Source organism: Brevundimonas vesicularis, assembly GCF_027886425.1.
In the GTDB taxonomy this organism is placed as follows: domain Bacteria; phylum Pseudomonadota; class Alphaproteobacteria; order Caulobacterales; family Caulobacteraceae; genus Brevundimonas; species Brevundimonas vesicularis_C.
The window spans coordinates 57672-282597 of sequence record NZ_CP115671.1; the positions used below are offsets into that span (position 1 = coordinate 57672).

215 protein-coding genes, 3 tRNA genes, 1 other RNA gene and 1 pseudogene (2 of these 220 only partly in view) are annotated in these 224926 nt (G+C 66.8%); 110 read left to right on the forward strand and 110 right to left on the reverse strand.

The window, feature by feature from the left end:
• On the forward strand, positions 1–2900 hold the 3' portion of the coding sequence (locus PFY01_RS00260) for a PAS-domain containing protein (RefSeq protein WP_271041971.1). 466 nt of this gene lie to the left of the window's left edge; 2900 of the gene's 3366 nt are visible here — the last part of the coding sequence; its start codon lies beyond the left edge, outside the window; its stop codon occupies positions 2898–2900.
• On the opposite strand, the gene PFY01_RS00265 is transcribed toward PFY01_RS00260, so the two are convergent.
• Entirely contained in the window at positions 2897–3505 is a 609-nt protein-coding gene (locus PFY01_RS00265; RefSeq protein ID WP_161640064.1) for a response regulator transcription factor, read from the reverse strand. The genes PFY01_RS00260 and PFY01_RS00265 overlap by 4 nt on opposite strands.
• 161 nt (positions 3506–3666) lie before the next feature.
• Between PFY01_RS00265 and PFY01_RS00270 the strand changes: the two genes are divergently transcribed.
• The 4 genes from PFY01_RS00270 to PFY01_RS00285 all read left to right on the forward strand — a co-directional run bounded on the left by PFY01_RS00270 (position 3667) and on the right by PFY01_RS00285 (position 8139).
• The gene (locus PFY01_RS00270; RefSeq protein ID WP_271041972.1) at positions 3667–5019 is read left to right on the forward strand and encodes a DcaP family trimeric outer membrane transporter; all 1353 of its coding nucleotides are present in this window, start codon (positions 3667–3669) and stop codon (positions 5017–5019) included.
• 4 nt (positions 5020–5023) lie between these two features.
• Positions 5024–6979: an acetate--CoA ligase gene (acs, locus tag PFY01_RS00275; RefSeq protein ID WP_271041973.1), complete on the forward strand. Its 1956-nt coding sequence runs from the start codon at positions 5024–5026 to the stop codon at positions 6977–6979.
• A gap of 68 nt (positions 6980–7047) precedes the next feature.
• Positions 7048–8043 (forward strand): bile acid:sodium symporter family protein, encoded by a 996-nt coding sequence (locus PFY01_RS00280; RefSeq protein WP_271041974.1) that lies wholly within the window; start codon positions 7048–7050, stop codon positions 8041–8043.
• A 22-nt stretch (positions 8044–8065) separates the two neighbouring features.
• Positions 8066–8139 (forward strand) — tRNA-Gly (locus PFY01_RS00285).
• Between the two features lie 47 nt (positions 8140–8186).
• Here the strand turns inward: PFY01_RS00285 and PFY01_RS00290 are convergent.
• From PFY01_RS00290 to PFY01_RS00305, 4 genes are all read right to left on the reverse strand, one after another.
• Positions 8187–9149 (reverse strand): TraB/GumN family protein, encoded by a 963-nt coding sequence (locus tag PFY01_RS00290; RefSeq protein ID WP_271041975.1) that lies wholly within the window; start codon positions 9147–9149, stop codon positions 8187–8189.
• A 4-nt stretch (positions 9150–9153) separates the two neighbouring features.
• Complete coding sequence (locus PFY01_RS00295) at positions 9154–9351, reverse strand: helix-turn-helix transcriptional regulator (protein ID WP_017505630.1); 198 nt, start codon at positions 9349–9351, stop codon at positions 9154–9156.
• 3 nt (positions 9352–9354) lie between these two features.
• Complete coding sequence (locus PFY01_RS00300; RefSeq protein WP_271041976.1) at positions 9355–9813, reverse strand: hypothetical protein; 459 nt, start codon at positions 9811–9813, stop codon at positions 9355–9357.
• A gap of 85 nt (positions 9814–9898) precedes the next feature.
• Positions 9899–11116, reverse strand: a complete 1218-nt coding sequence (locus PFY01_RS00305) for a DNA recombination protein RmuC (RefSeq protein WP_271041977.1) — start codon at positions 11114–11116, stop codon at positions 9899–9901.
• A gap of 120 nt (positions 11117–11236) precedes the next feature.
• Between PFY01_RS00305 and PFY01_RS00310 the strand changes: the two genes are divergently transcribed.
• On the forward strand, positions 11237–11599 hold the full coding sequence (locus tag PFY01_RS00310; protein WP_271041978.1) for a hypothetical protein: 363 nt from the start codon (positions 11237–11239) through the stop codon (positions 11597–11599).
• Positions 11600–11604: 5 nt separating this feature from the next.
• Here the strand turns inward: PFY01_RS00310 and recR are convergent, their stop codons facing one another.
• Together recR and PFY01_RS00320 are read right to left on the reverse strand one after the other, a co-directional pair.
• Positions 11605–12207 carry a recombination mediator RecR gene (recR, locus tag PFY01_RS00315; RefSeq protein ID WP_271041979.1) on the reverse strand — a complete coding sequence of 201 codons (603 nt, stop codon included), beginning with the start codon at positions 12205–12207 and terminating at the stop codon, positions 11605–11607.
• A complete protein-coding gene (locus tag PFY01_RS00320; RefSeq protein ID WP_271041980.1) occupies positions 12207–12536 on the reverse strand; it encodes a YbaB/EbfC family nucleoid-associated protein in 330 nt (109 codons plus the stop codon). The genes recR and PFY01_RS00320 overlap by 1 nt, the downstream gene beginning before the upstream one ends.
• Before the next feature lie 157 nt (positions 12537–12693).
• Here PFY01_RS00320 and PFY01_RS00325 point away from each other — a divergent pair, with 157 nt between their 5' ends.
• Positions 12694–13308, forward strand: coding sequence for a malonic semialdehyde reductase (locus PFY01_RS00325; protein WP_271041981.1), 615 nt, complete (start codon positions 12694–12696; stop codon positions 13306–13308).
• Positions 13309–13379: 71 nt separating this feature from the next.
• On the opposite strand, the gene PFY01_RS00330 is transcribed toward PFY01_RS00325, so the two are convergent.
• Positions 13380–14114: a c-type cytochrome gene (locus tag PFY01_RS00330; RefSeq protein WP_039244051.1), complete on the reverse strand. Its 735-nt coding sequence runs from the start codon at positions 14112–14114 to the stop codon at positions 13380–13382.
• Positions 14115–14257: 143 nt separating this feature from the next.
• On the opposite strand from PFY01_RS00330, the gene PFY01_RS00335 reads away from it, so the two are divergent.
• Complete coding sequence (locus PFY01_RS00335; RefSeq protein ID WP_082854194.1) at positions 14258–14980, forward strand: 3-deoxy-manno-octulosonate cytidylyltransferase; 723 nt, start codon at positions 14258–14260, stop codon at positions 14978–14980.
• On the opposite strand, the gene nudC is transcribed toward PFY01_RS00335, so the two are convergent.
• On the reverse strand, positions 14977–15897 hold the full coding sequence (gene nudC, locus PFY01_RS00340; RefSeq protein ID WP_271041982.1) for an NAD(+) diphosphatase: 921 nt from the start codon (positions 15895–15897) through the stop codon (positions 14977–14979). The two genes, PFY01_RS00335 and nudC, sit on opposite strands and share 4 nt — an antisense overlap.
• 47 nt (positions 15898–15944) lie before the next feature.
• On the opposite strand from nudC, the gene ffs reads away from it, so the two are divergent.
• The 3 genes from ffs to PFY01_RS00355 all read left to right on the forward strand — a co-directional run bounded on the left by ffs (position 15945) and on the right by PFY01_RS00355 (position 18482).
• Positions 15945–16040, forward strand: an RNA gene (gene ffs / locus PFY01_RS00345) — signal recognition particle sRNA small type.
• Between the two features lie 131 nt (positions 16041–16171).
• Positions 16172–16537 carry a hypothetical protein gene (locus tag PFY01_RS00350; protein ID WP_271041983.1) on the forward strand — a complete coding sequence of 122 codons (366 nt, stop codon included), beginning with the start codon at positions 16172–16174 and terminating at the stop codon, positions 16535–16537.
• A gap of 97 nt (positions 16538–16634) precedes the next feature.
• Positions 16635–18482: a DNA polymerase III subunit gamma/tau gene (locus PFY01_RS00355; RefSeq protein WP_271041984.1), complete on the forward strand. Its 1848-nt coding sequence runs from the start codon at positions 16635–16637 to the stop codon at positions 18480–18482.
• 9 nt (positions 18483–18491) lie between these two features.
• Here the strand turns inward: PFY01_RS00355 and PFY01_RS00360 are convergent, their stop codons facing one another.
• Together PFY01_RS00360 and PFY01_RS00365 are read right to left on the reverse strand one after the other, a co-directional pair.
• On the reverse strand, positions 18492–19046 hold the full coding sequence (locus PFY01_RS00360) for an ActR/PrrA/RegA family redox response regulator transcription factor (protein ID WP_055754444.1): 555 nt from the start codon (positions 19044–19046) through the stop codon (positions 18492–18494).
• 87 nt (positions 19047–19133) lie between these two features.
• Positions 19134–20588 (reverse strand): ActS/PrrB/RegB family redox-sensitive histidine kinase, encoded by a 1455-nt coding sequence (locus PFY01_RS00365; RefSeq protein WP_271041985.1) that lies wholly within the window; start codon positions 20586–20588, stop codon positions 19134–19136.
• A 44-nt stretch (positions 20589–20632) separates the two neighbouring features.
• Between PFY01_RS00365 and PFY01_RS00370 the strand changes: the two genes are divergently transcribed.
• From PFY01_RS00370 to PFY01_RS00385, 4 genes are all read left to right on the forward strand, one after another.
• Positions 20633–21256 carry an SCO family protein gene (locus tag PFY01_RS00370; protein WP_271041986.1) on the forward strand — a complete coding sequence of 208 codons (624 nt, stop codon included), beginning with the start codon at positions 20633–20635 and terminating at the stop codon, positions 21254–21256.
• A gap of 80 nt (positions 21257–21336) precedes the next feature.
• The gene (locus PFY01_RS00375) at positions 21337–22617 is read left to right on the forward strand and encodes a polyhydroxyalkanoate depolymerase (RefSeq protein ID WP_039244043.1); all 1281 of its coding nucleotides are present in this window, start codon (positions 21337–21339) and stop codon (positions 22615–22617) included.
• A complete protein-coding gene (locus PFY01_RS00380; RefSeq protein WP_271041987.1) occupies positions 22583–23305 on the forward strand; it encodes a M48 family metallopeptidase in 723 nt (240 codons plus the stop codon). The genes PFY01_RS00375 and PFY01_RS00380 overlap by 35 nt, the downstream gene beginning before the upstream one ends.
• Positions 23306–23362: 57 nt before the next feature.
• Positions 23363–23740, forward strand: a complete 378-nt coding sequence (locus tag PFY01_RS00385) for a lysozyme inhibitor LprI family protein (RefSeq protein WP_055808962.1) — start codon at positions 23363–23365, stop codon at positions 23738–23740.
• A gap of 66 nt (positions 23741–23806) precedes the next feature.
• Here PFY01_RS00385 and PFY01_RS00390 read toward each other — a convergent pair whose 3' ends face one another.
• From PFY01_RS00390 to PFY01_RS00400, 3 genes are all read right to left on the reverse strand, one after another.
• Positions 23807–25900 (reverse strand): transglycosylase domain-containing protein, encoded by a 2094-nt coding sequence (locus PFY01_RS00390; RefSeq protein ID WP_271041988.1) that lies wholly within the window; start codon positions 25898–25900, stop codon positions 23807–23809.
• A gap of 106 nt (positions 25901–26006) precedes the next feature.
• Positions 26007–26630: a class I SAM-dependent methyltransferase gene (locus tag PFY01_RS00395; RefSeq protein ID WP_271041989.1), complete on the reverse strand. Its 624-nt coding sequence runs from the start codon at positions 26628–26630 to the stop codon at positions 26007–26009.
• Positions 26631–26635: 5 nt separating this feature from the next.
• On the reverse strand, positions 26636–27619 hold the full coding sequence (locus PFY01_RS00400; protein ID WP_271041990.1) for an alpha/beta fold hydrolase: 984 nt from the start codon (positions 27617–27619) through the stop codon (positions 26636–26638).
• A gap of 108 nt (positions 27620–27727) precedes the next feature.
• Between PFY01_RS00400 and PFY01_RS00405 the strand changes: the two genes are divergently transcribed.
• Positions 27728–28858: an aromatic ring-hydroxylating oxygenase subunit alpha gene (locus PFY01_RS00405; RefSeq protein WP_271041991.1), complete on the forward strand. Its 1131-nt coding sequence runs from the start codon at positions 27728–27730 to the stop codon at positions 28856–28858.
• Positions 28859–28902: 44 nt separating this feature from the next.
• Here PFY01_RS00405 and PFY01_RS00410 read toward each other — a convergent pair whose 3' ends face one another.
• Positions 28903–29919: an adenosine kinase gene (locus tag PFY01_RS00410; RefSeq protein WP_271041992.1), complete on the reverse strand. Its 1017-nt coding sequence runs from the start codon at positions 29917–29919 to the stop codon at positions 28903–28905.
• A gap of 92 nt (positions 29920–30011) precedes the next feature.
• On the opposite strand from PFY01_RS00410, the gene PFY01_RS00415 reads away from it, so the two are divergent.
• Entirely contained in the window at positions 30012–30884 is an 873-nt protein-coding gene (locus PFY01_RS00415) for an ATP-grasp domain-containing protein (RefSeq protein ID WP_271041993.1), read from the forward strand.
• 39 nt (positions 30885–30923) lie between these two features.
• Here the strand turns inward: PFY01_RS00415 and PFY01_RS00420 are convergent, their stop codons facing one another.
• Complete coding sequence (locus PFY01_RS00420; protein WP_271041994.1) at positions 30924–32387, reverse strand: methyl-accepting chemotaxis protein; 1464 nt, start codon at positions 32385–32387, stop codon at positions 30924–30926.
• Between the two features lie 225 nt (positions 32388–32612).
• Here PFY01_RS00420 and PFY01_RS00425 point away from each other — a divergent pair, with 225 nt between their 5' ends.
• Positions 32613–33101, forward strand: coding sequence for a MarR family winged helix-turn-helix transcriptional regulator (locus PFY01_RS00425; RefSeq protein ID WP_271041995.1), 489 nt, complete (start codon positions 32613–32615; stop codon positions 33099–33101).
• Here the strand turns inward: PFY01_RS00425 and nth are convergent.
• Positions 33098–33844, reverse strand: a complete 747-nt coding sequence (gene nth, locus PFY01_RS00430) for an endonuclease III (protein ID WP_271041996.1) — start codon at positions 33842–33844, stop codon at positions 33098–33100. The genes PFY01_RS00425 and nth overlap by 4 nt on opposite strands.
• Positions 33841–35157: a flavin monoamine oxidase family protein gene (locus PFY01_RS00435; RefSeq protein WP_271041997.1), complete on the reverse strand. Its 1317-nt coding sequence runs from the start codon at positions 35155–35157 to the stop codon at positions 33841–33843. The genes nth and PFY01_RS00435 overlap by 4 nt, the downstream gene beginning before the upstream one ends.
• Positions 35158–35278: 121 nt before the next feature.
• Here PFY01_RS00435 and PFY01_RS00440 point away from each other — a divergent pair, with 121 nt between their 5' ends.
• The 5 genes from PFY01_RS00440 (at position 35279) to PFY01_RS00460 (ending at position 39876) form a co-directional block, all read left to right on the forward strand.
• The gene (locus PFY01_RS00440) at positions 35279–36364 is read left to right on the forward strand and encodes an HlyD family secretion protein (RefSeq protein WP_271041998.1); all 1086 of its coding nucleotides are present in this window, start codon (positions 35279–35281) and stop codon (positions 36362–36364) included.
• Positions 36361–37971, forward strand: a complete 1611-nt coding sequence (locus PFY01_RS00445; RefSeq protein WP_420197029.1) for a DHA2 family efflux MFS transporter permease subunit — start codon at positions 36361–36363, stop codon at positions 37969–37971. The genes PFY01_RS00440 and PFY01_RS00445 overlap by 4 nt, the downstream gene beginning before the upstream one ends.
• A complete protein-coding gene (locus PFY01_RS00450; RefSeq protein ID WP_271041999.1) occupies positions 37971–38588 on the forward strand; it encodes a TetR/AcrR family transcriptional regulator in 618 nt (205 codons plus the stop codon). Before PFY01_RS00445 ends, PFY01_RS00450 begins: the two co-directional genes overlap by 1 nt.
• Positions 38589–38635: 47 nt before the next feature.
• The gene (locus PFY01_RS00455) at positions 38636–39409 is read left to right on the forward strand and encodes a creatininase family protein (protein WP_055754529.1); all 774 of its coding nucleotides are present in this window, start codon (positions 38636–38638) and stop codon (positions 39407–39409) included.
• A 92-nt stretch (positions 39410–39501) separates the two neighbouring features.
• Entirely contained in the window at positions 39502–39876 is a 375-nt protein-coding gene (locus tag PFY01_RS00460) for a phasin family protein (protein ID WP_235559362.1), read from the forward strand.
• Here the strand turns inward: PFY01_RS00460 and PFY01_RS00465 are convergent.
• The 4 genes from PFY01_RS00465 to PFY01_RS00480 all read right to left on the reverse strand — a co-directional run bounded on the left by PFY01_RS00465 (position 39873) and on the right by PFY01_RS00480 (position 42400).
• Positions 39873–40487: a MarR family winged helix-turn-helix transcriptional regulator gene (locus tag PFY01_RS00465; RefSeq protein ID WP_271042000.1), complete on the reverse strand. Its 615-nt coding sequence runs from the start codon at positions 40485–40487 to the stop codon at positions 39873–39875. The two genes, PFY01_RS00460 and PFY01_RS00465, sit on opposite strands and share 4 nt — an antisense overlap.
• Before the next feature lie 98 nt (positions 40488–40585).
• Positions 40586–41206 (reverse strand): inner membrane-spanning protein YciB, encoded by a 621-nt coding sequence (locus PFY01_RS00470; RefSeq protein WP_161640626.1) that lies wholly within the window; start codon positions 41204–41206, stop codon positions 40586–40588.
• 1 nt (position 41207) lies between these two features.
• Positions 41208–42143, reverse strand: a complete 936-nt coding sequence (gene ftsY, locus PFY01_RS00475; protein ID WP_055808927.1) for a signal recognition particle-docking protein FtsY — start codon at positions 42141–42143, stop codon at positions 41208–41210.
• Positions 42140–42400 (reverse strand): hypothetical protein, encoded by a 261-nt coding sequence (locus PFY01_RS00480; protein ID WP_271042001.1) that lies wholly within the window; start codon positions 42398–42400, stop codon positions 42140–42142. Before PFY01_RS00480 ends, ftsY begins: the two co-directional genes overlap by 4 nt.
• 136 nt (positions 42401–42536) lie before the next feature.
• Here PFY01_RS00480 and PFY01_RS00485 point away from each other — a divergent pair, with 136 nt between their 5' ends.
• From PFY01_RS00485 to PFY01_RS00505, 5 genes are all read left to right on the forward strand, one after another.
• Positions 42537–42749: a ParD-like family protein gene (locus tag PFY01_RS00485; RefSeq protein WP_091751087.1), complete on the forward strand. Its 213-nt coding sequence runs from the start codon at positions 42537–42539 to the stop codon at positions 42747–42749.
• Entirely contained in the window at positions 42746–43513 is a 768-nt protein-coding gene (map, locus tag PFY01_RS00490) for a type I methionyl aminopeptidase (protein WP_271042002.1), read from the forward strand. The genes PFY01_RS00485 and map overlap by 4 nt, the downstream gene beginning before the upstream one ends.
• A gap of 88 nt (positions 43514–43601) precedes the next feature.
• Positions 43602–45641, forward strand: a complete 2040-nt coding sequence (locus PFY01_RS00495) for an NAD(+) synthase (protein ID WP_271042003.1) — start codon at positions 43602–43604, stop codon at positions 45639–45641.
• Between the two features lie 149 nt (positions 45642–45790).
• A complete protein-coding gene (locus tag PFY01_RS00500) occupies positions 45791–46015 on the forward strand; it encodes an alkylphosphonate utilization protein (protein ID WP_055754537.1) in 225 nt (74 codons plus the stop codon).
• A gap of 57 nt (positions 46016–46072) precedes the next feature.
• Entirely contained in the window at positions 46073–47188 is a 1116-nt protein-coding gene (locus PFY01_RS00505; RefSeq protein WP_271042004.1) for a CobW family GTP-binding protein, read from the forward strand.
• 58 nt (positions 47189–47246) lie between these two features.
• Here PFY01_RS00505 and PFY01_RS00510 read toward each other — a convergent pair whose 3' ends face one another.
• Both PFY01_RS00510 and PFY01_RS00515 read right to left on the reverse strand, forming a co-directional pair.
• Positions 47247–48302, reverse strand: a complete 1056-nt coding sequence (locus PFY01_RS00510) for a 1,9-bis(guanidino)-5-aza-nonane synthase (RefSeq protein ID WP_271042005.1) — start codon at positions 48300–48302, stop codon at positions 47247–47249.
• 214 nt (positions 48303–48516) lie between these two features.
• On the reverse strand, positions 48517–49782 hold the full coding sequence (locus PFY01_RS00515; protein WP_271042006.1) for a type III PLP-dependent enzyme: 1266 nt from the start codon (positions 49780–49782) through the stop codon (positions 48517–48519).
• A 229-nt stretch (positions 49783–50011) separates the two neighbouring features.
• On the opposite strand from PFY01_RS00515, the gene PFY01_RS00520 reads away from it, so the two are divergent.
• From PFY01_RS00520 to PFY01_RS00555, 8 genes are all read left to right on the forward strand, one after another.
• Positions 50012–51241: a DUF2254 domain-containing protein gene (locus PFY01_RS00520; RefSeq protein ID WP_271042007.1), complete on the forward strand. Its 1230-nt coding sequence runs from the start codon at positions 50012–50014 to the stop codon at positions 51239–51241.
• 106 nt (positions 51242–51347) lie between these two features.
• Positions 51348–52157, forward strand: a complete 810-nt coding sequence (phnC, locus tag PFY01_RS00525; protein ID WP_055808912.1) for a phosphonate ABC transporter ATP-binding protein — start codon at positions 51348–51350, stop codon at positions 52155–52157.
• Positions 52154–53170 carry a phosphate/phosphite/phosphonate ABC transporter substrate-binding protein gene (phnD, locus tag PFY01_RS00530; protein ID WP_055754543.1) on the forward strand — a complete coding sequence of 339 codons (1017 nt, stop codon included), beginning with the start codon at positions 52154–52156 and terminating at the stop codon, positions 53168–53170. The genes phnC and phnD overlap by 4 nt, the downstream gene beginning before the upstream one ends.
• Positions 53167–53979, forward strand: coding sequence for a phosphonate ABC transporter, permease protein PhnE (gene phnE / locus PFY01_RS00535; protein WP_045809538.1), 813 nt, complete (start codon positions 53167–53169; stop codon positions 53977–53979). The genes phnD and phnE overlap by 4 nt, the downstream gene beginning before the upstream one ends.
• Before the next feature lie 91 nt (positions 53980–54070).
• Positions 54071–55138: a substrate-binding domain-containing protein gene (locus PFY01_RS00540; protein WP_017506635.1), complete on the forward strand. Its 1068-nt coding sequence runs from the start codon at positions 54071–54073 to the stop codon at positions 55136–55138.
• Positions 55139–55258: 120 nt separating this feature from the next.
• On the forward strand, positions 55259–56137 hold the full coding sequence (galU, locus tag PFY01_RS00545) for a UTP--glucose-1-phosphate uridylyltransferase GalU (RefSeq protein ID WP_271042008.1): 879 nt from the start codon (positions 55259–55261) through the stop codon (positions 56135–56137).
• A 101-nt stretch (positions 56138–56238) separates the two neighbouring features.
• Positions 56239–57036 (forward strand): enoyl-ACP reductase FabI, encoded by a 798-nt coding sequence (locus PFY01_RS00550; protein ID WP_169802112.1) that lies wholly within the window; start codon positions 56239–56241, stop codon positions 57034–57036.
• A gap of 58 nt (positions 57037–57094) precedes the next feature.
• On the forward strand, positions 57095–58279 hold the full coding sequence (locus PFY01_RS00555) for a benzoate/H(+) symporter BenE family transporter (protein ID WP_271042009.1): 1185 nt from the start codon (positions 57095–57097) through the stop codon (positions 58277–58279).
• Between the two features lie 14 nt (positions 58280–58293).
• Here PFY01_RS00555 and PFY01_RS00560 read toward each other — a convergent pair whose 3' ends face one another.
• Together PFY01_RS00560 and PFY01_RS00565 are read right to left on the reverse strand one after the other, a co-directional pair.
• Positions 58294–58680 carry a DUF3597 family protein gene (locus PFY01_RS00560; RefSeq protein ID WP_066554053.1) on the reverse strand — a complete coding sequence of 129 codons (387 nt, stop codon included), beginning with the start codon at positions 58678–58680 and terminating at the stop codon, positions 58294–58296.
• A 51-nt stretch (positions 58681–58731) separates the two neighbouring features.
• Positions 58732–59448, reverse strand: a complete 717-nt coding sequence (locus PFY01_RS00565; RefSeq protein WP_271042010.1) for a glutathione S-transferase N-terminal domain-containing protein — start codon at positions 59446–59448, stop codon at positions 58732–58734.
• A gap of 162 nt (positions 59449–59610) precedes the next feature.
• On the opposite strand from PFY01_RS00565, the gene PFY01_RS00570 reads away from it, so the two are divergent.
• Positions 59611–59787: a YegP family protein gene (locus tag PFY01_RS00570; RefSeq protein ID WP_271042011.1), complete on the forward strand. Its 177-nt coding sequence runs from the start codon at positions 59611–59613 to the stop codon at positions 59785–59787.
• On the opposite strand, the gene rimM is transcribed toward PFY01_RS00570, so the two are convergent.
• The 3 genes from rimM to ffh all read right to left on the reverse strand — a co-directional run bounded on the left by rimM (position 59784) and on the right by ffh (position 62495).
• Positions 59784–60311, reverse strand: coding sequence for a ribosome maturation factor RimM (gene rimM / locus PFY01_RS00575; RefSeq protein ID WP_271042012.1), 528 nt, complete (start codon positions 60309–60311; stop codon positions 59784–59786). The genes PFY01_RS00570 and rimM overlap by 4 nt on opposite strands.
• Positions 60312–60380: 69 nt before the next feature.
• The gene (gene rpsP / locus PFY01_RS00580; protein WP_165114081.1) at positions 60381–60932 is read right to left on the reverse strand and encodes a 30S ribosomal protein S16; all 552 of its coding nucleotides are present in this window, start codon (positions 60930–60932) and stop codon (positions 60381–60383) included.
• A 24-nt stretch (positions 60933–60956) separates the two neighbouring features.
• Positions 60957–62495 carry a signal recognition particle protein gene (gene ffh / locus PFY01_RS00585; protein ID WP_153924579.1) on the reverse strand — a complete coding sequence of 513 codons (1539 nt, stop codon included), beginning with the start codon at positions 62493–62495 and terminating at the stop codon, positions 60957–60959.
• 315 nt (positions 62496–62810) lie between these two features.
• Here ffh and PFY01_RS00590 point away from each other — a divergent pair, with 315 nt between their 5' ends.
• Together PFY01_RS00590 and PFY01_RS00595 are read left to right on the forward strand one after the other, a co-directional pair.
• Positions 62811–64016: a saccharopine dehydrogenase family protein gene (locus PFY01_RS00590; protein ID WP_271042013.1), complete on the forward strand. Its 1206-nt coding sequence runs from the start codon at positions 62811–62813 to the stop codon at positions 64014–64016.
• Positions 64017–64029: 13 nt separating this feature from the next.
• Positions 64030–65202 carry a carboxynorspermidine decarboxylase gene (locus tag PFY01_RS00595; protein WP_271042014.1) on the forward strand — a complete coding sequence of 391 codons (1173 nt, stop codon included), beginning with the start codon at positions 64030–64032 and terminating at the stop codon, positions 65200–65202.
• Between the two features lie 39 nt (positions 65203–65241).
• Here the strand turns inward: PFY01_RS00595 and PFY01_RS00600 are convergent, their stop codons facing one another.
• The 7 genes from PFY01_RS00600 to PFY01_RS00630 form a co-directional block, all read right to left on the reverse strand.
• Positions 65242–66618, reverse strand: coding sequence for a S41 family peptidase (locus tag PFY01_RS00600; RefSeq protein ID WP_271042015.1), 1377 nt, complete (start codon positions 66616–66618; stop codon positions 65242–65244).
• 139 nt (positions 66619–66757) lie between these two features.
• Positions 66758–67837 carry a murein hydrolase activator EnvC family protein gene (locus PFY01_RS00605; protein ID WP_112862822.1) on the reverse strand — a complete coding sequence of 360 codons (1080 nt, stop codon included), beginning with the start codon at positions 67835–67837 and terminating at the stop codon, positions 66758–66760.
• A gap of 1 nt (position 67838) precedes the next feature.
• Positions 67839–68303, reverse strand: coding sequence for a 23S rRNA (pseudouridine(1915)-N(3))-methyltransferase RlmH (rlmH, locus tag PFY01_RS00610; protein ID WP_271042016.1), 465 nt, complete (start codon positions 68301–68303; stop codon positions 67839–67841).
• A 4-nt stretch (positions 68304–68307) separates the two neighbouring features.
• Positions 68308–68742: a ribosome silencing factor gene (gene rsfS / locus PFY01_RS00615; protein ID WP_082064315.1), complete on the reverse strand. Its 435-nt coding sequence runs from the start codon at positions 68740–68742 to the stop codon at positions 68308–68310.
• A gap of 144 nt (positions 68743–68886) precedes the next feature.
• Positions 68887–69552 carry a nicotinate-nucleotide adenylyltransferase gene (locus tag PFY01_RS00620; RefSeq protein WP_271042017.1) on the reverse strand — a complete coding sequence of 222 codons (666 nt, stop codon included), beginning with the start codon at positions 69550–69552 and terminating at the stop codon, positions 68887–68889.
• A 79-nt stretch (positions 69553–69631) separates the two neighbouring features.
• The gene (locus tag PFY01_RS00625) at positions 69632–70522 is read right to left on the reverse strand and encodes an alpha/beta fold hydrolase (RefSeq protein WP_409514878.1); all 891 of its coding nucleotides are present in this window, start codon (positions 70520–70522) and stop codon (positions 69632–69634) included.
• Between the two features lie 2 nt (positions 70523–70524).
• A complete protein-coding gene (locus tag PFY01_RS00630) occupies positions 70525–71013 on the reverse strand; it encodes a Fur family transcriptional regulator (RefSeq protein ID WP_066625374.1) in 489 nt (162 codons plus the stop codon).
• A gap of 117 nt (positions 71014–71130) precedes the next feature.
• On the opposite strand from PFY01_RS00630, the gene PFY01_RS00635 reads away from it, so the two are divergent.
• Positions 71131–71913 (forward strand): SapC family protein, encoded by a 783-nt coding sequence (locus tag PFY01_RS00635; RefSeq protein WP_271042019.1) that lies wholly within the window; start codon positions 71131–71133, stop codon positions 71911–71913.
• Between the two features lie 61 nt (positions 71914–71974).
• Here PFY01_RS00635 and PFY01_RS00640 read toward each other — a convergent pair whose 3' ends face one another.
• From PFY01_RS00640 to PFY01_RS00650, 3 genes are all read right to left on the reverse strand, one after another.
• A complete protein-coding gene (locus tag PFY01_RS00640; RefSeq protein WP_055808883.1) occupies positions 71975–72382 on the reverse strand; it encodes a hypothetical protein in 408 nt (135 codons plus the stop codon).
• A 15-nt stretch (positions 72383–72397) separates the two neighbouring features.
• Positions 72398–73429 carry an NADP-dependent oxidoreductase gene (locus PFY01_RS00645; RefSeq protein WP_271042020.1) on the reverse strand — a complete coding sequence of 344 codons (1032 nt, stop codon included), beginning with the start codon at positions 73427–73429 and terminating at the stop codon, positions 72398–72400.
• Between the two features lie 337 nt (positions 73430–73766).
• Positions 73767–74561 (reverse strand): response regulator, encoded by a 795-nt coding sequence (locus tag PFY01_RS00650; protein ID WP_026108480.1) that lies wholly within the window; start codon positions 74559–74561, stop codon positions 73767–73769.
• Between the two features lie 201 nt (positions 74562–74762).
• Here PFY01_RS00650 and PFY01_RS00655 point away from each other — a divergent pair, with 201 nt between their 5' ends.
• The 6 genes from PFY01_RS00655 (at position 74763) to obgE (ending at position 80203) form a co-directional block, all read left to right on the forward strand.
• Entirely contained in the window at positions 74763–74963 is a 201-nt protein-coding gene (locus PFY01_RS00655; protein ID WP_045809524.1) for a NepR family anti-sigma factor, read from the forward strand.
• Positions 74960–75571, forward strand: coding sequence for a sigma-70 family RNA polymerase sigma factor (locus PFY01_RS00660; protein ID WP_055754558.1), 612 nt, complete (start codon positions 74960–74962; stop codon positions 75569–75571). Before PFY01_RS00655 ends, PFY01_RS00660 begins: the two co-directional genes overlap by 4 nt.
• A gap of 102 nt (positions 75572–75673) precedes the next feature.
• Positions 75674–77368: a sensor histidine kinase gene (locus PFY01_RS00665; protein WP_271042021.1), complete on the forward strand. Its 1695-nt coding sequence runs from the start codon at positions 75674–75676 to the stop codon at positions 77366–77368.
• Positions 77369–77418: 50 nt separating this feature from the next.
• A complete protein-coding gene (locus PFY01_RS00670) occupies positions 77419–77556 on the forward strand; it encodes an entericidin A/B family lipoprotein (RefSeq protein WP_017505506.1) in 138 nt (45 codons plus the stop codon).
• 93 nt (positions 77557–77649) lie between these two features.
• Entirely contained in the window at positions 77650–79104 is a 1455-nt protein-coding gene (locus PFY01_RS00675; RefSeq protein ID WP_271042022.1) for an NAD-dependent succinate-semialdehyde dehydrogenase, read from the forward strand.
• Between the two features lie 52 nt (positions 79105–79156).
• The gene (gene obgE / locus PFY01_RS00680; protein ID WP_271042023.1) at positions 79157–80203 is read left to right on the forward strand and encodes a GTPase ObgE; all 1047 of its coding nucleotides are present in this window, start codon (positions 79157–79159) and stop codon (positions 80201–80203) included.
• Here the strand turns inward: obgE and PFY01_RS00685 are convergent, their stop codons facing one another.
• On the reverse strand, positions 80204–81337 hold the full coding sequence (locus PFY01_RS00685; protein ID WP_271042024.1) for an AI-2E family transporter: 1134 nt from the start codon (positions 81335–81337) through the stop codon (positions 80204–80206).
• A gap of 98 nt (positions 81338–81435) precedes the next feature.
• Here PFY01_RS00685 and PFY01_RS00690 point away from each other — a divergent pair, with 98 nt between their 5' ends.
• The 10 genes from PFY01_RS00690 to PFY01_RS00735 all read left to right on the forward strand — a co-directional run bounded on the left by PFY01_RS00690 (position 81436) and on the right by PFY01_RS00735 (position 90275).
• Positions 81436–83010, forward strand: coding sequence for a helicase HerA-like domain-containing protein (locus PFY01_RS00690; protein WP_271042025.1), 1575 nt, complete (start codon positions 81436–81438; stop codon positions 83008–83010).
• 49 nt (positions 83011–83059) lie between these two features.
• Positions 83060–83620, forward strand: coding sequence for a NifU family protein (locus PFY01_RS00695; protein WP_112862836.1), 561 nt, complete (start codon positions 83060–83062; stop codon positions 83618–83620).
• 46 nt (positions 83621–83666) lie between these two features.
• Positions 83667–84347: a tRNA (adenosine(37)-N6)-threonylcarbamoyltransferase complex dimerization subunit type 1 TsaB gene (gene tsaB / locus PFY01_RS00700; RefSeq protein WP_271042026.1), complete on the forward strand. Its 681-nt coding sequence runs from the start codon at positions 83667–83669 to the stop codon at positions 84345–84347.
• Complete coding sequence (locus PFY01_RS00705) at positions 84344–84787, forward strand: GNAT family N-acetyltransferase (RefSeq protein ID WP_271042027.1); 444 nt, start codon at positions 84344–84346, stop codon at positions 84785–84787. Before tsaB ends, PFY01_RS00705 begins: the two co-directional genes overlap by 4 nt.
• A 27-nt stretch (positions 84788–84814) precedes the next feature.
• Positions 84815–85300: a Fur family transcriptional regulator gene (locus PFY01_RS00710; RefSeq protein WP_017505496.1), complete on the forward strand. Its 486-nt coding sequence runs from the start codon at positions 84815–84817 to the stop codon at positions 85298–85300.
• Positions 85301–85343: 43 nt separating this feature from the next.
• Positions 85344–86780, forward strand: coding sequence for a tRNA (N6-isopentenyl adenosine(37)-C2)-methylthiotransferase MiaB (gene miaB, locus PFY01_RS00715; RefSeq protein ID WP_271042028.1), 1437 nt, complete (start codon positions 85344–85346; stop codon positions 86778–86780).
• Positions 86780–87766 (forward strand): PhoH family protein, encoded by a 987-nt coding sequence (locus tag PFY01_RS00720; protein ID WP_161640658.1) that lies wholly within the window; start codon positions 86780–86782, stop codon positions 87764–87766. Before miaB ends, PFY01_RS00720 begins: the two co-directional genes overlap by 1 nt.
• On the forward strand, positions 87763–88209 hold the full coding sequence (gene ybeY / locus PFY01_RS00725; protein WP_271042029.1) for an rRNA maturation RNase YbeY: 447 nt from the start codon (positions 87763–87765) through the stop codon (positions 88207–88209). Before PFY01_RS00720 ends, ybeY begins: the two co-directional genes overlap by 4 nt.
• 76 nt (positions 88210–88285) lie before the next feature.
• Complete coding sequence (lnt, locus tag PFY01_RS00730; protein ID WP_420197057.1) at positions 88286–89851, forward strand: apolipoprotein N-acyltransferase; 1566 nt, start codon at positions 88286–88288, stop codon at positions 89849–89851.
• Between the two features lie 16 nt (positions 89852–89867).
• Positions 89868–90275: a helix-turn-helix domain-containing protein gene (locus PFY01_RS00735; RefSeq protein ID WP_091751191.1), complete on the forward strand. Its 408-nt coding sequence runs from the start codon at positions 89868–89870 to the stop codon at positions 90273–90275.
• Between the two features lie 2 nt (positions 90276–90277).
• On the opposite strand, the gene greA is transcribed toward PFY01_RS00735, so the two are convergent.
• Positions 90278–90757: a transcription elongation factor GreA gene (greA, locus tag PFY01_RS00740; protein ID WP_271042031.1), complete on the reverse strand. Its 480-nt coding sequence runs from the start codon at positions 90755–90757 to the stop codon at positions 90278–90280.
• Positions 90758–90821: 64 nt separating this feature from the next.
• On the opposite strand from greA, the gene PFY01_RS00745 reads away from it, so the two are divergent.
• Genes PFY01_RS00745 through PFY01_RS00755 form a run of 3 tightly spaced genes read left to right on the forward strand, consistent with a single transcriptional unit; the run spans position 90822 to position 93735 of the window.
• Positions 90822–92051 (forward strand): NAD(P)/FAD-dependent oxidoreductase, encoded by a 1230-nt coding sequence (locus tag PFY01_RS00745; protein WP_271042032.1) that lies wholly within the window; start codon positions 90822–90824, stop codon positions 92049–92051.
• 37 nt (positions 92052–92088) lie between these two features.
• Positions 92089–92529 carry a hypothetical protein gene (locus PFY01_RS00750; protein ID WP_271042033.1) on the forward strand — a complete coding sequence of 147 codons (441 nt, stop codon included), beginning with the start codon at positions 92089–92091 and terminating at the stop codon, positions 92527–92529.
• 21 nt (positions 92530–92550) lie between these two features.
• Positions 92551–93735, forward strand: a complete 1185-nt coding sequence (locus tag PFY01_RS00755; RefSeq protein WP_271042034.1) for a M28 family peptidase — start codon at positions 92551–92553, stop codon at positions 93733–93735.
• On the opposite strand, the gene PFY01_RS00760 is transcribed toward PFY01_RS00755, so the two are convergent.
• On the reverse strand, positions 93732–96053 hold the full coding sequence (locus PFY01_RS00760; RefSeq protein WP_271042035.1) for a sensor histidine kinase: 2322 nt from the start codon (positions 96051–96053) through the stop codon (positions 93732–93734). The two genes, PFY01_RS00755 and PFY01_RS00760, sit on opposite strands and share 4 nt — an antisense overlap.
• A gap of 130 nt (positions 96054–96183) precedes the next feature.
• On the opposite strand from PFY01_RS00760, the gene PFY01_RS00765 reads away from it, so the two are divergent.
• Complete coding sequence (locus PFY01_RS00765) at positions 96184–96582, forward strand: metallopeptidase family protein (protein ID WP_055808848.1); 399 nt, start codon at positions 96184–96186, stop codon at positions 96580–96582.
• A gap of 7 nt (positions 96583–96589) precedes the next feature.
• On the opposite strand, the gene PFY01_RS00770 is transcribed toward PFY01_RS00765, so the two are convergent.
• Positions 96590–97285 (reverse strand): MarC family protein, encoded by a 696-nt coding sequence (locus tag PFY01_RS00770; RefSeq protein ID WP_017505485.1) that lies wholly within the window; start codon positions 97283–97285, stop codon positions 96590–96592.
• A gap of 83 nt (positions 97286–97368) precedes the next feature.
• Here PFY01_RS00770 and pyrF point away from each other — a divergent pair, with 83 nt between their 5' ends.
• A complete protein-coding gene (gene pyrF / locus PFY01_RS00775) occupies positions 97369–98097 on the forward strand; it encodes an orotidine-5'-phosphate decarboxylase (RefSeq protein WP_271042036.1) in 729 nt (242 codons plus the stop codon).
• 48 nt (positions 98098–98145) lie between these two features.
• On the opposite strand, the gene PFY01_RS00780 is transcribed toward pyrF, so the two are convergent.
• Together PFY01_RS00780 and PFY01_RS00785 are read right to left on the reverse strand one after the other, a co-directional pair.
• Entirely contained in the window at positions 98146–99300 is a 1155-nt protein-coding gene (locus PFY01_RS00780; RefSeq protein ID WP_271042037.1) for a hypothetical protein, read from the reverse strand.
• Between the two features lie 98 nt (positions 99301–99398).
• Positions 99399–99656 (reverse strand): DUF1674 domain-containing protein, encoded by a 258-nt coding sequence (locus PFY01_RS00785; protein ID WP_271042038.1) that lies wholly within the window; start codon positions 99654–99656, stop codon positions 99399–99401.
• An 86-nt stretch (positions 99657–99742) separates the two neighbouring features.
• Here PFY01_RS00785 and htpX point away from each other — a divergent pair, with 86 nt between their 5' ends.
• Together htpX and PFY01_RS00795 are read left to right on the forward strand one after the other, a co-directional pair.
• On the forward strand, positions 99743–100708 hold the full coding sequence (gene htpX / locus PFY01_RS00790; RefSeq protein ID WP_271042039.1) for a zinc metalloprotease HtpX: 966 nt from the start codon (positions 99743–99745) through the stop codon (positions 100706–100708).
• A gap of 120 nt (positions 100709–100828) precedes the next feature.
• Positions 100829–102433 (forward strand): M20/M25/M40 family metallo-hydrolase, encoded by a 1605-nt coding sequence (locus tag PFY01_RS00795; protein WP_271042040.1) that lies wholly within the window; start codon positions 100829–100831, stop codon positions 102431–102433.
• A gap of 168 nt (positions 102434–102601) precedes the next feature.
• Here the strand turns inward: PFY01_RS00795 and PFY01_RS00800 are convergent, their stop codons facing one another.
• On the reverse strand, positions 102602–103777 hold the full coding sequence (locus PFY01_RS00800) for an acetyl-CoA C-acetyltransferase (RefSeq protein WP_271042041.1): 1176 nt from the start codon (positions 103775–103777) through the stop codon (positions 102602–102604).
• 160 nt (positions 103778–103937) lie between these two features.
• On the opposite strand from PFY01_RS00800, the gene trhA reads away from it, so the two are divergent.
• The 3 genes from trhA (at position 103938) to PFY01_RS00815 (ending at position 105721) form a co-directional block, all read left to right on the forward strand.
• Positions 103938–104651: a PAQR family membrane homeostasis protein TrhA gene (gene trhA / locus PFY01_RS00805; protein WP_271042042.1), complete on the forward strand. Its 714-nt coding sequence runs from the start codon at positions 103938–103940 to the stop codon at positions 104649–104651.
• Positions 104652–104741: 90 nt separating this feature from the next.
• The gene (phaR, locus tag PFY01_RS00810) at positions 104742–105371 is read left to right on the forward strand and encodes a polyhydroxyalkanoate synthesis repressor PhaR (protein WP_271042043.1); all 630 of its coding nucleotides are present in this window, start codon (positions 104742–104744) and stop codon (positions 105369–105371) included.
• Entirely contained in the window at positions 105368–105721 is a 354-nt protein-coding gene (locus tag PFY01_RS00815; RefSeq protein WP_055808834.1) for a hypothetical protein, read from the forward strand. Before phaR ends, PFY01_RS00815 begins: the two co-directional genes overlap by 4 nt.
• A 234-nt stretch (positions 105722–105955) precedes the next feature.
• On the opposite strand, the gene PFY01_RS00820 is transcribed toward PFY01_RS00815, so the two are convergent.
• The 3 genes from PFY01_RS00820 to PFY01_RS00830 all read right to left on the reverse strand — a co-directional run bounded on the left by PFY01_RS00820 (position 105956) and on the right by PFY01_RS00830 (position 109073).
• Positions 105956–106381: a hypothetical protein gene (locus PFY01_RS00820; protein WP_271042044.1), complete on the reverse strand. Its 426-nt coding sequence runs from the start codon at positions 106379–106381 to the stop codon at positions 105956–105958.
• Positions 106382–106464: 83 nt separating this feature from the next.
• Positions 106465–107379, reverse strand: coding sequence for a hydroxymethylglutaryl-CoA lyase (locus PFY01_RS00825; protein WP_271042045.1), 915 nt, complete (start codon positions 107377–107379; stop codon positions 106465–106467).
• On the reverse strand, positions 107379–109073 hold the full coding sequence (locus PFY01_RS00830; protein WP_271042046.1) for an ArnT family glycosyltransferase: 1695 nt from the start codon (positions 109071–109073) through the stop codon (positions 107379–107381). Before PFY01_RS00830 ends, PFY01_RS00825 begins: the two co-directional genes overlap by 1 nt.
• A 76-nt stretch (positions 109074–109149) precedes the next feature.
• Between PFY01_RS00830 and PFY01_RS00835 the strand changes: the two genes are divergently transcribed.
• Positions 109150–109878 carry a glycosyltransferase family 2 protein gene (locus tag PFY01_RS00835; protein ID WP_271042047.1) on the forward strand — a complete coding sequence of 243 codons (729 nt, stop codon included), beginning with the start codon at positions 109150–109152 and terminating at the stop codon, positions 109876–109878.
• A gap of 216 nt (positions 109879–110094) precedes the next feature.
• Here PFY01_RS00835 and groL read toward each other — a convergent pair whose 3' ends face one another.
• Positions 110095–111741 carry a chaperonin GroEL gene (gene groL, locus PFY01_RS00840; protein WP_055754584.1) on the reverse strand — a complete coding sequence of 549 codons (1647 nt, stop codon included), beginning with the start codon at positions 111739–111741 and terminating at the stop codon, positions 110095–110097.
• 53 nt (positions 111742–111794) lie between these two features.
• Complete coding sequence (gene groES / locus PFY01_RS00845) at positions 111795–112082, reverse strand: co-chaperone GroES (protein WP_271042048.1); 288 nt, start codon at positions 112080–112082, stop codon at positions 111795–111797.
• 298 nt (positions 112083–112380) lie between these two features.
• Between groES and PFY01_RS00850 the strand changes: the two genes are divergently transcribed.
• Positions 112381–112803, forward strand: a complete 423-nt coding sequence (locus tag PFY01_RS00850) for a hypothetical protein (RefSeq protein WP_055809009.1) — start codon at positions 112381–112383, stop codon at positions 112801–112803.
• A 59-nt stretch (positions 112804–112862) separates the two neighbouring features.
• On the opposite strand, the gene pgi is transcribed toward PFY01_RS00850, so the two are convergent.
• Entirely contained in the window at positions 112863–114482 is a 1620-nt protein-coding gene (gene pgi / locus PFY01_RS00855) for a glucose-6-phosphate isomerase (RefSeq protein ID WP_271042049.1), read from the reverse strand.
• Positions 114483–114581: 99 nt separating this feature from the next.
• Between pgi and PFY01_RS00860 the strand changes: the two genes are divergently transcribed.
• Positions 114582–115058 (forward strand): hypothetical protein, encoded by a 477-nt coding sequence (locus PFY01_RS00860; RefSeq protein ID WP_271042050.1) that lies wholly within the window; start codon positions 114582–114584, stop codon positions 115056–115058.
• A gap of 6 nt (positions 115059–115064) precedes the next feature.
• Here the strand turns inward: PFY01_RS00860 and recQ are convergent, their stop codons facing one another.
• Together recQ and PFY01_RS00870 are read right to left on the reverse strand one after the other, a co-directional pair.
• Positions 115065–116906: a DNA helicase RecQ gene (gene recQ, locus PFY01_RS00865; protein ID WP_271042051.1), complete on the reverse strand. Its 1842-nt coding sequence runs from the start codon at positions 116904–116906 to the stop codon at positions 115065–115067.
• Between the two features lie 120 nt (positions 116907–117026).
• A complete protein-coding gene (locus PFY01_RS00870) occupies positions 117027–118004 on the reverse strand; it encodes a complex I NDUFA9 subunit family protein (RefSeq protein WP_271042052.1) in 978 nt (325 codons plus the stop codon).
• Positions 118005–118119: 115 nt separating this feature from the next.
• Between PFY01_RS00870 and PFY01_RS00875 the strand changes: the two genes are divergently transcribed.
• Positions 118120–118551, forward strand: coding sequence for a DUF488 family protein (locus PFY01_RS00875; protein WP_055808816.1), 432 nt, complete (start codon positions 118120–118122; stop codon positions 118549–118551).
• 2 nt (positions 118552–118553) lie between these two features.
• Here PFY01_RS00875 and PFY01_RS00880 read toward each other — a convergent pair whose 3' ends face one another.
• Together PFY01_RS00880 and PFY01_RS00885 are read right to left on the reverse strand one after the other, a co-directional pair.
• Positions 118554–120506 carry a M1 family metallopeptidase gene (locus PFY01_RS00880; RefSeq protein ID WP_271042053.1) on the reverse strand — a complete coding sequence of 651 codons (1953 nt, stop codon included), beginning with the start codon at positions 120504–120506 and terminating at the stop codon, positions 118554–118556.
• A 62-nt stretch (positions 120507–120568) separates the two neighbouring features.
• Positions 120569–121819 carry a multidrug effflux MFS transporter gene (locus PFY01_RS00885; protein WP_271043005.1) on the reverse strand — a complete coding sequence of 417 codons (1251 nt, stop codon included), beginning with the start codon at positions 121817–121819 and terminating at the stop codon, positions 120569–120571.
• A gap of 128 nt (positions 121820–121947) precedes the next feature.
• On the opposite strand from PFY01_RS00885, the gene PFY01_RS00890 reads away from it, so the two are divergent.
• Positions 121948–123393: an AMP nucleosidase gene (locus PFY01_RS00890; protein ID WP_271042054.1), complete on the forward strand. Its 1446-nt coding sequence runs from the start codon at positions 121948–121950 to the stop codon at positions 123391–123393.
• Positions 123394–123551: 158 nt separating this feature from the next.
• On the opposite strand, the gene PFY01_RS00895 is transcribed toward PFY01_RS00890, so the two are convergent.
• Entirely contained in the window at positions 123552–124403 is an 852-nt protein-coding gene (locus tag PFY01_RS00895; RefSeq protein WP_271042055.1) for a metallophosphoesterase family protein, read from the reverse strand.
• Positions 124403–125338 carry a diacylglycerol/lipid kinase family protein gene (locus PFY01_RS00900; protein ID WP_271042056.1) on the reverse strand — a complete coding sequence of 312 codons (936 nt, stop codon included), beginning with the start codon at positions 125336–125338 and terminating at the stop codon, positions 124403–124405. Before PFY01_RS00900 ends, PFY01_RS00895 begins: the two co-directional genes overlap by 1 nt.
• A 142-nt stretch (positions 125339–125480) precedes the next feature.
• On the opposite strand from PFY01_RS00900, the gene PFY01_RS00905 reads away from it, so the two are divergent.
• From PFY01_RS00905 to PFY01_RS00915, 3 genes are all read left to right on the forward strand, one after another.
• The gene (locus tag PFY01_RS00905) at positions 125481–125831 is read left to right on the forward strand and encodes a glycine zipper domain-containing protein (protein WP_055754593.1); all 351 of its coding nucleotides are present in this window, start codon (positions 125481–125483) and stop codon (positions 125829–125831) included.
• Between the two features lie 119 nt (positions 125832–125950).
• Positions 125951–126391 carry an OmpA family protein gene (locus tag PFY01_RS00910; RefSeq protein WP_271042057.1) on the forward strand — a complete coding sequence of 147 codons (441 nt, stop codon included), beginning with the start codon at positions 125951–125953 and terminating at the stop codon, positions 126389–126391.
• An 85-nt stretch (positions 126392–126476) separates the two neighbouring features.
• A complete protein-coding gene (locus PFY01_RS00915) occupies positions 126477–128651 on the forward strand; it encodes a protein-disulfide reductase DsbD family protein (RefSeq protein ID WP_271042058.1) in 2175 nt (724 codons plus the stop codon).
• A 3-nt stretch (positions 128652–128654) separates the two neighbouring features.
• Here PFY01_RS00915 and PFY01_RS00920 read toward each other — a convergent pair whose 3' ends face one another.
• From PFY01_RS00920 to mutM, 5 genes are read right to left on the reverse strand one after another with little or no spacing between them, the layout of a single operon-like run.
• Positions 128655–129551 carry an alpha/beta fold hydrolase gene (locus PFY01_RS00920; RefSeq protein WP_271042059.1) on the reverse strand — a complete coding sequence of 299 codons (897 nt, stop codon included), beginning with the start codon at positions 129549–129551 and terminating at the stop codon, positions 128655–128657.
• A gap of 51 nt (positions 129552–129602) precedes the next feature.
• Entirely contained in the window at positions 129603–130391 is a 789-nt protein-coding gene (locus PFY01_RS00925; RefSeq protein WP_271042060.1) for an enoyl-CoA hydratase-related protein, read from the reverse strand.
• Between the two features lie 59 nt (positions 130392–130450).
• Positions 130451–130894, reverse strand: a complete 444-nt coding sequence (locus PFY01_RS00930) for a hypothetical protein (RefSeq protein WP_271042061.1) — start codon at positions 130892–130894, stop codon at positions 130451–130453.
• Positions 130895–130898: 4 nt separating this feature from the next.
• Positions 130899–131438 (reverse strand): DUF1697 domain-containing protein, encoded by a 540-nt coding sequence (locus tag PFY01_RS00935; RefSeq protein WP_271042062.1) that lies wholly within the window; start codon positions 131436–131438, stop codon positions 130899–130901.
• A gap of 4 nt (positions 131439–131442) precedes the next feature.
• Positions 131443–132306 (reverse strand): bifunctional DNA-formamidopyrimidine glycosylase/DNA-(apurinic or apyrimidinic site) lyase, encoded by an 864-nt coding sequence (mutM, locus tag PFY01_RS00940; protein WP_271042063.1) that lies wholly within the window; start codon positions 132304–132306, stop codon positions 131443–131445.
• Between the two features lie 122 nt (positions 132307–132428).
• On the opposite strand from mutM, the gene PFY01_RS00945 reads away from it, so the two are divergent.
• The gene (locus PFY01_RS00945) at positions 132429–134480 is read left to right on the forward strand and encodes an OPT family oligopeptide transporter (protein WP_271042064.1); all 2052 of its coding nucleotides are present in this window, start codon (positions 132429–132431) and stop codon (positions 134478–134480) included.
• A 53-nt stretch (positions 134481–134533) separates the two neighbouring features.
• Here the strand turns inward: PFY01_RS00945 and ubiG are convergent, their stop codons facing one another.
• Positions 134534–135355: a bifunctional 2-polyprenyl-6-hydroxyphenol methylase/3-demethylubiquinol 3-O-methyltransferase UbiG gene (gene ubiG, locus PFY01_RS00950; protein ID WP_271042065.1), complete on the reverse strand. Its 822-nt coding sequence runs from the start codon at positions 135353–135355 to the stop codon at positions 134534–134536.
• Between the two features lie 56 nt (positions 135356–135411).
• Between ubiG and PFY01_RS00955 the strand changes: the two genes are divergently transcribed.
• The 4 genes from PFY01_RS00955 (at position 135412) to ispG (ending at position 141408) form a co-directional block, all read left to right on the forward strand.
• Complete coding sequence (locus tag PFY01_RS00955) at positions 135412–136686, forward strand: aspartate kinase (protein ID WP_271042066.1); 1275 nt, start codon at positions 135412–135414, stop codon at positions 136684–136686.
• 62 nt (positions 136687–136748) lie between these two features.
• Entirely contained in the window at positions 136749–139007 is a 2259-nt protein-coding gene (gene ptsP / locus PFY01_RS00960; RefSeq protein WP_420197030.1) for a phosphoenolpyruvate--protein phosphotransferase, read from the forward strand.
• 112 nt (positions 139008–139119) lie between these two features.
• Positions 139120–140223 (forward strand): helix-turn-helix domain-containing protein, encoded by a 1104-nt coding sequence (locus PFY01_RS00965; protein ID WP_271042067.1) that lies wholly within the window; start codon positions 139120–139122, stop codon positions 140221–140223.
• A gap of 48 nt (positions 140224–140271) precedes the next feature.
• Positions 140272–141408 (forward strand): flavodoxin-dependent (E)-4-hydroxy-3-methylbut-2-enyl-diphosphate synthase, encoded by a 1137-nt coding sequence (gene ispG / locus PFY01_RS00970; protein WP_066553905.1) that lies wholly within the window; start codon positions 140272–140274, stop codon positions 141406–141408.
• A 102-nt stretch (positions 141409–141510) separates the two neighbouring features.
• Here ispG and PFY01_RS00975 read toward each other — a convergent pair whose 3' ends face one another.
• From PFY01_RS00975 to PFY01_RS00985, 3 genes are read right to left on the reverse strand one after another with little or no spacing between them, the layout of a single operon-like run.
• The gene (locus PFY01_RS00975; RefSeq protein WP_271042068.1) at positions 141511–142287 is read right to left on the reverse strand and encodes a sulfite exporter TauE/SafE family protein; all 777 of its coding nucleotides are present in this window, start codon (positions 142285–142287) and stop codon (positions 141511–141513) included.
• 33 nt (positions 142288–142320) lie between these two features.
• The gene (locus PFY01_RS00980; RefSeq protein WP_055754605.1) at positions 142321–142761 is read right to left on the reverse strand and encodes an RrF2 family transcriptional regulator; all 441 of its coding nucleotides are present in this window, start codon (positions 142759–142761) and stop codon (positions 142321–142323) included.
• Positions 142762–142819: 58 nt separating this feature from the next.
• Positions 142820–143425: a response regulator gene (locus PFY01_RS00985; protein ID WP_271042069.1), complete on the reverse strand. Its 606-nt coding sequence runs from the start codon at positions 143423–143425 to the stop codon at positions 142820–142822.
• A 204-nt stretch (positions 143426–143629) separates the two neighbouring features.
• Between PFY01_RS00985 and prfA the strand changes: the two genes are divergently transcribed.
• Positions 143630–144697: a peptide chain release factor 1 gene (prfA, locus tag PFY01_RS00990; protein WP_271042070.1), complete on the forward strand. Its 1068-nt coding sequence runs from the start codon at positions 143630–143632 to the stop codon at positions 144695–144697.
• Here prfA and PFY01_RS00995 read toward each other — a convergent pair whose 3' ends face one another.
• The 8 genes from PFY01_RS00995 to PFY01_RS01030 form a co-directional block, all read right to left on the reverse strand.
• Positions 144698–145036 carry a hypothetical protein gene (locus PFY01_RS00995; RefSeq protein WP_218015912.1) on the reverse strand — a complete coding sequence of 113 codons (339 nt, stop codon included), beginning with the start codon at positions 145034–145036 and terminating at the stop codon, positions 144698–144700. It abuts the gene before it with no gap.
• A gap of 165 nt (positions 145037–145201) precedes the next feature.
• A complete protein-coding gene (locus tag PFY01_RS01000) occupies positions 145202–145813 on the reverse strand; it encodes a glutathione S-transferase family protein (protein ID WP_271042071.1) in 612 nt (203 codons plus the stop codon).
• Between the two features lie 56 nt (positions 145814–145869).
• On the reverse strand, positions 145870–147411 hold the full coding sequence (odhB, locus tag PFY01_RS01005; protein ID WP_271042072.1) for a 2-oxoglutarate dehydrogenase complex dihydrolipoyllysine-residue succinyltransferase: 1542 nt from the start codon (positions 147409–147411) through the stop codon (positions 145870–145872).
• 41 nt (positions 147412–147452) lie between these two features.
• Complete coding sequence (locus PFY01_RS01010; RefSeq protein ID WP_271042073.1) at positions 147453–150464, reverse strand: 2-oxoglutarate dehydrogenase E1 component; 3012 nt, start codon at positions 150462–150464, stop codon at positions 147453–147455.
• A 262-nt stretch (positions 150465–150726) separates the two neighbouring features.
• On the reverse strand, positions 150727–151629 hold the full coding sequence (sucD, locus tag PFY01_RS01015) for a succinate--CoA ligase subunit alpha (RefSeq protein WP_271042074.1): 903 nt from the start codon (positions 151627–151629) through the stop codon (positions 150727–150729).
• Positions 151630–151686: 57 nt separating this feature from the next.
• Complete coding sequence (gene sucC / locus PFY01_RS01020; protein WP_271042075.1) at positions 151687–152877, reverse strand: ADP-forming succinate--CoA ligase subunit beta; 1191 nt, start codon at positions 152875–152877, stop codon at positions 151687–151689.
• Between the two features lie 85 nt (positions 152878–152962).
• Positions 152963–154489 carry a spinster family MFS transporter gene (locus PFY01_RS01025; protein ID WP_271042076.1) on the reverse strand — a complete coding sequence of 509 codons (1527 nt, stop codon included), beginning with the start codon at positions 154487–154489 and terminating at the stop codon, positions 152963–152965.
• A gap of 142 nt (positions 154490–154631) precedes the next feature.
• A complete protein-coding gene (locus PFY01_RS01030; protein ID WP_271042077.1) occupies positions 154632–156872 on the reverse strand; it encodes a TonB-dependent receptor in 2241 nt (746 codons plus the stop codon).
• Between the two features lie 177 nt (positions 156873–157049).
• Here PFY01_RS01030 and PFY01_RS01035 point away from each other — a divergent pair, with 177 nt between their 5' ends.
• Positions 157050–157805, forward strand: a complete 756-nt coding sequence (locus tag PFY01_RS01035; RefSeq protein ID WP_271042078.1) for a TetR/AcrR family transcriptional regulator — start codon at positions 157050–157052, stop codon at positions 157803–157805.
• Here PFY01_RS01035 and PFY01_RS01040 read toward each other — a convergent pair whose 3' ends face one another.
• Positions 157806–158336: a DUF2306 domain-containing protein gene (locus tag PFY01_RS01040; RefSeq protein WP_271042079.1), complete on the reverse strand. Its 531-nt coding sequence runs from the start codon at positions 158334–158336 to the stop codon at positions 157806–157808.
• 156 nt (positions 158337–158492) lie between these two features.
• Between PFY01_RS01040 and PFY01_RS01045 the strand changes: the two genes are divergently transcribed.
• Positions 158493–159257, forward strand: coding sequence for a LytTR family DNA-binding domain-containing protein (locus PFY01_RS01045; RefSeq protein ID WP_271042080.1), 765 nt, complete (start codon positions 158493–158495; stop codon positions 159255–159257).
• 71 nt (positions 159258–159328) lie between these two features.
• Here PFY01_RS01045 and PFY01_RS01050 read toward each other — a convergent pair whose 3' ends face one another.
• Positions 159329–159790 carry a COG3650 family protein gene (locus PFY01_RS01050; protein WP_271042081.1) on the reverse strand — a complete coding sequence of 154 codons (462 nt, stop codon included), beginning with the start codon at positions 159788–159790 and terminating at the stop codon, positions 159329–159331.
• 79 nt (positions 159791–159869) lie between these two features.
• On the opposite strand from PFY01_RS01050, the gene PFY01_RS01055 reads away from it, so the two are divergent.
• Positions 159870–160988 (forward strand): DNA cytosine methyltransferase, encoded by a 1119-nt coding sequence (locus PFY01_RS01055; protein WP_271042082.1) that lies wholly within the window; start codon positions 159870–159872, stop codon positions 160986–160988.
• Positions 160989–161057: 69 nt separating this feature from the next.
• Here PFY01_RS01055 and PFY01_RS01060 read toward each other — a convergent pair whose 3' ends face one another.
• The 3 genes from PFY01_RS01060 to PFY01_RS01070 form a co-directional block, all read right to left on the reverse strand.
• Entirely contained in the window at positions 161058–161417 is a 360-nt protein-coding gene (locus tag PFY01_RS01060) for a DUF1318 domain-containing protein (RefSeq protein WP_055754619.1), read from the reverse strand.
• 33 nt (positions 161418–161450) lie between these two features.
• Positions 161451–161639, reverse strand: a complete 189-nt coding sequence (locus PFY01_RS01065; RefSeq protein ID WP_055754620.1) for a YnbE family lipoprotein — start codon at positions 161637–161639, stop codon at positions 161451–161453.
• A 77-nt stretch (positions 161640–161716) separates the two neighbouring features.
• Positions 161717–164923, reverse strand: coding sequence for an intermembrane phospholipid transport protein YdbH family protein (locus tag PFY01_RS01070; RefSeq protein WP_271042083.1), 3207 nt, complete (start codon positions 164921–164923; stop codon positions 161717–161719).
• A 318-nt stretch (positions 164924–165241) separates the two neighbouring features.
• Here PFY01_RS01070 and PFY01_RS01075 point away from each other — a divergent pair, with 318 nt between their 5' ends.
• Positions 165242–166597, forward strand: coding sequence for a M23 family metallopeptidase (locus PFY01_RS01075; protein WP_271042084.1), 1356 nt, complete (start codon positions 165242–165244; stop codon positions 166595–166597).
• Positions 166598–166600: 3 nt separating this feature from the next.
• Here PFY01_RS01075 and PFY01_RS01080 read toward each other — a convergent pair whose 3' ends face one another.
• From PFY01_RS01080 to PFY01_RS01095, 4 genes are all read right to left on the reverse strand, one after another.
• On the reverse strand, positions 166601–168277 hold the full coding sequence (locus PFY01_RS01080) for a TadG family pilus assembly protein (protein ID WP_271042085.1): 1677 nt from the start codon (positions 168275–168277) through the stop codon (positions 166601–166603).
• A complete protein-coding gene (locus tag PFY01_RS01085) occupies positions 168277–168702 on the reverse strand; it encodes a TadE/TadG family type IV pilus assembly protein (RefSeq protein WP_271042086.1) in 426 nt (141 codons plus the stop codon). The genes PFY01_RS01080 and PFY01_RS01085 overlap by 1 nt, the downstream gene beginning before the upstream one ends.
• 114 nt (positions 168703–168816) lie before the next feature.
• Entirely contained in the window at positions 168817–171192 is a 2376-nt protein-coding gene (locus tag PFY01_RS01090; protein ID WP_271042087.1) for an EAL domain-containing protein, read from the reverse strand.
• Between the two features lie 2 nt (positions 171193–171194).
• A complete protein-coding gene (locus PFY01_RS01095; RefSeq protein ID WP_420197058.1) occupies positions 171195–175316 on the reverse strand; it encodes a FecR domain-containing protein in 4122 nt (1373 codons plus the stop codon).
• Between the two features lie 403 nt (positions 175317–175719).
• Here PFY01_RS01095 and PFY01_RS01100 point away from each other — a divergent pair, with 403 nt between their 5' ends.
• Positions 175720–177246, forward strand: coding sequence for a ShlB/FhaC/HecB family hemolysin secretion/activation protein (locus PFY01_RS01100; protein ID WP_271042088.1), 1527 nt, complete (start codon positions 175720–175722; stop codon positions 177244–177246).
• A gap of 101 nt (positions 177247–177347) precedes the next feature.
• Here PFY01_RS01100 and PFY01_RS01105 read toward each other — a convergent pair.
• Positions 177348–177468, reverse strand: a tRNA-OTHER gene (locus tag PFY01_RS01105).
• Between the two features lie 530 nt (positions 177469–177998).
• On the opposite strand from PFY01_RS01105, the gene PFY01_RS01110 reads away from it, so the two are divergent.
• On the forward strand, positions 177999–178421 hold the full coding sequence (locus PFY01_RS01110; protein ID WP_271042089.1) for a hypothetical protein: 423 nt from the start codon (positions 177999–178001) through the stop codon (positions 178419–178421).
• Positions 178422–178439: 18 nt separating this feature from the next.
• Here the strand turns inward: PFY01_RS01110 and PFY01_RS01115 are convergent, their stop codons facing one another.
• The 8 genes from PFY01_RS01115 to PFY01_RS01150 form a co-directional block, all read right to left on the reverse strand.
• Positions 178440–179351, reverse strand: a complete 912-nt coding sequence (locus PFY01_RS01115) for a hypothetical protein (RefSeq protein WP_271042090.1) — start codon at positions 179349–179351, stop codon at positions 178440–178442.
• A gap of 20 nt (positions 179352–179371) precedes the next feature.
• Entirely contained in the window at positions 179372–181900 is a 2529-nt protein-coding gene (locus tag PFY01_RS01120; protein WP_271042091.1) for a fimbria/pilus outer membrane usher protein, read from the reverse strand.
• A complete protein-coding gene (locus tag PFY01_RS01125) occupies positions 181897–182760 on the reverse strand; it encodes a hypothetical protein (RefSeq protein WP_271042092.1) in 864 nt (287 codons plus the stop codon). Before PFY01_RS01125 ends, PFY01_RS01120 begins: the two co-directional genes overlap by 4 nt.
• Before the next feature lie 108 nt (positions 182761–182868).
• Positions 182869–183564, reverse strand: a complete 696-nt coding sequence (locus tag PFY01_RS01130) for a hypothetical protein (protein WP_271042093.1) — start codon at positions 183562–183564, stop codon at positions 182869–182871.
• 224 nt (positions 183565–183788) lie between these two features.
• The gene (locus tag PFY01_RS01135) at positions 183789–184379 is read right to left on the reverse strand and encodes a hypothetical protein (protein WP_271042094.1); all 591 of its coding nucleotides are present in this window, start codon (positions 184377–184379) and stop codon (positions 183789–183791) included.
• Between the two features lie 166 nt (positions 184380–184545).
• Positions 184546–184767, reverse strand: a complete 222-nt coding sequence (locus PFY01_RS01140) for a hypothetical protein (protein WP_271042095.1) — start codon at positions 184765–184767, stop codon at positions 184546–184548.
• A 135-nt stretch (positions 184768–184902) separates the two neighbouring features.
• Complete coding sequence (locus PFY01_RS01145) at positions 184903–185043, reverse strand: hypothetical protein (protein WP_271042096.1); 141 nt, start codon at positions 185041–185043, stop codon at positions 184903–184905.
• A gap of 669 nt (positions 185044–185712) precedes the next feature.
• Positions 185713–185789: transfer RNA gene (locus PFY01_RS01150), tRNA-Arg, on the reverse strand.
• A 144-nt stretch (positions 185790–185933) separates the two neighbouring features.
• Between PFY01_RS01150 and PFY01_RS01155 the strand changes: the two genes are divergently transcribed.
• Positions 185934–187688 carry a gamma-glutamyltransferase family protein gene (locus PFY01_RS01155; protein ID WP_271042097.1) on the forward strand — a complete coding sequence of 585 codons (1755 nt, stop codon included), beginning with the start codon at positions 185934–185936 and terminating at the stop codon, positions 187686–187688.
• 4 nt (positions 187689–187692) lie between these two features.
• Here the strand turns inward: PFY01_RS01155 and PFY01_RS01160 are convergent, their stop codons facing one another.
• Both PFY01_RS01160 and PFY01_RS01165 read right to left on the reverse strand, forming a co-directional pair.
• Positions 187693–188499, reverse strand: coding sequence for a lipid A-modifier LpxR family protein (locus PFY01_RS01160; protein WP_197458399.1), 807 nt, complete (start codon positions 188497–188499; stop codon positions 187693–187695).
• A gap of 216 nt (positions 188500–188715) precedes the next feature.
• Positions 188716–190599, reverse strand: coding sequence for a ribonucleoside-diphosphate reductase subunit alpha (locus PFY01_RS01165; RefSeq protein ID WP_420197059.1), 1884 nt, complete (start codon positions 190597–190599; stop codon positions 188716–188718).
• Positions 190600–190856: 257 nt separating this feature from the next.
• Here PFY01_RS01165 and PFY01_RS01170 point away from each other — a divergent pair, with 257 nt between their 5' ends.
• The 3 genes from PFY01_RS01170 to PFY01_RS01180 are packed head-to-tail and all read left to right on the forward strand — an operon-like array spanning position 190857 to position 194353.
• Positions 190857–191633, forward strand: a complete 777-nt coding sequence (locus PFY01_RS01170; protein ID WP_271042098.1) for a phosphatase PAP2 family protein — start codon at positions 190857–190859, stop codon at positions 191631–191633.
• A 55-nt stretch (positions 191634–191688) separates the two neighbouring features.
• Complete coding sequence (locus PFY01_RS01175) at positions 191689–193008, forward strand: acetyl-CoA hydrolase/transferase family protein (RefSeq protein WP_271042099.1); 1320 nt, start codon at positions 191689–191691, stop codon at positions 193006–193008.
• A 43-nt stretch (positions 193009–193051) separates the two neighbouring features.
• On the forward strand, positions 193052–194353 hold the full coding sequence (locus PFY01_RS01180; RefSeq protein WP_271042100.1) for a PQQ-dependent sugar dehydrogenase: 1302 nt from the start codon (positions 193052–193054) through the stop codon (positions 194351–194353).
• Here PFY01_RS01180 and PFY01_RS01185 read toward each other — a convergent pair.
• Entirely contained in the window at positions 194350–195588 is a 1239-nt protein-coding gene (locus PFY01_RS01185; protein ID WP_066625161.1) for an argininosuccinate synthase, read from the reverse strand. The two genes, PFY01_RS01180 and PFY01_RS01185, sit on opposite strands and share 4 nt — an antisense overlap.
• Positions 195589–195777: 189 nt before the next feature.
• Here PFY01_RS01185 and PFY01_RS01190 point away from each other — a divergent pair, with 189 nt between their 5' ends.
• Positions 195778–198642 carry a M16 family metallopeptidase gene (locus PFY01_RS01190; RefSeq protein ID WP_271042101.1) on the forward strand — a complete coding sequence of 955 codons (2865 nt, stop codon included), beginning with the start codon at positions 195778–195780 and terminating at the stop codon, positions 198640–198642.
• Between the two features lie 96 nt (positions 198643–198738).
• On the opposite strand, the gene yihA is transcribed toward PFY01_RS01190, so the two are convergent.
• The 4 genes from yihA to rpmH are packed head-to-tail and all read right to left on the reverse strand — an operon-like array spanning position 198739 to position 201751.
• A complete protein-coding gene (gene yihA, locus PFY01_RS01195; protein WP_055754638.1) occupies positions 198739–199392 on the reverse strand; it encodes a ribosome biogenesis GTP-binding protein YihA/YsxC in 654 nt (217 codons plus the stop codon).
• Complete coding sequence (yidC, locus tag PFY01_RS01200) at positions 199389–201185, reverse strand: membrane protein insertase YidC (protein WP_271042102.1); 1797 nt, start codon at positions 201183–201185, stop codon at positions 199389–199391. Before yidC ends, yihA begins: the two co-directional genes overlap by 4 nt.
• Positions 201182–201586 (reverse strand): ribonuclease P protein component, encoded by a 405-nt coding sequence (gene rnpA / locus PFY01_RS01205; protein ID WP_137720379.1) that lies wholly within the window; start codon positions 201584–201586, stop codon positions 201182–201184. The genes yidC and rnpA overlap by 4 nt, the downstream gene beginning before the upstream one ends.
• Before the next feature lie 30 nt (positions 201587–201616).
• Positions 201617–201751 carry a 50S ribosomal protein L34 gene (rpmH, locus tag PFY01_RS01210; protein WP_003164000.1) on the reverse strand — a complete coding sequence of 45 codons (135 nt, stop codon included), beginning with the start codon at positions 201749–201751 and terminating at the stop codon, positions 201617–201619.
• Between the two features lie 126 nt (positions 201752–201877).
• Here rpmH and PFY01_RS01215 point away from each other — a divergent pair, with 126 nt between their 5' ends.
• Positions 201878–202627 carry a TVP38/TMEM64 family protein gene (locus PFY01_RS01215; protein WP_271042103.1) on the forward strand — a complete coding sequence of 250 codons (750 nt, stop codon included), beginning with the start codon at positions 201878–201880 and terminating at the stop codon, positions 202625–202627.
• A complete protein-coding gene (locus PFY01_RS01220) occupies positions 202624–204096 on the forward strand; it encodes a sensor histidine kinase (RefSeq protein WP_271042104.1) in 1473 nt (490 codons plus the stop codon). The genes PFY01_RS01215 and PFY01_RS01220 overlap by 4 nt, the downstream gene beginning before the upstream one ends.
• A 6-nt stretch (positions 204097–204102) precedes the next feature.
• Here the strand turns inward: PFY01_RS01220 and PFY01_RS01225 are convergent, their stop codons facing one another.
• The gene (locus PFY01_RS01225; protein WP_271042105.1) at positions 204103–204366 is read right to left on the reverse strand and encodes a hypothetical protein; all 264 of its coding nucleotides are present in this window, start codon (positions 204364–204366) and stop codon (positions 204103–204105) included.
• Positions 204367–204511: 145 nt separating this feature from the next.
• Between PFY01_RS01225 and PFY01_RS01230 the strand changes: the two genes are divergently transcribed.
• A complete protein-coding gene (locus tag PFY01_RS01230; protein ID WP_271042106.1) occupies positions 204512–205006 on the forward strand; it encodes a hypothetical protein in 495 nt (164 codons plus the stop codon).
• Positions 205007–205061: 55 nt separating this feature from the next.
• Here PFY01_RS01230 and PFY01_RS01235 read toward each other — a convergent pair whose 3' ends face one another.
• Entirely contained in the window at positions 205062–206111 is a 1050-nt protein-coding gene (locus tag PFY01_RS01235) for a ribonucleotide-diphosphate reductase subunit beta (RefSeq protein ID WP_153923976.1), read from the reverse strand.
• Between the two features lie 173 nt (positions 206112–206284).
• Positions 206285–208423 (reverse strand): response regulator, encoded by a 2139-nt coding sequence (locus PFY01_RS01240; RefSeq protein ID WP_271042107.1) that lies wholly within the window; start codon positions 208421–208423, stop codon positions 206285–206287.
• A gap of 117 nt (positions 208424–208540) precedes the next feature.
• On the opposite strand from PFY01_RS01240, the gene PFY01_RS01245 reads away from it, so the two are divergent.
• From PFY01_RS01245 to PFY01_RS01270, 6 genes are all read left to right on the forward strand, one after another.
• Positions 208541–209329, forward strand: a complete 789-nt coding sequence (locus tag PFY01_RS01245) for a nucleotidyltransferase family protein (protein ID WP_135194406.1) — start codon at positions 208541–208543, stop codon at positions 209327–209329.
• A gap of 13 nt (positions 209330–209342) precedes the next feature.
• Positions 209343–210116: a metallophosphoesterase family protein gene (locus PFY01_RS01250; RefSeq protein ID WP_271042108.1), complete on the forward strand. Its 774-nt coding sequence runs from the start codon at positions 209343–209345 to the stop codon at positions 210114–210116.
• A gap of 79 nt (positions 210117–210195) precedes the next feature.
• A complete protein-coding gene (locus PFY01_RS01255) occupies positions 210196–210654 on the forward strand; it encodes a translation initiation factor IF-2 (RefSeq protein WP_271042109.1) in 459 nt (152 codons plus the stop codon).
• A gap of 80 nt (positions 210655–210734) precedes the next feature.
• Positions 210735–211334: a hypothetical protein gene (locus PFY01_RS01260; RefSeq protein ID WP_271042110.1), complete on the forward strand. Its 600-nt coding sequence runs from the start codon at positions 210735–210737 to the stop codon at positions 211332–211334.
• Positions 211335–211529: 195 nt separating this feature from the next.
• The gene (locus PFY01_RS01265) at positions 211530–212162 is read left to right on the forward strand and encodes a LysE family translocator (protein WP_271042111.1); all 633 of its coding nucleotides are present in this window, start codon (positions 211530–211532) and stop codon (positions 212160–212162) included.
• Between the two features lie 99 nt (positions 212163–212261).
• Entirely contained in the window at positions 212262–212834 is a 573-nt protein-coding gene (locus PFY01_RS01270; RefSeq protein ID WP_026108394.1) for a CC0125/CC1285 family lipoprotein, read from the forward strand.
• A gap of 43 nt (positions 212835–212877) precedes the next feature.
• On the opposite strand, the gene PFY01_RS01275 is transcribed toward PFY01_RS01270, so the two are convergent.
• Positions 212878–213645 (reverse strand): DUF6065 family protein, encoded by a 768-nt coding sequence (locus tag PFY01_RS01275; RefSeq protein WP_156146787.1) that lies wholly within the window; start codon positions 213643–213645, stop codon positions 212878–212880.
• A gap of 37 nt (positions 213646–213682) precedes the next feature.
• On the opposite strand from PFY01_RS01275, the gene PFY01_RS01280 reads away from it, so the two are divergent.
• Positions 213683–214195, forward strand: a complete 513-nt coding sequence (locus PFY01_RS01280) for a prolyl-tRNA synthetase associated domain-containing protein (protein WP_271042112.1) — start codon at positions 213683–213685, stop codon at positions 214193–214195.
• A gap of 129 nt (positions 214196–214324) precedes the next feature.
• Here PFY01_RS01280 and PFY01_RS01285 read toward each other — a convergent pair whose 3' ends face one another.
• Positions 214325–214843, reverse strand: a complete 519-nt coding sequence (locus PFY01_RS01285) for a hypothetical protein (RefSeq protein ID WP_271042113.1) — start codon at positions 214841–214843, stop codon at positions 214325–214327.
• Between the two features lie 318 nt (positions 214844–215161).
• On the opposite strand from PFY01_RS01285, the gene trxA reads away from it, so the two are divergent.
• From trxA to PFY01_RS01310, 5 genes and pseudogenes are all read left to right on the forward strand, one after another.
• The gene (gene trxA / locus PFY01_RS01290) at positions 215162–216079 is read left to right on the forward strand and encodes a thioredoxin (protein ID WP_271042114.1); all 918 of its coding nucleotides are present in this window, start codon (positions 215162–215164) and stop codon (positions 216077–216079) included.
• Positions 216080–216134: 55 nt separating this feature from the next.
• Positions 216135–216791: an LON peptidase substrate-binding domain-containing protein gene (locus PFY01_RS01295; RefSeq protein WP_026108391.1), complete on the forward strand. Its 657-nt coding sequence runs from the start codon at positions 216135–216137 to the stop codon at positions 216789–216791.
• Between the two features lie 25 nt (positions 216792–216816).
• Complete coding sequence (locus PFY01_RS01300; protein WP_039246583.1) at positions 216817–217011, forward strand: Trm112 family protein; 195 nt, start codon at positions 216817–216819, stop codon at positions 217009–217011.
• 203 nt (positions 217012–217214) lie between these two features.
• On the forward strand, positions 217215–218168 hold the full coding sequence (gshB, locus tag PFY01_RS01305) for a glutathione synthase (RefSeq protein WP_137720393.1): 954 nt from the start codon (positions 217215–217217) through the stop codon (positions 218166–218168).
• 60 nt (positions 218169–218228) lie between these two features.
• Positions 218229–218873: pseudogene (locus PFY01_RS01310) on the forward strand (magnesium chelatase domain-containing protein); the annotation flags it as partial.
• On the opposite strand, the gene PFY01_RS15585 reads toward PFY01_RS01310, so the two are convergent.
• Together PFY01_RS15585 and PFY01_RS01315 are read right to left on the reverse strand one after the other, a co-directional pair.
• A complete protein-coding gene (locus PFY01_RS15585; protein ID WP_420197031.1) occupies positions 218872–219150 on the reverse strand; it encodes a helix-turn-helix domain-containing protein in 279 nt (92 codons plus the stop codon). The pseudogene PFY01_RS01310 and the gene PFY01_RS15585 sit on opposite strands and share 2 nt — an antisense overlap.
• A gap of 24 nt (positions 219151–219174) precedes the next feature.
• On the reverse strand, positions 219175–219360 hold the full coding sequence (locus PFY01_RS01315; RefSeq protein ID WP_420197032.1) for a helix-turn-helix domain-containing protein: 186 nt from the start codon (positions 219358–219360) through the stop codon (positions 219175–219177).
• Positions 219361–219529: 169 nt separating this feature from the next.
• On the opposite strand from PFY01_RS01315, the gene PFY01_RS01320 reads away from it, so the two are divergent.
• From PFY01_RS01320 to PFY01_RS01330, 3 genes are all read left to right on the forward strand, one after another.
• On the forward strand, positions 219530–220420 hold the full coding sequence (locus tag PFY01_RS01320; RefSeq protein WP_271042115.1) for a hypothetical protein: 891 nt from the start codon (positions 219530–219532) through the stop codon (positions 220418–220420).
• Positions 220421–221061: 641 nt separating this feature from the next.
• Positions 221062–221562, forward strand: a complete 501-nt coding sequence (locus PFY01_RS01325; RefSeq protein ID WP_271042116.1) for a hypothetical protein — start codon at positions 221062–221064, stop codon at positions 221560–221562.
• A gap of 274 nt (positions 221563–221836) precedes the next feature.
• Positions 221837–222373 carry a hypothetical protein gene (locus PFY01_RS01330; RefSeq protein ID WP_271042117.1) on the forward strand — a complete coding sequence of 179 codons (537 nt, stop codon included), beginning with the start codon at positions 221837–221839 and terminating at the stop codon, positions 222371–222373.
• Positions 222374–222992: 619 nt separating this feature from the next.
• Here PFY01_RS01330 and PFY01_RS01335 read toward each other — a convergent pair.
• From PFY01_RS01335 to PFY01_RS01345, 3 genes are all read right to left on the reverse strand, one after another.
• The gene (locus PFY01_RS01335) at positions 222993–223457 is read right to left on the reverse strand and encodes a hypothetical protein (RefSeq protein WP_271042118.1); all 465 of its coding nucleotides are present in this window, start codon (positions 223455–223457) and stop codon (positions 222993–222995) included.
• Positions 223458–223694: 237 nt separating this feature from the next.
• Complete coding sequence (locus PFY01_RS01340) at positions 223695–224267, reverse strand: SOS response-associated peptidase family protein (RefSeq protein WP_271042119.1); 573 nt, start codon at positions 224265–224267, stop codon at positions 223695–223697.
• Positions 224268–224277: 10 nt separating this feature from the next.
• The gene (locus PFY01_RS01345; protein WP_271042120.1) at positions 224278–224601 is read right to left on the reverse strand and encodes a helix-turn-helix domain-containing protein; all 324 of its coding nucleotides are present in this window, start codon (positions 224599–224601) and stop codon (positions 224278–224280) included.
• A 127-nt stretch (positions 224602–224728) separates the two neighbouring features.
• Here PFY01_RS01345 and PFY01_RS01350 point away from each other — a divergent pair, with 127 nt between their 5' ends.
• Positions 224729–224926, forward strand: partial view of a LexA family protein gene (locus tag PFY01_RS01350; RefSeq protein ID WP_055806729.1) — the 5' portion only. Its footprint extends 177 nt past the window's final position; the window shows 198 of its 375 coding nt (coding positions 1–198); its start codon is at positions 224729–224731; the stop codon falls past the right edge of the window.

A 224926-nucleotide genomic window follows, 5' to 3' on the forward strand; every position in this document is an offset into this window, starting at 1 on the left:
GTCTGACGGTCCTGGTGCTGGCCGGGGTTCTGGCCTTTTTCGCCATTCTGTTCGGCGCTCGTCGTCCCGACCTGACCGAGCACAATCGCGGCCTGATCCAGGCCATAGGCCTGGAGTCGATGGTCAAGCTGGGCGCCCTGCTGTTCGTCGCCGTCTTCGCCCTGGTCCTGCTGCTGAACGAAGGCTCGCCCCCGCGCATCATCGAGGGCCTGGGCGCCCTGGCCGCGCCGCCCGAGGTCACGCCGCGCTTCACCGCCATCACCCTGCTGTCGACCCTGGCGATCTTCTGCCTGCCGCGCCAGTTCCACGTCGCCTTCGTCGAAGGCGGTCAGCCGTCGGACGTAAAGCGGGCGCGGTGGATCTTTCCGCTCTATCTGCTGCTGACCAGTCTGGCGGTGCTGCCGCTCGTGGCGGCGGGCGCCCTGTTCGCGCCGTCTGTCAACCCGGACCTGCTGGTGCTGGCGCTTCCGTTCCAGCGGGGCGAGACCCTGCTGACGGCCGTGGTCTTCGTCGGCGGCTTCTCGGCCGCCACCGCCATGGTCATCGTCGAGGCCGTCGCCCTGTCGGCCATGGTGTCCAACAGCCTGATCCTACCCTTCCTGGCCCGCGAGCGTTGGCGGGTGCGCGGCGACGCCTCAGACATGGCGGGGACCATTCTTCAGGTCCGGCGGGGGGCCATCGTCGCGGTCCTCTTGCTGGCTTGGCTCTATTATCAGGCGACGGACCAGTCGCGCGGCCTGGCGGCCATGGGGCTGGTGTCCTTCGCGGCGATGGCCCAGCTGGCGCCGGCCCTGTTCGGCGCGGTCCTGTGGCGGGGCGGCCATGCGCAGGGGGCGCTGGCGGGCATGACGGTCGGGATGGGCGTCTGGATCGTCATGCTGGCGCTTCCCCAGCTGTCGCCCGGCGCGCCTTGGCACCTGCACGTCATGCTGGGGATAGGCGACCCGCTGGCGCTCGGCGTCTTCGTCAGCCTGGCGTTGAACCTGGCGGCCTATGTCGGCGTGTCGCGCTTTGCTCACCCCCGCCTGATCGACAGGGTCCAGGCCCGCGCCTTCGTGGATCGGCTGGGACCGGACTGGATGGAGGCCCGGCCTGCGCCGTCGGGCGCCTCGGTCGGCGATCTGCGCGCCCTGGTCGCCCGCTTCATCGGCGACGAACGGGCCGAGCGCGCCTTCACCGCCTGGGGCGATGAGACCGACACCAGGCTGCGCGACGCCGACCCAGCCGACGCGGCCCTGGCGCGCGCCGCCGAGCGGATGCTGGCCGGCGCCATCGGGGCGGCCTCGGCCCGGCGGGTCATCGCAGCGGCGCTGGCCGGCGTAGGGCGCGCGCCCGAGGACGTGGTGCGGATGCTGGACGAGGCGTCCCAGGCCGTTCAGTTCAACCGCGACCTGCTGCAGACCACGCTCGACAACATCGACCAGGGCGTGATCGTGGTGGACGAGGATCTGCGGGTCACCGCCTGGAATCGGCGCTATGTCGCCATGTTCGACCTGCCGGCCGGATTCGTCCACGTCGGCCTGCCCATCGCCGTCATCTATCGCCTCAACGCCGAGCGCGGCGAGAGCCCCGACGACATCGAGGCTTGGGTCGAGCGGCGGCTGGAGGCGCTGAGCCGCCGCATCCCCCACGACCACGAACGCCAGCAGCCCGACGGCCGGGTGCTGCGCTCCTCCGGCGCGCCGATTCCGGGCGGCGGCTACGCCACCAGCTACACCGACATCACCGCCCTGCGCCAAGCCGCGCGTGAGCTGGAAGAGGCCAACGAACGGCTGGAGGCGCGTGTTGCGGACCGCACCGCCCGACTGGACGAGGCCCGGCGTGTGGCCGAAGACGCCACGGCGTCCAAGACCCGGTTCCTGGCCGCCGCGAGCCACGACCTGCTGCAACCCCTGCACGCCGCCCGGCTGTTCATCGCCGCGCTAAAAGAAGAGCCGGCGCTGGAAGATGCGACCAGCCGCACCCTGGCCGTCAACGCGGACCGCGCCATCGACAGCGCCCACCGTCTGCTGACCGCCCTGCTGAACCTGTCCAAGCTGGAGGCCGGCGGCGTGCGGACCAATGTCGCGCGGCTGTCGCTGGGCGGCCTGTTCGACGAACTGCGCCGCGAGTTCGCGCCCGTGGCCGAGGCCAAAGGCCTGGCTCTGACCGTGATGTCCAGCGGCCTGTGGGTCGCGTCCGACCGTGATCTGCTGCGCTCCATGCTGCAAAATCTGGTGGCCAACGCGATCCGCTATACCGATGCCGGCCGGGTGTTGGTCGGGGCGCGTCGGCGGGGCGAGACGGTGCAACTGTTCGTTTGCGACACCGGACGCGGGATCCCCGACACCGAACACGAAACCGTCTTCGGCGAGTTCGTGCGTCTGCCGGGCGCTGTCGACGAACCGGGCGCTGGCCTGGGGCTGGCCATCGTGCGCCGCCTGTCCAGCCTGCTCGATCACCCGCTGGAGCTGAGTTCACGTTTGGGACGCGGCACGACCTTCCGGATCACCGTGCCGCGCAGCGCGGCCGACCTGCCCGCCGAGGCGCCGCCGGTGCGCGAGGCGCGCCTGCCGCTGGCGGGTCTGCGAGTGCTGTGCGTGGACAATGAGCCGGTGATCCTGGACGCGCTGAACGCCCTGCTCACCCGCTGGGGCGCGCGGCCGACACTGGTCACCAGCGTCGAGGCGGCCAAGGCGGCGCAAGGGCCGTTCGACGCCGCCGTGGTCGATCTGCATCTGGGCGATGGGCCCGAAGGGTTCGCCGTCATCGACTGGCTGAGGCCCCAGGGCGTGCGCCGCATCGCCCTGGTCACCGCCGACACCCGCGACGGGCTGAACGAACAGGCCACGGCGGCCGGCGCCGTCCTTCTGCCCAAGCCGATCAAGCCGGCGGCGCTGAAGGCCTTCCTGTCTAGTTAAGCCGGGTCCAGCGATTTGGCCAGGATCACCGCCTGGGTCCGGTTGTGAACACCCAGCTTTCGAAACACGCTGGTCAGATGCGCCTTGATGGTGGCTTCGGAGACGCCGAGGTCGAAGGCGATCTGCTTGTTCAGCCGGCCGGCCTTCAGCCCTTCCAGGATGCGCAGTTGCGACGGCGTCAGGCTGGCCACGCGGCCCGCCAGATCGTCGTCGGCCTCGGGCACATCCGGCGCCCAGCTGTCGCCGGCGAGAATGGCGGCGATCGCCTCGACCATCTGCGGCAGGGACGAAGACTTGGGAATAAAGCCGGCGGCGCCCAGACCCAGGGCGTGGCGCACCACCGGCGCGTCCTCACTGGCCGAGACCACCGCCACCGGCACGGTCGGCTGTTCGGCCCGCACGGCGGCGAGACCCGCCATGCCCTCGCTGTCCGACAGTTTCAGATCCAGCAGCAACAGATCGACGGGCCCCGCGACCATCGCGGCCCGGGCCTCGGCCAGGCTGGCGCATTCCACCACCTCCGCGCCCGGCGCCGCCTTGTCGACGGCCGAGCGCAGGGCGGCGCGAAACAGGGGATGGTCGTCGGCGACGACGATGCGATCCATGGGCTTCCTTCCGTGCGCGGCGTCTGACCGGCCGCGTCGTCGCCATCATGGCGCGGTTCGACTTTGGTCGAAATTAGACCAATGGCCAATGGCTCCCCGAGGCCGGAGGCGGAAAGGTCGTCAAAGGGACGCCCGCGCGAGACGGGCGCGGGAGGTTCATCATGATCAAGACAAGCCTGATGGCAGGAGCCGCCGCCGTCGCGCTGATGGCGACGCCCAGCCTGGCCTCGGCCCAGGACCAGGCCGCGCTCGAGGCGCGCATCGCTCAGCTCGAAGCCCAGTTGAACGCCCTGAAGTCCGAGGTCGTCGCCGCGCGAACCCAGCAGGCGGCGCAACAGCAGGACATCATCCGCCTGGAGACCCGCCCGGCCGCGCCCGCCCCGGTCCAACAGGCCGCGGCGCCAGCCGCGCCCGGCGAAGGGTTCCGCATTGGCGACCACACGGTCAAGTTCGGCGGCTTCGTCAAGGTCGACGCCTACGCCAGCCGCTACTCGGGCGGCGACCCGGCAAACGGCGACGCGCTGCGTGAATTCCACATTCCCGGCTCCATCCCCATCGGTGGGACCAATGAGGATACGGCGACCGACTTCAACGCCCGTCAGACCCGGTTCTGGCTGACCACCGACGGCATGGTCGGCGGCCATAAGATCGGCACGCGGATGGAAATGGACTTCCAGACCCTGCCCGGCGCCGGCGACCAGCGCACCACCAGCCCGGCCAACCCGGCCCTGCGTCGCGCCTTCATCACCATCGATAACTGGCTGATCGGCCAGGAATGGACCAACTTCCAGAACACCGCCGTTCTGCCCGAATCCTCCGACTTCATCGGCGCGGCGGAGGGCACGGTCTTCGCCCGTCAGGTCCAGGTCCGCTACACGCGCGGTCCCTTCTCGGTCTCGGTCGAGAACCCCGAGACGACCGTGACCCCATTCGGCGGCGGCGCGCGCATCATCGCCGACGACAGCACCCTGCCGGACTTCACCGCCCGCTATGCGGTGTCCAAGCCCTGGGGCGATTTCCAGTTCGCCGGCCTGCTGCGTCAGCTGAAATACCAGAGCCCGGCCAGCAACATCGATTCCACTGCGACCGGCTGGGGGCTGTCGGCCTCGACCAAGATAAAGGTCGGCGCCAAGGACGATCTGCGCCTGATGGTGACGGGCGGCGAGGGCATCGGCCGCTATGTTGGTCTCAACTTCTCCAACGACGCGGTGCTGAACGGCTCGGGCGATCTGGATGCGATCAGCGTGGTCGCCGGCTTCGCCGCCTATCGTCACGTCTGGGCGCCCGGCTGGCGCTCAAGCCTGATCTGGTCGGCGCAGAAGGTGGACAACGACCTGGCCTTCACAGGTCTGACCGCCAACCGTTCGGCCCAGAGCCTCCACGCCAACTTGATCTGGTCGCCGGTTACGGCGTTTGATGTCGGCGCCGAACTGATGTTCGCAGACCGCGAGATCGAAACCGGCGCCAGCGGCGACATGACCCGACTGATCCTGTTCGCCAAATACGGATTCTGATTTGATGCCGGAGACGTCTCGCGTGCCTGATCCCGCCCTCTATCCCGTCCCCGCCGACTGGGCCGCCAAGGCCCATATGGACCGGGAGGCGTATGAGGCGGCGCGGATCGCCGCACGCGAGACGCCGGACGCCTTCTGGGCCGAACAGGCAAAGCGTCTGGACTGGATCACCCCGCCGACCCGGATCAAGGACGTCTCCTTCAACAAGGAAGACTTCCGTATTCGCTGGTTCGAGGACGGCGTCCTGAACGTCTCGGCCAACTGCATCGACCGTCACCTGCCCCACCGCAAGGACGAGACGGCGATCATCTGGGAAGGCGACGATCCCGCCGACAGCCGCCATATCACCTTCGGCGAACTGCACGCCGAGGTGTGCCGCATGGCCAATGTGCTGAAGGCGCATGGGGCCAAAAAGGGCGACCGGATCACCCTGTATCTGCCCATGATCCCCGAGGCCGCCTACGCCATGCTGGCCTGTGCGCGGATCGGCGCGGTGCATTCGGTCGTCTTCGGCGGCTTCTCGCCCGACAGCCTGTGCGGCCGGATCGAGGACTGCGGCTCCAATCTGGTCATCACCGCCGATGAGGGTCTGCGCGGCGGCAAGCACATTCCGCTGAAGGCCAATGTCGACGAGGCCCTGACGAAGGTGAAGGTCGACACCGTCCTGGTCATCCGCCGCACCGGCGCCAACGTGCCGATGATCGAGGGTCGCGACTTCGACTATGGGCAGGAGGCCGCAAAGGTCGACGCCGACTGCCCGCCCGAGCCGATGAACGCCGAGGATCCGCTGTTCATCCTCTACACCTCCGGCTCGACGGGTAAGCCCAAGGGCGTGCTGCACACCACGGGCGGCTATCTGTTTTGGGCCGCCTGGACGCACGAGATCGTCTTCGACTATCGCCCCGGCGAGGTCTTCTGGTGCACCGCCGATGTGGGCTGGGTCACGGGCCACTCCTACATGGTCTATGGTCCGCTCGCGAATGCGGCGACGACCCTGATGTTCGAGGGCGTGCCCAACTATCCCGACGCCGGTCGGTTCTGGCAGGTGGTCGACAAGCACAAGGTCGAGATCTTCTACACCGCGCCGACGGCCCTGCGCGCCCTGATGCGCGAGGGCGATGCGCCGGTGAAGGCCTCTTCGCGCGCCTCGCTGCGGCTGCTCGGCACGGTGGGAGAGCCAATCAACCCCGAGGCCTGGCGCTGGTATCACGAGGTGGTCGGCGACGGCCGTTGCCCCATCGTGGACACCTGGTGGCAGACCGAGACGGGCGGTCATCTGATCACCCCCCTGCCCGGCGCCACCGACCTGAAGCCCGGATCGGCGACCCTGCCCCTGCCCGGCGTCGAGCTTCAGATCGTGGATGCCGAGGGCCAGCCCCTGGAGGGCGCCGTTTCCGGTAATCTGTGCATCACCGACAGCTGGCCGGGCCAGATGCGTACCGTCTATGGCGACGATCAGCGCTTCTTCGACACCTATTTCTCGACCTATCCCGGCCGCTACTTCACCGGCGACGGCTGCCGCCGGGACGAGGACGGCTATTACTGGATCACCGGCCGGGTGGACGACGTCATCAATGTCTCGGGCCACCGAATGGGCACGGCCGAGGTCGAGAGCGCGCTGGTCCTGCACGACGATGTCGCCGAGGCGGCGGTGGTCGGCTATCCGCACGACATCAAGGGCCAGGGCATCTACGCCTATGTCACCCTGAACAAGGGCGCCGAGGCGACCGAGGATCTGAGAAAGGCCCTGGTCGCTCACGTCCGTCACGAGATCGGCCCTATCGCCGCCCCCGACGTGATCCAGTGGGCGCCGGGCCTGCCCAAGACCCGGTCGGGCAAGATCATGCGCCGCATCCTGCGCAAGATCGCCGAGAACGAGATCGGCGCTCTGGGCGACACCTCGACCCTGGCCGACCCGTCGGTCGTAGACGATCTGGTCAAGAACCGCGCCGGGGCCTGAAGACGCGGGTTCAATGCGGGGGCTGATGCGCCTATCTGTGCGTCACCCCGCCGCAGCCTGAGCCGTCCATGCCTCGTTTCCTGTCCCGCCTGCCGATCGACGGCTATCTGCTGGCCCTGATCGGCATGGTGATCCTGGCGGCGCTGTTTCCCGCCAGCGGACAGGCGGCCGTCGTCATGGACTGGGTGGTCAAGGCCGCCATCGCCCTGCTGTTCTTCCTGTACGGCGCGCGGATGTCGCCGGCGGCCATCGGCGCGGGCCTGCTGCACTGGCGGCTTCAGGGCACGGTCTTCCTGTCGACCTTCCTGCTGTTTCCGCTGCTGGGGCTTGGCCTGGTCTTTCTGATGCGAGGGTCGCTTCAGCCCGATCTGCTGACGGGGATGCTCTATCTGTGCCTGCTGCCGTCCACGGTGCAGTCGTCCATCGCCTTCACCTCCATCGCCGGCGGCAATGTCGCGGGTGCCCTGACCAGCGCCAGCCTGTCGAACCTGCTGGGCGTGATCGTGACGCCGCTGCTGGTCGCCCTGCTGATCGGCGGCGCCAATGGCGGCATCCATCTGCAGTCCATCTTCGACATCGGACTGCAGATCCTGGCCCCCTTCGCCGTAGGCCAGCTGTGCCGCCCGCTGCTGAAGGACTGGCTGACCCGCCACGCCAAACTGACCGGCCTGGTCGACCGCGGCTCCATCCTGCTGATCGTCTACGCCGCCTTCAGCGAGGGCGTCGTCGCCGGCGTCTGGTCCCAGGTCGCGCCGCTGGATCTGGCCAAGGTCATTGGCCTCAACATCGCCCTGCTGGCCATCGTCCTGACCCTGACTCTGTTCGCCGGCCGCGCGCTGAAGTTCGACCGGCCCGATCGGATCGTCATCCTGTTCTGCGGCTCCAAGAAGAGCATGGCCACCGGCATCCCCCTGGCCGGCATCCTGTTCGCCGGTCACGCCGTGCCGCTGATCGTCCTGCCGATCATGCTGTTCCACCAGATCCAGCTGTTCGCCTGCACCATCATCGCCCAGCGCTATGCGCGCGAGAATGAAGCGCGCGCCTTGAGCGCCACTGTCGCTTGAGATAGACCGGCCTCAGGCCATCGCGGGCATGATGTAGTGGTAGCCTGAAAGCTTCCCAAGCTTTTCGTGCGGGTTCGATTCCCGCTGCCCGCTCCAGCCTCTCGGCGAAGGCGCGACGTCGCCGCCGCGCCTTCCTTCCGACCTCAGTTCGCCGCTTCGACCGTCACGCCGCGCTTTTGCAGGATGGCCTGGACGCTGTCGTCGCCGGTCAGGTGAGCGGCGCCGACGGCGATGAAGGCGGTGCCGGAGCCTTCAAGCAGGGTCTGGATCTGGTTGGCCCAGTCGGTGTTCCGATCCACCAGAACGGACTGATAGAGGGCCGGCGAGGCCTCCTTCATTTCCGTGATCGTGACGCGATCCAGCGTTGCGACGTCGCCCCGGGCCCAGGCCTCGACCATTTCATCCAGTTTTGTGGCGGCGTTCTCGTAGTCCTTCAGCGTCTCGCGCAGGAAGACCAGTTGCACGTCGTCGGGCAGGCCGGCCAGGATGCCGATCTGTTTGTCGATGGTCTCGAAGCCGTGGATCGGCTTGCCCGCCGCCTCGGCGCGCGCCTTCAACACCAGTTCGACGCCCGACTTGGGGTCGTAGCCGGCCTTGATCAGCGGCGCGACCGACAGGCTGAGCGCCGCCAACCAGGGCTTCATCGGCTGAAGCTGGGCGGCCGAGGCGCCCATGGCTTGGGCTGCCGCATCCAGTTCGGCGTTTTCTTCCGGCGTCAGGCGGCTGGACAAGGGGGTCTCGGGCGACAGGCCGTGCTGCTGAATCAGCGGCATGATGGCGGCCTGGTCGTCGGGATTGCTGATCTCGAACCAGATGTCCGAGGCGCTGTCGAAGGCGGCCTCGACGCGGGGGCTGGCCCAGCCGGTCGTCGGGCGAAGCACATGGACCGAGCCGAACAGATACAGGGTCGAATCCGCATCCTTGACCACCCACAGGGCGGGGCCTTCGCCCTGGATGGGCGCGGGCGCAGCAGGCGCGGCGGTCTGGGCCAGGACGTCAGCCGGGACGCCGGCGATGGCGGCGAACAGCGCCACGCCTCCGGCGACGCCGATCGCGCCCCGCACCAGGGTGGAAACGGAGGATTTGAGATGGGCTGTAAAGGTCATGAGTTCACGCTTTATCGTCTGAAAAGATGGATTCGATGGGTTGGCCGAAGACGCGGGCGATCTTGAAGGCCAGCGGCAGGGAGGGGTCGTAACGGCCGGTCTCCAGGGCGTTCACGGTCTGGCGCGATACGCCGAGTTGTTCGGCCAACTGCGCCTGGCTCCAGTCGCGCTCGGCGCGCAGGACCTTGAGACGATTGTTCATGGCTCAGCCCCGCATCCGCGCCAGCCACCACCAGGCCCAGACGAGGGTGTAGCCGATCAGCATGGGGGCGATCATCAAGGCGGCGCCGGCGGACACATAGTCGATGGGCGAGCCGCCCGATCCGATCTCGCGCGCGATCACCTCGCGCCACGGCCCCGCCGAGGACAGGATCAGGCCGACGCCGCTGACGCACATGCCGGCCGTTCCGCCCCAGTACCAGGCGGCCTTGTGCGCCTCACGTGCGGCTTCGTCGATGACCCGCATCCATTCGGCGCCGACCCACAGCGAGCCGGCCATGATGGTGGCGGCGAAGACGGCGGTGAAGATCATCTCCCCCATCTCCGAACCGATCCAGCCGGCGCGGGCGGCGTATCCCATCGCGATCCCGCCGACCAAGGCTAACAACAGTCCGCCGCCGAAGGTGATTGCAATCGCCTTGATTACCGGCCGCCACTTGCGCATCAGTCAACACCCCTTGTCCTATTGACAAGCTACATTGACATAACGGCGTCGGCGCTGTCAAGCGCCCTTTCCATAGAAAGAGGCCCTACTCCGCCTTGGCGGCGGCGATCAGTTCGGGACGGGCGATGGCGCGGGGTGCGGTTTCGACCGGCGTCAGATCCGGCAAGGCCTTGCCCTCATGGTCGACCTGCAGATCCTCGAACCGGCGTGCGGAGACCATGACCTGGCTCTCGAGCGAGCCGACGAACTGATTGTACTTGCCGACGGCCGTATCCAGCGCGCGTCCGACGGCGGAGGCATGGCCGCCCATGACCGACAGCCGCTTGTAGAGTTCGCGGCCCAAGGCGGCGACCTTGTCGGCGTTGGCCGCCTGCTCTTCCGCGCGCCAGCCATAGGCGACGGCCTTGCACAGGGCGAACAGGGTCGAGGGCGTGACGATGACGACGCGCGAGGCCATGGCCTGGGTCATCAAATCTGGCTCATGGTCCAGAGCCGTTACCAGGAAGGCGTCGCCGGGCACGAACAGGACGACGAAATCGGGGCTGGGCTTGAACTGGTCCTGATAGGCCTTGGACGACAGTTGGCGCACATGGGTTTTCAGGCTGGCGGCGGTGCGCAGACCGACGGAGCGGGCGCGCGCCTCCTCGTCGCCCTCCCCGTCGTCGAAGGCCAGCGGAACCTTGGCGTCGATCACGAACATGCCGCCGCCGGGCAGGCGGACGATGAAGTCGGGCCGGTTCTGGCGGCCCTCGTCGTCGGCGCTGGACGTCTGCTCGGTGAAGTCGAACCGCCCCGCCATGCCGGCGGCCTCCAGCACATTGCGACAGGTCTGCTCGCCCCAGCGCCCGCGACGGCCCGTATTGCCGCGCAGGGCCTCGGTCAGCTTGCGCGCCTCGTCGCGCGTGGCGGAGGAGGCCGTCATCAGCTGGGCCAGCTGTTCACGCAGCCCCCCGGTCTCTTCGGAGCGCGTCTTCTCCAGCGCGGCGACATGCTCCTGGAACTTGGTCAGGGTGTCGGCGACAGGTTTCAGCTGGGCGGCCATCCGCTCGCGCGCCAGCTGGTCCTGAGCGCGGAAGGTCTCGGTCGCGCGACTGACCATCTGATCCGCCACGACCTGGGCCGACTGCGCGGCCTGGGCCTTGAGCAGTTCGCCCATGGTCAAACGGCTTTCCTCGACCAGATCGATGCGGGCCTCCGCCGCCGCCAGCGCGCCGCTCGTCCTCTGCCAGCCCATATAGGCCCACAGAAAACCGCCCGCGAACGCGGCGGCCAGGACAGCGAGGATCAGCACAAGCATGTTCATGCTCCGTTCCTAACGAGAGTCGCCTTCAATGAGAAGCGGGGCCCTTCCGGCGCCGCTTGTCCGGAACGTCGCCGTTGCGATGACGTTGGTGTCTCAGCCATTTGCACGAAGGACCCGCCCATGACCCCGGAAAAGCCCCACCGACACGACACCGCCGCCGATGCGGTGCACGACGGCCGGCCGGTCGAAGCAGAACTGGTGCGCAGCGGACGCAAGAACCCGCGCATCGCCGTCATCCTAGCGGTTTCGACCCTCGCCGCCGCGGTGCTGCTGTTGGGACTGTGGTTCGTGACCAACGGCGCTTTCAACGCCAAGAACGCTGAGACGGGGCCGCAAGCCGCCGCCGCCGAGACCCAGGCGTTCGCGGGCGACAGCCAGACGCCGCCCGCCGCCGACGCGCCAACGGATTCGACGGGCCGCGCCGTCGCCACACCGACGGGCGAAGCGCCGAACGTCAACGCCCCGACGGCGCCTTCGAACTAACTCGGTCAGGCCGGGCGGCGGGCGCGAAGGGCCTGGACGATGGTGCCGTCGTCCAGCCAATCCAGTTCGCCGCCGACCGGCACCCCGCGCGCCAGCGAGGTGATCTCCACATCCGGCCCGGCGATCCGCTCAGCGACATAGTGGGCGGTCGTCTGGCCATCGACCGTGGCCGGCAGGGCCAGCACGACCTCGCGCACGCCCCCGCCCCTTACGCGCCCGACCAGTTCGGTGACCCGCAGATGCTCGGGTCCGACGCCGTCCAGAGCGGACAGCAGTCCGCCCAGCACATGATATTTTCCGCGAAAGGCGCCGGATCGCTCCATCGCCCACAGGGCGCCGGCCTCCTCGACCACGCAGATCAGGCCATTGTCACGCGATCCGTCCGAACAGATGGCGCAGGGGTCGCGCGTATCCGGCGCGCCGCAAACCGAGCACGACACGACCTTTTCCGCCGTCTCGGCCAGCGACGCCGCCAGCGGCACCAGCAACTGCTCGCGCCGCTTCAACAGCGCCAGCGCCGCGCGCCGCGCCGAGCGCGGACCCAGGCCCGGCAGTTTGGCGAGAAGGGAGATCAGCCGTTCGATCTCCGGCCCGGCGGAGACGGCCATCAGAACAGTTTCGGCATTCCGGGAATGTTCATCCCGGCCATGGGGCCTGCGGCCTCGCGCATCAGGGCGTTGTTTTGCTCATCCAGCTTGCGCTTGGCGTCCGCATGGGCGGCGACGATAAGATCGGCCAGGATCTCGCCCTCGCCCGGGCTCAACAGACTGTCGTCGATCTTGATGGCCGTAATCTCGCCAGGCCCCTTGAGGGACACCGAGACGAGGCCGCCGCCGGACGAACCCTCGGCTGTGGTTTCAGCCATCCTGGCTTGGGCGTCCTGCAGCTTTTGCTGCATCGCCTGGGCCTGCTGCATCAGTTGGGTCAGATCTTTCATGCCCTCTAGATAGGGCGAACAAAGCTCGGGCGACAGAGGGGTTGTGCTCGGTGCGTGATATCGAAACCCAGTCTTTCGGGATTGGCGCTTGCGGCTGTTGCGAAACACCCTAATTAGCACCTGTACTCGTTGCTATTTAAGTCAGGAACGCATTCCCATGGCCTATGACGCTACTCATCAACGCGACGTCCCGCTGTCGGACGCCGCCCTGTCGCAACTGTTCACCGAGGCGCGCACGCGCAACGGCTGGACTGACCGCCCCGTCGCGCCGGAACTGCTGCGCAAGCTGTATGACCTGACCAAGTTCGGGCCGACGGCGGTCAACGGATCGCCCGCCCGCTTCGTCTTCGTCACGTCTCCGGAGGCCAAGGCCCGCCTGATCCCGCTGATGAGCGAGGGCAATCGCGACAAGACGCAGCAGGCCCCGGTGACGGTGATCGTCGGTCAGGACATGGATTTCCACGACCATCTCGACGCCCTGTTCCCCCACGCTCCGGGCGCCAAGGCCTGGTTCGCCGACGAGGCCGCTCGGCGTGAGACCGCCTTCCGCAATGCCTCGCTGCAAGGCGGCTATCTGACCATCGCCGCCCGCGCCCTGGGCCTGGATGTCGGGCCGATGTCCGGCTTCGACGCCGCCGGCGTGAAGGCCCAGTTCTTCCCCGACAGCCATGTCGAGCCGAACTATATCCTCAACCTCGGCTATGGCTCGGACGAGAACCTGTTTCCACGCTCGCCGCGCCTGTCGTTCGACGAGGCCGCAAAGATCCTCTGAGCCGAGCGCTCAGCCCGAAACGAAGAAAGGCGGCCGTCGGGCCGCCCTTTTGTCGTTCATCGCCGGAACGATCAGGTGTTGGGCGGCGCAGACGCCGTCGCGGCGGGCGGGGCCGCCGGGGTCGCCTGAGACGCGGCGGGGGCGCCGGCGGCCGGGGTGGTCCCGGTCGCTTCGGTCGCCGCGGCGCCCTCGGTCACCGGGGCCTCGCCCGTCGCAGGCGCGCCGGCGGCCGGCGCGGCCGCGCCAGGCTGACGGGTGGGATCCGGCGCCGGGATGGCGAAGCCGCCCGAGCCCTGAGTGCGCAGCCAGGCGATCAGATTGATGCGCGTCTGAGTGTCGCGGATGCCGGCGAAGGACATCTTGGTGCCGGGCACGTATTTGGCCGGGGCCGTGATGAAGCTGTTGATCTGGTCATAGCCCCAGGTCGGCGCCTCGGCCTTGTGCTTGGCCATGGCGTCGGAATAGGCGAAGCCCGGACGGTGCATGACCGGCCCGCCGACCACGCCCCACAGGTTCGGACCGATCTTGTCGGCGCCGCCCTGGTGCGCGTCATGGCAGGCCTGGCAACGTGCGAAGGCGGCCTCGCCGGCGGCCAGATCGGCGGTCGGCAGGACCGTGCCCCAGTCGGGCGCCAGTTCGGCGGCTTCACCGCCGGCGGCTTCTTCCGGCGCATCGACGAAATAGCCCATCTTTTCGGGCGCTTCCGAATGATAGACGAGGCCCGAGGCCTGCTGGACGACCAGGATGACGAACGCCGTCCCCAGAGCCGCGCCGAAAATCTTGTTCCACTTAAGATCGCCGCTCATACGCCTGGTCGTTTCCCTCTGCCGGCCGGGCCCCTTAGAAAACATGCCCCGGACATAATCTTGCTTTGGCGTCTCTGGCACGGTAGCGCCGCCTTCGCAACCGGCCCAACGCGCGACGGGCCAGACAGGCGTCAGGGAAGTCGATGAATCCGTTGATAATGATACCGGCTCGCATGGCCGCCACTCGCCTGCCGAACAAGCCGCTGGCCCTGATCGGCGACACGCCGATGATCGTGCGCGCCTATCGCCAGGCCGAGGCCTCGGGCCTGCCGGTCGTGGTCGCCGCCGGCGATCCAGAAATCGTAGAGGCGGTGGAAGCCGCAGGCGGCCGCGCCGTCCTGACCGACCCGGCCCTGCCGTCGGGCTCGGACCGCATTCGCGCCGCCGTGGACGCCATCGACCCCGAGGGCGATTTCGACGCCGTCATCAACGTCCAGGGCGACATGCCCTTCGCCAGCCCCGGTCTGGCCGTCGCCTGCGCCGCCATCCTACACGGCGAGCCGACCTGCGACATCGCCACCCTGGTCGCCGCCGAGGCCGACGGGTCGGACCGGACCAATCCCGATGTGGTCAAGGCGGTGCTGGCTCTGGGCGAAGGCGAACGCCAGGCGCGCGCCCTCTATTTCACGCGCTCGACCCTGTACGGCGACGCCCCCGTCTGGCGCCACATCGGCGTCTATGGCTATCGCCGTGAGGCGCTGAACCGCTTCTGCGCCGCGCCGCCGTCGCCGCTGGAAAAACGCGAGAAGCTGGAACAGCTGCGCGCCTTGGAAATGGGCATGCAGATCTGGGCCGCCGTCATCGACGAAGCCCCCCTGTCCGTCGACAATCCCGCCGACCTGGAGGCGGCGCGGGCGCTGGCCTAGACCTCCTCGACCCAGGCCTTGATCAGGCTGTGGGCGATGGCGAAGGGCGGCGGGGCCTGAATGCTCGGATGCTCGCCCGCCAGCACGGCGCGCGCCTCGGCCCGCGTCAGCCAGGCGACGGCTTCCAATTCGGTCTGGTCCGGTTGCGCCTGATCGTCCGACACCTCCGCGATCAGGCCGATCATCAGTTGCGAGGGAAAGGGCCAGGGTTGGCTGGAGTGATAGGCCGTGGCGATCACGGTCAGGCCGGCCTCTTCCTTCACCTCGCGGGCGCAGGCCTCCTCGATGGATTCGCCCGGTTCCAGGAACCCGGCCAGAGCCGACATCCGTCCGGCAGGCCAGGCCGCCTGACGGCCAACCAGGCAGATGGGTTCGGCCCCGCCTTTATAGACCGGCAGCATGATGGTGACCGGATCGACGCGCGGGAAATGCTCGGTCCCGCAGGCCGGGCAAATCCGCTTCCAGCCGCCCGACGCCGTCTCGCTCAGGGTGCCGCAGTTGGCGCAGAAGCCGTGTTTGCGTCGCCAGTCGAACAGGCTCTTGGCCCCGCCCGCGATCGCCGCATCCGCTGCCGGCAGGATCGCCGCCGCCGCGCGCATCTCTTGAAAGGCGCCCAGCCCGGCCAGCGGCCCATCGGTCGGATCGATCGAGCCTTCAAACTCGATGGCGAAGACGGGTTCGTCGTTCCACAGGCCCAGAAACGCCTCGCGATCGCGCACCAGGGTGCGCGCATGGCGCATCTGCAGCCACGCCAGCCTCGGCCCCTCGCCCGTCTCCTCAATCAGCGGCCGCCCCTCCCAGAGCACCAGGGCCTGGGCGTAGGGCTTGGCGGCCTGCTCCGCCAGCCAGTCGGGATCATTCCTCAGGTCCCCGGCCCGATCGAGCGGATTGCCGGCGAAGGTGTTCTGATGGGCCATGAGGGTTTGTAGCTCTTGATTCCAACCGCCGCACCCGTCATATCTCCGCTTGGAGATCGCGGGCGAAGGTTTCGCCAATCTGGTCAGGGCCGGAAGGCAGCAGCCACAACGAATTCCCCTTCGGGTCGCGGTCTCTACTTCCTCTTTTTCTGCGCTACCGCTCGCCGCACGGCGGCTCGCTGATCGAGCGCGTTTGGTGCGCCATTTTTTGAACGCGAGGGCAGACGGTTGTGATACGCCACAACTTCTGCGAACGTCGTCCTATGAGACCCGTATGGCTCCTTGGATTGTTGGGGTTGTGCGCCTGTGGATCGGCGCCCGCAGAGCCGCGACCGCAGTTGACGGGTTCAGCGTCTACCGGACGATGGGCTGTTACGAGACGGCGCTTCAGACAAACGGCGCTCAGATCGATCTCAACCCTGACGGAACCGTCCAGATTTCGACGTATAACGGCGACAAATCTCAACGTACTTCCGCAAGTGAAATCGGTCGTCGCCTGTACGAAATGGGCCTCGATGTCAGGAACCCGATCTACGTCGAGCCGAAAGCATCCAATCGTTACACCGACGTCGTTGGAATTCTTAAGGACTTGCGGATGCGAGGGTACCAGCACGTACGGCTGATGAACTTGCCTGCATGACCGAGTCGTAGCGCCGCGTTTCCAATCCGAGATAATCCAGCCTTTTGGGTGAACGGCCGCTTCGCTGCGGACCTCACCCGCTGTAAGACTTCCTCCCATGACGGACAGCGACACGAATCTCGACGGCCCGCCCTGGGAAGAGGACGACGTCGCCCCGCGCGACGAAAACACCGACGACATGTTCGGCGCGCCTGCCGCAGCGCCAGAGCCGGTCGTGGCGCCCGCTGCCGCCCCCGTCGCCAAGCCCGCCCCCGCCGACGTCGAGGCCCACGTCGATGACGGCGCCGCCTATCAGGTGCTGGCGCGCAAATACCGGCCGCGCACCTTCGAGGATCTGATCGGTCAGGAGGCGATGGTGCGCACCCTGACCAATGCCTTCGCCACGGGCCGGATCGCCCACGCCTTCATGCTGACGGGCGTGCGCGGCGTCGGCAAGACGACCACCGCTCGCCTTTTGGCTCGCGCCCTGAACAACGAGACCGACGTCATCGACAAGCCGTCGCTGGCCCTGACCGCCCACGGCCGGCACGACGCCGCCATCATGGCCGGCCAGCACATGGACGTGATGGAGATGGACGCGGCGTCGCACACCGGCGTCAACGACATCCGCGACATTCTCGAAAGCGTCCGCTATGCGCCCGTCGAGGCGCGTTACAAGGTCTATGTGCTGGACGAGGTCCACATGCTGTCGACGCAGGCGTTCAACGCCCTGCTGAAGACGCTGGAAGAGCCGCCGCCCCACGCCAAATTCATCTTCGCCACCACCGAGATCCGCAAGGTGCCGGTGACGATCCTGAGCCGCTGTCAGCGCTTCGACCTGCGTCGTGTCGAGCCGGAAATCCTGGTCGAGCATCTGGGCCGGATCGCAGACCGCGAAGGCATGAAGATCGAGAACGACGCCTTGGCCCTGATCTCGCGCGCGGCCGAGGGGTCGGTGCGTGACGGCCTGTCGCTGCTGGACCAGGCCCTGGTTCAGGCCGAGCGCGGCGAGATGGTCAAGACCGAGACGGTGCGCGACATGCTGGGCCTGGCCGACCGGACCCAGACCATCGCCCTGTTCGAAAGCGTCATGGCTGGACGCACGCCCGAGGCGCTGGAGAGTTTCCGCACCCTCTACGGCTTCGGCGCCGATCCGGTGCAGGTGACCAACGACCTGTTGGAACATTGCCACGCCGCCTCTGTCGCCAAGATGCTGGGTCCGAATGCGACGCGCCTGCCCAATGATCAGGCGCAGAAGTTGGCGGCCCTGGGTGCAGCCATTCCAGCGGCGACGTTGTCGCGCACCTGGCAGATGCTGCTGAAGGCGCTGGACGAGGTGCGGCGCGCGCCCAATCCGGCCGATGCGGTGGAAATGGCGATCGTGCGCCTGGCCTATGCCGCCGATCTGCCGGGACCGGAGGAGGCGCTGAAGCGGCTGCAGTCCGGTGAACCGATGGGCGGCGGCTCGGCCCCGCGTGGTGGCGGTGGTGGAGGCGGCGGCGGAACTTCGGCGCAGATGGCCGCGCGGCCGGTGATGGCCCCCGCCCTGCCCGATCCGCAGACCTTCGAACAGGTCGTCGCCCTGATCGGCGAGAAGCGCGAGGTCGGACTTCAGATGGATGTGGAGCGGTATGTGAAGCCGGTCTCGTTCAAGCCCGGCGCCATCGTCTATGAAAGCGTCCAGGGCGCGCCCATCGAACTGGCCCGCAAGCTGTCGGCCCGCCTGCGCGAATGGACCGGTCGCACCTGGCTGATCGCCGCCAACGGCCAGGGCGGGGCCGAGACGGTCATCGAAGTCCAGAAAAAGGCCCGCGCCGCCGAACGCGCCGAGGTCGAGGCCAATCCCTTCGTCCAGGCGGTGCTTCAGGCCTTCCCCGGCGCCAAGCTGGGCGAGATCAAGACCATCGCCCCGACCGTGGTCACCCCGGAAATCCCCGACGTGGTCGAGGACGACGACGAGGATTGAGGGTTCGGCCTATCGCGGCGCGCGCTTGGCCAGGATGCGTTGCAGGGTGCGGCGGTGCATGCCCAGGCGGCGCGCCGTCTCCGAGACATTGTGGTCGCACAGCTCATAGACGCGCTGGATATGTTCCCAGCGCACGCGGTCTGCGCTCATCGGGTTTTCGGGCGGCTCGGGGGAATCGCCGGTGGCGAGCAGGGCCTTGACCACGTCGTCGGCATCGGCGGGCTTGGACAGATAGTCGACAGCGCCGGCCTTGACCGCCGCGACCGCCGTGGCGATGGCGCCGTAGCCGGTCACCATGACGATGCGGGCGTCCTCGCGCTTTTCGCGCACCGCCTCGACGATCTTCAGGCCGTTGCCGTCCTCAAGCCGCATGTCCAGCACGGCGAAGGCCGGGGCCTTGTCGCGCAGCAGCTGCATCGCCTCGGCGACCGATTCAGCGGTCGTCACCTGAAAGCCGCGCGCCTCCAGCGCCCGCCCCATCCGGGTGCGCAGGGCCTGATCGTCATCCAGCAGCAGCAGGGACTTGTCGGGCAGGGCGGCGATGCGGGCTTCGAGTTCTGACATGCGTTTCTCTCCTGCCGCTTCAAGTCGGGACGGGTAGCGCGCGGGTCAAGGCCAAGGTTCCGCCTGCGACGCTTCGACCCAATCGCTTCACGCCGCGACCTCCAGCGCCGGCCGCGCCCACCGCACCGCCACGCGCGCGCCGCGTGCCGAACCCTTGGCGTCCGATTGCGGCAGGCCCTGGCCCACGCTGACCGAGCCGCCGGTCCGTTCCAGCAGCGTGCGGGCGATGAAGAAGCCCAGCCCCATGCCGCCCTGGCTGGGGGCGATAGGCGGCTCGACAGTTGCGCGAGGCTTGGAGGGTCTGGCGGCGGCGGCGATCTGGGCGGCCAGGGCCTGGCGCGCCTTGCCCTGCGGCCGACTGGTCACATAGGGCTCGCCCAGCCGGGGCAGGATGTCCCCCGCAAAGCCCGGGCCATCGTCCAGAATCTCGATCTCGATCCAGCCGGCGTCCACCACCGCCTGGACCCGCACCGTCGTCTTGGCGAAATCGGCGGCGTTCTCGACCAGGGTGGACAGGCCGTGGATCACCTCGGGCATCCGGCGCACGCGCGGCGCGGGCTGACCCGGCGGCGTCTTGACCAGCACATCAAAGGCCAGGTCGAAGCCCCGGTGCGGTTCCACCACCTCTTCCAGCAGGGCCTTCAGCGAGACGTCGGCATATAGGGCGTCGTCGCCCTCGGGCTGTTGCGACAGCTGGGTCAGTATGCCCCGGCACCGTTCGGCCTGTTGCAGGATCAGAGCCGCATCCTCGGCCGCGTCGCTGTCGGGGGCTGAAGCGCGTTGAAGCTCTTTCGCCACCACCTGAATGGTCGCCAGCGGCGTGCCTAGTTCGTGCGCCGCCGCCGCCGCCAGGCCGCCCAGCGCCGCCAGCCTCTGTTCGCGTTGCAGCACGTCCTGGGTGGTCGCCAGGGCCAACTCCAGCTTCTCCGCATCGGCCGCCACCCGCCAGGCGTAGCCGGCGGTGAAGACCACGCCGGTCACCAAAGCCATGGCCATGCCGAGACGATACAGCGTCGGCAGGTGGAAGTTCTCGTGCGGTCGCCACGGCAGAGGCTCGGACCAGAAGAACAGCACCCCGACCGCGATCAGGGCCAGCACGCCCAGCATCAGGGCCTGACGCGCCGGCAGGGCCGCCGCCGCGATCGTCACGGGCGCGACCAGCAGCAGACAGAACGGGTTCTCCAAGCCGCCTGTCAGACCCAGCAGCACCCCCAGTTGAAAGATGTCGAAGCCCAGGTGGATCGCCGTCGTGCGCCCGTCCGGCAGGCTGGCCTCCAGCCGGCGCACCCGCGCCATGGCCCCCACGTTCACCGCCGCGCTGATGGCGATCACGATCAAGCAGGGCCAGAGCGGCAGGGGAAAATGCAGCCCCTGATGCGCCGTCAGGATCGCGGCGCTCTGGCCGATGATCGTCAGCCAGCGCAGAACGATCAGGGTCCGCAGCGAAAACCCGCGGCCGCGACGCGGCGCATCGCTCCAGCCGTTCAACGGCTCCGAAGACGATGCGCCGTGCGGCGCCATGCGGGCTTCTGTCGAGGTCACACGCCTTCTATAGACCGATCACATCCGTTTCGTGAGAGGCCGTCATGCCGCGTCGTTCCATCCTGCTGTTCGCGGGCGCCTGCATCGCCATCGCCGTGGCGCTGGCCATCATCACGGTAGTGGTGGTCAGCGGTCGTGCGCCCACGTCGGACGGCGCCAAGGTGACGTCGACCGGCCAGCCCCTGGTCGGCGGCGACTTCAAACTGGTCAATCAGGATGGACAATCCGTCGATCAGACGATGCTGAACGGCAAATGGAGCCTGGTCTTCTTCGGCTTCACCTACTGCCCCGAGTTCTGCCCGACCACCCTGGCCGAGCTGGGCGCGGTGCAGCAGCGGCTGGGCGACAAGGCGGAGGATCTGCAAATCGTCTTCGTCAGTGTCGACCCCGAACGCGACACGCCCCAGGCGCTGAAGGACTATCTGTCATCCGACGGCTTTCCCAAGGGGACTATCGGCCTGACGGGCACGCCCGAACAGGTGGCGACCGCCGCCAAAGCCTACCGCGCCTTCTATCAGAAGGTCGGCGAGGGCGAGGGCTATACGATGAACCACTCCCTGACCGTCTATCTGATGGGCCCTGACGGCAAGTTCCGCACCGCCGTCGCCTATGGAATGGGGCCGGACAAGACGACCAGGATCATCGAACAGGCGATGGCGCGGGGTTAGCGGCGACCCCATAATCCTTTTGCAGGGTGATGCATTATATGTTGCCCTGCACAAACGGCGCTCGGCCGTATCGGATCGTCATGCTCTACGCCTTTCATGAACTCGCCTACCAGTCGGCGCTGCCGTTCCGGGTCGGCGCGCAACTGGCCCGCAGCTTCTGGACCTCGCCGTTCAACCCGGCGGCCGACACCGCCATCGGCCGCACCGCCTACGCCTCGGCCGAACTGTTCGAGAGCGTGACGCGGCGCTACGGCAAGCCGGCCTGGAAGCTGGAAACCATCGACATCGGCGGCAAGCCAGTGCGCACCACCGAACAGGTGATCTGGCAGAGCCCGTGGTGCCGCCTTGTCCGCTTCGCCCGCAACATCGGCGACTTGAAGCGCGCCAAGAAGCCCGCCTCCGGCCCGGCCGTCCTGATCGTGGCGCCGCTGTCGGGCCATTACGCCACCCTGCTGCGCGGCACGGTCGAGGCCTTCCTTCAGGACCACGACGTCTATGTCACCGACTGGGTCAACGCCCGCCAGGTGCCGATGCTGGAGGGGCGGTTCGATTTCTTCGACTACATCGACCACGTCCGGCTGATGCTGGCCGAGATCGGCGGCCGCGCCCACGTCGTCGGCGTGTGCCAGCCCGGCCCGCCCGTTCTGGCCGCCGGCGCGGTGATGGCCGAGGACGAGGACGAAAACCGTCCCCTGTCGATGACCTTCATGGGGTCGCCCATCGACGCGCGCCTGTCGCCGACCGTGACGAACCAGTTGGCCGAGGAAAAGCCCTTCACCTGGTTCAAGTCGAACATGATCCACACGGTGCCCCTGCCCTATGCGGGCTTCGGGCGGCGCGTCTATCCGGGCTTCGTCCAGCTCTACAGCTTCATGTCGATGAACGAGGATCGCCACCGCGACGCCCACTGGAACTATTTCACCAGCCTGATCGCCGGCGACGGCGACGAGGTCGAAAAGCACGAGGAATTCTACGACGAATATCTGTCGGTGCTGGACCTGACCGAAGAGTTCTATCTCCAGACCATCGACATCGTCTTCCAGCAGCATCTGCTGGCGCGGGGCCTGTTGGAGCATCGCGGGCGCAAGGTCGATCTGTCCAGGATCACCGACATCGGCCTGATGACCGTCGAGGGCGAGAAGGACGACATCTCCGGTGTCGGCCAGACCCAGGCCGCGCACGGCCTGTGCCCCAACATTCCCGAAGATCGCCGCGTCCTCTACGTCCAGCCGGGCGTGGGCCATTACGGCGTGTTCAACGGCCGTCGCTTCCGTGACGAGATCTATCCCCGCGTGCGCGATTTCATCGCCCAGAACGAGGCCGCCGGTGGCGTACCGCAACGGTCAGCGGCTGCCGCTTGACGAAAGCGGGGCCGGCGCCGGTCCCGTCCTCAGACTGTCGGTCAATCCACGTGCGCGACGTCTGTCGGTGCGGATCGACGCGCGAGCCGGCGAGGCCGTGGTCATCGCCCCGACCGAGCGCGGCCTGAGCCAGGCCGTCGCCTTCGCCCGATCCAAGGCCGTCTGGATCAGCGAACGCCTGGCCGTCCGCCCCAAGAGCCGCCCCCTGGAACCGGGCCAGGTCATCTCCCTGCGCGGCAGGCCCGTGCGGCTTGAGGCCGTGTCCGGCGCGGGCGCCGCGCGTCTGGTCGAGGACGGGACGATCATCCGCTCGGGCGGCGAGGGCGAGGCCTACGCCCGCCGCGTCGAAAACCTGCTGAAGCGCGAGGCGCGAGACACCCTGCTGGAACGCACCGACCACCATCTGCGCGCGTTGGGCCAGGGCCCGGTCAAGATGGGCATCGCCGACACCCGGTCGCGCTGGGGCTCGTGCAGCCCGCACAACCGCACCATCCGCTACTCCTGGCGCGTCATCATGGCCCCGCCCCCGGTCATCGACTACCTCGCCGCCCACGAGGTCGCCCACCTGGTCCACGCCGACCACAGCCCGGCTTATTGGTCCGTGGTCGAACGGCTGGTCGGGGATCACAAGCCTTGGCGGAAATGGCTGAAAGACTACGGCGCCGCCCTTCACGCCGTGGGGCGTTAGGCGGAAACCCCAGCGGCCGGGCGCGTTTAGCATGGCCCGCCCACTCAGGAACGCCCCATGAAAACGATGATCACCCTGTCAATCGCGCTCGGTCTAGCCGCTGCCGCCGCCTCGTCCGCCAGCGCCCAGTCGCAGGCTACGATGAACGCCAACGCCGCTCAGGAACTTCAGCGCGCCGATCGGGCGCTCAATAGCCAGTACACGACGACGATGGGACGGCTGTCGCCCGCCAGCCGCACCTTGCTGCGCACCGCCCAACGCACCTGGATCAGCTTCCGCGATCAGCAATGCCGCTTCGAGGCCTCCGGCGTTCAGGGCGGTTCCGCCTATCCGATGGTGCATTCGACCTGCCTTGCGCGTCTGACGACAGAGCGGACACGCCAGTTGCGGACCCTCAGCCAATGTCAGGAAGGCGACCTGTCCTGCCCCCGCTGACCCAGGGCTGAAAAAGGAGGCGACCGCCGGGTCGCCTCCCTTTTTTACGCGCTGTTGGCGTCGCGATCAGAAGAACAGGGCGTCACCCTTTCGCTCCGGCGCCGGGCGGCCCTCGGGCTGCTGCGGGTTCGGCGCATCGCGATAGCCGCCCTTGGGCGACGCCGGACTGGACGGCTGCGGCGACGGCGGCTGTATCGGCGCCTGGTCGTCCGGGACATAGGGCTCGCCGGCCAGGGGATCGACGGGTTCGATGGGCAGGCCGTTCTGATCCAGGCCGCTCATCAGATCGCCGACCGGGTCGGGCGCGACCCAGCCCTCGGGCATGGGCGGACCGTTGGGGATGGCGGGGGCGTCCAGGCGCGGCAGGGCCGCCTCCATGAAGCCCTTCCAGATGGCGGCGGGCGACGAGCCGCCGGTCACGCCGCGCATGGCGGTGTTGTCGTCCTTGCCCACCCAGACGGCGGTGACGAAGCCGCCGGTATAGCCGACGAACCAGGCGTCCTTGTAATCCGAGGTCGTGCCGGTCTTGCCCGCCAGGTCGCGGCCCGAGATCGCCGCCGACCGGCCCGAGCCGCTGGTCACCACGCCGCGCAGCATCTGGTTCATATAGTAAAGCGACGGATTATTGATCGCCTGACCGCTCTGGCCCGACTGGCGCTGGTAGATGACGCGGCCCTGGGGCGTGCGGATGCGGCTGATGCCATAGGCGTCGACGCGGCGCCCGCCATTGGCGAAGGCGTCATAGGCGGTGGCCATCTCGATCGGCGAGACCTCGACCGCGCCCAGCGCCATCGCCGGCTCCAGGCCGATGCGGCTTTCGATGCCCAGACGCCGCGCGGCGCGGGCCACGCTGTCGCGCCCGACCTGATCGGCGACATAGGCCGCCACCGTATTGGTCGACTGGGCCACGGCCTGCGCCAGGGTCATGTTTCCGCTGAACGTCCCGGAATAGTTGCGGGGCGACCAGTTGCCGATGGTGATCGGTTGATCGACCACCGGGGTCTGGGGCGTATAGCCGGCCTCGACCGCCGCCAGATAGACGAAGGGTTTGAAGGCCGAACCCGCCTGGCGCTTGGCGTCGACGGCGCGGTTGAACTGACTGTTGGCATAGGAGGAGCCGCCGATCATGGCGCGCACCCGACCGTCGCCGTCCAGCGCGACCAGAGCCGCCTGCTGCACGCCCTTGCCCGCGTCGCGGTCGAGGATGCGGCGCACCGACCGCTCGGCCGCCGTCTGCAGCGTCAGGTCCAGCGTGGTCTCGACCACCATGTCCTCGGTCGGTTCGCCAACCAGGCTGCGGATCGACTTGTCCAGCCAGTCGATGAAATACTGGGCGTGCTGGGTCGCGAGCGTCCGCGAGACGATGACCGGCTGGGTCACGGCCTGTTCGCGCTGGGCGGCGGTGATGACGCCGGCCTCCTCCATCTCGTTCAGCACGACGGTGGCGCGGGCGGCGGCGCGTTCGCTCTCGGACACCGGCGAATAGCGCGAGGGCGCCTTCAGCAGGCCAGCCAGCAACGCAGCCTCGCCGACCGTCAGGTTCTTGGCCGACTTGTCGAAATAGCGCTGCGACGCCGCCTCGATTCCGTAGGCGCCGGCGCCGAAATAGACCCGGTTGAGATAGAGGGCCAGGATCTCCTTCTTGGAGAATTTCATCTCCAGCCAGACCGCCAGCATCAGCTCCTGCACCTTGCGGCGCATGTTCTGGTCGGGCGTCAGGAACAGGTTCTTGGCCAGCTGCTGCGTCAGGGTCGAACCGCCCTGCACCACCCGGCCAGCGCGGACGTTGGTCGCCATCGCCCGCATCATGCCGATGGGGTCGAAGCCGGGGTGGTGATAGAAGCGCCGGTCCTCGATCGCGATGAAGGCGGCCGGCACATAGTCCGGCAGGGCGTCCAGATCGGCGGGCGGCGCCATCTGGGTGCCTCGCGTCGCGATGAGCGCCCCATTGCGATCCAGATAGGTGATCGAGGGCTGGCGATCGACCTGATACAGGCTGGAGGTGTCTGGCAGGCCGCGCGCGAAGACGGCGAAGAAGACGACCAGGAAGATCAGCCCCCAGACCGCCAGCACGGCGCTCCAGTAGAACAACCGTCCCAGAGCCGACCGGCGGGGCTTGCCCTGCGCCTGTGGTCCGCCCGCATTCACCGGTCCCGCCATGTCCGTCCTTCAGATGCCGCCTTGGGCGAGTTCTCGTTCATCGGCTGTGTATCGCGTATGAACGCCCGCCGAAACGGTCCCGCCGACTTCACGGGATCGTGAGCGGCTATTTCGCCGAAAGAAAGGCGCGCCCGGCCAGCCAGACGCCCGTCTCCGCTCCATCGTATTCCACGCGCAATCCGGCGTCGGCCAGCAGGGCGCGATAGGCTTCTGGATCAAGACTGGCGTGATAGAGCGGCTCGCCCCGCCACTGTCCGATGGTCTCGCCGTGTGCCTGGCCAGAGGTGAACATCAGCCGCCGGCCCTCGGCGACGCACGCGGCCAGCTTCGGCAGCACCTTATTCTGATCGTCGGGGCTGAGATGAAACAGGCTGTGCCAGGCCAGAACGCCGTCGAACGGACCTGGCGGAAACGCATCGCGCATATCCGCCACCGACCACACGCCTGTCGGCAGCGTCGCCTGAGCATGGGCGATCAGGCCAGGCGACGCATCCATGCCCGTCACCTGATGGCCCCGCTCCAGCAGGGCGGCCCCAATCGGCCAGCCCGAACCGCAGCCCACGTCCAGAATTTTCGCCGCTGCGGGCAGGCCCGCGGCGAACCGATCCAGCCAGACCGCTTCGTCCACCCCGCCGTCGCCGGAATACAGGGTCGCGCCCCGATCCCGGACCCAGTCGTCGGCCTTGTCCCGATAGAGGTCGACGATCCGTTTTGCGGACGGGTGGGTCACGGCGTTTATTTCGCCAGGAAGGCGTCCAGGTCGGCGTAGAAGGCCTGGGGCTGGTCGAACATGATGAAGTGGGCGCTGTCGTCGATCCGCTTCAGTTGGGCGTCCTTCAGATTGGCGAACGACATCCGATAGATGCTGTCGGTGATCTGGGGCGTCATGCGCGGATCGTTGAACTTGGCGTACACCACCTCGGTCGGGGCCGTGATCTTGGACAGTTCGGGACGCAGGTCCGTCGTGATCAGTTCGCGGAAGGCGGCGGCCGAGACCTTCTGATCGCTTTCGCGCATGTCTTCCAACGCCTCGGCGCGGCGGCTTTCGGTGTTGATCATGCCGTTGATGCTGGTGGTCGCCTGGGCGACATAGGCCTCGCGCGGGCTGTTGGCCTGGGCGGCCCAGATCTGGTCGGCGACCGGCGTCACGCTTTCGGCCGAGGCGCCCGGCGCGGCGAACATCGCGCCCATGAAGGGGATCATGTCCACGACCATCAGCTTGCCGACCGCATCAGGATGGCGCGCGGCCAGCATCATGCCGATGGTGCCGCCCATCGAATGGCCGACCACGACCGGCTTGGTCAGGCCCTTTTCACGGATGTAGCGGGCGATCTCTTCGGCGACCGGCGCGGCGACGGGCGACGGGGTCGCGCCCTGCGCATTGCCCTCGGCCGGCGCGCCGGCGAAGCCCTGGACGTGGATGCGGTGTATGCGCCAGCCCACGCCGTCCTGCGCCGTCAGATGATCCACGGTTCCCTGCCAGATCTCCGGCGACGAACTGAGGCCGGGAATCAGGATGATGTCGCGTCCATCCATGTCTCCGTCGACGCGAACATGGATGCGGTCGGACTGGAAATCGGCGTGCTGGTGGCTGTGGGCGTGACCCGCCTCAGCATGGGCGCCATGCCCGTCCTGCGCCAGGGCGGCCGGTGCGGCGCACAGCAGGGCGGCGGCCGCGGCGGCGCCGACGGTGTGGTTCAGAATGGATACGATGGTCATGATCAAACTCCCCTTTGACGCCCGCTTATGCCGCGCCGACTTTGATATGTAAAGTTCTCTGTCAGGTGACATGAGACAGGCGCCGCGCGGCTCTGTTAGACAGTCGGCATGAAGCCCGCCGACGCCGCTCCCGTCCAGTCCCCCCAGGTCGAAGCCGCCCCTTCAAAAGCCGGCGCGCAGCCGTTCGGCAAGGGGTTCGTCACCGACGCCTGGTATTTCGTCGCCCTGGGCCGCGACGTCGCCCCGGCCAGCCTGAAACGCTACGAGATCATGGGCGAGCCGGTGCTGATCGGCCGCACCCGCGCAGGCCAGGTCTATGCGATGCGCGACATCTGTCCCCACCGCGCCGCGCCTCTGTCGGCCGGCAAGCTGGTCGAAAAGCCCGGCGAGGGCGAGACGGTCGAATGCCCCTATCACGGCTGGCGTTTCCGGCCCGACGGCGTCTGCGCCGCCATTCCTTCGCTGGTCGAGGATCAGGCGTTCGAGGCGAACCGCATCCGCGTGCGGTCCTATCCGGTGCGCGAGAGCCAAGGGATCGTCTTCGTCTGGATGGCGTCGGACGCCCGCAATCCGATGGAGCCGGACCACGAGCCGCCTGTCTTCCCCGGCGTGGTCGGCGGCGAGGCCAAGCTGGTCGAGGCGATGGATTTCGACAGCCATATCGACCACGCCGTCGTCGGCCTGATGGACCCCGCCCACGGCCCGTACGTCCACCAGCAGTGGTGGTGGCGGTCCGAACATTCGATGCACGAAAAGTCCAAGGCCTTCGCCCCGACCGCGTTCGGCTGGGCCATGGTGCGCCATGCGCCCTCGTCGAACAGCCGCCTGTATAAGATCCTGGGCGGGGCGCCCGCGACCGAGATCACCTTCCGCCTGCCCGGCTTCCGCTGGGAGCACATTCAGGTGGGCGAAAAACAGGTCCTGGCCCTAACCTGCCTGACCCCGATCACCGACACGAAGACGCGGATCACCCAGATCTTCTGGTCCGACCACTGGGTCTTCGGCCTGGCCAAGCCCTTCCTGCGGATGGGGGTGGTCGCCTTCCTGAAACAGGACGGCGGCATGGTGAATCTGCAAAACGAGGGCCTGCGCTACGACCCTGCCCTGATCTGGATCGACGACGCCGACAAACAGGCCAAGTGGTATCAGCAGCTGAAGCGCGAATGGGCCAAGAGCCGGGCGGAAGACCGAGCCTTCGTGAACCCGATCCAGCCGACGACGCTGAGGTGGAAGAGCTGAAGACGAACGTCTCCTCCCCACTGTGTGGGGGGAGACACTGGGTCTTACAGCTTCAGCCCGTTCTCTTTGGCCAGGTCGACCAGCTTCACCATCGGGCGCGGGCCCCAGTGGGCGATGACTTCGGACGCCGCCAGCGAGCCCAGCTTGCCGGCCTCTTCAAGCGTCAGGCCGCGCGCGAGGCCCAGCAGGAAGCCGGCGGCGTACTGGTCGCCGGCGCCGGTGGTGTCGATCACCTTGTCGACCGGATAGGCGGCGACGACGACGCGCTCGTCGCTCTTGATCACGACCGAGCCGTGCTCGCCGCGCGTGACGGCGGCGATCTCGACGATGGCGGCCAGTTGCGCGGCGGCGGCGTCGAAGTCTTCGGTCTCGAACAGGGCGCCCAGTTCGGCCTCGTTAGCCAGGACGATGTCGGCGGACTGGGTGATGAAATCCAGTAGCTCGGCGCGCCAGCGGGCGACGACGAAGGTGTCCGACAGGGTGATGGCCACCTTGCGGCCGGCCTTGTGCGCGGCGGCGGCGGCGCGTTCGAAGGCGGCGCGGGCGGGCGCCGGATCGAACAGATAGCCTTCCAGATAGACGATCTCGCTGGCGCCGATCAGGGCCTCGTCGATGTCGTCGGCATACAGCTGGTTTGCGGCGCCCAGGAAGGTCGCCATGGTGCGTGCGCCGTCCGACAGCACATTGATCAGGCAGCGGCCGGTGCCGAAGCCCTGATCCGCCCCGGCCGTCAGGACAGGCGTGTCGAAGTGAACGCCGGCGGCGCGGATGTCGTGGGTGAAGACCTGGCCCAGCGTATCGTCGGCGACCTTGCCGATATAGGCCGCGCGGCCGCCGAACGAGCCGACGCCCGCCACGGTGTTGCCTGCCGAACCGCCCGAGGCCTCTACGCCCGGCGCCATGGCGTCATACAGGGCGGCGCTGCGCTCGGCGTCGACCAACTGCATTGAGTTGGGCGCCAGGTCCTGGGCCGTCAGGAAGGCGGCGTCGCAGGGGCTGAGGACATCGACGATGGCGTTGCCGACGGCGCAGACGTCATATTGGGCGGTGTTCTGGGTCATGGTCGCGCCTTAGCCGGTCAATGCCCGCACGTCACCCGAAATCACATAAGGAAGCCCTTATATGCTCCACGTCGCTTCGGTATGAGGACTGCATGACCCAGATCGCCGTCCTGACCCCCGATCCCGCCGACAAGACCTATGTCGGGCGCTGGCCAGAGGTGCTGGAACGGTTGAAGGCGACGTTGGAGAGCACGGGCGCGACGGTCACGGCCACGCCCTGGAGCGATCATGTCGAGGACGCGTCGGGCCTCAAGGCCTATGACCTGATCCTGCCGGTCATCGCCTGGGGCTATCACCGCGATCATGGGCGCTGGCTGAAGGCTTGCGCGACGTGGAGCGAGGCCGGCCTGGCGATCGCCAATCCGGCGCAGGTTCTGCGCTGGAACTCGGACAAGGCCTATCTGGCGCGGCTGGCGGACAAGGGCGTGCCGATCCCGCCCACCCGCTGGACCGACGGCGTGACCCAGGAACAGGTGCACGCAGCCTTCGCCGAGACAGGCGCGCCGGTGCTGATCGTCAAACCGACGGTGTCGGCCGGGGCGTTTCGCACCCTGCGCCTGACGCCAGGCGAGGTGTTGAGCGATGCGCCCGAGGGCGCGGCGATGATCCAGCCCTATCTGAAATCGATCGAAACCGAGGGCGAGACCTCGCTGCTGTTCTTCGGCGGCCCGTTCAGCCATGCGGTCAACAAGCGCCCGGCGGCCGGCGACTTCCGCATCCAGATGCAGTTCGGCGGCCTGTATAAGGCCGTGACGCCGGACGCGGCGGCGATGGCCTTGGCTGAGCAGGTGCTGGCCGCCATCGACGAACCGCTGCTCTATGCCCGCATCGACATGGCCCGCGACGACGCCGGCCGATGGGTGCTGATGGAGGCCGAATTGATCGAACCGGACTTCTACCTGGACCACGACCCCGCGAACGGCGCCGGCTTCGCCGAGGCCGTCAAGGCGCGGCTGGAGGCCTAGGCCGCCTGGCGCTGAATCGCGCCCAACCGAGCCTGGAGCTCAGAACTCTTCCCAGTCCGACTGAACGGTGGCCACAGCGGCCCGCCCGCCGCCGCCGGCCGCCATCCGTGCGCGCGCAGGCGCGGCGTGGGCGCGGGCGAAACTTTCGACCCGCGCTTTCATCTGCTGGATGGGAGCCTTGTGGATCGGCGACGGAGCCGCCGCGACCTGGCTGGTTTCGAAGCGGCCGACCAGTTCGGCCAGTTCGGCGGCCTCGCGGCTCAGGCTCAGGCTGGCGGCGGTCGATTGCTCGACCATGGCGGCGTTTTGCTGGGTGACCTGGTCCATCTGGTTCACGGCGGTGTTGACCTCGGCCAGACCCACCGCCTGTTCCTGGGTCGAGGCGCGGATCTCGCTCATCAGGGTCGTGATCTCCTCGATGCGGCCGGCGATGCCGGTCAGGGCCTCGCCCGACTGACGCACCAGAACGACCCCGTCCCTGACCTGGGCGGAACTGGCCGAGATCAGCGTCTTGATCTCCTTGGCCGATTCCGCCGACCGCTGGGCCAGGGCGCGCACCTCGGAAGCGACGACCGCAAAGCCTCGCCCCGCGTCGCCCGCGCGAGCAGCCTCGACGCCGGCGTTTAGCGCCAGAAGGTTGGTCTGGAAGGCGATCTCGTCGATCACGCCGATGATCTGGCTGATCTCGTTGGACGAACGTTCGATCTCGCCCATGGCCGCGACGGCCTTCTGGACCACCGCGCCGCCGGTCTCGGCCTGGGTCCGGCCTTGAGTCACAACAGTGTCGGCAGCCTGGGCGTTCTCAGCCGTCTTGCGCACGGTGGCGGTGATCTGGTCCAGCGCGGCGGCGGTTTCCTCCAGGCTGGCGGCCTGTTGTTCGGTGCGGCGTGACAGATCCTCGGCGGCGCTGCCGATCTCGTGTGCGCCCGACTGCATCGACCCGGTGTTGACGCCGATTACGCCCAGCGCCTGATCCAGCGTCGCCAGGGCCTGGTTGAAGTTGTCGCGAAGGACGGCGTAGTCGCCCGGGAAGTCGTCCTGGATGCGATAGGACAGATCGCCGGCGGCCATGGCCGACAAGCCCCTGGCCGTGCCTTCAACGACGGCGGCCTGGACCTGGGCGGCCTGACGATCGGCCTCGACGCGGCGCTCGCGCTCTTCCTCGACGGCGGTTACGTCCGTGGCGAACTTGACCACCTTGTAGGGACGCCCGTCGCTGTCCAGGATAGGATTGTAGCTGGCCTCGATGACCACGCGCTTGCTGCCCCGGCCGTAGCGCACGAACTTGTCCGCCACGAACTCACCGGCGTTCAGCTTTCGCCACAACTCGGCATAGGCCGGCGTCTGCGCCTCAGTCGGATCGACGAAGATCTTGTGGTGACGTCCGACGATTTCGGACAATTCGTATCCCACCACTGATAGGAAGTTCTGATTGGCCTCCAAAATGACGCCATCCAGATCGAACTGGATGACTGCTTGAGAGCGACTGACGGCAGCCATCATGTTGCGCAGCTCGTTGAGCGTCTTGTCATCTCTGTTTTTGGCAAAAAGGCGCAATGCAAAAATCTTTCGTGCTGAGATGAACGTTAATGCCACATCAACACTTTAAATCAGGTGTCAGCATGGTTAGCGCGCTAAAGGCTCAACCTGGGAGAGAATATTCCTCTGCGGTCTAGCTTTAGTCGCCTTAAAGCCGCTACGCCGCCCGCTGGTTCCAAGAGGTCATATTTGTCGCAACGCCCGCACCTGCTGTCGTCAGATCAGCGCAGCGCCCTTCAGCTCGACGTCGCCATGACACTGATGGTGACGGCCAAGCGATGGAAGTTACGTGTCGCCGATCTGTTCCGAGAGTCCGGACACACGGGCGCGCCGACCGTGGTGCTTTATTTCCTGGCGGACGAGCCCAGGGGCCTGACGCTTTCCGAGTTGGCGAACAGGATGGAGCTGTCCGGCGCGTCGCTGACCCGTCTGGTGCAAAGACTCGAGAAAGACGGCATGGTCAGCCGGCGTCGGATGATTGGAGACGGCCGGTCATGGCTGATCCAGATGGAGCCAGCCGGGCGCGCCGAAATCGAGGCGTTCGAGATCCATGCCGCGGCCATGCGCGAACGAATGTTTGAAGGCGTTTCGGACGAGGATATGGCTGCCGCACTTCGCGTGCTGAAGGCCTTGGCCGAGAAGCTGACCCACGGCCCCGACGCCGCTCCGGGGGTCTAGCCCGCCGCCTCACCCAGCGCCATCAGGCCTGCCCGCGAGGGGCACAGGTCGGCGATGATGCAGGACGGGCATTTGGGCTTTCGCGCCGTGCAGGTGTAGCGGCCGTGCAGGATCAGCCAGTGGTGCGCCTTGGGCAGCCAGTCCTCCGGCACGACCTTGAACAGCTGGGCCTCGACCTTGTCCGGCGTTCCGGCATTGGCCAAGCCCAACCGGTGCGAGACGCGAAAGACGTGGGTGTCCACGGCGATGGCCGCCTCGATCCCCAGCTCGTTCAGGACCACCGAGGCCGTCTTTCGACCCACGCCGGGCAGCGCCTGAAGATCGGCGCGGTTCAGCGGGACCTCGCCGCCATGCTGCTCCAGCACGATGCGGCTCAGCGCGATGACGTTCCGCGCCTTGCCGCGATATAGGCCGATGGAGGCGATGTAGGGGATCAGCCCCTCCTCGCCGAGGGCCAGCATCTTCTCAGACGTGTCCGCGACTTTGAACAGCCGCTCGGTCGCCTTGTTGACCGAGACATCCGTGGCCTGGGCCGACAGGGCGACGGCGACGACGAGGGTGAAAGGATTGGAGAAATTCAGCTCGGTCTTGGGCTCCGGCATGACGCCGGACAGGCGTTCGAAGATCGCCTCGACACGATCCTCATCGGGCGGCCACCGCAGCACGGGGATAGCCGCCCCGGTCATCACGGCCGGGCGTTTGGCAGGCTTGGCGGCGGGCTTCTTGGCCTTGGCGGGCTTCATGCCTCGCTGTCGTCCCGGGGGCGACGCGGGTCAAGACCTAGGGTAGTCAGTGCGGCGTCGGCGGCGCGCTCGCCCTCCATCCAGGCGCCGTGGGCCGTGCCGTAATAGACCGGCGCGGTCGCCTCGCCGGCCAGGAAGATTCGGTCCTCCACCGACAAGCGCAGCTTGGCGCGGTCCGCCGCATGGCCAGGCAAGGCGTGGGAATAGGCGCCGCGCGACCAGGGATCGACCCCCCAGCCGCTGACCGCGACCGCCTCCAGCCGCCGGCGCATGTCCGATCCCAGGGCCGCGACCAGCTCGAACACGGCGAAGTCGAACAGGGCGGCCGGCCCTTGCGCCTCCAGCCCCCAGGCCAGGTCGGCGCCAAAATAGGCCTCGATCATCGGCCGCCCGAAGGGCCGCAGGTGATAGCCGCCGGTCTCGGCCGTATCGGTTCGGGTCCACAACTGGGTGTCAGGTTGGAAATCGCCGGCGCCGCGCACCGTCATATGCACCTTGGACGCCAGGCCCAGCGGCACGCCCGCCGTCGCCTCGAGCAAGGCCGGAACCGAGGGATCGATGCGGATCGTCTCGCTGGCGATCAGGCTGTTGGGCACGGTCAGGATGACGATCCGCGCGGTCAACTCGCCGCGATTGGTCTCCAGGCGCAGCACAGGTCCGGAACGGTCGATGCGGCTGACGGCGCAGTCCGTGACCGTGATGGGCGACACAGCCTCGCCCAGCCGCGCGATCAGGCGGCCATAGCCCTCGCGCACCCGCCAGTTCACGCCGGTGTCGCCATAGGCGTCGTAATCCAGGCTGGACACCTCGGCGAACCGCGCGCCGTTCAGGGCGCCCGAGATGGCGTCCATGCGCGGGTTCCAGCGACAGTCGGGATCGAAGAAGTCCGACGCCGGACGATCCTCCCCCACACCCGCGCGGACGAGCGACGCCGCCTCGGTCACCCGCTGGTCGAAGGCGGCGAAGGCCTCGCCGAACTCGGCCTGATCCGCGCGGGTCATCTCGTGATCGAAGGCCTGGGTGCGCCAGGGCGGCGGGGTCTGGTCCAGCGTCAGCCCCTCGGCCTCGACCCGTCCCGCCAGCACATTGTCATCGGCGGAATGCAGCCAGCCGCAGCCCATGTCCAACCCTTCGCCCTCGGCCCGAACCGTCCAGGCGCGCCCGCCGATCCGGTCGCGGGCCTCCAGCACCAGAACCGACAGGCCGGGTCGCATCAGACGACGCGCGGCGGCGATGCCGGCGGCGCCTGCGCCGATCACCACAATATCGACCTGTGACGGCAGCGGCTGGGAGGCGGAGATGCGGGGGTTCATGGCGTCAGGACATACACGAAAACCGGTCGTGATCGGCGCCTTCCCGATCGCCTATTGATTTTTGGACGACGGGGTCCATTTTAGCGCCGCTTCAAAACGCCGCACCTCCCCCGGATTTTCCATGTCGCCTGAACTCAAGAAACGCCTGCCGCTATTCGCGGCCGCCCTCGTCGGCCTGGCCCTGATCGTGGGCGGCATCGTCTGGTGGGTGAACGGCCAGCGTTGGGAGAGCACCGACAACGCCTTCGTCCAAGCGGACACCACCCTGGTCAGCCCGCAACTGTCCGGCCGGGTCACTGAGGTTCTGGTGGGTGACAACCAGCGGGTCGCGGCAGGCCAGATCCTGGTCAAGCTGGACGATTCCGACCAGAAGGCCCAACTGGCACAGGCCGAGGCCAATCTGGCCGCCGCCATCGCCGCCGTCGGCCATGTCGACGCCCAGGCCGAGCAGGAACAGGCCACCATCGCCGCCCGCGCCGCCTCCGTCGCCCAGGCCAACGCCCAGGCCGGCCTGGCCCGCGCCGAGGTCGATCGTTATGGAAAACTGGCCGAACAGGGCTGGGTCTCGCAACAGCGCATCCAGACCGAGCGCGCCTCGGCCGCCACCGCCGCCGCCAGCGTCCAGCAGGCCCACGCCGCCCTGGTCGCCGAACAACGCACGGCCGGCGTGCTGGGCTCGACCCGTCAGCAGAGCGTCGCCGCCGTCGAACAGGCCCGCGCCGTCGTCGATCAGGCTCGCATCGCGCTGGAGCGCACCGTGATCCGCGCTCCGGTCGCCGGCGTCGTCGGCGCCCGCAGCGTGCGGCCCGGCCAGTATGTCAACGCCGGCACGCAACTGCTGTCGGTCGTGCCCCTGACCAACACCTACATCGTCGCCAACTTCAAGGAAACGCAGCTGGACAAGGTGCGCCTGGGCCAGACTGTCGAGATTTCCGCCGACGCTTTCCCCGGCCGCAAGATCGAGGGCCGCGTGGACAGCTTCGCCCCCGCCACTGGATCGGAGTTCGCCCTGATCCCGGTCGAGAACGCCACGGGCAACTTCACCAAGATCACCCAGCGCGTGCCCGTCCGCATCGTCGTCAGCGGCGCAGACCGCAGCCTGGCTCTGCGTCCCGGCCTGTCGGTGGACGTCAAGATCGACCTGAAGAGCCAGGGCGGCCAGAGCTTTGCCGAAGCCGCCACGACGACCGGAGCCGCAGGCCAGTGACCGCCGCCAACCCCGCCGCAAATGGCGGGGCCCCCGTCGCTCAAAAGGGCCCCGTCGCCGGCCATCCCGAGATCAACTGGACCATGCTGTTGCTGGGCTTCGCCGGCATGGTGGTGGGCCAGTTCATGGCCATTCTGGACATCCAGATCGTCGCCGCCTCCCTGCCTCAGATCCAGGCGGGGGTCGGCGCCTCGGCCGACGAGATCAGCTGGATCCAGACCGCCTATCTGATCCCCGAGGTTGTGATGATCCCCCTGTCGGGCTTCCTCTCGCGGCTGTGGGGAACGCAGCGGCTGTTTCTGGTCTCCTGCGCCGGTTTCGTGCTGATGAGCATCGCCACGGGCCTGTCGTCGTCGATCGACATGATGATCCTGTTTAGGGCCATCCAAGGGTTTGTGGGCGGGGCCATGATCCCGACCGTCTTCGCCGTCGCCTTCACCGCCTTTCCGCCTGACAAGCGCGTCACCGCCAGCGTGGTCATGGGCCTGATCGTCACCCTGGCGCCGACCGTCGGACCCACGCTGGGCGGGCACCTGACGGAGTGGCTGAGCTGGCGGTGGCTGTTCTTCATCAACGTCGGGCCGGGCCTGCTGGTGCTGTTCCTGGTCGGTCGCTACGGCAACTTCGACAAGGGCGATCCGTCGCTGGCCAAGGGCTTCGATTGGTGGGGCCTGGGCCTGATGGCCGCCTTTCTGATGTCGATGCAGTTCGTGCTGGAGGAAGGCGCCAAGAACGACTGGTTCGACGACACCCACATCCTGTTGCTGACCGTCGTGGCGGCGGTCGCCGGACCGATCTTCATCTGGCGGTCCCTGACCTATCGCCAGCCGATCGTGGAGCTGCGCGCCTTTGGCAATCGCAACTTCCTGGTCGGTTTCATCATGACCTTCATCGTCGGTTTCGCCCTGTTCGGCGGCACCTTCCTGCTGCCGCTCTTCCTGGGCCGCGTGCTCGGCTATTCGTCGTCAGAGGTCGGCACCACCATGGTCGTGTCCGGCCTCGCGATGTTCGCCACTGGTCCCTTTGCCGGACGACTGGTGCGCAAGCTGGATGCGCGGGTGCTGATGTTCGGCGGCTTCATGCTGTGCGCCTGGGGCATGTGGGAGGCGCGCGTCGTCACCGATGACTGGGGCTTCTGGAACTTCGCCTCGGTCCAGGCTTTCCGCGGCGTCGGCGTTATGCTGGCCATGATCGCGTCCCAGCAGGTGACGATGGCGACCCTGCCGCCGCACATGGTCAAGAACGCCTCGGGGCTGGTGAACCTGTCGCGCAACGTCGGCGGCGCCTTCGGCCTGGCGATCCTGAACACCAGCCTGACGTCCAACACGGCCCTGCACATGAGCGAACTGACCAGCGCCATCGGTCAGGGGGATCAGGCGATGCGCAACATGATGGCCGGCATGGCCCAGCGGTTCGCCGGCTCCATCGACCCGGCCGCCTCGGCGATGAAGGCCATCTATGCGATGTTGCAGAAGCAGGCGACGACGATAGCGTTCGGCGACGCCTTCGCCCTGCTGGCCATCCTGTGCGCAGGCGCGGCCTTCGTCACCCTCGCCGCCCAGCCGGTGAAGGCCCAGGCTGGCGCCCCGCCCTCGGACGTCCACTGATGGCGCGGCGTCGGGGACAGGTCGATGAACGAAAGAGCGAGGCGATCCTGGACGCCGCCGCGACCCTGTTCGCCGACAAGGGGCTGCAGGCCAAGATGGACGAGATCGCCAAACTGGCCGGAGTCTCCAAACAGACGGTCTACAACCGCTTCGCCTCCAAGCTGGAGATCGCCCAGGCCCTGGCGTCAAAGCGCGTCGAGGACATCGTCGCCCCCCTGCGCGGCGCCGGCGATCCGCAGACGGTGCTGGAGACCCTGGCCCTCACCCTGCTGAACCGGGTGTGCAGCGGCGACAAGGTCGGCTCGATGCGCGGGGTCGCCCTGGTCTCGGTCGAGGCGCCCGAGATCGCCCACGCCATCTATGAGGCCGGCCCGCGTCGCAGCCTGCGCGAACTGGGCGCCTGGCTGGCGGAACAGACGCGGCTGGGCCGGATGAGCGTCGCCGATCCGGAAGAGGCGGCTGAGATGTTCGCCGGCCTCGTGCTGGGCCACGGCCATCTGCGCGCCATGCTGGACGTGCCGCAGCTGGACGCCGACAAACGCGCAGGCCGCGCCAGAGAGGCCGCGCGCATCTTCATGGCCGCCCATCCGCCCACCACGGCCGCCAAGACTTCCTGAGCCCGGCGCGCTACAGTCGTCCCACCCTGTCGCTTGAGACCGCCTTCATGCTGATCCACCTGTCCTCCTGGCCCGAAATCGACGCCCGACTGAACGACGGCGGCCCGCTGTCCAGGACGGTGGTCGTGCCCATCGGCTCCAACGAGCAGCACGGGCCGACGGGGCTGCTGGGCACCGACTGGCTTTGCCCGGAGATCATCGCCCATGCTGCCGAGAAGACCGACGCCAACCTGATCGTGGCCCCGACCTTCAACATCGGCATGGCTCAGCATCACCTGGCCTTCGCCGGCACCATCAGCTTGCGCCCCTCGACCTTCATGGCCGCGATCACGGACTGGGTGTCGTCCCTGAGCCGTCACGGGTTCGAGCGGATTTACTTCCTGAATGGGCACGGCGGGAACGTCGCGACCATCGAGGCGACCATCTCGGAGATTTACGCTGAGTGGAGCTTCGTCGAGGATAGCCCGCCCTTCATCCTGAAGCTGAAGAACTGGTGGGACCTGCCCGGCGTCAATGGCCTGTGCAACCGCCTGTTTCCGACCGGCCACGGCATGCACGCCACCCCATCCGAGATCGCGGTGACGCAGGCCGCCTATCCCGAGCGGATCAAGACCGCCGACTACAGCCCGCAGATCGCGCCGAACGGGCCGATCCGCGACGCCCTGGACTATCGCGCCCGTTTCCCCGACGGCCGGATCGGGTCGGACCCGGCCCAGGCCAGCCCCGAGAAGGGCCAGCAGATCATCGACGCGGCGATCCCCGCCCTGTTGAGCGACATCGCGGCCTTCGCCGCAGAGACCCAACCTGGAGGTCCTCACTGACCCGCAAAACCCCCACAGCCGCCAGCGCAGCCGTCGTCGGCGCCGAGATCCTGGCCGCCTCGGCCGAGGTGATCGCGGCCCGGACCGGGCTGATGGCGCAGGGCCTGACCAGCGCCAAGGGGCAGGACTTCAAGGAGCTGTCACTGATGAGCTCCGAGAAGACCGAGGCGCTGTCCGCCTCCGCCGACGCCTTGGCCGCCAGCGCCGGGGCCATCGGTCAGCGGCTTGGGCGTGTGGCGATGGACGAGGGCGCCCATGCCCTGCGAGCGGCGGCGGCCGTCACCCAGGCCCGCACCCCGGCCAAAGCGGCCGAGGCCCAGTTCAGCTATGCCATGGGCTGGTGGAGTCGGGCGGCGGCCCAGGCCATGACCCTGAACGGCGAACTTCTGAAGGCCCAGACCGAGGCTCTGGCCCCGATCCACAAGACGGCGACCGCCAATGCCAAACGGCTGCGCAAGACGCGCTAGGCCGGCTCCACCAGCTTCAACTTTGGCTTCTTGATCTTTGCGGGCTTGGCCGGACGGTCAGCCTTCTTGGCGGCTTTTTCGGCCTTGCGCGCTTCCTTCTCGACCGCCTTCAGCGCCTTCTTGGCGGCCTTGGCCTCAGCCTTTGCGGCGTCAGGGGCGGCGTCGGCGGCGGCGGCCAGATCGGCCAGCTGATTGAGGAAGGTCTCGCGCTGCCCCTTGGGCAGCAGGGCCATGATCCGCTTGTCGGCGGCCTCGACCAGCGGCCGCGCGGCCTCCAGACGGGCGGCGCCCTCAGCCGACAGACGCACCGCCTTGGCGCGCGCGTCCAGAGTCGAGCGTTCCCGCTCCAGCAAGCCCTTGGTCGTCATGCGCGTGACCAGATCGGCCAGTGTCGAGCGGTCGATGCCGGTCATGCGGACCAGTTCGGTCTGGGTCAGGCCGGCCTTGAGCGACACCGCCTCCAGCACCGCGAACTGGCGCTGGGTCAGGCCGTCGGCGCCGGTCTCCTCGGCATAGATGTCGAGCGCCAGCTGCAAGGCGCGGTGCATCAGGTGGCTGGGCGAGGTGGCCAGGGGCCCGACCTTCCTCGCCGCTTTTCCCGCCTTCACCATCGCGCCGCTCCCCTGAAGTTTCGTCCGAACACGTATCAGCTCTGCTTTACGATTTGACGGGGAAAGCGCGTCGGTTCCGTGACAGTTCCGCTTGCGGCCTAGAGCCCCGTGTCGGGCGAGACGGGGGCCGGCTCGTCGTCCTTGATCAGGTGCTTCATGATGAAGAAGACCTGCCAGACGCCGAACACGGCCGAGGCGATCCACAGGCCGCCGCGGAAGGCGACCCAAGTGTCATCGGACTGGGTGCGCCAGACGATCTCGTTGACGATGCAGACGGCCGCGAAATACAGGCCGTAACGCAGGGTCAACCCGCGCCAGCCTGCGTCGGTGATGCGGATCGCCTCGCCCAGCAGATATTTGAACGGATAGCGGTTCAGCGGCAGCGACCCCAGCAGCACGACCGCCAGCAGGCCGTTCTGGATCGACAGCTTGATCTTCAACAGGTTCGGATCGTGGAAGACGATGGTCAGCACGCCAAAGATCAGGGCGAAGCCGCCGGTCAGCAGCGGCAGGGGCGCCAGACGACGCTCGACCACATAGCCGACGATCAGGGCGATCAGCGAGGCGCCGACCAGGACCCACGTCGCCTGAACTAAGGCTTCCTGCCCGTCCAGACCGCGCGCGAACCGGTTGATCGCATAGGCGGCCATGAAGGCCACGAGGGCGCCGAAATCGACGGCCTGGCGGATGTTGGAAGCCTTTTTCGGCGTCTCGGTCATGTCAGTCTTCCAGTCCCACCAGCGAGCGAGAGAAGGCGCGGGCGTCGAACGGTTGCAGGTCCTCGACCCCTTCGCCGACGCCGATCAGCATCAGGGGGGCGTCGGACGCCTGGGCCACCGGCACCAGCACGCCGCCGCGCGCGGTGCCGTCCAGCTTGGTCATGACCACGCCGGTGACGAAGGCGGTGCGGCCGAAGATCTGTTCCTGGGCCAGGGCGTTGCGGCCGACGGTGGCGTCGAGCACCAGCAGGGTGTCGTGCGGCGCCTCGGGATCGACCTTCTTCAGCACGCGGACGATCTTGAGCAGTTCGTCCATCAGGGCGGACTTGTTCTGAAGCCGGCCGGCGGTGTCGATCAGGACGACGTCGTAGCCTTCGGCCCGCGCCTTGGTATAGGCGTCGAAGGCCAGGCCCGCGGCATCGGCGCCGTCGCGACGGCTTTCGAAATCGGCGCCGGCGCGCTCGGCCCAGACCTTCAGCTGTTCGCGCGCGGCGGCGCGGAAGGTGTCGCCGGCGACGATCATCACCTTGGCGCCCTTGCCCGTCAGATCGGCGGCGATCTTGCCCAGGGTCGTGGTCTTGCCCGAGCCGTTCACCCCGACGAACAGAACGACATAGGGTTTGGGGCCGGACAGGGGGTCGAAGGTCGCCTGGCGCGGCGACAGTTCGGCGGCGACCGCCTCGGCCAGGGCCTCCTTGACCTCGCGCTCGGGCGCGTCCTTGCCGAACTTCAGCCCGCGAAAGCGTTCGACGATCCGGGCCGAGGCGGCAGGGCCGAGATCGCTCTCCAGAAGATGCTCTTCCAGCTGCTCCAGAGACGCCTCGGACAGAGGCTCCTTGACGAAGGTGGCGACGACCTGATCGGTCATCTGTTTGGAGGAGCGCGAGAGCCCAGCGGACAGGCGCTGGAACCAGCCCTTTTTCGGCGTGTCGTTCATGCAGTGGCTTTAGCGGGGGCGAAGGCCAACGTCATCCGCATTCGCGAAGGTCGTCCGCGACGTTTCAGACGGTCGGCGACAAAAACACCGTCTAATTCGTCTAATTGATCTGAAATCGAAACCTCACTGTTAGCGTGAGTGCGAAGGCGAGGATTATAGGCCCGCGCAAAATCGACGATGGCAGAAGGCCGCGAGAAATCGGCAAACCGTTGAAAGCGCAAGGGTTGGAGCCGCCAGTTTGGATGGCTGTCGATCATTTTCTTCCGTCATCCTGTGCAAGCCTCTGGCGGCGCAGACGGCAGCGGCGAAGATCATCGAGCGGCGCTTGCGCTTGTGGAGCCGATCAACAAAGAATATGCGCTGCGCATACGTTTCATATAGAGCGAGAGTATCATGGGCATCGTCAATATCGAGGACGAACTGCACGAGCAGCTGCGGCGCGCTGCGAAGGCGTCCTATCGGTCGATTAACGCTCAGGCGGCGTTCTGGATCAGGATCGGCATGTTGTGTGAGATGCATCCCGGCGTGACGTTCCAGGAACTGGTGGCGCGCGAGTTGCGGGCGGCGGGCGTCGATGCGTCCGTGCCGACGGGCGCCGCCGCATGATCAAGACGCCGGCCGAGATTGCGCTGATGGCCGAGGCGGGGCGACTGCTGGCCTCGGTCTTCACCCATCTGAATGCGATGACCCTGGAGGGGTTGAGCACGCTGGAAATCGACCGGCGGGTCGAAGCCTTCATCGTCGACGAACTGGAGGCGCGGCCGGCCAGCAAGGGTCAGTATGGCTATGGCTTTGTATTGAACAGCTCGATCAACCAAGTCGTCTGCCACGGCGTGCCCTCGGCGAACGACATCCTGAAGAGTGGCGACATCGTCAATCTGGACATCACGCTGGAGAAGGACGGCTTCATCGCCGATTCCTCCAAGACCTATCTTATCGGATCGGTGGGACCGCAGGCCCGGCGGCTGGTGCGCACCACATATGAAACCCTGTGGAAGGGCATTCAGGCCGTGCGCCCCGGCGCGAAACTGGGCGACATCGGTTTCGCCATCGAAAAACACGCCAAGCAGGCCGGCTATTCGGTGGTGCGCGACTATTGCGGGCACGGCATCGGGCGCGAGATGCATGAAGAGCCGCAGGTGCTGCATTTCGGCAAGGCCGGGACCGGCGCGACCCTGCGCGAAGGCATGACCTTCACCATCGAACCGATGCTGAACCAGGGCGTGCGCACGGTCCTGACCGAGGACGACGGCTGGACCGTGGTCACCTCCGACGGAAAACTGTCGGCCCAGTTCGAACATACGGTCGCTGTGACAAAGGACGGTGTGCGGGTCCTGACCCTGAGGCCGGACGAGAAGCGGGACGCATAGGCGCGCGAAGGAGAGTTTCCGTCCCTTCATCATTCGCGCCTATATGAAGGCCGACGACCGGCGCGGGCCGGGTGATGCGGACGATCCGATGGCTGATGTTCTGTTCCATTCTCCCAAGACCCACGGTTTCGTGCGCGTGGCGGCGGCGACGCCGGTCAGCCACGTGGGCGACCCCAGGGCGAACGGGCAAGAGCACGTCGCGCTGATCCGTCAGGCGGGCGAGCAGGGCGTGGACCTGATGGTGTTCCCCGAGCTGTCGCTTTCGGCCTACGCCATCGACGATCTGCATATGCAGGCGGCGCTGCTGGACGAGGTCGAGCGGCAGATCGCCGTGGTGGCGGAGGCGACGGCCGAGGCGGATGTCGTGGCGGTGGTCGGGGCGCCGATCCGCAACGGCGACGCGCTGTACAACTGCGCCGTAGTGATTGGGGCCGGCGAGGTTCTGGGCGTCGTGCCCAAGACCTATCTGCCCAACTACCGGGAGTATTACGAGAAACGCTGGTTCGCGCCGGCGACGGCGCGCGCCGAGGACGTGATCGCGCTGAACGGCGAAACGGTGGACTTCGCGCCGGGTCTGTTGTTCGAAGCGGTCAATCGGCCGGGCTTCGTCTTCTCGGTCGAGATCTGCGAGGACTATTGGGCGCCGCTGCCGCCCTCGACGCGGGCCGCATTGGCGGGCGCGCGGATCCTGCTGAACCTGTCGGCGTCCAACATCGTCATCGGCAAGGCGGACGAGCGGGCGATGCTGAGCGCCAGCCATTCGGCGCGAACGCTGTCGGCCTATGTCTTCGCCGCCTCTGGCTGGGGCGAGAGCACCACTGACCTGGCCTGGGACGGGCAGGCGACGATCCACGAACTGGGGTCCAAACTGGCCGAGGGCGAGCGGTTCGCCTTGGACAGCCACCTGACGATCGCCGACGTGGACGTGGACCGGATCGGGCTGGATCGTCTGCGCAACGGCACCTTCGCCGAATGTGCGAGAAACGAAGGCGAGCCGGCGACGGTCGTGCCCTTCATGGCGCGCGAGGATCATGAGGCCAGCGAGCTGATCCGGCCGCTGGACCGGTTCCCCTTCGTGCCGGACGACGCCGGGCGGCTGGATCAGGACTGCTATGAGGCGTTCAATATCCAGGTTCAGGGGCTGATGCGCCGGATGACCGCGACAGGCGCCAGGTCGCTGGTGATCGGCGTGTCCGGCGGGCTGGACTCGACCCAGGCCCTGCTGGTCGCGTGCCGCGCCTTCGACCGGCTGGATCTACCGCGGACCAGTATTCTGGGCTTCACCATGCCGGGGTTCGCCACCTCGGACGGGACCAAGTCCAACGCCTGGGCGCTGATGACCGCGTTGGGCGTCACGGGCGCAGAGATCGACATCCGCCCCGCCGCCGAACAGATGTTCAAGGACATCGGCCACCCCTATGCCGAGGGTCAGCCGGTGCACGACATCACCTTCGAGAACGTGCAGGCGGGTCTGAGGACTGACTATCTGTTCCGGCTGGCGAACCAGCACAGGGCCTTCGTCCTGGGGACCGGGGATCTGTCGGAACTGGCGCTGGGTTGGGCCACATACGGCGTCGGCGACCATATGAGCCACTACAACGTCAACGGCGGGGTGGCGAAGACGTTGATCCGTCACCTGATCCGCTGGGTGGCGGCGGGCGACCTGATCGGCGCGGGCGCGCGTGACACGCTGCACGCCATTCTGAACACCGAGATTTCGCCCGAGCTGGTGCCGGCCAAGGATGGGGTGATCCAGTCGACGGAAGGCACCGTCGGCCCCTATGCGCTGAACGACTTCTTCCTGTTCTACATCAGCCGGTTCGGGATGGCGCCGTCCAAGGTCGCCTTCCTGGCGCACCAGGCCTGGGGCGATGCGGGCGCAGGGCATTGGCCAGCAAATACGCCGGACGACGAAAAGGTCGAATACGACCTAGCGACGATCAAGGGCTGGCTGCGGAAGTTCCTGATCCGCTTCTTCCAGACCGCCCAGTTCAAGCGCTCGGCCCTGCCGAACGGTCCAAAGGTGGTCACCGGCGGATCGCTGTCGCCGCGCGGCGACTGGCGCGCGCCGTCGGACGGCACTGCGCGGGTGTGGCTGGACGAGCTGAACGCAAACGTGCCGGACTGACCGTCTCCTCCCCGCTTTGCGGGGAGGAGCTCGAAGCGTAGCGGAGAGACGGAGGGGCTCTTGGCTGTGTGGGTAGAAGAACCCCTCCACCACTTCGTGGTCCCCCTCCCCATTGCATGGGGAGGAGACGCGGCACTAGAAGCTTGGCCATGACCGACGACGTGACCAAAGATTCCAACGGCAACATCCTGGCTGACGGCGACAGCGTGACCCTGATCAAGGATCTGAAGGTCAAGGGCTCGGGCGGGGTGACGCTGAAGCGCGGGACCCTGGTCAAGAACATCCGCCTGACCGGCGACACGGACGAGATCGAGGCCAACGTCGAGAAGGTGCGCGGCCTGGTCCTGCGCACCGAGTTCGTGAAGAAGGCATAAGCCCCCTTTTCATCGGCCCCCTTTTCAAGCGCCGGTGCAGCCGCCATCTAGCGGCCTATGACCGACACCCTCGCCGCCCCCGCCTCGACCGCTGCAACAAACGGCAAGATCCCCGTCACCGTCCTGACCGGCTATCTCGGCGCGGGCAAGACGACGCTGCTGAACCGGATCCTGACCGAGGATCACGGCAAGCGCTACGCCGTCATCGTCAACGAGTTCGGCGAGATCGGCATCGACAACGACCTGGTGGTCGGCGCCGACGAGGACGTGTTCGAGATGAACAACGGCTGCGTCTGCTGCACGGTGCGGGGCGACCTGATCCGCGTGGTCGCCGGCCTGATGAAGCGGCAGCGTCCCGGCAAGCCGGCCTTCGACGCCATCATCGTGGAGACGACGGGCCTGGCCGACCCCGGTCCGGTGGCCCAGACCTTCTTCGTGGACGAGGACGTCAAAGCCAAGACCCAACTGGACAGCGTCACCACCCTGGTCGACGCCAAACATGTGATGGCGCGGCTGGACGACTCCAAGGAGGCCCGCGAACAGGTGGCCTTCGCCGACCGCATCATCCTGAACAAGGTCGATCTGGCCACGCGGGAGGAGTTGGACGCTATCGAGGCCCGGCTGCGGGCGCTGAACCCGCTGGCGCCCATCGTGCGGGCCGAGCGGTCGAACGTGCCGCTCGATCAGGTGCTGGGCTTGGGCGCCTTCGACCTGGAGCGCATTCTCGAGGTCAGGCCGGACTTCGTGAACCCGCCGCACGGCGCGGACGGCCATGTGCATGACGAGCACTGCGGGCACGACCACCATCATCATGACCATGATCACCACAACCATGCGCATGATCACGGCCACGGTGCGCGCGGTCACGCCCACCAGGACGACATCAAGGGCATCTCCCTGTCACTGGACCGGCCGCTGGACGGGACCAAGTTCACCGCCTGGCTGGACCGGTTGCTGGGCGAGCAGGGTCAGAACATCCTGCGCGCCAAGGGCATCATCGACGTGAAGGGCGAAAACCGCCGTCTGGTCTTCCAGGCCGTGCACATGATCCTTGAGGGCGACCTGCAACGCGAATGGGGCGCCGCCGAACGCCGCTGGAGCCGCGCCGTGTTCATCGGCCGCGATCTGGACGAAGCCGCGCTGAAGGCCGGCTTTGAGGCCTGCGCCGCCTGATCTCAAACGTGGACTGACAGACAAAAGGCCGGCGGAGCGATCCCCCGGCCTTTTTTGATCAACCCTGCTCGAACAACTTGTTCCAGCGGCGCTTGTCGCGGCTTTTCCAAGCGCCGCGGTGGTAGGCGTCGGAGCCGATCAGGGGGACGACCGTGGTGGCCTCGGCGAAGACCATCTGTTCGTGGGTGGTCTGGACCTTGCCCCACGAAGCCGCCTCCTTCAGCGTCGAGGACGAGCAGGCGCCGTCGCGGACGTCAGCGACGGTGATCTGGACCGCATAGCGGTGCATCTCGGCCTCGACACCCAGGATTTCAGCGCAGACGACCGTGTCCTGGGCAAAGTTCTTGGGCACGCCGCCGCCGACCATGAACAGGCCGGTCACGCCGGCGGCGATCTTGATGTCGGTCAGTTCGCGGAAGTCGGCGATGGCGTCCAGCATCAGATAGGGCTGGCCGGCGGCGGCGCGTTCCTTCTGGTGTTTCACCAGACCAAAGCCGGCCGAGCTATCGACGAAGGCCGGGCAGAAAATCGGCACGCCCTCTTCATAGGCGATCTGGATCAGCGAGCCGGGCTTTTTGGCATTGCCCTCGCTCAGCCACTTGCCCATCTCCCAGATGAACTCGCGGCTGGAATAGCCGCGCGGCTCCAGCCGGTTGGCGATCTCCAGGATGGTGTGATCGCAGGCCTGGAGTTCTTCCTCGTCGATATAGGTGTCGTAGATTCGGTCGATGTAGTTGTCGCGCAGGACGTTGTCGTCCACCTCGCCGGCCGCCTGGTAGTGTTTGAAACCCAGGGCCTCGAAGAAATCCATGTCGACGATCGAGGCGCCGGTGGCGACCACGGCGTCAACCATGCCGAACTTCACCATGTCGCGGTAGACGTGCATGCAGCCTCCAGCCGAGGTCGATCCGGCCAGGATCAGCCAGGGCGAGCAGTCCTTGTCCTCGATGGCCATCGAGAAGATGTCGGCGGCGCGGGCGGTGTCGCGCGACGAGAAGGACATCTTGCGCATCGAGTCGATGATCGGGCGCGCATCGAAGCTGGTGATGTCGACGTGCTCGACGACATTCTGCAGCAGCTTGGCCTTGGTGTTCGATTGAACGGGAGCGTTCATTTCGGCGGTTTCCCTGTGATTTGAGCGCCCGTCGAACAAGCAGACGTGCCGGGACGGAGCGACCGACAGGACCGATAGACGCCCAACCATCGGCCGTCACCCTCGGACTTGATCCGAGGGTCGGACGTTCCGCCGCGCGTTCCTCGCAAGGAAGACGCAGAGGGGGCCGATCCTCGGGTTGAGCCCGAGGATGACGATTACAGGTGCGGGCGTCCTACTTCCGGCGCGACTTGCGCTGACCGGCCTTACCCTTGGGGCGTGACAGGCGCACGACCTTGCGGGCGTTCTCTTCCGCCGTGGTGCGCACGGTGGGGATGGAACGCGGAGCCAGACCGTAGAGCGAGGCCATCGGAGCGTCCTCGACTGCCGCGATGTCATGTTCGCCATAGCCGTTGAAGCCCGTCGACATGGCCACGCCATAGGCGCCCAGCATGCCGATCTCGATGAAGTCGCCTTCGCGCACATCGGCCGGCAGCCAGAAGGGTCCCGGCATATGGTCGATGGAATCGCAGGTCGGGCCGTAGAACTGGAACGCCTTCAGCTCGCCCGCGCTTTCGCCGTCCCGAACCAGCTTGGTCGGGAAGGGCCAGCGCGAATGGGTCGCGTCGAACAGCGAGCCGTAGGAGCCGTCGTTCAGATACAGAGCGTCGCCCTTGCGCAGATCGACGCGGGCCAGGATCGACGAGCTTTCGGCGACCAGCGCCCGGCCGGGCTCGCACCACAGCTCGGTCGTTTCCGACACCGGCATCTCGTTGAAGCCGCGATGGATGGCGTCGGCGTATTCGCTCATGTCCGGCGGGACCATGCCCGGATAGACGGACGGGAAGCCGCCGCCGACATCGACGATATCGACGATCACGCCCGCACGGCTGATCGACCGGCCGACCTGGGCCATGGCGGCCTGATAGGCGGTCGGGCGCATGCACTGGCTGCCGACGTGGAAGGAGACACCCATCAGGCCATCCTTGACCGCCTGGCGCGTCGCCATCAGCAGGGCCGGCGCCTGATCCGACGAGACGCCGAACTTGCCCGACAGCGTATAGGCGGCGCCGTCGGCCGAGACGGCCATGCGCACGATCAGGTTCAGGTCGTCCGCGCCACTGGTGGCGTCGAGAATCTTGTTCAGCTCGTCGATGCAGTCGAGCGAGAAGGTGCGCACGCCGTGATCGAAATAAGCCTTGGTGATCGCAGACCGGCTCTTGACCGGGTGCATGAAGGCCAGGCGCACGTCATGGCTGACCGAGCGAACCAGCTCGATCTCGGCGATGGACGCCACGTCGAAGCCGCGAACGCCGGCCTCGATCAGGGTTTCGACGACCCAGCGCGAAGGGTTAGCCTTCACAGCGTAGAAGACGTCGGCCTTTAGATTATCCTGGAACCAGCGCGCCGCTACGGAAACCGAACGCGGCCGCACGAGGGCGACGGGACGTTCAGGGGACCGCTCACGGACCAGGTCCAGGGGAAGCTGATACGTGCGCAATTCACGTAACCCCCTGCTAATTGTTAAACCCAGACCGGCGTTAGCGGCGCAGACAGGACCTACGGGGTCCGCCGGAGAGCGCGATATGGGGACGCGCGACTGTCATGTAAAGAGGTTTTTTCGTGGCGGGGCTTAGGTTTGACTGTCACAAATCCGCTCTGCGCCCTCCACTACACGGTCCAGCGGCAACCTTGACCGTTCTGCGCCGTTGCGATGATCGGAGGGTTTCATGAACCGATGGCTGTTCTTTTGGCGCAAGATGCGGCGTCAGCTGTGGGTGCGCGCCACGGCCTATGCCGTCGCGGGCGTCGCCGCAGCCTTGCTGGCCGCCGCCCTGGCCCCTTGGGTGCCGCAGGAGATGGCCGAGCGTCTGGGCGGCGAGTCTGTGGAATCGATCCTGACGATTCTGGCGTCCAGCCTGCTGGGCGTGGCGACCTTTTCGGTCGGCGCGATGGTCACGGCCTATACGTCCGTGTCGTCGGCGGCCAGTCCGCGTGTCGCGGCCCTGGTCACCAGCGATGACGAGACCCAGAAGTCGCTGGCGACCTTCGTCGGCGCCTTTCTCTACGCCATCGTCGCCGTCACCGCGATCAACGCCCATTATTACGGCCAGAACGGCCGGGCGATCCTGTTCCTGATCAGCCTGGCCATGGTGGGGCTGGTGGCGTTTCGCCTCCTGGCCTGGATCAACCGTCTGTCCAGCCTGGCGCGGGTCGGTCACATGATCGATCTGGTGGAGGCCCGGGCTCGCGAGGCGCTGGAACAGCGTCGCGACAATCCGTTTCTGGGCGGGCGCGGGGGCCACCTGCAAAACGGCGCGGACGTCACAGCGCCGGAAACCGGCTATGTCCAGAATGTCGATCCCGACCGCCTGCAGGCCATGGCCGAGAAACGAGACTGCCAAGTTGAGGTGGTCGGTGCGCCCGGCGCCTTCGTACGACGCGGCGAGGTCCTCGCCCGGATCAGCCTGCCGGCCTGCGACAAAGAGGCCCAGGACGCCTTCTGCTCCGCCTTCGCGATCGGAGACTCGCGCTCCTATGATCAAGACCCGCGTTTCGGCCTGATCGTTCTGGGCGAGATCGCCGCCAAGGCTCTGTCGCCTGGTATCAACGATCCCGGAACGGCCATTCAGGTGGTGTCGACCGGCGTGAGGCTGATGGACATCTGGGCCCGCGAGCGCGAGGAAGACGAGAAGCGGACCCTGCGCGATCGCCTGATGATGCCGGGCGTCTCCGAAGACGATCTGCTCGACGATCTGTTCGGCCCGATCGCCCGTTACGGGGCCGGCGACGTTGCGGTCGCCATCAGACTGCAAAAAGGCTTGAGGGCGCTGGCCTCGATCCCTTGTCTGGCCGCACCAGTCCGGACGATGGCCGATCAGGCGCTGGAGCGGTCGCGCGTCGCCATGCCGATTCCGGCGGACTACGCCCGGGTGAAGGGTGCGGCGGAACGCTCCTGAACGGCTCGGGTCTGGACGAGATTGCGCCCGACGTGCGATTAGGACTTGCCCGAGCGCGATTTCAGCTTATTGCGGCGCCCCTTCGCCATAGCCTCCTAGCGAGTTCATGAGTTCATCCGCAGCCGCCGCCGCCCCTGGGCTAGTCCTGGCGCGTGACGTGTCGAAGACCTTCGGATCGCGAAAGGCGCTGGACGGCGTCTCGATTTCCGTGGCCTCCGGCGAAATGGTTGCCCTGATCGGTCCGTCCGGTTCGGGCAAGTCCACCCTGCTCCGCTCCATCACCGGCCTGCAGTCGATCGACGCCGGCGCCGGCACGATCCAGGTGTTCGGCGAGACCGTGCAGAAGGACGGCCGGGTCACCGGCGCCGTGCGCAAGGCGCGCGGCAAGCTGGGCATGATCTTCCAGCAGTTCAATCTGGTCGGGCGACTGAGCCTGTTCTCTAACGTCATGCTGGGCGCGCTGGGGCGTCTGCCTGGATGGAAGGGTCTGCTGGGCCTGTGGCCCCAGGCGGACAAGGACAAGGCCATGGCGGCCCTGCACCGCGTCGGCGTCAGCGACTACGCCGCTCAGCGCGCCAACACCCTGTCCGGCGGCCAACAGCAGCGCGGCGCCATCGCCCGCGCCATCGTGCAGGGCGCAAAGGCCATTCTGGCCGACGAACCCGTCGCCTCGCTAGACCCGGTGTCCGCCCGCAAGGTCATGGAATTGCTGGTCGAGTTGAACAAACGCGACGGCATGGGTGTGATCGTCACCCTGCACCAGGTCGACTACGCCATCCGCTACTGCGACCGCGTCATCGCCCTGCAAGGCGGCAAGATCGTCTATGACGGCCCGTCCACGGCGCTGGACCAAAAGCGCCTGATCGAAATCTACGGTCCCGAGTTCGAGGACGCGTTCTGGGAGACCAAGGCATGAGCCTGTCGCGCATTTCCCCCACCCGCCGTCTAATCGCTGCGGCCGGCGCCGCCGTCATGATCCTGGGCCTGGCGGCCTGCGGCGGCGGCGAGGACAAGAAGGCTGCGGGCGGCGCGCCCAGCGAGATCACTTTCTCCATCCTGTCCGCCGAAGGCCAGGCCTCGGCCGGCCCGCTGTGGCAGCCGCTGCTGGACGACATGTCCAAGGCCATCGGCGTGCCGGTGAAGCCCTATTTCGGTTCGAACTACACCGTCCTGGTCGAGGCCATGCGCGGCAACCACACCCAGGTAGGCTGGTTCTCGGCCAAGCCTGAGGTCGAGGCCATCGATCGCGCCAAGGCCGAAGTCATCGCCCGCACCGTCAACCGCGAGGGTCTGGACAGCTATCAGTCGACCCTGATCGTCAAGAAGGGATCGGGCATCACGCTGGATCAGGTCATGGCGTGCGGCAAGAAGTACAACTTCGGCATCGGCGACGCCCAGTCGACGTCGGGCACCCTGGCCCCGCTGACCTTCCTGTTCAATCCGCGCGGCGTGGTCCCCAGCCAGTGCTTCAAGACCGTGCGCTCGGCCAACCACCAGGCCAACGCCTTCGGCGTGGCGACCGGCGTGATCGACGTGGCGACCTCCAACAGCGTGAACACCATCTTCATGCGCAAGGAAAACCCGCAGCTGGCCGGCCAGATCGAGGAAATCTGGACCTCGCCGCCCATCCCCGAGAGCGGCATCGTCGTGCGCGAGGACCTGGATCCTGCGCTGAAGGAAAAGATCCGCAGCTTCTTCCTGACCTATGGCCAGGGCGAAGGCGCCGAGGCCGAGCGGCAGCGCAAGGTTCTGGCGGACCTGGAATATTCCCGCTTCACCGCCGCCGACGACAGCTATCTGGACCCGATCCGCGAAATGATCGCCGACCAGAAACTGGGCGAGGCCCGCGCCAAGGGCGATACGGCCGCCGCCGCCGCCGCCGAGCGCGAGCTTCAACGCCTGCGCAGCCTGCGTGAGGTCCGGCCTTGACCGCAGTCGCGTCTCCCGCCGTCGCGATTCCGGCGGCGCCCAAGAAGTCCGCCCTCGCCTGGGTCGCCGACGTCCTCGTCTGGGGCGGCGTCGCCGCCGTCCTGCTGTACAGCATCGACGCCGTCGATCTGGGCAACATCTCGCGTCTGTTCGCGGGCAACGACAGCACCCAGCTGTTCGTCCACGACCTGCTGCGTCCCGACTTCAGCGACTGGAAGATGTTCGTCGCCAAGATGTGGGAGACGGTGCAGATCGCCCTATGGGGCACCTTCCTGGCCGTGATCCTGGGTATTCCGCTGGGTCTGGCGGCGGCGCGCAACATCGCGCCCGTCTGGGTCGTGACGCCGGTGCGCTGGATCATGAACCTGCTGCGTTCTGTGCCGGATCTGGTGATCGGCCTGCTGTTCGTCACCGCCGTGGGCCTGGGGCCTCTGGCGGGCGTCCTGGCCATCACCCTGAATACGGCCGGGGTTCTGGCCAAGCTGTTCTCCGAAGCGGTCGAGTCGATCGACAAAGGTCCGGTCGAGGGCGTGCGCGCCACCGGCGCGGGCAAGCTGCACGAGATCGTCTGGGGCGTCCTGCCTCAGGTCGCGCCGCTGTGGACCTCGTTCGCTTTGTATCGCTTCGAATCCAACAGCCGGTCCGCAACCGTTCTGGGTCTGATCGGCGCGGGCGGCATCGGCCAGGTGCTGTTCGACAGCATGAACGCCTTCGATTTCCGCGCCGTCTCGGCCATCGTCATCGTCGTCGTGGTCGCCGTGACCCTGATCGACACCCTGTCGCAGGTGATGCGCCGCCGCCTGCTGTAGCGGCGGCGGTCCCTTTCGCAGGCCCATTCTCGGGACTGTCATAATCCTCTGCTCTAAGCATCGCGAAATCGATGCTCAGGGAGAGCCTTGGATGATCCGCACACTGAAACTGGCGGCTTCGGCCGCCGCCCTTCTGGCCCTGGCGGCCTGTGGCGACAACGGCGGGGGCGGCTCCGCCTCCGGCGCGCGCTCCGGCATCTGGGCGGCGGGTTCGTCGACCGTCTTCCCCTTCGCCACGCGGGTCGCCGAGACCTTCGCGCGCGGTTCGGGCGGCGCGGCGCCGCGCGTCGAATCGCTGGGCACCGGCGGCGGCATCCAGGCCTTCTGCCAGGGCGTCGGCCCGACCACCCCGGACATCGCCAACGCCTCGCGTCAGATGAAGCAGTCCGAGTTCGACCTGTGCGCCAAGAACGGCGTCACCGACATCGTCGAGATCAAGATCGGCTTCGACGGCATCGTCATCGCCACGGCCCGTAACGGCAACGGCTTCAACTTCGAACTGAACGACCTGTACGAGGGCCTGGCCAAGGAAGTGCCGGGCGCCAACGGTCAGTTCGTCGCCAATCCGGCCAAGACCTGGAACCAGGTCAACGCCGGCCTGCCGAACCAGCGCATCCAAGTCTATGGCCCGCCGCCCACCTCGGGCACGCGCGATGCCTTCCTGGAGCTGGGCATGACGCCGGGCGCCAAGCTGGTGCCGGCGGTCAAGGCGATCGAAGGCGACAAGGACCGGTTCGAAGCCATCGCCCACACCCTGCGCGAGGACGGCGCCTGGATCGATTCCGGCGAGAACGACAACGCCATCGTCCAGACCCTGACCCGCACGCCAGGCTCGCTGGGGGTGTTCGGCTATTCGTTCCTGGAGCAGAACCTGGATACGGTGAAGGCCGAGACCATCGACGGCGTCGCCCCGACCGCTGACACCATCGCCAGCGGTGAATACCCGCTGTCGCGCAGCCTCTACATCTATGTGAAGAAGGCCCATATCGGCGTCATTCCGGGCCTGCAGCAGTTCGTGCAGGAGTTCCTGTCGGAAGGCGCCGCCGGCAAGGGCGGCTATCTGGCCGACCGCGGCTTGATCCCGCTGCCGGAAGACCAACTGCTTGCTCAGCGCGCGACCATCGCCGCCATGACCCCGATGGCCCGCCCCGCCAAATAAGGCGGAACCCGACCGCCGTTCCGCCCCTTCTTTCACCGGTTCGCCCCGTTGAAGCGCGAAGCGCTTCAACTCAAGCGCACGAGGCCGTAGAAGGGGCGGGATAGCTGTCAGGATGATTTGATGACCACCACGCCCGCGCGCCTGCGCAAGGCCGTACTGCCCGTCGCGGGCCTCGGCACCCGGGTCCTGCCCGGCACCAAGACGACCCCCAAGGAACTGCTGAACGTCGTCGACCGGCCGATCCTGTCCTACATCGTCGAAGAGGCGCGCGAAGCGGGGATCGAGCACATCGTCTTCGTCACCGGTCGCTCCAAGGGCGCCATCGAGGACTATTTCGATCACCAGATCGAGCTGGAAGCCCAGCTTCTGGCCAAGGGCAAGACTGACATCCTGGAGATGATGAACGCCGAACTGGCCTCGGCCGGGGAGATGAGCTTCACCCGCCAGATGCAGCCCAAGGGCCTGGGCCACGCCGTCTGGTGCGCGCGCGACATCATCGGCCACGAGCCGTTCGCCGTCATCCTGCCCGACGTCATCGTGGATTCTCAGCCCGGCGCCCTGAAACAGTTGGCCGAGGTCTATGCCGAGACCGGCGGCAACATCATCGGCGTGGAATCCGTCCCGGAAGATCAGACCCACAAATACGGCATCGTCGATCCGGTCAGCCGCGACGGTGCGCGCATCGTCATGAAGGGCATGGTCGAGAAGCCCGCCGCCGGAACCGCGCCGTCCAACCTGTCGATCTCGGGCCGTTACATCCTGCAGCCGGAAATCTTCGACCTGCTGGCGACGCAGGAAAAGGGCGCGGGCGGCGAGATCCAACTGACCGACGCCATGGCGCGACTGATGGCGGACCAGAGCTTCACCGCCGTTGAATACGAAGGCGTCACCCACGACTGCGGCGACAAGATCGGCCTGTTGCGCGCCAACGTCGCCCTGGCCCTGAAACGCCCCGACCTGGGCGACGCGGCGCGCCAGGCGATCGCGGGCCTGCTGTAACGCAAGGGAAGGCGGCGGGGGTTCCGGTTTACGCCCGCCCCTGCTAACCCTCCGCGCAAATCATCAGGAGACGAACCATGGCGACTTCCGAAGGCTGGGACATGCCGACCGGCGACCTCATGAAGGGCAAGAAGGGCCTGATCATGGGCGTGGCCAACTCCAGCTCCATCGCCTGGGGCATCGCCTCGCAGCTGGCCGCCCAGGGCGCCGAGCTGGCCTTCACCTATCTGGGCGAGAGCCTGGAGCGCCGCGTGCGTCCGCTGGCGGAAAGCGTCGGCGCCAAGCTGCTGATCCCGGCCGACGTCACTGACGACGCCTCGATGGATGCGGCCTTCGCCGAGCTGGAAAAGACCTTCGGCACGATCGATTTCGTCGTCCATTCGGTGGCCTTCGCCAACAAGGACGAGTTGAAGGGCAGCTTCGTCGACAACACCACGCGCGACAGCTTCCTCCTGGCCATGAATATCTCGGCCTTCAGCTTCGTGGACGTGTCCAAGCGCGCCGCCAAGCTGATGCCGAACGGCGGCAGCCTGATCACCCTGACCTACCTGGGGTCCGAGCGGGTCATTCCGAACTACAACACCATGGGCGTGGCCAAGGCCGCGCTGGAAGCCGCGACCCGCTATATCGCGCGTGACCTGGGTCCCAAGAACATTCGCGTCAACGCCATCTCGGCCGGGGCCATGCGCACCCTGTCGCTGGCCGGCATCTCGGGCGGGCGCGGCCTGCACTCCAAGTCGGCCCAGTTCTCGCTGATCAAGGAAGAGACCTCGATGGAGGGCGTCGCGGGCGCGGCCCTGTGGCTGTGTTCGGACCTGGGGCGTTCGACCACTGGCGAAGTCGTCCACGTCGATGCCGGCTTCCACGCCGTGGGCCTGCCGGAAGACATCGAGGGCTGATCAAGGAGGGCTGGATCCCAGCCTTCCGCCATCCAAGACGACGGTTTAAGGCCGGGGCATGACTGCTCCGGCCTTTTCCATGCGCACCCTGCCCGCCTCGGCCTTTTCGTCCGCCGCCGTCGCGACGGTGATCGGGTTCGGCGGGACGGTCGCCCTGGTGGTCCAGGCGGGTCAGGCGCTGGGCGCGGACGCGGGCCAGATCGGGTCAATGGTTACCGCCCTGTGCCTGGGCATCGGGGCGCCGGGCGCCTTTCTGAGCTGGCGGCTGAAGATCCCCGTCGTTCTGGCCTGGTCCACGCCGGGGGCGGCCCTGCTGGCGGCCTCGACCCTGGGGCTGTCCTGGCCGACGGCGATCGGCGCCTTCGTCTTCGCCGCCCTGCTGATGATCCTGACCGGCCTGATCCCGGCGCTGGGGCGGTTGGCCGCGCGGATACCAGCCACCATCGCCACGGCCATGCTGGCGGGGGTGTTGCTGCCCTTCGTGCTGAGACTGTTCAAGGTCGTGCCGGACGAGACGGCCCTGTTCATCGGGCTGATCGCGGTGTTCCTGATCTTCAGACGGCTGTGGCCGACCTGGGCCTTGCCCGCCGTGCTGGCGGCGGCCTTTGCGGTGCTGGCGATGCGAGGGCAGCTGGCGCTGCCCGCAGGGACCGGCCTGTTCGGCCATCTGGAGCCGGTCGCGCCCGTGTTCGACTGGAAGGCGGCGGTCAGCCTGGGCTTTCCGTTGTTCTTGGTGACGCTTGCGGCGCAGAACCTGCCGGGGCTGGTGGTGCTGCAGAGCGCCGGCTATCCGCCGCCCGCGAACCGACTGATCCTGTCCACCGGCGTCGCCAGCCTGCTGATCGCGCCGTTCGGCGGGCATGGGGTCAATCTGGCGGCGATCACGGCGGCGATCTGCACCGGGCCGGACGCGCACCCCGACTTCGCCAAGCGCTGGATCGTAGGCGTTATCTACGGCGGTCTTTATCTGGTCGTGGCTCTGTTCGCCGCGCCGCTGGCCGGGCTGTTCATCGCCATGCCGCCAGCCGTGCTGGCGGCGGTGACGGGTCTGGCGCTGATCGCGCCGCTGACCGGCGCGCTGCACAACATGATGATGGATGTCGGATCGCGCGAGGCGGCCGTGCTGACGTTTGCGGCGACGGCTTCGGGCCTGACCCTGTTCGGCGTCGGATCGGCCTTCTGGGGTCTGGTCGTTGGGTTTGCGGCGCTGGCCGCGATGCGCTGGATCAGACCGCGGGCCTGATCCAGCGAGAGGGATTAATCCCGCAGCGAAGCCGGGACCTGACCGCCGTTTTCGGCCAGCTTCTTCCAGACCGCCTTGGACAGAGCGATGTTCTGTTCGGCCGAGCCGTGCTCGCCGGCGTGGACGTTCAGTTCCTCGGCCAATTCCTTGCGGGCCGCCAGGCTGGAATCCAGGTCCAGCAGCTTCAGCAGGTCGACGATCGAGGTGCGCCAGTTGCCGCCGCCGCCCTTGGACGCCGCCAGATCGCTGAGGACCGCCTCGACATCGACGGGCGGCAGGGCCGGCGTCGGGGCGGGGGCGGCGCCCGGCGCGGGTTGGGCGCTGGGCGCCGGGGTCGGCTGAGGCGCCGCCTTGGGCTTGTGGCCCGTGATCTTGTTCCAGATCGAAGAGAAGATACCCATAGGTCGCGCTCCAGTTGATGCCGTCAGATAATGCCCGTGGGCGGCGACGGTTCAGTGACGCGCCGGAATCTCCAGTCCGCGCTGCACGGCGGGGCGCGCTAGGCCGCGCTCCAGCCAGGCGGCGACGCGCGGGAAGTCGGCGAAGCCTACGATCTCGCCCGCTTCGTAGAAGCCGATCAGGTTGCGGACCCAGCCCAGGGTGGCGACATCGGCGATGGAATAGTCGCCGACAAGCCAGTCGCGGGGGTCTCCCCCGTCATTGGCAAGCCGCGTCTCCAGCACGCCCAGCAGGCGGCGGCTTTCGGCGACGTAGCGGTCGCGCGGGCGCTTATCCTCGTATTCCTTGCCGGCGAAGCGGTGGAAGAAGCCCAGTTGGCCGAACATCGGACCGATCGCGCCCATCTGGAACATGACCCACTGGATCGTCTCGTAGCGGGTCGCCGGATCGGCCGAGAGCAGTTTGCCGGTCTTCTCCGCCAGATAGATCAGGATGGCGCCGGATTCGAACAGGGCCAGCGGCTGTCCGTTCGGGCCGTTCGGATCGAGGATGGCGGGGATCTTGCCGTTGGGGTTCAGCGACAGAAACTCCGGCCCCCAGGTCTCGTTCTTGGTGATGTCGACGAGGTGCGGCTCGTAGGCCAGGCCGACCTCCTCCAGCATGATCGAGACCTTCACACCGTTCGGCGTCGGCAGCGAATAGAGCTGGATCCAGTCGGGATGCTGGGCCGGCCAGCGTTGCGTGATCGGGAAGGCGGACAGGTCGGTCATGGGTGCGGCCTCGACTGGGTGATGACAACCATGTCGGGGACGTTTGTGAGGTTCGCAACTGTCGTCGGCACGATTTGATCGCGGGCTTGTGTCTGGAACCGTACGGGGGACGATGTCAGCTTGGCCGTGACCGATCACAGGTCTCAGGAATGGAGACGCCCGATGGCGCACAAGTTCGAAATCGTCAAAAACGACAAGGGCGAGTTCCGCGCCCGCTTCAAATACAACAGTGAAGTGATCTTCTGGACCGAGAACTACGCGTCCAAGGCGTCCGCCAAAAACGCCATCGAGTCGATCATCAAGAACGGCCCGACCGCCGAAATCGAGGACAACAGCTAGTCCGGCTCGCGCTCGCCCACCTCGGTCGGCGGCACGGCCAGAAGCCAGCCGTCGGCCAGGTGCAGTTCCGGCGTCGCTTCCTTGGTGAAGGGCAGATACCAGGTCGGGCCGCCCGCGGCGGGCTCGATCTCCAGCATGTCGTCGGCGCCGAAGTTCTGGACCGATTTCACCGTGCCCATGACGGCGCCCGCCGTGTCGCGGACCTGAACGCCCAAGAGGTCGGCGAGGTAGAACTCGTCTTCATCCGGCTCGGGGAACCGGTCGCGGGGGACGTGCAGCTTCAGGCCGCGCAGGGCGTCGGCCTGTTCCTTTGTGGCGATCTCCTTGGCCCGGCCGACGACGCCGTTCTTGTCGGGCCGCGTCGAGGTCAGGGTCAGGGCCACGGTCCCATCGGCGCGCAGCAGAGGGCCATAGGCGGTCAGGGCCAGGGGATCGGCGGTGAAGGCGGTCACCCGCACCTCGCCCCGCACGCCGAAGCCGCCGCCGACCTGGCCGACGAGGATCAATCTGGTGTCCGTGGTCATGCGTGCTCTTAACCCATGAAAAAGGCGGCGTCGAAAGACGCCGCCCTGATCATCGTCAAACCGAAAGGCTTAGCCTTCGGCCTTTTCCTCGGTCGCTTCAGCAGCCGGGGCTTCCTCTGCGGCGGCGTCAGCGGCCGGAGCCTCTTCGGCAGGCGCTTCTTCAGCAGCGGGAGCGTTCTTGGCGGCTTCGGCGGCGGCGGCGGCCTCTTCCTTGGCGCGGGCGGCGGCTTCAGCGGCCTCGACCTTGGCGGCGGCTTCGGCTTCCAGGCGGTCGGCTTCGCGCTGGGCGCGTTCAGCGGCGCGCTCTTGCGCCTTCTTGCCCGGAGCGCCCTTGTTCGGGTTGTTCGACTGCGTCCACTTGACCTTCTGGCCCAGGGTTTCGTCCTGCGACAGGAAGCGGGCGACGCGGTCGGTCGGCTGGGCGCCCTTGCCGAGCCATTCGGCGATGCGCTCGACCTTCAGGGCGACGCGCGGTTGGGCACCGTCCTTGGGCAGCATCGGGTTGTAGCTGCCGACCTTCTCGATGAACTTGCCGTCGCGCGGCGAGTGCGAGTCGGCGATGACGATGTGGTAGTAGGGGCGCTTCTTGGCGCCGCCGCGGGCCAGACGAATCTTCAGCATTTCAGGTCTCTTTCTAGGAAGTCGTTATTTCTTGGGAGGGAAGCCCGGCAGGCCAGGAAGACCTCCCGGAAGTTGTCCGCCGCCCAGTCCGGCGAGCCGGTCCTGGATGGCTTTCAGATCGTCGGCGGAGGGTTCGGCCATCTTGCCGCCGCCCAGCGCCTTGAGGCGGGCCATGTCGGGGCCGCCGCCGCCCATTCCGGGCATGCCGCCGCCGCCGAGACCGCCCAACATGGCGGCCATCTGCTGCATCTTCTTGGGTCCGCCACGCGCCATCGACTTGACCACGTCGGCCATCTGGCGGTGCTGTTTCAGAACTCGGTTCACGTCCTGCACATCGACGCCGGCGCCGGCGGCGATCCGCTTCTTGCGCGAGGCGTTCAGCAGGTCGGGCTTCTTGCGCTCGGCCTTGGTCATCGAGGAGATGATGGCTTCCTGACGCAGGATCATGCGGTCGTCGATGCCGCTCTCGGCCATCTGACCCTTCATCTTTGCCACGCCGGGCAGCATGCCCATGATGCCTTGAAGCCCGCCCATCCGCTTCATCTGCTGAAGCTGACCGGCCAGGTCGTCCAGATCGAACTGACCCTTGGCCAGTTTGCGGGCCATCTTCTCGGCCTTGGCCTGGTCCAGATCCTGGCTGGCCTTTTCGACCAGGGCGACGATATCGCCCTGGCCCAGGATGCGGCCGGCGACGCGACGGGCGTCGAACACGTCCAGCGCATCGACCTTTTCGCCGGCGCCCAGATATTTGATCGGCAGGCCGGTGACGGCGCGCATCGACAGCATGGCGCCGCCGCGACCGTCGCCGTCGGCGCGGGTCAAGACGAGGCCGGTCAGGGGCAGGCGCTCGTGGAAGGCCTTGGCGGTGCGCACCGCGTCTTGGCCGGTCAGGCTGTCGGCGACCAGCAGGGTCTCGACGGGCTTGGCGATGTCGGCGACCTCGGCCACCTCATTCATCAGCCCCTCGTCCAGGGTGATGCGGCCGGCGGTGTCGAGGATCAGGACGTCGAAGCCCTGAAGCTTGGCCGATTGCAGCGCCCGGCGCGTGATCTGGACCGCGCTCTCGCCCGCCACGATCGGCAGGGTGGCGACCTCGATCTGCTTGCCCAGGGTGGCCAGCTGTTCCATCGCGGCCGGACGGCGCGTGTCCAGCGAGGCCATCATGACCTTCTTGCGATCGAACTTGGTCAGGCGCAGCGCCAGCTTGGCCGAGGTCGTGGTCTTGCCCGAGCCCTGAAGGCCGGCCATCAGCACCACGGCGGGCGGATTGGCGTTGGTGTTCAGCGGGACCGGCTCTTCGCCGCCCAGCATCTCGATCAGGCCGTCATAGACGATCTTGACCACCTGATCGGCCGGCTTGACCGAACGGATGACTTCTTCGCCCGTCGCGCGCTCGGTAGCGAAGGCGATGAATTCCTTGACGACCGGAAGGGCGACGTCGGCCTCGAGCAGCGCCACGCGCACTTCGCGCATCGCCTCGGCGACATCCTTTTCGGACAGGGCGCCGCGCCCGGTGATCCGGTCAAAGACGCCTGTCAGCCGCTCGTTCAGAGCCTCGAACATTCACTACCTCGTGTGGCGCAGGTGAAACGGCTCCATACGACAACGGCCCCCGGCGACGATCACGTCGGCGGAGGGTTCTCGCCGGGCTCGTCTCATCGAAATGAGGGTCGTCCCGGTGGAGACGCAGGTTCACTTGCGTCGGAAGCGGCGGCTTATGGCGGAAAAACCTTACAAAGGCAACCGGAGCGATCCGGTCACGCTATAAGAGCCAATATCGGCGCAGGGATTTAGCGGATTGTCATCATCGTGCTAAGAGCCGCGCCCTTTATAGGGGCGGCGCTGTCGCCAGGGTTTCAGACTTCGGGAGAAGCACAGATGAGCAAGGTGCTGGTTATCGGCGCAGGCGGCGTCAGTTCGGTGGCCGTCCACAAGATGGCGATGAACGCGGACATCTTCTCGCATATCACCCTGGCGAGCCGCACTAAGTCCAAGTGCGACGCGATCGCCCAGTCCGTGAAGTCGCGCTTCGGCGTCGACATCGACACGGCGGCCATCGACGCCGACGACGTGGCGGCGACCACGGCGCTGATCCAGAAGGTCCAGCCCGAACTGGTCGTGAACCTGGCCCTGCCCTATCAGGACCTGTCGATCATGGACGCCTGCCTGGCCGCCGACGTCGACTATCTGGACACCGCCAACTACGAGCCGCGCGACGAGGCCAAGTTCGAATACAAGTGGCAGTGGGCCTATCAGGACCGTTTCAAGGACGCCGGCCTGATGGCTCTGCTGGGTTCGGGCTTCGACCCCGGCGTGACCTCGGTCTTCACCACCTACATCAAGAAGCACCTGCTGGATTCCATCGAGACGCTGGACATCCTGGACTGCAACGGCGGCGACACCGGCCTGCCCTTCGCGACCAACTTCAACCCCGAGATCAACCTGCGTGAAGTGACGGCGAACTCGCGTCACTGGGAGAACGGCCAGTGGGTCGAAGGCCCGGCCCTGAGCCACAAACAGACCTTCGACTTCGAGGGCGTGGGTCAGAAGAACATGTACCTCATGTACCATGAGGAGCTGGAATCGCTGGCGAAATTCTATCCCGAGATCAAGCGCATCCGCTTCTGGATGACGTTCGGCGACAGCTATCTGAAGCACCTCGAAGTGCTGGAAAACATCGGCATGACCTCGATCGAGCCGATGCAGTTCCAGGGCCGCGAGATCATTCCGATCGAGTTCCTGAAGGCCCTGCTGCCCGAGCCGGCCTCGCTGGGTCCGATCACCAAGGGCAAGACCAATATCGGCGTCATCGCCACCGGCCTGAAGGACGGGGTCAAGAAGACGGTCTACGTCAACAACATCTGCGACCACGAAGAGGCCTATGCCGAAACCGGCAACCAGGCCGTCAGCTACACCACCGGCGTGCCGGCCATGATCGGCGCGGCCCTGATGGTGACGGGCCAGTGGAAGGGCGACGGCGTGTTCAACATGGAGCAGCTGGACCCCGACCCCTTCATGGACATGCTGAACCAGCACGGCCTGCCGTGGAAGGTTCAGGACCTGGACGCCCCTCTGGACTTCTGATCGGACCGACTGAATGCAGACCCAGGCCGGCGATCCGGGCGCCTTTGCGCATTTCGACCTGAACCGCGTCGCCTCGCCCGCCTTCGTGGTGGACGAGGCGGCCATCCGTCGCAATCTGTCCGTGCTGAAGGGCGTGCGCGACGGAGCGGAGGCGCGCGTGCTTCTGGCGCTGAAGGCGTTTTCGATGTGGTCGCTGGCCGATGTGGTCGGCGAATACCTCGACGGGGTCTGCGCGTCGGGTCTGTGGGAGGCGCGGCTGGCGCGCGAGTTCTACACGGGCGAGCTGACCACCTATTCGCCGGCCTATACGGCGCAGGACCTGCCTGAGATCCTGCGTTTGTCGGACCACGTCATCTTCAACAACCCGGCCCAGATCGCCCGTTTCGCCGATCTGATCGCCAAGGCCCGGGCTGACGGGCAGGCGTTCGAGATCGGCCTGCGGCTGAACCCCGAACATTCCGAAGGCGAGGTCGCCAAATACGACCCGGCCCAGCCCTGCTCGCGCCTGGGCTTTCCGGTGTCGCAACTGACGGCCGACCATCTGGTCGGCGTCGATGGTCTGCATATCCATGCGCTGTGCGAGCAGGATTTCCAGCCGCTGTCGCGCATCTGGGCGGCGGTGGAGCCGAAGCTGGCGCCGCTGCTGGGCGGGATCAAATGGTTGAACCTGGGCGGGGGGCACCACATCACCCGCGCCGACTATCAGACCGAGGATCTGATCGCCTTTGTGCGCGATCTGCAGGCCCGGCACGGGGTTCAGGTCTATCTGGAGCCGGGCGAGGCCGTGGCGCTGGACGCCGGCATCCTGATCGGCGAGGTGCTGGACGTGTTCGAAAACGGCATGCCCATCGGCATCACCGACATCTCGGCCACCTGCCATATGCCCGATGTGATCGAGGCGCCCTATCGCCCCGCGCTGCTGAAAGAGGCCGAACATGGGGTGACGGTGCGGCTGGGCGGGCCGTCGTGCCTGGCCGGAGACATCATCGGCGACTACGTCTTCGCCGAACGGCCGACGCCGGGGACGCGCATCGCGTTTCTGGACCAGGCCCATTATTCGATGGTGAAGACCAACACCTTCAACGGCGTGCCGCTGCCGTCCATCGTGCTGTGGAACTCCCAGACGGATGCGCTGACGACGGTGCGCGACTTCGACTATTCGGCCTTCCGCGACCGCCTGTCTTAGACGCAAGAAAAAGGGCGGCTCGCGCCGCTCTTTCCCAATCTATTCGTCTTTCGGTTCGTCCGCCGCCGGTTCGGCGTCGGGCTTGGGCGTCGAGCCCGGCTCGGTGACGACGATGCCTTCGGGCGGGGGCGGCAGTTTCGACAGGTCGCCGCCGGCGCGCAGCACGTCCAGCGCGCGCTGAAGCTGATAGTCCTTTTCCTTGTCGAACTTGTCGCCCGGAGCTTCGCGCGGGGTGTGCGGACCCTTGCGCTCGGCGCCGATGGAGGCGTCCAGGGCCGTAGCGTAGGCGGCCTCGGAATAGATGAAGCTGGAGCGCGAGACGATGCGGGCCTCGGCCTCGTTGCGGGCGACTTCCAGATCCGGCTCGATGCCGATCTTCTGGATCGAGGCGCCCGAGGGGGTGTAGTAGCGCGCGGTCGTGATCGACAAGGCGCCGTCCTGGCCCTGACGCAGCGGGATCACGGTCTGCACCGAACCCTTGCCGAAGCTGGTCAGACCCACGATGGTCGCGCGCTGATGATCCTTCAGGGCGCCCGCAACGATTTCCGACGCCGAGGCCGAGCCGTAGTTGACTAGGACGACCAGCGGCAGGCCGCCCGTGACGTCGCCGGGCTTGGCGGAATAGCGCTGAATCTGCTCGGGCTTCCTGCCCCGCTGGCTGACGATCTCGCCGCGTTCCAGGAAGGCGTCGGACACGTCGATGGCGGCGTTCAGCAGGCCGCCGCCGTTATTGCGCAGGTCCAGGACATAGCCCTTCACCCCCGGCTTCTCGGCCTTGATCTTGGCGATGGCCTCGTTCAGCTCGCGGCCGGTGTTCTCGTTGAAGGTCGAGACGCGCAGATAGCCGAAGTCGCCCTCGACACGGCCTGTGACCGACTGAACCTTGATGACCTCGCGGGTCAGGGTCACTTCCAGCGGGTCTGAACCGTCGCGCAGGAAGGTCACCTTGACGCTGGTGCCCACGGCGCCGCGCAGCTTTTCGGACACCTGGCTGACCGTCAGGCCCGCCGCGTTCTGGCCCTCGATCGAAGAGATCACGTCGCCCGCCTGGACCCCGGCCTTGGCGGCGGGACTGTCGTCCATCGGCGAGATGACCTTCACCATGCCGCCGTCCGCACTGATGGTCAGGCCGACGCCCGAATACTGGCCCTCGGTGCGTTCGCGCAGATCGTCGTAGTTGGAGGGCGGCAGATAGTTGGAGTGCGGGTCCAGCGCCGTCATCATGCCGGCCAGCGCGGCCTCGATCAGCTTCTTGTTGTCGACCGGGACGACGTAGGCCTGCTCGACGATGCCCACCACGTCGCCGAACAGCTCCAGCATGCGGAAGGTTTCGTTTCGCGGGGTCTGGCTGCTGACAGCAGCGGCGGATCCGCCGAGCACCAGAGCGGCGCAGCCGACGAGGAGCAGTTTACGCATTCGGTCTCTTTCGGTCGGGCCGATCACTGTGGGCGCCCGTGGGAAGGTTAAGGCCCCGTCGTCACGACCAAATCGTGGCGACGCGGCGTCCCGCCGATAAAATCAGCGTCAGACGAGAATGCAAAGGACTATTGCGGGTTCAACGCAACCACGGTCCCGGATCGATCGGCCGTTCGTCGCGGCGCAGTTCGAAATAGACATCGCCGTCCGGGCCGCTGCGCCCCAGGGTCTGGCCGTCCGAGACCCGGGCGTCCGGACCGACATCGACGCTTTCCAGGCCGGCGATGACGGCGCGCCAGCCGGGGCCGAGATCCAGCACCACGACATTGCCCCACCCCGTCAGCGGCCCGGCGTAGGCGACCTTGGCGTCGGCGGGCGCGGTGACGGCCGCGCGGTCAGCCCGCCAGCGCCAGCCGGAGGTTCCGGCGCCCCAAGTCTGGCTGGGCGCGCCGGCGACGGGCGAACTGAGGCGACCGCGTCCGGCCGGAAGGCGAGCGGTCGGCGTCTCTTCGGCCTGGGTGGTCGGGACCGCGCCGCCCAGTTCGCGGATGCGGCGTTCCAGCACGGCGGCGGCGCGTTCGGCGGCGCGGGCCTCGGCGTTCAGGACGGCGGTCAGTGCGGTCTTGCGCGCCGTCAGCCCCTCGATCTCGCCGCGCCGGTCGCCCTGCTCGCTCTCGGTCGTCAGCAGTCGCTCCGAGGATAGGACGGCGAGGCGGCGGATGCGCATGATCTCGGCTTGACGAGCGGCCAGCACCTTGGCGCGGCCTTCTAGATCCGGCGTCATGGCCTTGAGCAGGATGGAGGCGCGCACCGTGTCGATGGCCTTGTCGGCGGGCACCAGCAGGGGCGGCGGCGGCCGGCGGCTCATCATCTGCAGCGCGCTGAGCAGACGGCCCTGGGCGCCGCGCTCACGCGCCAGATCCGTGACCAGTTCGGCCTCGCGTTCGGTCAGTTGCTGGAGGCGCGCGCGCTGATCGTCGATCTGACGGTCGCCGGTCTGTTCGTCGGCCCGCAGCGAGGCCAGGCGGCGCTCCAACTGGGCCAGTTCGGTCTTGGCGGCGTCGGCGTCGGCGCGAAGCCGACGGGCGCGCACCGTCTCGTCGCGGTATTCGGCCTGGATGCGCGACAGTTCGCTCTCGGGCGCCTGGTTGCTCATCGCCGGGGCAGCGCAGACGAAACCCGTCAGCAGGGCCAGCGATAAGGGTATGGCGCGACGCATGTCAGTCGCGATGATAGGGCGATCCGGCCAGGATGGTCACGACCCGATACAACTGTTCGGCCAGCATGGCGCGCGCCAGGGCGTGGGGCCAGGTCTGGGGACCGAAGGCCAGGGTCGAGGACGCAGCGTCGCGCACGCTGGCGTCCAGCCCGTCCGCCCCGCCGATAGCGAAGACGAGGCGACGCTCGCCCTGATCCCGCAGTTTGGCGATGTGGTCGGCGAAGGCGCGCGAGGAATAGGTCTTGCCGCGCTCGTCGCAGGCGATCAGGTGCGCGCCCTCTGCGGCAGCCAAGATCAGCTCAGCCTCCGGCGTCTTGCCGGGTCTGCGAGCCTCCAGATCGACCAGTTCGAGGGGACCGAGGCCAAGCGCGCGTCCCGACAGGGTGGCGCGCTTGGCGTAGTCGTCGGCGAGCGTCGCTTCAGGCCCCCGGCCCGGTCGGCCGATGGCGACGATGCTCAGCTTCATGGTGTCAGTCGCGGACCATGCGGTGGGCGGAATCAACCGCCCAGATCTTTTCGATGTTGTAGAAGGTGCGCACTTCCGGGCGGAACAGGTGCACGATCACATCGCCGGCGTCGATCAGAACCCAGTCGCAGTGCGGCAGGCCCTCGACTTTGGCCTTGCCGAGGCCCTGTTCCTTGAGCGTGCGCAGCAGGTGGTCGGCGATGGCGCCGACGTGACGGTGCGAACGACCGGACGCCACGATCATGGTGTCGGCCATGGCGCTTTTGCCCTTCAGGTCGATCAGGACCATGTCCTGGGCCTTGTCCTCGTCGAGGCGGCTCAGCAGGGCTTCTTCCAGCGGCGTGGAGCCGACGGGGCGGGGAGCGGAATCATCGAAGCCGCGCGGGGAGGCGTCGGATTCAAAGCCGTCTTCGGAATGGAGAGGTTCGATAGGGTCCATCTCGTGCGCCGTATTCGAGACGGCGGCGTCTTGCGTATCATACGCGGGCGAGGGGGTCAGCGGAGGGCTCCGGGAGCGTTGACTAAAGAAGCCCTCTAGCACGGATGGGCCGCAACGTGAACCGCCGCCCGAATCATCCGGCGATCACGAGGTCGCGCGCACGCCTCCGCCGGTCCTAATCGCCGTGGACGACAGGGGGTTTAGCGGCGCCGTCAGATAGGTCCAGGCGGGGGCCTGGAGCGTCGGCAGAAGCCCCGCCTGCTGAGCCGGAATGCGGAAACCGGCGAAGCGGGCGGCGGCCGGCGCCGTGCGGCTGTCCAGCAGCGAACCCGGCCGGGCGATGACCGCCACCGGCATCAGCCGCATGATGTCGGTCCAACCGCGCCAGCGGTGGAAGCTGGCCAGATTGTCCGATCCCATCAGCCAGACGAAATGCACGCCGGGATGCCGCGCGACCAGAAGGCGTAGAGTGTCGACCGTCCAGGCGACGCCGGCGCGGCTCTCGAAATCCGAGACGATCATCGACGGACCACGCGCATGCTGGCGCGCCGAGGCCATGCGGTCGTCCAGCGGCGCGCTGTGACGAGCGTCCTTCAAGGGGTTCTGCGGAGAGACCAGCCAGACGACCCGGTCGAGATCCAGACGGCGCATGGCGGTCTCGGCGACATGGGCGTGACCGTCGTGGGCGGGATTAAAGGAGCCGCCGAACAGACCGACCTTCATGCCTGGAGCGAGGATCAAACCGTCGCGCAGCGCCCCGGAGCGGGGGCCGGCGCCTTTGGGCGCGGGACCGGCGTGGAAGAAGGACAAGCGGCGTCTCGGGCGGCGGGCGTTATGCTCAGCGGCGCCCTTATAGCGCGCGCCCATGCTCCGCCTACAGAATTCGTTCTCAGACGGCGGCGTCGAACAGGGCGTCGCGCGCCACGTCGGCATGGGTCATGGGGAACAGGTGCCCGCCGCCGGACACGACCTCGACCGAAACATTGGGCAGCCCTGGGGGCTGAACCGGCACATGGGTCAGGGCGCCGTGTTCGGCCTTCAGGATGCGAACCGGGCCGGGATAGCGTTTCATGGCCCGCCACGGATCGTGCGCCTGGGCTGCATAGTTGGCCGCTTCCCAAGCCGGCGCGGCGGTCAGGCTGAACCCGCCGTCGCCTTCGCTCAGGCCTTCGGAAAGATAGTCGGCCAGAACCATGTCGGGCCAACCCTTGAAGGCGCCGCGCCCGCGATAGGCGGCCATGGCCTGTTCGCGGCTGTCGAACTGGCTGCGACGGCGCAGGGTGGCCTTGGCGATGGGGATCGCCTTCATCAGCTTGTGGGCGAAGGGCAGGTTGAAGGCGAAGACCGCCGAGCGTTTCCAGATCACCGGATCGAACAGCACCAGGCTGGACACCCGATCCGGCCGGACGGCGGCCGCCAGAAGCGAGGCCGTGCCGCCCATCGAATGGCCGGCCATGACCACGGGCGGGCCGTCGATGGCCTCCAGCAGCGCCAGCAGGTCGTCGCGGTGGTCCAGCCAGCTGGTCTTGGGTCGCGCGAAGGTCGGCAGTGCAGACCGGCCATGGCCGCGCAGATCCGGCGCCCAGATCCGCAAGGACGCCGACAGCGGCGACAAGAGGCTGCGATAGGTGGCGGCGTTGAAGCCGTTGGCGTGGGAGAAGATCAGATCGACCGCCCGGTTCGGATCGCCGAAATCCAGTACGGCCATCTCGCCGGCGCCCCAGCGATTGTCGATCGGCACGGACAGGCGACGCGGTGGGGACATCAACGCCGCATCCATGGTCATGCGACGTCGCGACAGGCGGCGCAGCGACCGTGCGCCTCGATCGTCGTGCGGACGATGGCGTAACCGGCGGCTGAGGCGGCGGCGTTCATGGCGCTCTGGTCCGGGCCGCTGACCTCGCGCGTCGCGCCGCAGCAGTCGCAGATCAAGAAGGCGGCCGCGTGGGCGGCCTCGCCATCGTCGGTGCAGGCGACATAGGCGCTGATGGAGGCGATGCGGTGGACCATGCCCAGCCGTTCCAGGAACTCCAGCGCGCGATAGACGGTCGGCGGCTTGGCGGCCTGGCCGTCTTCGCCAAAACGCGCGATCAGATCGTAGGCCTTCACCGGCTCGCCGCTTTCCAGCAGCAGAGCCAGGACGCGCCGGCGCTGGGCGGTCATCCGCTCGCCCTGCTGGACCGCGCGCGCCTCGGCCGCCGCCAGGGCGCGGTCCAGCGCCCCGCCGTTCAGGCCGGAGTGGTCATGGTCATGATCGCAGGCGGAACCCATACGCCACAGCTAATGGCTGGCGACCCCCACTGCAACCGACGCATCGCGGGTTTGCCGGTTGCGCGGCGTTGGGCTAGAAGGCGCGCCTCCGATCTTTAACCAGAGCGTCCTCGCTTCATGACCGACACGAACAATTCGCCGCTTGAAGGCAACGTCCTCTTCTACGCCAACCCCGAACCGCTGGATCAGAGCGTCCATGGCGGCCTGGGCGTGAACCCGAGCGACAAGCCCTACGCCTTCGTGGCCCAGACCAATATCGTGCCGCTGACTGTCACCGAATTCTCGGCCGCCGCCCTGTCCTATCCGATCATCTTCACCGGCGATAACCGCCAGCCGGTCGCCGTGATGGGCCTGAGCTCCAACGAGAACCTGTTCGTCGCGCCCGACGGCGAGTTCCGCGCCGACGCCTATGTGCCAGCCTATGTGCGCCGCTATCCGTTCGTCTTCGCCGACGACAAGCAGAACCAGCGCCTGATCCTGTGCATCGACCGCGGTGCCTCGATCGTCGCCGAAGGCGGCCAGAACCCGCTGTTCGTCGACGGCCAGCCCAGCGACTACACGAACATGGCGATGGAGTTCTGCAACAACTTCGAACAGGAGCGCCAGCGCACCGAGGGCTTCGTCGCCCTGGTCAAGGATCTGGACCTGCTGGACATCCGCGAAGCCCACTTCACGCCGCGCAATCCCGACGGCACGCCGGGTCAGCCGCAGAAGCTGGCCGAATACTATGCGGTGTCGGAAGACAAGCTGCGCGCCCTGCCCGCCGAGAAGCTGGTCGAGCTGCGCGACAACGGCGCCTTGGGCCAGATCTATGCCCACCTGGTGTCGCTGGTCGGTTGGGATCGCCTGATCGCGATGGCCGTGATGCGTCAGGCCCAGGCCCCGACCTCGGTCAACTAAAACCTCATCTGTCGACGATCGATCAACGCCCCGCCGGTTCGCCGGCGGGGCGTTTTTCGTTTCAGCGGCGCGAGAACAGCGCCCGGGTCAGGCAGGAAAAGACCAGACGCCCGGCCTCGTCCAGAAGGTCATGCGAGGCGATGACGATTCCCTTGTCGTCTCCGACCGGATCCTTGCCCATCACCGTCATGCGACCCCGCAGCAGTTCGCCCGCCGGGGGATTGCGCATGTAACGCAGCCCATCGACGGCCAGGACCTTCGTTTGGGCCCAGCCGCCGGATTTGTCGGCCGCCAGTCGGCTCCACAGCACATAGACCATGGCGTCCGGCGCGCCGTAGGCCACGTCCCAGCCCGGCGAGAACCGCTCAATGAAAACGTCCAGCGCGCCCTGATCGACCGCACAGGCGCCCAGCGGCACGACCTGCCCCACCTCCAGGTCTTCGAAATGGATGTGCAGCGGATCACTCATGCGCAGACCTTGGGTTCAGGCGGGTTCTTCGGAAACGCGAACCAGCAGCTTGCCGTCGTGATCGCCGGTGAACAAGCGATTCAACGATCCCACCGCGCCTTCCAGCCCGTCGTCGACGTGAACCTTCCATTTCACCCGGCCGTCCGCCAACCACGGGCCCATTTCCGCCACCATCTCGCGGGCGCGCGGGGCGTAGTCCAGGACCAGGAAGCCCTGGACGTGCAGGCGATGGGTGATGATGCGCGCGAAGTTCGGCGACGGCGGCGCCTTGGTCGCATTGTAGGAGGACACCAGGCCGCAGACCGCCATCCGCCCGTGGACCTTCAGCCGGTTGAAGACCGCGATCATGATGTCGCCGCCGACATTCTCGAAGTTCAGATCGACGCCGTCGGGGGCCAGACGGTCCAGCGCCTCACCGACATCCTCGTTCTTGTAATCGATTGCCGCGTCGAAGCCGAGTTCGTCGGTCAGCCAGGCGCACTTCTGCGGGCCGCCCGCGATGCCGATGACGCGACACCCGCGCTGTTTGGCGATCTGCCCCGCGATGGAGCCGACCGCGCCGGCGGCCGCCGAGATGACGATGGTCTCGCCTTCCTTGGCCTTCAACACATCGGTGACGCCGAAATAGGCGGTCAGGCCGGTCATGCCGAGCACGGACATATTGGCCGTCAACGGCAAGCCAGGCGCGCGGTGGACCGGGCGCAGGCCGCCTTCCGGCACGACCGCATAGTCGGCCCAGCCGCCCGACGTCGGCATGACGACATCGCCGGCCTTGAAGCGGCTGGATCGCGAGGCTTCGACCACGCCCAGCGTCAGGCCGCGCATGACCTCGCCCAGGCCGACCGGCGGCAGATAACCCTCGGAATCGTTCATCCAGGTGCGATTGGTCGGGTCCAGCGACAGATAGACGGTGCGGACCAACACCTCGTTCTCCTTCAGATCAGGTAGGGCCGTCTCGACCAGTTCCAGATCGCCGGGCTGGATCAGGCCCTTGGGGCGCTGGCGCAGCACCCATTGACGGTTCGTCTTGCCGCTTGTCGAAGCCATTGGCGTCTCTCCGTGCGTTTTCTTTGGCCACCATCTTGGCCGCGACGGCGGCTTCGGTCGAGGTGTGCGCCAAGAAAAAAGCGACCCTTTCGGATCGCTTTGAAGTGGCATCATCGAGAATGAGGCGCGGAGGCGGCATGATCGGCTTTCGCAGATCAAGTCGGGGGGCGTCGCCGCCTCCACGGACCGATAACGACGGCGCCCGAAGCCGGTTCCCGACCTGGATCGCTTTTTTTGCGCTTTCGTACTTTGGCCCACCACTGTGGGCGCAAACCAAAGAAAAGGCCTCGATCCCGAGGGACCGAGGCCGATCTTGTCGTCAGCGAAAGCCTGCGTTTTAAGCGGCTTCCTTCTGGCGCGACGGGTGGAAGAACAGCGCCTGGCTGATCGCCGCCTTCACCGTTTCCGGCTGGAAGGGCTTGGTGATCAGGAAGGTCGGCTCAGGACGCTCGCCGGTCAGCAGGCGTTCCGGGAAGGCGGTGATGAAGATCACCGGCACGTCCATGGTCTTCAGGATATCCTTGACCGCATCGATGCCCGACGAGCCATCGGCCAGCTGGATGTCGGCCAGAACCAGACCCGGCTTGTGGCGGGCGACGGCGTCGATCGCCTCGTCGTGCGTCGTGGCGGTGCCGGTGACGCGGTGACCCAGTTCCGTGACCAGGCTCTGGATATCGGCAGAGATGATGGCCTCGTCTTCGATGACCAGAACATCGGTGGCCAGTTCGGCGTCGATGTCGGCCTGGGCGTCGGCGATCAGACGCTCCACGTCGCGCGGATCGGCGGACAGGATCTGCGCGGCTTCCGAAGGAGTGAAGCCTTCAAGGGCCGTCAGCAGGAAGGCCTGACGCGAACGCGGCGCGATGCGCAGCAGACGCTGCGAGGCGTCGCTGCCCGTGGTTTCCAGCGTTCCGGTTTCCAGCTGCGCGCCGGTCGAGGACCAGATGGCGTGGAAGACATGATAAAGGGCGACCCGCGGCGTCATATCAGCCGACAGTTGCTGTTCGCCGGCCGCCAAGGCCTCCAGAGCGACACGGACATAGTTGTCGCCCGTGGATTGATCGCCGGTCAGGGCGCGTGCGTAACGGCGCACATAAGGAAGATGCGGCGCGAGTCTGGCCAGAAGGCTCATTCAGATAGTCCCCGACAAATCACAGCCCGACCGTCAAGGCAGGGCGTTATAGCCAGCTTAAACGTCACATTCGCATCACGGTTCCGCCGCTGCGACCAAGCTTTAGCATTAAAAGCCGTTCATGCAGGAACCCCGCCGGTCTGATGACGTTTGAGACCGACATCTCTTCGCGATGACAGTTGGGTGGGCTTGGCTCTGTCTATGATCGATTCTCCGGACTCCTCTCGTCCCAAAGGCGACCAGAAGGGGGAGGCAGGGCTTGAAGAAGCTCGCCTTCGCCAGCAGGCCATTGGCGTTAAGCTGCGTCACATGTTCGACGAGGTCGTCAACGAACCCGTGCCCGATGAGTTTCTCGATATCCTGAAACGCGCCGACGCCAAGTCTTCGGACAGCGCCGCATGAGCACCTCACGCCTTGGGGCCGCCCCCAAACCCGCGTCGGCCGACGACGAGGGCTTCAAGCGCGAACTGGTTCTGCTGATTCCGCACCTGCGCGCCTTCGCCCGGACCCTGACCGGCGACCCGACCGCAGCAGACGATCTGGCGCAGGACGCCATGATGAAGGCCTGGGACGCGCGCGCCAGCTATCAGATGGGCACGAACATGAAGGCCTGGACCTTCATGATCCTGCGCAATCAGTTCTATTCCGAAAAACGCCGCTCATGGCGTCAGTCGCAGCTGGATCAGGAGGCCGCCGAGCGGACCCTGGTGGCTGTGGACGATCCCGAGGCGCCCGTTGCTCTGGACGAGCTGCGTCAAGCCTTGAAGACACTGCCCGAAGAACAGCGCGAGGCCCTGATCCTGGTCGGCGCCGGCGGCTTCGCCTATGAAGAAGCGGCCGAAATCTGCGGCTGCGCTGTCGGCACGGTGAAGAGCCGCGTCAGCCGCGCGCGGCGTGCGCTGCAAGCCACCCTGGAACGGGGCGGCTACGGACGCGACGGCAAGGCGGCGGGCGACGCCATGCGCTCGATTCTCGGCGAGGCCGACAGGCTGGCCGGCGCCCGGAGCTGATCTGCGGTGAATGAGACGACCAGGGAGGCCTCAAGGTCGCGGCTCGGTCGCACTTGGAAATCGGATCGCTTTCAGGGCATCCGGTTTCGACTGGGCGCGGCCATGGCCATGGCCCTCTTGCCGATCTTCGTCCTCAGCCTGATCCAGACCCAGGCGGACTTCCAAAGACAGGCCGACGACCGACAGGTCGATCTGCAACTGGCCGCCGAACGCAGCGCCTCCAGCGCAAAGGCGCAGCTGGACAGCGCCCAGGTGCTGTTGCGCGCGCTCAGCCCCGATGCGGTCGGCCCCTATTGCGCACCGCGCCTGACGGCGCTTGTCGGACGTCTGGAAGGCTATGAGGGCCTCTATCGCATCAGCCCGACGGGCGAGGCGGTCTGCGCCTCGGGCCGCGCGGACGGCGTCAGATCCGGCGTGGCGCCCGCCGCCCAGGCGACGTGGTTCCAGCGACTGCGCAATGGCGAAGAACTGGTCGTCATGCGCGCCCCCGATGGCGCCGGCTATGAAGGAGCGCTGATCGTGGCCACCCGCGCCGAGCGGCCGATGGGCCGGTTCGACGGCGCCATGGTTGCGGTGATCCCCTTCTCCGCCCTGCAACCCGATGTGGCCGACCCCGCCCTGCCCTCGGGCGCTCAAGCCGCCCTGACCGACGGCGCGGGTCGTATTCTGACGGCCAGCGATCCCGACGTGTTCAAACTGTCGGCCGGCGACGACATCGCGGGCTGGGTCGACCGGGCGCGCGACCAGGGGTCTGCGGTGTTCGAGGCCAAGGATGCGCAGAACCAGCGCCGCGACTATGCGGGCGCGGCCCTGGCCGGCGGCGATCTTTATGCCTTGCTGTCGGCCCCGGCGCCCGGGTGGCTGTCTTGGGCTCGCCTGAATCCTATCGGCACACTGTTGCTGCCGCTGGGGGCCTGGTTGACGGCGTTCGCGGCGGTGATGCTGCTGTCCGAACGCATCTTCATTCGCTGGCTGGATTATCTGGAGCGGGTCGCGGCCATCTACGCCAAGGGCCGGTTCTCGGTGCGTCCGCTGCAGGCGATGAACGCCCCGTCCGAAATCCGCACCATGGCGCGCACCCTGGATGAGATGGCCGAGGCCATCACCCTGCGCGACCGCGAGCTGACAGATGCCTTGGTGGAAAAGGATGCGCTGATGCGCGAGATCCACCACCGGGTGAAGAACAACCTTCAGATCATCTCGTCGCTGTTGTCGATGCAGCAGCGCGCATTGACCGATGCGCCGGCCAAGGCGGCGCTGGGCGATACGCGGCAACGCATCTCGGCCTTGGCCCTGATCTACCGCACCCTGTATCAGAGTAACGACATCCGCCACGCCGACGCGCGCGAGTTCCTGAACGAATTGGTGGGGCAACTGGTCGCCAGCGAGGCCGGGCGCGGACCGGTGGTCATCAGCTCGGTGGACGCCGATTCCCTGCACGTCGATCCCGACAAGCTGGCGCCCCTGGCGCTGTGGCTGGTCGAGGCGGTGACAAACGCCCAGAAACACGCCTTCGCCGGCAGCGGCGGGGAGCTGAAGGTGCGCTTCCGCGTCCAGGGCGAGAAATCGGTTCTGGAAGTCGAGGACAACGGGCCCGGCGCCCAGCCCGGCGCCGAGGTCGGGGTGGGCCGCACCCTGATGAGCGCCTTCGCCAAACAGTTGCGCGGCGAGACCGAGTTCACCACCCCGCCCGGCGGCGGCACCATCGCTCGCATGATCTTCGCCACCCCCGAAGCCCTCGCGCCCGTTGATCCGGCGGACAAGACGCCCGGAACCGCAGCGCTGGCGTCGCGTTGATGAGGCGAGACCGGCGGAGTTTCACCCCGGCCAACCCTGGAGCTTCCCCTATGCGCAAGATTTTCGTTCTGGTCGCCGCCGCCGCCGCCCTGACCACCGCCGCCTGCAACACCGTCGAAGGCGTGGGCCGCGACACCCAGGCCGCCGGCCAGGCCGTTACCGGCGCCGCCCAAGACGCCAAGAACTGATCGACGGCCGCAGCCCAGGCTGCAGCATTCGACCGGCAAGGCCCCGCATCGTCGGGGCCTTGTTCGTTTCAGGACCGCGATAGGAGCCATCCCGTGAACCACACCGCCCGCGACGCCGGCCTCAAACTCTTGCGCCAGCACGCCCTGATCGCCGGCAAGGCCATTCCGGCCAACGGCGGCGGCATCGCCGTCGATGATCCAGCGACAGGTGATGTGATCGGCCATGTCCCCGATCTCGGCGCCGCCGAGACCGAACAGGCCATCGCGGCGGCGAGCGAGACGTTCAAGACCTGGTCGCGATCCGATCCGCACGCGCGTGCGGCCTTCCTGCGCAAATGGGCGGCGCTGATCGACGACAATCTGGAGGGTCTGGGTGCCCTGATGGCGCTGGAAAACGGCAAGCCGTTCGAGGAGGCCAAGGGCGAGGTCACCTACGCCAACGGTTTCCTGAAATGGTTCGCCGGCCAAGCCGAACGGTTGATCGGCGAGACCCAGGACAGTCCGCTGGGCCATCTGATCCTGACCTATCGCGAGGCGGTCGGACCCTGCGCCCTGATCACGCCCTGGAACTTCCCCGCCGCCATGCTGACGCGAAAGCTTGGGCCGGCGTTCGCGGCAGGCTGCACCGCCGTGGTCAAGCCGGCCAGCCAGACGCCCTTCACCGCCATCGCCCTAGCCGAACTGGCCTATGAAGCCGGCCTGCCGAAGGGCGCCCTGTCGATCGTCACCGGGGATGCCGCCACTATCGGCAAGGCGCTGACCGACAGCCCCGTGATCCGCAAACTGTCCTTCACCGGCTCGACCGGCGTGGGCCGCAAGCTGGCGGAACAGTGCGCCCCGACGCTGAAGCGGGTGTCGATGGAGCTGGGTGGCGCCGCCCCCCTGATCGTCTTCGCCGACGCCGATTTGAATCTGGCCGTCGCCGAGACCATCAAGGGCAAATTCAGGAACTCAGGCCAGACCTGCGTCTGTCCGAACCGCGTCTATGTCGAGCGGTCGGTCGCCGAGACCTATGCCGAGAAACTGGCCGCCGAGGTGGCCAAGATCGTGGTCGGTCCCGCCTTCGAAGACGGCGTGAAGGTCGGGCCTCTGATCGAGGACAAGGCCATCGACAAGGTCGAAAAGCATGTGGCGGCGATCAAGGCTGACGGCGGCCGGGTGCTGACCGGCGGATCGCGCCATGAGTTGGGCGGCCGCTTCTTCCAGCCGACCGTCACCTTGGGCGGAAATGATGAACTGTTCCGTGAGGAAGAGACGTTCGGCCCCATGATCCCCGTCTTCGCCTTCGACACCGAAAAGGAGGCGCTGGAGAAGGCCAACGCCAGCGACTACGGACTGGCGTCGTATCTGTTCACACGCGATCTGGACCGGGCGATGCGATTCAGCCGCCGGATCGAGGCGGGTATGTGCGGGGTCAACACCGGCCTGATCTCCACCGCTGTCGCCCCGTTCGGCGGGGTCAAGCAGTCGGGCTATGGCCGCGAAGGCTCGATCCACGGCATCGACGAATATGTGGACGTCAAGACGGTGACGCTGGCGCTGAAATAGCGCCGGGTCGCCGGGCCTGTAATTCGCCGCGCTTCTGCGGCATAAGCCCGCGATGAAGTTCCTCGACCAGGCCAAGATCTATATCCGCTCCGGCAACGGCGGCGCGGGCTCCGTGTCGTTTCGACGCGAGAAATTCATCCCGAACGGCGGGCCGGACGGCGGCGACGGCGGCAAGGGCGGGGATGTCTGGATCGAGGCGGTCGACGGGCTGAATACCCTGATCGACTATCGCTATCAGCAGCATTTCAAGGCCCAGACCGGCCACCACGGCCAAGGGCGCCAGATGCACGGCGGCAAGGGCGAAGACGTGCATCTCAAGGTGCCCGTCGGCACCCAGGTGCTTGATGAGGACAAGGAAACGGTCCTGCTGGACATGGACACGCCCGGCAAGATGGAGCTGCTGCTGAAGGGCGGCAACGGCGGCTGGGGCAATGTGCGCTTCAAGGGGCCGACCAACCAGGCGCCGACCTACGCCAATCCTGGTCAGGACGGTCAGGAGCGCTGGATCTGGCTGCGGCTGAAGCTGATCGCCGACATCGGTCTGGCGGGCCTGCCCAATGCCGGAAAGTCGACCTTTCTGTCGGCCGCCAGCGCCGCCAAGCCCAAGATCGCCGACTATCCCTTCACCACCCTGGCGCCGAACCTGGGGATGGTGGACCTGTCCCCGTCCGAGCGGTTCGTCATCGCCGACATTCCCGGCCTGATCGAGGGCGCCAGCGAGGGCGCGGGCCTGGGCACGCGGTTTCTGGGTCACGTCGAACGCTCGGCCAGCCTGATTCACCTGATCGACGGCACCCAGGACGATGTCGTCGAGGCCTACCGCATCATTCGGGGCGAACTGGAAGCCTATGGCGAGGGTCTGGCGGACAAGGCCGAGATCCTGGCCCTGAACAAGATCGACGCCCTGACGCCCGAGGCGCGCGAGGAGAAGGCCGCCGAGCTGGAGGCCGTCGCCGGTCGCCGTCCCATGCTGGTGTCCGGGGTGTCGGGCGAGGGCGTGTCCGCCCTGCTGCGCGCCGCCTGGGCCGAGGTGAAGAAGACGCGCGGCGCCCTGGCCGGCGATGGCGACGCGGATCAGATCAGCGGCTGGCAGCCCTGATCAGGCCTCCGCTGCGGGCTCCGGTTTGGGTTTGCGACGGGTCGATTTCGGCTCGTCGGTCGTCTTGCCCTCGTTGGCATAGGGCTCGCCGTCGCCCGACAGCAGGATCGCCATCCAGCGCGAGCCCTTGAACTCGGCCAAGATCGCCATGGCCATGACCGCCAGCGGCGTCGAAAGGAACATGCCGACCACGCCCCACAGCTTGCCCCAGAAGGCCAGAGCCAGCAGCACCACGACCGGGTCGATGTTCTGGTTGTCGCCCTGCATGCGCGGCTGGATGAAGTTGCCGACGACGAACAGGATGACCTGCAACCCAACCAGCAGGATGGCGGCGGGCCAGTAACTTTCGAACTGGACCAGGGCGAACAGCGGCGGGGCCAGACCGGCCACCGCCCCGCCCAGCACGGGGATGAAGCCGACGATGAAGATGACGAAGGTCCAGAACTCGGCGTTCTGAAGCCCGACGGCCCGCATCAGGATCCAGGCGACGACGCAGATCATCGCGCCGGTCACCGACTGCACCCAGATATAGCCCTCGACCCCGCCGCGCACGCGCTGGAACACCGCGACCGCCTCGTCGCGCTGGGCCTCCGACGGGAACATGGCGACGATCTTGCGCCGGAAGCCGACTTGGGAGGCCAGGAGAAAGCCCAGATAGATCAGGACGAAGAAGGCGCCCGAGGCGATGCCCTGCACCTGGAAAGCCATGGAGGTCAGCCAGCCGCGCACATCGACGCCGTTGATCAGATCCTGCGCCGTGGGCGGATTGGCCAGGCGCACCAGCCCGTAGGCGTCGCGAATGATCTGATCGATGCGCGGGCCGATGTTCTGGGACACGCCGGACGCCTCGCCGAAAAATCCCGCCGCCCCGTTCACGATGATAGCGATAGAGGCGAAGAAGGCCAGCACCACCAGCGTCAGGGCCGCGATCCCGGCCATGCGGCTGTTCAATGGCGTGCGCGCCTCGACCGACCGCTTCACTCCGTCGATCATGATCAAGAGGAAGATGGCCATCGCCAGCGGCGTCAGGATGTCCCGTAGCCAATAGATCGCCGCCCCGGCCGCCACCGTGGCGATGACGCCGAGAGCATTGCGAGCGGCGACCGAAGACGGCGTGGCGATGGGGTTTTTCATGATCGTGTTGTCGAACCGCCCGCCGTCGCCGTCAATCGCTGTTCCGAGCGCGCGGGGAACGCGCTAGACCTTTGCCGGAGACGCCATCGGAGACCCCAATGCCCGACGCCCTGCCCGGCCTGTTCCTCGGCCAGTCCGACGCCGCCCAGCCGGAAAACCTGCTCTTCAACCGCGCCAACCGTCACGGCGTCGTCGCTGGCGCGACCGGCACAGGCAAGACGGTCACGCTGCAGATCATGGCCCAGGGCTTTTCCGACGCCGGGGTGCCGGTCTTCTGCGCCGATGTGAAGGGCGACCTGTCGGGCATCTCCCAGGTCGGTGCGCCCAACGAGAAGCTGATCGCCCGCGCGACGGAGATGGGCCTGACCCTGACGCCGCGTGCCGCCCCCACCGTCTTCTGGGACCTGTACGGGCAGAAAGGACATCCGATCCGCACCACGGTGTCCGAGATCGGTCCGGTGCTGATGGCGCGGATGCTGAACCTGAACGACGTGCAGGAAGGCGTGCTGACCGTCGTCTTCCACGTCGCGGACAAGGAAGGTCTGCTGCTGCTGGACCTCGACGATCTGAGAAGCCTGCTGGTCTATGTCGGTGAGAACGCCGAGCGGATCGGGCGCGAGGTCGGCAACGTCGCCCCCGCCTCCATCGCCGCCATCCAGCGTGCACTATTGCAGGTCGAGCAGCAGGGCGGCGACGCCTTCTTCGGCGAGCCGGCTCTGAAGCTGGAAGACATGATCCGCGTCGGCCTGGACGGCCGGGGCCAGGTCAATGTGCTGGACTCGACCCGTCTGATGAACAGTCCGCGCCTGTACGCCGCCTTCCTGCTGTGGCTGCTGTCGGAACTGTTCGAACAGCTTCCCGAGGTGGGCGATCCGGAAAAGCCGCGCTTGGTCTTCTTCTTCGACGAGGCGCACCTGCTGTTCAACGACGCCCCGCGCGCCCTGCTGGAAAAGGTCGAACAGGTCGTGCGCCTGATCCGATCCAAGGGGGTCGGGGTCTATTTCGTGACGCAAAACCCGGCCGATATTCCCGACAGCGTCCTGGCCCAGCTGGGCAACCGCATTCAGCACGCGCTTCGCGCCTATACGCCATCGGAACAGAAGGGGCTGAAGGCCGCCTCGCAGAGTTTCCGCGCCAACGCCGCCTTCGACACGGCCGAGGCCATTCAGGCTCTGGGCGTGGGCGAGGCCCTGGTGTCGGTGCTGGACGAAAAGGGCGCGCCGACCATCGTGGCCCGCACCAAGATTCGCCCGCCGGCCTCGCGCCTGGGTCCGGCGACCGATACCGAGCGCGCCGCCGTCATGGCCGCCAGTCCGGTGCGGGGCCTTTACGAGCAGGTGCTGAACCGCGAATCCGCCGCGGAAATCTTGGCCAATCGCCACAGCGCCGCCGATCAGGCTGAAGTTCAGGCCCAAATCCAGGCCAAGGCGCAGGCCGAGGCCGACAAGGCCGCCGCCGCTCAGGCCAAGGCTGATCAGAAGGCTGCCGAAGCGCGGGCGAAGGCTCAAGCTCAGGCCGAAGCGCGGGCGGCGCGCGAAGCCGCAAAGCCTGCGCGCCGGTCCACCCGCGAAACGCCGGTCGAGGCCCTGACCAAATCGGTCCTGCGCACGGCCGGATCGACCCTGACCCGCGAACTGATGCGCGGTCTGCTGGGCGGGCTGAAGCGGCGCTAGGTTCCGCTCGGGTCTTGCAACGGGGCGGGGGCGAGCGCATCTCCCGCCCATGTTCATCCAGACCGAACCCACGCCCAATCCGAACGTGCTGAAGTTTCTGCCCGGCCGCGACGTGTCGCCGACCGCCGCGCTGGAATACCGCACCATCGACGAGGCGACGGCCTCTCCGCTGGCGGAGGCCTTGTTCGAGCTGGAAGGCGTCGACGGCGTCTTCTTCGGCGCGGACTATGTTTCGGTGACCCGCCAGCCGCAGGGTCCGGAGTGGTCCGAGATGAAGGCGCCGATCCTGGGCGTCGTGATGGATCACTTCGTCTCGGGTCAGCCGCTGACGCGCGGCGCTGGCGGCGAAACCGACGGCCATGGCGAGGACGACAGCGAGATCGTCGCCGAGATCAAGGCCCTGCTGGACAGCCGCATTCGCCCCGCCGTGGCCCAGGACGGCGGCGACATCCTGTTCGATTCCTTTGATGAGGCGACCGGCGTTCTGAACCTGCGGATGCGCGGCGCCTGCGCCGGCTGTCCGTCGTCGTCGGCGACCTTGAAGGCCGGGGTCGAGCAGATGATGCGCCACTATGTGCCCGAGGTTACGCGGGTCGAGCAGACCCTCTGATCCGGACGCGGTGGCGGTTCTGCAACGCGCCGCCTAGAAGACGCCCATGAGACTTCTGGTGATCGATACGGCGCTCGGCGCCTGCACGGCGGCGGTGTTCGAGGACGATCGCGCGCTCGCCGTGCGCTTTGAGCCGATGACCAAGGGACATCAGGAACGGATCGGCGGCCTGGTGCGCGACGTCATGGTTGAGGCGGGCGGCGGTTTCGACAGCCTTGACCGGATCGGCGTCACGGTCGGACCGGGCTCGTTCACTGGTCTGCGCGTCGGTCTGGCCTTTGCTCAGGGTCTGGGCGCGGCGCTGGATCGGCCGGTCGTCGGTCTGTCGGCGCTGGACGCGCTCGCCGCCTCGCTCGCCAATCACGACGGCCCCATCGCGGCCCTGATCGATGCGCGGCGCGGTCAGGTTTATGCGCGGCTCTTAGCCGACGGTGGGCCCCTTGGCCCCGAGGAAGCGTTGTCGCTGGAAGAGGCCGGGCGGCGGATCGCCGACATCGGACCGGGTGTCGCCCTGGTCGGCAATGGCACGGCGGTCGTGACTCAGGCCTTCCCCGATCTGCCCTTCGGCCATCTGGACGACCGGGTCGCACCGTCGCCGGAGGCGCTGGCGCGCCTGGCCGCCGTCGCCGATCCGGCGATCCAGCCGCCCCGTCCGCTCTATCTGCGCGCGCCCGACGCCACGCCGCCAAGCCGCCTGCCGGGCCAGCCGCGCCAGCCTGCGTCATGACGGCGGCGGACCCCGCCTCACTCGCCGCCCTGCACGCCCAGGCCTTTGCCGCGCCGTGGAGCGCCGACACCTTCGCCGATCTGCTGTCGCAACCGGGCGTGCTGGCGGTCAGCGAGCCCGACGGCTTCACCCTGATCCGGACCGTCGTCGACGAGGCGGAAATCCTGACCCTGGCTGTGGTCCCGTCCGCGCGCCGCCACGGACTGGGGCGACGTCTGGTCGAGGAGGCGGCCGTCGCTGCAGTCCAGGCCGGCGCGACGCGGCTGTTTCTGGAGGTCGCCGACGACAATGTCGCCGCGCGCAGCCTGTATGAGGGCGCCGGGTTCGACCCGATCGGTCGCCGCAAAGCCTATTATGCGGGCGCCGACGGATCGCGGACCGATGCGCTGGTGATGAGCCGCGACCTCTGTGCGCCTCACGCCAACCTGACGCTTCCCTGATGCGATCCAAGCCCCTATTCTAGGCGCATGGACCGGATCGAAAAACTCTGCGCCGAGCGCGGCATGCGTATGACCGAACAGCGCCGGGTGATCGCCCGGGTGCTGTCCAACGCCGCGGACCACCCGGATGTGGAAGAGCTGTATCGCCGCGCCTCGGCCATCGATCCGCACATCTCCATCGCCACCGTCTATCGCACCGTGCGCCTGTTCGAAGAGGCGGGCGTGGTCGAGAAGCATGATTTCGGAGACGGCCGCAGCCGCTATGAAGAGGCCGGCGACGATCACCACGACCACCTGATCGACACCAAGTCGGGCGAGGTGATCGAATTCTTCGACGCCGAGATCGAGCGGCTGAAGAACGAGATCGCGGAACGGCTGGGCTTCCAGCTGATCGGCCACAAGCTGGAGCTCTACGGCGTTGCGATCGAGGGCGCCGAGCCGTCCAAGCGCGAAGGCCTGATCTTCACCCGCCATGCGGCGCGGGTCGATCCCGCCGATGTGGATGCGGGCTGACGCTCGGCTTGTCGCGGCGCTTGCGGGCGATCATAAGCCCACGATGACCGAGACCCTGGTTCCTCAAGTCGAGACGGCGCCCGAAAAGCGTCTGTTCATCAAGACCTACGGCTGTCAGATGAACGTCTATGACTCCGAGCGCATGGCCGATGTGCTGCGCCCGTTGGGTTATGGCGTCACCGACGACGTCAAGGCCGCCGACTTCGTCATCCTGAACACCTGCCACATCCGCGAGAAGGCGGCCGAGAAGATCTATTCCGAGCTCGGTAAGCTGCGCGAGATGCGCGACATCCGGCGCGAGACCGGCGGGGACCTGACCATCGCCGTCGCCGGCTGCGTCGCCCAGGCCGAGGGCGAGGAGATCATGCGTCGCCAGCCGGCCGTCGATATCGTCGTCGGCCCTCAGGCCTATCACCAGCTGCCCGAGCTTCTGACTCGCACGGCGCGGGCGCGGGGCGAGCGGATCGGCGCGGACTTCGCTCCTGACGACAAGTTCGACGCCCTGCCTGCAGCCCGCTTCACCGAGGGGCCGACAGCCTTCCTGACGGTGCAGGAGGGTTGCGACAAGTTCTGCACCTTCTGCGTGGTGCCCTATACGCGCGGCGCCGAATGGTCGCGGCCGATGGCGGCGGTGCTGGAAGAGGCGAGACAACTGGCGGATCGGGGCGTGCGCGAGGTCACCCTGCTGGGCCAGAACGTCAACGCCTATGACGGCGAGCGGCCGGACGGGCGGAAGGCGACCCTGGCCGAATTGGCCTATGCCCTGGCCGAGATCCCCGGCCTGGACCGGATCCGCTACACGACCAGCCATCCCAACGACATGGCCGATGAGTTGATCGCCGCGCATGGCGATCTGGACGCCCTGATGCCCTATCTGCACCTTCCGGTTCAGGCGGGGTCGGATCGCATTTTGCGGGCGATGAACCGCAAGCACGGGCGTCAGAAATATTTCGATCTGATCGACCGGATCCGCGTCGCGCGGCCGGATATCGCCATCGCCGGCGACTTCATCGTCGGCTTCCCCGGCGAGACGGATCGGGAGTTCGAGGACACGCTGGATCTGGTGCGTCGCGTGAACTACGCCGGGGCCTTCGCCTTCGCCTATTCGCCGCGACCGGGCACGCCGGCGGCGGGCATGGGCAAACAGGTCGAGCCGGAAATCGTCAAGGACCGACTGCATCGCCTGATCGCCCTGCTGACGGAACAGCAGACCGCCTTCAACGCGGCGCAGGCGGGCCGGACGCTGAACGTGCTGTTCGACAAGCCGGGACGGCACGGCCACCGTCGCCAAGCGATCGGTCGATCCCCATATCTTCAATCGGTCCACGTCGATGACGCGGATCATCTGATCGGGCAGATCGTTCCGGTCGAGATCATCGCCGGCCAGCAGAACAGTCTGTCAGGCCGGCTCATAGCAGACGGGCTCAAGCAGCCGGGTCCCGCAGGCTCGGCGACAGCCCAAAAAGAAAAGGCCGCTTGATGGCGCGTGAGTCTGAATTCGTCCCCTTGAACGATGCCGAGCTGCGGGCGGTCATCGGGCCGAACAGTCGCCACGTCGCCCTGATCGAGGACGCCTTCAAGGTGCTGGTCGAGGCCCCGGGCGGCGGGGTCTCCGTCAACGGCGGCGCCCGCGACCGCACGGACGCCCGCCAGGTGATCGAGGACTTGGCCAAGCGCGCGGCCCTGGGCGCCGAAGTCACCGAGGCCGACGTGCGCGCAGCCCTGGGACAGGCGCGCGGCGGTCGCGGCACGCCGGGCATGGCCGCGACAGGCGTGTCGCTGCCAGGCGGCAAGCGCGGCGCCATCGTGCCCAAGACCAAGGCGCAGGCCGCCTATCTGGACATGCTGGGCCGGTGCGAACTGAGCTTCGGCGTCGGCCCAGCGGGCACCGGCAAGACCTTTTTGGCGGCGGCCTATGGCGCATCGCTGCTGCGGCGGGGGCAGGTGGACCGGCTGGTCATCACCCGCCCGGCGGTCGAGGCGGGCGAGAAGCTGGGCTTCCTGCCCGGCGATCTGAACGAGAAGGTCGATCCCTATCTGGCGCCGATCTGGGAGGCGCTGAACGATATTCTGGGCGCCGAGGACGTGCAGCGTCGCCGCGACAAGGGCGAGATCGAAGCCGCCCCGATCGCCTTCATGCGCGGCCGCACGCTCAGCCACGCCTTCGTCATCGTCGATGAAGCCCAGAACACCAGCCGCCTGCAGATGAAGATGGTGCTGACGCGCCTGGGCGAGGGTGCGCGGATGGTGGTGACGGGCGACCCGTCGCAGATCGACCTGCTGAACCCGCGCGATTCCGGCCTGGCCCATGCCCTGCGAATTCTGGACGGGGTCCAGGGCGTCGGCATCCTGAAGTTTGAGGCGTCCGACGTGGTGCGTCACGCCATGGTCGAGCGGATCGTGCGCGCCTATGACGCCGACGCGGCGCGAGGACGCCCCGCCCCGGACCTCGAAGACCCCGCATGATCGAGATTGAAGTCGAGGCCGAGGCCTGGTCCGGCGCCCTGCCGGACGCCGAGGCCGTAGTCGAGCGCGCGGCGCAGGCCGCGCTGGGCGCCGTGGATGGCGACATCGTCGTCTTGCTGACCGACGACGATGCCGTGCGCGAACTCAACGGCCGGTTTCGCGACAAGGACAAGCCGACCAATGTCCTATCCTTCCCTGCGCCGGAGAACGCCTTTCCGCATCTGGGCGACATCGTCCTGGCTTACGGCGTCTGCGCGACCGAGGCCGAGGCGCAGGGCAAGACCTTGGCCGATCATCTGAGCCATCTGGTCGTCCACGGCGTGCTGCACCTCTTGGGCCGCGACCACGAAGATGACGCCGAGGCCGAGGAGATGGAGGCCGAGGAGCGCGAAATCCTGGCCCAGATCGGCGTCGCCGACCCCTATCTCGCCGAGCAGGACTGACCCGATGTTCCCCGACGCCCTGCTGGACCGTTTCGCGGCCCCGATCCGCGCCCTGCCCGACAGGAAGCGCGCCCTGATGTGGCGACTGATCCGCATCGTTCTGGCGCTGCTGGCCGGCGCCGGGACGGCCTTCGCCCATCCGCCGTTCGGCGTGCTGATCGGGCTTTTGGGCTATCCGCTGCTGATGATCCTGTCTGAGCGGTCCGACACGACGCGCGGCGCCTTTTGGATGGGGTGGCTGGCGGGGTTCGCCTATTTCTTCGTCGGCTGCTGGTGGGTGGCCGAGGCGTTTTTCGTCAATCCCGAACAGGCGTGGATGGCGCCGTTCGCGGCCAGCCTGCTGCCGGCGGGCCTGGGGCTGTTCTGGGGGACGGCCTGCGCCCTCTATCGTCGGTTCGCGCCGCTTGGCGCCGTGCGGGTGCTGCTGTTCGCCGCCCTCTTCTGCGCCGCCGAATGGTCGCGGGGGCATGTGCTGACGGGCTTTCCGTGGAACCCGGCCGGCGCGACCTGGCGCGCGGGCGGCGGCATGTCTCAATTCGCCTCGGTCGTCGGCGTCTATGGGCTGAGCCTGGTGACGGTCGCGGCGACGGCGGCTTTCGCGCCTTTGATCGGGCCTGGCGACAGGCGCAGCCGGTTGATCTCGGCGGGCTTGGGCGCCCTGGCCCTGATCGCCGTCGGCGGCTTCGGCGCCGTCAGATTGGCGCAGTCCGATCTTCAGTTCACAGACACAGTTGTGCGCCTGGTTCAGGCTGATGTGAAGCAGGAAACCAAATGGTCGCCCGAGGCCTATCGCTCCATCGTCGATCGCTATGTCGCCCTGACGGGTCAGGCGGCGGCGCGGACGCCCAACGTCGTGGTCTGGCCTGAAGGCGCCCTGCCCGCCTCGGCCAACGACGTTTTCGCCTCAGCCGACGCCCAGGCCATCGCGGGCGCCCTGCGTCCCGGACAGACCTTGCTGATGGGCCTGGCGCGCGGCGAGCCGGACCTGACCGCGCCCGAGGGCGCGCGCTATTACAACAGCCTGTTCGCCCTGGCCGACGAGGGCGGGGCGGGCCTGAGGGTCGCCGCCGTCTATGACAAGCACCGGCTGGTGCCGTTCGGCGAATACCTGCCCTTGGGGTCGATCATGACCTCCATCGGCCTGCGCAGCCTGGTGCATATGCCCAGTGACTTTTCCGCCGGGCCGACACCGGCGCCGATTTCGGTTCCGGGGGCCCCGCCGGTGCAGGTGCTGATCTGCTACGAGAGCCTGTATCCCGGCTTCACCCCGGGCGCAGCCGGGCGGCCCGAGTGGATCGTCAATGCGTCCAACGACGCCTGGTTTGGCGCGACCTCGGGCCCGCGCCAGCACCTGAACCTGGCCAGCTATCGCGCCATAGAGACCGGCCTGCCCATCGCGCGGGCCACCCCGACCGGCATTTCGGCCATGATCGAACCGTGGGGCCGGATCGTCGAGGGCCAACGGCTGGAGCCGGGCGTCATGGGCGTCATCGACGCCCCCCTGCCCCGTCCGACGGGCGTCACGCCCTACGGTCGATTTGGCGATTTCCTGTTCTTTTTCTCAGTGCTAACAGCGTTCATCCTGTCCTTGTGGCCGTCGAGCCGGCGATCTAGGGTCCAGGGGAATCAAGCAGCGATCTAGGTGAAGGGTGACGGCGATGGCGCGTGAAAAGGACGAGGATCCGCATCCCGTCGATCGCCATGTCGGCCGTCGCGTTCAGGAAAAGCGTCTCGACCTTGGCCTGACCCAGACCGCCTTGGCCAAGGCCGTCGGCGTCAGCTTCCAGCAGGTACAGAAGTACGAAAAGGGCACGAACCGCGTCTCGGCCTCGAAACTCTTCGAAATGGCCGAGTTCATGAAGGTCGGCATCCCCTTCTTCTTCGACGGCTACAGCAGCGCGACGGTCGGCGTCGCCGAAGAGGCGCCCGCCTTCGACCACGAACACCGCCCGACCAAGACCAGCGTCGAGATCACGCGCCTGGCACCGCGCCTGCCCGCGCGCAAGCAGAAGCTGATCCTGGACATGATGCGGGATATGCTGGGCGACGAAGACGCCCAGAACTGAGTCTAGCCGACCGCGACGATCTCGGCCGACTGACCGGCCACCGTCACCTCGTCGCCGACCCTCTTGCCCATGACGGCGCGCGCTAGGGGCGAGACATGGCTGACCGAGCCTGCGGCGGGATCGGCCTCGTCTTCGCCGACGATGCGCCAGGTCTGGGCGCGCCCATCCTCGCGCTCGATGGATACCGAACCCCCGAACCGCACGGCCCCATCGTCCTCGGTCGGCGCGATCAGTTGGGCCGAGGCGCGCCGTGCGGACCAGTAGCGGAGGTCCCGCGTCGCGCGCGCCATGGCGGTGCGGTCGCTCTCGATCGAGCCTTGCACCTGGGCGGCCGTATAGGCGGCGCGGGCCGAGGCCAGTTCGGCCTCGATCATCGCCAGACCTTGAGGCGTGACCAGATTGGGATGGGGCGAGATCGGGCGGTCCGCCAGGTCGGCGGCGGTGGCTTCCAGATCTTCTTCGCGGGTGAAGGCAACGCTCATGACACGGAACATAGCGACGACGACGCCTATAGCCAGCGCGGCCGCAAGCGCGCAAAGCCACGCCATGCAACAGTCCCCCAGTCTTACGACCTCTCGCACCGTTCACGTGATCGGCGCCGGTCCTGCCGGATTGATGGCGGCCGAACGGCTGGCGCAGGCAGGGGCGGCGGTCGTGGTGCACGACCGCATGCCGTCTGTGGCCCGCAAGCTGCTGATGGCCGGACGGGGCGGGCTGAACCTGACCCATTCGGAACCGCTGGACCGGTTCATGACCCGCTATGGCCCGGCCCAGCCGACGGCCGCCGCCTGGATCGACCGGTTCACGCCTGCCGACCTGACCGCCTGGGTCGAGGCCCTGGGGCAGGAAACCTTCGTCGGCTCAAGCGGGCGGGTGTTTCCGAAGGCCATGAAGGCGTCACCCCTGGTGCGGGCCTGGCTCGCGCGGCTGGAAGCGCAGGGCGTCGACGTCCGCACGCGCTCGCGCTGGACCGGCTGGCGCGACGGCGCGCTGGTGTTTGAGACGCCGGACGGGGAACGACTGGAACGGCCCGACGCCGTGGTCCTGGCTTTGGGCGGCGCCAGCTGGCCGCGTCTGGGTTCGGACGGGGCCTGGGCGCCTTGGCTGGAAGCGCAGGGCGCGTCCGTGTCGCCTTTCCGACCGGCCAATGTCGGCTTCGATGTGGCCTGGTCGGCGCTGTTCCGTGATCGGTTCGCGGGCCAGCCGCTGAAAGGCGTCGCTGTCACCCATGGCGACCGGACGGCGCGGGGCGAGGCGATGATCGCCCGCTACGGCATCGAGGGCGGCGCCATCTATGCGCTGTCCACCGCGCTGAGGACGACGGTAGAGACAGTGGGGCGCGCCGAGATCCAGATCGACCTGAAGCCCGATGTGGCGATCGGAAAACTGACCGACCGTCTGTCGAAGCCGCGCGGCAAGGCCAGCCTGTCGAACCATCTGCGCAAGGTGGTCGGACTGGAGTCGGCCGCCGTCGCCCTGCTGTATGAGGCTGGTCCCCTGCCCGCCTCGCCTCGGGCCTTGGCCGAGCGGATCAAGGCCATGCCCCTGACCCTTACCGGCGTTCAAGGACTGGAACGGGCGATTTCCTCGGCGGGCGGCGTCATACTGGACGGCGTGGACGAACGGCTGATGCTGGTCGCGCGACCGGGCGTCTTCGTCGCGGGCGAGATGCTGGATTGGGAGGCGCCGACCGGAGGCTATCTGCTTCAGGCCAGCTTTGCCTCCGGCGTCGTCGCGGCCCAAGGCGTCATCGACTGGCTCGACAGCCGGGACTGAGAAAGGCAGGGTCGCGCGGTTCAATCAGGAATATCCGATGCTCCACGCCCTCCCCGCTGTTTCCATCCTGGCCCTGATGATGGCCTCCTCGCCCGCCCTGGCGCAGGAGACGGCGCCGAACATCGACGCCTCGCGGATGAATGAGTCGGTCAGGGTTCTGGCGTCGGACGATTTCGAAGGCCGCGCCCCCGCCTCGGCCGGCGAGGAAAAGACCGTCGCCTGGCTCGTCGAACAGTTCAAGGCCGCGGGGGCCGAGGGCGGCGGGCCGGACGGCGCCTTCGTCCAGGTCGCCCATCTGTCACGCACGCGCCAGGACGGTCCGGCGACCGTCGCCGCGACCGTCGGCGGCAAGACCATCAGCCTGGAGCGCGGTCCCGACGTTCTGGTGTCCAGCGACCGTCCGACCAACCACATCACGGTGACCGCCGCGCCCGTGGTCTTCGTCGGCTACGGCGCCACGGCGCCCGAGCGCCAGTGAGACGATTTCAAGGACGTGGACGTGCGCGGCAAGGTCATCGTCGTCCTGGTCAACGATCCCGACTTCCAGGCGCCCGACGGCGATCCGGTCGCGGGCAAGTTCGACGGAAACGCCATGACCTTCTATGGCCGCTGGACCTACAAGTTCCAGGAGGCGGGTCGTCGCGGCGCGGCGGGGGTGCTGGTGGTGCATGAGACAGCCGGAGCCGGCTATCCTTGGTCCACGCTACAGAACTCATCGGCCGCGCCCAAGTTCGACATCGTGCGCGCCAACCCCGACGCCGAGCGCGCGGCGTTCCAGGGCTGGATCCAGCGCGCCAAGGTGGAAGAGCTGTTCACCGCCGCCGGCCTGGATTTCGCCGCCCTGAAGGACAGCGCGCGCAGCGCCGATTTCAAGCCCTTCGTCCTGCCCGGCCTGACGATGAGCGTCGATTTCGGCCAGATCGCCGACAAGGTGGAGACCAAGAACGTCATCGCCCGCGTACCCGGCTCCGAACGCCCGGACGAGACCGTCATGTACGGCGCCCACTGGGACGGCTACGGCGTCGGCACGCCGAACGCCCAGGGCGACAAGATCTATAATGCGGCGGTGGACAATGCGACCGGCGTCGCGGCCCTGCTGGAACTGGCCCACGCCTTCGCCGAGGGTCCACCTCCGAAACGATCGGTCGTCTTCGCCGCCTGGTCGGGAGAGGAGGCGGGCCTCTTGGGCTCAACCTATTACGCCGCCAATCCCGTCTGGCCGCTGGAGACCACGGTCGCGAACATCAACGTCGACAGCCTGCTGCCGGGCACGGAGATCGACCCCAACGTCGTCGTCATCGGCAAGGGCAAGAACCAGCTGGACGACGTGCTAGCGCGCCACGCGACCCAGGCCGGCCGCACCCTGATCGCCGATCCGGCGCCCCAGGCCGGCGCCTTCTATCGCTCCGACCACTTCCCCCTAGCGCTGAAGGGTGTGCCAGCCCTGTTCCCGGCGGCGGGCTTCACCGGCGCCAGCGCGTCCAGCCGTGACTACGTCCAGAACCGTTATCATCAGCCCACGGACGAATGGGATTCGACCTGGACGATGGACGCCGCCGCCGCCGATGTCGCCCTGATCTACGCCGTTGGTCGCGAGCTGGCGGACGGCGATCAGTGGCCGGAGTGGAACGCGGGCGCCGAGTTCGGCCCGGCGCGCGATACCTCGAGAGCGTCGCGGCGCTAGAGTTCCAGCTGAAGCTCGGGCGCGGCGGCGGTGGTCGCGGCGCCCAGCGGCAGATGCAGGATGAAGGCGGCGCCCTTGCCCGGTTCGCTTTCGACCTCGGCCCAGCCGCCGTGCAGTTCGACCAGGGCCTTGACCAGGGCCAGACCGACGCCCGGACCGCCCCTCTCGCGCCGCACGAAGCGGTCGAAGACGTGGGCCTGCAGGTGATAGGGGATTCCGCGCCCGGTGTCGGACACCGTCAGGCGGATTTCGGACGGGCCCGTCTCCGCCTTCAGCTCCACCGCCCCACCTTCGGACACGGCGCGCGCCGCATTCTCCAGCAGATGATCCAGCGCCTGGCCGATGCGGTGTTCGTCGGCGCGGATGGGTTTGAGATCGGCGGGACAGGACACGGTCAGGGTGGCGCCGCGTCCCTCGACCCGCGCCCGGACCTTTTCGGCGGCCTGGCTCAGCAGGTCGCAGACCCGCAGATCGCCCAGCGACAGCTCCATCTCGCCGGCGTCGATCTGGGCCATATCCAACACGTCGTCGATGGAGCGGGCCAGCTGGCTGGCGGCGATGCGGATGGCGCCTGCGTGCTGGCGGCTGCGCTCCGGCAGCTCGCCCATCGTCTCCAGCAGTTCGGAATAGCCGACGATGGTCGTCAGCGGCGTGCGCAGCTCATAAGAGACGCTGCCCACGAACTCGCGCTTCAGCGCCTGGCTTTCGGCGAGGGCCTGTTCGCGCTGCACCAATGCCTGCTCCAGCCCGCGTCGCGCGGTCACGTCCGAGAAGGCGACCAGGGTCGCGCCGTCCGGCAGGGGGCGGGTCTGCCAGGCGGCGACGCGACCGTCTACCGTCCGGCCCTCGCCGGAAATGGCGACGCGGCTTTCGGGGTCGGGATCGGCGACGCGCGCCTTCAGCCCCAGCCACAGGGCGGGATCAGGCAGCACGGCCTTGCACAGTTCGGCCAGGGCGTCGAAGTCCGAGGCCGTCGCGATCTTGTCCGCTGACAGGTTCCAGAAGGTCTCGAACGCCTCATTGTGCAGCCGCAGTCGGCCGTCCGAGCCGAACACCGCGACCGCGTCGTTCAGCTTGTCCAGCGTCGCGCGCTGGACCTGGATCTGGGCGTTGAAGCGGCTGCGCAGCTTCAGCTCGTCGGTGATGTCCGAGAAGATCAGCAGAATGCCGCCCAGCGGGTGCGGCTGGCGCACGACGCGCAAAGTGCGCCCGTCCGGCAGGGACCAGCTGTCGTCCGGCGAGGCCTCCGACGCGCCATAGAACTCAAGCTCGCGCGCCTTCCAGCCGGCGTAGTCGACGACCTCGGGCAGGCTGCGACGCTGGCGCAGACGATCCAGCAGCTCGGCATGGGTCGGACGTTCGTCCAGCCAGGCCGCGTCGATGTCGAACAGGGTCTGGAAGGCGGTGTTGTGGAAGGCCAGCCGCTTCTGCGGACCGAAGATGGCCACGGCGTCGGCCAGGTGGTTCAGCGTCTCGTCATGGGCGTCGACGTGGCGGCGCAGGGTGTCGCGCGTCTCTTCCGCCTCGGTCACCTCGATGGCGAAGGCGGTGACGGCGCCGCCGCCCGCTGGCTCGGCGATGATGCGCCAGGCGCGCCGCGCGCCCCCGCCGGTCGTCCAGCGGAAGCCCTCCTGTCGCACGCCCAGCCGCGCGGCCTCGGCGACCAGGGCGTCGGCGCCCCGGTCGAAGGACGCGCCCTTTTCGACGGCGTCGTCGATGCTTTCGGCATTGGTTTCGTTCAGCCAGGCGCGGTTGGCCCAGGCCAGTTTGCCGGTCCCGTCCACGACCCACGTAGGCGTCGGCGAGGCGTCGCCCAGCAGGGCCAGGCCGCTTTCGGTCGCATCCGCCCCGGTCAAGGTGAAGCGCGACGCGGGCGACAGCCGCAGCCAGGCCGAACCGCCCGCAACCCGCCCCTCGATCCGCCAGGGCTCCACATCGTCCAGCGCGACCAGACCTTCGAACGCCTGACCTTCGTGAACCAGGGCGTCGATCAGGGCGCCGTGGGTGATGCGGAGCTTGTTCAGGACGGCGGCGCCGGCCTCTGCGTCTTCACCCGCCAGCCGCGCGATCAGTTCGGCCGAACCGATCGGAAGACCGGCGGCCTGCCCGTCCGGCGTCAGGGCCAGGCTGACGTCGTCGAAGGCGCGCAGCATGGCGTCATGGCGGCTGAGGTCGGCCAGGGCCTCGACCCGCTCGCGCTCGGCGGCGACGGCGGTCTCATGCAACCGCCCACGCAGCAGCAAGGCCCAGGCGCTGACGGCCATGGCCAGTCCGGCTGCGCCCGCTGTGGCGACATAGGCGATGTCGGCCTCGGCCATTCGTGTCCCTGGAGAAGAGTCTCAGCCCCGATTCGCTAACCATACTCCAAGCGCGCGAAAAAGCGGCAGTCTCGTGATCGCGTCATCGCGCCCCGTTGCGGCAGGGCGTCGGGGCGGCGATATCGCGGGCATGACCGACCCGATCGCCCCCTCCCTCGATGACTTCGCCCGCCTGGCTCAGGAGGCGTTCGACGCCCTGCCCGGACCGTTCAAGCAGGCGGCGGGCGAGGTGGTCATCCGCATCGACGACTTCGCCGACGAGGCGACGCTGGCGGAGATGGAGATCGAGGATCCGTTCGAGCTGACGGGCCTGTATCATGGCGTGGACATCGGCCGGCGCGACAGCCTGGGCCCGGCGGCCGAGCCGTCGCGGGTCTTCCTCTATCGGCGTCCCATCCTGGACGAGTGGTGCGAGCGCGGCGACGTGGGGATCGGCGAACTGATCGCCCACGTCCTGATCCACGAGATCGGCCATCACCTGGGTCTGACCGACGACGACATCCACGCCATCGAGGACGACGCGGACTGAACCCGGCCTATTTGGTCGCCGGATAGGGCGTCGTCACCGCGCCGGAGATCATGCCGGGAATGGCCTCGCCCAGGCCCAGCAGGATGAACTGGATTGCCAGGGCGCACAGGATCAGCCCCAGCACCTTGACGATGATCGCCATGCCGACCTCGCCCAGCAGGCGGCTGAGCGACCCGGTCAGGGCGAAACAGACGAAGGAGACGGCGCAGGCCGCCGCGATCGCCACCAGTGAGCCCATGGTCCCGGCGTAGCCCAGCTTGGCCGCCTCGCCCGCCTGGATGATGACCGCCGAGATGGCGCCGGGGCCGATCATCAGCGGGATGGCGAAGGGCACGACCAGGCGCTGGAAACGTCGGCGGGCATAGCCTCGCACGTCCTTGGAATCGGCCAGCGCATCCTTGTCGGCGAACATGGCCAGGAAGTCGCCGCGCGCCATGTCAAGCCCAAGGAACAGCAGAAGTATGCCGCCCGCGATGCGGAACGCCGCCAGCGAAATGCCGAAGAACTGCAACAGGCCCAGACCCGTGAACAGGAAGAAGGCCAGGAAAACGGCGGCGAAGGCGCAGATCAGGGCCGAGACCGAAATCCGCTGACGCAGGGTCGCCCCGGCCGTCGCGGCGGCGAAGATCGGCAGATTGCCGATCGGGTCCAGCAGGGCGAACAGGGTCACGAACAGGTTGACACCTAAATCGACTGCGTTCATCGCCTGCCCTCGCCCTCAATCCATCACGCCGCCCTGCCGACGCGCCCTCGTGTCCGGCATAGCCGCTCAGCGCGAGTCCGTCGATGACCGATCCCCAAACCCCCTCCGATCGTGCGCCCGACGAGCGGATCATCTGCGCCCTGGACGTCCCGACGACGGCCGAGGCGGCCGCTCTGGCCGAGCGGATCGGCGACGCGATCGGCTTCTATAAGGTCGGACTGCAACTGTTCGCGGTCGACGGCATGGCGCTGGCGCGTGAGCTGAAGGCGCAGGGGCGAAAGATCTTCCTGGACTGGAAACTGCACGACATCGGCGCGACCGTGGAGAAGGCGACGGCCAATCTGGCGGGCGCGGATTGCGACCTGCTGACGGTCCATGCGCGGCCCCAGGTCATGGCGGCGGCGGCGCGCGGCGCGGCGGGTTCGAAGATGAAGGTGCTGGGGGTTACGGTCCTGACCAGCCTGACGGCCGAGGACCTGTCCGCCGACGACCACAGCCTGTCGCCGGCCGATCTGGTCGAGCGGCGCGTGCGTCAGGCGCTGGAGGCCGGGATCGACGGCGTCGTCTCCAGCCCGCATGAGGCGGCGCGTGCCCGGGCTCTGGCGGACGAAGCGGGCCGGCCCGACTTCCTGATCGTCACGCCCGGCGTGCGACCCGTCGGCGCCGCACTGGACGATCAGGCGCGGGCGGCGACGCCCGAGGCGGCGCTTCAGGCCGGCGCGACCCATCTGGTCATCGGTCGGCCGATCACGGCGTCAAGCGATCCACGCGCGGAGGCGCAACAGATCGCACAGCAGATCGCCCTGATCTGAGACAGACCAGGGCGACCGTTCGTCTTCGGTTATTTTGGCGCGAGGCGATCAGCCGCGCTCGCCCGGCTCCTGGGCGTAGCCGTGACGCGGCGGAGCGTGGGGCGCGGGCGCCTCGGGCGGCGGCAGGTCGCCGTAGTAGCCCGACGGCGGCGGTGGGGGCGGAGGCGGCGGCGGGGCCGTGTTCACTTCCGGCGGCGCGACATAGACCTGGGCGGGGGCCACATTGACCGGCGCGGACTGCACATAGACCGGCGACTGATCGACATAGACCGGGCCGCCGACCTCGACCTGGGCGGGCGCGACATTGACCTGGGCCGGGGCGACCTGGATGTGTTGCGGGCCGATGTTGACGGGCGCCGACTGCACATAGACCGGGGCCTGATCGACATAGACGGGCGGGCCGACATCGACCTGGGCCGGGGCCAGGTTCACCTGCGACGGAGCCACTTGGACGCGCTGAGGCCCGATGTTCACCGGCGGCGCCTGCACATAGATGGGCGGCTGTTCGATATAGGTGGGCGGTCCCATCTCGATCTGGGGCGGGGCCATGCTGACCTGCGAAGGCCCGACATAGATGCGCTGCGGCGCGATCTGGACGGGCGGCGCCTGGACATACACCGGCGGCTGATCGACGTAGCTCTGCTCGTAACGCTGCTCATAGCGGTGTTCGTAGCGAACCGGCGGGCGAACGGGCGGACGGCAGTTGCAGTCGACCGGACGGCCCGGATACGGACGCCAGCCGATGTAGTCACGGCCGAACCCATAGACCGGATAGCCGACCGGAGCGCTGACCGGAGGACGACCGACCAGAACCGAGGTCGCGCTGACGCCGCCGACATAGCCGCCGCCGTAGTAGCCGTCGGAATAGCCGCCGCTTCCGACATAGGTCGTGCCGCCGCCGACATAGCCGCGCTGGAAGCTGGACGCGCTGGAATAGGACCGGGCGCTGCTCGCCGAATAGCTTGAGGCGCTCGCATAGGCGTTGGCGTTGGCGTAGGCGCCGCCGTTCACGTTCACATTGACGTTGTGGTTGGCGTTGTAGTTGCCGCCGCCATAGTGACCGCCGCCGCCGCATCCCCCACCGCAGCCGCCGCCGGGATGGCCGCCGCCATAACCCCCGTGACCGGGACCACCGGCCAAAGCGGGCGCTGCGGAGAGCAGCAGAGCCGCCGACGCGGCGGTAAGTATCGACTGTATCGTCACGGGACAGACTCCTCTGAGTTGTCCCGACACTGGCAAGTCCGGCGCCTGTTTCTTAAGGCGTGGTTAACCTTTGCGCCCGTCGCAGCACGCTCGGCGGCTTAGAAATCGACCGCCAGACCCTTCTTCTCCCAATCGCCGAAACGGGTCGGTTCGGGACCGGTCGGACCGCCATATTCTGTGTCCGCCTGAACGGTCGTTTCCGCCGCGCGACGATCCGCCGCTTCCTGAAGAGCGCGCCGCGCGGCCTCACTGAGCGGCCGTTCAGGCGTGGCGTGGGGCACGCCGGCGTTGAAGACGGGCGCTGCAACCGGCGTTTCGTCGGCGTCATTCGGCGCGAGGGTGGGATGTTCGGTCACAGGGCGGCTCCCTTGAGGCTTGATGCGCCTTCTCTCAAATAGAGGTTCAAGCCCGTGACGCCAGACGGATCGGGTATGGAACCGCGATGAACCATCTGAAGACCTTCATTCTGTTGGCGGCGATGACGGCCCTGTTCGCAGGGGTCGGCTATCTGATCGGCGGCGCGACCGGCATGGCGATCGCCCTGCTGGTCGCGGGCGGGATGAATCTGTTCAGCTACTGGAACGCCGACAAGATCGTGCTGAAGATGTACCGGGCCCAGCCGGTCGACGAGCATCACCCCAACGCCGTGGTCCGCAACTATGTCGCCGACGTGCGTCAGATGGCCCGCGATGCCGGCCTGCCCCAGCCGCAGGTCGCCATCATCCCCAATGATCAGCCCAATGCCTTCGCCACGGGCCGAAACCCCGAGAACGCCGCCGTCTGCGCCACCACCGGCCTACTGGATATGCTGACGCGCGAGGAGGTGCGCGGGGTGATGGCGCATGAGCTGGCCCATGTGAAGAACCGCGACACCTTGATAATGACGGTGACGGCGACCATCGCGGGCGCCATCGCGGCGCTCGCCAACTTCGCCCTGTTCTTTGGCGGCAACGACCGCGAGCGGCCGGGCGGCATCATTGGCACAATCGCCCTGATGCTGCTGGCGCCCATGGCCGCCGGTCTGGTGCAGATGGCCATCAGCCGGGGCCGCGAATATGAGGCCGACCGCGTCGGCGCCGAAATCGCCGGCGATCCCCAGGCCCTGGCTTCGGCCCTGCAGAAGATCGACGCCTACGCCCGGCGGATCACCAATCAGACGGCCGAGCGCAATCCAGCCTCGGGTCAGATGTTCATCATCAATCCGCTGGCGGGCCGCGGCGCGGACAATCTGTTCTCGACCCATCCGGCGACGGGGAACCGCGTCCGGGCCTTGATGGAGCTGGGCGCGAAGATGGGCATCCAGTCCCGCGCCCGAACGCCGGACCTGACCCAGCCGCGACCGGCCGCTGGTTTCACGACCACCGGCGTCCCGACTACCCCGACGGAGCCGCGCGGCCCCTGGGGGTGACGATGCGGGTGAACATGGGGCTGATCGTCGCGGCCTGAACGCCGTTTGCGGTTTGCACTCCGCGACCGGATCACCTCAGATGCGCCCCTGTTCAGCCATCGGGCTTTCTTGGGGAAATCCATGTCGCGTCTGCTCGCCTTCGTCTCCGCCGCCGCTCTTCTCGCCACGCCGGTCGCCGCCCAGTCGGTGGACCGCGTCGCCGTCAATGGCATCATCGATCAGGGGCTGAACCACAGCCAGGTGATGCAGACCGCCGCCTATCTGACCGACCGGATCGGCGGGCGGATGACCAACTCGCCCCAGATGCGCGAGGCCGAACGCTGGGCGCAACAGCAGTTCCGCGCCTACGGCCTGTCCGACGTGCGCGCCGAGGGTTTCGAGTTCGGCCGGGGCTGGTCCATCGTCCGCTCCAGCGCCCGCATGACCGCGCCGCGCCCGCTGGATCTGCGCGCCATCCCGGTGGCCTGGACGCCCTCGACCAATGGCGTGATCAGCGGCGGCGTGATCGTGGCCCCGATCTCCAAGGTCGAGGATTTCGACAAATGGCGCGGCAAGCTGTCGGGCAAGATCGTCATGCTGTCTCAGCCGGGCACGGGATCGGAGCCGACCGAGCCGGCCTTCCGCCGCTGGACCAGCGCGGAGCTGGCCGAGCGCAACGTCTATAACCAGCCGCAGCATTCGCCGGCCGCCATCGAACGCTCGCTGAAGACCGTCAACTTCGCCAATCAGCTGGACGCCTTCCTGGCCGAGCAGGGCGCCCTGGCCTGGGTGCGGATTTCCCAGCGTGACGGCGGCCTGCTGCACGGCACGGGCTACACCTATCAGGTCGGGGCCACGCCCAAGCTGGCGGGAATGGAGCTGGCGGCCGAGGATTATCGCCGTCTGGCGCGCCTCGCCCTGACCGACGCGCCGCCGACGCTGGAGCTGATGAGCGAGGTCCGCTTCCACGACGAGGACGTCAACGCCTACAACATCCTGGCCGACATCCCCGGCACGGCGCGCGGAACCGAATACGTGATGGCTGGCGCCCATCTGGACAGCTGGGTCGCCTCGGACGGCGCGGTCGACAACGCCGCCGGCAGCGCGGTGGTCATGGAGGCCGCCCGCATCCTGAAGGCGCTCAACGTCAAGCCAAAGCGCACCATCCGTTTCGCCCTGTGGAACGGCGAGGAGCAAGGCATCCTGGGCTCGCTGGCCTATGTCGACCGTCATCTGGCGACGCGCGCTGCGTCGAACGATCCGGCGCTGGCGGGCCTGCCGGACAACCGCACCTGGCGCAGCCGCTGGCCGATCGAGCCGCGCGCCGGCTATCGCGACCTGGTCGCCTATTTCAATCTGGACAACGGCTCGGGCAAGATCCGCGGCATCAACGCCGAGGGCAATGTCGCCGCCGCCCCGATCTTCCAGGAATGGCTGGCCCCCTTCGCCAGCATGGGCGCGACGACGGTCTCGCTGCGCAATTCGGGCGGCACCGACCACGTCTATATGCAGACCGTCGGCGTGCCGGGATATCAGTTCATCCAGGACCCGCTCGACTATTCCAGCCGCCTGCACCACACCAGCATCGACAGCTATGACCACCTGAAGGCCGAGGACCTGCGTCAGGCGGCCGTCATTCTGGCCAGTTTCCTGCTGAACGCCGCCAACCGCGACGAACCCCTGCCCCGCATGCCGCTGCCGACCCAGCCGACGCCGAGCGATCCGTTCGAATATCCGGCGGACTGAAAATGACGACCCTCTCCCGTTGGGAGAGGGCTTGAGCACACGGCGGCGCAGCCGTCGTCCTTGTGCGAAAGGGTGAGGGTCGGCTGGTGCAATTTGGCCCACATCCGACCCTCATCCGGCCGGGCTCCGCCCGGCCACCTTCTCCCACCGGGAGAAGGGCTTAGAAAATCACGCGCGCTCGACGCACATGGCCACGCCCATGCCGCCGCCGATGCACAGGGTCGCCAGACCCTTCTTCGCGCCCGACCGCTTCATCTCGAACAGCAGCGTCGTCAGGATGCGCGCGCCCGAGGCGCCGATGGGGTGGCCGATGGCGATGGCGCCGCCGTTGACGTTGACCTTGGCCGGGTCGAGACCCAGTTCCTTGACCACGCACAGGCTCTGGGCGGCGAAGGCCTCGTTGGACTCGACCAGATCCAGATCCGCGACGCTCCAGCCCGCCTTCTCCAGCGCCTTCTTCGACGCCGGTATCGGGCCGGTCCCCATGATCGACGGATCGACGCCGGCGGTGGCGTAGGAGGCGATGCGGGCCAGCGGCTCCAGCCCGCGCGCCTTGGCCTCGTCGGCGCTCATCAGCACCAGGGCGGCGGCCCCGTCGTTCAGCCCGGAGGCATTGGCGGCGGTGACGCTGCCCTCCTTGGTGAAGGCGGGTTTGAGTTTCTGCATCAACTCGAGCGTCGCGCCCTGGCGGATGTATTCGTCCTTGTCGACCGTCACATCGCCCTTGCGGCCGGGGATGACGACCGGCGTGATCTCGTCATCGAACTTGCCGGCGTTCTGGGCCGCCTCGGCCTTGTGCTGGCTGGCCAGCCCGAATCCGTCCTGCGCCTCGCGGCTGATGGACCATTTTTCGGCGATGTTCTCGGCCGTCTGACCCATGTGATAGCCGTTGAAGGCGTCCCACAGGCCGTCCTTGACCATGGTGTCGACCAGGGCGACGTCGCCCATCTTGTGTCCGTTGCGCAGCTGTTGGGCGTGCGGCGCCTGGCTCATGCTCTCCTGTCCGCCGGCGACGACGATCCTGGCGTCGCCCAGAGCGATCTGCTGGGCGGCGATGGCGACGGCGCGAAGGCCCGAGCCGCAGATCTGGTTCAGGCTCCAGGCGGCGGCTTCCTTTCGAACGCCCGCGCCGACGGCCGCTTGGCGCGCAGGACCCTGACCCGCGGCGGCCTGCAGCACATGACCCAGGATCACCTCATCGACCTCGTCGCCGGAGACGCCGGCCCGTTCCAGCGCCGCCTTGATGGCGATCTCGCCCAGCTTGGACGCCGGAAGCGACGACAGGGCGCCCAGGAAGGAGCCAACCGGGGTGCGCGCGGCGGAAACGATGACGACGTCGGTCATGGGATTTCACTCTTTGGAGAATAACTCGGCGTGACCGTTTTGCCGCATTGCAGCGCGTTCGTCACCTGCGACGACATGGACGGGGCGCGATTCAGCCAATCGTCACCCTGTTGGCGCATTGTCGGGGAACGATAGAGGCGATCGACGGATTGGAAGGTCCATGCTGCGCACGCTGAAACGTCTTGTCACCCACGTCTGCACGCCGGACGAGCTGGACATGATCGAGCACTATCCGACGCGCGCGGAAAAGCTGGCGGATCTGTGGGTCCACGTCGTCGGCCTGATGCTGGCGGCGGTCGGCGGCATCATTCTGGCGGGTCTGGCCGGGGTCTATGCGGGGATCGGCGGCGTGATGGCGACCGCCATCTACGCTCTGTGCCTCGTCGGCATGCTGACAGCCTCGACCATCTACAACTGGACCAACCCCTGCGCCGCGCGGCCGGTGCTGCGGCGCCTGGACGAGGCGGCGATCTTTCTGATGATAGCCGGCAGCTACACCCCCTTCACCACCCAGCGGTTCGAGGGTCTGTGGGCCGTCGGCTTCACCACCCTGATCTGGACCCTGGCCTTCCTGGGCGCCGGGGTGAAGCTGTTCGCGCCGCGCATCTCGGACAAGTTCTGGAGCGGCGTCTACGTCGTCTTCGGCTGGCTGGCGGTCGCGGCCCTGAAGCCGATGGTCGAGACGGTGCATCCGATCGCTCTGGCCCTGCTGGTCATCGGCGGCCTGATCTACACCGCCGGGGTCTTCGTCTTCATCAGCCCGCGCGTAAAATTCCGCCGCGCCATCTGGCACGGCTTCGTCGTCATCGGGGCGACCGTGCATTGGACGGCGGTGCTGGTCGGCGTCGTGCTGGCCCCGGCGATGAGCCACTGATCGACCGTCCGTTTCCGGCTGTTTCGCCCCCTCTGGCGCATCGCGTCGCAACGGAGGATAGTGACGCGTTGCAACATCGCGAGAACAAGCGTGGCTGACGAAAAGACCAAGGGTGGAAAGACCGGCGACAGCGCTCAGGTCGTCATCAAGAAGTATGCGAACCGCAGGCTCTACAACACGCGGACCAGCGCCTATGTGACGCTGGAAGACCTGGCGACCATGGTGCGCGAGGGGACGGAATTCGTCGTCTATGACGCCAAGACCAACGACGACCTGACCCGCCAGATCCTGACCCAGATCATCTTCGAGGAAGAGAGCCGGGGCGAGGCCTTGCTGCCGGTTCAGTTCCTGCGCCAGCTGATCGGCTTCTACGGCGGTCAGATGCAGGGCGTCCTGCCCTCCTATCTGGAGATGTCGTTGGCCAACTTCGGTCGCCAGCAGGAACAGTTCGCCAGTCAGATGGGCCGCGCCTTTGGAACCGGCGCGGGTGCGACCCTGATGGAGGACGCCGCGCGCGCCAATATGGCGATGTTCGAGCGCGCCATGCAGATGTTCCCGGCCTTCACCTATCCCCGCGCCGAGCCGACGCCCGCCGCGTCGGACGAAAAGGCTGAACCGGCCCCGCCGCCCGAGGCGCCTGACGCCCTGGACGAGATGCGTCGCCAGATGGACGAGATGCGCCGTCAGATCGAGAAACTGGCGGGCGGCAAGGGCAAATGACCGACCGGATCCAGGCCGTCGGCGGACCGGACCGCGTGGATCGCCGCGAAGGCGAACGCCGCGAGCGCGAGCGGCGCGCCCGATCCGCCTCGCGCGCCCTGGTTCCCGTCGATGCGCCTGAGATCGTCGAGCCGCAACCAACCCCGGCAAGAGCTGCCGTCCTGCCGACGCCCGAGCCCGGCGCCGCCGCCTTCGTCGCCCAGCAAATGGGCCAGAGCGGGCAGAAGCGCGGCCTGCGCGGCGGCCCGCCGGTGCTGGACGCGGCCCGCTCCGCCTACCTCGGAGCCGAATATTCCGGCGCGGCCGAGCGTCGTCCGAAAACGGGCAAGACCGCCAAGACCGACATCTGAGCTGACGCCGCTCGGGCGGCACGGGGTTTGCTGGGTGCGGGGCAGAACGCTCTCAGCCGGACCCGCTCATGCCCGCCGTCTTCGCCCTCGCCGCCAAAGCCTTCGACGTGGCCGTCGTCGCCCTGATCTTCACGGCATTTTCGTGAGCGCTACCGCGCTTCGCGCTGCTTGAACGCGTGTTTCTTAGGGCCTACCGCGCTTCGCGCGACTTGAGGCCCAGTTCGCGCTTGGCAGTCACGCCCCGCCGAAATCGAAGTCCTTGCGCGACGCGATGATGGTCACGATGAACCCGGCCAGCACGTCCAGCAGGATCATGATCACGATCAGGAAGAAGGTCGAGGTCGCGAACCCGGGCAGCAGCAGGAACTCCACCAGCACGCCGATGAACAGGATCATCGACAGGGCGTGGTTGATGATGGCGATCCGCTGGCTGGAGGTGGACTTCACCAGCTCGAAGAACAGCAGGATCAGGCCCAGAAACAGGATCAGGTCGCCCGATCCGATCGACCATTGCGCGCCCGAGGTCATGGTGACGGAAAACAGCGGATCGCGCAGCAGCACGTCCGCCTGCACCATCCCCGCCCCGCTCGGCGCGCCGAACAGCACCACGATATTGTAGAGCACCACCGGGATCAGCAGCAGCGGAATGGCGAGCAGCATGGACGGTCCTCTTCGCAGCCGGTCCAACGGCTACGCCTGTTCACCCTGATTTAGCGCCGTTTGCGAAACGCCGCCACAAGGGTTCAGCGCTTGGGAAATCCGCCGGCCCGGCTGAGCGCCGACGGCGCCGGCCGGCCGATGGCCTCGCCTATCCAGCGCGCCGTCGCGATCAGGGCGTCCAGGTCATAGCTGGTCTCGAACCCGCCCCTCGCCAGCATATAGACCAGGTCCTCGGTGGCGATGTTTCCCGTAGCGCCGGGCGCGAACGGACAGCCGCCAATGCCGCCGACAGACGCGTCCAGCACGTCGATCCCCGCCTCGACGCCGGCATAGGCGTTGGCCAGGCCGGTGTTGCGGGTGTCGTGGAAGTGCAGGCGCAGGGTCGCGTCAGGCGCGGCCGCCCTGGCCGCCTCGACCTTTTTCGTCACCGCCCAGGGATCGCCCGCGCCGATGGTGTCGGCCAGCCCGATCTCGCCGACGCCCATCTCGGCGATGGCGCCAACCATGTCCGCGACCTGGTCGACGGACACCTCGCCATCGAACGGACAGCCCCAGACGCAGGAGACCATGGCCGACAACGACGGCGCGCCCTCGCTGGCTTCGGCGTTGTGCCGGCGGGCGACGATCTCGCCCAACATGGCCAGTTGATCCTTAACCGCCAGGCCCTGGTTCTTCAGCCCGAAGCCCTCGGTGGCGGCGACCGAGACATTGACCTCGTCCACCCCGGTCGCCAGCGCCCGGTCATAGCCCTTGCCGTTCAACACGAGGCCGATGCGGCTGCGCCCCGCCTCGTGCGGCAGGGCGGTCATGACCTCTTCGGCGCCCGCCATCTGCGGCACATATTTGGGATGGACGAAGGAGACGGCCTCGATCCGTTTCGCCCCCGCCTGCTCGAGCCGTCGCACCAGATCGGCGCGAACCGCAGGCTCAAGCACCGCCTTTTCGTTCTGCAGGCCATCGCGCGGCCCGACTTCCACGATCTGGATAAAGCGGCCCATCACTCGGCTCCCGCTGCGGCGTTACCGTTCCCATTCCCGTTTCGGGGCGGCGGCGCATAGACGGTCAGGCTGACCGGATCGCCCGCCGAATAGTTGTAGCCGTTGACCATCCCGACCGCGCTACCGGACACGCCCAGACGCGCCGCAGCTGCACGGAAGGCGTCTGCGTCGCGTCCTTCGACGATGGCGGGCCGCCCTTCGGCCAGGGCCTCAGCCGCGCCCTGGGCGTCGGTCAGGTCGGTGTCGCGCCCGGTCAGGAAGACGAAGCTGGGTTCATGGAAGCCGGTGATCGCCACCGGCCCCGGCGTGCGGCCCTGACGCGGGTGCAGATCGGCCGCCTCCAGCGCCTTTTCAAGCTGGGGCGCGATGGCCAGGGGCCGCAGTTGGCGGATCGTGCCCGACAGAGCCGCGTGCGCCACGATCCCGAAGGCCAGCGAGGCCACCAGCGCTGCGACCGGCGCGCGGTTCAGCAGAAGGAAGCCGCCCATCGCCCCCGCCGCCAGCGCCATGACCACCGTCAGCGCCGCCCAGGTCTGGGCCGTTGAGGTGCCATAGACCGTCAGCCCATAGACGGTGATGCCGATGATCAGCAGGGCTGCGAACGCGCCCAGCGCCGCGCCGGTGATGCGCGAGACCTTGCCGATGGGCTGGGCCAGGGCCGCGGCCGCCAGCAGGGCCAGCGCCCCAAAGGTCGGCAGGGTGTAGTGCCAGAGCTTGGTCGGCGCCAGTTCGAACATCAGCCAGCCTGGGACCAGCCAGCAGACCAGGAACCGGATCGCCGGCTCGGCGCGCCGGCTCCAGCCCGTCGAGACGGCGGTGGGCAACAACAGGGTCGAAGGGAAGAACAGCAAGGGCGCCAGCAGCACGTACATGCCGGGGAAGCCCGAATGGCTTTCGTGCGCGCCGGCGATCTTGGGCGCCAGGTCCCCGCCGATGGCCTCGCGCCAGAAGCCGCCGTCGGTGGCGATAGTGATGGCGATGGCCCACGGCCCGACCATCAGGGCGACCAGCGGCAGGCCCCAACCCCAGCCCAGGCGATAAAGCCATTTGACGTTCCGATCCCAGATCGACAGGGCGATGATCGCCAGGGCCACGACCAGAAACCCGATCGGTCCCTTGATCAGGATCGACAGACCGATCCCGATCCAGAACAACAGCTTGTGCAGCCGGATCGGTCGTTTGCCCGCCTTCGTCGCCATATAGATGCGCGCCAGCGCCGCCATGGCCAGGGTCGTCGCGCCGCACAGCATGGCGTCGGTCTTGGCGATCCCGGCCTCGGTCGACAGCAGGAAGTTCGCCCCCATGATGGCCCCGCCGAAGAAGCCGACCCGACTGCCCAGCATGGCCGAGCCGGCCCAGGCCACGGCCCAGGCCGCCAGCATGGCGCCCAGCAGGGACGGGATGCGATAGGGCGCGATTTGGCGGTCCTCGACATCCGAGGTCAGGCCCACGGCGATCGCCTGCATCCAGTAGATGCCGACCGGCTTCTTCCAGCGCGGCTCGTCCTGATAGCGGATGTCCACGTAGTCACCGCTTTCCAGCATCTGGGACGTGGCCTGGGCGAACCGGCTTTCGTCGCGATCCAGCGGCGGCAGCAGCAGCAGGCCCGGCAGGCCGGCGATCAGCGTCAGCAGGGCCGCGAGAACCGGCCCGCGCCAGCCGGCGATGCGGCCATCCAGATCGAAAGTCTTCATTCCAGACTCCTTACACGGCGACTACGCCGTCGTCAGCCGTCTCCCCTAAGCTGTCGTTATCCTCTATGGAGCGCCGATGAACCCCGAAACGCCCGAAATCTCCGTCGTCGTTCCCGTCCATGACGAGGCGGGCGCCGCCGTGCCCCTGGCGCGCGAGATCGCCGCCGCCTTCGCCGGCCGTTCGTACGAGATGATCTTCGTGGACGATGCGTCCAGGGACGCGACCTTGGCCGAGTTGAAGGCGGCCATGGCCGAACTGCCAGCGCTCCGCCTGCTGGCCCACGGGACCAATGCGGGCCAGAGCCGGGCGGTTCGAACCGGCGTCTTGGCCGCGCGCGCGCCGGTCGTGGTGACGATGGACGGCGACGGCCAGAACCCGCCGGCCGATGCGCCCCGCCTGGTCGATGCGCTTCTGGCCGCCCCCGGCGACGTGGGCCTGGTCGGCGGCCGTCGCGCCAAGCGTCAGGACACCGAGGCCAAACGCCAGGCCTCGATCTGGGCCAACCGCATCCGCCGCAAACTGCTGGGTGACGACGCCGACGACACCGGCTGCGGGCTGAAGGCTTTCCGCCGCGACGTCTTCCTGCGCCTGCCCTACTTCGATCACATCCACCGCTACCTGCCGGCGCTGATGATCCGCGAGGGGTTCAAGAACCAGTATCTCGACGTGGACCACCGCCACCGCGAGGTCGGCCGCTCGAAATACACCAACTGGGGCCGCCTGCGGGCGTCGGTCTCGGACCTTCTGGGCGTCATGTGGCTGAAGACGCGGTCCCGTAAGCCGGGCGCGATTTCGGAGTTCTAGAACGCTGTCTCCTCCCCACCTCGTGGGGAGGTGGCGCGACGCCTCTTGGCGTCGTGACGGAGGGGCTGGCGCCGCACCTCCGACATCGGTGGGCCTTCAACAGCCCCTCCACCGCTCAGCGGTCCCCCTCCCCGCTTCGCAGAGAGGATAGGCAAACAAAAAGGGCGGGACCTTGCGGTCCCGCCCTTCTGCATTTCAGCGTCGGTCAGCTTGGACTTAGAAGTCCATGCCGCCCATGCCGCCCATGCCGCCCATGTCGGGGGCCGAGGCGCCGCCCGACTTCTTGGGGGCGTCGGCGACGGCGGCTTCCGTCGTGATCAGGATGCCGGCCACCGAAGCGGCGTCTTGCAGGGCCGTGCGGACAACCTTGGCAGGGTCGATGACGCCCATCTGCACCAGGTCGCCGTACTCTTCGGTCTGGGCGTTGAAGCCGAACGAAGCGTCGCCGTTTTCCAGCACCTTGCCGACCACGATCGAGCCTTCGACGCCCGAGTTTTCGGCGATCTGACGGATCGGAGCCTGCAGGGCGCGACGGATGATCGCGATGCCGGCGTTCTGGTCGGCGTTGTCGCCCTTCACGTCGGCCAGTATCTTGGAGGCCTTCAGCAGGGCGATGCCGCCGCCCGGAACGATGCCTTCGTCAGCCGCGGCGCGCGTGGCGTTCAGGGCGTCGTCGACGCGGTCCTTCTTTTCCTTCACTTCGACTTCGGTCGAACCGCCGACGCGGAGAACCGCGACGCCGCCGGCCAGCTTGGCCAGACGTTCCTGCAGCTTTTCCTTGTCGTAGTCGGAGGTGGTGTCTTCGATCTGGCGCTTGATCTGGGCCACGCGGGCTTCGATCTCGTCCTTGCCGCCGACGCCTTCGACGATGGTGGTGTCGTCCTTGGTGATGGTGACCTTCTTGGCCTTGCCGAGCATGTCGATAGTGACGCTCTCAAGCTTGATACCCAGGTCTTCCGAGATGACCTGGCCGCCCGTCAGGATGGCGATGTCTTCCAGCATGGCCTTGCGGCGATCGCCGAAGCCCGGAGCCTTGACGGCGGCGACGCGCAGGCCGCCACGCAGCTTGTTGACGACCAGGGTCGCCAGGGCTTCGCCTTCGATGTCCTCGGCGATGATCAGCAGCGGACGGCCCGACTGCACCACGGCTTCCAGGATCGGCAGCATGGCTTGCAGCGAGGTCAGCTTCTTCTCGAACAGCAGGATGAGCGGCTCTTCGAGTTGGGCCTCCATCTTGTCGGCGTTGGTGATGAAGTAAGGCGACAGGTAGCCGCGGTCGAACTGCATGCCTTCGACGACGTCGACGGTGGTGTCGGCGGTCTTGGCTTCCTCGACAGTGATGACGCCTTCGTTGCCGACCTTGGCCATCGCCTGAGCGATAAGCTCACCGATTTCCGAGTCGCCGTTGGCCGAGATGGTGCCGACCTGGGCGATTTCCGAGTTGTTCGAAACGGGCTTGGAGTTCGACTTGATCTCTTCCAACACCAGGCCGACGGCCTTGTCGATGCCGCGCTTCAGATCCATCGGGTTCATGCCGGCGGCGACGGCCTTCAGGCCCTCTTGCACGATGGCTTGAGCCAGAACGGTTGCGGTGGTGGTGCCGTCGCCCGCCTTGTCGTTCGTTTTCGAAGCGACTTCGCGGATCATCTGGGCGCCCATGTTCTCGAAGGCGTCTTCCAGCTCGATCTCTTTGGCGACCGACACGCCGTCCTTGGTCGAGCGCGGGGCGCCGAAGGACTTCTGGATCACGACGTTGCGGCCCTTGGGACCCAGCGTCACCTTGACGGCGTTGGCGAGCACGTTGACGCCGCGCAGCATCTTGTCGCGCGCGTCGGTGTTGAAGTGTACGATTTTAGCGGCCATGCGGGCAGCTCCTATCTATATGGATTAATTAAGGAACGTCGGACGTCGGGTGCTTAGGACAGCACGCCCAGGACGTCGGATTCCTTCATGATGATCAGGTCTTCGCCGTCGATCTTCACTTCCGTACCCGACCACTTGCCGAACAGGATGCGGTCGCCGGCCTTCAGCTCAAGAGCATTGACCTTGCCTTGATCGTCACGGGCGCCAGGGCCGACGGAGACGATTTCGCCTTCCTGCGGCTTTTCCTTGGCGGTGTCGGGGATGATGATGCCACCCTTGGTCTTGGATTCTTCTTCAACGCGCTTGACCAGCACGCGGTCGCCGAGCGGACGGAACGCCATCGGACTTCTCCCTGTAAAACCCCCGGATCGGGGCGTTTTTGAAACGGTGTGCGGCGCTCTCGCGATCGCCGTTTTGGCAGCCGACCGGCGAGAGTGCTAACGCGAGCGGGAGTTAGGCAGAGGCAGGGTCATCGTCAAGCGGCGGCGGTGGATCGCCGCGCGAATTCTCTGTGACAAATGAACCAAAAATGAATGCCGACCTCCGGGGTCGTTCAAACTGGAAGCGATAGAACGGCTTCAACGCTGGATGCCTTCCCGCCCGGAAACGCAGATCGGCAAGCAAACAAGGAGACCAAAAATGTCCAAGCTGCTGAAGATCACTGCGGTCGCCGCCGCCCCCGTCGTGGCCCTGAGCCTGATGGCCGCTCCGGCTTCCGCCCAATCGCGCGATCGCGACAACACCGGCCGCAACGCCCTGATCGGCGCCGCTGTCGGCGGCCTGGCCGGCGCCATCTATGGCAACGGCGATGGCAGCTACATCGCGGGCGGTGCGCTTGCCGGCGCGGCGCTGGGCGCGGTGGCCTCCAACCGCGGCTCGGGCTGCGAATACTACCGCGGCGGCCAATGCTACCGTAACCAAGGCCATTGGGAGCGCGAGCACGGCATCGACCGCAGCCGCTCGGGCTACGACTACCGCTACGACGGCCGCCGTTACGACTCGCGCTATGACCGCCGCGACTATCGCAACAATCGCGACTACCGCTACGACCGCCGCTGGTAAGCGTTTGACAGTTTAGATGACTGGAAGGGCCCGTCTGGCAGGGACGGGCCCTTTTCGCGTCAGCCCATCAGGCGGCGCATCAGGGCCGCCGTGGATGGATCCAGGTCCGCCGAGGCGCCGCCCGCGTCCACGTCCTTCAGGATCGCCTTGGCCAGCACCTTGCCCAGTTCGACGCCCCATTGGTCGAAACTGTTGATGTCCCAGATTACGCCCTCGACGAAGGTTTTGTGCTCATACAAGGCCAGCAAGGCGCCCAGGGCTTCGGGCGTCAGCCGCTCCATGACGATGGCTGTCGACGGACGGTTGCCGGTGAAGGTGCGGTGTGACGCCAGGCGCGTCGCCTCCTCCTCCGACAATCCTTGCGCCAACCCTTCGGCCTTAGCGGCCTCGGTCGTCTTGCCCAGCATCAGGGCCTGGCCCTGAGCGAGCGCATTCGACCACAAAGGCGCTTCTGGGGGTGACTCCGGCGCGTCCTCATGAGTCTTGGCCACGATGACGAACTCGGCCGGGACGGTCTGCGGCCCTTGGTGGATCTGCTGGAAGAAGGCGTGTTGGCCGTTGGTGCCCGGCTCGCCGAAGACGACGGGGCAGGTCTGGCGCGTCACCGGCGTGCCGTCACGGTGCACCCGCTTGCCGTTCGACTCCATTTCCAGCTGTTGCAGGAAGGACGGCAGGCGCCGCAGGGCGTGGGCGTAGGGGGCGACGGTGCGGGCGGGCCGGTCAAGACCGTCGACGTTGAACACCTGGGCCAGGGCCAGCAGGACCGGCGCGTTCCGCTGCAGCGGCGCCGACACGAAATGCTCGTCCATCGCGGCGGCGCCCGCCAGCATCCCTTCGAACACGTCCCAGCCCAGGGCGATGCCGCACGACAGGCTGACCGCCGACCACAGCGAATATCGCCCACCGACCCAGTCCCGGAAGCCGAAGGTCCGACCGCAGCCGAAGGCCGCCGCCTTCTCCGGCGCCGCCGTCACCCCGATGAAGTGTTTCGTCATCCCCTCGGCCGGCAGCGACGCCGCCAGCCAGGCCTTAGCCGCCTCGGCGTTGGCCAGGGTTTCCTGCGTCGTGAAGGTCTTGGACACGACCACCACCAGTGTGGTCTCGGGATCCAGGCCGGTCAGCGCCTCGGCCATGTCGCGCGGATCAATGTTGGCGACGAAGCGCAGGTCGATGGCCGGGTCCAGCGGGCGCAGCGCGTCCCAGACCACGCGCGGCCCCAGGTCCGACCCGCCGATGCCGACATGAACGATCGCCTCGAACGTCTTGCCCTTTGCGCCCGCCTCGGCGCCCGACCGCACGGCATCGGCATAGGCCTTCATGTCCGCCCGCACGGCGTCCACCTCGGCCGAGACCGGCTCGCCCAGGGCCTTGAAGTCAGCGCCCGGCGCGGCGCGAAGAGCCGGGTGCAGGACCGCCCGGCCCTCGGTCAGATTGACGGCCTCGCCGGCGAACAGGGCCGCGCGACGTCCCTCGACGTCGCTGGCGCGCGCCAGGTCCAGACAGGCGTCGAAGGCGGCCTTGGTCCAGCTCTGTTTCGACAGGTCCAGATAGAGCCCCGCCGCCTCGACCGACATCCGCGCCAGCCGGTCGGGATCGGCGGCGAACTGGTCCACGATCCGCGCGGAGGCGGCCTCGGCGGCGGCTTGGTCGAAGGCGGTCCAGGCGGCGTCGCGGGTCATCGTCGTCTCCATCGGGAATGACAGGGTAAACACTCGTTTACGGCTGGGGCGTATTCAGGTTCAACGTCCCAGCGGACGCTGAAACAGGAAGTCACCTCCATGTCCTGCGGCCTTGCTCTCACGATCGCCCTGGCGATGTCCAATCCGTCCGTCGCCCTAGCCGCCGAACAGCCGGCCGCCGCGCCCGGTGCGCCGGTCTCGGTGGCGGGCGAGCCGCTGTTCGCCGACATCATCTCGCGCTCGGCCAGCCTGAAGGCCGTGGTCGACGGCTGGGCCGCCGCCAAGGCCGCCGACGACGCCGCCTTCTTCACCAGCCAGGCCTTCACCGGCTTCAAGGCCCAGGCGGAACAGTTGGCCGCCCTGGACATGCAGGGCCACCTGATCCTGAAGGAACGCGGCATCGACGGCGATCTGAAATGCATCCTGCGCGGCATTTCCGAGGACATGCCCAAGAAGGTTCAAGCCGTTCAGGCCGCCGCCAACCCGGCCGAACGCGCCACAGCCCTGTCGGAACTGTCCTATCTGCTGAACGACAACGTCGAAGTCATCACCGCCCCGCCCAAGCCGGAAGTCTGACGCCTTCTAGAGGGAGGCCAACGCCTCCAGTACGCCCTTGCCGTAGCGATCCAGCTTGGACTGACCGACGCCGGAAATGGCGCCCAGACTGTTCAGGTCGCCCGGCTCGGCGTGGGCGATCTCCAGCAGCGTCCGGTCCTGGAAAATGACATAGGGCGGGACGTGCTGTTCCGAGGCGCGGTCGCGGCGCCAGGCGCGCAAGGCCTCGAACCGGGCGCGCACATCGGCGTCCATCGTCTCCAGCGCGGCGTTGCGCCCTTCGCCCGATCGGTCACGACGGCGCGGGGCCGTATCGGCCCTCAGAGGCGCGCGACGCACCTCGATCTGGCGCTCGCCGCGATAGACGGCGCGCACCGCCTCGGCATCGCCCAGCCCGACCAGCGGCTTGCCATCATTGGGGTCCTCGGCCAGCAGACCTTCGAACAGCAGGTGATCGACGATCTCGCGCCAGCTGTTCAGCGAAATCTCGCGCCCGATGCCCCAGGTGGACAGTTGCTGCTCCCACGACTGCACGTCCCTGGTGCGGGCGGTCAGGTGATCGACGACGCGATTGCGCCCGAACCGGCCGCCCAGCCGCTGCACCGCCGCCAACGCCTTCTGGGCCGGGACGGTCGCATCATAGAGCTGGGGCGGATCGCCGCAGATGTCGCAAACGCCGCAAGGCTGGGCGTCATGCTCGCCGAAGTATCGCCGCACGGCCTGGGCCCGACAGACGGCGCCGTCCAGCATGGCGAACAGCTGACGCGTTTTCCGCACCTGAACAGATTTGACCTCCTCGGCCATCGAGCGGCTGTCCAGCCGACGCAAGGACCAGGCGATGTCGGACGGGCCATACAGGGTGATGCCCTCGGCCGGCTCGCCGTCGCGCCCGCCCCGGCCGATCTCCTGCCAATAGGCCTCCAGGCTGCCCGGCGGATCGGCGTGGATGACGAAGCGGACGTCGGCCTTGTCGACGCCCATGCCGAAGGCGATGGTCGCGACCATGACGGCGCCCTCTTCGGCCAGGAAGCGTTCCAGCCGGCGGTCGCGCTCCTTCGTGTCCATGCCGGCGTGATAGGCGATGGCGTTGGTCCCGGCGTCGCGCAGCGCCTGGGCCACGCGGTCGCAACCGTCGCGGCTGCCGCAATAGACGACGCCCGACTTGCCCCGCCGTTCGCGCACGAGTTCGATGACCCGCGCATCGGTCTTGGCCCGAGACGCGCTCTCCTTGCGCTCGGCCGATAGTTGCAGGTTCGGACGCGCGAAACTGTCGACGAAGACCGTCGCCTCTTCCAGCCGCAGCGAGCGCAGAATGTCGTCGCGCGTGCGGGCGTCGGCGGTCGCCGTCACCGCGATGCGCGGCACATCGGGAAACCGCTCGGCCAGCAGACCCAGGTTTCGATAATCGGGGCGGAAGTCGTGGCCCCATTGCGAAACGCAGTGCGCCTCGTCGATGGCGATCAGGCTGAGCGGCAGTTCCGCCAGCCGATCCATCATGGCGCCCGCCGCCAGGCCTTCGGGCGAGACGTAGAGCAGGTCCAGTTCCCCCGAACGCGCGGCCGCCCAGATGGCCGAACGCTCGTCCAGCGACACGCCGGAATCCAGCCGCGCCGCCGCGACGCCCTGCTGCTTCAACGCCTCGACCTGATCGGTCATCAGGGCGATCAGCGGCGACACCACCAGCCCCAGCCCGGGGCGCAGGATGGCCGGGATCTGATAGCAGACGCTCTTGCCGCCGCCGGTCGGCAGGACCGCCAGCACATCACCGCCCGACAGGATCTGCTCGACCACCTGCCCCTGCAGCCCCCGGAAATCCGCGTGCCCCCAGACGCGCGCCAACAACGCCCGCGCGTCGTTCAGGTCAGGCATATCGGTCGAGGAAAACTGGGGGCGCGTGGCCGGCATCCTTAAGCTGTGCACTCTTTGTTCCCGAACAGAAGACGCCGCCGGCCGCGAAAGCGACCGGCGGCGGCGTCATAGGGGGAGGGTTTAGTGGGCGGGCGCTTCGGCGAACTGGCCGCCGACGCGGTAGCGCCACAGATAGGACGGGGCGATCGCCGCCATGCCGGCCGGATGGTCGATGCCCAGATCGCTGAGGCCGAACGCATCGGCGGCGACCACATTGTCCTTCTCCAGCATCAGCACCTGATCGCGCGTCAGCGGCGGGGTCAGGCCGACGAACCGGCTCAGTTGCAGCAGCGAACCCAGGGGCTTGGCGACGATGAAGGGCACCGAAACCAGCATCCGGTCACGGCCCGTCTCACGACGCACCAACTCCAGCACCTCGCGGAAGGTATAGAGGCTCGGCCCGCCCAGTTCATAGGTGCGGCCGCCGGCGTCCGCGCGGGTCACGCCGCGCGCGATGGCCTCGGCGACATCGCCGACATAGACCGGCTGGAACCGGGTTTCGCCGCCGCCGATCAGCGGCAGGGCCGGCGCCATCGTCGCCATGGCGGCGAAGCGATTGAGGAAGCTGTCGCCCGCGCCGAACACCAGCGACGGACGCAGGATCACCGCGTCCGGATAGACGTCGCGAACGGCCGCCTCGGCCTGGGCCTTGGTGCGACCATAGGCCGAAGGGCTGGCGGCGTCGGCGCCGATGGCCGAGATCTGGACCAGGCGCTCAACGCCCGCCGCCTTGGCGGCCTCGGCGATGGTCTTGGCCGCCTCGGTGTGGACGGCGTCGAAGCCGCGCTTGCCGCCTGCGTCATGCAGCACGCCGACCAGATTGACGACGGCATCCGCGCCGCGCACGGCCTGCGCCACATCCGCCGGGTTGGTGATGTCGCAGCGCATGAACTGAATCTGGCCGGGATCGCCCAGCGGCTGGATTTCGATCGCCAGGACCGGGTTGCGCACGGCGACGCGAATGCGCCAGCCGCGACGCGCCAGGGCGCGCACCGCCTGCGACCCGATAAAGCCCGAACCTCCGAAGAGGGTCACGACGCCGGGGGCGAGGTCAGCCATGGGGAAAGCTCCAGTCGAAATCCGTTTCGGCGGGATAGACGATAGGGCGCCGCACCGCAACGCGGGCCTTCACGGTCACGCTGGTGTTCGACGCGCGGCCGCCCATCTGAGGCAGATGAAGCTTTTCACCATTGGCTACGAGGGCGCGACCCAGGCCGACGTCATCGCGCGGCTGAAGACGGCCGGCGTGCAAACCCTGGTCGATGTCCGCGCGGTCGCCGCATCCCGTCGCGCCGGCTTTTCCAAAACGATCCTGGGCGAGAGCCTGAAGGCTGAAGGGATCGACTATGTCCACCTGCGCGGGCTGGGTACGCCCAAGGCCGGACGTGACGCGGCGCGCAAGGGCCGTGTCGACGAGATGCGCGCCATCTTCGCCGATCACCTGGCCGAGCCCCAGGCGCAGATCGAGTACGAGAGACTGAAGGCGCTGGCGGCCGACAAACCCGTCGCCCTGCTGTGCTTCGAGGCCGATCACGCCGGCTGCCACCGCGCCGTCCTGGCGGAACGGCTGTCGGCGGAAACCGGCGTGGCGGTCGTGGACCTCTAGCCTTACTGCCGTCCGACCAGCTGATCGACCGAACCGCTGGTGACCGGGTGATAGAGCGGCCGGGCCTCGGCGTAGATGCGACGCGCATTGCCGCGACCCCAGTCGCCCTCATTCCACAGGGTCTGGAACAGCGGCAGGACGAACTTGCGACGGCCCTGGCTGGTCAGGAATTTTTCGGCCGTGACGACCGACGGCTGATAGCGATGGGCCAGGGCGATCTGCAGCCAGGCGAAGGTCAGTTCGGCGTTGCCTTCGTTCGCCAGGTTCAGCGTCCGCTCCAGATCGGCCAGTTGCGCATTCGTCAGCCAGTCGGCGCCTGTCCGCAGACCCTCGGGACGCCAGCCCAGGAAACGCTGGCGCTGCTGAGTGTTCCAGTCCGCCCACGGAATGGCCGAGGCCGGTCCCTTGTCCTTGAAGAAGGCGACGGCGGCCGCATCCACCGGCTCGAAGGCATGGGACACCGGCGCCACGGCGTTGGACGGCAGGCCGGGCTGATAGACCCAAGCGTCCATCTGCAGCTGACTTTCCAGCGCCGCGTCGCCCTTGATCAGGTTGTCGCGGATGTCTTGCAGGAACATGGCCGTGGTCATCGGGCGATAGGCGTTGCGATCGAAATAGCCGCGCAGCCAGGCGTCGAACCGATCCCGTCCGACGGTGCGTTCGATGGTCCGCAGGAACAGGGCGCCCTTCTCGTAGGCGATGTCGTTCATGCCGTCGTCGGGATCGCGGCCCTTCAGGTCCAGGTGCAGGCGGGTGTCCGCCGCCGGCAAGGACTTCAGCGTGTCTTGAAGACTATCCCAGCCCAGCACCTGCTCCTGCATGGCGCGGTCATGGCCATAGACCGACTCCATGATCCGGTTCTCGAAATAGACGGTGAAGCCCTCGTTCAGCCAGAAGTCGTTCCAGGTCGCATTGGTGACCAGATTGCCCGACCAGGAGTGCGCCAGTTCGTGCGCGACCAGCGACACCAGCGAGCGATCGCCGGCGATGATGGTCGGGGTGGCGAAGGTCAGCTTCGGGTTCTCCATCCCGCCGAACGGGAAGGAGGGCGGCAGGACCAAGAGGTCGTAGCGGCCCCAGCGATAGGGGCCGTACAGCTTCTCGGCCGCCGTCACCATCTGGGCGGTCGGCTCCAGTTCCCACTGAGCGGCGCGCAGGCGGCTGGGCTCGGTCCAGACCCCGGTGCGGCCGTCGAACGGTGCAAAGGCGATGTCGCCGACGCCCAGCGCGATCAGATAGGGCGGGATCGGATTGTCCATCCGGAATCGCCAGGTCTTCATCCCGTTTGCGGCCCGCTCGCCGTTGGGCGTCAGGTGGTCGGCGCTCATGACCACCGTTAGGTCTTCGGGCGCGGTGATGCGGGCCGAATAGGTCTGGCGGATGCCGGGGCTGTCCTGAGTCGGCACCCAGGTGCGGGTCAGGATCGCCTGGCCCTGGCTGAACAGATAGGGCTTCTGTCCACCGGCCGTCTGGCTGGGGTTCAACCATTGCAGCGCCGCCGCGTTCGGGCGGGTGGAATAGCGGATGGTGATCTTGCGTCGCTCATTGGCGGCGAAGGCCGGGAAATAGACCGTCAGCGGCTGGCCCAGGATCGGGTCGTTGTCGCCGACGACATAGCGCAGCGGCTGGCCCACCGCGTCGCGCACGTCCTGAATGTCCAGATCGCGGATATCCAGCACGATCTCGTTGGCGCCCGGGATCGCCAGGATGTCCAGGGTCGCCGTGCCCGCCAGGGTCTTGGCGTTGAAGTCGGCGGTCAGATCCAAGGCCACATCGACGACGCGGGCGATCTCGGGCCGGGCGTGGGTGTGGACGTCCACCGCTTCGGGACCGGGCGCCGGCGCGATGGCGGGCGGGGTCATGGCCGACCCTCCCGTGGTGGTGGAGCAGGCGCTCAGACCCATGGCGGCGGCCAGGGCGAGGGCGGAGACGAGACCGAGCGCTTTGCGCGTCATCGAGGTTTTCCTGGGCTGATCTTGACGATTGGCCCGGAGAACGCGCGGAAACGCGAAAAAGATCAAGCCTTGGCGGCGACCGGCGCGTGATGGGCCCGGAACAGCCGTCCCCGCTCGGCGAACAGCACCCAACCCAGGGCGATCAAACCAAAGACGGTGAAGCCGACCGACATCGGAATGGTCGTGCCGTTGAACTGTTGGCCCACCGCAAAGCCCAGCAGCGAGCCGATGATGGTGGAGACGAAGCCCTGGATCGAGGCGGCGGTGCCCGCGATCTTGCCCATCGTCTCCATCGCCATCGATCCGAAATTGCCCGCGATCAGGCCGAAACAGAACATGGTCAGGGTCTGCAGCACCGCAAAGGTCCAGATCGATTCATGACCGCTGATCGCCACCACCGCATGGATGGCCGCGATGCTGGTGAAGCCGATCAGGGCGGTGTGCGAAATCCTGCGCGAGCCCAGCTTGACCACCAGTCGCGCATTGACGATCGAGGCCACGGCGATGCCGCCCGCGATCAGGGCGAAGATGGCCGGGAACGCCGCCTCGGCGTGAAAGACGTCGGCGAAGATCTGCTGCGACGAGTTGATGAAGCCGAACAGGGCCCCGGTGATCGCCGTCATGGCCAGGGTGTAGCCGACGGCCGTGCGGTCGGTCAGGGCGATCTTGTAAGCTGCGGTCAGACGCTTGACCTGGATCGGCAGGCGATCCTCGGGTTTCAGCGTCTCGGGCAGACGCAACGACGCCCAGACGATCAGGCCGACCCCGATCAGTCCCAGCCCGGCGAAGATCCAGCGCCACGGCCCGACCAGCATGATCATCTGACCCAGCGACGGCGCCAGGATCGGCACGCCCAGGAAGACCAGGAAGCTGAACGACATGACCCGCGCCATGGTGCGGCCCTCATAGCGATCGCGCACGATGGAGACGGCCAGCACGCGGGTGCAGGCGCTGCCCAGCCCCTGGCCGATGCGGGCCATGATCAGCGTGTCGAAGGTGGGCGCCAGGGTCGCCAGCAGGCTGAACATCACATAGACGCCGACGCCGAACAGCAGGACAGGCTTTCGCCCGAACCGATCCGCCAATGGGCCGTAGAACAGCTGCGCCCCGCCGAAGCCCAGCAGATAGGCCGTCACCACCCATTGTCGGTCGTTGTCGGTCGCCACGTTCAGGTCGGCGCCGATGTGCGGCAGGGCCGGCAGCATGGAATCGATCGCCAGCGCATTCAGCGCCATCATCAGGGCTATGAGGCAGACGAACTCGACGAAGCCGAGCTCCTTCTTGGCGGGCGCTGACGCAAGGGAAGAAGACATCCGGGCCAGATGCGCCGTCACGCCCCGATCCGCAACCGCACGCCCGTCATAAATTGCTGCAATGCAGCGAAATCGGGTTTGAACGAGCGGCGCCTCGCCAAAGCCGCGAAGCTTCGCTAGAGGAAGTCATGACAGAACAGATGACAGCACAGGCGGCGCTGGACCGCCTCGAAACCCTCTACACCCAATCCGTGACCAACCTTCGCGACGCCGTGCGGGATTTCGTCAATACCGGCGCGCGGCCCGATCCGGTCAAACGCGCCGAAGGGGTGTTCGCCTATCCCGAACTTCGCATCCGCTGGGACGGGGATCGCCCCCAGGACCTGGAGCCGCGCGCCTACGCCCGGCTGTCGAGACAAGGCAGCTATTCGACCACGATCACGCGGCCCGACCTTTTCCGCCCCTATCTGACCGAACAGCTGGGCCTGCTGGAGCAGGAATATAACGCGACTTTCGAGGTCGGGGTGTCGCGCCAGGAAATCCCGTTTCCCTATGTGACCGACGGACTGGAGGTCGCGCTGGACCGGTCGATGACGGCGGCTCTGGCGCGCTGGTTCCCGACCACGGACCTGGCCCACATCGGCGACGAGATCGCCGACGGCCTGTTCGACATGGCGGGCGACTTTCCCCTGTCGCACTTCGACGGCCTGCGCACCGACTTTTCGCTGGCGCGGCTAAGGCACTACACCGGCACGCCGGTCGACGACGTGCAGTCCTATGTGCTGTTCACCAACTACAACCGCTATGTCGACGAGTTCGTGCGCTGGGCCATCGAACAGCTGAGGCGGCCCGACAGCCCCTATCAGACCCTGTCGTGCGCCGGCGGCGTGGTCATCACCAAGGACACGCCGAACCCGGAAGCGGCGATCAGCGACACGGCCTGGAAGAAGCACCAGATGCCGGCCTATCACCTGACCGCGCCGGGCCATAAGGGCGTGACCCTGGTCAACATCGGCGTCGGCCCGTCCAACGCCAAGACGATCACGGATCACTTGGCCGTCACCCGTCCGCACGTCTGGCTGATGATCGGTCACTGCGGCGGCCTGCGCGCCAGCCAGACCATCGGCGACTATGTGCTGGCCCACGCCTATCTGCGCGACGATCACGTTCTGGACGCGGTGCTGCCGCCCGACATTCCAATCCCCTCGATCGCCGAGGTGCAGCGCGCCCTGTACGACGCCACCAAGTCGGTCAGCGGCATGCCCGGCGACGAGGTCAAGCTGCGCCTGCGCACCGGCACCGTCGTCACCACCGACGACCGGAACTGGGAGCTGCGCTATTCCAAGTCGGCCCTGCGCTTCAACCAGTCCAGAGCCGTCGCCATCGATATGGAAAGCGCCACCATCGCGGCCCAGGGCTATCGCTTCCGCGTCCCTTACGGGACGCTGCTTTGCGTGTCGGACAAGCCGCTGCACGGCGAGATCAAACTGCCGGGTCAGGCCAACCGCTTCTACGAAGGCTCGATCTCCGAACACCTGCAGATCGGCATCCAGGCGGTCGACCTGATGCGCAGCGAAGGCTCCAAGCTGCACTCGCGCAAGCTACGCGCCTTCGACGAGCCGCCGTTCCGGTAGGCGAGAAAGTCTCCTCCCCACAGCGTGGGGAGGGGGACCGCGCGAAGCGGGGTGGAGGGGCTCTTGACGTCACACCGGCGCTGCGATGCAGCAAGAAACCCCTCCGTCTCTCCGCTATGCTTCGAGCCACCTCCCCATGAAATGGGGAGGAGACAGGCTCAGACTGCGGCCTTTTCCAGCGCGCCGGGCTCGACCGGGCTGGGCGCGGTGGTGGCCTTGCGGGTGTCCTGACGGCGCGGCAGTCGCCACACCTGATGCGAGCGATAGCTCGATCCATCCCAGGCCAGGGCCGTGACGGTGATGGTCTTGGCGTCCCAGTCGATCTGGTTGAAGCCGGGCGGCGCGCCGCGCTCGCGGTGCGACAGCGTCCCGCATCCGACGGCGTAGGAGCAACGATCCGCCAGCGGGATCGGCATGGCGAACGGCACATGGACGTGGCCGGTCATGATCAGATCGACGCCTGCCTCGGCGAAGATCAGGGCCGCCTCGTCGCCGCGCTTGACGTCCCCGGTCATCGGCGTGCCGACCATCTCGATCAGCGGATGGTGGCAGGCCAGGATCCGCAGCGCGCCGATCGGCGCCTGACGCAGGGCCTCGGCCGCACGCCGCGTCTGATCCAGATCGATGACGCCCTTCGACCAGTTGGGCCGCGCCTGCCAGCCGCGCGCGGTGACGACGCCGCGCACCATAACCGCATCGCTGCAGAACTGCCCGTCGTGGGCCGGAAAGCCGGTCGCCGTCTCGAACGCGCGCCAAGGATGGAAGACCCGCGCAATGGCGTCCCAATAGGGCACGTCATGATTGCCGACGATGACGAAGCGTGGCTCTGGCATGGCCCGCATCCATTCGCCCGCGGCCGTGAACTCGTCGGGGAACCCCTTCTGGGTAATGTCGCCGGTGATCAGCACCAGATCGTTCGGCGTGGCGTGGGCGTATTCCAGAGCGGCGGCGCAGGCGCGTTTGTGCTCGCAGCCGAAATGGACGTCGGAGAACTGAAGAACGCGTCCCACTAGATGCTGTCCTCGGCTGAGGGTGGCTTGGGCGCCAGAGCCTTGAAGGCCTTGGGCACGAAGCGGATCACGGCCTCGGGCTTGAGCAGCAGCGGCTCGCCGTCGATCACGGCCGGAATTTTCGAGCGGGCGCGCACCTCGATCCGTTTCGCCGGACGGGTCGAGACGGCCGGATCTTGGCGCCAATCGCTGAACAAGGCTGTCGCAGCCAGGCGGAAGGCCTGGGTTGTGTCGCTGGGGTCCATGGCGGCGGCCTCCAGTCCGATGGGATCCTCCATCGCCTTGGAGATCATCGGGCTGATCAGCACCAGAGCCTCGGTGCGGCGTTTCTCGCCGCCATCGAGGGTGAAGCGCAGACGGCCGGAGAAGGCGCGTTTCAGGGCGCGACGACCATATTGCCAGGCCAGCTTGATCTTGCCGGTCCGCATCGCCTCGCGCGCCGGGGCCCACAGCGCCGGCGATCCCAGAATGGCGGCGCAATAGAAGTATTCGCCCTGAACCTCGCCGCCCGATACGGCCTGAGGCTCGCCCTCCTCCAGCGCCCGCTTCAGCGCCAGCTTCCAGTCGGCGGTGCCATAAAGCGCCTTGGGCAGCATGTTCATCGTGCCGCCCGGCAGGGGCGCGATCATCGGACCGTCCGGCTTGGCCTTCGACGCCACCGAGCGCGCCGTGCCGTCGCCGGCCAGAACGAAGATCACGTCCGGCTTGGCGGCGAAGGCGTCGGCGATGATCTGGTCGAAGTTGCCCCCTTCAAACGACACGACCTCGGCCTTGAGATCATACTGCCCCAACAGGACTTCGGCCTCGCCGGCGGCGCGTGGCCCCACGCTTCCGGACAGCGGATTGACCAGCATCACAGCGTGCCGGATCTGGGCATGGGGCGTCAACGCAGTTTTGTCGTCGGCATCGGAGCGGGGGTGGGCGACATCGGTCATGGCGGCCGAACGCCCCGCAGGCGCCGTCGTTCCGCCCAAGCGTCACCATAGTTGCGGATGCAGTCTGCCGACGCGGAACCTATGCCGCGAGGACACGTTTGCTGCCCACAGGGGCCAACACCCAGGGACAAAGGAATTCATCATGAAAAAGGCGATTATCGCGATTGCCGGCGCCGGCCTGCTGGCTTCGGCCTGCGCCAGCGACCCATATGGCTATAACAACGGCTCGAACGAAACCGTCCGCCAAGGCGCCATCGGCGCCGGCCTGGGCGCCGTCGCTGGCGCCATCATCGGCAACAACGTCGGCGGCGGCAACGCTGCGACCGGCGCCCTGATCGGCGGCGCCCTGGGCGGCACGGCCGGCGCCATCCGCGGCTCCAACCAGGACCGCAACAACCAGCAGCGCTACCGCGACAATCAAGGCCGCTACTACTACTGCTACGATAATCGCCAGGACGAGTGCTACTGGGACAACGGTCAGCGCCGTTATTGATCAGTGATCAAATGCCGGTCGCGAAGGTCCGCGACCGGCGCTAGGTTAAAGAGGCGGCCTGTCGGACGACGGGCCGCCTCTTTTGCGTAATGGGCCGGCCGAGCCGGAGGAGGGCTGAGATGAAGCGATTGATGGGTCTGGCTGTGGCGGCCGTGGGTGTGCTGGCGGCGTGCGCGCCGATGCCCAAGCGCGAGGCGCTGGTGGTGGGCGAATCGCTGTGCGCGCCGGGGCGTTTCGATATCTATTTCCTGGAGAATCAGGCGCGGCTGACCGAGCCGGCGGCGATGGTGCTGAAGGCGGCGGCCACGAAGGCCAAGGATTGCGACGTGCGCAAGGTGCGCGTGGTTGGCCTGGCCGACGCCACGGGAACGCCCGAAGCCAATCTGAACCTGTCGCAGCGGCGCGCGCAGACGGTGGTCGCGGCGCTGACCCAGGCGGGCATGCCCGCGCCGATCTTCGAGCTGAACGCCGCAGGCGATGCGGGCGCCACAACCGCAGCCGGCAATGACGAACCGCTGCGGCGCCGTGCGGAAGTGATCTACGAGGCCTATCCGCGCTGATCGACGCGGGAGCGGGCGCAGCGATGGCGCGGGGACGCGTGACGCATTAGGTTGCGGCGCTCCCCTCGCCTGCCGGAACACGCGTTTGCGCCTCTTCGCTCTTCTCCTCGGCCTTCTGTTTAGTTTGACGGGCGTTTCGGCGACCGTCGCCCAGCCGGTGCAGAGCCAACCCACGGGCGTCGTCGCGTTCGGACCGCAGCGGACCGAGCGGATCGAGGCCGAACTGGTCCCGATGTCGCAATGGGTCGCGCCCGGTTCGACGACCGTGGTGGCGGTGCGCCAGAAGATCGCGCCCGGCTGGCACACCTATTGGCGCAATCCCGGCGACAGCGGCGGTGCGACCAGCCTGATCTGGACCCTGCCCGCCGGGGTGACCGCCGATCCGATCCTGTGGCCCCTGCCCAGCCGCCAGCGGCTGATGGGTCTGATGAACTATGGCTATTCGGGCGCGGTGCTCTTGCCCGTGCCGATCCATGTGCCGCCGACGGCGCGGCCTGGCGAAGTGCTGACCCTGACGACGGATGTGCTGTTCCTGGTGTGCAGCGATCAGATGTGCGTGCCCGAGCCGATGACCTTGTCACTGGCCCTGCCGGTGCGCGAGGGCGCAGCGCCCTTGGCCAAACCCTGGGGCGAGGAGATCGAGCGGCTGGTCGAAACCGCGCCGCGCCCGGCCGGTATCGAGGCGCGCGTCACGCGTCAGGGCGGCCAACTGATCCTGACAGCGACCGGCGGGCCCCTATCTGGTGACCAGGCGGGGGCCGACATCGTCCGAGTCTACTTCTATCCTTTCGACGGCGGGCGGATCGACCATGCGGCGGCCCAGTCGGGCCAGCGGGGTCCGAACGGCCTGACACTGACGCTGAGGGCCGGCAAGGATGCCACGCAGACGGCGCTGACCGGCGTCCTGGCGACCGACAAGGGCGCGTGGGAGATCACGGCGGAGCCGGGCGCGCCTCTGGCGGGCGCCCAAGGCGGCGCGGCGCTGAAGCCGCTGGACGAGACCACGCCCACGCCGGCGAAGACCGGCGCTCTGGTCTTCCTTCAGGCGCTGGGTCTGGCGCTGTTGGGCGGGCTGGTGCTGAACCTGATGCCGTGCGTCTTCCCGGTTCTGGCGATGAAGGCGGCGTCGCTGTCGGCGGCGGCGCATGATCCGGCGCGGGCGCGGCGCGACGGCCTGGCCTTCACCGCCGGGGTGCTGCTCAGCTTCCTGGTTCTGGCCGGCGTCCTGCTGGCGCTGAGGGCGGCGGGTCAGGCGATCGGCTGGGGGTTCCAGCTTCAGTCGCCGGGCGTGGTCGCGGCTCTGGCCCTGGTCATGCTGCTGGTTGGGCTGAACCTGTCGGGCGTTTTCCATGTGGGCGCCGGATTGCAGAACGCGGGGTCCGGCCCCCTGTCGCGCCTGCCCGGCTCGGCGGGCGCCTTCTTCACCGGCGTTCTGGCCGTGGTCGTTGCGGCGCCCTGCACCGCGCCCTTCATGGCCGCAGCGCTCGGGGCGGCCCTGGTCCTGTCCTGGCCGATGGCGCTAGCCGTGTTCTTGATGCTGGGGCTGGGTCTGGCCCTACCCTATCTGGCGATCAGCCTGTCGCCCGGCCTGCTGGCGCGCCTGCCGCGACCGGGCGTCTGGATGGAGCGGCTGAAGGGTGTGCTGGCCTTTCCCATGTACGGGGCGGCGCTGTGGCTGCTGTGGGTGTTCACGCGACAGGGCGGCGTCGAGGCCATGGGCCTGCTGCTGACGGCGGCGCTGCTGCTGGCCCTGGCGGCCTGGTTGACGGGTCTGGCGCAAGCGGCGCGCCAGCGTGATGAACGGCCGATCCTGACCACGATCTGCGCGATCGTCGTCGGCGTTCTGGCGCTGGGCCTGGCAGGCGTTGCGGCGGGTGCGGCGCGGAGTGCGGACGCCGCGCCGCAAGGCGACAGCGGCCCGCTGGCGGCCCAGCCCTGGTCGGCGGCGGCGGTGAATGCAGCGACCGCGTCGGGACGCCCCGTGCTGGTCAATCTGACCGCCGACTGGTGCGTGACGTGCAAGATCAACGAACGCGCGGCCCTGTCTTCGCCCCGTGTCGCCAAGGCGATGCGCGAGGCGAACGCCGCCTATCTGGTCGGCGACTGGACCCGGCGCGACGACGCCATCACCCGCGAGCTTCAGGCGCATGGGCGTTCGGGCGTGCCGCTGTATCTGCTGTATCGACCGGGCCGGGCCGAGCCGGAAATCCTGCCGCAGCTGTTGACCGAGGGGCTGGTCGTGGATGCGCTGAAGGATTGAGCGTCAGCTCAGGAACCGCTGCACCGCCGCCAAGAACCGCTGCGGCTGCTGCATCATCACCTGATGTTCGGCGCCTTCGATCCGCTCGAACCGGGCCGTGCGTGGCAAGCCTTCGAAGCCGTAGCGATACAGCCCCTCCAGCCGGTTGCGCGGCGCATCGGGATCGCGGGTCCAGCCATAGACGACGGTGACCGGGGCGGTGATCTCCGAAAGGCGGGGGCGCAGATCGACGGTTAAGGCTTCATACAGACCCTGGGCCAGGACGCGCCGGTCGCCGCCCTGAAGCCCCAGCCCCTCGAACACCATGTCGCCGGCCAGACCCATGTCCACGCCAAAGGCCGCGACCTGGGACTTCAGCGCCTGATCGCCGAACAGGAGCAGGGCCTGATAGCCCAGCCGGGCCAGGGGCTCGACCTGATCCGATGTGGTGCGGGCGTCGATCAGCGACGGGAAGAAGGGCGATGAATCGACCACCATGACGCGCCCGATCCGGTCGCCCATGTCGGCGGCGACGCGCAGGGCGATCTGGCCGCCCAGCGAATGGCCGATCACGGCGGGCCGGTCGATGCGCTGCTCGCGGATGTAGCGTTCGATCTCGCTGGCGGCAGGGCCGGCCAGACCGCCGCTGACATTGTCGCCGATCTGGGTCTCGCCGAAGCCGCGCAGGGTGACCAGATGCACCCGGTAGCGGTTATCGAGCCGATCCGCCGTCGAGCGCCAGGCCGAGCCGGTCGAACCCAGGCCGGGGATGAAGATGATGTCCGGCCCCCGCCCGCGCGTCTCGACGATGATGCGGCTGGAGCTGAACGCCGGAGCGGCCTGTAACTGCACCTTGGCCTGGACGGCGACCGGGGCGAGGACGAACAGGGTCGCAAGAAGCGAGGCGAAAAGGCGGATCATCATCCGCCCCTAACGCCCGATCACGGCGATCGGTTGACGCGTGCGTGCGACCTATCGCCCCTTGAACTCGGGTTTGCGCTTTTCGACGAAGGCGGACATGCCCTCCTTCTGGTCCTCAAAGGCGAACAGGGAGTGGAACAGGCGACGTTCGAACTGGACGCCTTGGGTCAGGGTCGTCTCCAGCGCGGCGTTGACCATCTCCTTGTTGGCCATGACCGCCAGCGGGCTTTGCGAGGCGATCTTGGCGGCGATCTTGCGCGTTTCGTCCAGCAAGGTTTCATGAGGGAAGACGCGCGAGGCCAGACCGGCGCGTTCGGCCTCCGTCGCATCCATCATCCGGGCCGTCAGGACCATGTCCATGGCCTTGGACTTGCCCACCAGACGGGTCAAGCGCTGGGAGCCGCCGATGCCCGGCGCGACGCCCAGGTTGATCTCAGGCTGGCCGAACTTCGCCTTGTCAGAGGCGACGATGAAGTCGCACAGCATGGCCAGTTCGCAGCCGCCGCCGAGAGCGAAGCCGTTGACCGCGGCGATGATCGGCTTTCTGAACCGGGTGATGCGGTCGTGGCCGAGGGCGAAATAGTTGCCCGTGTACATCTGGGCATAGGTCTGATCCGCCATCTCCTTGATGTCGGCGCCGGCGGCGAAGGCCTTTTCGCCCGAGCCGGTCAGGATCAGGCAGCGCACGCTGTCGTCCTGTTCGACGCTGTCGAGGAAGTCGGCCAGATCCTTGAACAGGGCCGCGTTCAGGGCGTTCAGCGCCTCGGGCCGGTTCAGGGTCACCACCGCATAGCCGTCGGCGTGGCGTTCGATCAGCAGGTTGGAATAGGCGTCGGCCATGGTCGGTCTCCTTTGACGACGGTCATACAGGCGCGAGGCGGGGCCCGCTAGCGCAGGCGCTATCGTCGAGGCATCAGCGCCAGGGTCAGGGCGGCGCGGACCAGTTCGACCACGACCACCATGCCCAGCAGAAGATTGGCGGCGATCACCTGGCCCCGCGCGCCCGACAGGTCCAGCGTCCAGCCGAAGACGGACGACAGGGCAAGCATCAGCGCCGAGATCAGGACCAGGCCGACCAGCAGCATCAGGGCGACATGACCCGCCTTCAGCGCCGCCTGAAGCGTCGGCCCCTCGTCCAGCACGCGGGCGCGGCGGCGGAACAGCCGGGCGATCAGGCCGGTGGCGGCGGCCTCGGCGACGGCGGCGACGACCAGGGCGGCGACGAACCACCAGATCAGGTCGCCGAGGTCGCCGTCGCGCAAGCCCTGGACGAAGTGGACGAAATAGGCGCCCCAGACCAGGACGCCGACCACCAGACTGATCCAGAGATGGATCTTGCGCATCGTTTCAGTCCTCCAGCCCGACCATGGCGGCCAGTTTCCGCACCGTGTTCCAGTTGCGGCCGGTGCCGACGCCGATCAGGCGCGGCTGGGCCTTCTCCGCCATCTTGGAGCGACCCAGGCCGTCGGGGTGCCAGAAGAACAGGTCGCCGCCGGCCGGCTCGACCCGCTCGTCCCCCGCCGCGAAACCACGCAAGGCCTCCACCGCCCCATCCTTGATCCCGGCCTTCATCACCATGACCAGCAGTTTGGAGCCGTCGATCCCGGCCTGATCCGCGAACGGATTGGCGGCCATCAGCGCTTTCCATTGCGCGGGCGTGCGCACGATCACCTCGATGGGGCGTCCGAAATGGGCGGCGATGCCCTGCTCCAGCCGCGCCTCGACATCGGCCGGTTCGGCGTCGCTCTCGACGATCAGATTGCCGCTGGCCAAGAGGGTGCGCGGATTGGCGAAACCGGCCTCGACAGCGATGGCCTTCAGTTCGTTCATGGGAACCTTGACCCCGCCGACGTTGACGCCGCGCAACAGGCATATGCGGTCGCTCATGGGCTTACCTCTTCTGGCAGGAGGGGCAGTAGAAGGTGGAACGACCGCCCTGGACGATGCGGGCGACGACGCCGGTGCATTTGTCGCCACGGCAAGGCTCGCCCTCGCGGCCATAGACGTCGAACCGGTGCTGGAAATAACCTTGGCCGCCCTCGGCGTTGGCGAAGTCGCGCAGGGTCGAGCCGCCCGCCGCGATGGCGTCGTTCAGGACGTTTCGAACCTCGGTCGACAGACGCTCCAGCCGCGCTTTCGACACCGATCCGGCCGCGACCAGGGGCGAGATGCGGGCGCGGTACAGGGCCTCGCACACATAGATGTTGCCCAGGCCGGCGACGATCCGCTGGTCCAGCAGACTGACCTTGATGTTCTGCTTCTTGCCCGCGAAGGCCTCGACCAGATGGGCGCCGGAAAAGCCGTTGCCCAGCGGCTCGGGCCCCAAGCCGGCGAACCAGGGATGGGTTTCGACCTGATCGCTAGAGATCAGGCCCATGAAGCCGAACCGGCGCGCGTCGGCGTATCCGATGCGGGTCGCCGCCCCATCGCGGATGGCACAGCCGCTGAAATGTTCGTGCTTGCCGGCGATGGGCGCGGCCTCCTCGAACTCGCCCAGCAGGGTTCCGTCCAGGGTGAAGCGGCCGGTCATGCCCAGGTGGGTGATCCAGGTCTCGCCGGTCGAGAGCGGCATCAGCAGATATTTGGCCCGCCGGTCGATCCGCAGGACCGTCGCCCCCTCCAGCCGTTCGACGAAACGCTCGGGGAAGGGAAATCGCAGGTCAAGCCGGTTGATCCGGACCCGTGACAGCCGCGCGCCCTCCAGCACCGGCGTCAGGCCGCGTCGGACGGTTTCGACCTCGGGAAGTTCGGGCATGGCCCGGTCCTAGCCCGTCCGGCTCGCGGGGCCAAGCGGCGGGGGCGCCCGCATCTGACCGCGACCAGTTGCCGCCTGCGACAGAATACGCTTACGTCCGCGCAAACGTGGGACCTTCGCATATGACAGACGCCGCCGCCGCCCCCAAGGGCCGGCTAGAACTTACGCTCCGCGCCCTGGTGCTGGGCTGCCTGCTGGCGGTGATCTTCACCGCCGCCAACACCTATCTGGGCCTGCTGGTCGGCCTGACCTTCGCCTCGGCCATTCCGGCGGCGGTGATCTCGATGGCGGTGCTGCGGGCGTTCCGCACCTCGACCATCTGGGAGAATATGACCGTCCAGACCGTGGCCTCGGTCGGCGGGGCCATGAGTTCGATCATCTTCGTCCTGCCGGGCCTGGTGATGATCGGCTGGTGGCTGGAGTTTCCGTTCTGGCAGTCGGTGGCGATCTGCATCCTGGGCGGCGTGCTGGGCGTGACCTTCTCGATCCCGCTGCGCCGGGCGCTGGTCGTCAACGGCGGCCTGCCCTACCCCGAAGGCGTCGCCGCCGCCGAGGTGTTGAAGGTCGGCTCGCGCGGGGCCGAACAGACCGAAAGCGCGGTGCGCGAGAACAAGTCGGGGCTGTGGGTCGTGGTCGCCGGCGCCGTGGTGTCGTCAGGCTACGCCCTGCTGGTCGCGGGTCGGGTCTTTGCGGGCGAAGCGGCCAAGTTCTTCAAGCTGCCGGCCGCGCTGGGCGGCGGGGCGACGGGCATGGGCTTCGGTATGCAGTTCGCCCTGCTGGGCGCCGGGCATCTGATCGGCCTGACGGTCGGTCTGGCGCAGCTGTTCGGCCTGGTGCTGGCCTGGGCCATCGCCGTGCCGATCCTGACCAGCCCTGACACGATCGCCTGGCTGACGGCGCACGGCATTCCGTCGATCGCCTCGACCCTGCCCGCCGGCGCGCCGGCCGAGGAGCTGGCGACCACCGTCTGGGCGCGCGAGGTGCGGTTCATGGGCGCGGGCGTCATCGGCGTCGCCGCCATCTGGACCCTGATCAAACTGGCCGGTCCGCTGATCGGCGGCCTGACCTCGGCGCTGGCCGCCAACGCCAAACGCGCCCACGGCGAAGTGCTTGAGCGCACCGAACAAGATTTGCCCATCAAACTGGTGGGCGGCGTTTCGGTCGCCTGCCTGGTCGGCATAGCCGGCCTCCTGGCCTGGTTCGCCCAGAGCGCCCCGGCCCTGACGGGGTCGACGCCGCTCCTGGTGATCGGCGGCCTGGTCTATGTGGTGCTGATCGGCTTCGCTGTGGCGGCCATCTGCGGCTATATGGCCGGTCTGATCGGCTCGTCGAACAGCCCCGTGTCGGGCGTCGGCATCCTGGCCATCGTCATCGCCTCGCTGCTGATGCTGGGCGTCATGGCCATCGCCGGCGTGCCGGCCGATCCGTCGATCATCGCCTTCGCCCTGATCGTGACGGCGGTGGTCTTCGCCGTCGCCGTCATCGCCAATGACAACCTTCAGGATCTGAAGACCGGCCAACTGGTCGAGGCCACGCCGTGGCGTCAGCAGGTGGCGCTGATCGTCGGCGTCGGCGCCGGCGCTCTGGTGATCCCCTTCATCCTGAACCTGCTGAACCAGGCCTTCGGCTTCGAAGGCGGCCCGCCCGCCATCGTGGAAGGCGCCAAGACCCTGGCCGCCCCGCAAGCCACCCTGATCTCGGCCCTGGCGCGCGGCGTCATCGGCGGCGACCTGCGCTGGGACCTGATCGGTCTGGGCGCGGCGATCGGCGTGGTCATCATCGTGCTGGACGCGGTCGTGTCGAAGGCGACCAAGGGCAAGGTCAAGCTGCCGCCGCTGGCCGTCGGCATCGGCTTCTATCTGCCGGCTGCGGTCACCACCATGCTGGTCATCGGCGCCGTCGCCGGCTGGATCTACGACAAGGCGGTCTCGTCCACCCGCTACGCCGACGTGGCGCGCCGGATGGGCGTGCTGCTGGCCTCGGGCCTGATCGTCGGCGAAAGCCTGTTCGGCGTCTTCACCGCCGGCGTCATCGTGGCGACCCGGGACGACGCGCCCTTCGCCATGCTGCCGGCCGGTTCCGCCTGGCCGGCCATGCTGGCGGGCATCGTCGGCTTCGCTGTCGCGGTGTTCGGCCTTTACGCCTGGACGCGTAGCCGAGCTTCGAAGGTCTAGCGACTAGGTTCGATCAGAAAGAAAGGCCGTCCTTCGGGGCGGCCTTTTGCATTTCAGGCGGCGCTCCGCGTGGCGACCATCATATAGTTGATGCCCGCATCGTCGGTCTGGCTCCATCGGTCGTGAAGCGGGTCGTAGTTCAGGCCGTAGGGCCCCTCAACCGCCACCGGCTCGGCGGCCAGCATCGCGCGGATTTCGTCGGGCTTCAGAAACTGGCGCCAGTCGTGTGTGCCGGCCGGAACCCAGCGCAGGATGTATTCCGCCGCCACCTTGCCCAGGGCCAGCGACTTCAGCGTGCGGTTCAGGGTGGCGACCATCATCACCCCGCCCGACCGGACCAGGCGCGAACAGGCACGCACGAAGCTTTCGGGATCGGCGACGTGTTCGATCACCTCCATCGTCAGGACCACGTCGAACGGCCCCGCCCCTTCCGCCTCGATCTGTTCGACCGTGGCGGCGCGATAGGCGATATCCAGACCGACCATGTCGGCGTGCGCGCGGGCGGTGCCGATGTTTTCGGACGAGGCGTCGAGGGCGGTGACGTCAAAGCCCATCCGTCGCATCGGCTCGGCGATCAGTCCGCCGCCGCATCCCACGTCCAGCAGGGTCAGACCTTCGAAGGGCGCGCGCGCCTTGGGATCGCGGCCCAGCCGCGTGCAAAGCTGGTCGCGGATCAACGCCAGCCTGGCCGGGTTGAAGCGGTGCAGCGGCGCGAAGGGCCCGTGCGCATCCCACCATTCGGCCGCCTGGGCCGAGAAGCGCGCCACGTCGGCGGGGTCGATCGATGCGCCGAACGCCGTTTCGGACGAATTTTGCGAAAAACCATGCCCCTGTTGGGGTAGGCGAGACGGAGCGGCGCCGTTAGAAGCGGTCATGACGCGAGGGATGAACCTTCGCGCCCTTTCACGCAAGCAGGGGGCGGAACGCCACGATGACGCGGCCCGATACGACACGACTGGTGATGAAGTTCGGCGGCACCTCGATGGGCGACCTCGAACGCATTCGCCGTGCAGCGCGGATCGTCGCGGCCGAAGTCTCGGCGGGCAAACAGGTCGCCGTCGTCGTCTCCGCCATGGCGGGCAAGACCAACGAACTGGTCGCCTGGACAGACGGCGCCGGACCGGCCGCCGCGGGCCTGCCGCTCAGCGACGACGAATATGACGTGGTGGTCGCCTCGGGCGAACAGGTGACCTCGGGCCTGCTGGCCGCGACCCTGCGCAACATGGGCTTCAACGCGCGCTCGTGGATGGGCTGGCAGGTGCCGATCCTGACCGACGACGCCCACGCCCGCGCCCGCATCATCGACATTCCTGGCGAAAAACTGGGCGCCGCCGTCGACGGCGGCGAGATCGCCATCGTGCCCGGCTTCCAGGGCGTGACGGCGGACGGCAAGATCACGACCTTGGGGCGCGGTGGTTCAGACACCTCGGCGGTCGCCGTGGCGGCGGCCCTGGGCTGCCCCTGCGACATCTATACCGACGTGGATGGCGTCTATACGACCGACCCGCGCATCGAGAGCCGCGCGCGCCGCCTGGCCAAGGTGTCCTACGAAGAGATGCTGGAAATGGCGTCCCTGGGCGCCAAGGTGCTGCAGACCCGCTCGGTCGAGCTGGCCATGGCCAAACAGGTGCCGGTCCGCGTCCTTTCAAGCTTTATCGAACCCGACGCGAATGGCGTCATGCCCGACAAGGGTGGAACCCTGATCTGCGACGAGGAGGAGATCGTGGAAAAACGTATCGTGTCCGGTGTGACCATGAGCCGTGACGAGGCCCGCATCACCCTGCTGGGCCTGTCCGACCGGGTGGACGCGCCCGCCGACGTCTTCACGCGCCTAGCCGAGGCCAACGTCAACGTCGACATGATCGTCCAGAGCCAGTCGCGCACCGCCGGAACGGTCAACCTGACCTTCACGACCGGCCGTCGCGACGCCGTGCGCGCGGCCGACCTGATGACCGCCGCCAAGGAGCAGCTCGGCTTCGAGGAAATCCGCGTCGACGAGGACGTGGCCAAGGTCTCGGTCGTCGGCGTGGGCATGCGCAGCCATGCGGGCGTCGCCCAGACCATGTTCAAGGCCCTGGCCGACAAGGGCGTGAAGTTCCAGGCGATCTCGACCTCCGAGATCAAGATCAGCGTGCTGATCGACGCCGCCTACGCCGAGCTGGCCGTTCGCGCCCTGCATTCGGCATATGGGCTGGACGCGGTATAGGGTGATTTCAGAAGGCGCCTAGGCGCCGGGGCGCGGGAGACATGATGCCGGCAGGCGGCGCGATGACCAGAGGACCCCGGATCCTCCTGCGCCAGATCCGCGAGGCTCTGGGCGGGGCCGGCGCGGGCGCGACGCCGGCGCAGGACCGGCTGAACATGGTCGTCAAGATCATCGCCCGGTCGATGGTCGCCGAAGTCTGCTCTATCTATCTGCGCCGCGCGTCGGGCGAGCTCGAACTGTTCGCCACCGAGGGTCTGAACCCCGACGCCGTGCACAACACCCGGCTGCGGCCCGGCGAGGGCCTGGTCGGCGAAGTGGCGCGGATGGCCCAGCCCATCAGCCTGTCGGACGCCCCGTCACACCCGTCCTTCTCCTATCGTCCCGAGACGGGCGAAGACCCCTATCACGCCTTCCTGGGCGCCCCGCTGCTGCGCGGCGGCCGGGCCATCGGCGTCCTGGTCGTCCAGAACCGCACCGAGCGGCGCTATGACGAGGAAGAGGTCGAGGACATCCAGACCATCGCCATGGTCCTGTCCGAAACCGTGTCGTCCGGCGAACTACTGGCGCTGGACGAGCTGCGCGACGTGGAGCTGGCGCCGCACCGGCCCGAGCGGCTGAAGGGCCAGAAGTTCGCCGACGGCCTGGCTTTCGGCCATGTGGTTCTGCACGAGGCGCCGCTGGCGCCCGAGAAGTTGCTTTCGGACGACCCGGCGATGGAGGAGGCGCGGCTGAAGCTGGCGCTGGCCACGCTGAAGAGCGGCCTGGACGTCATGCTGGACAAGGGCCAGGGCCTGGCCGGTCCGTCGTTCGAGGTGCTGGAAACCTATCGGATGTTCGCCGACGACCGGGGCTGGAACCGGTCGCTGGAGGAGGCGGTGAGGAACGGTCTGACGGCCGAGGCGGCGGTGGACCGGGTCAGGAACGAACACCGCGCCCGCTTCGCCCAGGCGCGCGACCCCTATATCCGCGAGCGGCTGCACGACTTCGAGGATCTGGCCAACCGCCTGTTGCGGGTGCTGGCGGGCGACAAGCCGGGCGAGCGCGAACTGCCCGACGACGCCATACTGGTGGCGCGGAACCTGGGCCCGGCCGACCTGCTGGAATATCCGCGCGACAAGCTGAAGGGGCTGTTGCTGGAAGAGGGCTCTGCCGCCAGCCACGCCGCCATCGTCGCGCGCGCGCTGCAGATTCCGTGCGTCGGCCGTCTGATGGGCCTGCGCGACCGGCTGTCGGAAGGCGATATGGTCATCGCCGACGGCGAGACCGGCGAGACCTATTTGCGCCCCCGCCCCGATATGCTGGAGGCGGTGCAGTCGCGCATGGCCGTGCGCGAACAGCGCCAGGCCGAGTTCGCCCAGCTGCGCGACGTGCCGGCCGTGACCCTGGACGGTCAGCGGATCACGGTCCTGACCAATGCCGGCCTAGCGGTCGATCTGGAAAACATGATCGAGACGGGCGCCGAGGGCATCGGCCTGTTCCGCACCGAGTTCCAGTTCATGGTCTCGGACGAACTGCCCCGGCTGGACGCCCAGACGGCGCTCTACAAGCTGGTGCTGGACGCAGCGGGCGACAAACCCGTCACCTTCCGCACCCTGGATATCGGCGGCGACAAGGTCCTGCCCTATCTGGAGGCCGAGCGCGAAGAGAACCCCGCGCTGGGCCGCCGCGCCATCCGTTTGGGCCTGGATCGGCCGTCGCTGCTGCGAATGCAGCTTCGGGCGTTGCTGGCGGCGGGGGCCGGGCGCGAGCTGCGCGTCATGTTCCCGATGATCGCCACGGTGGACGAGTTCCGGGCCGCGCGCGAGCTGGTGGATATCGAATGCGCCTGGGCGCGGCGTCGCGGGCGCGCCTTGCCCGCCCTGCTGCGCGTCGGGGCGATGGTCGAATGCCCGTCCCTGTTGTGGCATCTGGACGCCCTGTTGCCGCTGACGGATTTCGTCTCCATCGGCACCAACGACCTGTTCCAATACATGTACGCGGCCGACCGGACCAATCCGCTGGTGTCGGATCGCTACGACCCGCTTTCGCCGCCGACCCTGCGGGCGCTCCAGACCATCCAGAAGGCCTGCGCCGACACCGGCACGCCGGTCTCGATCTGCGGCGAACTGGCGGGACGGCCGCTGGAGGCCTTCGCCCTGATCGTGCTGGGCTTCACCCGACTGTCGGCGCCGGCGGGCGGTGTCGGGCCGGTCAAGCGGATGATCCTGTCGGCGGACCTGAATGCGGCCCGGCGCGGCATGGCCAATCTGCTGAACCTGTCCACCGGCTCGGTTCGTAACGAGATCGAATCCCTGGCGCGCAAGCTGAACGTCGCGGTCTGATCGAAGCCGTCTGGACGCACGGGCGGCGTTGCTGGTCGGCGCGCAATCGTCTATCTCGGGCCCTGTGAACGGCGCGTCTGCGCTGTGTTTCCCGGACATGGGGTCAGGCGTCATGACGCTGAATGCGGGGGTCGCCCCCGAGGCGATCGAAAGCATTGCGGACCGGCCGGATCCGACGGCCGCCTTCGTCGACGCCGCGACCCTGGGCGACGGCTTTCGGGCCGCCCGAGAGCGGTCGGGCAAGTCGCCGGCCGAGCTGGCCGCCGAAACCAAGGTGCATCGCCGGTTCCTGACCGCCCTGGAGCAGAACGACTGGTCGTCCCTGCCCTCGCGCGTCTTCGCCCTGGGTTATGTGCGGGCCTACGCCTCGGCCCTGGCGCTGGACGAACAGACGGCCGTCGAGCGATTCAAGCGCGAGAGCCCCGACACCTCCGTGCCGCTGAAGGCGCCCATCGGCATCGCCTTCGAGGACGTGAAACGCCATTCGCCGCGCATCGTCGCCGGCATCGCCGCCGTGGTGGTCGCCGTCATCGGCTGGAACGTGTTCCAGCGCGCCAGCCTGCATCAGACCGCCCATCCGTCCGATATCGCCGCCGTGCCAAAGACCTGGACCGGGGCCGCCGATCCCGATCCGCAGGTCGCGCTCAGCGCGCCCATGTCCGCCCCGCCCGACCAGACGACGCCGGCCCTCTACATCACCCCGGGATTGGAAGCCGAACTCACCGGGGTCGATCCGACCGATCCGGCCGTGATCGCCGCCGCCGCCAATCCGGAGCCGGTGCAGAAGGCGTTCAACCCGCGCGGGGCCGTCTATGGTGCCTCGGCCAACGCCTCGATGGTGGTGATCCAAGCCAAGACGGCCGGCGCCCTGGTCGTTCGGCTGGGCGACGGTCAGGCCCTGTTCGCGCGTCAGATGGCGCCGGGCGAGGCATGGCGCGCGCCCATCGGCGTGGCGGCGACGGTGGATGTGTCCGACCCGGCCGCCTTCGACGTCTTCCTGAACGGCGAATACGGCGGACCCCTGGCCGGCGTGCTGACGCCGCTGGCCCAGCTGAACAGCCGCGCCGACCAGGCGGCCAAGGCGCTGGCCGCCAGCCAGGCGCGCGCTCAGGCTCAGGCTCAGGCCGCCCAGGCCCGGACACAGGCGGCCTCGACGCCAGGGGCGACGCCTTCCCCCGCGCCGGCGCCCTCTTCACCCGCCCCTGCGCCGAACTGACACGTCGGCCGTGGTCCCGCCGTCATCATCGGCCTATATGATGCTCCCATGAGCGACCACACCCACGTCCGACCCTGGCGCCACATCGAGCGTCGCAAGAGCCGCCAGATCCGCGTCGGCTCCGTCCTGGTGGGCGGCGACGCCCCGATCAGCGTACAGTCGATGACCAATACGCCGACGACGGACGCGGCGGCGACCATCGACCAGATCCGTCAGTTGGAAGAGGCCGGCGCCGACATCGTGCGCGTCTCCTGCCCCGACGTGGAATCGACCGCCGCCTTCAGGACCATCGTGCGCGAGGCCAAGGTTCCCTTGGTCGCCGACATCCACTTCCACTACAAGCGCGGCATCGAGGCCGCCGAGGCGGGCGCCGCCTGCCTGCGCATCAACCCGGGCAACATCGGTTCGGCCGACCGCGTCCGCGACGTGATCCAAGCGGCCAAGGACAATGGCTGTTCAATGCGGATCGGCGTCAACGCCGGTTCGCTGGAAAAGGAACTGCTGGAAAAATACGGCGAGCCCTGCCCCGACGCCATGGTCGAGAGCGCGCTGAACCACGCCCGCATCCTGCAGGACCACGACTTCCACGAGTTCAAGATCTCGGTGAAGGCGTCCGACCCCTTCCTGACCGTCGCCGCCTATCAACAGTTGGCCGAGGCGATCGACTGCCCCCTGCACCTGGGCGTGACGGAGGCCGGGCCGTTGCGCACCGGCACCATCAAGTCCGCCATCGGCCTGGGGTCGATGCTGTGGGCCGGGATCGGCGACACCATCCGCGTCTCGTTGGCCGCCGATCCGGTCGAGGAGATCAAGGTCGGCTTCGACATCCTGAAGTCGCTGGGCCTGCGCCACCGTGGCGTCAACATCATCGCCTGCCCGTCCTGCGCGCGTCAGGGCTTCAACGTCATCGAGACGGTGGCGGTGCTGGAAGAGAAGCTGGCCCATATCTCGACGCCGATGAGCCTGTCGGTGATCGGCTGCGTCGTGAACGGACCGGGCGAGGCTCTCTATACCGACATCGGCTTTACCGGCGGCGGCAAGGGCGCAGGCATGATCTATCTGAACGGCAAGATCGCCCATAAACAGGCCAACGACGGCATGATCGACCACATCGTCGACCTGGTTGAACAGAAGGCCGCCGAACTGGACGCCGCACGCGCGGCGGAGCTTCAGGCGGCGGAGTAGGCTGCGGAAGCCGCTTATGCAGGGTGGCGATGCCGGCGGTATTCGGAAATCAAAGTCGAAGTTGGATCGGCGGCGGGTGCGAACCCGCCGCCGTTTTGCGTTTCAGATCACCTTGAACAGCCGCAGGGCCTGATAGCCGGCCGAGAGCAGCACAACGGCGCCGACGCCGTAGGTCAGGGCGCGGCGCGGGGCGATGCGGGCGATGACGCCGGCGAAGGGGGCGGCGATCAGGCCGCCTATGATCAGGCCCAGCACCGCCATGGCGTGGGTCGAGAAGCCCTCGGCCTCCTGCCAATGTCCGGTCAGCAGGGCGACCAGGAAGGTGGCGGAAATGGCGGAGGTGACGAAGAACTCCGCCGTATTGGTGGTGCCGATCGAGACGCGCGGATCCTGACCCGTGCCGACCAGGGTTGTGGTGACCGTAGGTCCCCAACCGCCGCCGCCGATGGCGTCGAAGAAGCCGCCGACCAGACCCAGAGGGCCGGCGAACTTGCGCGGGAAGATCCGCTCGCGCGTCTGACGCGTGGCGCGCCAGATGATCACGACGCCCATGATGGCCAGATAGGTGGTGATGAAGGGCTTCAGCAGATCGCCGTCGATGCTGGTCAGGACGAAGGCGCCGAAGCCGCCGCCGACGACGCCGCCGAGGGCCAGCGGCACGAACAGCTTCCAGTTCACGTTCTTGTTGAAGGTATGGGACCCGGCCGACGCCGCCGTGGTGAAGACCTCCGCGGCGTGGACGCTGGCCGACGCCGTCGCGGGCGGCACGCCGAACGACAGCAGGACGGTCGAGGAGATCACGCCATAGGCCATGCCCAGCGCCCCATCCACGATCTGGGCCAGAAAACCGACGGCGAGGAAGAGCAGGAAATCTTGCATGGCGTCCTCTGAAACAGGGGCGAACGGTGCGGGCTATTTCCCTAGTCGGTCAATAGGAGAAGAAGTGACGGTGGCTTGCAGAAGGGTTCGCGCCTCGAAGACGGCGGCGATGGCGTCGCGCCCGTCCTGAAGCACGGGCTGCAACGGACAGGTCTCGACATCCGGGCAGGTCTCGCACGGGCCGTAGGCGGTGCGCGAGGCGCAAGGCGCAAGGGCCAGCGGGCCTTCCAGCGCGCGGATCACGTCGGCGAAGCTGATGGCGTCGGCGGGCGCGCCCAGCGCATAGCCGCCCGCCCTGCCCCGCTTCGAGGCCAGCAGACCCTGACGGCGCAGATCCAGCAGGATGGCCTCCAGGAACTTTCGCGGAGCAGCCGCCGCCTCGGCGATCTCGGCGATGGTCGCAGGACCGCCGTCCGGCAGACTGGCCAGATGCACCATGGCGCGCAGGGCGTAGCGGGACCGGTTCGACAGCATGATCCGTGATCGCCCGCCTGAGCCCCAGACGCAAGCTGCGAGGGCCGGACCCCACCCCTCAGGCGAGCCGCGCCACCGCCTCCAGAATCTGCGCGCCGTTATAGGGTTTCAGCACCAGGGCCTCGGCCATGTCCGCATTCTTCGCGGCGGCGGCCACATCGCCGGAAATGAAGATGACCCGCACGGCCCAGCGGTCGGTCAGGACGCGGGCCAGTTCCACCCCGGTCATCTCGCCTGACAGATTGATGTCCAGCAGCGCCGCATCGACGCTGTGCAGCGCAGCGGCGGCCTCGGCGGCGGCGGCGCTGTGGAACGGGCCGACGACATTGTGGCCCGCCTCGGTCAGCAGTTCGGTCAGGGAGGCGGCGGCGTCGGAATCGTCCTCGACCACCAGCAGGGTCAAGGCCTCGATCTCGGCCGGCGCCGTGGCGTCAATCGGCGCCTGACGCGTGACCACGGCGCGAAGGTCGCGCCAGATTTCGGTCGAGGGGCGGTCGGTGTCCAGATCATAGATGGCGGCCATGGCCCTCAGTTCGCGCGCGTCCGCGGGCGACAGGTCGCCGCCGGTCTCGGCCAGACGGCTGTCGTACTGGCGGCACAGCCGATCGACGCTTTCGGCGACTTCGGCGGCGTCCGGCTGCGACGGGGGCGGGCGATCGAACATGGCGTCCTCCTTACGGTTGTTCGATCTCAACTAATGGCTTTGAGCCGATTGCGTCACCGCGACTGACGCCATCGTGACCCGGTTGTCATCGCCGATCACAAGCGCGGCGCCGGCGCTGCCCCACGCCCCGACACGGCTGCAATCGACACGAGCCCCCCCGGCGGGTAAGGACGGCGCTCCGCTTTTTCTCAGGACATTTCCCTCTTGCGACTGCCCCAGGCCCGTCTCGATCAGGTGCTCGACCGTTTCCACGAGGTGGAGGCGCGCATGGGTTCGGCGACCGACGGCGCCGAGATCGTGCGGCTGTCCAAAGAGCACGCCGAGCTGAAGCCTGTCGTCGATGCGGTTCAGGGCCTGGCGCGCGCCCGCGCCGAAATGGCGGACCTGGAAGCCATGACGGCCGATCCGGAAATGGCGGCGATGGCCGAGGAAGAGCTGCGGGCGCTGACCGTCCGGCTGCCCGAGCTGGAACGCGAGGTCGCCCTGCTGCTAGCCCCGCGCGACGCCGACGAGAACGCCTCGGCCGTGCTGGAAGTGCGCGCCGGCACCGGCGGGGACGAGGCGGCCCTGTTCGCGGGCGACCTGTTCCGCATGTATTCGCGCTACGCCTCCACGCGCGGCTGGCGGATCGAGCTGGACTCGGCGACCGAGGGCGACGCCGGCGGCTATAAGGAAATCATCGCCACGGTGACGGGCGAAGGCGTATTCGGCCGGCTGAAGTTCGAGAGCGGCGTTCACCGGGTGCAGCGCGTGCCGACGACCGAGTCGCAGGGGCGCATCCACACCTCCGCGGCGACGGTGGCGGTCCTGCCCGAGGTCGAGGACGTCGAGATCGAAATCCACGACAAGGACATCCGCATCGACACCTTCCGCGCGTCGGGTTCGGGCGGGCAGCACGTCAACACGACCGATTCCGCCGTGCGCATCACCCACCTGCCTACCGGCATCATGGTGACGTCGTCGGAGAAGTCCCAGCACGTCAACCGCGACAAGGCGATGAAGAACCTGCGCGTGCGGCTGTACGACATGCAGCGCCAGGCCAAGGATCTGGCCCGCTCGGACAGCCGCAAGTCCCAGGTCGGGTCGGGCGACCGGTCTGAACGGATCCGCACCTACAACTATCCGCAAGGGCGGGTCAGCGATCACCGCATCAACCTGACCCTGCACAGCCTGCCCCAGATCATGGAAGGCGACATCGATCCGCTGCTGAACGCCCTGATCGCCGAGGACCAGGCGGCGCGTCTGGCCGACCTGGAAGCCGAGTTCGGTTGATCAGCCCAGGACGCCGGTCAGTGGCAGCCACAGCACCACGCCAGTGACGGCGGTATAGGCGGCGAAGGCATGCACCGACTTCAGCCGGCCGCTGGCCAGCGGGCTGTCGAGATCGGCGCGGTTGACCCACAGTAGATAGGCGGCCTGGATCGCCCAACCGGCGAGGAAGGCGACCACGGCCCAGGCGCTGAGCGCCGCCAGCGCGACGCCCGACATCAGGACCACCACACCGCCCAGGGCGATCACGCCGTCTGCGATCTGATCGTCTGCGGGAACGGCGATGACGCCGGACAAGGCCCGTTGCAGACGCCAGTTGAGCCAGGCCTGATACAAAAGCATCAGTCCACCCAAGACGTAGAACATCCCTATCGCGCGCGCCGCCCACTCCATGTCTGAAATAAGGCGCCATTTTCTGTGGTTGTAATCAGGGAAAATGCGACGCCGATTCGGATCGTTAACGACCGGCGCAAATTAGACACAACCGTTGGTCTGCGAGCGCGCCCGCTAAGCTTTGGCGGCCAGCGCGCGCTGGACCGCCGGACGCGCCTTCATGCGCTCGAAATGCGCCTGGACGCGCGGGAATGAGGCGATGTCCACGCCATCGCTTTCCAGCCAGCCGGCGAAGGTGAACAGATAGGGGTCCGCGACCGTATAGGCGTCGCCCATCGCCCATTCGCCGGTCAGGTCCGCCTCGATCAACGCAAAGCCGTCGCGCATGTTCTGCGTGACCTTGGCCGCCATCGACGCCTGGGCGGCGGCGTCGTCGCTCCAGCGCGCGGCGCGGCGACCGTGGGCGTGGGCGACGTGGACGGTGGTGGCCAGATAGAGGTTGAACGACTGCATCCGCGCAAAGGCGAAAGGATCGGTCGGCGCCAACAGGCCGGGCGGCGACAAGGCGGCGATGTGCGCCAGAATGGCCGGGCTCTCGGTCAGGACGCCCTGATCGGTCGCGAGCGCAGGAACGCGCCCCTTGGGATTGATCGCCAGATAGGCCGGCTCACGTTGCTCGGCCTTGGCGAAGTCGACCAACCGCACCTCATAGGCGAGCCCCGACTCTTCCAGCGCAATATGGCTGGCCCGGCTGCAGGATCCGGTCGCGGCGTAGAGGGTCAGCATGGTCGCGCCTCGCAGCAAAGAAAAAGGCGGCGAGATCATCGCCGCCTTTCAGGAAATCAGAGGTCGAGCAGGGCCCGCGCCGGATCTTCCAGCAGTTCCTTGACCCGGACCAGGAAGGTCACGGCTTCCTTGCCGTCCACGATGCGGTGATCGTAGCTGAGGGCCAGATACATCATCGGGCGGATCTTGACCTCGCCGTTGATGGCCATCGGGCGCTGGACGATATTGTGCATGCCCAGGATGCCCGACTGCGGCGCGTTCAGGATCGGCGTCGACATCAGCGAGCCATAGGTGCCGCCGTTGGTGATGGTGAAGGTGCCGCCCTGCATCTGATCCATGGTCAGCGAGCCGTCACGTGCGGCCTTGCCCAGGGCGCCGATGCCCTTTTCGATGCCGGCGAGCGACAGCGTGTCGGCGTCGCGCAGGACCGGAACCACCAGACCCTTGTCGGTGCCGACGGCGACGCCGATGTCGTAGTGGTTCTTGTAGATGATGTCGGTGCCGTCGATCTCGGCGTTGACGGCCGGGATCTCATGCAGGGCCGCGACGACGGCCTTGGTGAAGAAGGACATGAAGCCCAGCTTCACGCCGTGACGCTTTTCGAACACGTCCTTGTACTGGGCGCGCAGGGCCATGACGTTGGTCATGTCCACCTCATTGAAGGTGGTCAGCTGGGCGGCCGTGTTCTGTGATTCCTTCAGGCGACGGGCGATGGTCTGACGCAGGCGCGTCATCTTCACCCGCTCTTCGCGCGGCTGGTCGGCGCGCGGGGCGGCCGGCGCTGCGGCGGCGGCAGGGGCCGGAGCCGAGGCCTGGCCGATGGCGGCGATGGCGTCGGCCTTGGTGATGTTGCCCTTCGGTCCCGTGGCATTGATGGCCTTGGGATCCAGATTGTTCTCGCCGACCACGCGCTGGACGGCGGGCGACAGGGTTTCGTTCTTGGCGCCCGAAATCTGGGCCGAGCCGGTGTTGGCGGGCGCGGCGGCAGGGGCCGGAGCGGCGGCGGGAGCCGATGCGGCGGCGCCCGAACCCGAGCCCGACCCTGAGATTGAGCCGATCTTCTGGCCCGGAGTGACGGTCGCGCCTTCGTCGGCGGCGATGGTCAGAACGCCGTCAGCCGGGGCCGACACCTCGACCGCGACCTTGTCGGTCTCGATCTCGACCAGCAGTTCGTCCTTCTTGACCGTGTCGCCGTTCTTCTTGACCCACTTGCCCATCGAGCCCTCGGCGACGCTCTCGCCCATGACCGGCACGGTGATGTCGATCGCGGCGGCCGCGGCCGAAGCAGCGGCGGCCGGCGCGACCTTGGCGTCAGCCTTGGCGGCTTTTGCCGGCGCAGCGGCCGGAGCGGCGGCGGCGGACGCGCCTTCCGTCACCGAACCCAGGACCGTGCCGGGAACGACGTTGTCGCCCTCGGCAGCCTTGATGTCGCCCAGCACGCCGTCGGCGGGCGAGACGACTTCCAGCGAGACCTTGTCGGTCTCCAGCTCGACCAGCAGTTCGTCCTTCTTGACCGGATCACCGACCTTCTTGGTCCACTTTGCGATGGTGGCTTCGGTGACGGATTCACCGAGGGCGGGGGTCAGGATGTCGGCCATGTCAGGTCCAGCTCGTCTCTAGTCGGTCTTTTATACGTGTATCAGGCGAAGGCTTCGGTCGTGAAGGCTTCGAGTTCCTTCAGGTGCCGGCTCATCAGACCGGCGGCGGTCGAGGCCGAGCCGGGACGGCCGACGTAGCGGGCGCGCTTGGCCTTCACGTCGAGCTTGTCCAGCGTCAGCTCCAGCCACGGATCCACGAAGGTCCAGCCGCCCATGTTCTTCGGCTCTTCCTGGCACCAGACCAGTTCGGCGTTGGGGAAGCGGGCCAGTTCCTTGCGCAGCGACTGGATCGGCCACGGATAGAACTGCTCCAGACGCAGGATGTAGACATCGTCCACCGCCTGGCCGTCCTTGGCCTTCTTCTCGCGCGCGTCTAGCAGGTCGTAATAAACCTTGCCCGAACACAGGATGACACGGCGGATGTCCTTGTCCGCCTTGATCGTGATGCCGGCGATCTCGGGCCGCGTCTGGGCGTCGTCGTGCAGGACGCGGTGGAAGGCCGAGCCCTCCGCCAGGTCCGCCATAGACGAGACCGCCTTCTTGTGACGCAGCAGCGACTTGGGCGTCATCAGGATTAGCGGCTTGCGGAACGGCCGGTGCATCTGGCGACGCAGGATGTGGAAGTAGTTGGCCGGGGTGGTGCAGTTGGCGACCTGCATATTGTCTTCGGCGCACTGTTGCAGGAAGCGCTCAAGACGGGCCGAGGAGTGTTCCGGTCCCTGGCCTTCATAGCCGTGCGGCAGCAGCATGGTCAGGCCGCTCATGCGCAGCCACTTGCGCTCGCCCGAAGAGATGAACTGGTCGATCACCACCTGGGCGCCGTTCACGAAGTCGCCGAATTGGGCCTCCCACATGACCAGCGTATTGGGGTCGGCCAGCGAGTAGCCGTACTCGAAGCCCAGCACCGCTTCTTCGGACAGGGCCGAGTCGATGACTTCGAAATTGGCCTGACCTTCGCGCAGGTTGTTCAGCGGGATGTAGCGCTCTTCGGTCGTCTGATCGATGATGCCCGAGTGACGCTGCGAGAAGGTGCCGCGCACCGAATCCTGACCCGACAGACGGATCGGGAAACCTTCATCGACCAGCGAGGCGAACGCCAGGCTCTCGGCCGTGGCCCAGTCCAGGCCCTGGCCCGAGGTGATGGCTTCGCGGCGACCGTCGATGACGCGCTTCAGCGTCTTGTGCATGTCGACGCTGTTGGGGATCGTGGTCAGGCGGTGGCCCAGGTCGGTCAGCTTGGCCAGCGGCACGGCGGTGTCGCCGCGCAGCTCGTCCTTGGGCGACTGGAAGCCCTGCCACTGGCCATCCAGCCAATCGGCCTTCTCGGCGGACCAGGTCTTGCCGGCCTCGAACTGCTCGTCGAGGAATTTCTCGAACCGCTCGACCTCGGCGTCCACTTCGGCCTGGCTGATCACGCCTTCGGCCACCAGACGCTGCGAATACAGTTCGCGGGTCGAGGGCTGGGCGCGGATCTTTGAATACATCAGCGGCTGGGTGAAGGTGGGGTCGTCGCCTTCATTGTGGCCGAAGCGGCGGTAGCAGAACATGTCCACCACCACGTCCTTGTGGAACTTCTGGCGGTATTCGGTGGCCACCTTGGACGCGAAGACGACCGCCTCGGGGTCGTCGCCGTTCACGTGGAAGATCGGCGCCTGGACCATCAGGGCCACATCCGACGGATAGGGCGACGAGCGCGAGTTGCGCGGGCTGGTGGTGAAGCCGATCTGGTTGTTGATGACGAAGTGCAGCGTGCCGCCGGTGCGGTAGCCCTTCAGTCCCATCAGGGCGAAGCATTCCGCGACCACGCCCTGGCCGGCGAAGGCGGCGTCGCCATGGATCAGCAGCGGCACGACCTTGGAACGGTCCAGCGCCCACTGGCCCTCGGGCACGCCCTCGTTGGCCTCGCGAATGTCGAACGCCTGTTTCGCGCGCGCCTTGCCCAGCACGACCGGGTTGACGATCTCGAGGTGAGACGGGTTGGCGGTCAGCGACAGGTGGACGTGGTTGCCATCGAACTCGCGGTTCGACGAGGCGCCCATGTGATATTTGACGTCGCCCGAGCCCTCGATGTCGCTCGGCACGGCCGAGCCGCCCTGGAACTCGTGGAAGATGACCTTGTAGGGCTTGCCCATCACGGCGGCGAGCACGTTCAGGCGCCCGCGGTGCGCCATGCCCAGCACGACCTCGTCGACGCCCAGCGAACCGCCGCGCTTGATGACCTGCTCCAGCGCCGGGACCATGGCCTCGCCGCCGTCCAGACCGAACCGCTTGGTGCCGGGGAAGCGCTTGTGCAGGAAGCGTTCGAAGCCTTCGGCCTCGACCAGCTTGGACAGGATGGCCAGCTTGCCTTCCTTGGAGAAGGCATTCTGCTCGAACTTGTCGGCGCCCTCGAACCGCTGCTGGAGCCAGGATTTCTCTTCCGGTTCAGCAATGTGCATGAACTGGATGCCAACGTTGCCGCAGTAGGTGCGCTTCAGGATCTCCAGCACTTCGCGGATCGTGCCGGTTTGAAGACCAAGCACGCCGTCCAGGAAGATCGGGCGGTCCAGATCGGCGCCGGTGAAGCCGTAGAACTCGGGCGTCAGCTCGGGGTTCTCGACCGGCTGTTCGATACCCAGCGGGTCCAGCTTGGCCTGCAGGTGGCCGCGCACGCGATAGCTGCGGATCAGCATCAGGGCGCGGATGGAATCGTGGGCGGCGGCGCGGATCGCATCGGCCGAGACGTCGGCGGACGCGGCGTTGGGCGCAGCAGCCGGCGCAGCACCGGGCTTTTTGGGATCAGGCTTCGGGGCCGGCCAACGGCCGTCGAAGACGCCGGTCTCCTCCGTCGGCTCGGTCGCCACGCCGCGGCCCCAGCTGCCGGCGCCGGCCGAGGCGGTCACCAGGGCGGCGTTGTCGCGCAGCTGGTCGAAGAAGGCTTTCCATTCGGCGGAAACGGAGCCGGGGTCTTTCGCCCACTTCTCCTGAAGCTCCTCAACATAGGCCGCATTGGACCCGTAGAGGAATGAGGTCTCGGCAAAGACCTGGTTCAGCCGACCGGCATCGTCCGCCATCGTTTCGCAATCCCTGGGCCCCGACGGACACATCTCCGTGAGGGGCGCGCCCGTCATATAGGCGTCGTTTCCTGACGGGTCATGACCGAAACGGGGCAATTTGGTAGGAAATTGGTCGCAGGCACAAGAAAAAACGCCCCCGGCCTGAGCCGAGGGCGTCCATCGATGCGTCACACGGCATTTTTGATGCCGAAAAGGCGCTCAAGCAGCGAGGCGCCGCGCGGCGAGCGTAGCGCCCGCGCGCAGCACGCACTTGGAAGCCTCAGCCCTTCAGAACTTCGACCAGGGTCTTGCCGAGACGCGCAGGCGATTCCGACATGCGGATGCCGGCGGCTTCCATCGCCGCGATCTTGGATTCCGCATCGCCCTTGCCGCCCGAGACGACGGCGCCGGCGTGGCCCATGGTGCGGCCCTTCGGCGCCGTACGGCCCGCGATGAAGCCGGCCATCGGCTTCTTGCGGCCCTTCTTGGCTTCGTCGATCAAGAACTGGGCGGCGTCTTCTTCCGCGCCGCCGCCGATTTCGCCGATCATGATGATCGAGGTGGTTTCCTCGTCGGCCAGGAACAGCTCCAGCACGTCGATGAATTCGGTGCCCTTGACCGGGTCGCCGCCGATGCCGACGGCCGTGGTCTGGCCCAGGCCTTCGTTGGTGGTCTGGAACACGGCTTCATAGGTCAGGGTGCCCGAACGCGACACGATGCCGACCGATCCCTTCTTGAAGATGTTGCCCGGCATGATGCCGATCTTGCACTCGTCCGGCGTCAGGATGCCGGGGCAGTTCGGGCCCAGCAGGCGCGACTTGGAGCCTTCCAGGCGACGCTTGACCTTGACCATGTCCATCACCGGGATGCCCTCGGTGATGCAGGTGATGAAGGGGATTTCGGCGTCGATGGCTTCGATGATGGCGGCGGCCGCGCCCGACGGCGGGACGTAGATCACCGAGGCGTCGGCGCCCGTGGCGTCTTTGGCTTCGGCGACCGAGGCGTAGATCGGCAGGGTTTCGCCGTGCGATCCGGTCCAGTTCGTGCCGCCCTTGGAGGGGTGCACGCCGGCGACCATCTGGGTGCCGTGATAGGCCAGGGCCTGTTCGGTGTGGAAGCCGCCGGTCTTGCCGGTCAGGCCCTGGACGATGATCTTGGTGTTCTTGTCGACGAGAATGGACATGGGTCTGTGCTCTGAATTCGATGTGTCAGCGGGGCGGTGGCGAGTAAGGCCGAAGCCTTAGCCGACCGCCGCGACGATCTTCTGGGCGGCGTCGTCGAGGTCGTCGGCGGCCTGGATGGTCAGGCCCGACTCGTTCAGGATTTTCTTGCCCAGTTCGGCGTTGGTGCCTTCCAGACGCACGACCAGCGGCACCTTCAGGCCCACTTCCTTCACGGCCGCGACCACGCCCTCGGCGATGACGTCGCACTTCATGATGCCGCCGAAGATGTTGACCAGGATGCCCTGGACGTTCGGGTCGGCGGTGATGATCTTGAAGGCCGCCGCGACCTTCTCCTTGCCGGCGCCGCCGCCGACGTCGCAGAAGTTGGCCGGCTCCTTGCCGTACAGCTTGATGATGTCCATCGTCGCCATGGCCAGACCGGCGCCGTTGACCATGCAGCCGATGTTGCCGTCCAGCGAGACGTAGGCGAGATCCCACTTGGACGCTTCGATTTCCTTGGCGTCTTCTTCGGTTTCGTCGCGCAGTTCCTTGATGTCGTCGTGGCGGAACAGGGCGTTGCCGTCGAAGCTGACCTTGGCGTCCAGAACGCGCAGATGGCCGTCCTTCATCACGATCAGGGGGTTCACCTCCAGCATGTCCATGTCCTTCTCGACGAAGGCCTTGTACAGAGCGGGGAACAGCGACTTGGCGTCTTCGGCCGCGGCGCCCGTCAGGCCGTAGGCGGCGGTGATGGCGGCGACGTCGGCGTCGGTCACGCCCGCGCTGGGGTCGATGACCATGTTCTGGATCTTCTCGGGCGTATCGTGGGCGACGGTTTCGATGTCCATGCCGCCTTCGGTCGAGACGACGAAGGCGATGCGGCCATAGGCGCGATCGACCAGCAGCGAGCAGTACAGTTCACGCTCGATGTCGGCGCCGTCCTCGATGTAGAGGCGGTTGACCTGCTTGCCGGCGTCGCCCGTTTGGGCGGTGACCAGGGTGTTGCCCAGCATTTCCTTGGCGTGGGCGACGGCTTCCTCGACCGAGAAGGCCAGGCGAACGCCGCCCTTGGCGTCGGCCGGCAGTTCCTTGAACTTGCCCTTGCCGCGGCCGCCGGCGTGGATCTGCGACTTCACGACATAGAGCGGACCGGGCAGCGACTTGGCGGCCGCCTCGACCTGATCGACCGACGTCACCGCGACGCCTTCGGCGACGGGTGCGCCGAAGCCTTTGAGGACCTGCTTGGCCTGATATTCGTGAATGTTCATGGGGGACCGTCGCAACCGCTGCTGGGAGAGTTGCGGGGCTTATAGGCCCCACCCCTTCGCAGGTGCAACCGTCCACAGGCCCCCTTTAGTCGACCCAGTCCTTCTTGAGGGTGCGCGACGCCCCGATCAGCAGGATCGCGGCCAGCACATAGAAGCCCATGCCGGTGTAGATGGCCCAGCGCAGGCTTTCCTCGCCGAAGCGCGGCGCCAGCAGGTCGCTCATCCAGCCGAAATAGTAGAAGCCGACCGCGATCCCGAGCAGATTGTTCAGCAGCAGGAACAGGGCCGAGGCCGTCGAACGCATGGCCGCCGGCACCAGATGCTGGACCGCCGCCGTGATCGGACCCAGCCAGGCCAGGTTCAATCCGGTCGGCAACAGGAAGATCAAGAAGGCCAGGGTCAGCTGCTGAACGTGGCTGCCGCCGCCGGGCAGAACCAAGCCGATCAGCCAGGGCGAGTTCATCGCCAGGATGAAACAGGGCGCTGAGATCAGGAAGGCGACGGCGGGCGTCAGCGGATAGGCGCCCTTGCCCTTCTTGGACAGCTTGTCGGCGATCATGCCGCCCAGCCAGATGCCCAGGATGCCGCCGATCAGGGCGATGCCGGAATAGTAGATGCTGGTCTGTTTCAGGGTCAGGTCGAAGCTGCGCATGAAGAACAACGGCAGCCAGCCGGCGACGCCATAGCCGCACACCGACGACGAAGCGGCGCCCAGGCCCAGCAGCCAGAAGCTGGGCTTCTTGATCACCACCGAGGCGGTGCGCCGCGCGATCATCAGCGATATGCCGATCACCACCGCCAGCAGGCCGCCGAAAGCGAGCACCAGAGGGTTGCCCAGCGACATGCCCATCAGCCAGCTCAAGGCGCCAAGGATCAGCAGGCCAGCGCCGAGACCCAGCATGATCTGGGCGGCGATCTTGCCGGCCCGGTCCGTACCAGCGGGGGCGGCGGCCAGGGCCGCGACCTGGGCCTCGGTCTTTATGGCGTCCGTCCCGCCGCGCCTGGGATCCCGCACCGTCAGACGCAACAGGGGCGCGACCAGCACGCCCAGCAGGCCGACCACGATGAAGGCCGTGCGCCAGCCGTACGTCGCCGCCAGCAGGCCGCCGACCAGGGTGCCCGCCGCCATGCCCAGCGGAATGCCGAAGGCGAAGGCCGCCATGGCCCGTGCGCGCTGATGCGGCGGGAAGTAGTCGGCGATCAGCGAATAGGCCGGGGCCACGCCGCCCGCCTCGCCGATGCCCACGCCCATCCGGCACAGGAACAGTTGGCCGAACGACCCAGCCATGCCGCATAGGGCGGTGAAGCCCGACCAGACGGCCAGGGCGCCGGTCATGATCCAGACCCGGCTGAACCGGTCCGCCAGCCAGGCCAGGGGAATGGCCAATGTCGAATAAACAGAGGCGAAGGCGATGCCGCCCAATAGGCCGAACTGGCTGTCGGACATGCCGAACTCTTCTTTCAGCGGCGCGGCCAGGATGCCGATGATCTGGCGATCCAGGAAGTTCAGCATGTAGATCAGGATCAGAACCGCCAGCACATAGTAGCGGTAGCCGGGCCGCTCAGGCCGCTCGGGCCGCGCCTCCTGGACCGTCAGCGTCTCCGTCGTCATCGGCGTTTCCCCTCGGCGTTTTGTTGTTTGTTGCGGCGAGCCTAGCCGCAACTCCGCCCTGTGCAAAATAGGCTTGGCGGAGCGAAAAGGGGCGGCGGCCCAGAGACCGCCGCCCCTCGTCGTCAGGCGTTATGAATGTGGATCAGAACTTCAGACCCAGGGTCGCCGTGACGGTGCGCGGCGGGCCGTAGAAGCCGATGATCGAGTTGCCGGTCAGGGCGCCAGGGAAGGTGTAGCCGCCGACGCGATAGCGTTCGTCGCCCAGGTTCTTGCCGTGGACGCCGAAGGTAAGGTGATCGTCTGACGAGGTCCAGACGATGCTGGCGTCATACATCCAGTAGGCGTCCTGATCGAGCAGCGGCGCGGGCGTTTCGAACTGCTGATAGGCGCCGCGGTAGGCGACCGACGGAATGAAGGCGATCGACGAACCGTTCTCCATGACCCAGTTGTAGTTGGCCGAGATCGATCCGGTCCATTCCGGCGTGTTCTGGAAGTCGCGCTGCGAGGACACATCGACGACGCATCCGGGCAGGGTCGGGCAGGACGCATTGCCCGAGGCCGTCGGGATATAGGCCAGGAACTGGTCGAACTTGGCGTCGATGTAGCTCAGCGAGGCGTTGAACGTCAGGGCGTCGGTGGCGCGCACGCGGCCTTCGAACTCCCAACCGCGGATCGAGGACGAGCCGACATTGTCCACCACCGAGGCGACGGTGGCGCCGGCCGGATACTGGGTCGTGATCTGCTGGTTCTCGTAGCTGGAATCGAAGATCGCGGTGGCGAAGGTCAGACGACGATCCAGCAGCGAACCCTTCAGCCCGATCTCGTAGGTCTCGACGGTCTCGGGCGCATAGCCGTTGACGGTGGCGGGATACAGGACCGCATCGCCGCGCATGTCGAAGCCGCCCGACTTGAAGCCCTCGCCCCACGAAGCGTAGGCCGTCAGATCGGGGCCGAACTTGTAGTTGACCGAGACGCGCGGGGTGAACTTCTCGAACTCGCGCGTGCGGGTGTAGTTCGTGCGCGGCGCGCCCAGCGGCACGGCGGCGTTGTTGCCAAAATAGGGGCTGCGGATGCCCAGATACTGCTGACGGAAGACGGTGCCTTCCTTCTCGTCCTTGGTGAAGCGTCCGCCGACCGAGACCGACAGGGCGTCGGTGAAGTCATAGGAGAAGTCGGCGAAGGCGGCGTAGCTCTTGGTCGCCACCGAACCCGAGGTCAGGGTCGTCAGATTGGCCAGACCCACGACGGTGTCGAACGCGCCCGAGGCGTTGGCGTCCATGTAGAAGACGCCGGCGACGCCGTTCAGGCGGCCCGCGCTGACCAGAACCTGGAATTCCTGGCTCAACTGGTCGTCGTCATAGGCGGCGGGGATGTCGAGGATGGGCTGGGGCAGGTTGTCGAAGTCGATGTTGCCGCGCGTCAGGCCTTCACGATAGGCGGTGATCGACTTGAAGGTGAACATGTCGCTCATCTCCCACTCGCCGGTCAGCGACACGCCGCGCGTCTGGACGCGGTTCTTGTCGCCGGCACCTGCGTTGGTGTCATAGACGTCGGCGGGCGACGGGGCGAACTCGCGGTGGCCGTGGCGCGCGTTGGAGTCGTCGTTCACCAGATCGCCGGCCAGACGGAAGAACAGGCTGTCGGTCGGGCTCCATTCCGCACTAGCGCGGAAGGCGGTCACGTCCTTGTTGTAGTGTTCGTTGCCGGTGTTCAGGTTCTTGCCATAGCCGTCACGCAGATAGCGGGCCAGGGCGGCCGAGACCTTGAACTCGTCGCTGAAGGGCAGCTGAGCGCTAGCGATCACGTCACGCTGATTATAGCTGCCGTAGGAGGCGCGCAGGCGTCCCTCGGGCTCGTCGGCATTGATGCGGCTGGTGACGTATTTGATGGCGCCGCCGATGGTGTTGCGGCCGTAAAGCGTGCCTTGCGGACCGCGCAGCACCTCGACCCGCTCCACGTCGAAGATGTCCAGAACGGCGGCCTGCGGACGGGCGACATAGACGTCGTCGATATAAAGGCCGACGCCGGGATCGAAGCCCCACAGCGGATCCTGCTGGCCCACGCCGCGAATGAAAGAGATCAGGGTCGAGTTCGAGCCCCGCGCGGCGTTCAGCGTCAGGCTGGGCGTCGAGCGCGCCAGTTCGGTGATGTCCAGGGCGCCGCGTGCCTCAAGCTGTTCGCCGCTGACCGCGGTCACGGCGACCGGCACGTCCTGAAGGCTTTCTGCGCGGCGGCGCGCGGTGACGACGATGTCGTCGACGGTCGCCGCATCCTGGGCGTTCGCGGCCTGAGCGGTCGCCTCCGCGTCCTGGGCGACCGTGGCCCCCGCAAGCACGCCCCACGCCGCGCCGGCCAGCAGCGCGCACTTCACATGACGGTTCATGATCCTAGACCCCTTTGTCGTTTCCAGCCCGATGGACGCTTTTATTCAGCGTTCAATGATTTTCACGAAACCTACTCGGTTTCGGCCGTCTGTCAAACACTGGAGTGACGCAGCGTCACTTGGATCGCTGACCGTGGCGCCGTTGCACCGTCGCGGTCGTGCGCCTAGCCTTGCCGGATGAGCAAGCCGGACGCCGCCACCCTTCCCCGCCCCGTCGCCGCCGCGCGCCGCAAGGCGGCTGGCGCTGCCCCGGCGCGGCGCGGCCGGCCGCCCAAGACCGAGGCCAAGGCGGCGGGCGAGACGCGCGATCTGATCCTGGATGCGGCCGAGGACCTGTTTTCCAAACACGGCTTCTACGGCGTCACCATCCGCGAGGTGGCGCGCGAGGCCGGCGTCGATACGGCCCTGGTCCACTACTATTTCGGGGCCAAGCGCGAGCTGTTCGACGCCGTCTTCCTGCGCCGGGCCGAGGTCTGGAACGACGACCGCGTCGCCGCCATCGATCGCTATGCCGAGACGGCGGGCGACGACATGACGCTGGAGGGCTTGCTGGAGGCCTTCCTGCGGCCGCCGTTCGAATGGTCGCTGAAGGGCGGGCCGGGCTGGAAGCACTATTCCGCCCTGGTGGCTCAGACCAACGCCAACCCCAGTTTCGGCGGCGAGACGATGGCGCGCTATTTTGACCCGGCCATCCACCGGTTGATCGAGCTGATCGCCAGGGTGCTGCCCGAGGCCAGCGAGGTCGATCTGTACTGGGGCTATCACAATCTGTCGGGCGCCCTGACCCTGACCCTGGGCGAGACCGGGCGCCTGGACCGGCTGTCGAACGGGCGGGCGCGATCCGGCGATCTCGAGACGGCGGGCGACTACATGGTCCGGTTCGCCGCCGCCGGCTTCCGGGCCGTGGTCGGAATGTCGCTCCGCCAAGCCTGATCAGTTCGGACCGAAGAAGACGGCCCACATCAGCCGACCGGGCAGGAAGGTGAAGGCGCCGGCCACGATCAGTCCGCCGACGAACATCCCCGTCATGGCGCGCCGATGCGCCGCCACCCGGTGACGCCGGGCGGCGTACACCGCCATCGGCAGGGCGACCACGGTCCAACCGCTGAGCAGATGGATCAGGGACAGGCCGCCGGGTCCGTTCGGATTGAGCTGATGGATGAAGAAGGAGCTGACCGCTGTGGTCGCCATGGCCATCACCCACATCCAACCCAGAGTCCGGTGCAGCCGGTTTCCCTTGACCCCGACCAGCAGGACGACTCCCATCGCCAGCGCCGTCACGGCCGCCGCCACATGGATCTGGATCGTCGTCGGCGACGCAAGCAGCGGGCCCCAGCGCGGGGCATGAAGGACATAGCCGACGCTCAACATCCGTCCCCCGTCGACCAAAAGATAGGCGACGAGCGGCACGATCAGCAGCGTCAGAGCCAAGGCCGACGATGCGAGGCGAGACAGGCGAGGCATGGGGATATCTCCGTTTCCACCGCCTTGCCGCGGCGCTTCGATCATTGCATCCCGGCTTTCGCCAACGGCCGTCCAGACTGCGCCAACGCCCACCCGACTTTCCCGAGGTTGGAAATCATGGTCTCAAGGCGGGACCTCCAGATGCCGAAAGCCGCCATGACGTCCCAAGCCGCCGACCGCCGCCGCACCTTTTTGCGTGGGCTTATCGTCGCCGTTCTGGCGGGCGTCTTTCTGGCGGTGACCGGCGCTTTCGGCAGCGCGGGAGCGTCCTTGCCCGTGCGCTTGGCCTATTGGGTGGTGATCATGGTGCTGGGCGGGCTTTGGGGGCATCTGTGCAGCGTCTTGGTCAGCCGATTTCTGGATTCGGACGAGCGGCCTTGGCTGACGATTGCGGCCATGGTCCTGATCATCACCGGGCCGCTGTGCGTGCTGGTCTGGGCGGCGACGGGATTGTTCTTCGCCCAGAGGCTCTATCCGCTGGCGGTGCTGCCGCAGCTGATCGTGCCTGTGTTGGTCATTACGGCGGCGGTGACGACGTTGAACGTCTTTCTGGGGCGGGCCGTGCCGGTCCAGACCCATGCGGCGGCCCCCGAGACGCCGGCCCGGCCCGTGCGGTTTCTGGACCGCCTGCCGATGAAGCTGAAAGGCGCGACGATCCGGGCCGTGCAGGCCGAGGACCATTATCTGCGCATCCATACCGACCGGGGATCGGATCTGATCCTGATGCGGCTGTCGGATGCGGTCGAGGAGCTGGAGGGGCTGGAGGGCGCCCAGACGCACCGCAGTTGGTGGGTGGCGCGCGAGGCGGTGCGCGGGGTCGAGCGCGGCGACGGGCGCGCGACCCTGACGCTGGACGGCGGTCTGTCGGCGCCGGTCAGCCGCCGCTACGCCCGGATGCTGCGCGACGCCGAATGGTGGTGACGCTCTCTTTGAGCGCATGATTCACGCTTCGGACGGGGCCGCGTTGCGCCCCGATCCGAAACGATCACGCGCTAGGGCGCGGGCTGGGTGGTCAGCATCGACGCGGGCGCCGCGCAGCCGGTCAGCTCGTCATCGCCAATCTCGACCTTGGCCGTCAGCGGATAGGTGCGGTCGCTCATGCCGTCCGAACATTCGGTGGCGATCAGCACGACGTTCAGCGCCTTGTTCAGATTGGTCGAGCTGGCGAAGGTCGCGACCGTGCCCTGGACCGTCGCGCCATGGTTCGGCGCGCGCTGGGTCGGCTGATCGACGCGGGTGTAGATCAGGGCGTCCGGCGTGATCTCCACGCCCCAGAAAGGTTCGGTGCCCAGCGCGCGCACCGGCTGGCCCAGATCGACCCCGCCCAGGGTGACGGCGGCCTGGGGCTGCGGCGCCGGCTTGGGCTTGGAATCCTCGCGGTCGTAACAGGCGCCGAGCGAAAGGCCGGCGAGGGCGATGGCGAGCGGGGCGGCGGCGAGCGGAATGAGGCGCATGACGGCTCCTTTTGGTTCGGGCGCAGGTGAGGTCCCGGCCGCCCTCGGTCAAGGGGCGCGGCTGGGTTATGCTGGTCCCATGTCGATTCGCCCCACCGCATTCGAGTTCTTCGCCGGGGGCGGCCTGGCGGGGTTGGGACTGTCCGCCGCCGGCATCGACACCGTCTTGGCCAACGACATGGACGCGGCCAAGGCGCGCGCCTTTAAAGCCAATCATCCACATACCCCGTTTCGTCAGGGCGATGTCTGGACCCTGACCGTCGACGATCTGCCAGGACGGCCCGACATGGCCTGGGCCTCGTCGCCCTGTCAGGACGTCAGCCTGGCGGGCGCGCGCGGCGGGCTGGAGGCCGGGCGGTCGGGCGCCTTCTGGGGCTTTTGGCGGCTGATGCAGGGGCTGGCGGCCGAGGGGCGCAGCCCGCGCGTGATCGTGCTGGAGAACGTCATCGGCCTGCTGACCTCAGGCCAAGGGCGAGATTTCTCGGCCGTCTGCACGGCGATGGTCGAGGCGGGCTATACGGTCGGCGCGCTGGAGATGGACGCCGCTCACTGGCTGCCCCAGTCGCGACCGCGTTTGTTCGTTGTGGCTATTCAGGGCGAAGCCACGCCGGCGGCCGGTCCGACCCAGCCCTTCCATTCACCCCGTCTCATCGCCGCCCACGCGCGCCTGCCCGAGGCGGTGAAGGCGGCCTGGGCTTGGTGGTCGCTGCCTTCGCCGTCGCAGCGCAATCCGGACCTGGCGGCCATTCTGGAGCCGGACGACGCCGTCAACTGGCTGGACGATGCGGACGCCATCCTGGCCCTGGCCGCGCCGCTGCACCGCGCCCGGATCGCGTCGGCCCTGGCCTCTGGACAGCGTTGCGTCGGCGCCGCCTATCGCCGGGTGCGGACCGAGAACGGCCGCAAGGTCCAGCGTCTGGAAATCCGGTTCGATGGTCTGGCCGGATGCCTGAGGACGCCGGCCGGCGGCTCGTCGCGTCAATATGTGGTGGTGTGCGATCGGGGCTTGGCGCGGGTTCGGCGGCTGACCGGGCGCGAGGCCGCGCGGCTGATGGGCGTGTCTGACGACTATCGCCTGCCGTCGAGCGAAAGCGCGGCGCTGAAGCTGATGGGCGACGCGGTCGCCGTGCCGGTGGTCAGGGCGTTGGCTGATGGGCTGTTGCTGCCCGCGCTGGTGGATCGACGCGCCGCCGCCTGACGCCGTCACTGATCGCCAGATAAAAACACCCCCCGGGATATCGCCCGAGGGGTGGGAAACATGCGGTAGTTAGCGCTGGACCCACTGGCCCTGGGCGTTGCGGTACCATTGGCCCGAGGAGATGCGGGGCAGCAGCTGGGCCTCGAACATCCGGGCCCCGGCGACATCCGCCGAAGTGCCCGCGTCGGCGGCGCTGCGGGCGTAGGCGGCGCGGCGGCCGGAGTTGGTGGCGTCGACGGCTGCGCGCAGGCTGGCGTCCGAGGTCGGGGTGCGGAAGCCCAGATAACCGTCGGCCTGCTCACCCACGGTGCCAGCGGCCTTGGCCTGGTCGATCTGCGCCTTCTGGGCGCTGGTCTGGGCGATGGCGGCGCCCGCGACGCCCAGAGCCGCAACGGCGGCGCCGATGACGAAGAGTTTTCGGAAGGTCATGTCAGCCTGTCCCTTTCAGAGAGAAGCGGGAAATCAGAAGAGGTTGGGGTTCTGCTGCAACAGCTGCTGCAGCTCCTGGTCCAGCCGAACGCGCACGTCGGCGTCCAGCTTGGCGTAGATCTGGATCGGCGCGACCTCAAGACGGATGGTCGGGGCGCAGGCCGCGAGGGCGACGACGACGGCTCCGAAACCGAGGCCGGCCAGTTGGCGCTTGTGGATCATGACGTGGGCTCCGGTTCGGCCGAGGGTGATGTCTCTAATAGCACGCCGTCCAATGAACGCGCGCTGAATGGTGAAGTTCAATCGGCAGGCGCCGGGACGGGCGCGGGCGTCGCATCCTGCTGACCCTGGCGAGCGCGATTGACGGCCAGCAGATCCGAGATCAGCTGGTTGGCGTTCAGGGTCGTGTCCAGCGTCAGATCGATCTGGGTGTTCGACGGCAACGGCAGTTTGCGGTTCAGGAACTGGCGGCTGATCAGTTCGCCGATCGTCAGCCGAAGCTCCTGGCGCTTGGGCGGATCGTGGCGGCCGCGAATGTGGAACAGGACCGCCAGACGCCCGCCGTCCAGGCTGTTCACATCGGCGCTGAGCTGGTCGAAGGACAGGTTCTCCATCGCCTGATAGGCCAGGTCCTCGACGACGTTTTCCGACACCTCGCCGCCCCCGCCGCTGGCGGCGACATCGGTCAGGACGTCCCGCTTTATCGACAGGCGGCCCGGCTGGACCGCCTCCAGCTTGCCGGCGGTGATCTTGAGCCCGCGCTTGGGGTCCATGATGAAGGGCAGGCGGCCCGAGACGACGGCGTCCAGCTGAACCTTGTCGTCAAAGCCGGTGTCGGCGACAATATCGCCCAGCTGCACCCGATCCAGCACGATCACGCCGCTGTAGGGCTGGGTCGCGTCCAGCGGGACGGTGAAGGGCTCGACCGAGACGGTCCCGCCGCCGGCGATGACCTGGGCGCCGTCGATCAGCACCCCGGCCTCATTGATCGAGAAAGTCACATCCAGCGCGGTGACCGCCGTGCCGACGGCGAGGCTGTCGGCCGTCAGCTTCTGGTTCGGGGCGGTGATCAGGGGCGTCAGGCTGCTGAAGACGATGTCGCCGCGCAGGCCCTTCACGGCCCCGACCGGACTGACGAAATCCAGGCCCGGCGTGACCAGATGGCCGCTGGAGGTCGGTTCGGCGTCCTTGGTCCAGTCGAAACGCCCGTCGAAGCTCACGGCGCCCTCGACCGGCGACTGCAGGAAGTCGGCGGCCAAGGGGCTGAGCATCGCCGGCTGAAGCCCATGCTCGGCGAAGGTCACGTTCGGGGCAGTGATGACGATGCCGCCCGATCCGGTGCGGCCATCGTGCGCCAGGGTCAGGCGGCCGAGACCATAGGCGGCCGCCGCGCCCGTGCCCTTCAGATCGAAGGCGCCGCTCCAGCGTTCGTTGGCTAGTGTCGCAGATCCTGTGGCGGAAAGCGGTTCGAACCGTTCCGGCGTCAGGGCGTCGACGACGCGGGCGGCGGCCACATTGGCGGTCAAACCGATGCCCGCCTTGGTCCCATCGACGGTGACACGGCCCGAGGCGTCGGCGAACCGCATGCCGAGGAAGGGCGCCTGGGCCGAGACCTGACTGAACCCGCCCGCGACGCGCCAGACGCCGTCCTTCGACGTCAACAGCGGACCGCCCTGGGGACACAGCTTGCCGGCGACCTGATGGACGTCGTTCTCGTCCAGCTCCAGCCGCTCGACGGTCAGGTCGACGCAGTCCGATGTCGCATAGGTCAGCCGGCCGGCGTTCATAGCCAGGACGCCGCGCGTCCGGGCGTCGATGCCGCCCGCCAGGTCGAAATCCAGTCGGGCGCGACCGTCCAGCATGGCTTCGAACCCGCCCTCGGTAAGACGCCAGTTCGGGATCGCGACGGACATTTCCGGCAGGCCCTTGCCGCGCGTTGCGGTCACGGTCATCGCCCCGCCGCCCAGCCGTCCCGGCTCGCCCTGATAGGCGCCGCCCTGACCTTGAGCCACCGTCAGGACGCCGCCGTTGGCGGGCGTCAGGGTCACGGGACGCGACAGGCCGACGGTGGTGCCGGCCGCGCCCGTGGCGAAGCGGATGGCGGGCGCGTTCAGGGCGAAGCGTCCCAGCGCGCGCTTCATCTCAGCCAGCTCGGCGATGTCGTCGGTGCCGACCGCGCCGAACAGGGGCCAGGCGCCGTCGGCGGCGCGAAGCGATCCGTTCGCCGCGATCTGAAGCCCGCCGTCGCTGACCACGTCCAGATTCAGGTCGGCGCGGCCGCGCTTCAGCGCCAGGTCGCCGAAACCGAAACGATCGAAGGTCGCGCTCAAAGGGCCTGTCGTCTCGAAGGCCGCATCCTTGCCGCCCAAGGCCAGGTCGCGCGACGTCAACGACAATCCGCCGATCGTCGTCTGACCCGTCCGTCCCGAACCGGCGTTCAGGGACAGCGGCCCCTGCATGCGCCAGCGCACGGCGTCGTCGCGCGACACCGTCAGCTTGCTGCGCGTCGCCGTTGCGGCGACATCGGCGATGCGCAGGTCCGCGCCCTCGACGGCCGCCGCCTTCAGCGCGGTCGTGACTTCGCCGTCCAGCCGGAAGGTTTCGATCCAGCCGGAGACGACGCCGTCGAACCGGGCGGCGACATCGGCGCTGCGGGCGCTGAGCGTTGGGGTTCCCAGGCGCTCGCCCGTCAGGCGGCCGTCCAGAACCGCCCGGCCGTCGCCGCGCCGCGTCTTCAGATCCGGATAGGGCAGATCGCCGGTCAGCGTCAGCGCAGCCCCCTGCCCCCGCGCAGCCGGTGTCGCGAAGCTGTCGGCGGCGGCCGACAGCTTGATCGCCATCCGGTCGCCGGTCGTGGTCAGGTCCAGCAGGCCGGAAAGGCCCTGAGCCTGCGTCTTACCACTCTTCAGCGCGGCGTTCGGCAGGCGCGCCGCCAGCCGCATCAGCTTGCCGTCGTCAATCCGGGCGTCAGCCAGCAGATCGACCGGCCCGTATTCAGTATTCAACCGCCCGCGACCGCCCTCGACGATGACCAGGGGTCCGCGCGAATCCGGGCGCGGCGGCCCGCCGGTGAACTCCTTGATCAGCGGGTCCAGCGAGCCGAACGACAGCTTTCCGCCCTTCCAGCTGGCGCGGGCGACCGGTCGCAGCAGGCGGATGCGGCTGGGGGTCACGCCCAGGCCCGACTTGGACCACGGCAGGGCGACCGCGTAATCGACCTCTGCCCGCTCGACCACGACATCCGGATTGTCGGGATCGCCGATGCGGATGCGGCCGACGAAGCCGTCGATCTCGATCCGCTCCACCTCGACATCGGCCGGAATCCCGCGCTGGTCCAGCCAGCCGACGAGGACATTGCGGGCCACCGCGCGGCGATTGAGATAGATCAGGGCCGCCACCACGCCGATCAGCAGCGCCAGAATCAGAACGCCGACTGCGACGGCGCGCAGGATGCGACGGGTCTTGGCCTGCGGCTTTGGCTTTGGCTTGGACGGTGTGTCGGTCAAACGGATCGATCGCGTGATTGAAACAGCGGGCCGTCCACCTTGGTCATCCTTGTCTCCAGCACAAGATCAAAGCGTGACGGTCGGTCGTCGGCGCCCGCTTCCTGCCGGTCAAGCTGGGCCAGATAACGGCGAATCGACAGGTCGGGATCCTCGCACCGTCGAGCTTTGTCTGACGCACGTTAACCGTTTGTAACGGTCTGCTTTCCAAAATGAGACAAGCGCGGTATAGGACCGCCTTCGCGCCACGGGCGATACGGCGCGATCTTCGAGAACGAGTAAAGCTTTGGCGCCGAAGGCGTCGCAATACGACGGGGACCGATGGCTCAGTTCGACCCACGCCGCCAGCCGATGCGGCTCGCGCCGCACATGCTTACGGCGGCAGCTGCAATCTCGGTGGCGATGCTCGCTGGTCGAGCCTATCAACCCGCTCAGGCCGAAGAAGTTCCCGCCCTGACCTCGGCTCAGATGGCAGCCATGGAAGCCAAGGCCTTCGCCGCCGCCAATGCGCCCGCCGGCCTGACCGCGCCCGAGGCCGTCAACGTCCAGATCCGCCGTGGCGAAACCTTCGAACAGGCCGTGCGCCGCACCGGCGTTGCCCCCGAAGAAGCCAGCGCCGTCGCCGCCACCGTCGCCAACGCCTTCGACCTGGCCGATCTGCGCGCCGGACTGAAGTTCGAAACCGCCATCGCCAAACCGCGCAACGGCCGGGGCGACGCCCGCCTGATCGGCCTGACGATGCGCACCGGCCCGGCGTCCCAGCTGACCGTATCGCGCAGCTTCGACGGCGCCTTGCGCCTGCGTTCGCTGGAAGAAAAAGTCACCCATGAGACCGTCGTCCTGAAGGGCGATGTCGAGCGCAGCCTGTCGGCCAGCGCGCGCGAACTGGGCGCCACCGCCTCCATCGTCCGCTCGGCCAGCCGCCTGTTCGCCACCAGGTTCGACATGCAGCGCGACATTCGCGCCACCGACGAGTTCACCATGGTCTTCGACCGTGAAGTGACCGAGGCCGGCCGCACGGTGGATGTGGGCGACCTGATGTACGCCGAACTGCGCGGCGTCACCTTCTATCGCTTCAAGCCCGCCGGCGCGAAGGAGGCTCAGTTCTTCGATTCGAACGGCAAGAACCTGCGCTCCGCCATGATGCGCACGCCGCTGCAGAGCTTCCGCCGCGTGTCGTCCAACTTCGGTTTCCGCACCCACCCGATCTCGGGCTATAAGAAGATGCACCAGGGCATCGACTTCGCCGCCGGAACCGGCACGCCGGTCGTGGCCCCCGCGGACGGCGTGGTGGTCGAGGCGCGCCGCTGGGGCGGCTATGGCAACTGGCTGCGTATCCGCCACAACAACGGCCTGGAAAGCGGCTACGGCCACCTGTCGCGCTACGGCTCGGGCATCCGCGCCGGCCAGCGGGTCAGCCAGGGCCAGATTGTCGCCTATGTCGGCTCGACCGGCGCCTCGACCGGTCCGCACCTTCATTATGAGCTGTGGCGCGGCGGCCAGCGGATCAATCCCGCCGGCGTGCGCACCCAGGAAGGCACCGAACTGGCCGGCGCCGACCTGACCGCCTTCCGCGCCGAAAAGGCCCGCATCGACCGCATCATCGCCTCGGGCGGTCAAAAGCGCCCGGCCATGCAGCAGGCCTCGGCCGAAGGCCTGCGTCCCGCCCGCGGCTAAGGTTCAGCCGACCAGACGCGGGGTCGTGCGCCCCGACGTCGGGCAGGACAGGCCGTGGACCGTCACATCGGCCTCGCCCAGCTTCAGGCCCAACAGGTCCAGTACCGGATTCAGCGCGCCGTCCAGCACCGGCCCCAGCGGCTCCAGCAGCCGCCCTAGGGCCTTGGTCAGGTCGCCGAGCCCCAGGCCCAGCCCGATCACGTTCACATCCACGTCCAGCCGCGCCAGCAGGCTGGCGACCGCCCCGCTGACGAAGCTGCGCGAGGCCATGGTCTTGGTGCGCTGATTGTCGATGTCGCCCACGTCGAACCTTAGCGGCCTGAAACCGATGTCCGCCGCCTCAACATCGGCCTTGCCGGTGATGCTGACGAGGCCCAGGACCGACAGCAGGGTCGCGCGCTGGGGCGTCAGCGGGGTTTTGAAATCGCCCAGCTTCGCCTCGTCCACCACACCGATCGATGCGCGCGCCAAGCCCGGCCGCACATCGACCTCGACCGCGCGCGTCGGATCGCAGGACAGCGACTTCAGTCGCGCCTCGGACGCCGCCAGTTCGATCAGGATCGGCAGTTCGACCCGCGCCAGACCCGACAGGGATTGCGCGGTCTTGGCCCGCACATAGAGCCGCGCCTGGGCCGTGTGGATGATCGGCTGGCCGTCAGCCGTCACCGTCAGCCACGGGGAGCGATTGGGCCGTTCGCCGATCGCCAGGCTGGTCTTCAGATCCCCCAGCCCCGCCGGCACGCCCAGGTTCAGCGCGATCTGTCGATCCCCGCCCCCGACCTCCAGCATGGCCATGACCAGATCCATGGCCGACACCGAGGCGTCCAGCCCCTCGCGGATTCCGTCCAGCGAGCGCGCCTCCAGCCCGATCAGATCGCCCAGCCTGACCTTTGTCCCGACCGAGGCCGAGGCCAGCTTGCCCAGCGCCCCGCCGTCCTGGCCGCCCGCCACGCGCTCCAGCACCCTCAACGCGCGGCCGGCGTCGACCTGGGTCGCCAGAAGCCGGTCGTAGTCGCCGACCTGGACGCCCAGATCGTTCGCCAGGGCGTCGGTAAACCCCAGCAGATTGATGTCCAGATCGATCAGACGACGATAGTCCATGACGCTGAGTGAGACCTTGGACCCGGTCAGGCCGCCGAGCACCTGATTGGCCACGCCGCCGTCCAGTCGCGCCAGACGCGACCCGATCGAGATCATGGCCTTGGGCGTCCCGCCGCCCGTCGTCGCCGTGGCCCGGCGGGTGACCCGCACCTGATCGCGGCCCAGCAACAGCGGCGTGAAGAACATCGGTGCGCGGCTGGTGACCTCGACCCGTGCGGCGTTCGGCTTCACGCCGCCCGTCATGAACCGGTCATTGCGCGCCTTGGCCGGATCGGGCGTATAGACGCCCAGCGCCGTCGCCACGGTGACCGAGACGTCGGGCGCGACATTGGCCTCAACCGTCGCCTGGGCCGCGCGCGAGACCGCACCCTCGCCCTGTGCCAGGTTTCGCACCGCCGACAGCGCCGCGAGATCCGCCGCCCCCTGAACCCGACGCGTGTGCAGCACCAGAACGCCCAGGTCGATCACCGCCGCCGTGAACAGACACAACAGGCCACCCGCGACCGCCGCGATCACCGCCACCGCCCCACGCCGATCAGCGCCGAACCGGAGCAGCAGCCGAGGCGCCCAGGCCCTCATCAATAGTCGCCCACATGGATGACCGCCGAACGCCGAATGACAGACGGCGGGCGCGGCAGCATCCCGCCCAGCGCCATGATCAGACTGTCGCTCGCGTCATAGGCCACGACGACCCGCAGGCGGCCGGCGTCCTCCATCACCTCAATGGTCGTGTGCTTGGGGTTCAGTGCCACGCCTCGCACCGCCTCGCTGACTTCACGCCGCGCCAGACCGTCGCGCTCGACTGGATCCAGCCCCCCGATCGCCGCCGTGGCTCCCTCCGACGCCAGGGCCTGAACCGACTGGGCCATCAAAAACCAGCCGCCATAGACGACGATGCCGATCAGCAGCAGGACCAGGATCGGCCCCACCAGCGCAAACTCCACCGCCGCCACGCCCTCGCGCCCGCGTCGCCTTGCAGCAGGAATGGGTCCGAACGTCCGCATGCCAACCTCACGATTGCTATCATGGGTTGTATGTCAGGCACAGTTAAGCGTTCGTGTAGGCGTTGGGCGGGTTGTATGCTCGCCTCATCCACAGCTGCCAGCTCTAACCGGCCATCACCCGTTTTTCGGCCCGATCCGATGTCGCGAAAAAGCAAGCAAGTCGTCGAACGGCAATGGTCGCGAGACCCAGTAGCCCTGGATGGTGTCACACCCCAGAGCCGACAAGGCGTCAAAGACTTCCTCGGTTTCAACGCCTTCTGCGACGACGGTCATGCCCAAACCGTGGGCCAGATCGACGGTGGATTTGATGATCAGGCGATCACGCCCGCTGTCGAGGACATCAAGGATCAGGGACCGGTCGATCTTCAACTCGTCAGCGTTCAGCATTTTCAGATAGCTGAGCGAAGATAGGCCGGCGCCGTAGTCGTCGATCGAAATCCGCACCCCCGCCGCTCGATAGGCCGCGATCGCCTGGGCCGCGATCTTCGGGTTTTCGATGACGGCAGTCTCAGTGATTTCGAAGATGAGATCGGCGTCGCAGCCCTCGATCAACTGGAGCGCACGCGCTTGGAAGGCCTCGTCCACAAGGAGCCGTCCGGACACGTTCAGAGCGATCGCCAGATGAACGCCCTGGGCCCTCAACGCGGCCTGATCCTCGATCGCTTTGACGATGCTCCATTCGGTCAGGACCCTGATCTGTCCCGTCTGTTCGGCGATCGGAATGAACAGGTCCGGCCCTATCCGACCCCGAACGGGATGATGCCATCGACAGAGCGCCTCGACCGAAGCCGTAGAGCCGTCCGAGGTCTTGCGCTTGGGTTGATAGTGCAGACTGACATCGCTCGTGCGCAGGGCGTCACGAAGTTCCGACATCAGGGCGAGGTTGTTGTCGGGATCGACAAAGGTCGCCTCGTCATAAAGCACCGTACGGTCGTCCGAGTGATGGGCCTGGTTAAGCGCCGTCGTCGCCCGTTCGATCAGGGCATCGCCGCTCGCCGAATGCGTATCCTGCGAGGCGCTGCCGATGCGGACGAACAAATCCAGAGGCTGGCCGTCGACGATGAAGGTCGTTTCCACGGCGCGAAGCGATCTGGCCAAGGCGTGTTGCTGATCGACGGACAGATCGGCCCGCGAGAAGGCGAGCACCGAGGACGCGATTTGCGCCACCAGGTCCACGTCGGCCAAATTGGCCAAGCGGTCGGCGAGCTGTACCATCAAGGTGTTGGCGACGTCATAACCGACGACCCCGCGCATCTCCGCATGGCGATCCACGCCGATCGCAAACACGGCGACGTTGGTTTCGGCTGTGGCGATGAGATCGTCGATGCCCGCCAGCAGGCCTCGGCGGTTGGGAAGCCCTGTTTCCGGCTGATGCATCGCCAGATGAAGCAGGCCGGCCTCTCGCGCCTGCACGATCGCCTTGGCTTGCCTCGTCAGCTCCACGCGGGTCGCCCAGATCGCCATCAGTGTCTGCGTGAAAAGAAGCGCGGTGATGTCGATGCTGACCGGAAGCGAGGCCTGAAGCACGATTGGAGCGATCACGATCAAGGCCGTGACGGCGACATGGCGCACGACCAACCGCCATAGAGCAGCGCCCCCGCTTCTGACAGGCTGTAACGCCCCGACGAGCCCGGCGCACAGGATCAAAAGAGCAAGCGGGCTAAGGCTGACCAAGGCCCGTCCGTCAGCGATACTTTCGTAGGCGAGGGCGTGGATGATGACGCCGGGCAACAGCCCGACGGGTGTGGCGAACTCGTCGCCAAGTTCCAGGGCCGTCGCCCCCATCAGGACCTTCTTGCCGCGCACGAGCGAGGGGTCGAAGTGGCCGCTGTAGACGTCCTCGAAACTGAGGTGGGGGATCGATTTCTGCTCGATCCCGAAATCGACGGTGAAAGCGCCCTGACGCACCGAGGCATCGGCCAGGAGGGCCGCGACCGATGGCGGCGATTCATCTGAGGCGCCGTAATCGTAATGGCGCACCCTTCCGTCGCCATCCACCGGCACATTGACCGACGCGAGCAAGGAATCATTTAGAAGCGGCGCGATTGGACGATTGCCCGATCTGCGTCTTTCGGCGGCGCCATATGACTCCATCTGTTCGAAAGTCGCCAACGCCACCTGCCCGGGGTGGCGCGATACGGCCGCCGCCAGCGCCTGATCGGACGTGGGGTTGGACGGCGCGCTGAAATCGACATCGACGGCGACCAGGGTCGCGCCGGCCGCAAGCAGATTGTCGATCGCCTGGGCATATCGTCGTCGATCCCATGGCCAGGACTCTGCGGCGACCAGACTTCGGGAATCGATCTCGACGATCGTCAGGCTCTGGCTGGCAGGTAGCTCCAGAACCGAGAACCGCGCAGAGGCGATCACGTCGTCTAGAGGCCGGAAGGCGTTCGCGAGCATTCCAACGCCCGCGAACGCCAGGATCAGCACGGACCAGACGACGACAGAAAGTCGACGTCGACCGAGTTCATCAGCAGCAGCGCGCATGGTCACCGCTTCGGAGGCCGAGGACCACCCTTGCCGGGATCATCCCCACCCGGGTTGCCATTGCCGGGGTTTCCAGTGCCTGGGTTGCCCAAGCCAGGGTTGCCGGAACCAGGGTTACCATTGCCCGGATTACCGCTGCCCGGGTTGCCGGAACCGGGGTTACCGTTGCCGGGGCTCCCCGAGCCAGGGTTACCATTGCGCGGATTACCGTTGCCGGGATCGCCGTTGCCGGGGTTACCCGAGCCCGGGTTGCCGTTGCCAGGGTTGCCGTTGCCGGGGTTACCCGAGCCCGGATTGCCGTTGCCTGGATTACCGTTGCCGGGGTTGCCGGAACCAGGGTTACCATTGCCCGGATTACCGCTGCCGGGATCGCCGTTGCCGGGGTTACCCGAGCCCGGATTGCCGTTGCCAGGGTTGCCGGCGCCGGGGTTGCCCCAGCCCGGATTGCCGTTGCCGGGGTTACCCGAGCCCGGATTGCCGTTGCCTGGATTACCGTTGCCGGGGTTGCCGGAACCGGGGTTCCCCGAGCCAGGGTTACCATTGCCCGGATTGCCCGAGCCCGGGTTACCATTGCCGGGATTGCCGTTGTCAGGGTTACCGGCGCCAGGGTTGCCGTTGCCGGGGTTGCCGTTGCCAGGGTTGCCGTTGCCGGGGTTGCCGGCGCCAGGGTTGCCGTTGCCGGGGTTGCCCGAGCCTGGGTTGCCGTTGCCAGGGTTGCCAGCGCCTGGATTGCCGTTGCCGGGGTTGCCATTGCCGGGGTTTCCATTGCCTGGGTTGCCCGAGCCAGGGTTGCCGGAACCAGGGTTACCATTGCCCGGATTACCGCTGCCCGGGTTGCCGGAACCGGGGTTACCGTTGCCGGGGTTACCCGAGCCCGGGTTGCCGTTGCCAGGGTTGCCGGCGCCGGGGTTGCCCGAGCCCGGATTGCCGTTGCCTGGATTACCGTTGCCTGGGTTGCCGGAACCGGGGTTCCCCGAGCCAGAGTTACCATTGCCCGGATTACCGTTGCCGGGATCGCCGTTGCCGGGGTTACCCGAGCCCGGGTTGCCGTTGCCAGGGTTGCCGGCGCCGGGGTTGCCCGAGCCCGGATTGCCGTTGCCTGGATTACCGTTGCCGGGGTTGCCGGAACCGGGGTTACCCGAGCCCGGGTTGCCGTTGCCAGGGTTGCCGTTGCCGGGGTTACCCGAGCCCGGATTGCCGTTGCCTGGATTACCGTTGCCGGGGTTGCCGGAACCGGGGTTCCCCGAGCCAGGGTTACCATTGCCCGGATTACCGTTGCCGGGATCGCCGTTGCCCGGGTTGCCCGAACCCGGGTTGCCGTTGCCAGGGTTGCCGGCGCCGGGGTTGCCCGAGCCCGGATTGCCGTTGCCTGGATTACCGTTGCCGGGGTTGCCGGAACCAGGGTTACCATTGCCCGGATTACCGCTGCCGGGATCGCCGTTGCCGGGGTTACCCGAGCCCGGATTGCCGTTGCCAGGGTTGCCGGCGCCGGGGTTGCCCCAGCCCGGATTGCCGTTGCCTGGATTACCGTTGCCTGGGTTGCCGGAACCGGGGTTGCCGGAACCAGGGTTACCATTGCCCGGATTACCGTTGCCGGGATCGCCGTTGCCGGGGTTACCGTTGCCGGGATCACCGTTGCCGGGGTTACCCGAGCCCGGGTTGCCGTTGCCAGGGTTGCCGGCGCCGGGGTTGCCCGAGCCCGGATTGCCGTTGCCTGGATTACCGTTGCCGGGGTTGCCGGAACCGGGGTTCCCCGAGCCAGGGTTACCATTGCCCGGATTGCCCGAGCCCGGGTTACCATTCCCCGGATTACCGTTGCCGGGGTTACCCGAGCCCGGATTGCCGTTGCCCGGATTGCCATTGCCGGGATTGCCGTTGCCAGGGTTGCCGGCGCCAGGGTTGCCGTTGCCGGGGTTGCCGGCGCCAGGGTTGCCGTTGCCGGGGTTGCCCGAGCCTGGGTTGCCGTTGCCGGGGTTGCCCGAGACTGGGTTACCATTGCCCGGATTACCGTTGCCGGGGTTACCCGAGCCCGGATTGCCGTTGCCCGGATTGCCATTGCCGGGATTGCCGTTGTCAGGGTTACCGGCGCCAGGGTTGCCGTTGCCGGGGTTGCCGGAACCAGGGTTACCATTGCCCGGATTACCGCTGCCCGGGTTGCCCGAGCCTGGGTTGCCGTTGCCAGGGTTGCCATTGCCCGGATTACCGTTGCCGGGGTTGCCGTTGCCCGGATTACCAGCGCCTGGATTGCCGTTGCCGGGGTTGCCATTGCCGGGGTTTCCATTGCCTGGGTTGCCCGAGCCTGGGTTGCCGGAACCAGGGTTACCATTGCCCGGATTACCGTTGCCGGGATCGCCGTTGCCGGGGTTACCCGAGCCCGGGTTGCCGTTGCCAGGGTTGCCGGCGCCGGGGTTGCCCGAGCCCGGATTGCCGTTGCCTGGATTACCGTTGCCGGGGTTTCCATTGCCCGGATTGCCCGAGCCCGGGTTACCATTGCCCGGATTACCGTTGCCGGGGTTACCCGAGCCCGGATTGCCGTTGCCCGGATTGCCATTGCCGGGATTGCCGTTGTCAGGGTTACCGGCGCCAGGGTTGCCGTTGCCGGGGTTGCCGTTGCCAGGGTTGCCGTTGCCGGGGTTGCCGGCGCCAGGGTTGCCGTTGCCGGGGTTGCCGTTGCCCGGATTGCCAGCGCCTGGATTGCCGTTGCCGGGGTTTCCATTGCCTGGGTTGCCCGAGCCAGGGTTGCCGGAACCAGGGTTACCATTGCCCGGATTACCGCTGCCCGGGTTGCCGGAACCGGGGTTACCGTTGCCGGGGTTACCCGAGCCCGGGTTGCCGTTGCCAGGGTTGCCGGCGCCGGGGTTGCCCGAGCCCGGATTGCCGTTGCCTGGATTACCGTTGCCGGGGTTGCCGGAACCGGGGTTCCCCGAGCCAGAGTTACCATTGCCCGGATTACCGTTGCCGGGATCGCCGTTGCCGGGGTTACCCGAGCCCGGATTGCCGTTGCCTGGATTACCGTTGCCGGGGTTGCCGGAACCGGGGTTCCCCGAGCCAGGGTTACCATTGCCCGGATTACCGTTGCCGGGATCGCCGTTGCCCGGGTTGCCCGAACCCGGGTTACCGTTGCCCGGATTGCCCGAGCCCGGGTTACCGTTGCCGGGGTTGCCATTGCTCGGATTGCCAGCGCCTGGATTGCCGTTGCCAGGGTTGCCGGCGCCAGGGTTGCCGTTGCCGGGGTTGCCCGAGCCCGGATTACCGTTGCCGGGGTTGCCCGAGCCAGGGTTGCCGTTGCCGGGGTTGCCCGAGCCCGGATTACCGTTGCCGGGGTTGCCCGAGCCAGGGTTAGCGTTGCCGGAATCGCCGTTGCCGGGGTTACCCGAGCCCGGGTTGCCGTTGCCCGGGTTGCCGGCGCCGGGGTTGCCCGAGCCGGGGTTGCCAGGATTAGTCGCTCCAGGATTGGCGCTGTTACCGGGGCCCGCTGCGGCATTGTTGCTTGCGTTGGTTGCAGCTGGCGGCAGTGAAGCGTTTCCGCTTGAAGCGGAGTTTCCTGCCGCAGCGGTGGACGTCGCAGTTGAAGACGTCGTTGGAACCGGAGTCGTGCTTGTGGTCGTAGCCGATGTTGTCGTCGTCGCGGCCGTCGAGGTGCCTGATGTGGACGCCGTCACAGTAGTGGCTGCTGGCGCGGCCGCTGGGGGGTTCTGAACCAGACCATCGGTCAAGGCCTCGTAGTCCAGACTCGGCGCCGCAACGGGAGCCGCTTCCGTCGGAACTGCAGCCGCCGGTGTGGAAACCTCGACGCTGGACGGTTGTTGGCGTGGAACCAGGGCGGTGGCGCCCGCCGCCACGTCGCTGACGGCATTGCCGTTATTGGCACGAACTTCGACCAGACCTTCTGCGACATGCACGCGGTCGCCCATGGGGTCGACGGTGACTGTAAATGTCGTCCCCTTCACCACGGCGGCAAGCAGCGGCGTCTCCACGCGGAAGTGCGGCTGCCTCTGCCGATCGACCTGGAAAAGGGCCGAGCCGAGGTCCTGCAAGACCCGCGTCATGCCTCCGACTTCTGGCGCGAGCGTGGTGCGACTGTTCGGCCCTACCACGACCCTTTGCTGACCGTTCGTGATCATCGCACGGCCGTTTCCGCCTGTCGTGACGCTGGTTCCGGTCGGTAATACCTGCCCAACCGAGCCGTTTGCAGCGGGCCGCGCCGGTATGGCCACGCGAACAACGCCCGCCACTTCCCTGATGCGCCATTCATCCGCCAGAGCCTGGGTCGGGTAGCGCACAAAGAAGAAGAGGATCGCGAAGAATATTGCGTATCGATTGGCCAACACACACTCCAGACATTCTGTTTGATGTTCTGGATATCAGGACGTGCCTGCCAAGCTCTTAACTGGTGATATTAACACGATTTTTAGCCCGAACGCCGTAAATGATCTCCTGTGTTTGGAGAACGGCGTGCGTCATATTTTTTCGACTTCATGGTTAAGAACAATCAGCGTCCTGTGGGGGATGGTGGCGGTGCTGACCATGGCTGTCGCGGGACCGGTTCGCGCGGACGCTGAGCCGGCCTCGACGCCGGACGCCGGATGCGCCGGATGTCTGATCCTGACCAGCATGCTGATCCAGGGGGTGACCGCCTATCCACTCGCCGATCTCGCCGACACCTATGACCAGCAATTGGCGCAGCGCGTCTCGGTGGGTGATCTGGTGCAGTCCGCTAATGCGATCACCGCGCGTTATCGCAACGACGGATATTTTCTGACCCGCGCCGTCGTCGCCGAGACCGACCCCGCCATCGGCGCCGCCCGCATCGTGGTGTTTGAAGGCTATATCTCGGAACTGAAACTGACCGGCGATGGCGCACGCGCCGTCGAACCGATCCTGAAGCCCTTGGTGAACCAGCGCCCCCTCACCATCGGCGAACTGGATCGCCGTCTGTCGCTGGCGTCCGACGTGCCCGGCGTCAAACTGACCAGCCGCATCGAGCCGATCATCGGCGACCCGGCCCAACACCGCCTGGTTGTCGAGACGGCAATGACCTCGGGCAGCGCCGGCGTCTATGTCGACAATCGCGGTTCCGAAACGCAGGGTCCGTGGCAAGTCTACCTGTCCGGCGCCCGCAACTCGACCTTTATGGCCGGCGACCAGATCACATTGGGCGTGCTGACGGTGCCGGATCGCCCTGACGAACTTACCTATATCGATGCGTCCTACTCTGCCGTCGCGCCCGGATTCGGCCGCGTCCGCTTTGGCGTATCAGGCTATGAGACGGATGCGCCGCTTCAAAACGCATCGGGCTGGGTCGGGGGGAGCAGCCGCATGGCCTCGGTCACGCTCTCGCATCCTCTGGTCCGTTCGCGCGACAAGAACCTCTGGCTCAACGCGGGACTGGATGTCCGTCGCGTCGAGCAGAACTACGTCGCCACGGGTCGCACCGACGAGACCCTGACCGTGGCGCGGATGTCGGTGGCGGGACAGCGGCGTTCCAGCTCCGGCTGGATGGCCGGCTCAATTCAGCTGTCGAAAGGGATTGACGCCTTCGGCGCCACGACCGAGCGCTCGCCGCTGAATACGCGCTACGACGCGACGGGCGAGTTCTTCAAGGTCAACGCCCAGGTCAGCGCCTATCGCGATCTCAGCAAGTATGTCGGCGTCTATGTCGAGGCCTCAGGCCAATGGTCGGACGACGCCTTGCTCAGCTCCGAAGAGTTCTTCGTCGGCGGCCCGACCTACGGCCGGGCGTATGACTATGGCGAAGCCAGCGGCGACAAGGCCGTCGCCGGGATGATTGAGGCGCGGGTCGGATATGATCCCAAGGGCGACTTTATCACCTTCGCTCAGGCTTTCGCCTTCTTCGACACCGCCAAGGTGTGGAACAAGACGCCTGGTCGCGACTGGTCCGAACAGCTGACGTCTGCCGGCGTCGGTTCACGCATCACCTTCGACCGCAAGGCCACCCTGCGTATCGAGTTCGCCAAACCCCTGTCCCGCGCGCCCTATAACCAACCTGACAAAGGCTGGCGCACCTTTGTATCGCTGTCGAAACAGTTCTAAGCGCGCACGGAAGTACTTGCTATGCGCTGCGGCGGATCGCGACGCGGCGAACGGCCCGCCTAAATCGGCGTCACGTTTGAAGTCGTATTGTTTGGAAGAAGTGGCGCACCCGGAGCGATTCGAACGCCCGACCCTCAGATTCGTAGTCTGGGAAAGAGGCCTGCAAAATCAGAATTTTACATTGTTCTTCATGTAACAATGAATCTGGTACTAAGCAGGCGCTTATGGGAGTTACACGAACGATCCCTCAGCCCGCGCCGGTGGAGTGTCTATTAAATTGACGGTAGAGAGTCGGCGCGCACGTGCAGGAGGATACCCTTCCAACGAGGGAAAAGCCGGTAACACCCCAATCTTACTCGTGCGTGTCACCTGAGCAGACTTTCTTGACGCATGTGTATTTGGCCAGCTTGGCATCTCGCGCGCAGCATTGCGCCAAGCTCGCAATTTCTGACGGACGCGCGCCGCGCTCAATTCCAGCGAAAGAATGATTGCAAGGTCAGACGAGAATACATCGTCAGATCATCATTTCTTCCGATCGTTGGGCCTATCCGGTCCCCGTTGTCACCAACGACTTCGAGGAAGTCGATAACAACGAAATGTCGTTCCGCATGCGCACGCGGGCGACCACCTCACAGGCTCGGAGATAGTAAAATCCGCTTAATCAAACACGGAAGCAAATCGCTAATCATACAATCTCAGCTAGCATTAATGGGCAGTCGATATGGTGTGGAGACATCAAGAGAGAATGTCGCATGACCTATACGATTCAAAACGCATATGTCGTTACTGCAGCGCTATTTTCAGCCATGCTGTTGATGGCGCAGCCAGCTTACGCGGGACCGCAAAGCGGGTCATTTCGGCTCCGCGCTACAGTACCGCTCTCCTGCTGGGTCAGGCCTGAGACTGCTATGCAAGCCGTAACCGGTGCCGAAGGGTCGGTGACAGAAGCGTGCAACAATCCAGGCGGCTTCACCGTCACAGCAAATTATCGCCCGTTGCGTGGCGATGAAAGCGCGAGTCTAACATATGGAACCAGCGTTTTGGACCTGGCGGAGGCCTCTGGAAAGATTGTCAGTCAGTCAAACCGAGCCGCAATCCGCAAAATGAGCTATCGGTTCGACGCCGTGAAAGTCGATACCCCGTTGATTGTGGTCCTCACCATTCGCCCGATCTGATACGCGCAAATCTCGGCTCTACATGGGTTGGACTGAGATGGTGAGCACGTCGGAATAGCGCCCTGCCCTAAGTCCGCTCACGCTATCGACATCAAACCCGAGACTGAAATGGTCGAACCGTTCAGTCCCTCCGCCCACGCGCATTGAGGAGGGCTGGTTCAGTTGGTAACGCTCGCCGTCCAGCATGAGAGCATAAGGCACACTCCAGCCCGTAGTGCCAAGCGACAGACGACCGTGATTCTCAGAAGAGAAGCTGACGACATATCCACGGGTGCTTTGAACCTGAAGTTGAACCGGTGACTGGTGCAGGCCTTCGGAAAGTTCACCCAGGTCGATTGTGGCTCCGGAACCTGCACGACGACTGACGGCGCCTGCAAGCTGGATGGCGGTCACAGGGCGGACCTGAAGCTCAAGCGAGAGATCGCGGCTCGTGAGCACGTCCAGTTCTTGCCCTACCCCTTGTAGCCTGAGTTGCTGGGAGAATGAGCCGTCTCCCCGAAGTTTCGAGGCGTCCACCATGAGAGATAATGAGCGGGTCACGGTCTCACCCGGCCCCACGACAAGGGGTCGGCCCGACACCATACGCGAACTTTTTCCGGTACGGGGCGTCAGGTCTCGGCCGCCCTCCTCGTCCACCAGCGTATAGGGCACGCGCTCGGTTCCGGGGCCCGCCAGACCATAGGGTTCGCCCAGGAGTTCTGCTTCCAGCGTGCCAGTGCATGTACCGTTACCCGAGTTCGTCAGAGCGAGCTGAAACTGCTTGAACGGCACTTCCCCGCTGTAGGGATCGTGGTTTTCTATCGACCACCTGGCGCTCATGACGTCCATTATCAACCGGCATTCTGACGAGGTCTGTGATGTGACTTGAGCGTCGACGGGTGCAGCGAAGGTTGCGGCCCACGAAAGCATGAAAACTGGGATCGCCCGCATGGCCGCTGTCCTTGTGCAGATCATTCTGGAACCTCGATGATTTGGAGGTTCAGCAACCCTTCGGTATCGGCCGGAACCTGGAACTCAAAGGCCGTACCCTCAATGTCGCGAAGCTCAACGCTGTACCGGCTACCAGGCTTCAGGCCGGAAAGTGCAAAGCGGCCAACGCGGTTAGTGAACACATTGACCGGAGGAGCGTCAGGGTCCGTCATGGAGCGCATCACGCCGGCCGCCAGACCGACAGCCTCTCCGCCCGACCGTTGCAGCGTGCCGTAGGCAGTGACGAACGCATCCGTGCCAACCGTGAATGCAAAGCCGCTTCGGTTTGCAGGCTTGACCCGGAACACACCTGATCCGATGTCGTAACCGCGAGGCGGATCAAGGACGTCATAGCGGATCGATTGATCGACAAACGGCGTCAGGAAGCTGAAAACGGCAGGGCCAAGGGCGCCGGAGCTGGCGATATAGCGACCGTCTTCGAGACTGTCACCGATGATCACACGTCGCCCCTGCAGACTTTCATGCCCGCCGACGATGGCAAAGCTGTTATTGATGCGTCGTCCGATGCCGAACCGTCTGCCCGTAATCGCCAAGGACGTGCCCACGCTGAGTGTCGTCGCAGTTCGGTCGGATACGGACGAAAAATCTTCGCCCGTCGCTGATTGGGTGAACGCCACGGTTCCGCGATTGCCGACATAATCAGCGTAGGCCGACACGTTTGCAGGACCATCGCTGTAACCGACCAAGGCACCGTAGCCTACGCTGCCCACCCTGCCATCCCCGCTCTTAGTATAGCTGGCGACGGCGCTGTTGGTACGCTGATCGTACGCCACTTCAGCGCGTCGCTGGAAGTCTGGCTGCCATGTGATTGAAAATCTGAGCCCGACATCCTGGCGGTCGCCGGAGCGAAACGCCGCTCGACCATAGTCCGCCCCGATCGAAGCACGCACGCGAGGTGTGACTCTGTAATTCAGTGTGGTGGTCACACGCCAAGTGGGATCGAGATCCGCCCGGAAGGTTTGATAGGTCGCGTTGGCTGTTCCGTACAGCCGCGCCGAGAAGTAGCGGCTGTACTGAGCCGAGGCTGACCACTCCGAAAAATTTTGCAGAGCTACGTTGCCCAAAGTCGAAAAACGCTCGGAGGTGAAGTCAGCCTGAAGCGTCAGATAATCAGCCTGTTCCCCGCGGTCGAACTGACGATCGTAGCTGATCCCCCCGGCATAACCGGCGCCGGATTCGCTGTTACTGCCTGCCGCGTTGATTTGCAGGCGGGATCCATCTCGCAAGATCAACTGGGTTTCGCCGTAGAACCCCTGGACTGCCTCGCTGAGTTGAAGCCCCATGCCTACTGCGGGCCTGCCCACGAACGCCTTCCGGTAAAAGCCGGTAAATGCAGGGTCGCCATCGTACGTCGGCGAGCCGAAAAAGTTCTCGGACGAAACGCCGAGAAAAGCGCCGTATTCGAAGTCTCCCGGTTCGAGGTCGATCGGATCGAGATAGGCGGAATAGTTGAGGAGTTGAGTTCGTCCGGTTAGATCGCGAATCCTGACCTCAACGTCGTTGCTCCCGGCAAGCAGGGGCAGCGAACTGAGGTCGTACGGCCCTGCATCGAGCTGTAGCTCACGGAAAACCACGCCGTTGCGCAGAATGGTGACTGTTGAATTCTGTTCGAGCAGCAATTGGCGATTGCCCTGAAGGATATCGCTGCGGAAGGCATTGAAGCGCCTGCGCTGACGCGAAACACCAATGCCGCCTAGCGGCACATAACCTTGCCGACCGCGAAACTCGGGGTCCAGATCGCCCAGGTACCAGCGTCGATAAGCTTCGGGTTCATCATAGACCAGGCGCGCGTATCGCCGGTCGAACTCGGTTGTTCCGTCAACCGCTCGGCCACCCCGAGCTTCCGCCTCGAAAACAATATTGCCAAATCTGACTGCGCCCGACACTAGCCCGGCGGGATCGATCTGGCCGTCCTGCGCAGTGGCGAAGGCGTCGAGATTCACATAGGCGGAAAATAGTTCGGGCTGGATCGATGACTCGGCCTGCCGAGTGCCGGCGGTGAATATCTCTCCTTGCGATCGCCGCGCGGGGTCGATTTTGAGAATGGCCACGGACAGCGTCGAAGCATCATAAGCCAGTGAAACGCCAGCGGAAGAGATATCCTCACTTTCGAACATTAGGCGCTCGCCGATTAGTGACGTGATCTCGGCCAAGGCTTGGGGATTCACAACATCGCGGAGCAAATCGAGGAAGGTCGCGCGGTCGATCAACACGCGGTCGTCAGCCGTCAAGGTGATCGGCAGTTCACCCAATGCCCGTCGTCCGAACAGAAGCGGTGCAGTGAGCTGTAAATCCCGGTCATACGGGTTCACGTCGGGCCGGGTTACACTTTGATCACCGGGCACCTGCACCGCCGATCTAGGCTGCGCGTCCGGCACGGCCTGGACTGTAGCCGGCGCGTTCAAATCGTATTCTGGCGCGGTTCGAATAATCCCGCTTGTCCAATTGCCCCCAAGTGCGGTGAGAGCCAGGGCGACCCCGGCAATCATCCGGCGAAACTCAGCTTGATAGGCCCGTCGCCGAACGCCTGTCCGGTTGGGACCGTCAGAACCCGCTCCCCGCCTTGCGGCGGGACATAGCCGACCCCGACCGCGCCGCTGATCTGGCCAGCAGAGAGCGTGATCTTCAGAGGCTGGCCCGACCGATCGACGCCTTCAAGGATCCAGTTTACGCCGCTCATGACCGCATGACGCTGGCCCGTATTACGCAAGCGAACCTTCACGACGGGCAGGGGAGATGTGTCCACGGTCGCGGTCGGCACGACGGGCGTACCAGTGAGGGCTTCGATCGATGTTTGCGTCGTCACAGGCGCCGCCGGCTGCTGAATTTCGGCGGCCTCGACAGAGACCACCTGGACGGCGGATTCTGTGCTGGGCGGCGCGACGATGATGAGCGTCTTCATGTGATAAACGACCTGAACCGCGGCGCTTCCCACGTCAGTCGATCGAGATTCGAAATCGACAGGCAACTGTCTGATTTCCATATAATAGGCCATCGAGGCAGCGGCAGCTGGATCGCCGATCCATTGCGCCCTGATGATCTGTCGAGCGCCGGGCGCCGCAATGCCTTGTGGCGGGAAAACGAGGAAATCTTCGTCAGCCGGGGTCTCGGTGATTGTCCCGTCCGCATTGAATGTTATGCGTGTGATGCTAGTTTCGTACGGAAGAGGCGTGGATGCGATATTCTGCACTTCGATCCGGGCCGAAGCGCCCGCACCAAGGGTACTTATCTCGCTGACCATTGGCGATACCCGCATGGCCCACGCATTGCCCGTCAAGGCACAGACAACAAGCGTCACCAATATCATCAAGGCGACAGGCAACGATCTGGACCGAAGCGAAACTGACATGCGTGCTCTCAAGCGACCGCTGAACCGATGGCGGCGGCGACTATATTTGGGGCGAAACATGAAAGGAGAGTATCCGAAGACACTCTCCTCTCTGTCGTGTCGTAATGCTTAGATGTCGGTGTCGAAGCGGACGGTGATCACGTCCTCATACGTACCGGCCACCAGGCCCTTGCCGGGCTTGCCGGCGAAGAAGCGCATGCTCAGGCCCGAGCGCCAGGCACCCAGGGTCTTCTGCTCGGAATCGTCGTTCGCGGCGACGACGAGGCTCGTTTCGCTGCCGGCCTGGAAGGTTGCCGAAACCGAGTAAGGGATGTTTGCTTGGAACTGGTTGCTGTCAAAAGCGCCAGGAGCACTGTTCACCAGACCTTGAGCCGACTTCGTAATGGTCATGGTGTTGGCCGTGTTGCAGCCGGCGGTGCCGCTGGCGATATCCAGCTGGATATTGTCACGCAGGTCGAACACGGTGTCCGAACCCAGATCGGACTGACCCTCAACGCCGATCTGGCCCAGGTCGATGACCTGTTGGCTGCCGTTGCCGCCGCCGGTGAACAGTACGCAGTCGGCCGGCACGAAGCCGGTGATGCGCCAGCTGTTGGTTTGGGCGTCGTTCAGCTCAAGCGTCGTGGCCGTCGCCGTGCCGTTCGAGTTCTTGCCGCGGACCGTATAGGTCGTGACGGGCGTGTTGCCGCCGCGCAAGCTGTTCGTCGTCACGTTGACGCTTTTGGTCTGAGCCGTCGCCACCGAAGCGGTCAGGGTCATGGCGAGGACGGCGGCGCCGCCGAGCAGGCTTGTGATCGTTTTCATTGGGTGTTTCCGTAGTTGTATTGATGAGATGTCGGGAAACCCAAAACAATAATGGGCCCCACAGCCAGGTGGATAAATCGTTAAATAACGTCGGTCAACTTAAAAACTCATGAAAACCAAAATAATAATATATTCTTCAGTTTCGTTTACGTCAAAAGATAAACCCCACCTACTATTGCGTAGATGACGAATCTCGATTTCTAAGATATATAATGAAGTTTAAACTATATTCCGGCGCGCAAAGTCATCGTTATGACGTCGCTATACTTGCCCGCAAGCAAACCGGGGGCCGGAGGCGACGCTATGGCCAATGTAATGAGGCCATCGCCGGCCGAGATGTGATCACCCGTGCTGATGACAGCGCCCGCTCCTGACATCTGACCGGCAGTGAAGGTGCGCTGCGCGACGCGCGAAGATGCTGGCCCCCGCAGCGGAAGGGCGATACTCAAGGCGTAATCAAGAGTGCCCGCGAACCCACCCTGACCTTGCGGATTGAGCTCATGCACCAGCCCGCCTCCCGACTGGACTTCCAGCTCAAACGGCACGTTGCACGAAAGCGCGAAGCCCACTTTGACGGAACGCGCGCCCGAATTTAAATCGCCCAAGTCCACATCAGCAATGTCAGGAAGTTCGCAAAGTGACCGAATGTCCCCCTCAATAGAAATCGCGACTTCATTGGAGGCAGGCAGCGGAGAACCGTGATCGGCAGAAAGCGATGGACTCGCCACCACGACACAACAGATAGACGCAGCTGCAAACAGCGCGATTTTTACGGCCACAGAGCCAGCATTTCTGCGCAAGCGCTTGATCGCCATTCCCAACCCCTGCCCCAGACGCCTTCCCGGCGCCCCTCTCAGTCACACCCTTACAAAAGCCGGGCCATGCCAATTTGGGACACCCTTGATCTATTGAGGTGGGAAAATGCAAGAGAAATTAACACTTCCTTAACGATACCGCATTTTCGCGCGGGCGATTCGCTATTCACACGAACATCCGTTCGATCCTTCGGGCCGACAACCCCTGCTCGATGTGTGCCAATATGGCAACCGAGCGGTACATGAGTTTGAAAACGCCGGCGCCGATTTCGCAGGTCCCCGCTACGGACTCCGTGACGCCCTGCCTGAAGTGCGGATCGACCGCGCCAATGCGGTTGCATTCGGCGGGCAAGACGGTTCCCACTGACTGCGTCGAGAATTCCGACAAGCGGCAGATGATCCTTCCCTGGACCTTCCAAGAAGAAGCCTGCCACCCCAAGTATGGTGCAAAATTAGGCAGCCCATTTCGCATTCTTCGCTCGCGCCCAGACCTCGCCGATGCTCCGGCCCTCCGCCGTGTCGATCAGTGACCCGTACGCTTGTACTCAAAGACGAAGATGCGGCCGTCAGTCAGTTCGGCGATGAAGTCGGGGTAGGTGCGCTGGGTCGGGTCTGGAGCTAGAATGACGCCGATGTCGGGCGACGTTGCGGAGCAAGTGCTCACCGCCTTCAGGCTGCGCGGCGCACGGCCTTTAGGTCTTCGTCGCTTCCGTCGAGGCACGATCTGCGCGATCCCTCTCAACGCTCGACCGATCGGCTATGGCGATGCCGGCGCGGCCCACACGCGCCTGTTCTGGATGACCGAAAAAAGAACATCCTGTGTGCTAGGCGGGAGGCACCTCGACCGACGGCGCTTATGGTGCAGACGCCTAACGCCGCCCTGACAATCGCCTACAATGCTAGCAGCATTCCTTGGAAGGCTCGCCAACTTACCGGGCAAACCGGCTGATGGCGCGGCTGGCCCGGGCTGAGAGAGTCCGAGCCGCAGACCAGAAAAGGCAAATTCTATTGCCCTCTCGACATCTATGGCCTCCGCCATGCGCGGGGTTTGGATATCTCCATCGCGGGCGGATCGGACGCAGAGATCATGTCCCAGCTTGAGCACGCCACCGACAGGGCTGCTAAAAAATTTCCGCCGTCAGGCCGATAGACGCCGCATAAACGTATGGCGCGCAGGACCGCATGGACAGTGTCGTGAGCCTTCGCGAAGCCAGAAAAGCCCAAGACGCCAAGACCAAGGCATGAACGTCGACTGTAAACTCAAGTGTAAACGGACTGTGAACTCGCCCGCCCCACACAGGGAGTTCCACTACCTATGTCATTGAAAAGAAAGTGGCGCACCCGGAGCGATTCGAACGCCCGACCCTCAGATTCGTAGTCTGATGCTCTATCCAGCTGAGCTACGGGTGCGGCTGCCTTGCGGCGAGGGCGGGTCTTTAGCCGGTGGATCGGGCGGACGCAAGCGGGGGAATGCAGTTTCTGCGTCTGAAGCTGTTGGCGTGGCGGCTGCGACGGCTTAGGCCTGTCTGACGCTCCCCTGCTTTCGGATCTTCCATGCGTTTCTTCCGTCGCCAGATCGCTGCTGTGCTGGTTCCCGTCCTCATGGCGGGATGCCAGACCGCGACAGACATCCACGGCGCGCACTCGCCGACGACAGCGTCGCCGCCGGCCGTGTCGGCCCCGTCGTCGGCCGCATCGCCCGCTCGGGGGCCGTTCGTGGCGGCGGCGAATCCGCTGGCGGTCGAGGCGGGGATGACCGTGTTGCGGCGCGGCGGATCGGCCGTGGATGCCGCAGTGGCGATCCAGGCGGTGCTGGGCCTGGTGGAGCCGCAGTCGTCGGGCCTGGGGGGCGGGGCCTTCCTGATGAGCTATGACGCCGAGACCGGGACCGTCACGGCCTATGACGGGCGCGAGACGGCGCCGGCGTCAGCGACGCCCGAACTGTTCTATGAGGACGGCAAGCCCCTGTCCTTTGTCGACGCGGTGCTGTCGGGCCGCTCGACCGGGGCGCCGGGGGCGGTGGCCATGCTGGCCATGGCGCAAAAGGATCATGGCAAGCTGGCCTGGCGCGATCTGTTCGGGGACGCCGAACGGCTGGCGCGCGACGGGTTCACGGTCAGTCCGCGTCTAGCCGGCATGATCAATGGACGCAGTCCTCAGGCGCGGACGCGGTGGGCCAGCGCCTATTTCACCAAGCTGGACGGCACGCGGTATCAGGCGGGCGATACGTTGAAGAACCCCGCCTACGCCGACACGGTCGCGCGACTGGCGCAGCAGGGGCCGGGCGTCGTCTATGGCGGGCCGATCGGGCGCGACATCGCGGCGGCGGTTCGCGAAGGACCGCGTCCCGGCGGTCTGACCGAGGCGGACATCGCCGGCTATCGCCCTTTGCGCCGCGACGCTCTTTGCCGGCCGTATCAGGCCTATGTGGTCTGCGTGCCGCCGCCGCCGTCCAGCGGGGTGGCGTTGCTGCAGTTCCTGGCCATGGCCGAGGCGACGCCGGATCTAGACAAGGGGGCCAAGAGCCCTGAAGCCTGGGTCGCCTTCGGGCGTTTGCAGCGGCTGATGTATGCCGACCGGGACCGCTATATCGGCGACAACGACTTCGTCGGCGTGCCGATCGCCGGGCTTCTGGATCGCGACTATGTCGCGTCGCGCGCGGCCCTGGCCCCGCAGGTGAACGGCCCGGTCGAGGCCGGCGCCCCGACGGGATCGCCGCCGCGCGGGGTCGACCAGACCGCCGAGCCGGGCGGCACCTCGCACATGGTCGTGGTGGACGCCTGGGGCAATGCGGTCAGCATGACCACGACGGTCGAGAGCATCTTCGGCAACGGCCGGATGGTCGACGGCTTCTTCCTGAACAACCAGCTGACGGATTTCTCCTTCACGCCGCAGGAGGACGGACATCCGGCCGCCAATGCCGTGGCAGCGGGCAAGCGGCCGCGCTCTTCGATGACGCCGGTGCTGATCCTGGATCGTCAGGGGCGGCTGGTCGGCGCCATCGGCTCGCCAGGCGGGTCCAGCATCCTGGCCTATGTCGCCAAGGCCCTGGTCGGGACGATGGACTGGGGCCTGTCGATGCAGGAGGCGATCGCCCTGCCCAATCTGGTGGTGCGGGGCGAGATGGTCGGGGCCGACACCGACATGATCGCGCCGGATATCCGCAACGCCCTGGCGGCGGCGGGCATGGCCCTGAAGCCCAACGCCACCGAGACCTCGGGCCTGCACGGCGCGATCTGGCGCGACGGTCGCTGGGACGGCGGGGCCGATCCGCGTCGCGAGGGCGTGGCGCTCTCGGAAGTTCGCTAAAGGCTCAGCGGCCGGGACGGATTGACAGCTGGAAGGCCAGCAGGCCCTCGCTGACGTCGGTGTCCAGGCCGTTCATGCCGCGCAGACCCTTGCCGGCGTCGATCTCGCGATAGACGACGCCGAACGAGGTCTGCATGTCGCCCTTGCGATAGGCCACGCCGATCGAGGCGTCGCCGAGGAAGCTGCCCTTGTCCTGGGTATAGCCGGAGCGAGCGTAGTCGCCGTCGCGGGTGCGGGCGAAGTTGTAGCCGACGGCTCTGCCGGATCCGGCGGCATACAGATACCAGCGCGGCCGCTCTCCGAAACGCTCGCGGCCGTTGGGGGCCAGACGATCCAGCCCCTCGCCGATCTTCAGCGTGACGCCGGCCTCGGCCGAACGGCCTTCGCTGCCGACGCCCAGGCCTGCGTGGGGCGTCAGGCTGACCTCCAGGCCGGAGGCGGTATGGCCGCGCGCGCCGCGGAAACCGCGCACATAGCGCAGATCATAGGCGTCGGGGTCCAGTTCGGCCCGATCGACGGGTGTCACCGGCAAGGGAGAGCCGTCAGCGCGGCGCAGACGGCCGGCCGTCTCCAGCGTCACCCGGTCGGTGAAGTCGGTGCGATCGATCCAGACGTCGTTGCGCGTGCTGGCGGACAGGCCGGATCGGTCGTCGGAACGGAAGGCGGTCGGGATTTCGATCTGGGCGCCGAACCGGGCGTCAGGTGCGACGCGGAAACTGGTCTGTTCAGTCAGGCGCGCCTCGACATCGGGCGAGGCGTCGAAGGCGTTGGGGGCCCAGGTCTGTGCGCAGGCGGCGCTCGCGCCGGCCATCGCCAACACGCCCCCAAAGCCGACAATACAGGCCTTTAATCGCATTCGGTCTCCCCACCGATCCGCTGGACACACACTGCAACCCTCAGGCGCAAGAGTCCAACGGCTTTTGGTCATGGTTTCGTCGCTTTTGAACGAGGACGACCAGCAGCGGTTCCCAAACGAAAAAGGGCCCCGCTGTCGCGGAGCCCTTCGGGTCGATTGGTGCAGATGGCCTTACTGGCAAGCCAGGCACTCGTCGTAGTCGGTCTTAGGCAGGGAGAAGAGATCCGGCTGATTGGGATCGATCACCTCTTCGGCCTTGTCCTCGGCGCCTGCGAAGGCGGCGCGCTGCACCGACTTAGAGCGTAGATAGTACAGCGACTTCACGCCGCGCTCCCAGGCGGACCAGTGCAGCATGTGCAGGTCCCATTTGTTTACGTCGCCGGGGATGAACAGGTTCAGCGACTGGGCCTGGCAGATTTGCGGCGCGCGGTCGGCGGCCAGTTCGATCACCCAGCGCTGGTCCAGTTCGAAGGCGGTCTTGAACACGCCCTTCTCGTCCTCGTTCAGGGCGTCGAGGTGCTGGACCGAACCTTCGTTCTCCAGGATGGAGCTCCACACCGCCTCGGTGTTGATGCCCTTGTCGTCGAGCAGCCGCTCCAGATAGGGGTTCTTGACCGCAAACGAGCCCGACAGGGTCTTGTGGGTGTAGATGTTGGCCGGGATCGGTTCGATGCCGGCGGACGTGCCGCCGCAGATGATCGAGATCGAGGCGGTCGGGGCGATGGCCAGCTTGTGGCTGAACCGCTCCATCACGCCGCGCTCTTCGGCGTCCAGGCACGGACCCTTCTCTTCGGCCAGCAGGCGGCTTGCCTTATCGGCCTCGCGACGCAGATGCTTGAACAGGCGCATGTTCCACGACTTGGCCATGGCGCTTTCGAAGGCGACGCCCTGCCCCTGCAGGAAGGAGTGGAAGCCCATCAGGCCCAGACCCACCGAACGCTCGCGCTTGGCCGAATAGACGGCGGCGGCCATGGCGGGCGGGGCGCGGCGGATGAAGTCCTCCAGCACGTTGTCCAGGAACCGCATCAGGTCCTCGACGAAGCGCGGCTCCTCGCGCCATTCCAGGAAGGTCTCGGCGTTGACGGACGACAGGCAGCAGACGGCGGTCCGGTCCACGCCCAGATGGTCGCGGCCGGTGTGCAGCATGATCTCGGCGCACAGGTTCGACTGTTTGACCTTCAGGCCCAGGTCGCGCTGGTGCGGCGCCATCTGGCGGTTCACCGTGTCCGAGAAGATCAGATAGGGCTCGCCGGTCTGCATGCGGATGTCGAGCAGCTTGGTCCACAGCGAACGGGCGTCGACGGTCTTCATGACTGCGCCGTCCTTGGGCGACTTCAGATCGAAGGTTCCGCCGACCTTGACCGCCTCCATGAACTCGTCGGTGACGTTGATGCCGTGGTGCAGGTTCAGGGACTTGCGATTGAAGTCGCCCGACGGTTTGCGGATCTCCAGGAACTCTTCGATTTCCGGGTGGTGGATGTCCAGATAGACGGCGGCCGAACCGCGGCGCAGCGAACCCTGGCTGATCGCCAGCGTCAGGCTGTCCATCACGCGGATGAAGGGGATGATGCCCGAGGTCTTGCCCGCGCCCTTCACCTTTTCGCCGATGGAGCGGACGCCGCCCCAATAGGTGCCGATGCCGCCGCCGTTGGAGGCCAGAGCCACGTTCTCGTTCCAGACGTTCTGGATGCCGTCCAGGCTGTCGCCCACCGCGTTCAGGAAGCAAGAGATGGGCAGGCCGCGATCCGCGCCGCCATTCGACAGGACCGGGGTCGCCGGCATGAACCACAGGCGGCTCATATAGTCATACAGGCGCTGGGCGTGTTCGGCGTCGTCCGAGAAGGCGGTCGAGACCCGCGCGAACATGTCCTGATAGCTTTCGCCCGGCAGCAGATAGCGATCTTCCAGCGTCTTCTTGCCGAAATCCGTCAGCAGTTCGTCGCGCGAGCGGTCGACCTGGACCGATTTGACCACGGTCAGGTGGGGGCGCTCCGGCGTCGGCGTCGCCGCAACGCCTTGGAATTCCGTCGTCTTCAATGCCTCGCCGCCAGCCATTACGATCCCCATCGATTGTCTCGCATACCAGATATTGTGTCTGCTGTGCTTAATGAGAACTAAATCACCGGTTTGCCCCCGTTCCAAATTGGATTTTTTTGGCTCCGCGTGGTGACAAATCTGACTCTGTGGACATCGCGGTGATTCGCGTCGGTGGACTCGCTGGAATCAAAGGCTTTCCGGCTGCTCCGCAGTTACTCACAGGCCCAATTTTTTCTTTGGAGGAACATGGCGAGAGCTTGGCCGTTGGCTCGCCCATGACGCTTTCCGATGTCCGCGCCTTTTTGATACGCGCCCTGACGGTCGCCCGCACGGAAATCGCCGCGCTTCTGGCTCTGCTGGTCGTCGCCGGCGGCGTTCTGACCTTCGCCGGCCTCGCCGATGAGATGACCGAGGGCGAGGGCCAGGCCTTCGATCTTCATGTCCTGGCGCTGATGCGGCCCTATGCTGACGATCCCGGCCGACCGTGGGGGCCGTGGTGGCTGAAGGAGGCGGCGGCGGACATCACCTCGCTGGGCGGCATCTCTGTGCTGGGGCTGTTCGCCCTGATCGTGATCGTCTTCCTGCTGAGCCAGCGGAAATGGCTGTCGTCCCTGCTGCTGGTCATAGGCCTGGCCGGCGGCGTCGCGCTGTCGGAAGGCCTGAAGGCGGTGTTCGAACGCGCCCGGCCCCCTGCCGCCGCTCAGGCGGTGGAGACGATCAACGCCAGCTTCCCCTCCGGCCACGCCCTCTTGTCCACCGTCTTCTATCTCAGCGTCGCCGTCATGCTGACCCGCGCCTTCCCGCGCGAGCGTTTCAAGGTCTTCGTCCTGGGCGTCGGCATTCTGCTGGCCCTGCTGGTCGGGCTGACACGCATCTATCTGGGAGCCCACTGGGCCACCGACGTCTTCGCCGGCTGGGCGGTCGGCGCGGCCTGGGCCATGGCCCTGTGGCTGGTCGCCTATGGGGTGGCGCGCTGGCAGAAGCGCCACCGTGCGGCGCTGCAGGACGAAGCCTCCCCGATCGAAACCGCGCCCGACCCGACCAAAGTCTAGGCCCGCGACCCGCCTCGCGGCAGGCTAGTCTGAAGACATGTCGGAGACGCACGCCATGGATCACGCCGCCCTCTACGCCGAACGCCTGAAGACCCCCGACCAGGCCGCAGCCCTGATCGTCTCGGGCGCCAAGGTCGCCATGGGCCTTGGCGTGTCCCAGCCGCCCGCCCTGCTCAAAGCCTTGGCCGAACAGGCCGCGCGCGGCGAGGTGGAGGATGTGAACCTCTATTATCTGCTCTCGACCGCCATCGCCGGGGAGACGGTGCTGCGCTATGAACTGATGGACCGGATCCGCCCGTGGAGCCTGTTCCACAGCGCCATCGAACGCCGGCTGGAACAGCGCGCACACGAGGAGGGTCGCCCCAACCCCGTGCAGTTCATCCCCACGGGCTTTCAGCAGTCGCCCCGCCTTCTGTGCGACGAGGTCAAGGTGGACACCCTTATTTGCACCGTCTCGCCGATGGATGCGGACGGCTTCTTCTCGTTCGGCACCAACACCGACTATTCCAAACCGGTGTCGCAGACGGCGAAGACTGTGATCGTCGAGGTCAATCCGCACATGCCGCGTGTGTTCGGCGACTGCACCGTCCATGTGTCCCAGGTCGCCGGCATCGTCGAACATGCCGCGCCCCTGCTGGTCGTGCCGCGCGCCGAACCCCAACCGGCGGACCTGGCCATCGGCCGCATCATCGCCAACCTGGTCGAGGACGGGGCGACGCTTCAGATGGGGATCGGCGCCCTGCCCAACGCCGTCTGCGACGCCCTGATGGACCACCGCGATCTGGGCGTTCATACCGAGATGCTGACGCCCGGCCTGGTCGAGCTGATGCAGGCCGGCGTGGCCAACCATGCCCGCAAGACCCTGCAGCCCGGCGTAGGCGTCTTCGCCTTCTCGATGGGCGACCTCAACACTTATGAGTTTCTGGACGGCAATCGCGGCATGGAGGCCCATCCGGTCTCGTATGTGAACGACCCGGCCGTGATCGCGCGCAATGCGAAGATGATCTCGGTCAACGCCACGCTTCAAGTCGATCTGACCGGCGCCTGCTGCTCAGAGTTTCTGAACGGGCGCCAGTTCACGGCCGCCGGGGGCCAGCTGGACTTCGTGCGCGGCGCCTATGGATCCGAGGGCGGCAAGTCGATCATCGCCTGTCATTCCACGGCGGCCAAGGGGACGGCCTCTCGCATCGTGGCGCGGCTGGACGGGCCGGTCACCACGCCGCGCAACGACACCCATATCGTCGCCACCGAACACGGCTGGACCAATCTCAAGGGCAAGTCGTCCAGCGAGCGCGCCCGCGCCCTGATCGCCCTGGCCGCGCCCGAGTTTCGCGACGGCCTGACGGCGGCGGCGCGCGAACAGGGCCTGATCTGACGCCGCACTTGATCTCGGGCCGTCCGTCGGGACTTCTGGCGTCATGAAGACCGTCCGCCTGCTGGCCCTGCTGTCCCTGCTCCTCGCCACGCCTGTCAGCGCGAGAGGCGCGCAAGGCGCCTATGCCACCGATAGCGACTGCGGCGGCCGCCCGATGACCACCGTGCGCATGGCGCCCGGCTACTGCCTGGGGCTGGTCTGGCAGGGCGCGGGGGCTGAGGGACCGCGAATGCCGCGCGGCCTGCTGGCGCTATCGAACGGCGACTGGTTGGTGACGGATCTCGGCAACTGGTATCCGGGCAATGGCGCGATCTGGCGGCTGTCGTTCGGCCCCGACAGTGCGCCGCGCTGGAGACGGCTGGCCCAGGGACTGAACATGCCGCACACGGCGGCGCGCGGGCCGGACGGGCGCATCTATGTGTCCGAGATGAACCGCATCCTGACGCTGGACCCCGACGCGGCCGATCCGGCGGCGACGGTGCGCACCGTCATCGGCGACCTGCCCGACAATCGGCTACACGCCAATCGCCACCCGCTGTCCAGCTTCGTCTTCGACGCGAACGGCGACCTGCTGGTCAATGTCGGCGCCCCTAGCGACCGCTGCGTGGATGCGCGGGGCCAGGCGCGCGCCAATGCGGCGGGCGCCTGCATCGACAGCGCGGCGACGGCCCAGGTGCGGCGCCACGCTTATACGGGAAAAGGCCGCTGGGCCGAGGACAGCACCGTCTTCGCTTCGGGCCTGCGGAACTCCATCGCCCTCGTGCGGCACCCGTCGGGCACAATCCTGCAAGGCGAGAACTCGGTCGATCTGACCACGCCCGACCATCCCTATGACGAGATCAATGTCCTGCGTCAGGGCGGCCATTACGGCTGGCCCTACTGCGTCGATCTGGCGACGCCCCTGCCGGGCTGGAGCGCGGGCCAGGCGCGATGCGGCCAGCGCGACCGCCCGGTCGCCCTGCTGCCGCCCCACGCCGCGCCGCTGGACCTGATCTATTACGACGGGGCGATGTTCCCCGAACTGCGTGGCCGGCTGCTGATGAGCTGGCACGGCTATCGTCGCGCGGGCGGCCGGATCGTGGCGGCCGAGACGGACGGCGAGGGTCGCCCCCTGACCGACATCGGCGGTCGCTACGCCATCTATCCGCGCGGCGCCCTTTCCTATCCCGCCGGCGCGCCCAGCCTACGCGGCAAGGTGCTGACGCCGGGCTGGGACACGGTCGCTGGCCGTCAGCCGCGCGGCGCGCCGGTCGTGCTGGCCGTCGCCGCAGACGGCTCGATCTGGGTCACGGACGACCGAAACCGGGCGATCCTCAGGATCGCCCGGTCGGACAAGACGCCCTAGCTCTTGCGCGCGTCGCGCTTGGCCAGGACGCGTAGGCGCAGTGCGTTCAGCTTGATGAAGCCGGCCGCGTCCTTGTGGTCATAGGCCTGGACGCCTTCTTCGAAGGTCACCAGGTCCTGATCGTACAGGCTGTTGGGGCTTTCGCGGCCGATGACCGAGACATTGCCCTTGTACAGCTTGACCTTCACCGTGCCGGAGACGTTTTCCTGGCTCTTGTCGATGGCGGCCTGAAGCATCTCGCGCTCGGGCGAGAACCAGAAGCCGTTGTAGATCAGCTCGGCGTATTTCGGCATCAGCTGGTCCTTCAGGTGCATGGAGCCGCCGTCCAGGGTGATGCTTTCGATGCCGCGGTGCGCCGCGATCAGGATGGTCCCGCCGGGGGTCTCATAGACGCCGCGCGACTTCATGCCGACGAAACGGTTCTCGACCAGGTCCAGACGGCCGATGCCGTTGTCGTGGCCATACTGGTTCAGGGCGGTCAGGATCGTGGCGGGCGACATGGCCTCGCCGTTGATCGAGACGGCGTCGCCCTTCTCGAAGCCGATCTCGATGACGGTCGCCACGTCCGGCGCGTCTTCCGGGCTGATCGTGCGCTGGTGGACGAACTCGGGCGCCTCGACCGCCGGGTCTTCCAGCACCTTGCCCTCGGACGAGGAGTGCAGAAGGTTGGCGTCGACGCTGAAGGGCGCCTCGCCGCGCTTGTCCTTGGCGATGGGGATCTGGTTCTTCTCGGCGAAGTCCAGCAGGGCCTCGCGACTGCGGAACTCCCACTCGCGCCACGGCGCGATGACGCGGATGTCGGGCTCCAGCGCATAGTAGCCCAGCTCGAACCGGACCTGATCGTTGCCCTTGCCGGTCGCGCCGTGACAGACGGCGTCGGCGCCGACCTGACGCGCGATCTCGATCTGGCGCTTGGAGATCAGGGGGCGGGCGATGGAGGTGCCCAGCAGATAGTCGCCCTCATACTGGGCGTTGGCGCGGAACATGGGGAAGACGAAGTCGCGCACGAACTCTTCGCGCAGGTCGTCGATGAAGATGTTCTCGGGCTTGATGCCCAGCTTCAGCGCCTTCTCGCGCGCCGGGCCCAACTCTTCGCCCTGGCCCAGATCGGCAGTGAAGGTCACCACCTCGGCGTTATATTCGGTCTGGAGCCACTTCAGGATGATCGAGGTGTCCAGCCCGCCCGAATAGGCGAGGACGACTTTCTTGACGGGCTTGTCGGCGGGGGCGGACATGGCGGCTCTTTCAGCAAGGGGCGGTCAGTCGGGGAGTTGACGCGCGCATAAGACCGGGGGTCCGGCGATGCAACCTTTTCCGGGTCGCGCGGGGAGAACATGAACCTTTCGTCATGTTCCACTTGGTCGCGTTGCCAGGCGGCAGACCGGCGTTATGGTCCCCTCCAACTGCAATCCCGAGGATATCGCATGCGCCGCACTGGCTCTCTCGTCGCCGCCGCCGCCCTTCTGGCGGTTTCAACGCCTGTCTGGGCCTCCGTGGCCTCTGCACCCGCCGCCCAGGCCGCCGGTCAGGCTGCAGCACCCGCCGTCCAGGCCGCGCCGGTGTCGCAGCTGATCAACGAAGTCGACATCCCCTACACCAAGTTCACCCTCGACAACGGCCTGACCGTCCTGGTCCACGAGGATCACAAGGCCCCCGTCGTCGCCGTCTCGGTCTGGTACAATGTCGGCTCCAAGGACGAGCCCGCCGGCAAGACCGGCTTCGCCCACCTGTTCGAACACCTGATGTTCGGCGGCTCGGAAAATGCGCCCGGCAGCTATTTCACGCCGATGCGCAACATGGGCGCGACCGACATGAACGGGACCACCTATTTCGACCGCACCAACTACTTCGAGACGGTCCCGACCCCGGCGCTGGAACAGGCCCTGTTCATGGAAAGCGACCGCATGGGCTACATGCTGGGCGCCATCAGCCAGGAGACGCTCGATCTGCAACGCGGCGTCGTCCAGAACGAAAAGCGTCAGGGCGACAACCAGCCCTATGGCCTGAACCAGTACAAGCAGCTGGAGGCCCTGTTCCCCGAAGGCCACCCCTATCGCCACTCGACCATCGGTTCGATGGCCGACCTGGACGCCGCTTCGATGCAGACGGTGCGCGACTGGTTCACCTCCAACTATGGCCCCAACAACGCCGTTCTGGTGCTGGCCGGCGACATCACCCCCGCCAAGGCGCGTGAACTGACCGACAAATACTTCGGCCCGATCGCCAAGGGTCCGGTGAACAATCCCGCCCAGGCCCCGGTCCCGACCCTGTCCGCCCCGCTCAGCGAAACCACCCACGACCGCGTCTCGAACGCCCAGGTCGAAGTCAGCTGGGCCGTGCCGGGCATGCTGGACGCGGATTCGGTGCCGCTCAGCGTCGCCGCCTCGGTCTTGGGCGGCCTGGCCTCCTCGCGCCTGGACAATGAGCTGGTGCGCGGCGAACAGACCGCCGTCTCGGCCAGCGCCGGCAACAGCGCCTTCCACCGCGTCGGCATCTTCGAGATGAGCGCCACGATCAAGCCGGGCGAAGACCCCGCCGCCGTCGAGGCGCGCATGCGCGAAATCCTGAACGGCCTGATCGCGAACGGCCCGACCCAGGACGAGATCAACCGCGTCGTCACCCAATACGCCTCGCGCCGCATCCAGGGCCTGGAACAGGTCGGCGGCTTCGGCGGCAAGGCCACGGCGCTGGCCGAAGGCCAGCTTTATGCCGGCGATCCTGAGTTCTACAAGAAGCAGCTGGCCGCCTACGCCGCCGTCACGCCGGCCCAGGTCAAGGCGGCAATGCAGAAGTGGCTGACCCGTCCGGCCTATACGCTGACCACCCTGCCCGGCCAGCGCGAAGCCTATCAGGAGGCGGCCGCTGCGCCGTCCGGCGCCAACCGCACCCCGGCGCCGGAAATCGAACGCAAGCCGCGCATGCCCAAGCCCGAGATCGGTCAGGTCGCCAACGTCGACTTCCCGGCCGTCGAGCGCACCCGCCTGTCGAACGGCATGGAGGTGATCTACGCCCAGCGCGACGCCACCCCGACGACGAAGATCGCGCTCGACTTCGACGCCGGTCTGGCCGCCGACGACCGCTCCAAACTGGGTCTGCAGACCCTGATGCTGGACCTGATGGACGAGGGCACCCGCACCCTGAACGCCACGCAGCTGGCAGAGGCGCAGGAAGCCCTGGGCGCCAGCATCACCACCGGCGCGACGATGGACAGTTCGGTGGTCCAGCTGTCGGCGGTGACGCCGAACCTGAAGCCCTCGGTGGACCTGATGGCCGAGGTGGTGCGCAATCCTGCCTTCGCCCCGGCCGAGCTGGAGCGCCTGCGCGCCACCCGCCTGTCGCGCATCGCCGCCGAGCGCACCCAGCCGGCCGCCCTGGCCAGCCGCGCGCTGCCGGAACTGATGTATGGGCCCAACAGCCCCTACGGCCGTCCGTTCAGCGGCAACGGCGACGAGACCAGCGTCAAGGCGATCACCGACGCCGACATCCGCGCCGACTACGCCAAGTGGATCCGCCCGGACAACGCCAAGCTGTTCGTCGTCTCCGACCGCCCCCTGGCCGAGCTGACGCCGATCCTGGACAGCGCCTTCGGTCAATGGGTCCCGCCCGCATCGGCCAAGGCCGTCAAGGACTTCTCGGCCCCCATCCCGGCCGCGACGCCCAAGATCGTGCTGATCGACCGTCCGCAATCGCCCCAGTCCTACATCATGGGCGGCGAGGTCCTGGGCCTGTCGGGCACTGACGACCTGTTGGTGCTGAACGCGGCGAATAATGTGCTCGGCAACGACTTCCTGTCGCGCATCAACTCGGATCTGCGTGAGACCAAGAGCTGGTCCTACGGCGTCAACGCCTCGGTCAATCCGTTCGCCGGACGCGTGCCCTATCTGGTCACCGCCCCGGTCCAGGCCGACAAGACCGGCCCGGCCATCGAAGCCCTGAACCAGCAGTTCAACGACTTCCTGTCGGGCGGCAAGGGCGTGACGCCCGAGGAGCTGCAACGCACGATCAACGGCAACACCCGCCGTCTGGCCGGCAGCTACGAGACCTCGGCCGCCGTCCTGGGCGCCATGCGCTCCAACGCCCTGCTGGGCCGTCCGGACGACTATCCGGAAACCATCGCGGCGCGCACCAACGCCCTGACCGCAGCCCAGCTGGACGCCGCCGCCAAGGCCGCCATCGACCCGTCCAAGTTCGTCTGGGTCGTGGTCGGCGACGCCTCGGTGGTCAAGCCGCAACTGGACGCCCTGGGCATCCCCGTGGAGGTCCGCGCGGCGGCCCCCGCCGCCCAATAGGGCGACGACAGACCAAAACGACGAAGGCCCGGAGAGCGATCTCCGGGCCTTTTCTTTTTGCCGTCATGCTCGGGTGTCACCCAACGATGAGGGCCGCTAGTCCAGCGTCGCGCCCGTCGTGCGCATGATCTCGGCGCGCAGTTCCGGCAGACCGAGACCCTTTTCCGACGAGGTCAGGGCCACCACCGGGAAGGCGGCTGGGCGTTTGGAGATGGCCTTCAGGGTCGCGGCCTGCACGGCCTCGCCCTCGCCCTTCTTCAGCTTGTCGGCCTTGGTCAGGACGATCTGATAGCTGACGGCCGCCAGGTCCAGCGCATCCAGCGCCTCCGTATCCACCGACTTCAGCCCATGACGGCTGTCGATCAGCAGATAGACCCGCTTCAGCGTCACCCGGCCGCGCAGATAGTCCCGCCCCAGATCCTGGAACTTCTTGACCGTAGTCTTGGACGCCTTGGCCCAGCCATAGCCGGGCAGATCGACCAGACGCATCCGGCCATCCAGGTCGAAGAAGTTGACCTCGCGCGTGCGGCCCGGCTCGTTCGAGGCGCGGGCCAGCTTGTGCATGCCCACCAGCCCGTTGATCAGGCTGGACTTGCCCACGTTCGAGCGGCCGGCGAAGGCGATCTCGGGCAGATCGGGGTCGGGCAACTGCTCGATCTTGGCCGCGCCCATGACGAAGGTCGCAGGCCGCGCGAACAGAATGCGCGCCGCCTCGATGTCCTCGGGCGTGAACTCGGTCTCGTCGATCACGCCGGTGACTTCTTGAACCGGGCGAAGAAGGTATCGATCGGGTTCTCGGCCTTGTAGCGATGCATGATCACATACTGCTGCAGGATGGTCAGGATGTTGGACCAGGCCCAGTAGATCAGCAGGCCCGCTGCGAACGGCGCCATGATGAAGGTAAACAGCAGCGGCATGAACTGGAAGATCTGGCGCTGGACGGGATCGGCCGCCGGCGGGTTCATCGCCGTTTGCAGCCACATCGTCAGGCCATAGGCGATCGCCAGCAGACCCAGGTGCAGCGGGCCGGCCAACAGGCCGCCGATCAGCGGCGCCATCGCCGGATCCCACGGGATCAGGCCGAACAGGTTCCAGATCGACGACGGGTCGCGCGCCGACAGGTCATGGATGAAGCCCAGGAACGGCTGGTGACGCATTTCGATGGTTACGGTCAGCACCTTGTACAGGGCGTAGAAGACCGGGATCTGCAGCACCAGCGGAAGGCATCCGGCGACCGGATTGATCTTCTCGCGCTGATACAGGGCCATCGTCTCCTGCTGCTGCTTCTGCGGGTCGTCTTTGAACTTCTTCTTGATCTCCTCCATCTTGGGCTGGAGGTTCCGCATCTTGGACATCGAGGCGTAGGCGTTGTTGGCCAGCGGGAACATCACCAGCTTCACGATGACGGTCAGGGCCAGAATGGCGACGCCGAAGCTGCCGACCAGGCCATAGACGTTCTCCAGGATCCAAAAGATCGGACGCGTCAGGAACCAGAACATCCCCCAGTCGATCGCATAGACGAAGCGGGGCAGGTTCAGGCTCTGCTCATAGGATTTCAGCACCTCGGCGCGCTTGACCCCGGCGAACAGGCGTTGGGTCTCGGTCGCGGTCGCGCCGGGCTGGATGGTGCGGGTCGTGCCCAGGACATTGGCTTCCAGCTGCTGGGCGCCGTTCAGGTCGCGGACGCGGAATTCGGTTTCGACCGCCTCGTTCTGCTGCGGCAGCAGGGCCGCCAGCCAGTATTTGTCGGTGATGCCCAGCCAGCCGCCGGTCGAGGCGTTCTCGATCCGCGGCTCCTTCAGCCAGTCCTTGTATTTCTTCTGTTCGGTCCGGTAGTCGCCCGGCTTGCCGAAGGTGCCGATCGCGCCCTCGTGGACGATGTGCGACGAGCCGGCTGAGGGCGGCACGCCCTGGCGCTGGACGCTGCCGTAGGGGGCGATGGTAATCGCCTGCGTGCCCAGGTTCTGGACCGTGTCCTGCACCGAGAAGACGTATTTGTCGTCGACCGAGATCACGCGCGTGAAGCGCAGGCCCTGGCCGTTGTCCCACGTCAGGGTGACCGGCGTCGTCGGCGTCAGGGTCGAACCATTGGTCAGGCGCCAGACGGTATTGGGTCCGGGCACGCCGCCGGCGACATTGGGGCCGGTCCAGCCGAACTGGGCGAAATAGGCGTTCTGCATGCCCTGCGGGCGGAACAGCTCCACCGGCTGGGGTTTGTCCTGAACCTCGCGGTAGTCGGTCAGGAACAGGTCGTCGATCCGGCCGCCCTGAAGCGACAGCGAACCCTTCAGCGTGCCGGACTGGATCGGCACACGCGCGGCGGTGCTCAGCGCCTGGCTGCGGTCGGTGACGAAGGTCGGGCCTTGCGGGCTCAGCGCCGTGCGCGCGGCGTTGTCAGCGGTCTGCGACTGCTCGGCCTGGGCCTGCTGTTGCACGGCGCGGCGCTCGGCCTGCGGACGCAGCACGGCGAAATAGTAGATCCCCATGATCAGGACCGAGCACACGATGAAGATGATCGTGTTGCGCGTGTTTTCGTTTTTCATGGATTCTGGCGGTCCTGGCCGGAGGGGGCGCGGGCGTGCGAAGGCCTGTTGGCCTTAGGTGTCGCCAGCCTTGTAAGCGTCGATTTCACGTCGTCAAGCAGACGGTCCCACGCACGCTCGGTCGTGCCCATGCGGGCGATGAAGACATAGTCGCTTCCGGGCACGCCATGCTGGGCCAGCATGGCCCGTGCGGCCTCGCGCAGACGGCGTTTGGCGCGGTTGCGCTGGACCGCCCCGCCGATCTTCTTGGTGGCGGTGAAGCCCAGTCCGATGTGCGGCGAACCGTCGCCGCGCTCCAGCCGCTGGATCACCACGGCGCCGCGCGCCTCGGAAACGCCTTTGGCGGCCGCCAGGAACTGGGGCCGCCGCAACAGACGCTTGATCTGTAAAGGGTCGCTCATGCGTCCAAAAGATCCGGACGCGTAAGCCGCTTACGCCGTCAGGCGCTTGCGGCCCTTGGCGCGACGGCGCGCAACAATCTTCTGGCCGTTCTTGGTGGCCATCCGGCTGCGGAAGCCGTGACGGCGCTTGCGCACGAGTCGCGACGGCTGATAGGTCCGCTTCACGGTCGGCTCCTGACGTTAAAAGGTTGGGCGACGGGGCAAGAGGCGTCCGCCGCAGGAAGGGCGGGCGTATAAGTCGCATGTCCGCGTGAGTCAACGCTCGGACGGCATTTCGGGACGATGAAACGGATGGCGAAACGAACGGCGAAGGAATGGGCCCTGCGGCTGGCGCCGTTGGCGGCCATCGCCGGCCTGGTGATCGCCTTCTTCGCCCTGGGCTGGAACCGCTATCTGTCGATGGATCTGATCCGTGAGCACGGGCTGAACCTGCAAGCCTATGCGCAACAGAACTGGTGGATCGCGCTGGTCGCCTTCATGGCCGTCTATGCCCTGGCGACCGCCTCGACCATTCCCGGACCCGTTTTCCTGACCCTGCTGGGCGGAATGATGTTCGGCCCCTATGTCGGGGCCCTGGCCCAGTCGACGGGGGCCACCATCGGTTCGGTCGTCATCTATTATGTCTATCGCACCTCGATCGGTTCCTGGCTGCGCGCCAAGTTCGAGGCCGACGCCGGCTTCATGGATCGGCTGGCCAAGGGCATCGACCGCAACGCCTTCACCACCCTGTTCACCCTGCGCGTGATCCCCAGCGTGCCCTTCGTCCTGGTCAACGCGACGGCGGGGATGATGGCGGTGCCGCTGAGACCCTACATCATCGCCACCTTCATCGGACTGCTGCCGTCCACCTTCATCTACACCTGGATCGGATCGCAGCTGGGCGGCCTGCTGCGCGCCGGCGTTCGGCCGGACCTACCGATGCTGCTGCAACAGTTCTTCTGGCCGTTGATGGGCGTCGTCTTCCTGTCCCTGCTGCTGCCCATCGGCATCAAGCTGTTCCAGATGATCCGCGCGCGCCGGATCGGGGCGACGGCGGCATGAGCGCCCTGTTCGACCGGATCGCGGCGCGGCTGAACCTGACGCCGGACCAGGCCAATCTCTGGCGCGAGCGCCTGACGCCCCGCGCGCCCGACGGCCTGTCGGCGCGGCTGCTGCTGCTGACCGTCGCCTTCACCCTGGCGGTCGAGGCCCTGATCCTGGGACCGAATCTCGCGGCCTTCCATGAACGCTGGCTGCGCGACCGGCTCCAGGCCGCCGAACTGGCCTCGGTCGGGGTCGAAGCCCTGCCCTATAGCGCGGTCGAGGACGACACGGCCGCCGAGCTGATGCGGATCGGCGGGGTTCAGGCGGTCGCCCTGACGGAGCAAGGCGTGCGCCGCCTGCTGCTTCAGGCCCCCAACCTGCCCCGCGCGCCCGAACTGATCGACCTGAGACGTCAGGACAGCTGGTCGCGCCTGACCGACCCGTGGCGCACCCTGTTCGGCCATCCGGACCGCTCGCTGCGGGTTCAGGCCAAGCCGCGCTATCGTTCCGGCGACTTCATCGAGATCGTCACCCCCGCCCAGCCGTTGAAGCAGGAACTGCGCGCCTTCCTGCTGAACAGCCTTTTGGTGTCCCTGCTGGTGTCGGTGACGGCGGGCGCGCTGCTGTATGGCGGTCTGGCCCTGCTGGTGCTGCGGCCGCTTCGTCGCGTCACCCGCTCGATGGAGCGGTTCGCCGCCGATCCCGAGAGCGAGGCCGAGGCGCCGTCCGATCGCCACGACGAGATCGGCCGCGTCGAGCGCGAACTCAGCCGGATGCAGGAGGAGGTGCGCCATTCCCTGCGCTCTCGCGCCCGTCTGGTCGCGCTGGGCGAGGCGGTGGCCAAGATCAACCACGACCTGCGCAACATGCTGACCTCGGCCCAGATGGCGTCCGAGCGGCTGGCGACCTCCGCCGACCCCCAGGTGGCCAAGGCCCTGCCCCGGCTGGAGCGCGCGCTCAGCCGCGCCGCCGGCCTGTCGCGCAATGTTCTCGAGTACGGAAAGAGCGAGGAGCCCGCCCCCCAGAAGACCCGCGTCGTCCTGACCAAGGCTCTGACCCTGGCGGCCGAGGACGCCGGACTGGACCCCGACGGCGTGCGCCTGGTCAAACAGCTGCCGCCCCGGTTCGCCGTCGAGGCCGACCCGGATCAGCTGTATCGCATCCTGGTCAATCTGATGCGAAACGCCCGTCAGGCCATCGAGGCCGATCCCACGCGTCCGCCCGAGCGGCGCGGCAAGGGCGCCATCACCGTCAGCGCCTTCGGTCAGGACGGCTTCTGCGTCGTGCGCATCGCCGACGACGGCCCCGGCATTCCGCCGCGTCTGGCCGAACGCCTGTTCGAACCCTTTGTCAGCTCAAAAAGCTCGGACGGCTCGGGCCTGGGCCTGACCATCTCGCGCGAACTGGCCGCCCTTCACGGCGGCGACCTGCGGCTGGTCGAGACCGACGGAACAGGCGCCGTGTTCGAGCTGCGCCTGCCGGGCTGAACCGCCCTATTCCAGACCGTCGTCCGACACGACGAAGGGCCGGTTTTCCGCCTTGGCTTGAGCCGCGAGTTCCTCCTGAACCAGATGCCAGCGCCGCAGCCGCTCATAGTCGATGGCGTGCTCGGGCGAGGCGTCCACCCAATGGCGGAAGTCCTCGATCTGGAGCCGGGCATCCGCGGCGGTCGTGTCGGGCAGGGCCGGCACGTTCGGCAACTGGCGCGCGACATCCGCAGGAATGGGGAAGTCGCCGGACGAGGTGCTGAGGATCATCGGTCTTCTCTGATAGGCTGCGGTCGGGAGAGATCGACCATGACGCGAAGCCGAGCCTTTCGCCACCTTTTCATCGCTGCGGCGTTGTGAGCAGCATCACAATAGCCAAGCTGCGGGTAACGCCACGGCCTCGGGAGAGACAGTCATGATCGTTCGCACCGCCGCCGCCCTGCTGGTCGCCGCCCTGACTGCGCCTGTCGCCGCCCAGACGACGACGGCGCCGGCGACCGCCGACCCCTATCGCGATCAGCGCGCCCTGCCCGATCCGGCCGATCCCGCCAGCCGCGACGCCCTGCTGAAGGCGCGGGGCGAGGCCTATCACCGGGCCAGCGACGCCCAGCAGACCGAAGAGGAACTGCGCACCACCCGCGCTCTGAACGACGAGATCGCCGCCCAGAACGCCCTGGCCGACAAGACCGACGCCGCTAACCGGCTGGACTACGACGCCGCCCTGGCCCGTCACCAGATCGAGGTCAGTCAGGCCGAGGAACAGGCGCGCGCCGCCGCCGAGACCGCGCGGCTGGCGCAGGAGAAATACGACCGCGACTACGCCGCCTGGCAGGAACAGGTGCGACTGTGCCGCACGGGCTTCCGTCAGGCCTGCACGGCGCGCCCCGCCTGGGTCGCGTCGGCGCAATAAGCAGTCCAGCTTCGCGACGGCGAGCGAACGCCGCCCGCGAGACTAGGCAAAAGGCTCAGCCCGCGACCAGGCTCATGTCGCGGCGCGCCATCATGCGGTCGAACTCGGTCCAGACGCCGTCGGCGCCGTGCCAGTTTCCTTGCGTCGCCGCCTTGGAATATTCGGTGGCGCGGGCCTCGAAGAAATTGGCGTGTTCGACGCCGCTGAGCAGCGACTGCAGCCAGGGCAGCGGGTTTTCCGTCACCCCATAGACTTCCGGCAGCTTCAGCTGACGCAGGCGCCAGTCGGCGATGAAGCGGATGTATTGTTTGATGTCGTCCGGCGTCATGCCCTGGACCGAGCCCATCTCGAAGGCCAGGTCGATGAACTTGTCCTCCATATTCACCACCGTCTTGCAGCAGTCGACGATGTCGTCCGCGACCGACTTGGTGACGGCGCCCGTCTCTTTGTTGAAGGCGTGGTACAGCTTGATGATGCCTTCGCAGTGCAGGCTCTCGTCGCGCACCGACCAGGACACGATCTGGCCCATGCCCTTCATCTTGTTCTGGCGCGGGAAGTTCATCAGCATGGCGAAGGACGCGAACAGCTGAACGCCTTCCGAGAAGCCGCCGAACATGGCCAGGGTCCGGCAGATGTCGGCGTCTGAATCGACCCCGAACTGGCCCATGTAGTCGTGCTTGTCCCGCATGGCCTCGTATTCCATGAAGGCGCCAAACTCGCTCTCGGGCATGCCGATCGTCTCGAGCAGCAGGGCGTAGGCCGCGATATGGATCGTCTCCATATTGCCGAAGGCGGCCAGCATCATCTTCACCTCGGTCGGTTTGAAGACCCGACCGTAGCGTTCCATGTAGTTGTCCTGAACCTCGATGTCCGCCTGGGTGAAGAAGCGGAAGATCTGGGTCAGCAGATTGCGTTCGTTGTCATTCAGGGTCGAGGCCCAGTCCTTGACGTCCTCGCCCAGCGGCACCTCTTCGGGCATCCAGTGGACCTGCTGCTGCTTTTTCCACATGTCGAACGCCCACGGATAGCGGAACGGCTTGTAGGCGGCCGACGGGGTCAGAAGACCGGCGCGCTCGGGGAGGATGATCGGAGTGATGGCGTTCATCGAACTGGACCTGAGGGCGATTCTAAAGACGCATTCACCATGCGATTTGAAGGCGTCGGCGCCAAGTCAAAATAGGTCTATGTTGCGATCACAATTTATCTCGACCGCTAGATGTTGTGTCCGTGCCGCACATTCCTGGGGACGGGCCTGGGGATGAAGCCGCGCCCGACGGCTCAGGCGGCATGAGCGTCCAGTCGCGACGCAGCGGCGCTCAGCGTCTCGTCGATGGCGGCATAAAGCTTGGCCTGGGTCACCGGTTTGGCCAGATGACCGTCCATGCCGGCGGACAGGCACCGTGCGGCGTCTTCGGGCATGGCCTCGGCGGTAACCGCCAGGATCGGCGTCCGGCTGGCGGGATCGGCCAGGGCGCGGATCGCGCGAGTGGCGGCTAAGCCATCCATCACCGGCATGCGCACATCCATCAGGATCAGGTCGAAAGCTTCGGCCGAGGCGGCGTTCACCGCCTCGCGCCCGTCGCAGGCCTCGGCGGTGTCGCAGTCCGCGGCCTGCAGCATAATGCGCAGCAGATCCCGATTGGCCGGGTGGTCGTCGACGATCAGAACCTTCATGCGACGGCTGTCCAGCGGCGCGGCGCTCTCCGTCTCTACCGGAACCACGATCGGCGCCTCGATCTCCAGGGTGAAGGTCGAGCCCTGCCACTGCACGCTTTCGACGGCGATCGTTCCGTTCAGCCTCTCGGCGTGGCTCTTGGCCAGGGCCAGACCGACGCCCGCCCCCTCATGCGCGCGGCTGGTGGAGGCGTCCGCCTGTTCGAACAGGCGGAACACGCCGGCCAGGGTCTCGGCATCCATGCCGCAGCCGGTGTCCGACACGGCGATCCGCAGCCGGTCATCGGTCCGATCGACCATGACGCCCACGCCCCCGTGCGAGGTGAATTTCGAGGCGTTCAGAGTCAGATGATGCAGAATCTGGCGAAGCCGCCGCATGTCGGTCAGCACCCAGCCCTCGGCCTCCGGCGCAATGTGCAGGTCGAACGTCAGGCCGCGGACCTCGGCCCACTCGCGCGCCGGCGCCACGGCGTCCTGGATCAAGGCGCGCAGATCGGCGGGCTTCAGCACGACCTCGTCGCCTCCGCGCGAAATCTCCAGCAAGTCCTCGACCAGACGCAGCATGGATTCGCCGCACTGGCGCACCGCATTGACCTGCCGATGGCCCTCGGCGTCCAGACTGGTGGAGCGCGACAACAGGTCGGCATAGCCGGTGACCCCGGTCAGGGGCGTGCGCATTTCGTGGCTCATCAAGGCCAGGAAGCGCGACTTCGCCTCATCGGCGCGCCTGGCCCGGGCCAGGGCGTCCAGCGCCGCCGCCGTGCGCGCCCTCAGACGCGCCGTCAGACGCCGACGCTCGGTCGACAGGGTGGTGATGGGCAGGACCGACCCGACGACGCAAAGCAGGAACAGATGAAACACGTTCATCTGGCGCATCACCTCAGGCAGGGCGGCGAGAACCGGATCGGGCGGCAGGCGGGTCAACACAACCGGCCCATGCCCGGCCAGCGTGGCGGCGCCGCCGATGGCCGCGACCAGCACCACCCCGCAGGCGGTGGTCGGCGGACCGAGCCGGAAGGCCAGAAGGATCAGCGGCGGAAACACCGCGAACATCACCGGCGCGGACGACTGGGTGAAGACCCAGAGAGTGACGCCGCAGACGAGAACCAGCAGGGCGGCCGCCTCCGTCATCGTGGCCTGGGCGTCGTCCCTGAAACGGTGATTGCGCGCCAGCAGCAACAGGGACGGCGTGACGATCATCATCGCCAGCAGCTCCATGTCGAACAGGTGGTGCATCCGGAACGCCAGCGTGCCCGGCACCTTCCAGCTCATCAGCACCGCGACCGCGCCCGCCAGCAGGGTGCTGATCAAAACCGCCGGTACGGCGGCGAAGACGGCGAAACGGAACAGACGCCAAGGCCGGCGCATATCCAGCGCGGCCCCGCAAAAACGGCGCGCCAGCACGGCGGCGATGCAAACCTGGGTCAGGTTCAGGGCGACATTGGTGAACATCATCACGCCGGGGTCGCCGCGCACGATGTTGCTGGCGAGGTTGATCGCGGCGCAGGCGAGCATGACGCCGATGGCCTGGCGACGATGAAGCTGAAGGACGGCGGCCAGAAGCACCGCATTGGCCGGCCACAGAACCGTGGCGCCGAAGGCATGCATGCTCCACTGGGCGACCGACAGGCACAGGGCGAACAAGGCCACATAGGCGTAGGGCGACGGTCCAGCCGCGCGGCCGGCCTCGTGACGGAAAAACCGCCAGCGCCCGCCTTCTGCGTTCACCCACTTCAGTCCCATGACGTAACGGTGACACGCAGGGGTTAAGGATCCCGTAGCGGCCCACCTAGGTAGGATTGCGGAACCCCCGTTCAGCGTCGCCGTTTACTCGCCCTTGCCAGCAAAGGGCCCCACCCAATGTCAGACGTGATCGCCGAACCGACCTTCGAGCCGCCGGCGGACGCCCTGGCCTTCTATGAAGAGAGCCTGCGCCTGCTCAAGGAGAGCGGCATCCCCTTCCTGCTGTCGGGCACCTATGCGGTCACGGCCTACACCGGCATCCGCCGTCCGACCAAGGATCTGGATGTCTTCTGCAAGCCCGGCGACTATCCCCGCATCCTGGCCTTCTTCCAGAAGCACGGCTACCGCACCGACGTCGAGGACGAGCGCTGGATCGCCAAGGTCTGGAAGGACGAGAAACACTTCTTCGACGTCATCTTCGCCATGTCCAACGGCACCATCGCGGTGTCCGACAGCTGGTTCAGCGAGGACCGGATCACCGTCTATGGCCATCAGGTCCAGATCACCCCGCCCACGGCCCTGATCCTGTCAAAGGTCTTCATCCAGGACCGCTATCGCTATGACGGGGCCGACGTGAACCACGTCATCCTGAAACAGTCGGACGCCATCGACTGGAAGAGCCTGCTGGACCAGATGGACCTCTATTGGGAGGTGCTGGCGGCCCATCTGCTGAACTTCCGCTTCGCCTACCCGACCGAGCGCGACCGCATCCCTCGCTGGCTGATGGAAGAGCTGGTCGAGCGGCTGACGGCCCAGATCGACCTGCCGGCGCCGCGCGTGAAGGTCTGTCGCGGTCGCCTTTTCAGTCCGCGCGACTATGTCGCCGACGTCGCCGAATGGGGCTTTGGCGACGTGGTCGGCAAGGGGCTGGAGGAACGCCACGACCCTGTCAACCTGGGCCACTGAAAGGTAAGCTGTCATGACTGATGCTGCGCCGGACCCGCAGACGACCCAGCCCGGCCTGGAGCCCGGCCCCGCCAGGAAGATGCGCGTCGCCGCTGTCGGCGACCTGCATGTGGGCGAGGCCACCGAGCACAGCTATCGCGACCTGTTCGAACGGGTGTCGGACGATGCGGACGTGCTGTGCCTGTGCGGCGACCTGACCAACTACGGCAAGACGCCCGAGGTCGAGCGGCTGCTGGAAGACCTGAAGCTGTGTACAATCCCCATGGTCGGCGTGCTGGGCAATCATGAGCACGAGTGCGGCCAGCCCGAGGTCGTCACCAAGATGCTGACCGACGCCGGGGTCAAGATGCTGACCGGCGAGGCCTATGAGATCGAGGGCGTCGGCTTTGCGGGCGGCAAGGGGTTCGTCGGCGGCTTCGGCCGCTATATGCTTTCCTCGTTCGGCGAGGCCTCGATCAAGCGTTTCGTTCAGGAGGCGGTCGAGGACGCCAATCTCATCGAGAACTCGATCCGCATGCTGCGCACCGAACGCTCGGTCGTGCTGCTGCACTATGCGCCCGTGGTCGAGACGGTGATGGGCGAGCCGCCCGAAATCCACGCCTTCCTGGGTTCGTCGCGTCTGGCCGAGACCATCGACCGCTATGACAATGTTCGCCTGGTCGTTCACGGTCACGCCCATCGCGGCGGACCGGAGGGACGCACCACCAAGGGCACGCCCGTCTATAATGTCGCCCTGCCGGTGCTGAAGACCCTGGGCGACAAGCCTTATCGGGTCTTTGAAATCTGACCGGACTGTAGGAGGGTGCGGCCGGGGCTGGGATGCAGCCTCGTTCGGGGCCGCAAGGCGGCCCGTCGTGGAGTTTCCGATGCGCCTTCTGTCTTCCGCCGCGGCCGTCGCCGTCCTGGCCCTGACCACCCCCGCCTTCGCCGCCGGTCAGGCCGCCGCCCCTGCGCCTGCGCCGCAGGCCGCTCCGGCGCCTGAACCGGCCGAAGAGGCGGACAGTCCCGAGGAAGCCGCCTTCGAGGCCAAGGCGGAAGCCTTCGGCCAGGTGATGGAGACGATGGCCAGTGAGATGCAGGCCGCCGCAGCCCAGGCCGACAAGACCAAGGCCAAGGCGGACCTGGACGCCATCCAAGCCAAATATCAGCCCCAGGTCGACGCCTTTGCCGAAGATGTCCAGACGTTCGCCGTCAGCAGCGGCCAGGCGACGCCCGAACAACTCGCGCCTGCGATCCAGCAGATCAAGGGCATCCCTGCCGATGTCCGAGGCAAGATCGACGCCGCCGCTGTGGCGGCCGCGGCAGCCCCGGCCCAACCACAGTAAGCCGAGCCTTACCGCGATTTCACTTGAGACGGGGCGGCTGAGGGCGGAGTTTGCGCGGGTCATTCAACGGGAGCCGTCCCATGATCCGCCTGCTCAGCCTGACCGCCGCCCTGGCGCTCGCGCCCCTGTCCTCGGCCCTGGCGCAGACCCCCGCGCCAGAGCCGGTTCCGGTTCCCGCCGAAGCCGCCGAAGCCCGCATGGAAGCCGCCGCCGAGGCCTTCGAAGCGCGCATGGAGACCTTTGGCGAACGCGCCGAGGCGATTTCCGAAGACGAGAGCCTGAGCGAGGCCGAACGCGGCCGTCGCATCGCCGCCCTGTGGTCGGACTATGCGCCCGACGTCGCGGCCTTCACCGCCGAGACGACGAAACACGCCACCGAAATGGCCGCCCAGGCGCTGAAGGACATCGACGTCGACGCCATTGTCGCTGAGGCGCTGAATGACCCCGAGGTCAAACAGGCGATGGAAGAGGGGATGCAGAAGGGCGTCGTCACCGCCGAAGGCATCGCCCGCAACAGCGCCTGGACCAATCCGACGCCCGAGCAGATGGAAACCTACAGCCTGGTCGCCCAATACGCCCTGGACCAGGCCGCCGACGCCGTCGTCGAGGAGGGCGTCGAAGCGCCCGAGGCCCCGGAAGCGCCCGAGCCGCCGGCGCCGCCTGCCCGTCCGGCCGCCTAACATCCTTGTCTCCTCCCAATGCAATGGGGAGGGGGACCGCGCAGCTGTGGAGGGGTTCTTCTAATCGCCCGGATGCGTATTGGCGCTGAAGAGCCGGTCCGTCACGGCGCAAGATGCGCCGCGCCACTTCCCCGCGACGCGGGGAGGAGACAGAGCGCCTTGACCGCGCCCGACTAAGCAGCGACATCGCGCCGCATGCCCGCCCTGCCCGTCGATCCGCACCTCTATTCGACCTTCCTCGGCGTCATGGCGGTGATGGCGATCACGCCCGGCCCAGCCAATCTGTTCGCCGTCGCGACCGGCGTTGAAAAGGGCCGCGCCTCGGCCCTGATCGGCGTGCTGGGCATGAACGCCGCGACGCTGGTGTGGTTCGGTGCCGCGGCCCTGGGTCTGGGCGCCCTGGTCAAGGCCTTTCCCGCCGCCTTCAAGGTCATCGCCGTCCTGGGCGCGCTCTATGTGGCCTGGCTGGGGATCAAGGCGCTGCGCGGCGCCTTCGCCACCGCCGCCGATCCCGACAAGGTCGTCGTCAAGAAGGGCCGCAGCGCCCTGATCGACGGGTTCGCCGTCCAGATCGCAAACCCCAAGGCTATCCTGTTCTTCACCGCCGTCCTGCCGCCCTTCATCGACGTGAACCGCCCGGTCGCGCCGCAGATGGCGATGTTCGCCATGGCGGCCATCGGCATGGATATGGTGTCGATGAGCACCTATGCCCTGTCCGGCGCCGCCTTGTCGCGACGCATGCAGCAACCGCGCTTTCGAAAGGGCTTCGGCGTCTTCGTCGGCCTGCTGCTGATGGTCGCCGCCGTGCTGATCGTAATGAGGCTCTAGACGCCGCGACGCTTCGTCATACAGTGGTCGGGAACGCCTTCGTTCATGCTCCGTTCAGCCGTCAGAGCGCCCGAATGGGCGATCAAGGAGTTTGATGTCATGAAAACCCTCCCCCTGAAGACCCTGGCGGTGACCGTCGCCGCCGGTCTGGCTCTGGCGGCCTGCGCCACCGCCACCCCTTATCAACCCGCAGGCTTCAACGGCCAGCGTGGCGGCTATGCCGAGCAGCGCCTGGAGAACAATCGTTTCCGGGTCAGCTTCTCGGGCAATTCGCTGACCTCGCGCGAACAGGTCGAGCAGTCGCTGCTGCTGCGTTCGGCCGAACTGACCGTCGAGAGTGGTTACGACTGGTTCTCCACCGTCAATCGCGCCACCGACCGCGACACCCGCTTCGTGGGTACGCCCGATCCGTTCTATTCGGGCTATAACCGCTTCTACAGCCCCTATTGGGGTCCGTCATGGCGCTACTACCGCAGCGGCTTCTGGAGCCCGTGGGACCGTTACGGCCCGTGGGGCGTCAACGACTTCGACGTCCGTCAGGTCGATCGATTCGAGGCCAATGCCGAGATCGTCCTGGGTCGCGGCCCCAAACCCGCCAACGACCCCAACGCCTTCGACGCCCGCGAGGTGATCCAGAACCTGGGTCCGCAGGTCACCCGCCCGGCGGCCTGATGATAAAAGCCCCTCTCCACGGCGTGGAGAGGGGCTTTTTCTTTCATCCCACCCGCGGCGACTTCAGCCGGCGCTTGTTAGAGTGGGTCGCCGGCGCCGTGCCCAGATCTTCCGGCACCTCGCCCTTGAAATAGTAGCGCTGCCACGCCTCCTTGGCCGCATCCGGATCGCCGCCGGCCAGACGCTGGTTGAAGTCGGTGCGGGCGCGGTTCCAGGCCTCGAACTGACCCTTCATCACCGGGTTGGATTCCAGCGTGCGGATGATCGGCTGGAACTGCTCGACCTTCTTGTGCTCGATCAGGTTGATGAAGCAGAAGGGTTCGCCCTTCTCAAACGTGATCCGCCCCGGCCGGGTGAATATCCAGTTCATCGTGAAGGGGAAGGGCAGCCAGTCCGTCTCGATCAGGCCGACAAGCGGCTGGATGCCGTCCTTCACATGGTTGGGCGACCCCGAACACATCATCCCCCAGCCAGGCGGCGTGCGGAACAGATATTGCGGATGCATGGTCAGCACCCCGCGCGAGAAGTGCGAGGTGACGAAATGGGCCAGATCGTGCTGGGGCCGATCCGGCGTGATGACGATGTCTTCCTGGCGCGGACCGCCGTTCCACTCGGCCGAGAAGCCGAACGGGCACAGGATTTCCCATCCCGTCGTGTTGGCCATGTTCAGCGGCAGACAGCGATAGGGGTGGCGACTGATGAAGGCGTCCATCCAGTTGCGCGACTGGCGGCCGGGCACCAGGTCCGGCGGCCGGGCCGTCATCGGATAGCATTCCAGTTCCAGCGGGCGCGTGTTGACGGTATCGACCATGACCATGTCCTAACGCCCGAAACCCGACGGCTCAACCATGACTGACGCACCCGCTTTCGACCGCGAGACCCTGACCGTCTGGCTGAAGGAGAACGGCGTCGATCACCTTACCCACGACCACCCGGCCGTTTTTCGCGTCGAAGAGGGGCTGGATCTCAAGGCCGACCTGCCCGGCGCCCATACCAAGAACCTGTTCCTGAAGGATCACAAAGGCCGGCTGTGGCTGATCTCGGCGCGTCAGGACACGGTGATCGACCTGAAACGCGCCGCCGCCGTCATGGGGTCGGGCCGCTTGTCGTTCGGCGCCGAGACCCTGATGTGGGAAACGCTGGGCGTCCGCCCGGGCTCGGTCACGGCATTGGGCCTGATCAACGACATCGACCGCCGCGTGACCTTCGTGCTGGACCAGCGCCTTTGGGACGCCGACATCGTCAACTTCCACCCCCTGATCAATACGGCGACCACCGCCCTGGATCAGTCGGCTTTCCGGCGGGTGCTGGCGCTGCTGGAGCGGGAGCCGATCGTTGTGGATTTCGAGGCGCTGTGCTGATCGAAGGCACCGTGTCGCCTCCGCATTTGGATCTCTTGATGTAGCCTTCGGTTGGAAAGGCCATGACGCTCAAAGACATTCAAGCGTCCGCTCAGAGAGATTTGGATCATCTAGGGGCCGAAGGGGGCATCAGGCGGGAGGCACGTCCTTCTCAGACCAAGCCCTGCATTCTCGGAGCAGGCGGTTCCTCTTTGCGCCAGACGACACCACTTCCGCCGAAACGCACGCCGCCAGCGCGATGACAGCGTAGAATCCGACTTCGACGGAGACCCCGGAGCGGATCGATGAATAGACCCCCATCAACCCGCATACCGTGCAAAGAAGGCTCGCGATCGCATACGCGTATGTCGACCACTGAAACCGATAGCCGGCTGAATGCAGCGTCTTGGTCTCCCAGTCTCTAAATGCTTTCAAATCGACCTCGGTAAAGCGAAACTCGATCGATCCGAGATGATAGACGCCGTCTGTATACAGCCAGTGCATATAAGCGCCGATCATGAGCACGATAGCTGCTGTGTAGAGAGGCGCTCCAGGTGCCGAAGCTGCTGCATCATCACCAAAAACCAGGGCCGCCGCAGGCAGAGCCCCTATCGCCCCCAGGACGGCCTGAATTCTCTGCCCCTCTAACGCCTTCCATTCCATGCTCACTGTATTCCCTCCATCCGTTATCGGTGGACCAGTGATCGTTCGGTTCGACTTAGACGTCCAGCTACAGAGTTCCCGCTAACCAACCATCGGTAGAAGCGCCTACCCCGCTTGACGATCCGCGCCTCCGCCCCATCTCGTAAATCACGGTGAACGGGCAGACGAGCGGCGGGGGAAGTCAGACGAATTAGACGAATTAGACGGTGTTTTTCCATGACGACCGTCTGAAATCCCGGCGCGACCTTTTCCCGGCTTGATGCCGACGCATCTCGACGCCATCTGAACCGTTGAACCTGACCGATCTCTGCGCGGACCTCGCCCATGACCCTGCTCGACCCGACCCTGACCCCCGACGCCGCCGGCGACCTGATCAAGGAAGGCACCGACGCCTCCTTCATGACCGACGTGATCGAGGCGTCGAAGCATCAGCCGGTCATCGTCGACTTCTGGGCCACCTGGTGCGGGCCGTGCCGGACCCTGGGTCCGGCGCTGGAGAAGGCCGTGCGCGCCGCCAAGGGGGCGGTGAAGATGGTCAAGATCGATGTCGACGCCAACCCGGCCTATGCGGGCCAGCTGCGGGTGCAGTCGATCCCGACGGTCTACGCCTTCGTCAACGGCCAGCCGGTCGACGGCTTCCAGGGCGCCATTCCCGACAGCCAGATCAAGGCCTTCATCGACAAGCTGACCGGCGGTCAGGGCGGCTCGACCGAGACGGCGCAACTGCTGGAGCTGGGTGAGGAATCGCTGGGCCTGAACGACTTCGGCGGCGCGGCCCAGGCCTTCGCCCACGTCCTGTCGATCGAGCCCGAGAACGAGAAAGCCATCGCCGGCATGGCGCGGGTCTATCTGGCGGGCGGCGACCCCGAACAGGCGGCCCAGACCATCGCCATGGCGCCGCAGGATTCCAAGGAACCGACGGTCCAGAGCGTGCGCGCCCAACTGGCCCTGGCGTCCAAGGCGCCCACCGGCGATTTGGCCGGCGCCTCGGCCGGACTTGAGGCCAAGGTCGCCGCCGATCCGAACGATCATCAGGCGCGTTTCGACTTGGCCGAGGCCCAGAGCGCGGCCGGCGACTTCAAGGGCGCGGTCGACAATCTGCTGGCCATCATCCAGGCCGACCGCGAGTGGAACGATCAGGCGGCCCGCAAACAGCTGCTGGTCATCTTCGAGGCGGCGGGCCTGACCTCTGACGTGTCCAAGGATGGTCGCCGCCGCCTGTCGTCCATTCTGTTTTCGTGATCCAGAACAAGCGGGCCTCAAGCAGCGCGAAGCGCGGTAGGCCCCAGGAGAAGTGATGCCTCAAGGCTATGTCCGCGCCCTCGACCTGCCCCAGGTGATCCCGGTGTTCCCGCTGGGCGGGACCATCCTGCTGCCGCGCGGACAGCTGCCGCTGAACATCTTCGAGCCGCGCTATCTGAACATGGTGGACGACGCCATGGCCGGCGACCGGATCATCGGCCTGGTCCAGCCCAAGGGCGGCACGCCGGCCCTGCCCGGTTTGTCGCCGGTTGGCTGCGCGGGTCGGATCACCAGTTTCGCCGAGACCTCTGACGGGCGCTATCTGATCACCCTGACCGGCGTGTCACGCTTCCGCATCGCCGCCGAAATGCCGTCCAAGACCCCCTATCGCCAGGTCCGCGCGGCGTTCGAGGCCTATGAGGACGATCTGGTCTCCCCGCCCGAGGAGCCGGACTTCGACCGCGACGCGTTTCTGGACGCCCTGCGCGCCTATATGGCCCACCGGCTTCTGGACATCGATTGGGAGACGGCCGAGACCGCGCCGATGGAGGCCCTGGTCAACAGCCTGTCGATGGCCCTGCCCTTCGAGCCGGCCGAGAAACAGGCGCTGCTGGAGGCGATGGGCCTGATGCCCCGCGCCGAGGCCCTGACCGCCCTGATGCGCATCGACGCCGCCGACGGCGGTGACGACGCCGCGCCGTCCATGCAATAAGCGGCCACGCTTTCAGGAACCCGCCATGAGTGATGCTTTCAACACCCCGGTCTCCGTCGATCCCCGTCTGCTGGAGGTGCTGGTCTGCCCGGTCACGCGCGGCAAGCTGACCTACGACCGCGACGCCAACGAACTGATCTCGTCGGGCGCCAAACTGGCCTATCCGATCCGCGAAGGCGTCCCGATCATGCTGGCCGAAGAAGCGCGTCAGCTGGACTGATTCCATGCTCCGCTCATCCCCTCGAAAGCGGGGACCCAGCGCTTTTGGCGATAAGCCGTATCCGATGGATGCCCTTGATCGATCCAATGCGCTGACGGGTGAAAGAACTGGGTCCCCGCTTTCGAGGGGATGAGCGGATGGGGTTGCGGTGCCGCTTCCTCGCTCCCATTCCATTCGTGCCTGCCAAAGCAAGGAAAGCCTCGATGCTTAAAGTCGCCATCCAGATGGACCCGATCGAGGCCGTCGACATCGCCGGGGACACCACCTTCCTGATGGCCGAGACGGCGCAGGCGCGCGGTCACAAACAGTGGGTGTATGACTTCCGCACCCTGGCGCTGGAAGAGGGCCGCCTCTACTGCCGCGCCCGCCCGATCACCGTGCGGCGCGAGGTCGGCAACCACGTCGACTTCGGCGACTGGGAAAAGCTGGATCTGGCCGAGGACGTGGACGTGATCCTGATGCGCCAGGATCCGCCGTTCGACATGGCCTATGTGACGGCCACCTATCTGCTGGAGACGGTGCACCCCCGGACCCTGGTGGTCAACGACCCGGCCCAGGTGCGTTCGGCCCCCGAAAAGCTGATGGTCACCGCCTTCCCCGGCCTGCAACCGCCGACCCTGATCTCGGCCGACCCCGTCGCTCTGGACGCCTTCCACAAGAAGCACGGCGAGGTGGTCCTGAAGCCCCTGCACGGCAATGGCGGCTCGGGCGTCATCAAGCTGCGCGCCGACGACCCCAATCTGGACGCCCTGATCGAAATCCATGCCGCAGGCAGCCGCGATCCGCTGGTGATCCAGAAGTTCATTCCCGCCGTGTCCAAGGGCGACAAGCGCATCCTGCTGATCGACGGCGAGCCGGTCGGCGCCATCAACCGCGTGCCGGCGGCGGGGGCGGTGCGCTCGAACCTGCATGTCGGCGGCACGGCCATGCCGGTCGAACTGACGCCGCGCGACCTGGAAATCTGCGCCGCCATCGGCCCGACGCTGAGGGAACGCGGCCTGATCTTCGTCGGCATAGACGTGATCGGCGACTATCTGACCGAGATCAACGTCACCTCCCCCACCGGCGCCCAGCAACTGAAGGCCTTCACCGGCATCGACGCCACGGCCCTGATGTGGGACGCCATCGAGGCCAAACGCGCCGCACAGGTTGCGTGATCGCCACTTGAATTAGATTTCAGTTCATGGTTCGTTCTCTCGCTCAGGTGGGAGAACGACATGGTCGCGCGGGTTGTCACGGTCGCCTTTGACGGGGTGGAAGCCCGGCGCGTGGACGTCGAGGTCCAGTTGATCGGCAACGACGGGCCGACCATCTTCAACATCGTGGGCCTGCCGGACAAGGCGGTGGCCGAAAGCAAGGAGCGGGTGCGCGGGGCCTTCGCCGGCATCGGTCTGGCCCTGCCCGCCAAGCGGATCATCGCCAATCTGGCGCCGGCCGACCTGCCCAAGGAGGGCAGCCATTTCGACCTGCCCATCGCCCTGGCTCTGATGGCGGCCATGGGGGTGATCGCGCCCGATGCGCTCGACGGCTGGGCCGCCATCGGCGAGCTGGGGCTGGACGGCCAGATCGCGCGGGTCGGGGGCGCCCTGCCCGCCGCCGTCGCCGCCGACGCCATGGGCCTGGGCCTGATCTGCCCCGAAGCGACGGGACCGGAGGCGGCCTGGGCCGGCGGCGCCCGCATCCTCGCGCCGCGCTCGCTGATCAGCCTGGTCAACCATTTCAAGGGAACCCAGGTTCTGCGCGCGCCCGAGCCCGGACCACTGGCGGACGGCAAGGCCGTGCCCGACCTGCGCGAGGTCAAGGGTCAGGAAAGCGCCAAGCGCGGGCTGGAGATCGCGGCGGCCGGCGGCCACAACCTGCTTAGGTTATTTTTTCTACATTACGAGCTGCCAGGCCGAGCTCCTCTCCTTCGACATCCAGAAGCTCGCAAGGCGACGCCCTAAGAGCTGACGCGATGGCGTGTACGATTGCGATATTCGCGGCGACCCGGCCTCGCTCAATCTTGCCAAGGTGCCCCACCGATATATTGGCTGAGTCTGCTAACTCGATCCGAGATTGACCGAGCGCTTCCCTCCACTCCCTCACTCGATCACCGACCGCGGCTTTAAACAAATCTGCGGCACTGGGTTCGTTTGTCATAAGCAGCCTCGTTAAGGCTGCCGATCAGCCTTCTCGGGCCGCTTCCTCGTCCGGAGCGATGAGGGCAACAGGCGTGGTGCCGAGCGCCTGAGCGATTTCGTACAAGCTGACGATGGTCGGGTTTCGTAGCCCCCGCTCCATGTCGCTTATGTACTGCTGAGCGAAGCCTGACTTAACCGCCAACTGCTCCTGCGTCAGTCCGGCCAGCAAACGAGCCCTCTTGGCATTTCGGCCGAGCAGCCGCCGCATATCCATGCGGCCACCGTTGACCCGCCGGCACGGCCAAGTTTATCAACTATAATATGTATTCCGTGATGCTCGCCGTTGTCTGACCCTTATGGACAGGGGACGAAGCCTGCTCACAGCCAGGAGGGGACGAATGACGATCAAGAAGAGCGACGACCAGGAACCTGAGCACCCGGCACTGTTCGCCACGATCCACCACCGCAGTGACGAGCGGCCAGACGGCTACACCCACGAGGACATTGCCGAGCTCAATCGAGCAGCCAACGCCGGAAGACACTCGAACAAACGACGCAACATTTGGATCGCCGTCGGCACGGGCGTCACACTGTTGGTTTTGGCGGGAACGCCCTGGGCGTTAATGGCGTGGGACAATATTGAGGCCGAGCCTGCCGTCCCGACGGTCGATATGAACGTGGCGGCGCCCGATGTCCCAAGCGTTGCTCCGCCCCCCGAGGACTATCCCGCCGCATCCTACTTGGAGGTGCGTGGTCTCCACATCGGCCAAAGCAGGGATGAGGTCCTATTCAACACTGAAAACAGAGGCATGATCGCCATTGAGAACGGTGGAAGCCCGCTGATGGAGATGCACTTTGGGCTTCCTTCCCATGAAAGCGGAATGACCCTCTACCCGGCCACCCCAGAGTGCATCGAAGAACTCGACCGGCGAGACGCAATGACACCAGACGAGAAGAACTCTCTGGCAGCCATGCAAATGAACGCCTGCAAGTTAGCCGGAAGGGTGCTTTTCGACGCCGACAGCAATGTGGAAGCCTTCTATCTCACGCCTCGGGGATTCGAGATTGACCAGATATCCCTGCAGGATTTCGCTCAGGCTGTTGTCGATAATCACGGCATCGATAGCCTCAAGCCCGAACAGCAGCGACTGAGGACATTGGGTTTCGATGGCTACTGCACCAACATGCGGGGTGTTGGGTTGGCGGATGTCCGTGTGAACGTCTCGGACTGTGGCTTCATGCGAGTTCAGGTCGAACGGTCCTCGACCAGCGCCGCCAACTTCTCCTGAGTCATCCTTATGGCGAAAATCGATTCTCCGGCGTTTTGAACCGCCTTTAAAGGATGATGCGGAGCGTCTGACCGCCAGCGTCTCATTCGAGTTCAGAGCGGAAGAAAATCGTCCTGCGACCAAAAATAATTCTCTTAGACTTCGTACATGAGGGGTCAAGGCGGACTGTTGCCGCAAAACCACGGCCTTTTTGCTGCACCGAACCCTTACGCCACGGGCGTTTGCGGCTCTCTTACAAAACGAACATGAGGGGTTGGCCGAAGGCACATCCCCAAGAACACGTCAACCTCACAGCTTGACAAATCGGCCATTTTCAAATATAAACACGTCAATCGGGCGACAAGCTCGACCCCTAAAAACCCGTTACACTTATACCCCTCGGCTATATTCGTAGTCGATACTTTACGCTCGCCCCTTATTCATAACCCGTGGATAGTTTTACTCGCCAAAGGCCGAGGACGATTCCCCATGTCTTGAGATGACCGATGAACGCTATAATCAGAGCTCACGCACAATCCGATGTAGCGGCATCAGCCGATTTCAAGATCGGCCTCCCACGCCCCCCACAGCTACCGGGAGAGGGCTTAACCGCTCCAACCCGCTTCTCTCACAGCAACGACAAGCCCATCCCGGATGGCGCCATGAATATGCGCGGGCTCGGCGATGCGATGATGTGTGCGCTATTGCGGTATCCGCCCCACACCACCGTTGAAGCCATTCGCAACGACAGGCAATTTGCAGAAGACAAACCACTGCTGTTCTCTCGCCACATCTTTGAGAACAGATTCGAGTTCATCCTCCAACTCAGGTTCCGCGAAACCGGTCGGATTGAACAGTCCACGCTCAGCGTGACGTTAGGGGCCAAGGAGTACCTGACTGGCAAGTCGTCGATCTGCTCATTCATGCAGCCCCGGTATGGGCACCCGAGAGTCTTCAAGTCGGACGACCTGTTGGATGAGAGGCTCACACCAATAGCCGAGCAGAGGACGTGGGAGATGCCGATGAGTGAGGTTCTCATGTTGACCATCGCGCTAGAGCCTAAGCACCACTCGTTCGATGCTCGCATGGAACTGGCTCGAACGTTCCCAGGCGTTGCCGCTGCCGACGACACGACGAGCTTGGAAGAGTTCTTCACCTACTGAGGCAGTCAGCCTCTCAGACCGATCCGCCTGATCCGCTAGCGGAGCCAGCACCATCAAGCCTTCGGGCTTCACAGAGTTCGATCGGATCCTCCGGTCGAGCACGGCCGAACTCGGCCATTTCTCAAACCAAGGAGCAGCAATGCACCCCATAGATCATCTCTTGTCTGCGTGGCCTGGACGCCACCGAGCGGAACTTTTGGCCACCATACCAACCCCCACAGATGTCGTTCATCAAGACGCTCAAGGGGCAACGTTAACGGATCACCACAGCCTCATGTCTGTGATGCCGAAACCTCGCAATCAGCGGCCCGAAGTCCTTATCGTCGAGTTTGATGGCGCTAGTGAAGTTCAGTTCTCTGAACTGCGCCGGTCTTTCTCTGACACTCGAGCGGCTGCCAACTGGATCAGCCGGATGGAAGTCATGCTGATGCGATCGGCTTTCATCGAAATAGGCGACCTGGCGACCAAGCCCGTCATGCGCACCACCGTGCACGACGGTAGCCTGTCTTACTGGTGCGCTTGGGTGGTCGACGACGTCAGTGTTCTGACGATCGCCATATGGCGTGTTTCTGGTGCCGACTTCCCCGCCACGGCGACGCTGTCGATCTCAGCATCACCTTGGCGTTCTGACTTCGGGCCGGTGCCGCAGATGGCGTCGTTCCCGCACAGCCCTGACGAATGGGCGGGATGGGAGTCGGCTGGCCCCACCCCGTCTGAAATCAGCGACCCCACGATGGACGAAATCCTAAGCGCCATCAGAACGGTAATCGCGCAGGACGCCGCAAACATCCACATCACGACGAAGGCCTAACCCGATGAATACAGAAATTATCTCTAGCGGCAATACGCCTGTAAGAAGCGACCTCAACTGGCTGCTATTTGTTGACACGACCGATAGTCCATCAAAGCTGGAAGCTAGCTTGCCTTGGTCGAACTGGAAGGCTGCCCAGCATCCTGTCTCCGCCATGGGAGAGGTGGCGACTCTTGGAGCCACCCTCGGAGCGCCATTTGCGCCAGGCGCATCGCTGGCTGTGACCTTCGCAGACGATCACCGAGTGTCTAGCGTCGAGCTGTCTTTCGGCCTGCCGACTGAGCAGAGCGTACGGTCGGCTCTCGCCGAAATCGCGGAAGAACTAGGGGCGTCATGCACCCCCGTTCCCCCGCCCCTCGAGGCAAGCGTCCCGATTACGGATGGCTTGCGACGCTTAGAAGAATCCTGGTGGCAGGGTGATAGCTTCAGTTACCAAATGACCGGCGTTCTAACTATCGACACGTCCACAACGCGGAACGACGAGTGGAGCTGGCCGCACCAAGTCACGGTCCGCAAATTTCCGCTTGCCACAATGGGGGTGGTGCCCTGCGCCGCTGTAGGAAAAGAAGCGCCGAGGCTAGAAGGCCCCGGCGCCCCTACGAGCAGTTAAGGTCAAGCTTCAGGTTTTTTTCTTCACGCGTTTAGACGTGAAGCGCCCCTGAAGCTGGGTCGCTGCCTCGGCCAAGGCAGCGTCCAGCGATCCCGTCAGCACCTCCTGCCTCAACGGCGGGAGGAGCTGACGAAGATCACGCAGTTCACCTAGCACGAACGTGTCCATGCCGTCCTTCACCTTGAGGCGCATTGCCCCGTATCGGATCGCGAAGAGGACCTTACCCGCTTCATCGATAACCCACCACGGGGATACGGAGTGATCCTCCTGCGTGGTGACGACTTCGTGGCTCTGTTGATCCCGCTTTTTGCGAAGCTTGGTTTTTGTGTGGGTTTCGCCTTGGTGGATGGCGTCGATCAGCTTGATTTGATCGAGCAGCCCCGCCGCCAGTTTGCGTCGGCGCACTTGCACCGGGTCATACGCAGCCCGACGTTCGCTGCCGGCGGTCAGTTCAAGTTTGTCCAGAACACTCATCTAGGCCTCCTTCGGTTGATGAAGGGCCCCTCCGGTCAAATGCCTTCCAGGACAACGCAGCTGACTGTTTTCCCCTCAACTAGATCGCTCAAAGTCCGCATTCCGCCAAGGCAATCCTTGCAATGGCATCGTGACCGGGGTCCCAGTTCTGTGGCGTCTAGTCCTCCGGCCAAAGGCTAAGCGGTCGCACGGTGGCTGAATCGACAGCTACCTTGCTGCTGGCGGAGGGAAGCCCCATCAGCAGGGGAAAACCTTTCGAACATTCAGCACACCCGTTGGTGTGGGGCTGAACAGGTCGGCCTGTGGCTTCGTTAAGTTGAGCCAGTCCATCCCGACATCTGGCCGCAACAGGATGATTTGACGATCATGATAGGGGCTGATGTCCGACCCCGGCTTCGTCGTCAGCATCGCCCACGCTCCATCCTTGATGATGCCGGCGATCCAGAACCACGACATGTCCGCCATAGTGAAAGCCCACTTGGTCTTTCTCTTCTGCCCCAGCTCGGCGTCAGTGAATTCGTAGAAGGCCGACGCAGGAATCAAACATCGGTTGGTGTTGCTAAAATCTCGTCCGTCGCTTCGGAAGTTGAACACCGGGCGACCTTGCGGAGATCGCCATGACCACCGCATCGAGGTCAGCAGCGGGCCTTCATCCCACGTCACGATCGAGGCTGCGTCACCGATCTTGATGTCGTCGTTCGGTTCCAGGTTCGGAATCACGCCACCGTCGAAACGAAGCGGGAAACCCGTCTCACTGAACGCGTCAGCGATCTGCGACGCAGGGACGTGCGAGGCGTAGTTGTTGCACAACGCGGGGCTCCTATTCGAAGGCCTCGATCATGGACGTGACGGCCTCGCGCTGTTTGTCATTCAGGCTGGACCATGCCCTGATCAAGCGGGCGCTTCCTGGGTGGTCGCCGCGATTTTCGCCGACGAGTTCGGCCACATCACACTTCAGCGCTTTGGCGGCGAGCACCAACTTCGACGCGGCGATCCGGTTCTTACCCGTCTCGTATTTCTGCACCTGCTGGAAGGTGACGCCGATCGCCTCACCCAACCGACGCTGTGTCAGCCCGACCGCTTCGCGACGGTCGGTCAACGCCTTGCCGATCGCGACGTCCAGCTGCTTTTCGTGTTCGCTCATAGTCTCGACTAGCCGCATAATTCCATCGGTTCGCAAGCGGTGTTTTCCAGCGCGGCCATAGGTTCGGTCCACAGGCGACGGCGATCTGTCTTCCCACGCCCTCAAATGTTCTTCATATGTTCTCGTCGTGGGCGCGAAGGCATACAGAGGGGACGAAACCACCGGCTTTCAAAGTCCGGCCCAGGATCACGTCGAAGCTGTTCCTGATCTGGCCGAGCTATTGGAGCTTCGTCGGCCACAGCGTTATGCCGTCCGTGTCAAGGGTGACGGCCTGCGTAAGCGAGGCATCCACTCCGGCGACATCCTCGTGGTCAACACGGACGGA

Coding starts and splice junctions, on each gene's coding strand:
- PFY01_RS00830 (WP_271042046.1), bottom strand. CDS start 109,073: ATGAAGACTTTCGATCTGGATGGCCGCATCGCCGGCTGGCGCGGGCCG.
- PFY01_RS00965 (WP_271042067.1), top strand. CDS start 139,120: ATGACGCTGAATGCGGGGGTCGCCCCCGAGGCGATCGAAAGCATTGCG.
- PFY01_RS01225 (WP_271042105.1), bottom strand. CDS start 204,366: ATGATCCTCAGCACCTCGTCCGGCGACTTCCCCATTCCTGCGGATGTC.
- PFY01_RS00435 (WP_271041997.1), bottom strand. CDS start 35,157: ATGAACCCCCGCATCTCCGCCTCCCAGCCGCTGCCGTCACAGGTCGAT.
- PFY01_RS01170 (WP_271042098.1), top strand. CDS start 190,857: ATGACGCTTTCCGATGTCCGCGCCTTTTTGATACGCGCCCTGACGGTC.
- ispG (WP_066553905.1), top strand. CDS start 140,272: ATGAGCGACCACACCCACGTCCGACCCTGGCGCCACATCGAGCGTCGC.
- PFY01_RS00440 (WP_271041998.1), top strand. CDS start 35,279: ATGTCGCCTGAACTCAAGAAACGCCTGCCGCTATTCGCGGCCGCCCTC.
- PFY01_RS00815 (WP_055808834.1), top strand. CDS start 105,368: ATGACCGACCGGATCCAGGCCGTCGGCGGACCGGACCGCGTGGATCGC.
- PFY01_RS00595 (WP_271042014.1), top strand. CDS start 64,030: ATGCAGACCCAGGCCGGCGATCCGGGCGCCTTTGCGCATTTCGACCTG.
- PFY01_RS01295 (WP_026108391.1), top strand. CDS start 216,135: ATGCCTCAAGGCTATGTCCGCGCCCTCGACCTGCCCCAGGTGATCCCG.
- PFY01_RS01245 (WP_135194406.1), top strand. CDS start 208,541: ATGTCAGACGTGATCGCCGAACCGACCTTCGAGCCGCCGGCGGACGCC.
- PFY01_RS00605 (WP_112862822.1), bottom strand. CDS start 67,837: ATGCGTCGCGCCATACCCTTATCGCTGGCCCTGCTGACGGGTTTCGTC.
- PFY01_RS00265 (WP_161640064.1), bottom strand. CDS start 3,505: ATGGATCGCATCGTCGTCGCCGACGACCATCCCCTGTTTCGCGCCGCC.
- rnpA (WP_137720379.1), bottom strand. CDS start 201,586: ATGAGCGACCCTTTACAGATCAAGCGTCTGTTGCGGCGGCCCCAGTTC.
- PFY01_RS01335 (WP_271042118.1), bottom strand. CDS start 223,457: ATGAGTGTTCTGGACAAACTTGAACTGACCGCCGGCAGCGAACGTCGG.
- PFY01_RS00735 (WP_091751191.1), top strand. CDS start 89,868: ATGGCGCGTGAAAAGGACGAGGATCCGCATCCCGTCGATCGCCATGTC.
- PFY01_RS00665 (WP_271042021.1), top strand. CDS start 75,674: ATGGCCATGGCCCTCTTGCCGATCTTCGTCCTCAGCCTGATCCAGACC.
- PFY01_RS00495 (WP_271042003.1), top strand. CDS start 43,602: ATGGCTGATGTTCTGTTCCATTCTCCCAAGACCCACGGTTTCGTGCGC.
- PFY01_RS01220 (WP_271042104.1), top strand. CDS start 202,624: ATGAGCGCCCTGTTCGACCGGATCGCGGCGCGGCTGAACCTGACGCCG.
- PFY01_RS01025 (WP_271042076.1), bottom strand. CDS start 154,489: ATGACGACGGAGACGCTGACGGTCCAGGAGGCGCGGCCCGAGCGGCCT.
- PFY01_RS01255 (WP_271042109.1), top strand. CDS start 210,196: ATGCGCCTTCTGTCTTCCGCCGCGGCCGTCGCCGTCCTGGCCCTGACC.
- PFY01_RS00390 (WP_271041988.1), bottom strand. CDS start 25,900: ATGGCGGGACCGGTGAATGCGGGCGGACCACAGGCGCAGGGCAAGCCC.
- PFY01_RS00625 (WP_409514878.1), bottom strand. CDS start 70,522: ATGGATGCGGCGTTGATGTCCCCACCGCGTCGCCTGTCCGTGCCGATC.
- PFY01_RS00355 (WP_271041984.1), top strand. CDS start 16,635: ATGACGGACAGCGACACGAATCTCGACGGCCCGCCCTGGGAAGAGGAC.
- PFY01_RS00945 (WP_271042064.1), top strand. CDS start 132,429: ATGACAGACGCCGCCGCCGCCCCCAAGGGCCGGCTAGAACTTACGCTC.
- sucD (WP_271042074.1), bottom strand. CDS start 151,629: ATGTCCATTCTCGTCGACAAGAACACCAAGATCATCGTCCAGGGCCTG.
- PFY01_RS01265 (WP_271042111.1), top strand. CDS start 211,530: ATGCCCGCCCTGCCCGTCGATCCGCACCTCTATTCGACCTTCCTCGGC.
- ptsP (WP_420197030.1), top strand. CDS start 136,749: ATGACCAGAGGACCCCGGATCCTCCTGCGCCAGATCCGCGAGGCTCTG.
- PFY01_RS01330 (WP_271042117.1), top strand. CDS start 221,837: ATGTCTGTGATGCCGAAACCTCGCAATCAGCGGCCCGAAGTCCTTATC.
- PFY01_RS01270 (WP_026108394.1), top strand. CDS start 212,262: ATGAAAACCCTCCCCCTGAAGACCCTGGCGGTGACCGTCGCCGCCGGT.
- rpsP (WP_165114081.1), bottom strand. CDS start 60,932: ATGCTGAAGATTCGTCTGGCCCGCGGCGGCGCCAAGAAGCGCCCCTAC.
- groES (WP_271042048.1), bottom strand. CDS start 112,082: ATGGCGTTCCGTCCGCTCGGCGACCGCGTGCTGGTCAAGCGCGTTGAA.
- PFY01_RS00695 (WP_112862836.1), top strand. CDS start 83,060: ATGTTCATCCAGACCGAACCCACGCCCAATCCGAACGTGCTGAAGTTT.
- PFY01_RS00955 (WP_271042066.1), top strand. CDS start 135,412: ATGACGCGGCCCGATACGACACGACTGGTGATGAAGTTCGGCGGCACC.
- PFY01_RS01050 (WP_271042081.1), bottom strand. CDS start 159,790: ATGCGCCTCATTCCGCTCGCCGCCGCCCCGCTCGCCATCGCCCTCGCC.
- PFY01_RS00720 (WP_161640658.1), top strand. CDS start 86,780: ATGGCGCGTGAGTCTGAATTCGTCCCCTTGAACGATGCCGAGCTGCGG.
- PFY01_RS00410 (WP_271041992.1), bottom strand. CDS start 29,919: ATGACCCAGAACACCGCCCAATATGACGTCTGCGCCGTCGGCAACGCC.
- PFY01_RS01135 (WP_271042094.1), bottom strand. CDS start 184,379: ATGGCGATCAAGCGCTTGCGCAGAAATGCTGGCTCTGTGGCCGTAAAA.
- PFY01_RS00875 (WP_055808816.1), top strand. CDS start 118,120: ATGAAGCTTTTCACCATTGGCTACGAGGGCGCGACCCAGGCCGACGTC.
- PFY01_RS01010 (WP_271042073.1), bottom strand. CDS start 150,464: ATGGCGGACGATGCCGGTCGGCTGAACCAGGTCTTTGCCGAGACCTCA.
- PFY01_RS00985 (WP_271042069.1), bottom strand. CDS start 143,425: ATGTTCGATCGCCCGCCCCCGTCGCAGCCGGACGCCGCCGAAGTCGCC.
- PFY01_RS00465 (WP_271042000.1), bottom strand. CDS start 40,487: ATGGTGAAGGCGGGAAAAGCGGCGAGGAAGGTCGGGCCCCTGGCCACC.
- recQ (WP_271042051.1), bottom strand. CDS start 116,906: ATGCCTGACCTGAACGACGCGCGGGCGTTGTTGGCGCGCGTCTGGGGG.
- PFY01_RS00975 (WP_271042068.1), bottom strand. CDS start 142,287: ATGCAAGATTTCCTGCTCTTCCTCGCCGTCGGTTTTCTGGCCCAGATC.
- mutM (WP_271042063.1), bottom strand. CDS start 132,306: ATGCCCGAACTTCCCGAGGTCGAAACCGTCCGACGCGGCCTGACGCCG.
- PFY01_RS00360 (WP_055754444.1), bottom strand. CDS start 19,046: ATGTCAGAACTCGAAGCCCGCATCGCCGCCCTGCCCGACAAGTCCCTG.
- rlmH (WP_271042016.1), bottom strand. CDS start 68,303: ATGAAGCTGAGCATCGTCGCCATCGGCCGACCGGGCCGGGGGCCTGAA.
- PFY01_RS01045 (WP_271042080.1), top strand. CDS start 158,493: ATGACGTCCCAAGCCGCCGACCGCCGCCGCACCTTTTTGCGTGGGCTT.
- PFY01_RS00705 (WP_271042027.1), top strand. CDS start 84,344: ATGACGGCGGCGGACCCCGCCTCACTCGCCGCCCTGCACGCCCAGGCC.
- yidC (WP_271042102.1), bottom strand. CDS start 201,185: ATGAAAAACGAAAACACGCGCAACACGATCATCTTCATCGTGTGCTCG.
- acs (WP_271041973.1), top strand. CDS start 5,024: ATGCCGGAGACGTCTCGCGTGCCTGATCCCGCCCTCTATCCCGTCCCC.
- rsfS (WP_082064315.1), bottom strand. CDS start 68,742: ATGGACCCTATCGAACCTCTCCATTCCGAAGACGGCTTTGAATCCGAC.
- PFY01_RS01180 (WP_271042100.1), top strand. CDS start 193,052: ATGAAGACCGTCCGCCTGCTGGCCCTGCTGTCCCTGCTCCTCGCCACG.
- PFY01_RS01275 (WP_156146787.1), bottom strand. CDS start 213,645: ATGGTCGATACCGTCAACACGCGCCCGCTGGAACTGGAATGCTATCCG.
- tsaB (WP_271042026.1), top strand. CDS start 83,667: ATGAGACTTCTGGTGATCGATACGGCGCTCGGCGCCTGCACGGCGGCG.
- PFY01_RS01100 (WP_271042088.1), top strand. CDS start 175,720: ATGGCTGTCGCGGGACCGGTTCGCGCGGACGCTGAGCCGGCCTCGACG.
- PFY01_RS00415 (WP_271041993.1), top strand. CDS start 30,012: ATGACCCAGATCGCCGTCCTGACCCCCGATCCCGCCGACAAGACCTAT.
- ubiG (WP_271042065.1), bottom strand. CDS start 135,355: ATGACCGCTTCTAACGGCGCCGCTCCGTCTCGCCTACCCCAACAGGGG.
- PFY01_RS01080 (WP_271042085.1), bottom strand. CDS start 168,277: ATGAGGGCCTGGGCGCCTCGGCTGCTGCTCCGGTTCGGCGCTGATCGG.
- PFY01_RS00825 (WP_271042045.1), bottom strand. CDS start 107,379: ATGGGCCGCTTTATCCAGATCGTGGAAGTCGGGCCGCGCGATGGCCTG.
- PFY01_RS00560 (WP_066554053.1), bottom strand. CDS start 58,680: ATGGGTATCTTCTCTTCGATCTGGAACAAGATCACGGGCCACAAGCCC.
- obgE (WP_271042023.1), top strand. CDS start 79,157: ATGAAGTTCCTCGACCAGGCCAAGATCTATATCCGCTCCGGCAACGGC.
- PFY01_RS00295 (WP_017505630.1), bottom strand. CDS start 9,351: ATGAACAATCGTCTCAAGGTCCTGCGCGCCGAGCGCGACTGGAGCCAG.
- PFY01_RS00870 (WP_271042052.1), bottom strand. CDS start 118,004: ATGGCTGACCTCGCCCCCGGCGTCGTGACCCTCTTCGGAGGTTCGGGC.
- greA (WP_271042031.1), bottom strand. CDS start 90,757: ATGAGCGTTGCCTTCACCCGCGAAGAAGATCTGGAAGCCACCGCCGCC.
- PFY01_RS01345 (WP_271042120.1), bottom strand. CDS start 224,601: ATGAGCGAACACGAAAAGCAGCTGGACGTCGCGATCGGCAAGGCGTTG.
- PFY01_RS00650 (WP_026108480.1), bottom strand. CDS start 74,561: ATGAGCCTTCTGGCCAGACTCGCGCCGCATCTTCCTTATGTGCGCCGT.
- PFY01_RS00325 (WP_271041981.1), top strand. CDS start 12,694: ATGGCCTATGACGCTACTCATCAACGCGACGTCCCGCTGTCGGACGCC.
- PFY01_RS01085 (WP_271042086.1), bottom strand. CDS start 168,702: ATGCGGACGTTCGGACCCATTCCTGCTGCAAGGCGACGCGGGCGCGAG.
- PFY01_RS00565 (WP_271042010.1), bottom strand. CDS start 59,448: ATGACCGACCTGTCCGCCTTCCCGATCACGCAACGCTGGCCGGCCCAG.
- PFY01_RS00860 (WP_271042050.1), top strand. CDS start 114,582: ATGTCCTGCGGCCTTGCTCTCACGATCGCCCTGGCGATGTCCAATCCG.
- PFY01_RS00500 (WP_055754537.1), top strand. CDS start 45,791: ATGACCGACGACGTGACCAAAGATTCCAACGGCAACATCCTGGCTGAC.
- PFY01_RS00930 (WP_271042061.1), bottom strand. CDS start 130,894: ATGCGCAAGATCCATCTCTGGATCAGTCTGGTGGTCGGCGTCCTGGTC.
- recR (WP_271041979.1), bottom strand. CDS start 12,207: ATGGCCGTCTCCGCCGGGCCGGAGATCGAACGGCTGATCTCCCTTCTC.
- PFY01_RS00330 (WP_039244051.1), bottom strand. CDS start 14,114: ATGAGCGGCGATCTTAAGTGGAACAAGATTTTCGGCGCGGCTCTGGGG.
- PFY01_RS00300 (WP_271041976.1), bottom strand. CDS start 9,813: ATGCGCAAGTGGCGGCCGGTAATCAAGGCGATTGCAATCACCTTCGGC.
- nudC (WP_271041982.1), bottom strand. CDS start 15,897: ATGGCCCATCAGAACACCTTCGCCGGCAATCCGCTCGATCGGGCCGGG.
- PFY01_RS01125 (WP_271042092.1), bottom strand. CDS start 182,760: ATGTCAGTTTCGCTTCGGTCCAGATCGTTGCCTGTCGCCTTGATGATA.
- PFY01_RS01160 (WP_197458399.1), bottom strand. CDS start 188,499: ATGGCCGGCGCGAGCGCCGCCTGCGCACAGACCTGGGCCCCCAACGCC.
- PFY01_RS00485 (WP_091751087.1), top strand. CDS start 42,537: ATGGGCATCGTCAATATCGAGGACGAACTGCACGAGCAGCTGCGGCGC.
- PFY01_RS00660 (WP_055754558.1), top strand. CDS start 74,960: ATGAGCACCTCACGCCTTGGGGCCGCCCCCAAACCCGCGTCGGCCGAC.
- PFY01_RS00510 (WP_271042005.1), bottom strand. CDS start 48,302: ATGAACGCTCCCGTTCAATCGAACACCAAGGCCAAGCTGCTGCAGAAT.
- PFY01_RS00460 (WP_235559362.1), top strand. CDS start 39,502: ATGGCGCAGGGCCTGACCAGCGCCAAGGGGCAGGACTTCAAGGAGCTG.
- miaB (WP_271042028.1), top strand. CDS start 85,344: ATGACCGAGACCCTGGTTCCTCAAGTCGAGACGGCGCCCGAAAAGCGT.
- PFY01_RS01120 (WP_271042091.1), bottom strand. CDS start 181,900: ATGATTGCCGGGGTCGCCCTGGCTCTCACCGCACTTGGGGGCAATTGG.
- PFY01_RS01320 (WP_271042115.1), top strand. CDS start 219,530: ATGACGATCAAGAAGAGCGACGACCAGGAACCTGAGCACCCGGCACTG.
- PFY01_RS00890 (WP_271042054.1), top strand. CDS start 121,948: ATGACAGAACAGATGACAGCACAGGCGGCGCTGGACCGCCTCGAAACC.
- PFY01_RS01165 (WP_420197059.1), bottom strand. CDS start 190,599: ATGGCTGGCGGCGAGGCATTGAAGACGACGGAATTCCAAGGCGTTGCG.
- PFY01_RS01300 (WP_039246583.1), top strand. CDS start 216,817: ATGAGTGATGCTTTCAACACCCCGGTCTCCGTCGATCCCCGTCTGCTG.
- ftsY (WP_055808927.1), bottom strand. CDS start 42,143: ATGAACGACACGCCGAAAAAGGGCTGGTTCCAGCGCCTGTCCGCTGGG.
- PFY01_RS00670 (WP_017505506.1), top strand. CDS start 77,419: ATGCGCAAGATTTTCGTTCTGGTCGCCGCCGCCGCCGCCCTGACCACC.
- map (WP_271042002.1), top strand. CDS start 42,746: ATGATCAAGACGCCGGCCGAGATTGCGCTGATGGCCGAGGCGGGGCGA.
- PFY01_RS01250 (WP_271042108.1), top strand. CDS start 209,343: ATGACTGATGCTGCGCCGGACCCGCAGACGACCCAGCCCGGCCTGGAG.
- PFY01_RS01185 (WP_066625161.1), bottom strand. CDS start 195,588: ATGTCCGCCCCCGCCGACAAGCCCGTCAAGAAAGTCGTCCTCGCCTAT.
- ffh (WP_153924579.1), bottom strand. CDS start 62,495: ATGTTCGAGGCTCTGAACGAGCGGCTGACAGGCGTCTTTGACCGGATC.
- lnt (WP_420197057.1), top strand. CDS start 88,286: ATGTGGCGACTGATCCGCATCGTTCTGGCGCTGCTGGCCGGCGCCGGG.
- PFY01_RS00635 (WP_271042019.1), top strand. CDS start 71,131: ATGACCGACACGAACAATTCGCCGCTTGAAGGCAACGTCCTCTTCTAC.
- htpX (WP_271042039.1), top strand. CDS start 99,743: ATGAACCATCTGAAGACCTTCATTCTGTTGGCGGCGATGACGGCCCTG.
- nth (WP_271041996.1), bottom strand. CDS start 33,844: ATGAAGCCCGCCAAGGCCAAGAAGCCCGCCGCCAAGCCTGCCAAACGC.
- PFY01_RS01095 (WP_420197058.1), bottom strand. CDS start 175,316: ATGATCACGAACGGTCAGCAAAGGGTCGTGGTAGGGCCGAACAGTCGC.
- PFY01_RS00350 (WP_271041983.1), top strand. CDS start 16,172: ATGGCTCCTTGGATTGTTGGGGTTGTGCGCCTGTGGATCGGCGCCCGC.
- PFY01_RS01040 (WP_271042079.1), bottom strand. CDS start 158,336: ATGCCTCGCCTGTCTCGCCTCGCATCGTCGGCCTTGGCTCTGACGCTG.
- PFY01_RS01065 (WP_055754620.1), bottom strand. CDS start 161,639: ATGATCCACAAGCGCCAACTGGCCGGCCTCGGTTTCGGAGCCGTCGTC.
- PFY01_RS00765 (WP_055808848.1), top strand. CDS start 96,184: ATGACCGACCCGATCGCCCCCTCCCTCGATGACTTCGCCCGCCTGGCT.
- PFY01_RS00925 (WP_271042060.1), bottom strand. CDS start 130,391: ATGGCCGACGCCTATTCCAACCTGCTGATCGAACGCCACGCCGACGGC.
- PFY01_RS15585 (WP_420197031.1), bottom strand. CDS start 219,150: ATGACAAACGAACCCAGTGCCGCAGATTTGTTTAAAGCCGCGGTCGGT.
- PFY01_RS00750 (WP_271042033.1), top strand. CDS start 92,089: ATGCTCCACGCCCTCCCCGCTGTTTCCATCCTGGCCCTGATGATGGCC.
- PFY01_RS00850 (WP_055809009.1), top strand. CDS start 112,381: ATGTCCAAGCTGCTGAAGATCACTGCGGTCGCCGCCGCCCCCGTCGTG.
- PFY01_RS01090 (WP_271042087.1), bottom strand. CDS start 171,192: ATGCGCGCTGCTGCTGATGAACTCGGTCGACGTCGACTTTCTGTCGTC.
- PFY01_RS00795 (WP_271042040.1), top strand. CDS start 100,829: ATGTCGCGTCTGCTCGCCTTCGTCTCCGCCGCCGCTCTTCTCGCCACG.
- PFY01_RS00905 (WP_055754593.1), top strand. CDS start 125,481: ATGAAAAAGGCGATTATCGCGATTGCCGGCGCCGGCCTGCTGGCTTCG.
- PFY01_RS00375 (WP_039244043.1), top strand. CDS start 21,337: ATGCTCTACGCCTTTCATGAACTCGCCTACCAGTCGGCGCTGCCGTTC.
- PFY01_RS00800 (WP_271042041.1), bottom strand. CDS start 103,777: ATGACCGACGTCGTCATCGTTTCCGCCGCGCGCACCCCGGTTGGCTCC.
- groL (WP_055754584.1), bottom strand. CDS start 111,741: ATGGCCGCTAAAATCGTACACTTCAACACCGACGCGCGCGACAAGATG.
- PFY01_RS00405 (WP_271041991.1), top strand. CDS start 27,728: ATGAAGCCCGCCGACGCCGCTCCCGTCCAGTCCCCCCAGGTCGAAGCC.
- PFY01_RS01030 (WP_271042077.1), bottom strand. CDS start 156,872: ATGAACCGTCATGTGAAGTGCGCGCTGCTGGCCGGCGCGGCGTGGGGC.
- PFY01_RS01035 (WP_271042078.1), top strand. CDS start 157,050: ATGAGCAAGCCGGACGCCGCCACCCTTCCCCGCCCCGTCGCCGCCGCG.
- PFY01_RS00570 (WP_271042011.1), top strand. CDS start 59,611: ATGGCGCACAAGTTCGAAATCGTCAAAAACGACAAGGGCGAGTTCCGC.
- PFY01_RS00270 (WP_271041972.1), top strand. CDS start 3,667: ATGATCAAGACAAGCCTGATGGCAGGAGCCGCCGCCGTCGCGCTGATG.
- PFY01_RS00885 (WP_271043005.1), bottom strand. CDS start 121,819: ATGTCTTCTTCCCTTGCGTCAGCGCCCGCCAAGAAGGAGCTCGGCTTC.
- PFY01_RS00400 (WP_271041990.1), bottom strand. CDS start 27,619: ATGACCATCGTATCCATTCTGAACCACACCGTCGGCGCCGCCGCGGCC.
- PFY01_RS00745 (WP_271042032.1), top strand. CDS start 90,822: ATGCAACAGTCCCCCAGTCTTACGACCTCTCGCACCGTTCACGTGATC.
- PFY01_RS01325 (WP_271042116.1), top strand. CDS start 221,062: ATGAATATGCGCGGGCTCGGCGATGCGATGATGTGTGCGCTATTGCGG.
- PFY01_RS00385 (WP_055808962.1), top strand. CDS start 23,363: ATGAAAACGATGATCACCCTGTCAATCGCGCTCGGTCTAGCCGCTGCC.
- PFY01_RS00630 (WP_066625374.1), bottom strand. CDS start 71,013: ATGGGTTCCGCCTGCGATCATGACCATGACCACTCCGGCCTGAACGGC.
- PFY01_RS01215 (WP_271042103.1), top strand. CDS start 201,878: ATGGCGAAACGAACGGCGAAGGAATGGGCCCTGCGGCTGGCGCCGTTG.
- PFY01_RS00520 (WP_271042007.1), top strand. CDS start 50,012: ATGAACCGATGGCTGTTCTTTTGGCGCAAGATGCGGCGTCAGCTGTGG.
- PFY01_RS01260 (WP_271042110.1), top strand. CDS start 210,735: ATGATCCGCCTGCTCAGCCTGACCGCCGCCCTGGCGCTCGCGCCCCTG.
- trhA (WP_271042042.1), top strand. CDS start 103,938: ATGCTGCGCACGCTGAAACGTCTTGTCACCCACGTCTGCACGCCGGAC.
- PFY01_RS00980 (WP_055754605.1), bottom strand. CDS start 142,761: ATGCTGTCGAACCGGTCCCGCTACGCCCTGCGCGCCATGGTGCATCTG.
- PFY01_RS01055 (WP_271042082.1), top strand. CDS start 159,870: ATGTCGATTCGCCCCACCGCATTCGAGTTCTTCGCCGGGGGCGGCCTG.
- PFY01_RS00450 (WP_271041999.1), top strand. CDS start 37,971: ATGGCGCGGCGTCGGGGACAGGTCGATGAACGAAAGAGCGAGGCGATC.
- PFY01_RS01000 (WP_271042071.1), bottom strand. CDS start 145,813: ATGCTGACCCTCTACGCCGCGACCGGATCCTGCAGCCGGGCCAGCCAT.
- phnD (WP_055754543.1), top strand. CDS start 52,154: ATGAGCCTGTCGCGCATTTCCCCCACCCGCCGTCTAATCGCTGCGGCC.
- rimM (WP_271042012.1), bottom strand. CDS start 60,311: ATGACCACGGACACCAGATTGATCCTCGTCGGCCAGGTCGGCGGCGGC.
- PFY01_RS01060 (WP_055754619.1), bottom strand. CDS start 161,417: ATGACCTTCCGAAAACTCTTCGTCATCGGCGCCGCCGTTGCGGCTCTG.
- PFY01_RS00995 (WP_218015912.1), bottom strand. CDS start 145,036: ATGCTTTTGTATCAGGCCTGGCTCAACTGGCGTCTGCAACGGGCCTTG.
- ybeY (WP_271042029.1), top strand. CDS start 87,763: ATGATCGAGATTGAAGTCGAGGCCGAGGCCTGGTCCGGCGCCCTGCCG.
- PFY01_RS01175 (WP_271042099.1), top strand. CDS start 191,689: ATGGATCACGCCGCCCTCTACGCCGAACGCCTGAAGACCCCCGACCAG.
- PFY01_RS00480 (WP_271042001.1), bottom strand. CDS start 42,400: ATGATCGACAGCCATCCAAACTGGCGGCTCCAACCCTTGCGCTTTCAA.
- PFY01_RS00555 (WP_271042009.1), top strand. CDS start 57,095: ATGACTGCTCCGGCCTTTTCCATGCGCACCCTGCCCGCCTCGGCCTTT.
- PFY01_RS00685 (WP_271042024.1), bottom strand. CDS start 81,337: ATGAAAAACCCCATCGCCACGCCGTCTTCGGTCGCCGCTCGCAATGCT.
- PFY01_RS01240 (WP_271042107.1), bottom strand. CDS start 208,423: ATGGGACTGAAGTGGGTGAACGCAGAAGGCGGGCGCTGGCGGTTTTTC.
- PFY01_RS00900 (WP_271042056.1), bottom strand. CDS start 125,338: ATGACCGATGTCGCCCACCCCCGCTCCGATGCCGACGACAAAACTGCG.
- PFY01_RS00835 (WP_271042047.1), top strand. CDS start 109,150: ATGAACCCCGAAACGCCCGAAATCTCCGTCGTCGTTCCCGTCCATGAC.
- PFY01_RS00305 (WP_271041977.1), bottom strand. CDS start 11,116: ATGAACATGCTTGTGCTGATCCTCGCTGTCCTGGCCGCCGCGTTCGCG.
- galU (WP_271042008.1), top strand. CDS start 55,259: ATGACCACCACGCCCGCGCGCCTGCGCAAGGCCGTACTGCCCGTCGCG.
- PFY01_RS00505 (WP_271042004.1), top strand. CDS start 46,073: ATGACCGACACCCTCGCCGCCCCCGCCTCGACCGCTGCAACAAACGGC.
- PFY01_RS01230 (WP_271042106.1), top strand. CDS start 204,512: ATGATCGTTCGCACCGCCGCCGCCCTGCTGGTCGCCGCCCTGACTGCG.
- PFY01_RS00880 (WP_271042053.1), bottom strand. CDS start 120,506: ATGACGCGCAAAGCGCTCGGTCTCGTCTCCGCCCTCGCCCTGGCCGCC.
- PFY01_RS00370 (WP_271041986.1), top strand. CDS start 20,633: ATGCCGCGTCGTTCCATCCTGCTGTTCGCGGGCGCCTGCATCGCCATC.
- PFY01_RS00540 (WP_017506635.1), top strand. CDS start 54,071: ATGATCCGCACACTGAAACTGGCGGCTTCGGCCGCCGCCCTTCTGGCC.
- PFY01_RS00320 (WP_271041980.1), bottom strand. CDS start 12,536: ATGAAAGATCTGACCCAACTGATGCAGCAGGCCCAGGCGATGCAGCAA.
- PFY01_RS00910 (WP_271042057.1), top strand. CDS start 125,951: ATGAAGCGATTGATGGGTCTGGCTGTGGCGGCCGTGGGTGTGCTGGCG.
- PFY01_RS00710 (WP_017505496.1), top strand. CDS start 84,815: ATGGACCGGATCGAAAAACTCTGCGCCGAGCGCGGCATGCGTATGACC.
- trxA (WP_271042114.1), top strand. CDS start 215,162: ATGACCCTGCTCGACCCGACCCTGACCCCCGACGCCGCCGGCGACCTG.
- PFY01_RS01155 (WP_271042097.1), top strand. CDS start 185,934: ATGCGTTTCTTCCGTCGCCAGATCGCTGCTGTGCTGGTTCCCGTCCTC.
- PFY01_RS00935 (WP_271042062.1), bottom strand. CDS start 131,438: ATGAGCGACCGCATATGCCTGTTGCGCGGCGTCAACGTCGGCGGGGTC.
- PFY01_RS01190 (WP_271042101.1), top strand. CDS start 195,778: ATGCGCCGCACTGGCTCTCTCGTCGCCGCCGCCGCCCTTCTGGCGGTT.
- pyrF (WP_271042036.1), top strand. CDS start 97,369: ATGACCGATCCCCAAACCCCCTCCGATCGTGCGCCCGACGAGCGGATC.
- PFY01_RS00690 (WP_271042025.1), top strand. CDS start 81,436: ATGCCCGACGCCCTGCCCGGCCTGTTCCTCGGCCAGTCCGACGCCGCC.
- phnC (WP_055808912.1), top strand. CDS start 51,348: ATGAGTTCATCCGCAGCCGCCGCCGCCCCTGGGCTAGTCCTGGCGCGT.
- PFY01_RS01075 (WP_271042084.1), top strand. CDS start 165,242: ATGGCTCAGTTCGACCCACGCCGCCAGCCGATGCGGCTCGCGCCGCAC.
- pgi (WP_271042049.1), bottom strand. CDS start 114,482: ATGACCCGCGACGCCGCCTGGACCGCCTTCGACCAAGCCGCCGCCGAG.
- PFY01_RS00770 (WP_017505485.1), bottom strand. CDS start 97,285: ATGAACGCAGTCGATTTAGGTGTCAACCTGTTCGTGACCCTGTTCGCC.
- PFY01_RS01110 (WP_271042089.1), top strand. CDS start 177,999: ATGACCTATACGATTCAAAACGCATATGTCGTTACTGCAGCGCTATTT.
- PFY01_RS01235 (WP_153923976.1), bottom strand. CDS start 206,111: ATGAACGCCATCACTCCGATCATCCTCCCCGAGCGCGCCGGTCTTCTG.
- PFY01_RS00600 (WP_271042015.1), bottom strand. CDS start 66,618: ATGCGTAAACTGCTCCTCGTCGGCTGCGCCGCTCTGGTGCTCGGCGGA.
- PFY01_RS00640 (WP_055808883.1), bottom strand. CDS start 72,382: ATGAGTGATCCGCTGCACATCCATTTCGAAGACCTGGAGGTGGGGCAG.
- PFY01_RS00655 (WP_045809524.1), top strand. CDS start 74,763: ATGATCGATTCTCCGGACTCCTCTCGTCCCAAAGGCGACCAGAAGGGG.
- PFY01_RS00470 (WP_161640626.1), bottom strand. CDS start 41,206: ATGACCGAGACGCCGAAAAAGGCTTCCAACATCCGCCAGGCCGTCGAT.
- PFY01_RS00310 (WP_271041978.1), top strand. CDS start 11,237: ATGACCCCGGAAAAGCCCCACCGACACGACACCGCCGCCGATGCGGTG.
- PFY01_RS00645 (WP_271042020.1), bottom strand. CDS start 73,429: ATGGCTTCGACAAGCGGCAAGACGAACCGTCAATGGGTGCTGCGCCAG.
- gshB (WP_137720393.1), top strand. CDS start 217,215: ATGCTTAAAGTCGCCATCCAGATGGACCCGATCGAGGCCGTCGACATC.
- PFY01_RS00335 (WP_082854194.1), top strand. CDS start 14,258: ATGAATCCGTTGATAATGATACCGGCTCGCATGGCCGCCACTCGCCTG.
- PFY01_RS00760 (WP_271042035.1), bottom strand. CDS start 96,053: ATGGCCGAGGCCGACATCGCCTATGTCGCCACAGCGGGCGCAGCCGGA.
- PFY01_RS00455 (WP_055754529.1), top strand. CDS start 38,636: ATGCTGATCCACCTGTCCTCCTGGCCCGAAATCGACGCCCGACTGAAC.
- PFY01_RS00920 (WP_271042059.1), bottom strand. CDS start 129,551: ATGATCCGCCTTTTCGCCTCGCTTCTTGCGACCCTGTTCGTCCTCGCC.
- sucC (WP_271042075.1), bottom strand. CDS start 152,877: ATGAACATTCACGAATATCAGGCCAAGCAGGTCCTCAAAGGCTTCGGC.
- PFY01_RS00820 (WP_271042044.1), bottom strand. CDS start 106,381: ATGCTGCTCGCCATTCCGCTGCTGCTGATCCCGGTGGTGCTCTACAAT.
- PFY01_RS00280 (WP_271041974.1), top strand. CDS start 7,048: ATGCCTCGTTTCCTGTCCCGCCTGCCGATCGACGGCTATCTGCTGGCC.
- PFY01_RS01115 (WP_271042090.1), bottom strand. CDS start 179,351: ATGCGGGCGATCCCAGTTTTCATGCTTTCGTGGGCCGCAACCTTCGCT.
- PFY01_RS00590 (WP_271042013.1), top strand. CDS start 62,811: ATGAGCAAGGTGCTGGTTATCGGCGCAGGCGGCGTCAGTTCGGTGGCC.
- PFY01_RS01130 (WP_271042093.1), bottom strand. CDS start 183,564: ATGAAAACGATCACAAGCCTGCTCGGCGGCGCCGCCGTCCTCGCCATG.
- PFY01_RS00420 (WP_271041994.1), bottom strand. CDS start 32,387: ATGATGGCTGCCGTCAGTCGCTCTCAAGCAGTCATCCAGTTCGATCTG.
- odhB (WP_271042072.1), bottom strand. CDS start 147,411: ATGGCCGACATCCTGACCCCCGCCCTCGGTGAATCCGTCACCGAAGCC.
- PFY01_RS00550 (WP_169802112.1), top strand. CDS start 56,239: ATGCCGACCGGCGACCTCATGAAGGGCAAGAAGGGCCTGATCATGGGC.
- PFY01_RS00290 (WP_271041975.1), bottom strand. CDS start 9,149: ATGACCTTTACAGCCCATCTCAAATCCTCCGTTTCCACCCTGGTGCGG.
- PFY01_RS01280 (WP_271042112.1), top strand. CDS start 213,683: ATGACTGACGCACCCGCTTTCGACCGCGAGACCCTGACCGTCTGGCTG.